Consider the following 179,008-nt stretch of genomic DNA (forward strand, 5'->3'; position numbering starts at 1 on the left):
CGGACGCGGGCGAAGTCGGTGCCCGGGAGCCCGTCGCGCTGCCGGACGAAGGCGAGGGCGTCCGCGCCCGAGACGCGCTGGGGGCCGGCCTGGAAGTTCGCGCCCGAGTTCTCGTCCTTGGTGGCCTTCTTCAGGCAGACGTCGACCCCGCCGACGGCCTTGCTGATCTCGTAGAAGCTGAGCAGGTTGACCTCGGCGAAGTGGTCGATCTTCACCCCGGTGAGGTCCTCGACCGCCTGCCGCGTCGCCCGCCGGCCCGCGGTGAGCGCACCCTGGTTGATCTTCGCCTTGTCGGTCTCGCCCGCGGTGCGCAGCCGCCGCGCTTCCGCCGCCTTCGCACGCCCGAACGCGCCGTTGATCTTGCCCTTCCCGCCCGCCATCGAGACGTAGCTGTCGCGCGGGATGGAGAACGCTTTCACCTCCTTGGTGCCGTTCGGGATCCGCAGCACGATCAGCGTGTCGGTGAGGTCGTCGCCGTTGGCGCCGGCTCGCAGCTCACGCAGCATTTCCGGCGGGAGCGGGTTGCCCTGGTTGTCGGAACGGGCGTCCCGGCCGACGAGGAGGATGTCGAGCGAGCCGTCGGCGGGCTGCTCCCCCGGCTTCGCCCCGCCGCCCTCCTCGTCGATCACGTTGTCCCGCGTCACGCCGTCGAGGGCGCGAAGGTTGACGTACCCGTACGCCGTGCCGCCGAGCACGACGAGAGCCAGCCCGGCGACGGCGATCTTCCCCAGCACATGCACGCCACCCAGGACGCCCGGACGCCGGGAACCGCTGCACGAGTGAGAGTTGGGTCACATCCGAAGGTGTGACGCCCCGTTGAGATCGAGGATCGCGCCGGACGCCCAGGCCGCTTCGGCCGAGGCCAGGTAAACGACGGCCGCGGCGACCTCCTCGGGCGTGCCCACCCGGCCGAACGGGCTCTGCGCGCGCACCGCGTCGTCGATCCGGGCGGCCACGCGCTCGGTGGCGGTGAACCCGGGCGCCACCGACGTCACGGCGATCCCGTGGGGCGCGAGGGAAACGGCCAGCGACTGGCCGAACGCGTGCAGAGCGGCTTTGCTCGCGCCGTAGGCGGGGTGGTCCGGCTCGCCCTTGAAGGCCCCGCGTGACCCGACGTTGACGATCCGGCCGGGCGCGCCGCGCCCGATGAGGTGCCGGGCGACGCAGTAGCTGAGGTTCGCGGCCCCGACGATGTTGACGTCGAGGGTGCGCCGCCAGATCCGCTGCCAGTCCGCATAGGACACTTCGGCGATCGCGTGCGCGGTCTCGGCCGACGTCGCGACGGCGGCGTTGTTGACCAGCACGTCGACCCCGCCGAGCCCGGCCTCGGCCGCGTCGGCGATGCGCCGCGCGGCTTCGGGGTCGGCGAGGTCGCCGCCGATCAGCAGGTGCCCGTCGCCGGGGAGCGCTTTCAGCGTCTCTTCGGCGTCCGCGGCGCGGTGTCCGTAGTGGACGGCCACCCGGTCACCCCGCGCCGCGAACGCGGTGGCCACCGCGCGCCCGATACCGCGGGACGCGCCGGTGACGAGCACTCCCCTGCTCATCCGAAAAGCTGGACCAGCTTCAGGAAGAGCTGGTACACCCCGTACCCGAACGGGAGCACCACCCACGCCCAGGCCAGCACGATCAGGGGTGTCCGGTGGGGTTTCGCCGTCGGTTCGGTCATCACGCCTCACTCCTCGCGGCCGCCGGGACCGGCTCGTGGAACTTCTCCTTGACCGGGCGCACCAGCTCGTTGGCCACGAAGCCGACCACGAGCAGGCCGATCATGATGTAGAACGACGTCGTGTACAGGTCCGGGCCGGACTTGCCCGCCGCCTTTTCGCCGTCGGCGATGCGGTTGACGATCAGCGGGCCGAGCACGCCGGCCACCGACCAGGCGGTGAGCAGCCGGCCGTGGATCGCGCCCACCTGGTAGGTGCCGAACAGGTCCTTCAGGTACGCCGGGACCGTCGCGAACCCGCCGCCGTAGAAGGAAAGGATCACCATCGCGCACAGGATGAACACGAGCTTCGACGAGTTCTGCGTCAGCGCGATCACCAGGTACAGCAGCGCGCCGACGCCGAGGTAGGTGCGGTAGATGTTCTTGCGGCCGACGAGGTCCGAAGTGGACGACCAGACGAACCGGCCGAGCATGTTGCACAGCGACAGCAGCGCGACGAACCCGGCCGCCGCGGCCGTGCCGACCGGGGTGGACGTGTTCTTGAAGAAGTCGACGATCATCGGGGACGCCTTCTCCAGGATCCCGATGCCCGCGGTCACGTTGAAGCACAGCACCACCCACAGGCACCAGAACTGCGGCGTCTTGATCGCGTTGGCGGCCGAGACGTTCGCCGTGCTGATCATCGCCTTGCCGTGGTCGGTCTTCGGTTCCCAGCCCGCCGGCTTCCAGTCGTCGGCCGGCACCCGCACGAGCAGCCAGCCCATCGACATGAACACCGCGTAGACGACGCCGTGGATCAGGAACGCCGTCGCGATGGTGCTCGCCGTGGGCGCGGTGCCCAGCATCGACGACGACCACGGCGAGGCGATCAGCGCGCCGCCGCCGAAGCCCATGATCGCGATGCCGGTGGCCATGCCCGGCCGGTCCGGGAACCACTTGATCAGCGTCGACACCGGCGAGATGTAGCCGATGCCGAGCCCGATGCCGCCGATCCCGCCGTAGCCGGCGACGACCAGCCAGAACTGCCCGGTCGCCACGCCGAGCGCGGAGATGAGGAACCCGCTGGCGAAGCAGCACATCGACACGAACATCGCCCAGCGCGGGCCGTTCTTTTCGACGAGGGTGCCGCCGAACGCGGCGGACAGCCCCAGCATGACGATGCCGAGCTGGAACGGCAGGGAACTCTGCGTGCCGTTGAGGTGCAGGGTCTTCTCGAGCGGGGTCTTGAAGACGCTCCACGCGTAGGCCTGCCCGATCGACAGGTGTACCGACAGGGCCGCCGGCGGCACCAGCCAGCGCGTCCAGCTCGGCGGTGCCACGATCCGGGATCGGTCCAGGAAGCCGAGAGCCATCGGTTCCCTCCGTATTCTGAGGATGATGAAGGGAATGTATTACTAAATCACCAGTGTTGCACCATACGAGTGTCGAACTTTCGGGCAGCGAAGGATGTGCTGATGGGCAGGGTGACCGTGCGCAGGCCGGTGCGGCGGATCTCCGCGACCGGGGACCGGCGCCGCCCCGACGCGCTGGCGGCCGAAGAGCCTCTGGAGCTGCGGGTCGGCGGCCGGGCGCTGGCGGTGACCATGCGCACGCCCGGGCACGACGTCGAGCTCGCCCACGGGTTCCTGCTGTCCGAGGGCGTGATCGGCGGGCGCGCGGACGTGGCGGTGGCCCGGTACTGCGACGGCGTCGACGAACAGGGTCGCAACACCTACAACGTGCTGGACATCGCGCTCGCCGACGGCGTCCCGCCGCCGGACACCGGTGTCGAGCGCAACTTCTACACGACGTCGTCGTGCGGGGTCTGCGGCAAGGCCGCGCTCGACGCGGTCAAGCTCCGCACCCGCTTCTCCCCCGCCTCGGCGGCGTTCGCGGTGAAGAGTTCGACCCTGGCGGGCCTGCCGGACGCACTGCGCGCGCGCCAGAAGGTGTTCGCCAGCACCGGCGGCCTCCACGCGGCGGCGCTGTTCACCCCGGACGGATCGCTGGACGTCGTCCGCGAAGACGTCGGCCGGCACAACGCGGTGGACAAGGTGCTGGGCTGGGCGGTCCTCGAGGGCCGGATCCCGGCGCCGGGCCACGGCCTCCTGGTGTCCGGGCGAGCGTCGTTCGAGCTGGTGCAGAAGGCCGCGATGGCGGGCATCGGGCTGCTGGCCGCGGTGTCGGCGCCGTCGTCACTGGCGGTGGAGCTGGCCGAGGAGAACGGCATGACCCTAATCGGCTTCCTGCGCGGCGACTCGATGAACCTCTACACCGGCGACCACCGCATCCTGACCTAGCCGACCGGCACCCAGTTGCCGTGGAAGCCGTGGGGCACGCGGTCCGGCAGGTGGATCGCCGCGACCGTCTCCAGCGTTTCCGCGTCCAGGATCGTCAGGTCGCTGCGCCGGGTCGCCGGGTCGAACACGAAGCCCATCAGGACGCCGTCGTCCTCGGCCGCCTCCTCGTGGCGGGGGACGAACACGAACTCGCCCGGCTGGCGGCCCGCGCCGAACGCGCGCTCGTGCCGCGCTCCCGTGTGGAAGTCGTGCTTGAACAGCGAACCGCCCGGGTCGGCGCCGCCGTCGGCCGACATCGCGTAGCCGTAGCGGTGGCGGTGGCCGACCAGGCGCTCGTCCACGCGCGGGAACTCCTGGCCGCGGTCGTCGAGGCGCTCCTCCAGGACCTTGCCCGCGGCCAGGTCGACCGTCCAGCGGTCCAGGGTGGGGCCGCCCTCGTCCGGGCCGTGCAGCTCGCGGTCGAACATCCGCGGGTGGCGGACGACGTCCAGCACGACGCTGTCGCCGTCGTCGTAGGCGTTGAGCGGGTGGAAGACGTAGCACGGCTCGACCTCGAACCACCGGACGTCCGCGTTGCCGCCTTCGCGGGGCATGATGCCGATCCGCGCCGGGTACTTCGGGTCCCAGCGGTAGGGCAGGCCGCCGTTCGCGCCGATCTTGCGGGCCATCATCGCGGTCACCGGGTCCGGGACGCGCACCTTGCCGACCATGGCCGACACCACCAGCTTCGCCGGCGTGCGCAGCGCGGCCGGCACCCCGGCGGCGACCGCCATCTCCGCGTTGAACGTCACCGGCAGGTCGTAGAACACGACGTGGTTCTCGGTCAGGGAGAAGTCGTGCATCATCGGCGACCCGGTGACCTCGACGTCGACCGTGCGGCGGGCGCGGCCGGCCGTGTCGATCACCGAGTACTGGACCTTGTTGCCCATGCCGAAGAAGTACGAGACGGCGTGCAGCTCGCCGGTGCGCGGGTCGCGCTTCGGGTGGGCGGTGTAGCCGCCGGGCAGCGTGCCGTCGAAGTCGCAGCGGCCGACGGTGTCGAGTTCGTCGGTCAGCTCGTAGATCGGCGCGCCCGCCTCGACCAGGGCGAGGGTCTTGCCCGCGTGGCCGATGACGTTGGTGTTGGCGCCGAGCGCGTCCAGCCCGCAGAACCGGCTCGCGTCCTCGCCGTCGAGCGCCGCCGCGACGGCGGGGTTGCGGACCCACCGGTTGCGGTACCACTCGGCCTTCCCGTCGCGCAGGCGCACGCCGTGGACCATGCCGTCGCCCATGAACCAGTGGTAGGCCGCCGGGTCCACCTCGGACAGCGGGTTCGGGCCGTTGCGCAGGTACCGGCCGTCGAGGAAGTCCGGGATCCGGCCGGTGACGGCGAGCTCGGTGATCGTGTGCTCCCGGCTGACCGGGGCGAAGTTTCCTTCGAGGAACTTGTTGCCCATGGGACCCCTCCATAACTTGGTTATGAAACCAGATATAACAGGGTTATGGGATACTGGCAAGCATGAGTCCCAAACCGCGCGCGACCGACGTCAAGGCCCGGCTCGTCGAGGCCGCCATCCGGCTGCTCGACGAAAACGGACCCGAAGCCCTGCAGGCCCGCAAGCTGGCGGCGGAGGTCGGCGTCTCGACGATGGCGGTCTACACGCACTTCGGCGGCATGGCCGCGCTGGTCGACGAGGTCGCGCGGGCCGGCTTCCTGCGCCTGTCGGAGTGGCTGGCCGGGGTCCCCCTGACCGACGACCCGGTGGCCGACATCTTCAGCCTGGCCCGCACCTACCGGCAGGCGGTCGCCGAGCAGCCGCAGCTGTTCGCGGTGTCCTTCGGCCAGTCCGCCCCCGGAGGCAAGCGGGCGACGCTGTCCGACCTCACCACCGCAGAAGGCCGCGAAGCCGCCCAGGAGGGACTGGAGGCGTTCGCCCACATCGTCCGGGCGACCGAGCGGGCCATCGCGGCCGGCCGGTTCCGGCCCTCCGACGAGTACCAGGCCGCCGCCCAGCTCTGGAGTGCGCTGCACGGATTCGTCACACTGGAGGCGTCGGGGCACTTCGGCCCCGGCGAACAGGGCATAGACCACATTTTGATCCCCCTCGGGATCACCATGGCGGTGGGTCTCGGGGACACTGTGGACGAAGCCGGGCGCTCGGCCGAGGCCGCGCGGGCGGCTTGGCGGACGAGGACCGGAAACGCCGGGCAGGGTGTTGACGAATAACCCGGTGAACGCCGGACGCGAGGGAACGCGGAGCGGGTGCGCGGCGTCCTTATCAGGGGGCAGGGGGATGGAGACAGGGTGAACGAGCAAAACGGGGACGCGGAGCCGGCCGGAGCGGTCGCCGGGGCGGTCCAGGGCGCCCGGCGGTGGATCGGCCGCCGGTCGGTGCTGATCGCGGGCGCGTCCGGGCTGGCCGTGACCGGGCTGGCCGTCGGCACCGCCACCGGCAAGCTGCCGTTCAGCCAGGCCCTGCAGCGCACGCTCGGCGTGACGTCGTCGAACCCGACCACCCAGCTGGGCAGCACGCGCGTCGAGCGCGTCTACTCCGCGGCGCGCGGCCGGATGGTCGACCTGGTGTTCATCCTGCCGTCGAAGACCCCGCCGAAGGGGCTGCCGATGTCGCTGATGCTGCACGGCCTGCACGGCAACGCCCGCAGCGCGGCGCCCACCGGCACGCTCAAGCAGCTCGCCAGCGACGTCGCCCGCAAGGCGGTGCCGGCGTTCGGCTTCGTGGCCGTCGACGGCGGCGACAACTACTGGCACCAGGTCCACCCGGGCGACGACCCGATGGCGATGCTGCTGGAGGAGGTCCCGCAGTGGCTGCGGGCCCGCGGCTTCGCCGGCCCGACCGGTCAGCCGTTCGCCTGCACCGGCGTGTCGATGGGCGGGTTCGGCGCGCTGGTGTACACGCGCCGCCGCGTCGAGCGGCGCCAGCCGCCGTCCGCCGTCGCGACGCTGGCGCCGGCGCTGATCACGTCCTGGCCGGAGATGGCCAAGCGGCACATCTTCACCGGCATCCAGGACTGGACGGCCCTCGACCCGCTGCGGCACATCGACGAGACCAAGGGCGTGGCCAACGGCATCTGGTGCGGCACGGAGGACCCGTTCATCACCGGTGTCCGCCGCTACATCGAGGCGGCGCACCCGGCGGTCGCGCACACCGCCCACGGCAAGCACGGCGACCCGTTCAACCGCACGGTGGTGCCCAGCCTGGTCAGCTTCCTCGGCAAGCACGTCCCCCGCGCCGACTGACCCAGCCCCTGCCCCCATGCAGTTCGGGCGGCGGGTCAGCGCGTGAAGTGGATGCGGGTGGTGGTGCGGCCCGGGACCCAGTACGTGCGGACCAGGTCGGCCACGCGGTTGACCAGCAGCAGGCCGCGGCCGCCCAGGGTGGTCGCCGACGGGGGGATGCGGCCGGCCAGCGGCTCGGCGATCGTGCCGGCGTCGCTCACCTCGCAGACCACCTGCGAGTCCTCCGCCCACAGCCGCAGGACGCCGGTGCCGCCGCCGTAGAGGACGCTGTTCGCCGTCAGCTCGGCGATCGCCAGCGCGAAGTCGTCCCGGCGGGGCCGGCGCAGGCCGTGCCGGGCGGCCCAGATCTCCGCGAAGCCGCGCAACGACGCCAGCTGTCCCAGGTCGAATTCGCGCTCGACCGCGCCCGGTGGCGCCTCGAGCGGCCGCGTGAAGTCCGCGCGCACGCCGTCCGGGTCGAACCGCGGGCTGATGAACGGCCCGGCCAGGCCCCACAGCTCGGGGTGGGTCCGCTCGGCGTCGGCCAGCACCGGCGGCGGCAGCTCCCCGACGTCGTACGGGCAGAGCACCGCCAGGTCACGACCGGCGAAGGCGTTGTTGATGAGAGCTTCGTGCACCACGCACGCCGAGTACTCCGAGTCCGTGCGGCCGGCCCAGATCGGCTCGCCCACGATGCGCACCGGGCCGGCGTGCTCGGCGGCGAAGGCGTGCAGCACCGACGGCAGGATGGCGCCGGGGTTGCGGCCCGCCCGCTGCATGTCGATCAGCCGGACTTCGCTCGCCCGGTCTTCCAGGGCCTTTTCGATCAGCAGCAGGTTGCGGCCGGGGACGGCGACGGCCGCGGGCTCACCCCGGTCGAGACCTTCGAGCAGGAACGGGACGACACCGTCCAGGTACTCGGTGTCGCCGCGATAGAAGAGTGCGGGATGCCGGAACGGTCTGAGGGCATCTACCACGAGGGGGGCTTACCCCGGCGGAGACGAGCTCAAACCCGCCGGACGCCGGAATGTCACTCCACCCAACGGCCGACGACCGCGATCAGCCAGAAGCCGACGATGGTCGCCAGTGCGAACAGGAGCACCCAGTTGAACAGCTGACGCCGCTCGGTCACGCCGCGGGCCTGCCGCAGCCCGTACGCCGCGACGACGAACAGCGGCACGGGGATCAGCGGCAACGGGGACAGCCGCGAGACGACGGCGACGACGCAGGTGCCGGTGAACACGGCCAGCATGCCCATCAGCACCCGGTTCAGCCACGGGTACCGGTCGGCGACGGACGCGATCACGCGCTCGCTCAGCTCGCGGAACCCCAGGACCGGCCCGGCCGGGGTCGTCCCGGCCGGGGTGGTCCCGGCAGGTTCCGGGGCCGGCGGGGCCGGCGCTTGCACGCCGCCGCCCGGAGCAGCCCCGGAACCCGGGAAAGAGTCAGCAGTCATTCAGCTTTCCTGTCGGGTCTCCGGGCCGGGCGGCCCGGAGACGCCCGGCGTCAGGCCGACTTCTCGCCGCGCTCGCTGCGCGCGCGCCGCGTCGGCTGCCGGGCGACGATCGTCGGGTTCACGTTCTCCCGGACGGTCTGCTCGGTGATGACGACCTTCGCCACGTCGTCGCGGCTCGGGATGTCGTACATCACCGGCTGGAGCACTTCTTCCATGATCGCACGCAGCCCGCGGGCACCGGTCCCGCGCAGGACCGCCTGGTCGGCGATGGCCTCGAGCGCGGTCTTGGTGAACTCGAGCTCGACGTTGTCCATTTCGAAGAGCTTCTTGTACTGCTTCACCAGGGCGTTGCGCGGCTGGGTGAGGATGTTGACCAGCGAGTCCTTGTCCAGGTGGTTCACCGTCGCCACGACCGGGAGGCGGCCGATGAACTCCGGGATCAGGCCGAACTTGATCAGGTCCTCGGGCATGGTGTCGGAGAAGACGTCGCTCTCCTCGATCTCGGACTTGGTGCGGATCTCCGCGCCGAAGCCGAGGCCGCGCTTGCCGACCCGCTCGTTGATGATCTTCTCCAGCCCGGCGAACGCGCCGGCCACGATGAACAGCACGTTCGTCGTGTCGATCTGGATGAACTCCTGGTGCGGGTGCTTCCGGCCGCCCTGCGGCGGCACCGAGGCGGTGGTGCCCTCGAGGATCTTCAGCAGCGCCTGCTGGACGCCCTCGCCGGAGACGTCCCGGGTGATCGACGGGTTCTCGCTCTTGCGGGCGATCTTGTCGACCTCGTCGATGTAGATGATCCCGGTCTCGGCCCGCTTGACGTCGTAGTCCGCCGCCTGGATGAGCTTGAGGAGGATGTTTTCGACGTCCTCGCCGACGTAGCCCGCTTCGGTCAGCGCCGTGGCGTCCGCGATGGCGAACGGCACGTTCAGCAGCTTCGCGAGCGTCTGCGCCAGGTAGGTTTTGCCGCACCCGGTGGGGCCGAGCATCAGGATGTTCGACTTGGCGAGCTCGACCGACTCCTCCTTGGAGTCCTTCGGCCCGGCCTTGTCGTCCGCCTGGATCCGCTTGTAGTGGTTGTAGACCGCCACTGCCAGCGTCCGCTTGGCGTCTTCCTGGCCGATGATGTACTGCTCGAGGAATTCGTGGATGTCGGCGGGCTTGGGCAGCTCGTCGAGCTTGACGTCGCCGGCTTCGGCCAGCTCCTCCTCGATGATCTCATTGCAGAGGTCGATGCACTCATCGCAGATGTAGACCCCGGGGCCGGCAATGAGCTTCTTCACCTGCTTCTGGCTCTTCCCGCAGAAAGAACACTTCAGCAGGTCTCCGCCGTCACCGATCCGTGCCATGGCCGTTGACCTCGTCCCCTCCGGCGCGGGTTCGGCGCGCCTGACGTGTGTTGCGACGGTGCGACCCCCCGGTGCGGTGACCGGGTGCGAGCCTCACGCATTGCCACTGACGGTACCCGTCCGATGCCGCGGGCGGGAACACCCACGAGCTCCGGGAGCACGTCAGAGGACGACCCTAAACCAGGATGCCGGTGTGTGTCGTCTTCTCGACACACACCGGCCTGGCGGATCTAAAGAGCCGATGCCTTACGGTACGGCAGCACCTCGTCGATGATGCCGTACGCCTTGGCCTCTTCGGCCGTGAGGATCTTGTCGCGCTCGATGTCGGTCCGGATCTGGTCCGGGTCCTTGTTCGTGTGCTTGGCCAGGATGACCTCCATCTGGCGCCGCACCCGCTGGATCTCGTTGGCCTGGATCTCCAGGTCGGAGACCTGGCCGTAGGTGCCCTCGGTGGCCGGCTGGTGGATCAGCACGCGGGAGTTCGGCAGCGCGTAGCGCTTGCCCGGCGTGCCGGCCGACAGCAGCACCGCGGCGGCCGAGGCGGCCTGGCCGAGGCAGTACGTCTGGATGTCCGGGCGGACGAACTGCATGGTGTCGTAGATCGCCATCAGCGAGGTGAACGAGCCACCCGGCGAGTTGATGTAGACCAGGATGTCGCGGTCCGGGTCCTCGTGCTCGAGGTGCAGCAGCTGGGCCATCACGTCGTTGGCCGACGCGTCGTCCACCTGCACGCCGAGGAAGATGACCCGCTCTTCGTACAGCTTGTTGTACGGGTTCGACTCCTTGACCCCGTAGCTGGTCCGCTCCACGTACGACGGCAGGATGTACCGCGACTGGGGGACGCTCGGGCCCTGGAAGTCACCCGGGAGCCTGAAGTTGCTCATCGAAAGTCTCCTTGGTGCTTCGGGCTCAGCGGGAGCCCGGACGGGCGATGTCGGCGGTGAGGACGTGGTCGACGAACCCGTAGTCCTTCGCCTCCTGCGCGGTGAACCAGCGGTCGCGGTCGCCGTCCTTGATGATCTGCTCGACCGTCTGCCCGGTCTGGTCCGCGGTGATCCGGGCCAGCTCCTGCTTCCACTTGTTGAACAGGTCCGCCTGGATCGCGATGTCCGACGCCGTGCCGCCGACACCGGCCGAGGGCTGGTGCATCAGGATGCGGGCGTGCGGGAGCGCGTAGCGCTTGCCCGGCGTGCCCGAGGAGAGCAGGAACTGCCCCATCGAAGCCGCCATGCCCATCGCGTAGGTCGCGACGTCCGGGCGGATCAGCTGCATGGTGTCGTAGATGGCGAACCCGGCGGTGACCGAGCCACCCGGCGAGTTGATGTAGAAGCGGATGTCGGACTCGGCGTCGTCCGCGTCGAGCAGCAACAGCTGCGCGGTGATCCGGTTGGCGACCTCGTCGTTGACCTCGGAACCGAGGACGACGATGCGCTCCTGGAGCAACCGCTCGAACACCGAGTCGGTGAGGTTGAGCCCTGCGGTGCCGGTCCGCGCCTCGGGCGTGTGCTGCGTCACGTCTGCCTGCCTTTTCGCGCCGGCGGCGGCCCCGTGCTGACGGCCACCGCTGTCGTTTCAGATGCTTGAGATCTTGTATCCGACCCTAACGAACTTGGGCGGTGCAGAATGCCTGACACCGCCCAAGTTCGCTCACAGCTTCACTCCGCCGGAGTCTTCGCCGTTCCGTCGGTGACCTGCGTCTCCTCGGTTGCCGGCTCGTCGCTGCCGAACAGCTCCGAGAGGTCGACCTCGGCGCCGGAACCGTCGGTGACGGTCGTCTTGCGGACCACGGAGGCGAGGGCCTTGCCGCGGCGCACGTCGGCGTAGATCGCGGTCAGCTGGCCCGACTGCTGGGCGCGCTGGACGTACTCGTCCGGGCTGATCCCGAAGCGCTGGGCCTGGTAGATGATCCGCTCGGTGAGCTCGCCGTCGTTGACCGACACCTCTTCCTTGTCGGCGATGGTGTCCAGCAGCAGCTGCGTGCGGACGGCCTTCTCCGACTCGGTGCGGGTCTCCGCGTCGAACTCTTCGAGCGTGCGGCCTTCGGCCTCGAGGGCCTTGGCGAACTGGGCCTCGTCGTGGTCGAACGGGTGGATCGCGTCGTGCTTGCGGTTCTCGATCTCGGCGTCGAGGACCTTCTCCGGGATCGGCACCTCGGTGCGCTCCAGGAGCTCGTCGAGCACCTTGTCGCGGGCCTGGACGCCCTGCTGCATCTTCTTGACGCGGCCGAGCCGCTCGCGCAGGTCGTTCTTGAGCTCGTCGATCGTGTCGAACTCGCTGGCCATCTGGGCGAACTCGTCGTCGGCCTCGGGCAGCTCGCGGGTCTTGACCGACTGGACGGTCACGGTCACTTCGGCGTCCTTGCCGGCGTGCTCACCGGCGACGAGCTGGGTGGTGAACGTCTTGGTCTCGCCGGCGGTCGCGCCGATGATCGCCTCGTCGATGCCGTCGACGAGCTGGCCGGAGCCGATCTCGTAGGACAGCCCGCTGGTGCTCGCCTCCTCGACGGTCTCGCCGTCGACGGTCGCGGACAGGTCGATCGAGACGAAGTCGCCGTTCTCGGCCGGGCGCTCGACGCCGGTCAGCGTGCCGAAGCGGGCGCGCAGCTCGTCGAGCTGCTCGTCGACCTCCGCGTCGGTCAGCTCGACGTCGTCGACGGTGATCGCGAAGCCGTCCAGGTCGGGCAGCTCGATCTCCGGGCGCACGTCGACCTCGGCGGTGAACTCGAGCACGTCGCGGTCCTCGAGCTTGGTCACGTCGAACTCGGGGTTGCCGAGCGTGCGGACCTCGTTGGCGCGGACGGCCTCGATGTACTTGGCCGGGATGGCCTCGTTGACGACCTCGTCGAGCACCGGGCCGCGCCCGATCCGGCTTTCCAGGACGCGAGCGGGCGCCTTGCCGGGCCGGAAGCCCGGGATGCGCACCTGCTGGGCGATCTTGCGGTAGGCGCGGTCGAAGTTCGGCTTGAGCTCGTCGAACGGCACCTCGACATTGATCTTGACTCGCGTCGGGCTGAGCTGCTCGACGGTGCTCTTCAAGGTCTTCTCCTCGAGCGGTAACGATTGTGGTGGACAATCCTGCGGAAATGGCCCCGGCCACGTGCAGGCCGGGACGTCCGAGTCTAGGCCAGTGGCCTCCGCCACCGGGCCGGGGGCCACCTGCGGCGTCAGGCGCCCAGCATCCGGCCGATCACCCAGCGCATCTGACCGGTCGCGTGCGCCACCGACCCGCTGGGCTGGACGAGGTGGGAGAGCAGCAGCCGGACGAACGCCTCGACCGCGACCGTCCACTCCGAGAGGGTCAGCCCGACGTCGGGGTAGCTCCGCGCGAGCAGGGCCGCCACGGAGTCGACCGAGCGCTCGAGCACGCCTTCGGGCCGGGTGGTCAGCAGCGGGAGGAAGTCGTCGCTGCCGCCCTTCGGGCACCCGAGCGCGATCAGGATCAGCGGGTTGACCCTGGCCGCTTCGAGGGTCTGGCGGAACGCGGCGGTGACGCCGTCGACGGCACGGCCCGGGTGGGCGGCGACGACCTCGGTCACCCGCTCGGCGAAGCGCCCGGTTTCGCGCAGCACCAGCGCTTCGGCCAGCTCGGCCTTGGAGCCGAGTTCGTTGTAGACGGTCTGCCTGCTGACGCCGACGTGCGCGGCCAGCTTGCCCATCGTCACCGCGGCCCAGCCGTCCGCGGCGATGAGGACGGCGGCCGCGTCGAGCAGCCGGTCCCGGGTGCGCACCGGGGCGGAACGGGTGACGGCCTTCACAAGGGCAGCTTACCGACCGCTTGCGTTCGGCAGGCCGGGACCTTTTTTCGAAGCGTGGCGCAACGTTTACAAACCCGAGCGGGTTGTCTACGGTGACTCCCGCCTCGCCAGGAGCTTCTCGACCGAGGAGACCGCTCGATGCCCGTCGTCGATACCCCGTCGCTCGGCTCCCGGACGTCCGGGAGCGTGCCGGCGGCCGGCGTGCCGGTCCCGCGCTCGGTGCCCTCGCCCCGCATCCCGTTGCCCCGCCTGTCCGTGCCGACGCTCCTGCTGTTCACCGGCGGTGCCGCGCTGTGGGCGACGGCGACCTGGCTGCTGCTGGCCGGGATCGCGCCGCCGGTGTACACGGTGCCGCTGCACGCGATCGTCACCTTCACGATGTTCACCGTGGCGCACGAATCCGTGCACCACGCCGCAGGAAAGCTGACATGGGTCAACGAGGTGCTGGGCAGGCTGGCGATGCCGTTCGTCGCGGCGTACGCGTCGTTCCCGCTGCTCCGGTTCATCCACAGTGAACACCACCGCAACACGAACGCGGACTCCCACACCGATCCCGACGCCTGGACGTCGCAGGGAGCCTGGTGGTCGCTTCCCTTCCGCTGGCTCACCATCGACTTCTGGTACGCGCGCTTCTACGGCGCCCGCGTGCGCACCCGCCCGGCGCCGGAGCGGGCCGAGACGATCGTGCTGCTGTCGCTGGCGTTCGTCGCCGCCGCGACGCTGATCGCCTGCGGCCACGGCCGGGAACTGGTGCTGGGGTACCTGCTGCCGCAGCGGATCGGGCTGGCCGTGCTGGCGTGGTGGTTCGACTGGCTGCCGCACCACGGCCTCCCCGCCGCGAAGCCGCGCGACAAGTTCGGCACCACGCGGGTGCGCGTGGGGCTGGAGTGGCTGATGACGCCGATGATGCTGTTCCAGAACTACCACCTGGTGCACCACCTCCACCCCGCCGTGCCGTTCTACCGCTACCTGCGGGCGTGGCGCGACAACCGGGACGCCTACCTCGCCCGCGACGTCCCGATCATCACGGCGTGGGGCCGCGAGCTGACGCCGGCGGAGTACCGCGCCTGGCGGCGGCTGGCCGACGACCTCGGCGACCACGAGCCCGGCCCGGAGCCGCCGCCGGGCCCGAGCCGGTTCCACCGGCTGCGGGTGCGGGAGGTCCGGCCGCTGACCGCGGACGCCGTCGCGATCACCTTCGACGTCCCGCCGCACCTGGCGCCGGAGTTCCGGTTCTCGCCCGGCCAGCACGTGGCCGTCCGCGCGGTGGTCGACGGCCAGCCGGTGCGGCGGACGTACTCGATCTGCGCGCCGGCGGACTCGGGCGAGCTGCGGATCGCGGTGAAGCGGCGGCCCGGCGGCGCGTTCTCCGGCTTCGCGACCACGACCCTGGCCGCGGGCGACTTCCTGGAGGTCCTGCCGCCCTCCGGTGCGTTCACGCTCACCCCGGACCCGTCCCGGACCGCGCACTACGTGGCGCTGGCCGCGGGCAGCGGCATCACGCCGGTGCTGTCCATCGTGGTCAGCACGCTCACCGCGGAGCCGCACAGCCGGGCGACGCTGCTGTACGTCAACACCTCGGGGACGACGACCTTGTTCGCCGCGGAGCTGAGCGCGCTCGCCGAAGGGTTCGGCGGCCGGCTGCACGTCGTCCACTACCGCACCGACGAGCGCGACCCGGACCTGCACGCGCACCGGCCGCGGCACTTCGACACGCTCGGCGAGGCCCTCGCCATTTCGCACGAGCGCTACCAGCGCGGGCGGCTCGACGGGACGCGGCTGCGCGCGCTGCTGCAGAACCGGCTGCACCCGGCGAAGGTCGACGAGTGGTTCCTGTGCGGGCCGCGCGGCCTGCTGGAGATGGCCCGCCGCACGCTGGCCGACGCGGACGTCCCGGAGGAGAACGTCCACTTCGAACTCTTCCGCGGCGCGGCGCCCCTGCGCGACCCGGCGGGCACGCCGGCGAAGGTGGCGCTGACGCTGGGCGGCACGACGACGTGCGTCACGGCCGAAGCCGGGGAAACGGTTCTGGACGCGGCGTTGCGGGCCGGGTACGAGGTGCCGTACTCGTGCACGGGCGGCGCGTGCGGCACGTGCCGGGCGACGCTGCTGCACGGGCAGGTGGACATGGACGTCCGGTACGCGCTGACCGAGGACGACGTCGCGGCGAACCGGATCCTGACCTGCCGCTCCCGCGCGACGACCCCGGAGGTCGCGGTCGACTACGACCGCCGCTGACCGGACGCAGTGAATGACTCATTCCTGGCGTCGGACGTCAGGAATGAGTCGTTCACTGCAGGGGGAAGTCCGGGTCAGCCGGTCCGGGCGGGGGCGCCCGAGGGCGGGGTTCCCTGGCCGCCGCCCGGGGCTTGCGGGCCCGCCTCGCCGTCGGTGACCGAGGTCGCCGTCGCCGTGGTGCCCGACTCGGTGGCCACCACCGTGACCGTGTCACCGGTCGCCAGGCCCGTCGCCTGGGCCGACGTGATCGTGTACGTCTTCGAGAAGCCGTCGTCGCTCTTGGCGGTCAGGGACGTCGCGCTCAGCTCCGTGACCTCGCCGGTCTGCATGATCTTCGTGACGTAGCCGCCGTTGCCGTCGGACGCCACGTACTCGCCGTGCAGCGCGCCGCCCAGGCCACCGCCCGGCATGCCGCCCGGGCCGGCCTGGGTGTCGGTGGCCGCGGACGAGGACGCGGCCCAGACCGCCGCTCCCCCGCCGGCCACGATCACCGCCGCGACGGCGCCCGCCGCGATCTTCCTGCCCGGCGACCACGCCTGCTTCGGGGCCGGTGCGGGCGTCGCGCCCCACGTCGGGTCCGGAGTGGACGGTGTGCTCATGAGTCGCTCCTCGCTGTTCGGATGAGTCCACGGTGGAGCCGCGGCCTGTGCACCGACTGTGGCCGCCCTCAGCCGTTCCTGTGACCACGAAACGGACATCGGGCAACGGGCCGGTCACCGCACAGCCGCTTCACAGGCAGCGCACAACCCGCACACACGGCGCGGACGGACGCTGTTCCCATGGCCGCGCGCACCGTCCCGTCCCGTCCCCGCCGGGGACGGCTCTCGCTGCGCGCGAAATTGACCGGCTCAGTGGTCGTGCTGCTCACCGTGGTGTGCCTGATCGTCGGTGTGGTCAGCGAGTTCGCGCTCGACGTGTTCCTCACGCGCCAGATCGACCAGCAGCTCTCGGCCGCGGCGAATCGCTCGCTGGTGTTCGCGAGCAACGCCCGGCCGCCGGACGGCGGACCGCCACCGCAGAACCAGGGCCAGCACCCGCTCGGGCAGAACGTCGGCACGGTCAGCGCCACCTTCTCGGGCCGGGACCTGGTCCGCGACGACAGCATCTCCGAACACGGCGGACGGCTGGCGCTGACCGCGGACCAGCAGGCGCTCATGCTCTCGGTGCCCACCGACGGCAAACCGCACACCCTGTCCTTCGACGACCTCGGCGAGTACCGCCTGATGGCGCTGCCGGTCGCGGGGACGTCCGACGTCGTGGTCACCGGCCTGCCGATGAAACCGGTCGACGACACGCTGCTCACCGTCGGGCTGATCCTGTTCGGCGTGGCCGCCGCGGGCGTGCTCGGCGCGGCCTTCCTCGGCGCGTTCGCGGTCCGCCGCACCCTGCGCCCGCTCGACCGCGTCGCCGCCACGGCCGGGCGCGTCACCGAGCTGCCCCTCGACCGCGGCCAGGTGGCGCTGTCCATCCGCGTCCCGGAGGGCGACACGGACCCGCGGACCGAGGTCGGCCAGGTCGGCTCGGCGCTGAACCTGATGCTCGGCCACGTCGCCCAGGCCCTGGAAGCGCGGCACGACAGCGAGATCCGCGTCCGGCAGTTCGTCGCGGACGCCAGCCACGAGCTGCGCACGCCGCTGGCCGCGATCCGCGGGTACGCCGAGCTGGCCGCCCGCGGCAGCGCACTGGTGCCGCCGGACGTCGCCCACTCGATGAACCGGATCCAGTCCGAAGCCGTCCGGATGACGGCGCTGGTCGAGGACCTGCTGCTGCTCGCCCGGCTCGACGCGGGCCGGCCCCTCGACGTGCGCGACGTCGACCTCACGCGGCTGGTCGCCGACGCCGTCGGGGACGCCCGGGTCGCCGGCCGCCGCCACCGGTGGCTGCTCGAACTGCCGACGGCCCCGGTGCTCGTGTTCGGCGACGTCCAGCGCCTGCACCAGGTGCTGGCCAACCTCCTGGCCAACGCGCGCACGCACACACCGCCGGGCACCACGGTGGTCACGGCACTGGCCCGCTCGGCTGACGGCAGCGCCGTGCTCACGGTGACCGACGACGGCCCCGGCATCGCGCCGGACCTGCTGCCGGACGTCTTCGAGCGGTTCGCCCGCGGCGACTCGTCCCGCTCCCGCCACGCCGGCAGCACCGGGCTCGGGATGGCGATCGCCTCGGCCGTCGTCGTCGCCCACCACGGCTCGATCGAGGTGCACAGCCGGCCCGGCCGGACGGAGTTCGCGGTGCGCCTGCCCGTGGCCGTGCCCGCACAGCGGGTGCACAGCATCGGCACAACCCGGCCCCAGCTGGAGACCGGAAGCTGAGTTCATGACCGTTCTCGCGGCACGCGAACCCGTCGTGACCTCTCCAGTTCCTTTCCGCCGTTCGTGGCACCGGCCGCTCCTGGCCGTCCTCCTGCTCGGCACCGCCGTGCTCTACCTGTGGGGCCTCGGGGCTTCCGGCTGGGCCAACGCGTTCTACTCGGCGGCCGCGCAGGCGGGGTCACAGAGCTGGAAGGCGCTGCTCTTCGGCTCCAGCGACGCGGCGAACGCGATCACCGTCGACAAGACCCCGGCCGCGCTGTGGGTGATGGGCCTGTCGGCGCGGCTGTTCGGCGTCAACGCGTGGAGCATCCTGGTGCCGCAGGCGCTGATGGGCGTGGGTTCGGTCTGGCTGCTGCACGCGACGGTCCGCCGCACGTCCGGCCCGGCGGCCGGGCTGGTCGCGGGCCTGGTGCTGGCCCTGACGCCCGCCGCGGCGCTGATGTTCCGCTTCAACAACCCGGACGCGCTGCTGGTGCTGCTGCTGGTGGCGGGCGCGTACTGCGTGGTGCGTGCGTGCGAGAAGGCGAGCCCGCGCTGGCTCGCGCTGGCCGGCGTCGCGGTCGGCTTCGGCTTCCTGGCGAAGATGCTGCAGGCGTTCCTGGTCCTGCCCGCGTTCGCGCTCGCATACCTGGTCGCTGCCCCTGTGCCGCTCGGCAAGCGGCTCCTGCACCTGCTCGGCGCGCTCGTCTCGATCCTCGTGGCGGCGGGCTGGTACCTGGTGGTGGTCGCGCTGTGGCCGGCGGCTTCCCGGCCGTACATCGGCGGCTCCCAGACGAACTCGCTCTGGGAGCTGGTGTTCGGCTACAACGGCTTCGGCCGCCTCACCGGCGACGAAGTGGGCAGCGTCGGCGGCGGCGCGGGCCGCGGCTGGGGTTCGACGGGCTTGACCCGGCTGTTCGGCAGCGAGATGGCGGGCGGGATCGCCTGGCTCCTGCCGGCGGCGCTGCTGGCGCTGGGAGCGGGTCTGTGGTTCACCCGCCGGGCCCCGCGCACGGACGCCTCCCGCGCGGCCCTGCTGCTGTGGGGCGGCTGGCTGCTGGTGACGGCGCTGGTGTTCAGCTACATGAGCGGGATCATCCACCCGTACTACACGGTGGCCCTGGCCCCGGCGATCGCCGCGCTGACCGGGACGGCGGCGGTCCAGCTGTGGCGCCTGCGCGCCAATCCGGTGGCCTCGGGGCTGCTCAGCGGCGGTGTCGCGGTGACGGCGCTGACGGCGTACCTGCTCCTCGACTCGTCGTGGCAGCCGTGGCTGGCGCCGACGGTCCTGGTCGGCGGCCTCCTGGCAGCGGTGGCGCTGTTCTTCGCCACGCACCTGACCCGCGGGGCAGCGGCGGCCGTGGCCACCTTTTCGCTGGTCGTGACGCTGCTGGGCACGGGAGCGTACACGCTGGCGACGGCGGCGACGCCCCACAGCGGCGCGATCCCCTCGGCCGGGCCGTCGTCCGGCTTCGGCGGCCGGGGCCCCGGCGGCTTCGGTGGGCCGGGCGGCTTCGGCGGCGGTCGCGGCGGCGGCCCGGCCGCACTCCTGACCACGACGACGCCGGGCGCCTCGCTGACAGCGTTGCTCCAGAAGGACTCAGCGAAGTACACCTGGACGGCGGCCACCGTGCTGTCGAACGCGGCGGCGGGCTACCAGCTGGCTTCAGGGGCACCGGTGATGGCCGTGGGTGGCTTCAACGGGACGGACCCGTACCCGACGCTGGCGCAGTTCCAGCAGTACGTGGCCGACGGGCGGATCCACTACTTCCTCGGCGAGGGCTTGTCGATGCCGGGCAACAGCGGCTCGGACGCGGCCCAGGAAATCGCCGAGTGGGTGGCGTCCCACTACGAGTCCTCCACTGTGGACGGCGTAACGGTGTTCGACCTGACTGCGACCGTGTGAGACACGACGAAAGCAGGGTGTGACGCCGGTCCGGGCCCGGGCAACCTGGTCAAGAACCGGCTCACTCCGGCACACTGGTGGTGCCCAGGCGAACAGGAGTTCCTGCTGATGACCGAGCCCTGCGTACGGCCGGCCGTTTCGGCAGACCTGGAATCGTTCGCCACCGCCCTCGGTGACCGCGAATTCTTCGACGACCGCTACGAACGACAGCTGAAAAAGGTCGGCGTGCTGTTTCTGGCCTGGCTGGACCTCCGGCCCGCCGGGGCCGTCTACCTGTGGCTCGAGAAAGCCGAGGAAGAGCCCATCGCCACGCACCTCCCCGAGGTCCCGCTGATCACGCACCTGGAAGTCCACCGGGACCTGCGCAGGAAGGGGGTGGGCACAGCACTGGTCGAGGCAGCCGAGCGTCGCCTCGCCGAGCTGGGTTTCGATCGGGTCGCGCTCGCGGTACGCACGGACAACGATGACGCCGCCCGCCTGTACAAGAAACTCGGTTATCGCGACTGGGGGCACGAAAAGGTCATCTGCTACGCGCAGAAGACCTTGCCCGACGGTTCGACGCTGAGCGAGCCCGAGGAGTGCTTCGTGCTGGTCAACGACCTGACGCCGGTCACACCCGCGCCGCGGGCCGCAGAGGATCCCTTCGCCGCTTCGCCCTTGTGCTGACCGGGACGTCGACCCCCGCCTGGGCTTCCAGCGGGATGCCCAGGGCCGCGACGGCGTGCGCGACACCCGAGCCGCCGTGGTGGTCGCGGCGGAGGTCGGTGATCCGCTGCCGCCAGCACACGCAGTCCTGCTGCCAGGCCCGCAGGTAACGCACGCACAGCGCCGGCGTGATCAATTCGCTCCGGCCGAGCGCCGCGCGGAGCGAATCGGCCATCCGGCCCTGCTCACCCGCCTCGATCGGTGACGCCTTGACCAGCTCGATGGTCTCCCGGATGATCCGGCGGCGGTCGGCGAGGAATCCTTCCCAGTACGGCTCGGTGGCGTGCGCCAGGCCGAGGTGGCTGTCGAACAGGCCGAACACGCCTTCGGCCAGTGTGTCGCCCAGTTCCTCGCCCCGGGCGCGGCGGGGGTCCCGGTAGGGGTCGTAGGGCTTCTGGACCGCCGTGCCGGTGATCGCGGACGGCCGCAGTTTCATGCCGTCCAGCAGGAAGAACCAGTCTTCGTTGTAGATGTTGGGGAAGAACGAGCTGAAGGCCGCTTCCCCCACCGCCAGTGCGCCGCCGCCGATGAAGGTGTCCTGCTTGCGGCCGGCGTCCCGGATCGCGTGGCACACGACGGAGTTGTCCGGCATGCCGGCGTTGGCCAGGCCGACCACCGCGTATTCGCCGAGCAGGCCGGCCGCGACGCCGAGGTCCGCGGGGTGCGGCAGTTCGATGTCGTCGTCGAGGAAGAGGATCCGCTTCCAGCCGGCGAGCACCGCGATGAGCAGCCCCAGGTTGCGCTTGAAGCTCGTGTCGGTCTGCCGCCGGAAGCGGGTGAAGCGCAGCACCTGATCGGTGGCGAACTCCGGCACCAGCCCGGGGTTCAGCAGGTCGACGTCGATGGCGAGCGCGCGGACCCCGGCGTTCTTCGCTTCCAGGATCGCGCCCGAGATCGTCGACAGCTTGCTGCACAGGAAGAGCAGGAAGGCATCGCCTTCCTTGGCCGCGGCGATGGCCTGCCGCAGGTAGGGGGCCGGGCGCGCGGTGGGCACGATGATCGCGTCCATCGCCGCGCCGGAGACGTCCTCGGTGTCGAAGTGCGCCAGGAGGTCCTGGTGCGACTCGTGCTGCCGGGGGTTCACTCGGCAGCCTCGGGCCACTCGTGCAACCGGTTCTCCTCGAGGGTCCAGTCGGGGGTCAGCCCCTGTCCCCCGACGACAGGCACGCGGCTGATGATGCTGAAGGATTCCACATCGCCGAACCGCTCGTGCACGTACGCGGTGTTACGGTCCCGGAAGCGCGCGTCCGTCAGCGCGCGGACCGCTCCGAGGGTGCCACGACCGTACATACCATTGCACACGGTCACGGTGCGCTTTCGGTTGAACGGACTTTCGTCGCGGTAGAAGTGGGCGACGTCCTCCAACAGGTGCTCCTGGCTGTCGAGCTTGGGTTCGAACAGCTTCGAATCGCCGTTTTCCTCCACCAGAAACCCGCCGTGCTCGGCGTCCGCCTTCCGGGGGACCTGCTTCACCGGAAGCTTCACCCGTTCGATGACCGTCCGGGTCACCGAGTTGAAGTCGACGCCGCCGAGCAGGACCAGGTGGCTCGTGTAGTCGTCCGCCGCCAGCTCGTCGCTCGTGCAGAACTTGACGTTGTTCTCCGGGTTGCGCGAGCGGATGTGGCCGAACAGCTCGATCAGCGCGTCCGGGTCGGCGTAGGTGTACAGCGAGACGAAGTCGGCGCTGTCGGGGTCCGCATAGGACAAGTGCGCGCGGTACTTCTCCGGCAGCCGGGCGCAGACGATGGTGATGTTCTGGTCCGCCTCGAAGGTCCAGATGTCCGCGGCCGGCCTCGGCCCGGCGGACCGGCGGCCTTCGCGTAGCTCGAGCAGCTCTTCCAGCAGCTCCTTGCGCTGGGTCCGCTCCCCGTCCGTCAGTTCGCCGACGGGGAGGATGCGCAGCGTTCCGCCGTCCAGGGACCGGCGGGTCGCGAACAGCGTCGCGTAGGCCTCGAGCCATTTGACCGGCGGCGCGACGGGCTTGTCCGGCTTTTCCCAGGAGGAGATCAGCGAGACGCTGAGGGGCTTGTTCCCGCCGAAGGCCTGGGCGAGCTGGCCCTGGGTGATGCCGGCATCGGGCCACAGCGTCTCACGCAGGGCGCGCAGGCGGCGGGCGAGCGCAGGCCGTGGCTGCTGGACTGGGGACACGACTCGGGCCGCCCTTCAGGAAATTTCAGTACTCCCGATGAGGGCGCCAATATTACTCCCCGTCACTGGAGCCTTTGTCGGCGACCCGGCGAAGCTGGGACTGAAACGTTACGCTGGGCGGAACTTCCTGGCACCGAACAGATAACACCGGTTCATCTCAGTTGATCCGGGGTAGTTCACGCCTTACAGTCTCCTTGACTGAACTTCAGTTTTCAATCTGAAGGCAGGAGCAGGCCATGAGTACCCCAGCACAACACGTCCCCCTCCACCGGGCCATGGTGGCGGTCGACATCGAAGGCTCGACGACGCGGACGAACCCGGCGAGGGCCCGGCTCCGCACCGTCCTGTTCGAGCTGCTGGACGAGGCCTTCCTGGCCGGCGGGATCACCAAGAAGTTCCGCGACGGGTTCGTCGACCGGGGCGACGGCGCGCTGTGCCTGGTCCGGCCGGTCGACCAGGCACCGAAGCCGGTGCTGCTCACCACCGTCGTCCCGACCCTCGCCGAACTGCTGGACAAGCACGCCGAGAGCCATCCCGAGCTCGCCTTCCGGCTCCGGGTCGCCGTGCACGCCGGCGAAGTGCACTACGACAGCCGGGGCCCGTACGGCGAGGACGTCGACATCGTCTGCCGCTTCGTCGACGCGCGGGAACTGCGGCGGCAGCTGAGCATCACGACCGCCCCGCTCGTGCTCGTCATCTCCCCGGCGATGCACCGCTCGGTCGTCCGGCACGGCTACCCGGGGATCGATCACACCGCGTACTCCCAGGCGGTGCCGATCAAGGTCGGCACCCAGCGGCTCCGCGGGTGGCTGTACACCCCCGAAGGCGACGGGGGCCAGGAGGGCATGACCGCGTAGCACGAAAAGAGGTGGGGACCGTGGAACCGACGGGCTTCTGGGCCGACCTGGCCCCGGCCGATCGCCGCAAGGTGGCGGAATCCGCCACGCGGCGCTCCTACCGGCGCGGGCAGACCGTGTGCCGGGAAGGCGACCTCTCCAGTGTCGTGCTGGTGCTGCTGTCCGGGCACGTGCGGATCGTCCACGCCACCCCGGACGGGCGCGAGGTCGTCGCGGGGGTCCGGGGCGCCGGTGACGTCATCGGGGAGCTCGCCGCGATCGACGACCTGCCGCGCTCGGCGACCGTCGAGGCGCTGGACGAGCTCGACGTGCTCGAGATCCCGGGCGACCGGTTCGCCGCCCTGTGCCGGACGCGGTCGCGGATCTCCTGGGCGCTGCTGCTCGTGCTTTCGGCCCGGCTGCGGTCTGTCGGCAGGCAGTGGCTGGACGTCGGCGGCGGGGCCGCGGCGCGGCGGGTGGCGGCGCAGCTCATGCAGCTGGCCGTCCAGCACGGGGTGCCGCGCGGGGACGACATCCGGATCGCCGTCCCGGCCACCCAGGCCGAACTGGCGATGACCGCGGCGATCTCGCGGGAGTCCTGGGCGCGCGCGACGCGCGACCTGCGCCGCCAAGGGGTGATCAGCACCGGCAGAAGACAGGTGACGATCCACCGCATGGCCGAACTCCGACGACTGGCGAGCTGAATCCTGCGCTGTGTGTCAGCTGACACACAGGACTCGGCGAGCCGGAGGTTTCCTGGATCCACGGCAGAGGAGGGCTTTCATGGACCCCTACACCACCGCACCGGACCGGAGCCGTTGGCGCCGGGGCGTCTACGCGGCCGGTCTCGTCATCCCCTTCACCGCGTCCCAGCTCTGGGCGCTGCTGGTGCTGTTGCGGCTCGCCCCGCTCGGCGGGCTGGTCGGGCAGGCCTTCGTGCTCGTCCTGCTGGGCTCCGCCGTCGCGATCTGGGCCGGCTGGCGCTGGACCTGGCAGCTCGGCCGCGACCGCAAACCGGAGCCCGCCCCGAAGACGCGGATCCCGACATGACGTCCGGGCCGGTCATCGTCGCCGCCCTCGTGCTGGCCGCCGGTGCCGGACGTCTCCTGCGCCACCTCGGCGGCCTCCTGCGCCGCCGTCCGACCGAAAGGAGCACGGAAATGACCAGCTCGCCCCCGACCTTCCCGTTGCGGATCTACCACTGGCGGTGGGAAATCCTGGCCGTGACGCTGCTCCCCTACGGCCTGGTGACCTTCGCACTGTGGGCGGGCCCGCTGTGGGCGTCGGCCGTCCTCGCCACCGCGCTCGGGCTGGCGGTGCTGCGACGCCGCCAGGTGCGCGCCCGGATCCACGCGATCCGCCTGCAGCACCGGCTGCGGGCGGTGTTCCCCCGGCTGCGCCTGCCCGGCGGCCGCCTCCCGGTGATCCTGTGGAGCCGCCCCCGCGGCGGCGACATCGTGGTGTCGCTGTTCGGCCGCGAGGCGTTCGAGCACCTGCACCGCAACCGCACGGTGCTGGCCGCCGCCTGCGGGGTCCCGGAGGTGTACGTCGACCGCCACCCGACGTACGCGAGCCTGGTGACGCTGACGATCAGCCCGACGGCCCCGAAGCGGGAACCGGGTCGTGGTTCCCTGCCGAGCAACGTGGTTCCGCTGCGCGCGCACAGCTGAGCACGTCCGCACAGGAACCGCACAGAGAGAACACACGATCACCAAAGCGGCGGCCGCGATCGTGGGGGCATGACAGCCACCGCCCCCGCATCGCGGCCCGGGACCGGCCCAGTCGACCTGGCCGGCCCGCAGCCCGTTCTCGACGTCGTCATCCCGGTCTACAACGAAGAGGCCGACCTCGAACCGTGCATCCGGCGGCTGCACGCGCACCTGGCCGAACACGTCTCCTACCCGTACCGGATCACCGTCGCTGACAACGCCAGCACCGACGCGACCCTGCAGGTGGCCGAAAGACTGGCCCGGGAGTTCCCCGAAGTGGCGGTCCGCCACCTCGCCGAGAAGGGCCGCGGCCGCGCGCTCAACGCCGTGTGGCAGGCCTCCGACGCCGCCGTGCTCGCCTACATGGACGTCGACCTCTCCACCGATCTCGCCGCGCTCGGGCCGCTGATCGCGCCGCTGCTGTCCGGGCACTCCGATCTCGCCATCGGCAGCAGGCTCGCCCGGGGGGCGCGAGTGGTGCGCGGCCCGAAGCGCGAGTTCATTTCCCGCTGCTACAACCTGATCCTCCGCTCGACGCTGGCCGCGAAGTTCAGCGACGCGCAGTGCGGCTTCAAGGCCATCCGCGCCGACGTCGCCCGTGAACTGCTGCCGCACGTCGTGGACACCGGGTGGTTCTTCGACACCGAGCTGCTCGTCCTGGCCCAGCGCGCCGGGCTGCGGATCCACGAGGTCCCGGTCGACTGGGTCGACGACCCCGACTCGTCGGTCCACATCGTCCGGACGGCCACCGAGGACCTCAAGGGCATCGCCCGCGTCACCAAGGCCACCTTCACCGGGGAAATCCCGATCAGCCGGCTGCGCGAACAGCTCGGCAGGCAGCCGATCGGCGTCGACGCGCCGGGCGTGCCGCCGCGGCTGGTGACGCAGCTGGTGCGGTTCGCCGCGATCGGCGTCAGCAGCACGCTCGCCTACCTCGTGCTCTTCCTGCTGCTGCGCACGGTCGTCGGCGCGCAGCCGGCGAACTTCGCCGCGCTGCTGGTGACGGCGATCGGGAACACCGCGCTGAACCGGCGGCTCACGTTCGGCATCCGCGGCCGCGCCGGCGCCGGGCGGCACCAGTTCGAAGGGCTGCTCGTGTTCGGCCTCGGGCTCGCGCTCACCAGCGGCTCGCTGGCTCTGCTCAACGGATCCACCACCCCCGGCCTCGTCCTGGAGCTCACCGTGCTGGTGCTGGCGAACCTCGCCGCCACGGTGCTCCGGTTCCTGCTCCTGCGCGGCTGGGTGTTCCACCCGCGGCGTCAGGCCATCACCCAGAAGGAGTCCTGATGACCACCGTCCTGCCCGCCCCGGTTTCCGAACCCCGGCACCGCAAGGAATCCGCCGCGCACGCGCCGCCGCGCTGGGTCCGCCCGGCCGCGTTCGGGCTGCTGGCCGCGACCGCCGTGCTGTACTTCTGGAACCTCACCGCGTCCGGCTACGGGAACTCCTTCTACGCCGCCGCCGTCCAGTCGGGGACGCAGAGCTGGAAGGCGTGGCTGTTCGGGTCGCTGGACTCGGGGAACGTGCTGACGGTCGACAAGCCGCCCGCGGCCCTGTGGGTCGGCACGGCGTTCGCCCGGATCTTCGGCTTCTCGAGTTTCACCGTGCTGGCCCCGCAGGCGCTGATGGGGGTCGCGTCCGTCGGGATCCTCTACCTGACGGTGAAGCGGGTTTCCGGTCCGGCCGCCGGGCTGCTGGCCGGGGCGGTGCTGGCGGTGACGCCGGTCGCGGCGCTGATGTTCCGCTTCAACAACCCGGACGCGCTGCTGGTGCTGCTGATGGTCGCGGGCGCCTACTTCGTCGTGCGCGCCACGGAAAAGGCGAGCCCGCGGTGGCTGGCGCTGGCCGGCGCCGCGATCGGGTTCGGCTTCCTGACGAAGATGCTGCAGGCGTTCCTGGTGCTGCCCGCGTTCGGCCTGGTGTACCTGATCGCGGCGCCGACCTCGCTGGGCAAGCGGCTGCTGCACCTCGGCGGCGCTGTGGTGGCGCTGGTCGTCTCGGCGGGCTGGTTCATCGCTCTGGTGGACCTGTGGCCGACGTCTTCGCGGCCGTACATCGGTGGGTCCGAAGGGGACAGTCTGCTCGAACTGGCGTTGGGCTACAACGGGTTGGGCCGTATCTTCGGCGGCGAGGGCAACGGCGGCGGCATGGGCGGCGGCGGCATGGGCGGCAACACCGGCTTCGGCGGGTCCACGGGCCTGTTCCGGATGTTCGGCGCCAGTTTCGGCACGGAGATCTCCTGGCTGCTCCCGGCCGCGTTGATCGGGCTGGTCGCCGGGCTGTGGTTCACCCGCCGCGCGCCGCGCACGGACAAGACGCGGGCGGCGCTGGTGCTGTGGGGCGGCTGGCTGGTCGTGACGGCGCTGGTGTTCAGCTTCATGAGCGGCACCGTGCACCCGTACTACGCGGTGGCGCTGGCCCCGGCGATCGCCGCGCTGGTCGCGATTTCGGGCCGCGCGCTGTGGCAGGGCCGGGCCCACCCGGCGCCGCGGGCCGTGCTGGCCGGGATGGTGGTGGCGACGGCGGTGTGGTCGTTCATCCTGCTGGACCGGACGCCCGAGTGGTTCCCGGCGCTGCGCTGGATCGTCGCGGTGCTCGGGGTGCTGGTGGGCACGGTGCTGGTGATGGGCGTGCCCGCCTCGCGCCGTGCGGTGGCCGTCGTGGCGACGGCGGTGGCCCTGACGATCGGCGTGTCATCCGCGGCTTACGGCGTCGAGACGGCGTCGGTGGCGCACAGCGGGTCCATCCCGACTTCCGGGCCGACGTCGAGCGCCATGGGCGGCTTCGGCGGCGGGTTCGACGAGTCGTCGAGCGCGATCGGCGCCCTGCTGGCCAAGACGACGACGAAGTGGGCGGCGGCGACCACCGGTTCGCAAAGCGCGGCTTCGCTGGAATTGGCCAGCGGCAAGGCGGTGATCGGCATCGGCGGCTGGAGCGGCTCGGACCCGGCACCGACGTTGGACGAGTTCAAGGCGTACGTGGCCGCGGGTGAAGTCAAGTACTACATCGAAGGCGGCCGGGGAGGTGGGCCGGGCGGTGGGTCGTCGGAGATCACGGAGTGGGTGACGGCGAACTTCACCGCCACCACGGTCGACGGCCAGACGGTGTACGACCTGCAGAGCTGAAGATCGCGAAGGGGCCGTGAGCGGACTCACGGCCTCTTCGCGCGCAGGTGGTGGCTGACGTCGCCGACGAGGTCGACGGTGGCTCGGCGTTCGGTGAACCGCCATCCGTGATCGGCGCGGGTGAACCTGTAGCATCCGCTCGATCTCCGCGGCAGACCACCACTGCCGACGAAGGCCCCCTTCGCGAACAACCCTCCGACGCCGGCGAAGTCCCCCGCGGCGACCAGCGACGCGTACGAAAAGACCAAGTTCTCCAACGCGCGGTAGTCGTCCACGGAAACGATCTTACAGAGAAAGTATAGAAATCTTCCGTACCTTGGCGGCGACGGCGGCAGGGGGCCGCCGACCCAGGGGGTACACCATGGATCGCCGTAGCCTGCTCAAAGCCGGGGCTGTCGCCGTGGCCGGGGTTGCGCTCACCGGAGCCGCAACGGGGACCGCCGCCGCTGCTGCCGGGTTGCCGCCCGTGCCCGGGATGCTCGGGGACCGCCGGGCCAACGAACTCTGGTACCAGCTCGACGAAATCGCGTTGTACCAGCTTTCCCCGGAAGTCAAGGCGGCCTACGACGTGTTCTGGCCCTTCATCCAGCAGAACGCTCCGGAAGGCCTGTACGCCAAGTGGCTGGAGCTGAGCGGGGAACCGGCGTATCCCGGGAACTACGCCGAGTTCGCCAAGCCCGTCGAACAGCCGCTGCGTGTCCTTTCGAAGCTGCAGCTCGACAACTTCGACCACTTCTACCGCGGTGACGAAGCCGGCCTGGTCAAGGCCTTCGCCGCGTTCGGGCAGGGCATCCTCTTCGACCCGCGGCGGGAGCCGCAGCAGTCGGAGGTGCACACCATGAACGGGAACCCGCCGAGCGGCTACCACTTCTGGCACTCCGTCCTGCGGGCGCAGATGTTCCTCGGCATCGACCGGCACCGGTGGGCGCGGCTCCACCCGATGATCGGCTTCGCCTGGGCGCTGCAGTCCATCGCGAAACCCGACCACCGCCACGTCAACCCGGGCCTGCCGCCCGAACAGGTCCGCGCGCTGGCCCGGTACTGGCTGCCGCGGTCGCCCGTCCAGCTCGACGACGACTTCCGATCGGCGCCCTACCCGGGCTGAGCGTCCAGCGCCCGCTGGTAGGCCGCCCGCAGGGCCGGACCCGGCGCGATCCCGAGCCGCTCGTCGAGGAGGCGGCGGCCGCGGTGGTACACCGCCACCGCGTCCGCCGTCCGCCCGCTCGCGCAGAGCGCGGCCATGAGCAGGGCCCGCGCGCGTTCCCGCATCGGGTGCTCGAGGACGAACGCCGTCGCGTCGGGCACCGCGCGCAGGTGTTCACCCGACGTGATTTCGGCTTCGAGCCGGCCCTCCAGCGCCGTCAACCGCAGCTCGTCGAACCGCGCCGCCTCGCCCGCGCGGAGCGGTTCGGCGACGCCGGCGAGCACCGGACCGCGCCACAGCTCCAGCGCGGCGCGGAACAGCCCCGCCGCGCGGGCCGGGCGGTCCGCGCGCAGCTCGTCGTGCCCCGAGGCGGTCAACCGCTCGAACTCCTCGGCGTCGACGGTTCCGCCCGGCGCCAGCAGGTAGCCGCCGCCGGAACGGACGAGCCGCGCCGGACACCCGAGGGCCTTGCGCAGGCGGGAAACGTACGTGCACACCTGCGCGTCGACCGTCGAGGGCCGTTCGCCGTCCCACAGCAGCGAAATCAGCCGTTCGTCCGGGACCACGCGCCCGCGGGCCAGCAGCAACGCCGCCAGCAGCGTCCTCGGCTTGCACCCGCCGAGCGCGGCCGGGCGGCCGTCGGCGCGCGACACCGCCAGCGGACCGAGAATCCGGAACTCCATCCCCACCCCCTTCCCACGGTACGCGGAAAATCTCAGCCGGGCCTCAGATTGGGCGCGGATCATGGAGGCAGAGGGGACGAGGAGGCCGCGATGATCACCACACGTCCGGGTTACCCACGCTGGCACACCGCGAGCGCGCAGGGGCCGCGCTCACTCAACGCCGACGCCGTCGGGGCGTATGCCGCCGCCGGCGGGCCCGGCATCGCGTTCGCCCTCGCCGACGGCGTCGGGGACGATCCCGCCGCCGCGCGCGCCGCCCGGATCGCCGCCGCGGCCGCCGCCCGTACGCCAGTCCACAAAGGACCGATCGAGGCGGTGCTGGCCGCGCAGCGCGCGGTGCGCGAGCAGACACTCGGGGACGCCGTGCTCGTGGTCGCCATGCCGGCCGGGCACGGCGGGTACCGCATCGCCTGGGTGGGTGACGCCCGCGCGTACTCCTGGGACGGCACCACGCTCGGCCGCCTGACCACCGACCACACGCTCGCCGAGGTCTTCCGCGCCCGCCACCAGCCGGTGACGCCGCGGATGGAGCACGTCGTGACCACCAGCGTCCGCACCGCGCAGGCGCACGAGATCGGCACGGCGGAGACGACGAGCCCGGGCCTGCTCCTGACCAGCGACGGCGTCCACAAGCCGCTGACGGGCAGCGGCATCCGCGCGGTGCTGGCGCAGCCCGGCACGGGCGCCGCCGAGCTGGTCGAAGCCGCGCTCGCCCGCGGTGGCTCGGACAACGCGACCGCCCTCTACGTCGAGCCCCTGGAGGTCGACAGCACCACGGTGCGATTTCCCGTCGCCGCGTGAACCTTGAAGGCTGTCTCGTAACCCGCCTGAGCAGCGGTATCGCCGGTAGAGTTGACCGGTGATCCGCAACCTCGAGACGTTCCAGGACGAGCTGGCCGCCAGCGGCTTTCCGCCGCTGGTCAACAAGCTGGCCGGGGCCGACTTCCGGGGCCGGATCGCCACCCGCGACCTCGGGCCGCTGCGGCTGGTCTCCCTCGACACGCCGGAGAGCGCCTGCATCCTTCGGGAGCGCGACGACTCCGACGGCGAGCACTTGGCGGTCAAGGTGATGACCCGGGGCCGGACGCGGCTCGAGCAAGGGCGGGGCGAGGCCGAACTCGGGCCGGCCGACCTGGTCCTGCTCGATCCCACGCGGACGCTCCGGTTCGAGAGCACCGCCGCGGCGCACGTCACCATCCTCATACCGCGGCGGGAGCTCCGGATCCGGCCCGCGCAGATCGACCGGCTCATCGGCGTGCGCATCGACGGCAGCCACGGCCCGGGCGCGCTCGTCTCCGTGCTGGCCCGGGAGTCGGCGCGGTCGGCGACCGGGTTCCGCGAGGCGGAGGCGCTGCGGTCGGCGGCGGCCGTCGTCGAGCTGATCGCCGTCGCGCTGGAAGCCCGGCTCGGCGATGGGCAACCGGCCCCGGACGAGCGGCTGCGGGCCCGGATCACCGGCTACATCGAGGCCCGGCTGGCCGATCCCGACCTGTCCCCGCCCGGCATCGCCGCCGCCCACCACATCTCGGTGCGCCGGCTGCACAAGCTGTTCGAGGACCAGCCGCTCACCGTCGCGGCCCTGATCCGCCGTCGCCGCCTGGAGCGCTGCCGAGCCGAGCTGACCGGAAGCGGACGTACGGTCACCGCCGTCGCCGCCCGGTGGGGCTTCTCCGATCCCACCCATTTCAGCAAGCTGTTCAAGGCGACGTACGGCTACACCGCCCGCGCGCTGGTGACCAGCAACCGTGCACCGACGACCAAGACGCGCACAGCCGGCCCGGGAAAGGATGGTGGTGACCAAGGCAGGCAACAGTGACAGGAGCAGTCATGGCGAAGGTGAACATCGTTCGCCCCGGTGAGGGCGAAATCCTCGGCAGCGGGGCACAGCAGATCCGCATCCTGGAGAACGGCGAGCACACCGAACACCGGCTGGGATTCGCCGAGGTCACCATTCCGCCGGGCACCCCGAGCCCGTTGCAGCATCGCCACGCCCAGCACGACGAGGGCTTCTACGTGCTGGCGGGCACGTTCCGGTTCACCGTCGGCGAGGACCACTACGACGCCGGGCCGGGCACCTGGGTCATCGTGCCGACCGGGGCGCCGCACACGTTCGCCAACATCGGCGACGAGAACGCGGTCATGCTGAACACCTTCACGCCGGACCTGTACGTGCAGTACTTCCGCGACTTCAAGGCCATGATCGATTCCGGGCAGCCGGTCAACGCCGAGACCATGGAACCGCTGTGGAAGAAGTACGCCACGGAGATCTCGGACGAATACGCCTCGTGAAGCGCCGTCTCAGGCCGCGCGTTTGAGCTGCCGGTACTCCCGCAGCACCAGCACGATGATCACGACGTCGAGCGCGGCGAAGAACGGCAGCGCGATCGAGTGCGTGTGCACCGCGCGGACGATCTCGTAGACGACGAACGCGGCGAGGATGACCGCCGCCACGGGGTAGGCGCGGACGATCTTGCGGGCCAGCGCCCAGACCAGCCCGAGCTTGATCAGCCCGTGGGCGAGCAGGTACGCGACGGCGAACGTCTTGGTGTCGCCGTGCAGGAAGTTCTCCGTCGCCGATTCGAGGTGGCGCGCGAGCGTGCCCGACGGGTCGCCGAGCAGGTCGCGGGTGATCACGGCGTGGGAGAACCCGCTGACCGTCGAGGCCGGGACGAACGCGAGGATCAGCGCCCCGACGACCTGCAGCGCGCCGTCGAGGCCCTTGAGCGCGATCGCGATCCGGAAGAACCGCTCGGTCGCCGTCGTTTTCTGCTCGGACATGCCTCCAGCTCAGCAGAAACGGCGGATCAGCGCACGTGGAGGCACTTTTCGCACCGTTCGTGGCGCGCTGTCCGGCCCGTCGGGTCCGTCCCGTAAAAGGGGAAACAGGCCGCGCCGCAGACGGCGAGGAAGATCGGCCCGCACCGGAGGGGGTGCGGGCCGACCTGGTGGGCGACGGCCAGCGCGCGCCGCCGTGCGCCCGCTTCGGGGAGCCAGCCGTGGTCCGGGAGGCTCGCCCGGACCTGGGCGTCCAGCTCGTCGGCGCGGCTGATCAGGTCCGCGCCGAGGTCGGCGAGCCGCTCCCCCAGATCCCGGAGGATGTCCGGCCGCGGCGGCTCCTCCCCGACGGTCCTCGCCAGCCACGCCAGATCGGGAACGAGCGAAGCGTGCAGGTCGCGGATGCGCTCCAGCAGCCGCCGGTCCTCCTCGGCATCGATCAGCACCGCGCCAGCCACGCCGACTCGCACCCGGTGCACGTCGGGTCGAACCAATTCCCCCCGAGCTGCGGAACGTCCTTCACCGCCACGGTCACTTCTTCCCCGCACAGAGCCACGAACCGTTCCTCCGGACGCGGAGGGAACGGCCCGTCGAGCGCGTGGCGCTTTCCCTCCGCCTGCTGCCACCTCAACATGATGTCCATTGAAACTGTCGCGTTCGGTTGACACCAACACACTGAGGGTGTGACGAACGAGGTTTCCTATAATCGAGCGATGAAACCGACTTCTTCGACTCCACGAGCCCGCGCATTGGCCGCAGGGCTGCGCGAGCTGCGCGAAGCACATGGAATGGGACTGCGGAAGCTGGCCCGGATACTCGGCTTCGCACCACAGGCGCTTTCACTGTGGGAGAAGGGATTGAGGCTGCCGACAGTCGCGGACGTGGCACTCATCCTGGGCTTCTTCAAGGTGAACGGGGAGAAGCAGAAGCACCTCCTCGAACTGGCGAGGACCGCTCGCGAGCGCGACTGGGTCACACCGGGCTCACCCGAGATCACCCCCGAATTGTCCGGCCTCCTCGAATGCGAGCGATCTGCCACGAAGATCACCGCATGGGCCTTCACCATCATTCCCGGAATCCTGCAGACCCCCGACTACGCGCGGGCCATTCTCAGCAATTCCGACCTGACCCCAATCCAGGCCGATACCCATCTCACCACGCGACTCGATCGCCAGCGGATCCTTTCCCGACCGGAACCGGTCCGGTACCAGGCGATCATCAACGAGCGCGCTCTCCACGAGCCGGTCGCGAGCGAGGACATCATGTCCGACCAGATGGATCACCTGCTCGAAGTGGCGAAGCGGCCCAACGTATCGCTGCGGGTCCTGACGGCCGAAGGCTCCTACCACCCCGGTATGCTCGGATCATTCTTCCTTTACGAATATGGTGACACCCCACCGATCGCCCTGCTCGAACATGCCTACTCGAGCGCCTTTCTCTACGAAGAAGACCACATCCGTGCTTACTTCGGGCTTGCTAAGGTGCTCTCCGGAAGAGCTTTGAGCGAAGATGCCTCGCGCGACCTGATCGCCGAGGCGGCAAGATAGCCGGAGGGCCACATGGAAACCACCTGGCGCAAGTCCAGCCACAGCGGCGGGAACTCCGAGTGCGTCGAGGTGGCGGTCGAGCGCACCGTGGGCGTCCGGGACAGCAAAGCACCCGCCGCCGGCCAGCTCACCGTCTCGCGGCAGGCCTGGTCAGCGGCTCTCGACCGGCTCCGCTGAGGTCTCCGTCCGCACCACGTCTTCGGCGAAAGCCACCGCCACCTTCGCGCCTTCGCCGCCGAAGATCGGGCCGTTCGTGTACAGGCCGTCGATGATGAACATGATCCGGTCCGCCAGGCGCTCCGGGTCCGCGGCCGCCGTCTCCTCCGCCAGCTCGCGCAGCTGTGCCCGGACCCGCATGAAGTGGTCCAGCGACACGCGGTGGGCCGGGTGCTCGCGGTCCGGGAACTCCGCGAACGTCGTGCGCAGCGGGCACCCCCGCGTGCCCGGCTCGTTGACCCGCGTCCCCACCTCGCGCACCAGCTCCACCAGGTGCCCCTCCGGGCTGCCCGCGGCCGCCGCGGCGGCGGCCACGATGTCGTCCCAGTCGCCACTGCAGCGCCTCAGGTACGCCACGACCAGGTCGTCCTTGCTCGGGAACTGGCTGTAGAGCAGGTTCTTGCCGCACCCGCACTCGTCGATGATCTGCTGCATCCCGACCGCGTGCACGCCGGAGGAGTTGAACAGCCGGGTGGCGGTTTCGAGGATGCGCTCACGGGCGTCCGGCGACGGTTTGCGGGGCATGGAGGAATCGTACCGGACCGAATGGTCCACATCGCGAAATCGCGGTTGACAAGGCCGGACACGCCCCAGCATGATTCGGACCGTTCGGTCCCGGACCGATCGGTCCGACTTGTCTGGGGGTTATGCATGACCGTCTCCACAGCACCAGCGGTCCACGACCGCCTCACGCCGCGGGCGCGCGGCCTGCTGCTCGTGCTCTGCGGAGCGCTGTTCCTCGACGCGCTCGACGTCTCGATGAAGGGCGTCGCGCTGCCCTCCATCGGCGCCGAGCTCGGGATGTCCACCGGCTCGCTGCAGTGGGTGGTCAGCGGCTACGTCCTCGGCTTCGGCGGCTTCCTGCTGCTCGGCGGGCGTGCCGCCGACCTGCTCGGCCGCCGCCGGATGCTGATCGCGGCGCTCGCCGTGTTCGCCGTCGCGACTGCGCTCGGCGGCTTCGCCACCAGTGGCCCGCTGCTCGTCGCCGCGCGGTTCGTCACCGGGATCAGCGCCGCGTTCAGCGCGCCCGCCGGGTTCTCGATCATCACGACCAGCTTCGCCGAGGGCCAGGTGCGCAACAAGGCGCTGTCGATCTACACCGCCACCGGTGCGACCGGCTTCTCGCTCGGGCTCGTCGCCGGCGGCCTGCTCACCGAGGTCAGCTGGCGGTGGGTGTTCCACGCGCCCGTGCTCGTCGCGCTGGCGACACTGGCCGGCGCGCTCGCCGTCGTCCCGCGCACGGCCGCCGCACCGGGCCGCGGGTTCGACGTCGCCGGTTCCGCGACCATCACCGCGGCGATGCTCCTGCTCGTGTTCACGCTGGTCGAGGCGCCGAACGCGGGCTGGGCGGCGGTGCGGACACTGGGGTCGCTGGTGGCCGTAGCGGTGCTGCTCGCGGTGTTCGCCGTGCTCGAACGCCGGGTGACGAACCCGTTGCTGCGGCTGGGGATCCTGCGGTCCGGCCCGCTCGTGCGCGCGAACGTCGCGGCGATGTCGCTGCTCGGCGGCTGGGTCGGCGCGCTGTTCATCGTCACGCTGTACCTGCAGGACGGCCGCGGCTGGTCGGCACTGGAAACCGGCCTGGCGGTGTGCCCGAGCGGCATCGTCGTGGCTCTTCTCGCGCCGCGGATCGCCGCACCCCTCGTCGGCCGGTACGGCTCGGGCCGGGTCGCGCTGGCGGGTCTCGTGGCATCGCTGGCGGCGTACGCGCTGCTCCAGTTCCTGGACGCCTCCAGCGGCTACGCGACCCTGATGCTGCCGGCGTTCCTGCTGGTGGGGGTGGCCTTCACGCTCACCTACGGGCCGCTGACGATGGCCGCGGCGGACAGCGTCCCGGCGGCCGACCAGGGCCTGGCCGGCGGGCTGGTGAACACGGCGTTCCAGGTGGGACCGGCCCTCACGCTCGGCGTGGTCTCGGCGGTGGCCGCGAGCGGCGGCCTCCGGGCCGCCCTGGTGGTTCCGCTCATCGTGGCCGCGCTGGGGGTGGCCGCGATGCTCCCGGCGCTGCGCCGCGCCTGAAAGTGTGACGGCCTCCCCGGCGCCGGGGAGGCCGTCACCGCGTCACAGGGCGGGCGGTGCCGCCTTCGTGCCCCACGCCGTGGGGGTGTCACTCAGGGAGAAGCGGATCTTGCCTGCCCGCAGCAGGTCCGCGTGGGAGATCCAGCTGCGGTCGTAGTCCCGGTGTCCGATTCGGACGTCCTTTGTGTACTGCAGCTGCGCCGCGCTCGCGCCCGGCGCCTCGATCTCGATCTTGCGGCCGCCGTCCGGGCGGATCTCGACCTTCTCGAACATCGGCGTGCTGAGCAGGTACGTCCCCGATCCCGGCTGGGCCTCGAAGACGCCGGCCATGCCGAAGACGAGCCACGACGAGATGGTGCCGAGGTCGTCGTTGCCGGGCATGCCGTACGGCGTGTCCGTGAACAGCGTCCGCGCCGCGCGCAGCACGGCCGAGGTCTTCCACGGCGCGCCCGTCCAGCTGTACATCCAGGGCGCGTGCAGGTCGGGTTCGTTGTTCGGGTTGAAGGCGAAGTTGTTGTGGTAGTCGTAGGCGCCGTGGACCCAGCTATCCTTGGCCGCCTTCGCCGGATCGGTGAGCAGCAGCGGGATGTCGAAGAAGGTGTCGAGCCGCTTCTCCGCCTGCGCCGGGCCGCCCATCAGGCCGAACAGCTTCGCGGTGTCCTGCTGGGCGAGCCACTGGTACTGCCACGGCGTGCCCTCGTGGAAGCCGGTCGACTTCGCCGGGTCGGGGTCGCCGACGCCGGTGCCGTCGGCGGCCTTCGTACGCGGGAACCCGGTGAAGCCGCGGGATTCGACGCTGCCGTCCCACAGTTTCGCGAAGTTGCCGCAGCGCGCTCGCAGGGTCGCGGCCTTGTCCCGGTAACCCAGCCCGGACGCCATTGTGGACAGTGCGCAGTCGGCGAGGGCGTATTCGAGGGTCGCCGAACCGGCCTGGCGGGTGTCGCCGTAGGTGTAGCCCGGCAGGTCCTGGTAGCCGATCCAGCCGTTCTGAACGTAGGTCGGGTTGCCGTCGCGGCCGCGGAAGATCGACTGGTCCTGCGGCACCTCGTTGGCGTTGCGCCACAACGCGTCGAACAGCTGCCGGGCGGTCCGGTCGTCGAGGATCCCGCGGCGGTAGTTGTCGACCACCCAGGGCGTGACGGGGTCGCCGCTCATCACGTTCGTCTCGCCGCCGGCGAGGGCCCAGCGCGGGACCCAGCCGCCGTCCTGGTAGATCCTGAGGACGGACTTGGTCATGTCCGCGGCCTTGTCCGGGTGCAGGAGCGCGACCAGCTGGTTCTGCGAGCGGTAGGTGTCCCACAGCGAGAACATCTGGTAGTAGGTGTCGCGGCTGCGGTGGATCCGGTCGTCGAAGCCGCGGTAGGAACCATCCACATCGGACCCGACGGACGGGTGCAGCAGCGACCGGTACAGCGCGCTGTAGTAGGTGCGCTGGTCGGCGGTCGTCCCGCCGGCGACGCGCATCCGGTTCAGCTCGTCTTCCCAGGTGTCGTGCGCGGCCTTGCGCGCCTTGTCGAACGACTTCGGCTGCTCGGCCGTGCGGTTGAGCCGGGCGCCGTCGATCGAGGTGTAGGACAGCCCGACCGAGGCGCCGACCTGCTTCTTGTCGGCGCCGAAGGTGAGCCAGGCGCCGGCGCGCCGGCTGCCGAGCTTCGCGTCACGCTGGTTCGGCGTGAGCTTGTCGTCGGTCCAGGTGCCGAAGCCGGTGAACGTGCGGTCGAACTTGGCGCTGAAGAAGACCTTGTAGCGCTCCTTCTGCGTCTCCCAGCAGAAGTTGCCGCCCTGCAGCCAGCCCTCGACGGTGTCGTCGCCGACGACGTGGACGTCCCCGGCGTAGGTGTAGCCGTTGCTCTCACCGACTTCAATGAGGACGTTTTCGCTGGTGGCGTCGCCGGGGAAGGTGTAGCGGTGCTGGCCGGTGCGCTGGGTCGCGGTCAGCTCGGCGTCGATGCCGGTGGCGAGCTTGACGCCGTAGTAGCCGGGCTGCCGGGTCTCGTCGGCGTGACTGAACTTCGCCCCGTACTTCGCGGGATCGCTCGTGGTGACGGCGCCGGTGGTGGGCATGAACCGGAAGTTGCCCATCGTCTGGCAGCCGACGCCGGAGAGGTGGGTGTGGCTGAAGCCGAGGGTGGTGTCCTGCGCGTAGTCGTAGGACGCGTACTTCTTGAGCTGGGTGTCCGGGCTGAGCTGGACCATTCCGAAGGGCGTGGTGGCGCCGGGGAACGTCGTGCCGTCGCCGTTGTTGCCGATCGAGGTGTCGACCAGCGTGGTGGGATCGCCGGCGAATCTCGGTGCTGCTTGGGCGGGGGTCGCGAGGGCCACGGTGGTGGCGCCGGCGAGCAGGGTGGCCAGGACGCGCGTCCGCGTTCTCATCCGTGTCCTCCTGACAACGTTGTCACATCCACGGTGGGATCTTTTCCGTTGTCCGGTGGACAAATCAAGCCCTGAACGACTTCGATCCGGCGTCACCCGCCGCGTTCACCGGTTGGCCGCGCCGCACCGGCAGACCGTCGGCTTGCCGCCGAGCACCGGGATCAGGGGCATGACGTCGAGGAGGCGGCCCGCCAGCCGTTCCAGCTCGTTTTCCCGCAGTCCCGGCAGGTCGCTGAAGCTCACTGCCACCTGATTCGTGATCTCGCCGCACGCTCGACAGAACCGGTCGACCCGCTCTCCCTTGTCGAGGTTGAACACCAGCTTGACGATCCGGTCGGGGATGTCGGGCAGATCGGGCAGGAGTGCCATGAAGATCACCCCGTCACTTCGCGCGGGCCGGTTTGCGCAGCAGCTCGAGGACCCGCCGTGAGTAGAAGACGAAGTAGAGCAGGATCCCGCCCAACGACCCCGCAGCGAAGAGCACCGCGAAGTTGCGCATCGGCGAGTCGAAGAAGTAGCCGAAGAGCGCGATCGAGCTGGTGGCGGTGAGGAACAACGTGATCAGGCCCTGGATACCGCCGTGCAACCGGGTTGCCTTCTGCACTCCCCACAGCACGGTGAAGCCGAGGAGCAGGCCGGCCATGATCGGCAGCCACGCGCCGTCCACGCTGGTCAAGCCCGCCTTCGTGGCCACTCCGGTGTCTTCCGACATCAGGAAGTAGATCACGAAGGCGATGATGCCGAACCCGAATCCGGCGATCGCCGAAATCCGGTGGGCCGACTCGGCTCTGACGGCGATGACGACCCCGGCGAAGAGCATCGCGGCCATGACGCCCGGGACGATGGCGTAGGTGAGGAGCCCGCGAACGAGTTCGAGCATGTCTAGTCTCCGTTCTCGATATGGGTGAAGGAAAGTCCACCGAGGATGAGGGACCCACCGCGGCGAAGACGGCCGGCGACGGGCGGTCTGAGATCGGGAGCGTTCGAGTAAGAGACCTTCAGGTCTCCGGTCCGGGCGCCCCAGACCAGCCGCCCCGGCGTGACCGTTCCCCGGCCCGGTAGTCCCTCGCCGTCGAGCACCGACCGGCTGCCGCTCAACGCGAACCTCGCCAGTTCGGCGGAATCCGTTCCGTTGACGACGAGCATGCCGGTCAGCAGGTCTTGGCGCCGTCGTAGCAGCACCACCGCCAGTCCGAGCAAGGCGAGCCCGAGGACGATCACGACCGGCAGGAACCAGGACGAGCCCACCGTGCGAGTGAGCAGAACCGGCTCCGAGCCGTTCACGAACTCGCGGTCCACGCCGAGGTCGATGTCCGGCTTCAGCGGTGTGGTCCAGCTTGACCGCACGGTCGCGTGCACCTGGAAACCGGTCCGCGCCTCGGCGGTGCGCCGGACGAAGAAGTCGTCGCCGGGCCGGAAGCTGACCGCCCCGGTGATGTCGACGGATTTGCCCGGGTCGATCCGGTACCGCTGCGACGGAACGGTGACCTGCGTCGCGTCGTCGTCGGCCTCGAGCCGGACGTTCTCGATCTCGAGCGGCACGTGTTCGGCCGTCGAAGTCAGCTTCACCGAGACCTGCGTCTGCCCGTCGCTGACCGGCCCGGTCGTCCACTTGGCCGTGAGTGACGAACCGAAGTCCCCACCCAGGAGGGAGCGTGCCTTCTCGATCTCCACTCGCTCCTTGGACCGGTTGAGGTACTCGCGGAGGTTCTGCACCTCCGCTGGTTTGAGGACCACGGTCCCGTCGAACACCGACTTGACCACGGCCGCCCCGGAGGTGCCGTCGCCGAGCGGCACCGCGTAGACGGACCGCGCCGGACCGCCCTCCTGCTTCGCCCGCTGCCGCAGCGCGGTCCACGCGGGAGAGGCCGGGTCGAGGTACGGGGAGCCGGCCGCGGGCTCGTGCGCGCCGTCGGTGACGAGCACGACGTTCGCCACCGGCGCGGCGCCGTCACGCTGCAGTTCATCCAGCACCACGGCCATCGCCCGGCCGAGGTCGGTCGAGCCGGTCGGATTCGGCGATGGCGGCAGTTTCCCGGTGAGCTCCGCGGCCGGGCGGCTCGGACCCAGGTACTGCGGGTAGACCGCGTCGTCGAACGTGTAGAGCGCGATCCGGTCGTCGGGCGAAAGCGCCTCGAACAAGCCGCCGAGAGACTGAACTGCGTCGGCGTACCGGTTTTCCGCTCTCATCGAGCCGGACGTGTCAAGCAACACCACGTAGTCGGCGGGTACCTTGTCGGCACCGAGCGCGGCGAAGATCTGCGCTCGGGTGGGCGTTTCCGGTTCCGCGGCGGCCGGGGACGGTGTCAAAGCCACCAGCAGAGCGACGGCCAGCGCAGCCGCGAAGCGCGTCACCCGGTGGACGGACATGGTCATCGGGTTTTCTCCTGCTCGGCTCGGCCTTGGAGAAGCCATTGGGAATATTCATTCAGTTGGTCGACGTGACGGGCGAAACCGCTGAGGCCTGCTTCGAAGGCGTGATCGCGCACCAGGGAAGCGGCGTATCTGCCAGTCGCACCGGAGCGATACAGACGCCGCAGGAGGGTTTCCGCATCGGCGGTCTCCACCCGGTCGGCAAAAGCGTTCAGGACCCGTGCGACTTCTTCAGCCGACGCGGGGTTGCGCAGAGCGTCAGCAGCCTTATGGAACACCGCATCCACGCCTATGTCCGCGGCAACCAACGACTCCAGCTCGCACAGCGCGCGGAACCATGCGAGTTCGGGGAACGCTTTCAATTCGTTCCGCCACGCGACGGGGAGATCCAGCTCACGCACCTCGCGAATCCGTCCTTCGGCGAGCCACGAGGCGAGTCGCGCGATGTACTGGCGCGTGACGTCGACCCCAAGTGCCTTGTCCAGCCGCTGCACTGCCTCCGGCGACACGGATCCGAAACTGCGGTGCAAGTGGCCGACCAGATTTTCGGCGACCTTCGCCCGCAAGCTCGCGTCCGTCCCGTCGAGGATCTGCCGGAAGGCGTCGAGGTAGGCGTCGGACGCCGATTCCACGAGATCCGGATACCGGGGTGTCCGGTCGGCCGTCAGGCAGAGGAAGTCGATCCTCGCCCGGTGGTCCACGGTGGGTACGCGGCGCTTCTCGAATTCGAGGTATACCAGGCTGAGCGCCAGATCGCCGATCTCGTCGCCCGCTCCGGGAAGGCTGAGCAGCCGGGCCACCGCCGGCCAGCAGAGGTCGACGGTGGCGGTCGGACCGGCCTTCGGGGCGAGCAGGTCGACGAAACAGGAGACTGCGGCCGGGCCCAGATCCGCCAGTGCTTCGAGGTCACCACATTCGAAGTGCGCCTCTTGTCCCCGTGGCGCCAGCAAGACCGGTCGGAGCCAGGCAGGCTCGCCGGCTGCGGAGAACCGCCTGAGGGCGTGGAGCGATCGGTTGATGGCGGACTTGAACCGGAAGACGAACTCCGCGGTCTTGCGCCGCAACCCGCCGCTCCCGCCCGGCAACAAGATCTCCGACAACGCCCGGAGAACGACGTGCGGCTGCGCGACCAGAACCCGGTAAGCCGCCGCATCCACGGGCTCCCGCAGGGAGAGGTAGCGGACGGTCAGGTTGACCAATCCCGCGAAGACCGGATCGTCGGCCGGGACGACGGGCGGTCGCAGGGCACTCGCCAGGTAGGCCACCGACGCTCCCTGGTGAGACACCTCCGCTTCCTGACAGACTCCGAGCCAGGTAGTTTCCGCGCCCGGCACCCGCTTCCGCGCACTCCGGGTCAGGTCGCCGAACACCGCGGGAAAGGCCGGGGACCATTCGGAGACCAGGACTTCGCCCGCTCGCTTGGCTTCCTTCCCGTCCGGGGAGCAAGCTGCTTTCGCCAGAAAGCCGGCGAAGGCACTCAGATACGGTTCGGGAAGATTCCCTTCACGGAAAGCCCGGGCGACCCGTTCGACCGACCCGGCGCCACTCGTCACCTCCTCGTGCACGACCGAAGCGAACCGGATGTCGCGGAGCACTTCGAGGGAGAACTCGTCCACCCGCTGAAGTGGTTCCGTCCGAGCCGCCAAGTGATTGACGATGGCCGGGACGGTGAAGCCCTGGTCGGTGATGGCCGCGAGTTCACGAAGGTAACTCTCCCCTCGCTGGCCGTACCGGATCGGCTCGGGGAAACCGGTCAACGACACGCCGATCTGGTCGGCCTGAACGCCGTCGGAGAAGGTCAGGGCGGCGGCCTGGCCTGCGTGGTAGCTCGCCCACGTGGCCACGGTGAGGCAGTTCCGCGCTCCGAAAGGCAGCAATGCCAGCACTGCGTCCAGCAAACACAGCCGGTCGGCTAGTGGGACGACCTCGTCCGGGCGGAGCACGATCGCGACGCGCCGGCCATCGACCAGCAGCGCGGCGATCCGGGCGACGTAGTCGAGGCTCCGCCGGCTGATCTCGCCGACGACCCGGCGAGCATCCGGTGGAGGCACGCAGACCTGTGTTTCGTGGCCGGTCGCGTTCTCCGGGCCGGCGTCCACCTTCGGCCAGCGCAGCCGATCAACTCCCTGCCGCAGCGCGAAGCAGTCCGGCCGGCTGCGTGCGACCTCCGCCCACGGCAGCCAGACCGCCCGGGCCGGAGTGATGGGCTGCCCGGTTCCATCCCGTTCGTGCGACCACGCGATCGTCGTGACGGCGAGCATCGGCGGAGCCGACGAACCACCGCCCGCGAAAGTCACCCACGGCAACTCGTCACTGCTCCCGGCCCGCAAGCCCCGTGGGGTGCCCATCTTTTCGGCCAGCACGACCAGCCGACCTGCCGTTTCGCTGTGCTCGGGTGCGCAGGCCGTTTCGTAGCCTTGCGAGTTCCCGGGCCGCTTGCTGGAGATCGCCCAGGCCGCGGTGACGAAGGGAGCCGAGTTCATGCGAGACCCGCCTGGCCCCGAACCCGGCGGTGGAGCGAGATGATCGGTTCCAACACGTTGATCGGCATCGCCGCGCCGAGGAAGTGTTGTCCGTCCGGCGCCACGTTCGAGAAGTTCCGGAGGTTGAACTTGCCGTCGCTCAGGTGGAAGCCGACCGCGGAGGTCGCGAAGTAGCTGACTCGTTCCGGCAGGAACTCCGACTCCAGCGTGTCACACACCCAGCGCGAGCCTTCGTCGCGACAGAGGCCGCGGAGGAACTCGGGAGCGATGGAGGACGGCACCACGGGCATCGCGCCTTCGTGCTCCTGGTAGATGATCCCGGCCTTCATGGCGGCGTTGAAGATCGCCGGGTGATCGAACTTCGTGACGCAGACCGACAGGAAATGTGGCAGTTTGCCACCTACGAGCAGCCCTTGCTCGCGCATTCCGGTCTTCAGCCGCTCGAGCGTTTCGAAGTAGAAGTCGAAGCTCTTGGTCGCCTTCTCCTCGTTGCCGATCGGATCGAACACGTAGACGATCCCGTCGGCATTCATGAGGTGACTCCGGACGCCGTCGTAGTGCTTGGCGGCTTCACCTTCGCCGAACGTTTCCCCCGCGGCGTCCTGCATCTGGACGATGAACTCGATGTCCACTTCCTGTGGGCTGCCGACGGACAGCTTCTTGCGCAGCTTGGCGAACCGGCCGTTTTCCGGGTGGTGTCGCGTTCCTTCGAATCGCCACGAGAGGGTGCGATAGCCTCGCGTCGGCGCGGGAAAGTCCTTGTCGCGGACGAACCGCTTGACGCTTTCGTTGAGGAAGTCCGCCGACGCGGTGTCGCACCCGGAGAGGCTCCAGCGGTAGCCCATGACCGGTTTCTGCGCGGCGATCCGCAGCGCGCTGAGGTAGGTCGTTTTGCCCGCCCGCGGTGCGCCCCAGAGCCCGATGCGCACGTCGGCTTCGCTGGCACTCGGCTGCAGCACCGGCCTCGGAGCCGTCGGACGCGACCCGGAGGCCGCCGGCCGTGGCGCGACCATTCGTGGACCTTCGCGGCCCTCCTCGACATCTCCCGATGCGGGCCAAACAATTTCCGGCGGCGGATCCGCGACCTCGAGCTTCGGGGAATTGTCGTCGTCGGAAAAGCCGACCACCGGAGTCAGGTCGGCGAGGTAGTCGAAGTCGTCGTCGGGTACGGCTGCTTCGGACATCAACTGGCCTCCATGCCTTTCGAATCGGAAATCCGCATCACTTCTCGACGTCATTCGTCCGAAGGTGCGTTCCGGAGGACCGGACACCTGATCTTCGAATGGTGCCTACGCCCCACAGAGTCGACGTCCGGCGAAGAGACGTTACGCAGCGGTGCAGGTTTGGGCCACCCGAGTGACAACTACTCCGCACTCGAATGAACCTTGCGAGGTTTCCCTGCCGAACGGCCGCGAATGGTTAATTGCGGCGAGTCAGATGTGGTGGGTTACTCGTCCACCGACGATGGTCGCCGTCACCGGGAGGGTGCGGAGGTCCGCCGGGGACAGGGTTGACGGGTCCGCCGCCGTCACCGTCAGGTCCGCGATGTCTCCCACCGCCACGCCTCGGCGGCCGCCGGAGGAGGCGGCCAGGGCGTCCGGGAGGGAGATGGCCTGCTCCGGGTGCCACGGTGGGCGGTCGTCGTCCGTGCGGGACACCGCCGAGGCTATTCCGTCCCACGGGTCCAGCGGGGCCACCGGGGCGTCCGAACCGAACTCCAGGCGGGCTCCCGACTCCAGCAGCGAGCGGTACGGGAACGCCCGCTCGGTCCGGCCGTGCCAGTGGCGGTCGGCGACGTCGCGGTCGTCCGGCTGGTGCGACGGCTGGACCGCCGCGATCACCCCGAGAGCAGCGAACCTCGGCACGTCGGCCGGGGACAGCAGCTGCGCGTGCTCGATGCGGCCCGGGCAGCCGACCTCCTCGAACGCGTCCAGCGCGATCGTGTTCGCCCGGTCGCCGATCGCGTGGACCGCCGGGATCAGCCCGTGGTCGAACGCCCGCCGCATCAACGGGACGAGCTCCTCCGGCGGCAGTTCCAGCGATCCCGGCGAATCCACGCCCGGGTACGGGTCGTGGCAGTAGGCCGTGCGCGTGTTGAGGGAGCCGTCCACGAAGAGCTTGTACGGCCCGACCGTCAGCAGCCCGCCGGAGTCCGGCAGGACGTCGCCGGTGCGGTGGCCGCGCTCGATGGTCTGGTCCAGCAGGTGCCTGGCGACGACGCACGAGATCCGGGCCGCCGGTGCGCCCCGCCGCGCCCAGTCCGCCACCGTGTCCGCGTACTCGTAGTCGACGATCTGCGTCACGCCCCGCGCGGCCGCCGCGGCCACCGCCTCCGCGACCCACCGGTCCTGGACGTCGATCGCCGCCGTCGGGAGCTGGGCCGTCGCCGTCATGCAGTCGCCCTCCAGCAGGACGCCGGTCGGGTGGTCGCGGCCGATCAGCTTCAGCGCCGCCGGGCTCAGCCACAGCGTGTGGAGGTCCGCGCTGAACAACGCGACCGCGCGCCCGGGCAGCGCCCGCTGCAGCAGGTCCTTGTGCGGCTTGTCCGGCCACAGCGCGTCGCGGAACCCGGCGCCCACGACGAGTTCCGTCTGCGGCGCCGGCGTCGCCAGCAGGTGCGCGAGCAGCAGCTCGATCGCCTCGCCCGCCGAACGGGCCGCGTCCAACGGGATGCGACGCCGGAACGTCGCCCACTGCACCACGTGGACGTGCGCGTCGACCAGCCCGGGCAGCAGCGTCCCGCCGTGCCCGTCGACCACCCGCGCGGCGAACCCCGAGGAGCCCGGTTCGGTGATCGACGTGACCCGGCCGTCGTTCACCCGGACGTCGGCGAGGTCGCCGCCGAGACCCGGCCGGACGCGGCGCAGCAGGAGATCATCCATGCGGACCACCTTGCCAGCCGGACCCATCCGGGTGAAGCCGCGCTTGGAAGTGAAATGGCGGGGGTATCAGGAGCGTTGTAAACATCGGCAGCCGTCGCCCGCCGAAGGGTCAGGGCCGGTCAGGAGCGCCGCCTTCACAAGCCGCGCAGGGTTCGACTCCCTCGGTTGCCACCGCGTCCGCCGAAGTCCGGACAAGCGGGCAGAGCTCGCGAGATCAGCATTCGGGTGAAACCGGTTCGCAGGCCACAACCTGGCCATCGAGGTGCGCGTGTTGCGCTGCGAGCCCGGAACTCCCGGGCGCCGAATCGACCACCGGGGGGACCCTCTTGTTCACCATGCTGAAGTCCACGGCGGCCGGCGTAGCCGCAGCCGGGCTCATCTTCGCCACCGCGCCCGCCGCGACGGCCGCGCAGGTGTCTGTCGTCCGGAACTTCTACGTCCCTTACGGAGCCAGCTACGCCACCGGGACCGCCACCTTCACCAACCGGTGGGTGACCCTCGATGGCACGCTGCACGCCGTCGGATGTGGCCGGGTTGTCTACGGAGACTCCTACGCGGCGGGGAAGGGTATCGACGGTGGCAGCGCGAGTTCGACTCCGCGCTGCGACGGGAACTGGCCGATCCACATCCCGGTCCCGGCCGACGTGGTGGGCGGTGCCGACAGTGTTCTGATCACCCTGGCCGCCCCGGACGGCGCCGCCGCGAGGTGGGCTTACCGGGATATCAGCCTCTCGCGGTAGCACCGCCGAACAGCGAGGCCCGTGCGTGGAAAGCGCGCACAGGCCTCGCCTCGCGGTGTCTCCTCAGACCCCTGCCGTGGTTCCGTTGCGTTGTCAACCCACCGGCATGTCCCGGCGCCGCAGCGCGAACACCCCGCTCGCGCCCGCGACCAGGGCGATCAGCACCAGCCAGAGCGCCGGTCCCGCCGAGAACGTCCCGCCCGGCAGGCGCGGCAAGTGCTGGAACGGCGAAAGGCCCAGCACAACCGCACTCCACTGCAACGCCGTCCCCACCAGGGACAGCAGCAAGAACCCCGCCAGCAGCCCCCAAGCCGCCGCCGAACACCGCGGCAGAAAGCCGATCAGCGACGCCGCCAGGCCCGTCAGGACCCACACCGCCGGCAGCTGGGCCAGTGCCGCCGGGACGAGCCCGAACCCGCTTCCGTAGGCCAGTCCGGTCGTCCAGCCCGTCACCGCCAAAACGACCGCCGGTCCGAAGAACGCGAACATCAGGTGGGCCAGCGCCCAGCCGACGCGCCCGACCGCCGTCGCCAGGACCGGTTCCGCGCGGCCCGCCGTCTCTTCCGCACGCAGCTCCAGCGTCGCCTGCACCGCGTAACCCGCCGCTGCCAGGCCGAACAACGTCATCGTCCCCGCCAGGTACGCGTCCAGCACCGCACCGCCGCCGCCCATGCGGGACACCACGTCCGCGACCGCGCGGTTGTCCCGCATCGTGTCCGCGACGTTCTGCGCGACCCCGCCCATCAGCAGCCCGACCAGCCCCAGGCACCCGGTCCAGACCAGCAGCGTCCCCCGCTGCAGCCGCCAGGCCAGCGCCAGCGGCGAGCGCAGGGACGCCTTCGCCTCGGAACGCCCGAGCCGGGCCGGCAGCACCGCCGCGCCGAGGTCCCGGCGCGCCGCCAGCGCAACGGCCACGAGCACCGAAGCACCGGTCGCGACGACGCCCAATGCGAGCACCCACCACTGCTCCCCCGCGAACGGCCGCAGCCGGTGCGCCCAGCCGATCGGCGACAGCCACGCGAGCCAGCCCGCCGCGTCACTGCTGTCGCCGGCCGACCGCAGCAGGAACGCGAACACCAGCACGCCGATCCCGATGCCCCGCGCGCCGCTCGCGCCCCACGTCAGCTGGGCCGCGACCGCGCCGACGCCGGCGAACACCCAGCCCGCCAAAGCGAATCCGGCTCCGAGCGCCAACGCACCCGCCCACGGCTCGCCCTGCGCGGCCACGCCCAGCGCGGTCACCAGGCCGAACACCAGGCACGCACCGCAGGCGGCGAGCACCGCGGCGGCCAGCCCCGCGTGCCGTCCGACGACCGTGGCGCCGGTGAGCTCGCGGCGGCCGGCTTCCTCCTCGGTCCGGGTGTGCCGGACCACGGTGAGCAGCGCGATCAGCCCCACGACGACCGGGACGAACCCGCACTGCCAGGCCAGGAGGTTGCCCGGCGAAGAGCCGTACAGCGGGCCGTTGCGCACGACGAAGGTCGCGCTCGAAGCGTTGAGGTCGAAGAAGTGCTGCCGTGCCGCGGCATCCGGGTACGCGGCCTTGATCGACGACAGGTAGCCGACCGGCGCGAGCGCGAGGCCGAGGACCCAGACCGGCAGGAGCAGGCGGTCGCGGCGCAGCGCCAGCCGCAGCAGCGCCCACGTCCCCGTCATCGGGCCGCTCCGACCGGCTCGTCGCGGCGGTAGTGGCGCAGGAACAGCTCTTCGAGCGTGGGCGGGCGGCTCACCAGGCTCCGCAGCCCGGCCCCGGCGAGGTGCCGCATCACGTCGTCGAGCGCCATCGGGTCGACGGACAGGTGGACGTGCGAGCCGTACGAGCTCACGTCGTGCACCCCGGGCAGCCCGGCCAGGTTCGCGGGCACGTGCGCGAGCGAGGCGTCGATCGTGATCCGGCCCAGGTGCCGCAGCTCGTCCAGGGTGCCGGACTCGACCGTGCGGCCGGCCCGGATGATCGTGACGCGGTCGCACAGCGCCTCGACCTCGGAGAGGATGTGCGAGGACAGGAGCACCGTCCGGTCGCCGCGTTCGCGTTCCTCGGCGACGACCTCCCGGAACACCTCTTCCATCAGCGGGTCGAGCCCGGACGTCGGCTCGTCGAGCACCAGCAGCTCCACATCGGACGCCAGCGCGGCGACGAGCGCGACCTTCTGCCGGTTGCCCTTCGAGTACGTCCGGCCCTTCTTGCGCGGGTCGAGGTCGAAGCGCTCGATCAGCTCGGCCCGGCGAGCGCGGTCGAGGCCGCCGCGCAGGCGGCCGAGCAGGTCGATGACCTCGCCGCCGCTCAGGGTGGGCCAGAGCGTGACGTCGCCGGGGACGTACGCGAGCCGCCGGTGCAGTTCGGTGGCGTCGGCCCAGGGGTCGCCGCCGAGCAGGGTGGCGCGGCCGCCGTCGGCGCGCATCAGCCCCAGCAGGACGCGGATGGTGGTGGTCTTACCGGCGCCGTTGGGCCCGAGGAAGCCGTGCACCTCGCCGGTGTGGACGGTCAGGTCGAGCCCGTCGAGGGCTTTCGTCCGGCCGAACGCCTTGGTGAGGCCGTCGGCGGTGATCGCGTCGGCCATCGTCATTCCTTCCGTTGGTACGCGGCCAGCGATTCACTGGCCTTCTTCAGGGTTTCGGGCGTGGCGAGCGGATGGGTGAACAGGAACCCGGCGGCGAGCGACATGCGCAGCATCGCTTCGTGGGTGCCGGGCTCCTCGCCGAGCGCGCGGGCGACGTGGTCCTGCAGGATCATCAGTCCGCCGGTCATGGCGGCCAGCGCGGCCGCGCAGGCCCGCGGGTCCGGCATGCCGAGGTCCTGCTCGCGGAAGTAGCGCTCGGTGCCGTCGACGATCTCGGTGAACTGCGCGGCCGCGGCCGCGGAGCCGTCGATCATCGCGCGGCCCATGTAGCGGCGGAACAGCAGCTGGCGCGTGTCGAACGTCGGAACGAACCCCGGGTCCGCCTCCCCCTTGGCGAGTGCCTCTTCCTTGAACTTCATCAGCTCGTCGAAGACGTATGTGTCGCAGGCCTCGCGCAGGCCGTCCTTGGAGCCGAAGTGGTGCCGGATCAGGCCACCGGAGACGCCGGCTTCCCTGGCGATGTCGAGGATCGACGTCTTCTCCATGCCGCGCTCGGTGAAGAGCTTGATGGCGGCGTCGCGGATCCGGGCCCGGGCGGTGAGGTCTTCGGTGTTCATCAGCGATCCTATACGTGCGTGCAGTTGACTACACGTGAATATAGCCCTCTATACGCAGGTATAGCAAGGCGGCACTTTCACGTGAAAGTGCCGCTTCCCGTCACGGACCAACCAATTAGGCCATTTGGCTCGCAACCAATTGCGGACTTTGGGCTAACTGTCTGATTGCTGCCGAAGATCTCGCCCTGTGTACTGCTCGGTACGCATTTCTCCACGAAGGGTCGTTTCAGTGACACAGCACAGATCGCGCTGGAGACGGCGGGCCGGGATCACCGTCCTCGCCACCGCACTCGGCGCCTCCGTCCTCGGGGTGGCTGTCCCGGTGGCCTCCGCCCAGCAGGCCCCGCCGACCACCGGCGCGGCCGACGGCAAGACCCTCGACGAGCACGACCGCGCGCTCGTCGCCGAAGCCGAGAAGGCCGGGAAGCCCGACGTCACGCTGCTGATCGCCGCGGAAAAGGGCCAGACCGGCACCGCCGTGAACGAGCTCAAGGCCCTCGGCGGCGTCGTGCAGTCCACCGACACGAAGCTCGACTACGTCAAGGTCAGCGTTCCGACCGACAAGGCCGAGAAGGCCGCGAAGCTCAAGTCGGTCAACGCCGTCGACGTCGACGGGCTCATCGTGCGCGACGACCCGAAGCCCGACGGCGCGATGACTCCGCTGCCCCAGCCGGCCCCGGGCAAGAACACCCCGCGCGTCAACCCGTACCTGCCGACCGGCGACACCTACGCCGCGCAGTTCGGCCAGGTCCTGCCCAACTGGGACGGCAAGGACACCACGGTCGCGGTGCTCGACTCCGGCGTCGACCTCGACTCCCCCGCGCTGGCCACCACCAGCCACGGCGAACGCAAGATCGTCGACTGGTACAACGCCAACGCCACCAACTCCGGCGACGGCACCTGGGTCAAGCAGTCGACCCAGACCTACACCGGCACCTTCACCGCGAACGGCAAGACGTGGACGGCCCCGGCGACCGGCGGCCCGTACACCTTCGGCGTGTTCGGCGAGACCGCGGGCGACCTGGGCGCCGCGGACAGCGAGACCGGCGGTGACATCAACCGCGACGGCGACCGCGCCGACTCCTGGGGCGTGCTGCTCGACCCGGCGACAAAGGAGGTCCGGGTCGACCTCAACGGCAACGGTGACTTCACCGACGAGAAGCCGATGACCGACTACAACAAGAAGTACGACGTCGGCTTCTTCGGCACCGACAACCCGGCGACCGACATCGCCGAGCGGATGGCCTTCGTGGTCCAGACCGACAAGCCGGGTTACGTCGGCATCGGCATCGCCGGTGCCGAGCACGGCTCGCACGTCGCCGGCATCGCCGCGGGCAACGACCTGTTCGGCGGCAAGATGGACGGCGCGGCCCCGGGCGCGAAGGTGCTGGCCGTCAAGGTCTGCCTCACCAGCTCCGGCTGCACCTCCTCCGGCCTCATCGACGGTGTCGTCTACGCCGCCAGCCACGGCGCCGACGTCATCAACATCTCGATCGGCGGCCTGCCGGCTCTCAACGACGGCAACAACGCCCGCGCGGAGCTCTACAACCGCACGATCGCCGAGTACAACGTCCAGATCTTCATCTCGGCCGGCAACAGCGGCGCCGGGGCGAACACCGTCGGCGACCCGTCGGTGGCCACGGACGCGATCTCGGTCGGCTCGTACATCACCAAGGAGACCTGGCTGTCGAACTACGGCTCGGTCACCAAGAACCCCGAGTCGATGCACCCGTTCTCCTCGCGCGGCCCGCGTGAGGACGGCGGCTTCAAGCCGGACATCATCGCGCCCGGCGCGGCCATCGCCACCGTCCCGCGGTGGGAGCAGCCGAGCCCGGTGGCCGGCACGTACACCCTGCCTGCCGGGTACGCGATGCTGCAGGGCACGTCGATGGCGGCGCCGCAGGCGACCGGCGCGGCGGCCCTGCTGGTGAGCGCGTACAAGGCGACCCACAACGGCCAGCGGCCGCCGGTGGCGCAGCTGCGTGCGGCGATCAAGTCGACCGCGCGGTTCGTGCCGGGCATCGGCGCGTACGCCCAGGGCGCGGGCCTGTTCAACGTCCCCGCCGCGTTCGTCGCGCTTTCGCTCAACCCGAAGCCGGACGCGGTTTCGACGTCGGTCGAGGTGCACACCGTGCAGTCGGGCCTGCTGGCCAAGCCGAACACGGGTGTGGGCATCCACGACCGCGAGGGCGTGACCACGGGCAAGGCCTACACCCGGACGTACACGATCACCCGGACCACGGGCTCGGCGCACCCGGTGCCGTACTTCGTGCGGTGGGTCGGCAACGACGGCACGTTCTCCTCCGCCGGCACGGTGGCCCTGCCGCTGAACACGCCGGTGACGTTCGACGTCAAGGTCAACCCGAAGAGCGCCGGGGTCCACTCGGCCCTGCTCTACCTGGACAACCCGCTGACCATCGGCATCGACGTGCAGACCCTGAACACGGTCTTCGCGCCGCAGGAGTTCGCCGCGGGCAAGGGTTTCCAGGTCGACAACTCGGGCAAGGCCGCCCGCAACCAGGCGACCAGCTACTTCGTGCGGGTGCCGCAGGGCGCCAGCGCGCTGAAGGTGGACCTGGACGCCGGCGGCGGCGCGCCGGGCAAGGGCCAGGTGCGGTTCCTGCGGTACGACCCGACCGGTGTCCCGGCCGAGGCCAGCACCGCGACGACCGCGTGCTACCTGCCCGACGCGGGTGCCGGCTGCGCCGGCGGCACGCCGACCAGCCGGACCATCGCCAACCCGATCCCGGGCGTGTGGGAGATCGTCGTCGAAGCGCGGCGGACGTCCGATGTGGACGAAGCGCCGTACAAGCTGTCGGCTTCGGTGCTGGGCACGGCGATCTCGCCGAACCCGGACACGATCGCCTCGGCCACGCTGAACACGCCGATCGCGCGGTCCTACACCGTGCAGAACACGCTCGGCGCGTTCACCGGCAAGCTGACCGGCGCCACGCTGGGCAGCGCGAAGACGCAGCGGCCGACGATCGCCGAAGGCACGCAGCAGCAGTACCAGATCGCGGTGACGCCGGGTTCGACGTCGCTGACGGCCACGATCGGCAACCCCGCCGTGGTGGGCACGGACCTCGACCTGGTGCTCTACAACTGCACGACCGGTTCCTGCGTGCAGGCGGGCGTCAGCGCGGACGGTGACTCCGAGGAGTCGGTGACCGTGCCCAACCCGGCCCCGGGTGTGTGGGTCGCGCTCGTCGACGGGTACGCGGTGCCGGGCGGCACCACGGCCTACGACTACCTCGACGTGTTCACCAACCCGGCGTTCGGTTCGGTCGCGGTGACCGACGCGAACGCGCTGCGGGCGTCGGGCAGCTCGTGGACCGTGCCGGCGACGGTGACGGCCACCGCGGCTCCGGCCGCGGGCCGGATCCTGCGCGGTCAGCTGACCGTGCAGACCGACACCGGCGTCACGGTCGGTTCGTCGCTAGTGCAGATCACCGCGGTGAGCTAGCAGGTCTGCCGCGGCTTGTCGTGAGTGGTAAGGCGGGTTCTAACCCGCCTTACCACTCACGACGCCCGGGTGAGGAAGGGCGCGGGATCGGCCAGGACGCGGTGGACGACCCGGCCGGCGGCGCCGAGCGTGGCCGCGTCCCCGCCGAGGCGGGAGGCGCTCAGGAACGGGGGCGTGCCGCGCAGGCCGCCCAGGCGCTTCGCCAGCACCTCCGACACCGGCCCGGACAACCACGGGTACAGCTGCGTGAACACCCCGCCCAGCACGATGCGGTCGAGGTCCAGCAGGTTCACCGCCGACGTCAGGGCGACGCCGAGAGCCCGGCCGGCCGCCACGCAGGCCGCCAGCGCCGTCTCGTCACCGCGCTCGAGAGCCGCCAGCAACGCCCGCACCGAAACGGCGTTTCCCGCCGCCAGCAGGGCTTCCTGCCCGGCGTAGGTCTCCAGGCAGCCCGTGCCACCGCAGCGGCAGGGCGCCCCTTCCGGCGCCACGACCACGTGCCCGAGCTCGCCGGCCAGGCCCGTCGCGCCCGAATACAGCACGCCGTTCACGACCAGGCCGGCGCCGATGCCGATTTCGCCGGACACGTAGAGGAAGTCACGTTCGCCGCCGCCGTACCAGAGCTCGCCGAGCGCCGCGAGGTTCGCCTCGTTGTCCAGCTCGACCGGGACCGGCAGCCGCAGCAGGTCGGCCGGGCGGACGTCCTGCCAGCCGAGGTTGGGGGCGCTGAACAGCACGCCGTCGCCGACCGGGCCGGACACCGCCAGCACCGCGCCCGCCGCCTCGAGCCCCAGCCGGTGGGCCTCGGCGAGCGCGTCGGTGGCCAGCTCCTGCAGTTCCCCGAGCACTTTCTTCGGCCGCGAGCCGCGGTTGTCGCGTTCGCGGCGGGCGGCGAAGCGGACCTCGCCGGTAAGGTCGAGCACGCGCACCGCGAGGTAGTCGACGTTGACCTCCAGGCCCAGTGACGCCACGCGGGCCCCGCTCAGCACGACCTCCACCCCCGGCCGGCCGCGTTCGCCGACCCGCGCCGGGCCGGTTTCCGCCAGCAGGCCGGCCTCCACGAGGTCGCCGACGAGCTTGCTCACGGTCGACTTCGTCAGCCCGGTGACTTCGGCCAGCGCGGCCCGGGTGAGCGGGCCGCCGCGGCTGACCGCGCCCAGCACGACCTCGAGGTTGCGGGCGCGCATCTCTTCGTGCCGCACGGCCTGCGTCATCGTGTCCCTCCTCCGAAGCACTCTAACCGGGCACTTGACGCCGGGGACCCCCGCGGCGCATATTTAGTCTACAACGTGAACTAAATGAAGGGACAGTCATGAGCGACTACGCTCCCCAGCCGGCCGACAAGTTCACCTTCGGCCTCTGGACCGTGGGCTGGCCCGCCAACGACCCGTTCGGCGTCGCCACGCGGGCGGCGCTGGACCCGGTCGAGAGCGTGCACCGGCTCGCCGAGCTGGGCGCCTACGGCGTGACCTTCCACGACGACGACCTGCTGGCCACCGAGCCGGACCGCGAAAAGGCGATCGAGCGCTTCCGCAAGGCGCTCGCCGAGACCGGCCTCAAGGTCCCGATGGCCACGACGAACCTGTTCACCCACCCGGTGTTCAAGGACGGCGGCCTGACCAGCAACGACCGTGACGTCCGCCGGTACGCCCTGCGGAAGGTACGCCGGAACATCGACCTGGCGGCCGAGCTCGGCGCGGAGACCTACGTCGTCTGGGGCGGCCGCGAAGGCGCCGAGTCCGACGCCGCGAAGGACGTCCGCGCGGCGCTGGACCGCTACAAGGAGGGCCTGGACCTGCTCGCCGACTACGTCGTCGAGAAGGGCTACAACCTGCGGTTCGCCCTGGAGCCCAAGCCGAACGAGCCGCGCGGCGACATCCTGCTGCCGACGATCGGGCACGCGCTGGGCTTCATCTCGCAGCTCGCGCGGCCGGAGCTGTTCGGGCTCAACCCGGAGGTCGGGCACGAGCAGATGGCCGGGCTCAACTTCGTGCACGGCATCTCGCAGGCGCTGTGGCAGGGCAAGCTGTTCCACATCGACCTCAACGGCCAGCACGGCCCGAAGTACGACCAGGACCTGATCTTCGGCCACGGCGACCTGAAGAGCGCGTTCTTCCTGGTCGACCTGCTGGAGAACGGCGGCTACGAGGGCCCCCGGCACTTCGACTACAAGCCGCTGCGCACCGAAGACGCTTCGGACGTATGGGTGTCCGCGGCGGCGAACATGCGGACGTACCTGATCCTCAAGGAGAAGTCGGCCGCGTTCCGGGCCGACCCGGAGGTCGTCGAGGCGCTCGCGGCGTCGCGGGTCCCGGACCTGTCGACGCCGACCCTGGCCCCGGGCGAGACGTTCGACGACGTGCTGAACGACGAGTTCGACCTCGACGCCGCGGCCGCGCGCGGGTACCACTTCACCCGGCTCAACCAGCTGGCCCTGGAGCACCTGCTCGGCGTGCGCTGACCGGCCGCTACGCCGCGGGAAGCCCTCCCGCGGCGTAGCGGATCGCGCCCAGCAGGAGCGCGCGGAACGCCGGATCGGCGTACGACTCGGCCGTGTGCCCGAGCCCGGTGTAGAACGCCCGGCCCCGGCCCTGCGGGTGGCACCACGTGATCGGGTGGTCCGCTCCCATCCGGCCACCGGTGTAGCTGGACTCGTCGAGCGTCTGCAGCACCCGCACGCGGCCACGCGGGTTGGTGCGGAAGTCGTACAGCTCGTCGGTCCGGGTCCACACCGGCGGCAGGTGGGCCGTCGCCGGGTGGGTGCCGTCCTCGGTGACGAACCGGGCCCGCTGGATCTCCGGGTGGCGGTCGAACCAGGCGCCCACCAGCTCGCCGTACCACGGCCAGCCGTACCCCGTGTCGGCCGCCGCGTGGACGCCGACGTAACCGCCCCCGTTCTCCACGTAGGACTCGAACGCCGCCCGCTGCGCCGCGTCCAGCACCTCGCCGCTGGTCGACAGGAACACGACGACGTCGTACGAGGACGCCGTGAACGCCTCCTCGGTCGCCGTGACGGCGAACCCGTGCGCCGACCCCAGTTCCCGGATCGCCTCGATCCCCGCCGGGATCGAGGCGTGCCGGTACCCGGCCGTCTTGGAGAACACCAGCACCCGCACGGGAGTTCCCTTCACTCGGTGGCCGCCAGCAGGAGGTCCTTGACCTCGGTGGCGTGGATCTTCTCGCGCGCGAACGCCGGATCCGAGCACAGCAGCACGGGTCCGTCCTCGGGCGAGTCGGGCAGGCGGCCGTGGCTGCCGCGCACCGGGGCCGGGTCGAGCGGGACGACCTGCATCGAATACCGCAGGCCGAGCTTCTTGCGGGCCAGCGCCGACGCCGCCTTGAGCTTCACCATCGGGTCGTCCGGGTCGAAGAACAGCTCGGCCGGGTCGTAGCCCGGCTTGCGGTGGATCTCCACCGTCCTCGCGAAATCCGGTGCGCGGTCGTCGCTCAGCCAGTAGTAGTAGGTGAACCAGGCGTCCGGCTCGGCGATCGCGACCAGCTCGCCCGCCCGCTCGTGATCGACGCCGAGCCCGGCCTGTCCGGCGCGGTCGAGGACCACGTCCACACCGGACAGCCCGGCCACGATGTCCCGCACCCGCGGGAGGTCCGCCGGATCGGCGACGTAGACGTGCGCGACCTGGTGGTCGGCCACCGCGAACGCCCGGGACGTCCACGGGTCCAGGTACTCCATGCCCGCCTGGACGTACACGTTCAGCAGGCCTTCGCGGCGCAGCGCCCGGTTGACGTCGACCGGCCGGCTCGCGTTCGTGATGCCGTACTCCGACAGGGCGACGACGGTGTGTCCGCCCGCGGCCGCGAAGTCCAGCAGGGGCCGCAAAGCCGTGTCGAGCTCGCGCGCGGCCTCCGCGGCCTGCGGCGCATCCGGGCCGAAGCGCTGCAGGTCGTAGTCCAGGTGCGGGAGGTAGACGAGTGTCGTGTCCGGCTTGTCCTCGGCCATGATCTTCTGCGCCGCGGCGGCGATCCACTGCGACGAGGCGATCGACGCCGTCGGGCCCCAGTAGGTGAACAGCGGGAACTCGCCGAGGGCGCCGACCAGCCGGTCGTGCAGCTGCGGTGGGTACGTGTAGCAGTCCGGGGACTTCTTGCCGTCGGCGTGGTAAATCGGGCGCGGGGTCACCGTGAGGTCGGTGTCCGCGCCCATCGCGTACCACCAGCAGACGTTGGCGACCCGGTGGCCGGGCTGCGCGCGGCGGGCCGCGTCCCAGAACTTGTCCCCCTGCACCAGCTTGTTGTGCTGGCGCCACAGGAACACCTCGCCGAGTTCGCGGAAGTACCAGCCGTTGCCGACGATCCCGTGCCCGGCGGGCTGCAGGCCGGTGAGGAACGTCGACTGCACCGGGCACGTGACCGCCGGGAACACCGTGTCGAGCTGAGCGGTGAAGCCCGGTTCGGCCATCTTGCGCAGGTTCGGCAGGTGCGGGAGGAGCCGCGGGGTGAGCCCGACGACGTCCAGGACGAGCAAACTCATGCGGACACCTCTTCCAGGCCGAGGGCGATCAGTTCCCGCCGGGTCCAGGCCAGCTCGGCCGCGATGCCCGCGACCAGCCCGGCGTCGTCGGCGGGTGCGTCCGGGAGCACCTGCCAGGTGTAGGTCTCGACTTCGACGTGGTCGGTCCGCGCGGCCGCCCCGCCGAACAGTCCGGCCAGGGTGGCGGTCAGCACCGGCCGGGTCGACGTCAGCGGCGGCGCCGGGTCGGCGTGCAACGGCACGTGGAAGTGCACCCGCCACGGTTCCCGCCCCGGGAGGCCACCGGCCAGCGCGAGGTCGAGGTCGTCGGCCCCCGGTGGACCTCCTTCGGTGCTCTGGTGCAGGAACCGTGGCTCCACGAAGGACTCCAAAGCCGCCCGCGTCACCGGGTCCGCGGGATCGGCGGCTTCCAGGGCCGCCGACGCCTGGAGCTTGACGACGGCCAGTCCGGCGGCCTCGAGCCGGTCCAGCGCGGCGGCCGGGTCTTCGAAGCCCACCGCGAGGTGGCAGGTGTCCAGGCAAATGCCCAGCCATTCGTTGTCCACTTCGGACAAGAGCGACGCGGCCTGCGCTGTCGTCTCGATGACGCAACCGGGTTCCGGCTCGAACGCCACCCGCACCGGACGGTCCTGCGCGGCCAGCCCCTCGGCGAGGACGGCCAGCTGCCCGTCGTCGCCCCGCCATTCCGTCCGCCAGCCCAGCGGCAGGGTCGAGACGCTGCCGCGCACGGCGTCGTCCGGCATCAGCTCGGCGAGCAGCCGCGCCAGGTCCAGGGTGTACCGCGTGCGCTCGGGCGCCGCCCAGTCCGGCCGGTACACCCGGTGCTTGACGACCGGGTCGTGGAACCCCTGGTACGGGAACCCGTTGAAGGTGACGACCTCCAGGCCGCGCACGGCCAGTTCGCGGCGCAGCCGGGCCACCGCCGCCGGGTCCCCGGCCAGCTCGGAGGCCACCGGCCGGGCCAGCCACAGGCCGAGCCCGAGCCGGTCCACGCCCAGGCGTTCGCGGACCGGCTCGCCGAAGCGGGCCAGCTGGGCGAGCACGCCGTCGAGGTCTTCGGCCTGGTGGACGTTGGTGCAGTAGGCGAGGTGGACGCACGTGCCGTCGCGGTGCCGGAACCTCACTTGCGCGCCCCCCGCAGGATCGAGTTGCCCGCGAACTCGGCGGCCGGCGGCTCGCCGTCCAGGGCGAGCCGGCCGCTCTGCCCGTAGAACTCGACCGGATTGCGCCACAGCACCCGGTCGACGTCGTCCTCGGTGAACCCGGCGGCCAGCATGGCGTCGCCGGTGCGCCGGGTCTTGAGCGGATCGCTCTTGCCCCAGTCGGCGGCCGAGTTCACCAGCACGCGCTCGGTGCCGTACTCGCGCAGGATCGCGACCATCCGGTCCTCGTCCATCTTCGTGTCCGGGTAGATGGAGAAGCCCAGCCAGCAGCCGGACTCCTTGGCCATCGCCACGGTCAGCTCGTTGAGATGGTCGAGCGCCACCCGGTCCGGCGCGATCCCCGACTCGCGGACGACGGCGATGCTCCGCTCGGTCCCGGCCGCCTTGTCGCGGTGCGGGGTGTGGACGAGCGCCGGCAGGTCGTGGGCGATCGCCAGCGCGAGCTGGGCGGCGAACGCCTTGTCCTCGTCGGCGGTCATCGAGTCGTAGCCGATTTCGCCGACGGCGACCACGCCGTCCTTCTCCAGGTACCGCGGCAGCAACTCGAGCACCGGGACGCAGCGCGGGTCGTTGGCCTCCTTGGGGTTGAGCGCGATCGTGCAGTGGTGGGCGATGCCGAACTGGCTCGCGCGGAACGGCTCCCAGCCGACGAGGGCGTCGAAGTAGTCGGTGAAGCTGCCGACGTTCGTGCGCGGCTGGCCCAGCCAGAACGCCGGTTCGACCAGCGCCCGGACGCCGGCCGCGTGCATGGCCGCGTAGTCGTCGGTGGTCCGGGAGCTCATGTGGATGTGGGGATCGAAGATGCGCATCAGCCGTCCTGTTCGTTCAGCAGGGTGCGGAGATCGGCGGGGACTTCGCGGCCCGCCGCGGTGCGTTCGGCGGCGAAGTCCCGCAGCATGCGGAGCAGTTCTTCGTCGGTCCGGCGGTCGAGGCCGGCCACGGCGGCCAGGGGGATGCCCATGAAGACGCACTTGAGGACGCCGTGGCGGTACGCGGGCGCGTCGAGGTGCGTGGCGGCGTACTCGCCCATCGCCGCGGCGACCAGACGGGTGTCGTTGGTGCGGAGCGCGTCCGCGACCAGCTCGACCCCGGTGTCGCCGATGTCCACAACGGACAGTGCGTGCAGGACTGCCCGCTTCTCGGCCGCGTCGCCGTAGCGGTAGAGCCCGGGCATCTCCGCCGCGGCGCCGGGGGCCGCCTTGAGCAGCTCCACGCGAGCCGTGTCGGCCACCGTACGGCCGACCCGGCGGCCGACGGCGGGGAACACCGTGCGCAGGGCCGTCGCGTCGGCGGCCACGTCGCACAGGGCCTTTTCCAGCCAGGCGTTCACGCGGCCACCGCCTTCCGCAGGAACTCCAGGGACTCGCGAGCGATGCGCGGGGCGGCGTGGCTGTCCCGCGGGAGCTCGACGGCGACCAGCCCGGGGTACGGCTCGAGTGCGGCCAGCACCGGCGGGAAGTCGATCTCGCCCTTCCCGAACTCCAGGTGTTCGTGGGTGCCGCGGCGCATGTCGTCGATCTGCACGTTCACCAGCCGCGGCAGGGCGCGGCGGACGCAGTCGGGGACGGGCTCGGACTCGTTGCAGCGGCAGTGCCCGATGTCCAGTGTGAGCCCGAACCGGGCCGGGTCGCCGAGCCTCCTCGACAATTCGAAGTACCCGTCGAGGTCCTCGACGAGCATGCCGGGCTCGGGTTCGAACCCGAGCCGGACGTCGTGCTCGTCGGCGGCTTCGAGCACCTCGGCACACCCGTCGACCAGATGCGCCCAGGCGCTCTCGGGTTCTAGGTCCGCGGGTTTGTTGCCGCTCCAGAAGGACACCGCTTCGGCGTTCAGGTCGGCGGCGATCGCCACCGCCCGCGTCAGGAACTCGACGCGGCGCGCGCGGTCCGGGTCGAGAAACGTCGGCGAGTGCTTGCGCCACGGGTCCAGCAGGAACCGGGCCCCCGTTTCGACCACGACGGCCAGGCCGAGCCGATCCAGGTCGGCGGCCAGTGCAGCAACGCGCCGGGCGAGGTCCGGCCCGAACGGGTCGAGGTGCTGGTGGTCGAGGGTGAGCGCGACGCCGTCGTACCCGAGGTCGGCGAGCACCCGCAGGGCGTCGCCGAGCCGGTGGTTGGCGAAGCCGTTGGTGCCGTACCCGAACCTCATGTCGGCGACACCTTCCGGCCCAGTGCCCGCGCGAGCGGGAACGCGGCAGCCACGGCGAGCGCCGCGCGCCATGCGCCTGCCCGGGCGATCAGCCCGGCCTGCAGCGGGATCATGCCGTGGATCCCGGCCCCGACCGCCCGCCGGATCTTCGGCGCGGCCGGGTCGCGGACGGCGTCGTACTGCGCCCCGCCGGTGGTGACGGCATACGTTCCGAGCAGCGCCGACGACAGCAGGCCACCCCGTCCGGCGAAGACCCCCACACCCGCCGTCGCGGCCAGCGTGGCCGCGGGCAGCACGGGCTTCGCACCGTCCACTTCGGACCTTGACAGCGTTGTCACCGCGTAGGTGTGCGCTCCGACGGCCAGCGCCGCGGGCAGCGCGGCTCTCCGCCCGCCCGCGCCGAGCAGGACGTCGAGGGTGCGGGCCGCGGCCATCGTGGCCGGGCCGAGCACGGTGTTCTTGAGCGCGAAGTCGTAGGCCCACACGGTCGCCGCCAGCGGCACGGCGATGCGCAGGGCCCGCCGTCCCCCGGCGGCCGCGGCGATGCCCAGCCCGCCGGCCGTCAGCCCGGTGGCGACGCCGAGCGCCGTCTCCGGCCGGACCCGGCCCGACGGGATCGGCCGTTCGGGACGTTCGACGGCGTCGAGGTCACGGTCCGCGAAGTCGTTGAGCGCCATGCCCGCCCAGTAGAGGCAGACCGAGGCGCCGGTCAGGGCGAGGGTGCGGCGGCCGAACGGCCAGCCCGCGGCGGCGGCCCCGGCGACGGCGTCCCCGGGCACGGTCAGCGCGGCGGGCGCGCGGACGAGCTCGGCCAGGGCCTTCACCGGTGCGCCCACTCGCGCAGGGCCGCGTACTGGGAGGCCAGGTCGTGCGGGCCCTCGCCGACGGGGTCCTTGAAGAAGAACCCGAACTCGGCGACCGGCCCGGTCACGCCGTCGCGGCACGCCTTGCCGGTCAGCCGGGCGAGGTCGAGCACGAGCGGTGCGGCGAGCGCGGAGTCGCAGCCCTGCCAGGTGAGCTGCAGCGTCATCCGCGTGCCGAGGAACCCTTCGAACAGCACGTGGTCCCAGGCGGTCTTCCAGTCGCCGAGCGCCGGCACGTAGTCGATGTGCACCTCGCCGTCGACCGGCCGGCCGAGGTTCCGGTCCAGCACCTGCTGCTTGGACGCGTTCTTGCTCGACGCGGCCCCGGGGTCGGCCAGCGTGGCGCCGTCACCGCCGCCGAGCAGGTTCGTGCCCGACCAGGCCAGGACGTTCAGCCCGCGCTGGGCGAACATCGGCGCGAGCACCGAGCGCAGCAACGTCTCGCCGGTCTTGCCGTCGCGGCCCGCGTACGGCTGCCCGGTGGCGCGGGCGAGTTCGTCGAGCGCGGGCAGGCGCGCGCCCGTGGACGGGGTGAAGTCGACAAAGCCACAACCCGCGCGGAAGGCAGCGTAGGCGTAGAGCGCACTCGGCGGCAGCACGTCGAGGTCGTCTTCGAGGGCGGACAGGGAAGCGTGCGCCGGGTGCGGCGGACACGGCGGTTCGGTGGAAGCGACGTTGAGGACGACGACGTGGTCCAGTCCCTGCCGGAACTCGGTCAGATCGGCGATCACCTGCTCGACCGCCGCGCGGCCGCTTCCGGTCGGCGCCGGCCGCAGCCGGGCCTCGGCGGCGTCCAGCTCGGCCGCGACCGCCTCGGGCAACGCGGGCGGCAGCACCCCGGCGGCGCTCAGCTGCTCGGCCCGCTTCACCAGCGGCGTGCCGGCGATGTCGTGGCCGCCGAAGACGAGCTCCCCCAAGCCGGGCAGCGCGGCCCCGGCGAAGTCCGGCAGGTCGGTCACGCAGCCGGTGCGCGCGGCGAGCCCCGCCCGCAAGGCGGCGGCCCCGGCGACGGCGGTGGTGGCCACCGAGCCGCGTGCCCCGATCAGCCAGACACCGATTTTCCCCATGGCTCCTCCAGTTCCCCGGTCCAGCCCGCACCGGTCCTGGCGCGGGTCCACAGCGAGATCACGCGCCGGCCATGGTTCCGGCCGGCGCGGCGGTACTGGGTTTCCTTGAGCGACAAGAACTTCACGGCCGACGCCGTCAGCCCCCATTTGCACGATACCGGGAGAAACGCCCATACCGGCCCGGCCGCGCGGACAACCTGGCGGACAGAGCGCCGCCGTCCGGGGGAATCGTCGTGCGTCGACCCCTCATCCGCGAACCACCGAACCCGGAATTGTCGGTGGTCCCCGGTAACGTGAAAACCGGGGGACCCCCAGGCCGGGGACCTCTTCGTGGCGAGCCCGGGCCCCGTCAGGCCGAGGCGGTCCCGCGGAAGCTGAGCGCACCGAGCGCCCCGACCAGCGGCGCCAGCTCCGGCCGCGTCTCGGCCTCCGTCAGCGCCTCCGCCAGCGCCGCGTCGTGCGTCGGCCGGGCCGCCGTCAGCAGCGCCTGGCCGGCCGGCGTCACCTCCGTGTAGATCCCGCGGCGGTCGTCCGCGCACAGGTACCGCGCCAGCAGCCCCCGGCCTTCCAGCCGGGCCACCAGGCGGGTCGTCGCGGACTGGCTGAGCACCACCGCGTTCGCGAGCTGGTTCATCCGCAGGTGGAAGCCGTCCTGGCGGGCCAGCACGTCCAGCACCGTGTATTCGCTCACCGACAGCTCGTGGTCGCGCTCGAGGGCGCGCTGCAGCCTGTCCTCGATCCGCGCGTGGAGGGCCGCCAGCGTGCGCCAGCCCTGTGCGCGGGCTTCGACGGCGTCGTCGTCCAGTGACACGGTTCACCCCTTCCCGGCTTGCGCACGCAGCCCGAAGAACTGCAAGCTTGTGCAATATCCCGCGTGTGCAACTATCTCGGACGCTTGTAGTTGTCCACGCACGCAGTCTACCCCGGAAGAAGGAAGTTCCATGCCCGCCGCTCTGCTCGCACTGGCGATCAGCGCTTTCGGGATCGGCACCACCGAGTTCGTGATCATGGGCCTGCTGCCCGAGGTCGCGGCCGATTTCGGTGTCTCCATCCCGTCCGCAGGCCTGCTCATCTCGGGCTACGCGCTCGGCGTCGTCGTCGGTGCTCCCCTGCTCACCGCACTGGCCTCGCGGGTGCCGCGCAAGACCGTGCTCGTCGCCCTGATGGGCCTGTTCATCGCGGGCAACGTGCTGTCGGCCCTCGCGCCGGGCTACGGTCTGCTGATGACCGGCCGGGTCGTCGCCGCCCTGGCCCACGGCGCGTTCTTCGGCGTCGGCTCGGTCGTCGCCGCGTCGCTGGTCGCCCCGGCCAAGCAGGCCGGCGCCATCGCCCTGATGTTCACCGGGCTGACCGTGGCGAACGTGCTCGGCGTGCCGGCCGGCACCGCGCTCGGCCAGGCCTTCGGCTGGCGCTCGACGTTCTGGGTGGTCAGCGCACTCGGCGTCGTGGGCGCGATCGGCATCCTCACGCTGGTGCCGCACCAGGAACCGTCGCCCGGCGCCGGCCTGCGCGGCGAGCTCGCCGTGTTCCGCCGCCCGCAGGTGTGGCTCGCGCTGGTGATGACCGCGCTCGGCTTCGCCGGGGTGTTCGCGTCGTTCACCTACATCGCGCCGATGATGACCGAGGTCGCGGGCTTCTCCAGCGGCGCCGTCACCTGGCTGCTCGTGCTCTTCGGCGCCGGCCTGTTCGCCGGGAACCTGCTCGGCGGCAAGGCGGCGGACCGCAAGCTGATGCCCAGCCTGTACGTCATCCTCGCCGCCTTGGCGCTCGTGCTGGTGGCCTTCGTGTTCACCGCGCACGCGAAGGTGCCCGCGGCGATCACGATCGCGTTGTTCGGTGCGGCCGGCTTCGCCACCGTGCCGCCGCTGCAGGCCCGCGTGCTGGCCAAGGCCGAGGGCGCCCCGGCGCTGGCGTCGGCGGCGAACATCGCCGCGTTCAACCTCGGCAACGCCGGTGGCGCGTGGCTCGGCGGCCAGGCCATCGACGCCGGCCTCGGCTACACCGCCCCCAACTGGATCGGCGCCGCGCTGGCCGCGGCCGGCCTCGCCGTGGCGCTCGTCTCCGGACTGCTCGACCGGCGTTCCGCGGCTAGTTTCTCAGCCGGGGAACGGGTACTCGTCCCATGAACCAGCCACCGAAAGGACCCCTCGTGACCAGCGTGCCCGACATCGAACTCAACAACGGCGTGCGGATGCCGCAACTCGGCTACGGCGTGTTCCAGGTCCCGGACGACGAGACCGCGACCGCCGTGAAGGCCGCCCTCGACGCGGGCTACCGCAGCATCGACACCGCCGCCGTCTACGGCAACGAAAAGGGTGTCGGCCAGGCGCTTGCCGAGTCCGGCATCGCCCGCGACGAGCTGTTCGTCACCACGAAGCTGTGGAACTCGGCCCAGGGCTACGACTCGACGCTCAAGGCGTTCGACGAGAGCATGACCAAGCTCGGCCTCGAACAGCTGGACCTCTACCTGATCCACTGGCCGACCCCGGCCCGCGACAAGTTCCTCGACACCTGGAAGGCGTTCGAGAAGCTGTACAACGACGGCCGGGTCCGCGCGATCGGCGTCTCCAACTTCCAGCCCGCGCACCTCGAGCGCCTGCTCGACGCGGCCGAGGTCGCCCCCGCGGTGAACCAGGTCGAGCTGCACCCCTACCTGCAGCAGCGCGAACTGCGCGAGTTCGACGCCAAGAACGGCATCGCGACCGAGGCGTGGAGCCCGCTCGCCAAGGGCGGCAGCCTGCTCGGCGACCCGGTGATCGCGGAACTCGCGGTGAAGCACAGCCGCACGCCCGCGCAGATCGTGCTGCGCTGGCACCTGCAGCTGGACAACGTCGTGATCCCGAAGTCGGTGACGCCGTCCCGGATCGAGGAGAACTTCGACCTGTTCGGGTTCACCCTCACGGAGGAGGAGATGGAGTCGCTGACCCCGCTGGACCGCGGCGAGCGCACCGGCCCGGACCCCGACACCTTCAACGCCGCCTGACGGCAACGGCCGTGCTGCGGCGTCATGAATGACTCATTCCTGGCCTCCAACGCCAGGAATGAGTCATTCACTGCGTTCGCAGCCGGGGCGGGGCGCCGCCTGACCCAAGCGCCTCAAGGCGGCCTTGGGTGCGCTTAGGGCTGGGTCACGGCTTGCGGGCGACCCCGCCCAGCGTCAGGAAGTTGAGCTCGCCCAGCGGGTGCAGGCGCGGGCCGTCCGGCCACCATTCGTGCAGGTAGACGAGCCCCGGGCGGAGCAGCTCGGTGCCCTCGAAGAAGCCCGCGATCTGCTCGCGGGTGCGGTAGACGCTGCCCAGGCCGGTGCCCTGGAAACTGGTCTCCAGCAGCCGCGCGAGCTCCTGGCGCGGGGAGTCCTCTTCCGGGTCGAAGTGGTGCGTGAGCAGCAGGAACGACCCGGGCGCGAGCGCGTCGACGTACGCGGAGACGATCGACTTCGCGCGGTCGTAGTCGTCGATGTGGTGCACGATCGAGGTCAGGATCAGTGCCACCGGCCGGGTGAAGTCGAGGTATTCCTTGACGACCTCGTCGGCGAGGGTTTCGGCCGGCCGCGTCAGGTCGGCGCCGGTGACGTGGGTCAGGTAGTTCTCCTCGAGCAGCGCCCGCCCGTGCACCTGCACCACCGGGTCGTTGTCGACGTACACGACCTGCGCGTCCGGGTTGTACCGCTGCGCGACCTCGTGGGTGTTTTCCGCGGTGGGCATGCCCGAGCCGAGGTCGAGGAACTGGTCGATGCCGCGTTTGCCGGCGAGGAACCGGACCGCGCGCACCAGCCAGTCGCGGTGCTCCTTGGCCATCGCGCGGGCGCCGGGCGCGATGGCCAGGAGCCGCCGCATCGCTTCACGGTCCACTTCGTAGTGGTCGTGCCCCCCGAGGAGCGCGTCGGACAACCGGGCCAGGCTCGCCTTGCTGAAATCGAGGGCGGCCGCCCCGCCCTCGGTTCCGGACCGCAGGTCGCCAGGCGTCATCGGCTGCTCTCCCACTCTGCGCGTGGTGGCGAACCCCTGCCCGGCTTCGCTCACCGTGTCCGGCGACGGACAGTGCTCAGATTACGACATGGGGTGCACCAAGTGAACCGGGCACAAGGGCCTTGCCTGCCAGCGAGAACTACCCGAAACGGAGTTCAAGCCAGGACTTTCCCCCATCCGTGGACCGATACACCGCAGACCCACCATCCGCACCCGGCTGACCGTCCACGACCACCCCCGTCCTCCGGCCCGGGAAGTCGAGATCGGTCAGCGCGAAGCCGCGCTCCGGCAGCTCGGTCGTCGTCCAGGTGTGGCCGGCGTCGGCCGTGTGGTGCAGGAAGCCGACTCCGCCGCCCACGGCCGCGACCGTCGCCGACGTCGGCGAGGCCGCCGCGAAGCCCTGGTTGATCCCGGCGAACGGTGCCGTGCCGTCCTCGCTGAACCGGGCGCCGAGCTGGGGTGCGTGCCGGAGCCGGCGCTCGGTCGAGCCCGGCTGCGGCGAGCCGGGGCTGCCGCTGCACAACGCCACGACCTGGCGTTCGCGGACCGCGGCGAGCGAGGCGACCTCCCCGTCCGGGCACGGCGGCTCGGCCGGCGTGAACCGGGCGCCGTCGCGGGAGGTCCAGTACTGCTCGGTGCCGTAGTCCGCGCCGAGCGCGACCTGCAGGCCGCCGCCGACGGCCAGGTCGCCGTAGGTGAGTCCGCCGGTGACCGCGAACCCGGGCGCGGCGGCCAGTACCGGCGAGCCGGCCGTCGCCGAGTACAGCCGGGTCGTGCCGCGGCCCTCGCCGTAGGTGGTCAGCACGGCGTAGACGCGCCCGCCGGTTTCGGCGATCTTCGACAGGTAGTACGGCTCCTGCGCCCCGGCCAGGACGATCGGCTGCCAGGTGGCACCGCCGTCGCGGGTCGTGCGCACGCGGACGCCGTCGCTGACGTAGGCGACGCGGTCGCCGAAGAACCTCAGCGCCACGTGGTTGTGGTTGTCCGGCAGCGCGACCGGCGGCGCGCCCAGCCGCCGCCAGTGCCGTCCGGCGTCGGTGGTGCCCAGCAGCGTGGGGCACCACGCTTTCGCGCACGGCGAATATCCCAGGACGTACCCGGTGTCCGGGCCGGTCCAGCTCGTCGACGCGGGCTGGAACCCCGGTGGGATCACGGGTTCCGCTGTCGCGGGTGCGGCGAACGCGGCCAGGAGGACGAGGACGGAGAACAGCAGCGCACAGCGCCGGGAGATTCTCATGATCACCTGACGCCCCGCGCGGCGCGGCGGTTGCCCACCCGCGCGCGAGTTGCGCCGCCCGGCTCAGCGCCGTGCGGCCGGCCGGGCGTCGGGCTCGGCGCGGTCGGTCGCGAACCAGACGTCCTTGCCACGGTTCGATTCCCGCACGACGTCGTGGAATGCGGTCTTCGAGAAGAAGGGCCCGATGAGCACCCCCGCCGTCGATCATGCCCGGTTTCCGGCCAGGAATTCCGCCGCCACGGCCGCCCAGCCGGGCAGGAAATGCCCGGCGTCCTCGGCCAGCCGGACGTCGGCGGCCGGCAGGGCTTCCGCCAGCTTCGCCGCCGCGTCCCGCTGGTCGAGGAGGACGTCACGGGCGCCGAACTGCGCCTGCACCGGCATCACCAGGGCACGCAGGCGCTCGACCGGGAACACCGGGATCGGCTCCAGGCGCGGCTTGAAGTGCTCGAACGTCGCGAGGGTGAACTCGCCGACCGCGCGCCGGGCGGGATCGGCGGGACTGCCCCGGGCGACCATGGCCAGCGACCGGCGCCGTCCCCAGTCGCCGAGGAAGCCGTAGACGGCGAATTTCAGCAGCGGCGCGGTCCGGCGCCGGCCGATTCCGGACGGGTTGACCAGTGCCAGCGCCGTGACCCGCTCGGGACGGCGCAGCGCGTGGTCCAGCGCCCACCAGCCACCCAGTGAGGTGCCCAGGAACGCCGCACGCGGCAGCTCGAGCCCGTCGAGGACGTCGTCGAGCCACTCGGCGTAGGCCGGCGACCCGAGCGGGGGCCGGGCCTCGACGGTGCGGCCCGGTTCGCCGGGCGCGTCCACCGCGTGCACCCGCAGCCGGCCGGCCAGGGTGGCGATGTCCGGCAGCCAGTGCGCGGCGGTACCGCCGGATCCCTGCAACGCGACCACGGGCGGCGCGTTCTCCGGGCCGGACACCACGGCGAACGTGTCCCCCAGGCGGGTGGCGAGCGTGCGGTGCCCGGACGGCACGGGCCAGCGGTCCAGCAGCGCGTCGTAGCGTTCGCGGACCGCGGCCGCCCCGGACGCCGTCCGGTAGATCGCGGTCACGTCAGGTTCTCCGCGACCGAGGCGACCCACCGCAGCAGGTCGGCCCCCGCGGCCAGGTCGCCGAGCACGATGATCTTCAGGGTGGCGCGCTCCCCGTCGTGGATGGTTTCGACGCGCAGGGGCCGCTCGCCCGCATCCCGCGGCCCGTTCACCGAGGCCATGACCATGGTCGCGATCCGGTCGGCCGCCGCCCGGTCGACCCCGGCGATCTCGACGACCCCGGACAGCTCCGCGACCGGGGCCGGGGCCCGCTCGGCCACCGGCAGCCCGGTGAAGGCCGCCAGGTCCTCGGCCGTGATCCGGTACTGCTTGCCGATCCGGACGGCTTTCAGCCGCCCGTCGCGCACGTAGTTCCGGACCGTCCGCACGTGCAGGCCGAGCTTCGCGGCGACCTGCTCGACGGAGAAGACGTCCTGCGCCATGACCCTCCTTGCGTTCCTCAAACTACCCTATCACGCCGACGATAGGGAAGTTTGCAGAACATGCGGTTCGCTCACCCGGGTGACGGGTATTCCCCGGTGTTGTTCCTGTTCGCCCAGATACGTCCACATCGGACAGTCGAAAGGACGGCGCCGACGATGCCGTATCCCCCGCCCTCGGAGCCGTACGGAACGCCGTACGAGCCCGCACCCACCGAAGAGATCGTGGAGCGCACCCACCCCCGCATCCGGGTCGTGCGCACGGTCAACGCGCTCATCCACCTCGTCTGCGCGGTGTTCGCGCTGGTCCTGGCCGTGCACATCGTGCTGGTGCTGGGCGGGGCGAACTCGGCGAACGGGTTCGCGCACCTGATCTCCGAGTGGTCGGCGGGCGTCTCGCTCGGCCTGCGGAACCTCTTCACGCCGGATTCGGAGGGGCTGCGGACGTTCCTCAACGACGGCCTCGCCGCCGTCCTCTGGCTGATCATCGGCGCCATCCTGACCGACGTCATCGCCCGGATCGGCATCCCCGGCCCGCGGCGCGTCTGGTACCGGCGCAGCTACCGCTGACCCGGACACGAAGAAGGCCTCCCCGAACCCGGGGAGGCCTTCTTCGTGGTCATCAGCGTTGCGGCTGGTCGGCCACCGGTTGAACCGGCTCCGGCTCGGGTTGCGGCAGCGCCTGGTCGGCGGGCTCGCCGCCCCGGGGTGCGGGAACGCCCTCGGCGGCGATCGCGTCGAAGTGTTCACGGCACCAGCGGCCGTAGCGCCTTGCGTGCACAGTCATCGCGTCCACCTCCTCTCCACGGGCGATCCTCGTCACACCCTCAGCGTCCTCCGCGACCGCGCCGAACGCCAACAGATTTAAGCGGGACTTAACACACACGAACGGGTGAATGTCCACAGTGGAAATCGAGTCAGGACGCGAACTCCTGCACGACCGTCCGGCAGAAGGCCGGCAGGTCGTCCGGGTTCCGGCTGGAGACCAGTCCGTTGTCCACGACAACCTCTTCGTCGACCACGGTGGCACCGGCGTTACGCAGGTCCGTCCGGATGCTCGGGTACGACGTCAGCGTGCGGCCACGCACGACATCCGCTTCGACCAGCGTCCACGGACCGTGGCAGATCACCCCGACCGGCTTGCCGGCACGCACGAAGTCGCCCACGAACTTGACCGCGGCGGGGTCCGTGCGCAGGTTGTCGGGGTTCATCGTGCCGCCGGGCAGCAGCAGGGCGTCGAAGTCGCCGATTTCGACGTCGGCGACCTTCCGATCCACCGGGAACCGGTCGCCCTTGTCGATGTCACCGTTCATCGCCTGGATTTCGCCGGTGTCCAGCGAAACCAGCTCGACCGTCGCACCCTCGTCGAGAACGGCCTGGCGCGGCTTTTCCAGCTCGACCTGTTCGACGCCGTCCGCGGCCAGGATCGCGACCCGGCGTCCTTGCAATGCGTTCGCCATGGGGCTCCTCCGTCGGAAAACTGAGTGCACCGGGGTAATTACCCCCTCGTCCAGGCGTCAAACCAAGTCCATAGTGGACAGTGAAATCAGTCCGCACATTCGATGGCGAGCACAGCGATGTCGTCGTGTGCCGAGCTGCCGAGCCAGTCTCGAACGGACTGACGCAGCCGTCGCACGACCTCCCGGGCCGGCTCGCCCGCCGCCGCGGTGAGCACGGCGCGCAACCGGTCGTCTCCGAAGAGTTCCGTCTGGTCGTGCCGGTTGCGGGCCTCGGTGATGCCGTCGGTGTACAGCAGACAGACGTCGCCGCGCTCCAGCCGCGCCTCCGCCTCGGCGAACCGGGCCTGCGGCGAAATGCCGACCAGCGTGCCCGGCACCGTGACCTCCTCGACGACGCCCGAGCGCCGGACGATGAGCGGCGCCGGGTGGCCGCCGGAGGCCAGCGTGAGGCCGACCCCGCCGTCGGACGGCCGGGCCGTGCCCAGCACGAGCGTGGCGAACCGGCTGCTGCCGCCGGCGATGAGCAGCTCGTTGAGCAGCCGCAGCAGCGTGCGGCCGTCGCGTTCGACCATGGCGAGCGCGGTCAGGGCGTGCCGGACCCGGCCGGTCAGGGCCGCGGCCTCGGGCCCCTTGCCGCAGACGTCGCCGAGCACCAGGAACGCGCTGCCGTCGTCGTGCGGCTGGACCTCGAAGAAGTCGCCGCCGACGGTGAGGACCCCGCCCGCCGGTTCGTACCAGGTCTCGAACCGGGCGCCGTCGAGCTCCGGCGGGTCGGCCGGGCGCAGCGTCGTCTCCAGGCCGCGGGTCGCCTCCTCCTGCCGGGCGTAGCGCTGGGCGTTGGCCAGTGCCGTCCCCGCCGCCACCGCGAACTCGGCCACCGCACGGGACTGCTCGGCGCCGAACCCGGCGTCGCCGCGGCGGCCCAGCAGCAGGGCCCCGGTCACGCCGGCGTTCGCGCTCGGCCCGAGCGACACGACCGAAACCTCGGCGTGCCCTTCGAACCGGTCGGCGACCACCGACGGCAGGGTGGCGACCTCGGGTGCGGGCACGGGGGCCTGCCGGGGTGGCCCGGTGGCCCCGAACGTCGCCGCCAGCACCGGCGCGACCTGGGCCGGCACCCGCCGGATCCGGCCGTGGCCCTGCGCGGCGGACCGCTCGCAGCTCCACCACTCCCACCGGCCGCGGGTGGTCGGCAGCAGCACGAAGACGGTTTCGGCCAGCGCGGACGCGGCCACCTCGGCGATCACCCGGGCGGTGCCGTGCCGCCCGCGCGCGGCGGCCAGCCGGGGGCCGGCCTCGGCCAGGAAGTCGCCCACGTGCCGCTGCGGGACGTCGGCCGCGGACACGGTCCAGGCGTGCCAGCCGCCCGGCAGCGCCCGGATGCGGGCGGGACGGCGGTGCCCGGCCACTTCGACGTGCCCGACCCCCGGTTCGGCGGGGGTCCGGGTGGCGGAGCCCCCGGCCTGGGGCGACACGGTCTCCGAGCGGGAGTGCAGCTGCGGCTCGGCGTCGCCGGCCAGCGCCCGCGCCGCCGGGTTCGCCCAGCCCACCGCACCGGCGGCGTCCTGCAGGAACACCGCGTCCCGGACGTCTTCGAGGGCCGCCCGCGTGAAGGCGTCGATGCCCGGCGGCCCGGTGTCACCGGTCACCGGCGGCGGGGCCGCCGAGGCCGGGGCCGGACGTGACACCATGCACGGACCTCCTGCCTCCGGACTGCTGTCGTGCGGCTACCGCGTGAGCGGGCGGGCTGGCTCGAAGTGTAGGGCGAAGCATGGCACGCTGGGTCGACGACCATGGCTGGCGCATGCGTGGTGGAGAGGGTCGGCACACATGACAACGGAATCCCAGAGCGAAGCGGCCGCGCTGGAGCGGGTGCTCGCGGCGGTGCGGGATCTCGGGGACGGCAACTTCCGCCGGCGGCTCGTCCCGCACGGCGACGGCATCTCGGCGCAGCTCGCCGTCGCGTTCAACGACATCGCCGAGCGCAACCAGCGGCTGGTCAGCGAGCTGTTGCGGGTCCGCGCGGCCGTCGGGCAGGAAGGCAGGCTCAGCGAGCGGCTCGAAGGCGAGGTCGGTCCCGGGGGCTGGACCACCGCCGTCGACGCCGTCAACGGCCTGGTCGAGGACCTCACCCGCCCGGCGATCGAGCTGGAACGCGTGCTCGGCGGGGTCGCCGACGGCGACCTGTCCCAGCCGATGACGCTCACCCTCGACGGGCGCCCGCTGCAGGGCGCGTACGCCACGCTCGCCAAGACGGTCAACGGCCTCATCGCGCAGCTGTCGCGCTTCGCCGCCGAAGTGACGAGGCTCTCCCGCGAGATCGCGGGTGAGGGACGTCTCGGTGGCCAGGCGGTCGTCCCGGGCGTGTCGGGCACTTGGCGCGACCTGACCGACTCGGTCAACTTCATGGCCGACAACCTCACCGAGCAGGTCCGCAACATCGCCCAGGTCACCACCGCCGTCGCGCGCGGCGACCTGACCCAGAAGATCAACGTCGACGCCCGCGGCGAGATCCTCGAGCTCAAGAACACCATCAACACGATGGTCGACCAGCTCTCGGCGTTCGCCGACGAGGTCACCCGCGTCTCCCGCGAGGTCGGCTCGGACGGCAAGCTCGGCGGCCAGGCCCAGGTGCCGGGCGTCGCCGGGACGTGGCGCGACCTCACCGACTCGGTCAACCTGATGGCCGACAACCTCACCGACCAGGTCCGCGGGATCTCGCAGGTGGCGACCGCGGTGGCCAACGGCGACCTGACGAAGAAGATCGACGTCGACGCCCGCGGCGAGATCCTGCAGCTGAAGAACACGCTGAACACGATGGTCGACCAGCTCTCGGCGTTCGCCGGCGAAGTCACCCGGGTGGCGCGCGAGGTCGGCAGCGAGGGCAAGCTCGGCGGGCAGGCCGAGGTGCCGGGCGCGGCCGGGACGTGGCGCAGCCTCACCGACTCGGTCAACCAGATGGCCGACAACCTGACCGACCAGGTCCGCAACATCTCGCACGTCACCACGGCGGTGGCGAAGGGCGACCTGACCCAGAAGATCACCGTCGACGCCCGCGGCGAGTTCTTCGAGCTCAAGACGACGATGAACACGATGGTGGACCAGCTGTCCGCCTTCGCCGACGAAGTCACCCGAGTGGCGCGCGAGGTCGGCACCGAGGGTCAGCTGGGTGGGCAGGCGCAGGTCCCCGGCGTCGCGGGCACCTGGCGCGACCTGACCGGGTCCGTGAACTTCATGGCCAACAACCTGACCACCCAGGTCCGCAACATCGCCCAGGTCGCGACGGCCGTCGCGCGCGGCGACCTGACCCAGAAGATCGCGGTCGACGCCCGCGGCGAGATCCTCGAACTCAAGACCACGCTCAACACGATGGTGGACCAGCTGTCCGCCTTCGCCGACGAAGTCACCCGCGTGGCCCGCGAAGTCGGTACCGAGGGCAAGCTCGGCGGCCAGGCCGCCGTGCCCGGCGTCGCGGGGACCTGGAAGGACCTCACCGACAACGTCAACTCGATGGCGAACAACCTGACCGACCAGGTCCGGAACATCGCCACGGTGACCGCGGCGGTGGCGAAGGGCGACCTGACGCAGAAGATCACCGTCGACGCCCGCGGCGAGATCCTCGAACTCAAGACCACGCTCAACACGATGGTGGACCAGCTGTCCGCCTTCGCCGACGAAGTCACCCGCGTGGCCCGCGAGGTCGGTACCGAAGGCATCCTCGGCGGCCAGGCGCGCGTGCGCGGCGTCGCGGGCACGTGGAAGGACCTCACCGACAACGTCAACGTCATGGCCGACAACCTGACCGACCAGGTGCGCAACATCGCCACGGTGGCGAGCGCGGTGGCCAACGGCGACCTGTCGAAGAAGATCCGGATCGAGGCCCAGGGCGAGGTCGCGGCGCTGGCCGAGACGCTGAACGGGATGGTCGAGACGCTGCGCGCGTTCGCCGATGAGGTCACCCGCGTCGCCCGCGAAGTCGGTACCGAGGGCATCCTCGGCGGTCAGGCCCGCGTCCCCGGCGTCGCCGGGACCTGGAAGGACCTGACCGAGAACGTCAACTTCATGGCGCACAACCTGACCAGCCAGGTGCGCAACATTTCGCAGGTCACCACCGCCGTCGCGAAGGGCGATCTGACCAAGAAGATCGACGTCGACGCCCGGGGCGAGATCCTCGAGCTCAAGACCACGATGAACACGATGGTCGACCAGCTCTCGGCGTTCGCCTCCGAGGTCACGCGCGTGGCGCGCGAGGTCGGCACCGAGGGCAAGCTGGGCGGCCAGGCCGAGGTCGACGGCGTGTCGGGCACCTGGCAGCGGCTCACCGAGAGCGTGAACCAGCTGGCCGGGAACCTGACCACCCAGGTGCGCGCGATCGCCCAGGTGGCGACGGCGGTGACGGCGGGCGACCTGACCCGGCACATCACGGTCGACGCGTCCGGCGAGGTCGCCGACCTCAAGGACAACATCAACCAGATGATCGCGAACCTCAAGGAGACGACGAGGACCAACCGCGAGCAGGACTGGCTGAAGACGAACCTCGCGCAGCTGTCGGGGCGGATGCAGGGCCACCGCGACCTGGCCTCGGTCGCGGCGCTCATCCTGTCCGAGCTGGCCCCGCTGGTCCGCGCCCAGCAGGGTGCGTTCTTCCTGGCCCGCGACGACGACCGCGACGGCACGGTGCTGGAGTGCATCGCCGCGTACGGGCTCGCGCAGTCCCGTGCCGGCCTGCGGTTCACGATGGGCGAGTCGCTGATCGGCCAGGCCGCCGTCGACCAGCGCACGATCCTGGTGCACAACGCGCCGCCGGAGTACGCGCAGATTTCGTCCGGGCTCGGCTCGGCCGCGCCGGTGAACCTGATCGTGCTGCCGGTGCTGTTCCAGGGCGAGGTGCTCGGGGTGCTGGAGCTGGCCTCGGTGAACGAGTTCAGCACGGTCCACCAGGACCTGCTGGAGCAGCTGCGGCACACGATCGGCGTCAACGTGAACACGATCCTGTCGAACTCGCGGACCGAGGCGCTGCTGACGGAGTCCCAGCGGCTCGCGCAGGAGCTGCGCGCGCGGTCCGAGCAGCTGCAGGCCCAGCAGGGCGAGCTGCGGCGGTCCAACACCGAGCTGGCCGAGAAGGCGGCGCTGCTGGCGCAGCAGAACCGCGACATCGAGGTCAAGAACAGCGAGATCGAGCAGGCGCGGCAGGAGCTCGAGGAACGTGCCGGGCAGCTGACGGTGGCGTCGCAGTACAAGACCGAGTTCATGGCGAACATGTCCCACGAGCTGCGCACGCCGCTGAACAGCGCGCTGATCCTGGCCAAGCTGCTGTCGGAGAACCCGGAAGGGAACCTGACGGAGAAGCAGATCCAGTTCGCGAAGACGATCTACGCGGCCGGCTCGGACCTCCAGCAGCTGATCAACGACATCCTCGACCTGGCGAAGGTCGAAGCGGGCCGGCTGGACATGCAGATGTCCGACATCACGCTCCCGGAACTGGTGGACTACGTCGAGTCGCTGTGCCGGCCGCTGACCGCGGACAAGGGCCTCGAGTTCGCCGTCCACATCGACCCGCCGGTGCCCGGCAGCGTCCACACCGACGAGCACCGCCTCCAGCAGATCCTGCGCAACCTCCTGTCGAACGCGGCCAAGTTCACCGACGAAGGCAGCGTCCGGCTCCACATCCGCGCGGCCGACCCGGCGGAGGTGGAGCAGGAGTCGCTGCGCAACGCGCCGGGAATCATCGCCTTCGCGGTCGAGGACACCGGGATCGGCATCCCGGAGGAGAAACTGGCGGTGATCTTCGAAGCGTTCCGCCAAGCGGACGGCACGACCAGCCGCAAGTACGGCGGAACGGGCCTCGGGCTCAACATCAGCCAGCAGCTCACCGAACTGCTCGGGGGCGAGCTTCGGGTGGTCAGCGAACCGGGCGTCGGCTCGACGTTCACCCTGTACCTCCCGGTGGCCGCGGCCAACCTGGTCGACCCGGCCCTGACGGCGCTGTCGTCACCCCGCCTGCCTGCCGTGCCCAGCACCGTCCTGGTGGCGGCCCCGGACGTGACCCCCAAGCGCTTCCACGGCGAAAAAGTCCTCATCGTCGACGACGACCTCCGCAACGTGTTCGCCCTGGCCGCCGTCCTGGAACAGGCCGGCCTGGAGGTGATCTACGCGGAGACGGGCGTCGACGGCATCCGCGCCCTGGAACGCAACGAGGACACCGCGCTGGTCCTGATGGACGTGATGATGCCGGAACTCGACGGCAACGCCACCATCGCGGCAATCCGAGGCGAGGCGGCCAACGCGGACCTGCCGGTGATCGCCGTCACAGCCAAGGCGACCGCCGAGGACCGCGCCCGCACCCTGGCCAGCGGCGCAGACGACTACATCACCAAACCGGTGGACACCGACAAACTGCTCGACGTGATCGCGGCCTCGCTGGAGGCGGACGCCGCCTCCACCCGCGACGCCGCCTCACCGGCCTGAACTCTCTGAGCGGGTGACGGGAATCGAACCCGCGTAGCTAGTTTGGAAGACTAGGGCTCTACCATTGAGCTACACCCGCGTGCCCCCGAGGTACCCGGGTGCGAGGCCAGCTTAGCGTGACCCGCTAGGCTGATCACACACCCCCCTGGGGGTGCACCGGGATGTGGCGCAGCTTGGTAGCGCATCCGCTTTGGGAGCGGAGGGTCGCAGGTTCAAATCCTGTCATCCCGACTGGGTGAGGTGTGTTCGCGGAACGCGCGAACCCTCGCCGGGATGTTGTTGTACCCGGGGGGCCGAGCCCCCCGGACCCCCCACGGTGCCTCATGTCACGTTGGCAGCGTGGTTGCGTGGGCGAACCTCTATCTCACGTCGGCAGTGGGGTTGCGTGAGCGAGCCGTGGTCATTGCTGCGTGGTGCCCTTGGGTGGTCCGTACTACTTCGCGGTTTTGTGTAGCAACTGGCGTCGTCCGCGCGATCAAGTGTGGACGGGCTCTGGGGTGCGCAGCCGATGGTGCTTCCGGAGGGGATGAACCGGAAGCACGGAACGGAGCGGGACATGACAGGTGTCGAAGTCGCGGTTGCGGCCCTCATCGGGTGGTTCCTCCGCAAAGCGGGCCGAGCCGTCAAGCGGGTCGACGGCATTGCCGACGACGCCGTCGACGTGACCATGGATCGCGTCCACGACGCCGTTCTGGCCAAGCTGGGAAGCGACCCGGCCGTGGCGAAAATGGCCCAGGAAGCCGAGAGCGGCGAAATCAGCTCGCGGACGCGGGACCGGGTACGCATGGCGATCGAGGAAGCCGCCGACGAGGACTCCGCCTTCGCTGCTCAGCTTGCCACCTTAACCCCGGCACCGTCGCAGGTCGGACCCGGCGGCGTGACCATCAAGGGTTCGGTGGAAGCCAAGGACCACGGTATCTCCATCGGCGGCATCACCGGCGGCACGGTCCAGTTCCCTCAGGGGCCGGCGCGGACATAGGGCACTCCGCGACCGGCACCGACCTCGCCCTCGCCACTGGCCCGATCACCGGCGGCACCGCCGTCGGCGGAGTGGGTCGCGACCTGACCGTCACCAACAACTACGCGCCGGTCGCGCCGGTGTTCGCGCAAGTGGTGTCGCCGCAGGTGGCGGGGGTCGCCGAGGTCATCGGGCGCGACCACGAACTCGCCGAACTGCGCGCGGGTTTCGCGGCTCCGCGCAAGAAGCGGGCACCCATGGTCCAGGTCATCACCGGCATGGGCGGAGTGGGGAAGACGAGTCTCGCGCGTGCCTACGCTCAGCAGCACCTCGACGACTACGGCGTCGTCTGGTGGGTCCGCGCCGAGGATTCGACGGCCGTCGACGGCGAGTACCGCGGTCTCCTCGAACTGGTTTACTCCACCGCCGAAGCCAAGCTCGTCCGCAACGCCGTGCAGATCGCCACCGCATGGCTGGCCGAGAGCCGGCAGCCGTGGCTGCTGGTCCTGGACAACGTTCCCGACTCAGCCGCCCTGCGGGGGCTCATCCCGGCTCGGGGTAACGGCCACGTCCTGGTCACCAGCCAAGCCCACCACTGGCCCAACGCCCACGCCGTCCACCACGTGACCCCGCTCGCCGCCGACGCCGCCGTCGAACTGCTCACGACGATGTCCCAGGACACCGACACCACGGCCGCGGCCGAACTCGCCGAAGAACTCGGCGGTCTTCCCCTGGCCCTTGCGCAGGCCGCCTCCTTTACCGCGGTCAACGGCATCGACCTGGCCACCTACCTGCGCTTCTATCGCGAACGCAGCGCCGATCTCCATGCCGACGGCCAGCCCGACGACTACCCTCACACCCTGGCCACGACCTGGCTGCTGGCCATCGGCAAGTTGTCCCCCACCGCCCGGCAGGTCCTCGACACCATCGCCTACTTCGCCCCGGACTCGATCCCGACCTCGGTGCTCCAGCCGCTCGCGTCCGACGAGTTCACCCTCACCAAGGCCGTCGGTGAACTCCTCTCCCACAGCCTGGTCAACCGCGGCGCAGAAGGCTCGATCACCGTCCATCGCCTCATCCAGGCCGTCACCCGGCACCGCATCGGCGACGGCTCCAAGCAAGCCGCCCGGGCTTGCGACCTGGTCAACACGGCGCTGCCGCAACGGCCACTCACCCTGCAAACCATGGAGGAGTTCAACCGCCTCAACAGCCACGCCCTCACAGTCGTCGGCCACATCCCGAAGGATCCGTCGACGTTTGATTTGAGGTACAACCTGGCCTTTCTCCACGGGGACCTGGGTAACGCACGCACGGCTGTCGCGCAGCTGGAAACCCTGGTCGACGACATCTCCCCGGCGCTCGGTATTGAGGACGAGCGTGTGCTCCGTGCACGCCACGGGGTAGCGTTCTGGGTGGAAACCTCCGACACACCGCGCGCCCAGTCACTGCTGCTGGACCTGCTCGAGGTGCAGACCAGGGTACTGGGTGCCGAGCACCCCGACACCTTGATCACGCGGCACGACCTGGCCACTGCTTATATTATCCTGGGCGAGACCGACCTGGCCCACCGGATGCTCGAGGAACTGCTGCCGGTGCGTGCCCGCGTCATCGGACCAAAGCATGTGTACACGCTAGCCACTCGCAGCCGCGTAGCCAATTGCCTGGCGCAGATCGAGCGGTTCGATGAGGCGATCACCATTTCCAAAGAACTGCTGGTCGACGCCATCGACACACTGGGCGCCCTGCACCTTGACACCATTGAGCTCCGAAAAAGTTACGCCAACGTCATCGGCGAGGCAGGCGACCCGACCACCGCCAGAGACCTCTATCTCGAGGTAGTCGATCAGTTCACCGATCAGCGAGGGCCGTATCACCGGAGCACGCTTATTGCCCAACTCGAACTGGCGATTTGGACGGCGCAGGCAGGAAACGCCCAGCGGGCCATGAGCCTTGTGCTACGACTACTCATACGTCTCAGGATCAGCCTCGGGAAAAGCAATGCGCTGGTCAAACAATTCGAGGACGCACTCAACACCATCCAGGGCGGGCCACCGCATCGAGCAGCCGGCAAGCAAGTCAACAAACGGAAGAGCTAACTTCTCCGGTCCTACGCTGGCACGCGGTGCAGCCACTCCGCCAACGTGTCCGCCAGGGCTTGGGGCTGGTCTTCTGGGGTGTGGTGGCCCGCCCTCTCCGGGCGGTGCACCACCTGCAGGGATGCGAAGTTCGCCGCCATCCAGTTCACCATTGGTGGGGTCAGCATCGTGTCGAAGGCCGGGTCGAATGTCACCAGGAGCTTGGGGACTTCCGTCGAAGACGCCAGCCAGCCGTTGAATGCCTCGATTCGGGCCACCACCTCGGGGGGCTCGCCGCCCAATGGCAACGAGCGGGCCCACTGCAGCAGCGGGCGGTGGAACGAGGTCGCGTACTCCGGCGGCAGCCCGGACAGGAAGTTGCCGATCAGGGACTCACCCACGCCCGGGGTCTTGATCGCGCGGAACACCTCCGCTCCCGCCGGTGGGAACTCCTCCCACGACATCGGCTTCAAGACCGCTTCGGTGAACGCCAAGGCCCGGACTCGCGACGGGTGGCGGGACGCCCAGTCCGCCACCAGCGCGCCACCCCAGTCGTGGCCGACCAGGACCACGTCCGTCAACGACAACGAATTGAACCACTCGTCCAGATAGCTTGCGTGCTCCTCGAACGTGTACGCGATGTCCGGCCTCGGGGACTCGCCCATGCCGATCAGGTCCGGGGCCAGGCGCCGGCCCGGCAGGGACGGCATCACGTTGCGCCACAAGTGCGACGACGTCGGATTGCCGTGCAGGAACACCACGGGCGCTCCCGACCCCGACGAACGGTAAGCCAGCTTCGTCACTTGAACGCCCCCGCGAAACGTGCCGCCCACTCCGCGAACGAGCGCGGTTGGCGGCCCAGGACGCGCGAGACGTCCGGGCTCACCAGCTGTTCCTCAGGCGTCGGCGAGCCGAGGATGTCCAGCGTCGAGTCCGCCACCTCCGGCGGCATGAACTCCAGCAACACCGCGCGCACTTCGTCCCGCGACCGCTCGACGAACCGCACCGGCTCCCCCACCGCTTCTCCCAGAGCCGCCGCCTGGTCGCGCGGGGACACCGGCGACGGACCGGTCAGGACATAGGTCCGTCCCTCGTGCGATGCGGAAAGCAGCGCCGCCGCCGCCACCGCGGCGATGTCCTCCGGGTCGATCACCGGTAGCGCCACATCCCCGAACGGCGCGGCCACCTCGCGTGCGGCCCGCACGCTTTCCGCCCACTGGAACGCGTTCGACGCGAACCCGGCCGGGCGCAGCACTGTCCACTTCAGACCCGAGGCCCGTACCGCCTCCTCGAACGCCGCCGGGTGCCGGCCCGTTCCCACCCCCTGCGAGGACAGCAGCACCACCCGTTCGACGCCGGCCTCGCGCGCTCGCTCCAGCACCGGCTCCAACGGCCCACGGAATCCCGGCGGCGCCATCAAGAACAGCGCCGACACCCCCGCGAAGTCCAGCGAGGCCAGCTCACCCTGCCGCACCACGACTCCCGCGGGTGCCTCCGTGATCCGGCGGGACACCGCCGTCACCTCTTCGCCCGCCTCGGCCAGCATCCGCACCAGCGGTGCTCCGACATTTCCCGTCGCTCCCACCACCATGATCATGGGAAGGACGCTACAACCCTCGGTATAGTAGGTACCTAGAGGAAAGTATTGGCTGGAGGCCCGCAAAGTGACCGAGACCACTCCCGAGCAGGCCTGCCCGATCGCCCCGGTGGTCGACATCGTCTTCAGCCGGTGGACCACGCCGATCCTGTGGGCGCTCCACGAGTACGGCCGGCAGCGGTTCGTCGAACTGCAGCGCCGGATCACCACGATCACCCCGAAGGTGCTCACCCAGCGGCTGCGGCAGCTGGAACGGGACGGCCTGATCACCCGGACCTACCACGCCGAGGTGCCGCCACGCGTCGAGTACGAGATCAGCGAACTCGGCCGCAGCCTCGGCCCGCTGTTCGCGTCGCTCTCCGAGTGGTCGGGCAACCTCGGCAAGGTCGAAGCGGCCCGGGAGACCTACGACGCCCGCACCTCCGGGGAGAGGTCCAGGTAGTCGAGGTTCGCCGGGCCGTCGGCCGTCGTCGCCGTCACGCGGACCGTGTGCGAGCCCGACGGCAACGCCACGGAGCGGGCCACCGTGCTCCACGTCGTCCAGGCGCCGGTCGCCGGGAACGGCACCGCGGCGGCGACCACCGTGCCGTCCACCGAGATGTCCACCGGGCGCGCCGCCGCCGTGCCGTTCGCGTAGCCGAACGTCAGCGCCGAGGCCGGTCCCGTCACCTGCCATTCGACGTAGCTGCCGACGGCGTTGGCGCCGTTCGCGAAGCCGGTTCCGGAGAAGCCCGCGTGGTTCGCGTCGATTGTGCCGCCCTCCGAGACGACCGCCGACTCGGCTTCGTAGCGCGTCGGGCCACCGGCACGGGACACGCGGTAGAGCACCGTCGCGTGCGAGGGCACCGACGCGCTGATCGTGCCGGTGGTCGTCCGGGTGGCCTTGCTCCACAGGTCCTTCAGCGTGTACGAGGACGCGCTGCCGATCCCCGTGGCGGACGCGGTCGTGCTGATCGTCGCCGTCGCGGCCGTTTCGTTGGACAGCGCCACCGCGCGGTCACCGTTCGCCAGCACCTTGCTGTAGACGACCAGCCCGCCGTCGGCGCCGAGCACGGTCGCCTGCTTGCCCAGCGGGTCCTGGTCGAGCGCGATGACGTCGGTGTTCTTGAGGATCGCGAAGTTGTCGTCGGACACCTTGCGCAGGTCGCTGCCGATCAGCAGCGGCGCCGCCATCATCGCCCACAGGCTGAAGTGCGTGCGGTACTCCGCCGCGGTCATCCCGCCGTTGCCGACCTCCAGCATGTCCGGGTCGTTCCAGTGGCCGGGACCGGCGTACTGCGCGAGACCGCGGTTGGCCTGCGCCTTGCCGATCATGCTCGACCACTTGTCGGAGATGTCACCGGTGGTGCGCCACAGGTTCCCGACCGGCGCGGCCCACGTCCACGGCTGGTTCTGGCCCCACTCGCAGATGGAGTACGCGATGGCGCGGCCGGACTTCGCGAGCGCGTCCCGCATCGCCTTGTACCGCTGCTGCGCGTCGACGCCCTGGTTGTTGCAGTTGTCGTACTTCAGGTAGTCGACACCCCAGGAGGCGAACAGGTTCGCGTCCTGCTGCTCGTGGTTCAGCGCGCCGGGGAATCCGGCCTTGTTGCAGGTCTTCGTGCCGGCGCTGGTGTAGATGCCGAACTTCAGCCCCTTGGCGTGCACGTAGTCGGCCAGTGCCTTGATGCCGCCGGGGAACCGCGCCGGGTCGGGCACCAGATCGCCCGCCGAGTTGCGGGACGGCAGGGCCCAGCAGTCGTCGATGTTGACGTAGGTGTAACCGGCGTCCTTCAGGCCCTTGCTGACGAAGATGTCCGCGATGCCCTTGATCATCGTCTCGGTGAACTCGGCGCGGCACTGCGTCGAATTCCAGTTGTTGAAGCCCATCGGTGGCGTGCGCAGCAACCCGTTTTCGAGGGCGAGCGCTTCGGGCGGGCTCACCACGAGACCGCTTGCCGCGATCGCGAACGCGGAGACCGCGGTCGCGACACGTCGGAATGAGGACATGCGTACTCCCGGAGGTGGAGACATCAGAGGTCTGCACCAGTTAGTAAAGAGTCCTGCTTATCCGGGAGTCAAGGGATCATGTATCAGATATGAAATCCGGTTTCCGCTGGCCGGGACGTCATTCGGTCACCTGCCGGGCCGTCGCCATCGCGCGCTCGGTCTCCCAGAACGCCCGCACGGACCGGATCAGGCCGTCGTCGCCGACGCGGTAGACGAACACCCCGTCGGTGTCGACGCGGTAGCCGCCCGGGAGGAACGTCGTGATCGTGCCGACGTTGGCCACTTCGTCGCCGCCCGCGTGGGAGTCGCGGATGGTGAACTCGAAGCGCTCGACGTTGGCGATCGTCTTGTCCCAGAACGCGGCGATCCCCTCGCGGCCGTGGTGGCCCTTGCCGTCGGAGTCGAAGAACGACGGGCCGACGGGGTCCTCGACCACCGCGTCCGGGGCGAACAGGGCCAGCCAGCCCTCCTTGTCGCCCGCTGTCACCGCGGTCATCGACGCGAACGCCGCGCGCCGCGCGGGTGGTTGCTCCTCGCCGGTGTCCCAGCTGACCTGCACGCCCATGGGAGTCACTCCTCGAACTTCGCGATGATCTCGGCCCCGAACTTGCGGATCGCTTCGAGCTTCGGCTCGACGGGGGCGTCGAAGCCGACACCGTCGAACACCCACGGCATGGTGATGACGTCCGTGACGCCGGCTTCGGCCTGCGCGCGGTAGCCGTCCAGGCCGAACGCGTCGATGCAGACCGCCTGGTACTCGAACGGGTCGTCCGCGCGGCTCTGCTCGGCCAGCAGCTCCTTCAGCCGGGCGATGGTGGAGCGCAGGTCCTCGAGCTTCATCATCGCCGACGACCAGCCGTCGGAGACCCGCGCGGCGCGCTTCAGCGCGACTTCGGTGTGGCCGCCGATGTAGAACGGCACCCGGCTCGGCGGCGCCGGGCTCATCTGGATCTTGTCGAAGTCGTAGAACTCGCCGTGGTACTCGACCATGCCGCCGTCGAGGATCAGCCGCAGCACGTCGATGGCTTCGTCGACGCGCTTGCCGCGCCGCTCGAACGGGACGCCGCAGTACTCGAACTCCTGCGGCAGCCAGCCGACGCCGAGCCCGAGGCCGAACCGGCCGCCGGTGAGCACCGCGGCCGAGCCGACCTGGCGGGCCAGCAGCACCGGGTTGCGCGAGCCGAGCTTGAGCACCGACGTGTAGAAGCGGATCCGGCTGGTCACCGCGCCCATCGACGCGGTGGCCACCAGCGGGTCCACCCAGGGCGTCTCCCCGGTCCAGAACCGGCTGCCGTCGGGGGTGTACGGGTAGTCCGTGTCCACCGTCTCGGCGTAGAAGAGCGAGTCGGGCAGGGCAATGGAGGCGAAGCCGGCCTCTTCGGCGGCCCGGGCGAGCTCGCCCAGCTGATCGAGGGGGTTCATCGCGATCGACAGGGTGAACTTCATGGCTGAACTATAACGTGTTCTAGTTTTTTCGGCCAGGCCTCGCGGTGGGCCGGATCACTCGGCGGGAACCCTCCGCGTAGCGTCCGCGTTGTCCGTTTCAAAGGTGACCAGCAGTCACCGAGCCCCGAACTTCTGGGAGTGGTCCATGGGCACCGCGATCTTCCTGATCGTGCTCGTCGTCGTGATCGTCGGTGGCGGCCTCTATTTCTCGCGGCAGCGCGCCGCGGCCCGGCAGCGGGAGCTGGACGACGCCAAGGCCGACGCCCGCCGCCTGGTCGAGCGGCTCGGCGGCCAGGTCCTCAACCTCAACGGCAACGACACCGCCTCCATGCAGGCGATGGCCGACGCGAGCGAGCGCTACAACGCGGCCGGCTCCCAGCTGGAGCAGGCTCGCACGATCGAGCAGGCCCGGCTGGTCAAGGACACCGCCGTCGAGGGTCTCTACTACGTCCGCGCCGCGCGCGTCGCGATGGGCATGGACCCCGGCCCGCAGCTGCCGGAGGAGGCCGAGCGCGAGCGCGCCGGAAAGGTCACCGAGCGTCGCGAGGTCGACGTCGAGGGCCAGCACTACGCCGCCTCCCCCGAGGCCGGCCAGGACACGCCGTACTACTACCCCGGCGGCCGAGTCGCGGGCCGTCCGGTGCCGCAGGGCTGGTACAGCGAGCCGTGGTGGAAGCCCGCGCTGGTCGCCGGCGCCTGGGGTCTCGGGTCGATGTTCCTGTTCAGCGCGATGTTCTCCGGCATGAGCGGCATCGCGAGCGCCTCGGCCTGGGAGTCCGGCTACGACGCGGGCCAGCAGGACGCCCTCGAGTCGGGCGACATGGGCGGAGACGGCGGCGGCGACTTCGACGGCGGGGGCGACGGCGGGGGCGATTGGGGCGGAGACGGCGGCGGCGACTGGGGCGGCGGCGGTTTCGACGGCGGCGGCTTCGATGGTGGTGGCTTCGACGGCGGCGGCTTCGACTTCTGAGGCCCGGCCTCGCTTGCAGTGAATGACTCATTCCTGGCGTCGGACGCCAGGAATGAGTCATTCACTGCGTCAGTTCTGGCAGCGGGGGCACCAGTAGAGGTTGCGGCCCACCAGCTCCGAGTTCGCCACCGGCGTGCCGCAGATCAGGCACGGCTCGCCCGCGCGGCGGTAGACGTAGACCTCGCCGCCGTGGCGATCGACCCGGGCCGCGCGGCCCATCGCCTCCGGCAGATGCTCCGGGCGGACCGTGTCGATGCGGCCGACGCGGACGCCGTCGCGCATCAAGGTCACCAGGTCGGCCCACATGGCGTCCCACAGGGCCCGATCGAGGGCACGTCCCGGTGTCAGGGGCGCGACGCCGTGGCGGAACAGCACCTCGGCGCGGTAGACGTTCCCGACCCCCGCGAGCACCGCCTGGTCCATCAGCAGGGCCGCGATCGACGTCCTGGACCGCGAGATCTTCGCCCAGGCCAGCTCCGGTTTCGCGTCCCGGCGCAGCGGGTCCGGGCCGAGCCGGGCCTTGATCGCGTCGGCCTGCTCCGGGGCCAGCAGCTCGCACTTCGTCGGCCCGCGCAGGTCCGTCCAATGTGTCCGGCCGGCCAGCCGCAGCCGGACCTGGCCGACCGGCTCGGGCGCGGGCAGCGGCGACTCGCCGAACGTGCCGTAGAGGCCCAGGTGGATGTGCACGATTCCGTGCGGGCCGTAGTCGTGGAAGAGGTGCTTGCCGTGCGCCTCGGCGCCGGCGAACACCTGACCGTCCAAACGGGACGCTTCGGCGGCGAACCGGCCCTGCGGGCTGCTCACCGCGACCGGGGCGCCGGCGAACCGGCGCTTGTGCAGCCGCGCGAGCCGGTGGAGCGTGTGCCCTTCGGGCATCAGGCCTCCGGCAACGCCGGCGGGGTCCCGGTGCGCTCGTAGTCGAGCAGCTGCTGGACGCGGCGGGCGTGCCGCTCCTCCGGCGAGACCTCCGTCGCCAGGAACGCCTCGACGATCTCGACGGCCTCCTCGGCGGTGTGCATCCGGGCGCCGACGCCGATCAGCTGGGCGTGGTTGTGCTCCCGGCACAGCTTGGCGGTCTCGACGCTCCAGGCCAGGCCGGCGCGGGCGCCGGGGACCTTGTTGGCGGCGATCTGCTCGCCGTTGCCCGAGCCGCCGACGACGATGCCGCGGCTGCCCTCGTCGGCCACCACCCGCAACGCCGTCTCGACGCAGAACGCCGGGTAGTCGTCGTCCGCGTCGTAGACGTGCGGACCGATGTCGGTGACCTCGTGGCCCTGCTTCTCCAGGTGAGCCACCAGGTGGTTCTTCAGCTCGAAACCGGCATGGTCGGATCCCAAGTAGACACGCACGCCTGCGAGTCTGCCACCAGGGCCGATCTCGGGCATGCTCCGGGGGTGGGGATCTGGGAGCAGACCGGCAGCGACGTGCGGCTCGACTGGGGCGCCGAAGGGGTCGCCGCCCTCGGCCGTGAATGCGCGGTGCTGGTGGTCGTCGACGTGCTCTCCTTCAGCACCACCACGGATCTCGTGGTCGCCCGCGGCGGCCGGGTGCTGCCGGTCCGGTGGCGCGACGAGCGCGGCGTGGCCCAGGCTCGCGCGGCCGGGGCGGTCATCGCCGGCGAGGGCCGCTTCACCCTGCGGCCGTCGTCTGTGACGGACATCCCTCCGGGGACCCTGCTCGCGCTCCCCTCACCCAACGGCGCGACGCTGTGCGACGCGGCCGCGGCGACCGGCGCGCACGTGCTGGCGGGCTGCCTGCGCAACGCCTCCGCCGTCGCCGCGAAGGCCGTCTCGCTGGGTGGCCCGGTCGGGCTGATCGCGGCCGGGGAACGCTGGGGGGTGAACATTTTCGGCCACGGCGAAACGTTCGGACCGCTGCGGCCCTGCGTGGAGGACCAGGTGGGGGCCGGAGCGATCGCGGCCGCACTGGCCGGGCACGGGCTCTCGCTGTCCGCCGAAGCCGCGCTCGCCGCGCGGTCCGCCGACGTCACGGCCCTGGCAAGCTGCGTGTCGGGGCGCGAGCTGAGCGAAGCCGGTCACGGCGGCGACGTCGCGCTGGCCGCCCGACTCGACGTGAGCGACACCGCTCCCGTCCTGACCGAAGGAGTACTGGCATGACCGGCCGCTGGATCGAGGTCGCCGAGGGCGTCCACGCCCGCCGCTACGAGGAGCTGGACCTGACCGTCGGGCTGGTGGTGGGCGCCGAGCGCTGCCTGGTCGTCGACACCCGCGGCGACGTCGAGCAGGGCGCCGAGCTGGCCGCCGCGGTCCGCGAGATCACGCCGCTGCCGTGGACCGTCGTCTACACGCACGCGCACTTCGACCACGCCTGGGGCACCGAGGCGTTCCTGCCCTGCGAGGTCTGGGCGCACGAGCGCTGCGCGGCCGAGCTCACCGCGGACCCCGGCGCCCGCCGCGCCACCTGGGAGGCCTACTACCGCAAAGAGGGCAAGCCGGACATCGCGGACGCGATCTCCCGCACGACCATTATCGCTCCGGACCACACCTTCACCGGCCGCGTCGAGCTGGACCTGGGCGGCCGGACCGCGGCCCTGCTGCACCCCGGCCCGGCGCACACGGACCACGACGTGGTGGTGCACGTCCCGGACGCGGCGGTCGTCTTCGCCGGGGACGTGGTCGAGAACGCCGAGGCCGGGTTCAGCGCGTTCTCGTTCAGCTCCGAAACCGACCTGACCGCCTGGCCGGACGCGTTCGACGCGATCCTCGCGCTGGAGCCGCGCGCCGTCGTGCCCGGCCACGGCGACCCGGTGGACGCGGGCTTCCTGCGCTACCACCGGGACGGCCTGCACGAGCTGATCTCGCTCAAGGCGGGCGTGGGCCGCGGCGAAACGACCGAGGTCGCCGCCGTCGCCGCGTCCCGCTACCCCAGCGACGTCACCCTGGCCGCCCTGGAAACGCCCTAGTCGAAGTTCAGGTCGCCGGTCCGGGTGCGCTTGAGCTCGAAGAAGTCCGGGTAGCTCGCCAGCGCCACCGCGCCGTCGAACACCTTCAGGGCGTCTTCGCCACGCGGGATCGAGGTCAGGACCGGCCCGAAGAACGCCACGCCGTCGATGTGGATCGTCGGGGTGCCGACGTCCTGGCCGACCGGGTCCATGCCCTCGTGGTGGCTCTTCTTCAGCGCCTCGTCGTACTCGGTCGAGTGGGCGGCGTCGGCCAGCTCGGCCGGCGCGCCGATCGCGGCCAGTGCCTCCTTGATGACCGTGTCGTAGTCCTTGTTGCCCTGGTTGTGGAAGCGGGTGCCGAACTCGGTGTAGTACTCGCGCAGCATTTCCTCGCCCTTGGCCTGCGACAGCGCCACCGCCACGCGCACCGGGCCCCAGCCCTTCGCCAAGAGCTCCTTGTACTGCTCGGGCAGCTCGTCCCGGCCCTCGTTCAGCACCGACAGGCTCATGATCCGGAAGCGCAGGTCCAGGGTGCGGTGCTTCTCCACCTCGAGGATCCAGCGGGAGGTGATCCACGCGAACGGGCAGATCGGGTCGAAGTAGAAATCGACCTTCGTGGGCTGCTCGGCAGCGGTCATGCGGGCACTCCTGAGTCATGTCTCGATGTGGGCGGACCCCCACACGAGGAGGCCAACACCGGGAAACGCGGGGTTGTTCCCTTATCGCCCGCCACCCCGTCCCCATGATTGGATGCGGGGAGTTGAAAACCGATACCAACGACCAGAGGTGCCTGTGCCCGCCCCCAACCTGACCCGCGACCAAGCCAAGCTGCGCGCGGATCTGCTCGACGTCACCGGTTACGACATCGAGCTCGATCTGACCGACGGCCACGGCGGACCCGGGGAGAAGACCTTCGCGTCGACGACGACCGTCCGGTTCTCCAGCGCCCGGGCCGGCGAATCGACGTGGGTCGACATCGTCGCCGACCGCGTGCACTCGGCCACCCTGAACGGCGCGGACGTCGACGTCAGCGCGTACGTCGAAGACAAGGGCATCACCCTGACCGGGCTGGCCGAGGCCAACGAGCTCACGGTGTCCGCCGACTGCCGGTACATGAACACCGGCGAGGGCCTGCACCGGTTCGTCGACCCGGTCGACGACAGCGTCTACCTGTACACGCAGTTCGAGACGGCGGACGCCAAGCGCATGTTCGCCTGCTTCGACCAGCCTGACCTGAAGTCGGTCTACCGGCTCACGGTGGTCGCGCCGAAGGACTGGAAGGTCGTCTCCAACGCGATCGTGGAGTCCGCCGAGGAGACGCCGGAAGGCGCCGTCCGGACGGTGTTCAAGGAGTCCGAGCGGATCTCGACGTACCTGGTCGCGCTGGTCGCCGGCCCGTACGCCGAATGGCGTGACGAGTACACCGACGACCACAAGACCATCCCGCTCGGCATCTACTGCCGCGCGTCGCTGGCCGAGCACATGGACGCCGATCGCCTCTTCACCGAGACGAAGCAGGGCTTCGGCTTCTACCACGAGAAGTTCGGCACGCCGTACCCGTTCTCCAAGTACGACCAGCTGTTCGTGCCGGAGTTCAACGCGGGCGCGATGGAGAACGCCGGCGCGGTGACGTTCCTGGAGGACTACGTCTTCCGCAGCCGCGTCACCCGCTACGCCTACGAGCGGCGCGCCGAGACGCTGCTGCACGAGATGGCGCACATGTGGTTCGGCGACCTGGTCACCATGCGCTGGTGGGACGACCTGTGGCTGAACGAGTCGTTCGCGACCTTCGCGAGCGTCCTGGCCCAGGCCGAGGCGACCGAGTACAAGAACGCGTGGACCAGCTTCGCGAACATCGAGAAGTCGTGGGCCTACCGCCAGGACCAGCTGCCTTCGACGCACCCGATCGCGGCCGACATCGTCGACCTGCACGCGGTCGAGGTCAACTTCGACGGCATCACCTACGCCAAGGGCGCGAGCGTTCTCAAGCAGCTCGTCGCCTACGTCGGGCTCGACCACTTCCTCGACGGCCTGAAGGTGTACTTCGGCAAGCACGCCTGGGGCAACGCCACGCTGGCGGACCTGCTGGGCGCGCTGGAGGAGGCGTCCGGCCGCGACCTGTCGTGGTGGAGCGCGCAGTGGCTGGAGACCACCGGCCTGAACTCGCTCAGCCCGCGCTACGAGGTCGGCGCGGACGGCAAGTTCACGTCGTTCGCCGTCGTCCAGTCCGGCGCGAAGCCGGGCGCCGGTGAGCTGCGCACGCACCGCGTCGCCGTCGGGGTCTACGACGAGGACGGCTCGGGCAAGATCGTCCGGACCCAGCGCGTCGAGCTGGACGTCGACGGCGAGCGCACCGAGGTGCCGGACCTGGTCGGCCTGCCCGCGGGCAAGCTCGTGCTGGTCAACGACGACGACCTGACGTACTGCACGATGCGCCTCGACCCGGCGTCGCTGACGACGTTGATCGACCGCATCGCCGACATCACCGAGCCGCTCCCGCGCACGCTCTGCTGGTCGGCGGCGTGGGAGATGACCCGCGAAGCCGAACTGAAGGCGCGAGACTTCGTCACGCTGGTGCAGCGCGGCATCCACACGGAGACCGAGGTCGGCGTGGTCCAGCGCCTGCTGCTGCAGGCCCAGACGGCGCTGAACTCGTACGCGGAGCAGGAGTGGGCGGCCTCGACGGGCTGGCCGGCGTTCACCGCGCGGCTGCTGGAGCTGGTCCGGGAGGCGGAGCCGGGTTCGGACCACCAGCTGGCGTTCGTGAACTCCCTGGCGGGCTCGGTGCTCGACGACGCCACCTTGTCGGTGCTGTCCGGCTGGCTGGACGAGTCGGCGCCGCTTCCGGGGCTCACGGTCGACACGGACCTCCGCTGGCGCCTGTTGCACGCGCTGGTGGCCCACGGCAAGGCGGCCGCGACGGAGATCGACGCCGAGCTGGCCCGCGACAACACGGCAACGGGCCGCCGCCAGGCAGAGCGCGCGCGAGCGTTGCGCCCGACGGCGGAGGCCAAGGCCGACGCGTGGCAGCGGGCGGTGTACGACGACGAGCTGCCGAACGCGGTCAGCGACTCGCTGATCTCGGGCTTCTCGCACCCGGGCCAGAAGGCCCTGCTGGGGTCGTACGTGGCTCGCTACTTCGAGGTGATCGACGAGGTCTGGCAGCGCCGCTCGAGCGAGCGGGCCCAGCCGATCGCCATCGGCCTGTACCCGTCCTGGGCGGTGGACCCCGAGACGGTGACGGCCTCGGACGAGTGGCTGAAGGGCGACCACCCGCAGGCGCTCCGCCGGCTGGTTTCGGAGGGCCGGGCAGGAATCGTGCGAGCGCTGGCGGCGCGGGACTTCGACGCGCAGGCTTGATTTCGCGTGGCGGGCCGTGCGAAAGCACGGCCCGCCACCAGCACCGCCCAACCGGGCACGGCACGGCACGGAACCGCCCGGCAGGGCAGAATCCGGCAGCGCAAATCCGGCAGGGCAGCCCGAACCCCTTGTTAAGCTGACCGAGCGGGTGCAGCGTCGGAACGCCCGCCGGCTGACTGTCCTTGGCGCACTCTACGAGCAGAGAGAGCCGCCGTGATCACGTTCGCCGGAATGAGCCTCCCGGTCACCAGTCTCGACCGATCCATCCCCTTCTACACCGCACTCGGCTTCACCCTCGAGGTCCACACAGACCGGTTCGCACTCCTGCGCCTGGACCGGGGCACCCTCGGACTGCTGGAACTGGGAACAGTCGTCGAGCAGGAGGACGAGCGAGTCCAGCGGTTGCGGAAGTTCGTCCAGGTCGAGCTGCTGGCCGACGACCTCGACGAGCTCTACGCAGATCTCGTCGCGCGAGGTGTCCGGGTGCCGGGCCCGCCGCGCGATCGCGGTTTCGAGCGGCAGCTGCAGCTGCGGGATCCGGACGGGTTCACCGTCGAGTTCGCCGACCAAAGCCCGCGCTGACACCGAACGCGAAACGGCCCCGCACCCAACAGGTGCGGGGCCGCAATGCCAAAAGCGTCAGCGAGGCGCCGGACCAGCCTGGTCCGACAGCATCCGCAGGGCGTTCACCAAACCGTTGACCAGCCCGCGAACCAGGTCGCCCTCCTTGAAGGACGCCACCATGCTCGCCACCGCCAGCTTCGCGCCCCGGTCCGGCAGGCGCAGGTGCGCCACCTTGCCCGTGACGATCTCGATCTTCCGCTCGCCCGGCGAGACCGCGATCAGCACCGAGTTCGCCGGGTCCGCCGTCGTCGCGTGCAGGTTCTCCGCCGTCTCCCGGCTCTCCGCCCCGAGCTCGCCGAGGTACAGGCTGAAGTCCAAGCCGGTCTCCCGCGAAGCGAACGTCAGCGCTTCGTCGAGGCGGGCCAGTTGGCGGGTGTTGAACGGCCCGGCGGGCGCCGCCGGCTCGTACATCTTGGCCGCGGACACGCGTCCGGTCGCCGTCAGCGCCTCGCCGTAGCCCAGCTCGGACTCGTCGACGCGCTTGGTCAGCTCACCAGTTGCCACGAGCGCCTCCCGCCGCGGTCGGGGCGCCCTCGGGCGCCGCATTCTCAGTGCCGGCGTGCCGGTGTCCCGCGCCCTCGGGGTTGGCGCTCCACCACATGGCCGGGTACTCCCAGGCCTGGCCGGACCGGTGCCGCGGGGCACCGCCGGACCTGCGTCGGAGCGTCAGCAGCCCGGCGAGGCCGTAGATGGCCAGCGGGATCACGGCGAAGACCACGATCGTCTCGACAACGTTCACGGCGCTGAGCGTATCGGATGACCTCCGCACCCACCGCGCGCGGCGCACTCGACCGTTCGTCGTAAGCCGACTGCCGTCCGCCGCTTGGCTCGCGGCGACTGGAACGTTGGGGCGAAGCCCGTCGGGCCGAAAGGTTGCAACTCAACGTACAGGCGGCCGCACCCGCCGCTGTCGTCTTGTCGGGACCTTGAAATCCTCGTAGCTTTTTCACCTGTACGGGCCTTGCGCCCCGCTCTTCAGCCCCAGCAGGTAACGCACCGGTCCCAGGAGGCCTTGCCATGAACAGCGTCCAGACGTCCGCACAGGCGATCACCGAGACCTCTTCGTCACTGAGCGAGATCGAATCCGTGCCCGGAACGCGTGTGACGGCGGGCACAAGGGTTACCCGGGGTACACGCGTCACTCGCGGTACACGAGTCACCGCGCAAACGCCCGGCACCCGGGTGACGGCGGGCACGCGAGTCACCCGAGGGACCCGGGTCACGCGTGGCACTCGCGTCACGATGGGCACGCGTGTGACGGCCGGCACACGAGTCACCTGCGGCACCCGCGTCACGCGAGGCACCCGGGTCACCCGCGGCACGCGCGTCACCATGGGCACCCGCGTCACCTGCCAGAGCGACTTCGCGCTCGCTGCCTGACCCGTACTCCAGGGCCGCGCGTACTACCTGAGCACATCGCGCAAGCACCCGGCTCGCCCCGGCCGCCGCACAGGCAGCCGGGGCGCCGGCTTGTCAGGGGGCTCCGCCCCCGGTGGAACCTAGGCGGCGGAGCCGAGATACGGCCGCCAGAGCGGATCGGCCTCCTTGGAGTGCGCGAGCAGCCGCCAGTGCGGGCCGTGGGGCGCCCGCGGGACGATCCGCAGCCGCCAGCCGATCTCCGAGAGCAGCCGGTCCGCCTTGCGGTGGTTGCACTTGGCGCAGCAGGCGACGCAGTTGGTCCAGCTGTGGGGGCCGCCCCGGCTGCGCGGGACGACGTGGTCGATCGTCTCGGCCCGCCCTCCGCAGTAGGCGCAGCGGTACCGGTCGCGGTGCATGAGGCCCGCACGGGTCAGCGGTACCTGCGCGCGATACGGTACGCGCACGTACGTGCTGAGGCGGATCACCGAGGGCACCGGCAGCGAAACCTTCGCCGAATGCAGCTCGGTCCCGCCGGGGTCACCGTGGACCACTTCGGCCTTGCCGCACATCACGAGCACGACAGCGCGCCGCAGCGGCAACGCGGTCAGCGGCTCGAACGTGGCGTTGAGCAGGAGCACCCGGCGCCGGCCCCAGGCCGGGGCGGCCGGATCCCGGCCTCTACTACGCTGTCCGGGCGGGCGGGTCACTCCCCCTGGGCGGGTCCCCGGCCCGGCCGGGACGGCTCCGCCGGATGCGGAACCCCCCGGATAGGCACGCAGAACCACCTCTGGCGCCTCGTCGGCCGTGGCTTGGCCGGAGACGCCGCGGGGGCTGGGTTGTCGGTCTGGCACTCGACCACCTCCAGGGGCGTAGGCATAGTCGACCACAGAACAGGCCCCCAGCGCACGTGTGTTACAAGACGTGTCACATCCGCGCGACCCAACATCCACTTGCCGTTGGGGCGGCCGACCCGATCGGAAGGATGAACGAACCGCCGTGCTCTCCCTGCTCCCCTCCGCCGATCCGCCGTGCGTGAAGGACCCCAGCACGTTCTGCTACACGGTGTACGACGTCACGCACAACCTGTGGCTGGCGGGTTCGGCGAACTGGCTGATCACCAAGCCGGTCAAGATCCTGATGATCATCGTGATCGCGTTCCTGGTCCGCATGCTGGTGAGACGGCTGATCAACCGCATCACCACGCTGCCGAAGACCGGCGGCAAGCTCCCGTCGCTGCTGCGCCCGCTGCGCGAGCGCGCGCCGGAGGTGCTCGGCTCCGCCGTCATCGAACGCCGCCGCCAGCGCGCGATGACCATCGGCTCGGTGCTGAAGTCGCTGGCGACGTTCCTGATCTACGGCCTGGCGTTCATCCTCGTGCTGGGTGAACTCGGCATCAACCTCGGCCCGATCATCGCGTCGGCCGGCATCATCGGGGTCGCGATCGGGTTCGGTGCGCAGAACCTGGTCAAGGACTTCCTGTCCGGGATCTTCATGATGGTCGAGGACCAGTACGGCGTCGGTGACGTCGTGGACGTCGGCGAAGCGTCCGGCACGGTCGAGTCCGTGGGCTTGCGGATCACCACCCTGCGTGACGTCAAGGGCACGGTCTGGTACGTCCGCAACGGCGAGGTGCTGCGCGTCGGCAACTCCAGTCAGGGCTTCGCGGTGGCCGTCGTCGACGTGCCCCTCGGCTACACCGCCGACGTCGAACGCGCGACGACGGTGCTCGCGGCCGCGGCGTCCGCGGCCACCGAAGGTGACGCGCTGAAGGACAACGTCCTCGAGCCGCCGGAGATGCTGGGTGTGGAAGCCGTCACACCGGAGGGGCTCTCGCTGCGCCTGACGGTCAAGGTGCGGCCGGGCAAGCAGTGGGCGGTGCAGCGGGCGCTGCGGGCCCAGCTGCTGGCGGCCCTGGAGGAAGCCGGCTTCGAGCCGCCGCTCGGCCGGCTGTTCCCGCCCGCGGCTCCGGCGGCCGGGAAGTAGCGGACGCGGACGCCATTACGCTGGGGAGCGGGTTCACGACGAACCGGTACCGAGCGGACCGGGCGTCGGGAACCCGCACCCCAAGGGCAAAATGGAAGGCGTGTCTGCAGTGAGCGAACCGGCGAACCTCTACGAAGCGATCGGCGGCGAACCGACGTTCCGCCGGATCGTCGGGCGGTTCTACGAGGAGGTCGCGCGCGACGAGATCCTCCGCCCCCTGTACCCCGAAGAGGACCTCGGGCCCGCCGAAGAGCGGTTCCGGCTGTTCCTCATCCAGTACTGGGGCGGCCCGCACACCTACTCCGACCAGCGCGGGCACCCGCGGCTGCGGATGCGGCACGCGCCGTTCAAGATCGGGCCGCTCGAGCGGGACGCGTGGCTGCGGTGCATCCGGATCGCCGTCGACGAAGAGAACCTGGAAGAGCCGTACCGCGGGCAGCTCTGGGCCTACCTGGAGATGGCTGCGCACAGCATGATGAACAGCTTCGTATGAGAGAGCCAGCCTGGTGGCGCGATGCCGTCTTCTACCAGGTCTACGTACGCTCGTTCGCCGATTCGGACGGTGACGGCGTCGGAGACCTGGAAGGCATCCACTCCCGGCTCGGTTACCTGGAGCTGCTGGGCGTCGACGCGCTGTGGCTGACGCCGTTCTACCGCTCCCCCATGGCCGACCACGGCTACGACATCGCCGACCCGCGCGACGTCGACCCGATGTTCGGCACCCTCGGCGACTTCGACGTGCTGCTCACCGAGGCGCACAAGCGGAACATCAAGGTCACCGTCGACGTGGTCCCCAACCACACCAGCAACCAGCACGCCTGGTTCAAGTCGGCGATGGCGGCGGCCCCGGGCAGCCCGGAACGCGACCGCTACATCTTCCGGGACGGCGTCGGGCCCAAGGGCGAAGACCCGCCGAACAACTGGATCAGCGCCTTCGGCGGCCCGGCGTGGACGCGGGTGCCGGACGGGCAGTGGTACCTGCACCTGTTCGCGCCGCAGCAGCCGGACCTCAACTGGGCCAACCCGGAGGTCGCCGCCGACCTCGAACGCACCTTGCGGTTCTGGCTCGAACGCGGTGTCGACGGCTTCCGCATCGACGTCGCGCACGGCATGGCCAAGCCGCCGGGCCTGCCGGACATGGACCCCCGCGCGGACCCGCTGGGGCCGAGCCACTACTACGACCCGCGGTGGGACCACGACAGCGTCCACGAGATCCACCAGATGATCCGCAAGGTGCTCGACGAGTTCCCGGACGCGATGGCGGTCGGCGAGGTCTGGGTGACCGACGAGGAGCGCCTGTCCCGCTACCTGCGGCCCGACGAGCTCCACCTGGCGTTCAACTTCCGCCTGGTGCTGACCCACTTCGACGCCGACGCCATGCGCACGGCCATCGAGCGTTCCCTGGCCGTCCCGGCCCGCACGGGCGCGCCGGCGACCTGGACGCTCGGCAACCACGACGTCTGGCGGCAGGTCAGCCGCTACGGGGGCGGCGCTTCGGGGGTACGCCGGGCGCGGGCGATGGCCTTGGTCGAGCTGGCGCTGCCGGGCGCGGTGTACCTGTACAACGGCGAAGAGCTGGGGCTGGCGAACGTTTCGCTGTCGCCCTCGGACATGGCCGATCCGCGGGCCAAGACCAGCGGGGCGGAGTTCGGGCGGGACGTCTCGCGGGTACCGCTGCCGTGGGAGGGCGGCCTGCCGCCGTTCGGGTTTTCGCGGAACCCGCGCACGTGGCTGCCGATGCCGGCTTCGTGGGCCGGGTTGACGGTGGAGAAGCAGATCGAGGACGCGGACTCGACGCTGTCGCTGTACCGCGCCGCGATCGAGCTCCGGAAGACGCATCCGGCGTTCAGCGGCGACGAGCTGGAGTGGTACGGGGCTCCGGCCGGGTGTTTCGCGTTCCGGCGGCGTGGGGGCGGGCTGGTGTGTGCGTTGAACACGTCGGCGTCGCCGATTGCGCTGCCGCCGGGTGAGGTGCTGTTGTCGAGCAGTCCGCTGGTGGAGGGGAAGCTGCCCGCGGACTCGGCCGCCTGGCTGGTCTGAGGCTTTCCAAGCGCAAGCACCCCAAGGCGGCCTTGGGTGTGTCTGACGCACCCAATGTGGCCTTCGGTGCGTCTGACGCACCGAAGGCCACATTGGGGCGCTTTCAGTCGGACTGGAGGTAGGGCGCCCCCTCGGGACCGCCGGCGCTCAGGTTGTGCACAAGCCTGCGGCGATGTGGACAAGCCGACCGCTGGTGTAGCTGAATGGCGGGTTTCGGTCGTACCCCGCCGATACGCTGGAAGCGGGGGCAGCCCCCAGGGAGGGCGGGCCGTGCGCCGGCGTGGGTCTCAGCCCGGCTGGTCCCCCGAACCCGAGCCGTCGTCGAAGGCGCCGCTCGCCAGCCAAGCCACCAGCGCCGCGGCCTGGAGGTAGGGCGCCGCCTGGGCGGCCGCCCGGCCCGCCGCACGCGTGCGGCCCCACCTCTCAGGTCTTTCCGCGGGCGCCGGCGCCCGCGAGCCCTCCGGGCGGTCGCGCCGCCACTCCGCCTCCGGAACGCGGACCTCGGCGAGGAAGTCCGCGGTCGGGTCTTCGTCCCGGGTCATGCCTCCAGCGTGCCACCGCCCGGCGAGGGACGGTGGCCGCCGTAAGGACTTCGTCAGAACAGCAGCGGCAACAACGCGTGGCGGCGCCGCACGATCGCGCCGTAGCGCGCGTCCAGGCGCAGCCACGAGTCCGTGGCCGTCACGCGGACGACGTCACCTTCCACGTCCGAGTCCACGAACCCCATGCCGGACATCGCGAACAGGCAGCGCATCTGCACCTTGACCTCGACGGACTCCCCCGTCACCGTCAGCACCGCCTGGTCCATCAGGGACGCCGGCGGCGTGCCGTGCGGGCCCACGTTGTCCCTGGCCAGGGTCACGCCGCGGTCGGCCAGCTCCGACACCACCCGCGCCGGGAGCTCGTCGACCAGCGGCCAGCGCCCCGATGGCGGCAGCTCGCCGTGCCACAGCAGGTCGCGAGCCGGGCCCGGGTCCATCCGGGGCCCGCCCGCCACGGTCAGCGCCGCCAGCAGCTCGTTGCCGGACACCGTGACGTCGCCGGGTGTCACGTCTCCGGCCACCGCGCGGGTGGCCAGGCACTCGAACGGCGTCGCCGTCCAGGCCTCGACCACGCCGTCGCCGCGCTGCCGCAGCCGGACGGCCGTCTGGCCGTCCAGCCGGACCGCGCGGGCGACGAACGCGCCGAGGGTCTCCCGGTCGGCCGCGTCCGGCACGAACAACTCAGGCATCCGCGAACCCCTGCTTCAGAAACTCCGACTCGGCCGGGGTGAGCCTACGCGGCCGCAGCGCGACCGTGTCGTACGGCGCCAGCACCGTCTCCGCGGTCACCGCCACCGGGTCCTCCGCGGAGGGTCCGCCGCGGACGCGGTAGGCCAGCGTGAAGCTCGCCGCGCGCAGCTCGGTCAGGTCGATGTCGACGCGCAGCTGCTGCCCGGACACCACGATCGGTGCCTTGTAGGCCACTTCGAGGCGCACCACGACGATGCCCTTCGGCAGCTGGTCCAGCCCGGCCTCGACGGCCCCCTCGAACAGCAGCGGGATGCGGGCCTCTTCGAGCAGCGTCACCATTTTCGCGTGGTTGATGTGGCCGTAGACGTCCATGTCCGTCCAACGCGGACGAACGTACGATACGTAGGTCACCGAACCGTGCTCCGAATCTGGCGGGCCGCCACCGACAGCGTCGCCAGGTCGAGCCGGCCGGACTTGGTGATCTCGTCGAGCGCGACGCGCGCCCGCTGCAGCCGGGACGCGTTCGTCTTCTCCCACTGCGCGATCTTGGCGTCGCCGGACGAGCCGGGATCGCTGTGCCGCAACGCGTCCAGCGTGATCGCCCGCAGCGAGCCGTAGACGTCGTCGCGCAGCGACAGCCGGGCGAGGGCGTGCCAGCGGTTGCCGCGTTCGAGCTTGCTGATCTCGGTGAGCATCGAGTCGATGTCCAGGTGCGCCGACAGCGCGTAGTACAGCTCCGCCGTCTCGGCCGGGCTGTGCACGGCGTCCACGCCGATCTGCTGCTCAGCGAGCTCGGCCACCTCGGTGACGTCGAGCAGGCCGTAGGTGTGCAGCAGCAGCGACACCCGGCGGGCCAGCTCCTCGGGCACGTTCGCGGCCATCAGCTCGTCGATGTGCTTTTGCACCGACTCCGCTTCGCGGCCGCGCAGTAGGTCGCCGATCTTCGGGACGAGCTTGCCCAGCACCCGGCCGAAGCGCTTGATCTCCGACAGCGGGGCCAGCGGCTGCGGCCGGTTGGTGAGGAACCAGCGCGCCGCCCGGTCGAGCAGCCGCCGCGTCTCCAGCACCATCGCGTCGGCGACGTCGGTGTGCACGACGTTGTCGAGCGCGTCGATTTCCTGCCACAGCGCGGGGAGGTCGAACACCTGCGTCACCACGGCGTACGCGCGCACGGCGTCCGTGGCCGTGGCGTTCATCTCCTCCATCAGCCGGTAGACGAACGAGATGCCGCCGCCGTCGACCACTTCGTTGGCGATCAGCGTGGTGATGATCTGCCGGCGCAGCGGGTGTTCGCCGATCGCGGGGCCGAACCGCTCGCGCAACGGCTTCGGGAAGTACTCGGGCAGCCGCGCGGCGAACACCTTCGAGTCGGGCAGGTCGCTGGCCAGCAGCTGGTCCTTCAGCTCCAGCTTGACGTGCGCGAGCAGCGTCGCCAGCTCCGGCGAGGTGAGGCCCTTGCCCGCCTTCTCCAGCTCCCGGAACTCCGAGTTGCTCGGCAGCGCCTCGAGCTTGCGGTCGAACGCACCCGCGGAGACCAGCGCCTGCACCTGGCGCGCGTGCACCGACAGCATCGGCGCGGCGTGCGCGCGGCTGACGCCGAGCACGGCGTTCTGCCGGTAGTTGTCCTTGAGGACCAGCGCGCCGACCTCGTCGGTCATCTCTTCCAGCAGCTCGTTGCGCTGCTCGCGCTCCAGCTTGCCGGTCTGCACGAGGTGGTCGAGCAGGATCTTGATGTTGACCTCGTGGTCGGAGCAGTCGACGCCGGCCGAGTTGTCGAGCGCGTCGGTGTTGATCTTTCCGCCGCCCCGCGCGAACTCGATCCGGCCCAGCTGGGTGAGGCCCAGGTTGCCGCCTTCGCCGAACACCTTGACCCGCAGCTGCTTGCCGTCGACGCGGATGGCGTCGTTGGCCTTGTCGCCCGCGGCCGCGTGGCTTTCGGTCTCCGCCTTGACGTAGGTGCCGATGCCGCCGTTCCACAGCAGCTCGACCGGCGCCAGCAGGATCGCCTGGATCAGGTCCATCGGCGCCAGCGCGGTGACGCCCTCTTCGAGCCCGAGTGCCACGCGGACCTGCGGGCTGATCGGGATCGACTTCGCGGTGCGCGGGTAGATCCCGCCGCCTTCGCTGATCAGCGAACGGTCGTAGTCGTCCCAGGAGCTGCGCGGCAGGTCGAACAGGCGGCGGCGCTCGGCGTACGACGTCGCCGCGTCGGGGTTCGGGTCGAGGAAGACGTGCATGTGGTTGAACGCCGCGACCAGCCGGATGTGCTCGGACAGCAGCATGCCGTTGCCGAAGACGTCACCCATCATGTCGCCGATGCCGACCACGGTGAAGTCCTCGGTCTGGGTGTCCTTGCCCAGCTCGCGGAAGTGCCGCTTGACGCTCTCCCAGGCCCCCTTCGCCGTGATGCCCATGGCCTTGTGGTCGTAGCCGACCGAACCACCGGAGGCGAAGGCGTCACCCAGCCAGAAGCCGTACTGCGCCGAGACTTCGTTCGCGATGTCGGAGAACTTCGCGGTGCCCTTGTCGGCCGCGACGACCAGGTACGAATCGTCGGCGTCGTGCCGGACCACGCCCGGCGCGGGCACGGTCTTGCCCTCGATGCGGTTGTCGGTCAGGTCGAGCAGGCCGGAGATGAACATGCGGTAGCAGGCGATGCCCTCGGTGAGCTGGGCGTCGCGGTCGATGCTCGCGTCGCCGCTCGGAGCGGGCGGCCGCTTGACGACGAAGCCGCCCTTCGCGCCGACCGGCACGATCACCGCGTTCTTCACCGCCTGCGCCTTGACCAGGCCGAGGATCTCGGTGCGGAAGTCCTCGCGCCGGTCCGACCAGCGCAGGCCACCGCGCGCGACCTCGCCGAAGCGCAGGTGCACGCCCTCGACGCGCGGCGAGTACACGAAGATCTCGAACTTCGGCCGCGGCTCGGGCAGGTCGGGCACGCCCGCCGGGTCGAGCTTGATCGACAGGTATTCGCGGGGCGTCCCGTCGGGCGCGGTGACGTGGTAGTTCGTCCGCAGGGTGGCCCGGATGACGGCCATCAGGCGCCGCAGGATCCGGTCCTCGTCGAGGCTGGTGACCTCGTCGATCATCGCGTTCAGCTCGCCGGAGAGGGCGTCGGTGGCGGCCTCGCGGTCGGCGTCGGACAGCTCGGGCGCGAACCGGGCCTCGAACAGCCGCAGCAGCTTGGTCGCGACCGGGGTGTGGTTCAGCAGCGTGTTCTGGATGTAGTCCTGGGAGAAGGCGCTGCCGGCCTGGCGCAGGTACCGCGAGTACGCGCGCAGCACGGCGGCCTGGCGCCAGGTGAGCCCGGCGCGCAGGACGAGCCCGTTGAGACCGTCGACCTCGGCGTCCCCGCGCCAGGCGGCCTCGAAGGCGTCCTGGAAGCGGCCGCGCAGCTCCTCGACGGCGTCCTGGTCGGACTCGTCGAGCATCTTCTGGTCGACGCGCAGGCCGAAGTCGTAGATCCAGCACGCGCCGCCGTCTTCGCGGTGCAGCTCGTACGGCCGCTCGTCGACCACCTCGACGCCCATGGCCTGCAGCACCGGGAGCACCTTCGAGAGCGTGACGCCCTCGCCGCGCAGGTAGAGCTTGAAGCGCCGCTCGCCCGGCCCGGCTTCGGCGGGCTGGTAGAACGACAGCGCGAGATCGCCTTCATCGGTGAGCGAGTCCAGCGCGCGGAGGTCGGCCAGCGCCTCTTCGGCGGTGAAGTCCTCCTTGTAGCCCTCGGGGAAGGTGCTCGCGAAGCGCTGGCCCTGCTCGGTGGCCGATTCCTCGCCGACGATCCCGACCGCGACACCGCCGTCGGCGCGCTCACGGCGTTCGTCGAGAACCGCCTCGACCATCCGGTCGTCCCAGGTGCGGACGGCGTCGTTCAGCCGGTCCTGGATCTTGAGGGTGTCCGGCTCGAGGCGGCGCGCCGGGTCGGTGTGCACGACGAAGTGCACCTGCGCCAGGACGGTTTCGCCGATCCGCGCGCTGTATTCGAGCTGGGTGCCTTCGAGCTCTTCGAGCAGGACTTCCTGCATCGCCAGCCGGGAGCGCGTCGTGTAGCGGTCGCGCGGGAGGTAGACGAGGCAGGAGTAGAAGCGGCCGTACGGGTCGCGGCGCAGGAACAGCCGCAGCCGGCGGCGGTCGGAGAGGGTGATCGCACCGGTCGTCGTCGAGTACAGCGAGTCGGTGTCGGCGGAGAACAGGTCGGCACGCGGCCAGTTCTGCAGGATCTCGAGCATCCGCTGGCCGGAGAACGACTCGATCGGGAAGCCGGCGCGGTGGATGACCTCGCGGACCCGCTTGCAGACGACCGGGATGTCGAGGACGTTCTCGTGCAGCGCGGTGGTGGTGAACATGCCGAGGAAGCGGTGCTCGCCGGTGACCTTGCCCTCGGCGTCGAAGGTCTTCACGCCGACGTAGTACGGGTAGACCGGGCGGTGCACGGTCGAGGGGGCGCTCGCCTGGGTCAGCACCAGCAGCGTCGGCGCGAGGGCGGTGGCGGCGGTGTCCGGGCCGGCGGTGAGGCCGCGGGCGGCGAGGCTGTCCTGGCGCAGCACGCCGAGGCCGGAGGCGAGGACCGCGCGCAGGGCCGGCTCGTCGGTGCCCGGGTGCGGGTTGTCGATGAGTTCGTAGCGGCGGTAGCCGAGGAAGGTGAAGTGGCCGTCGGCCAGCCAGCGGAGCAGGCGGGCGCCCTCGGCGACCTCGTCCTGGGGCAGCTGCGGCGGGGCCGTCTCGAGTTCGCTCGCCAGCTGGCAGGCCGTCTGGGCCATCTTGTCGGCGTCCTCGACGACCTCGCGGACGTCGCCCAGCACGCTGGAGAGCCGGTTGTCGAGCTCGCGGGCCCGGTTGCGGTCGGTGACGAAGTCGATCTCGATGTACATCCACGACTCGGCGGCCGAGTTCGCGGGCGGCTCGGCCGGGTCGGCTTCGGGGTGGACCTCGAGGAGCTCGCCGGTGAGGTCGCGGCTGACCACCACGATCGGGTGAACGATCCGCTGCACCTGGACACCGTCGCGCGCGAACTCCGCGGCGATCGAGTCGACCAGGTACGGCATGTCGTCGGTGACGACCTGCACGACGGTGGCTTCGCGGGCCCAGCCGTCCTCGGCGACGGTCGGGTTCAGCAGCCGCACTGCGGGGCGGCCGGGCATCCGGTGCTTGGCCAGCTGCAGGTGCGAGCGGACGGCGCCGACCAGGTTGACGGGCTCGTCGCCGACGATCTCTTCGGGCGGGATGTGCCGGTAGTAGAGCCGGATGAGCTCACCGATCTCCGGCGCCAGCCCGGCGGCGGAGTCGATCAGGTCGTCCCTGATCTGCTCCGGGCTGGCCGGGGAGCGCCGGCCGAATTCGGGTTCGGCTTCGGCTCCTGTTCCGGTTCCGGGTAGGGACGAGACTCCGGTCGAGCTCATTTGAGGCAACTCTCCAGTTTGCGTGAGGTGGCACCGTGCCGGTTCGGCGTTGAGCCGGCCACCCCACACTAATGCGCCGCGATCGCGGATCACACGAAGACCCGAAGGTTCCCGGAGGCCCGAAAACCCTTCCGGGGCACGGGATTCGCGTGATCGGTAAAGCTACTGACGGGTTGTCTTCGGCCCTCCTGCGCCGCGCTGACCAGCCGTGCTCCGGGGCCGTTACCCGGCGCGGAGCCAACGTGATCGGTTCAGTTGATCGGGCCCGCAGCCGCTCGGCGAACGCTGTCGGCCAGTCGGCGACGGCGGGGTGCGACGGATCCCACTGGGTTCGGGGCGGGGCAGGTCGGCGACGATTCGGGACGTCTCAGCGACTGGGCGGCGGTGGGGGTGAACTCTCTGTTGTGGTTCGGGGGACGCTTCCGGGCCTTCGGGAGGACGGCGAAACTGTCGGTGGTCTCCGGTAGTGTGGAAAACGGGGGGCGCCCCCGCGGGTCGAGGGTTCGCAGGTCAGGGCTTCGCGGCCTCGGGCTTCACGGCCTCGGAGTTTGCGGCCCAGGACTCCGTGGGCCGAAAGCGACCCGAGCCTCGCCACCCGGAACCCGCAGACCCGAAAGCTCCGCGACCCGAGACTTCACGGCTCGGAGCTTCGCGGCCCGAGTTCGGCGGCTCAGTCGCGGGAGCCGTGGCCGCGGGAGTCCGGTACTTCGGCGCCGTGGCCGTTGCGGCCGTGGCCGTTGCGGCGGCCCGTGTTCTGGGAGTCGAGCTGCTTGACCAGGGCTGCCGCGCTGGCCGTGCCCGCCTGGTGCTCGGCCAGCGCGCGGGCGAGCAGGTCGGCGAGGCCTGCGTCCGGCGGCGGCTCGTCCTCCGCGATCGCGCGGGCATAGCTCTCGGGGAATGGAGCCGTCGCCGGCGTCCAGTGGCCGAAATCCTCCATCGGCTCGAGCGACGGAGGCATCCGCAGCCGCGGCAGCCACGGCTCCGCTTCGTCGCGGTAGTCCGGCACCGACGGCGGTTCGTCCTCCGGCCGCGGCGGCGGTGCGAGCTCCGGCCGCGCCGGTTCCTCCGCGCGGGGGCTGTCGGCGTCTTCCGCCCGGCGGCGGCCGCCCGCACCTCCGGACGCGGAGATGCCCAGCCGGTCCAGCACGGAACGTGCGGCGACCGAGCCGTGCTCGGCATCGTGGCGGGTCGACGGCTGCGGCTCCGGACGCGCCTCTTCCGACGCCCACGGCTCGCGCTCGGCGGCGGGCTCGGGCGCGAGCGGCAGCGTCGGCGTGACCCGGGTGGGCGCCGATTCCCGTTCGGCCGCGGTCTCCCGCAGCCGCGCTTCGGCCAGCGCGGCCCAGGAGAACTTGGTCTTGCCCGGTTCGGCGGCCTCCGGCGCGGTGCGCACCTCGCCCGGCTCACGCCCACGCTCGGACGCCTCCGACCGGATCTCGGGCTGAGGGTCCGGCGGCGGTTTCTCGCCCGTGCGCGGCTCGGCGGAATCGGGCCGGTGGTCCGCGCCGCGCGCCGATCGCCCGTCGCCGGGCTCCAGCCGGAAGTCCGGCTCCCGACCACGCTCAGCCGACCGCGACAAGCCGAACTCGGCTCCCCGCGCCGACCGCACCTCGGGCTCTCGACCACGCTCAGTCGACCGCGGCTCGGCAAACTCCGAGCCCCGCCCCGACCGCACCTCAGGCGACTCAGACCGGAACTCCGGCTCCCGACCACGCTCAGCCAGCCGCGGCTCGCTGAACTCGGAGCCCCGCCCCGACCGCACCTCGGCCGACTCAGACCGCACCTCGGGCTCTCGACCACGCTCGGTCGCCAGCGGCTCGGCAAACTCTGAGCCCCGCCGCGACCGCATCTCAGCCGATTCCGAGCGGAACTCCTGCTCCGCTCCCCGACCCGACCGAGACTCCGGCCCCCGCCCCGACCGCACCTCGACCGACTCCGACCGGAAGTCCGGCTCCCGCCCACGCTCGGCCAGCCGCGACTCACCGAACTCGGGCCCCCGCACCTTGGCCGACTCCGACCGGAACTCAGGCTCCCGCCCACGCTCAGCCAACCGCGGCTCGGCAAACTCGGAACCCCGCACCCGGTCCGACTCCGACCGGAAACCAGACTCCCGCCCACGCTCGGCCAGCCGCGACTCACCGAACTCGGGCCCCCGCACCCCGGCCGACTCCGACCGCGGCTCGACCGGCTCCGGCCGCACCGGCTGGGGCTCGTCCCGCACCGCGGGCATCAACATCGTCTCAGCGGCATCCGCAGTCACCCGCGGCCGCTCGAACGACCAGACCGGCTGCCGCGGTTCAGGCCGCGACGGTGTCTCTTCCCGGCCGAACGACCAAGCCGGGGTCCGTGGCTCCGGGTCCGGGACCGGGGCCGGCTCGGGGCCGATGGTCGGGACCGGCCGGGACGGCACCGCCTTCAGCACCTCGTCCAAGTCGATCGAAGCCGGCTCGCCCGTTCCGAACTCTCCGGCCAGTACGCTGCACGCCTGCCGCCGGGCCCTCGCGTGCAGCTGCTCCGCCGCCCGCGAGCGGTACAGGCACGCGATGGCCTCCTCCGCCTGCCCGAACCGCTCCTCCAGCTGCGCCAGCTCCAGCCACAACCGGGCGGTGATCGCGGACAGCCCGTGCCGGTCCGTGCTCGCCACGGCTTCGCGGACCAGCTCGATCGCCGCCTCGCCCGAACCCGCGGGCAGGTGGACGCGCGTCGCGACGGCCAGTCGCAGCCAGCCCATCGGCGCGACGCCCGCGGCCCGCACCGGCTCGGCCAGCATCGGCTCCGCGATTTCGTACGCCATTTCGGTGTCACCGCGGTCGAGGAGCGTGCTGACCAGCAGGAGCACCAGGCGGATGCGGACGAGGCCGCCGTCGTCGGCCGGGTTGTCGAGCTTCTCCAGGAAGCCGAGCCCCGTCCGGGCGGCGTCGGCCGCCGCCGTCAGGTCGCCGTGGCGGCGCCGGTGGGCAGCCGTGCCGACGCGCAGCAGGGCCCGCACCAGCAGCTGGGTGTCCGCGCCCAGCGAGTCGTCGCCGACGACGAGCTTGTCCGCTTCCACCAGTACGCGGTCCAGCTCCGACTTGCGGCCGAGCTGGCCCAGGCAGCCCACGAGGTGGCACAACGCCGCCGCGCGGTGGACCGGCGAGACCACCGGGTCCGTCAGCACCGGCCGCAATGCGGCGAGGCCGGTCAGCGGCACGCCCAGGCTGCGGGCGCAGACGGCGAGGTCGATGCGCAGCCGCGCGGCGATGTCGCCGTAGCCCGCGTGCTCGGCCGCGCGCAACGCCGCGACCGCACGCCCGGCCGTGCCTGGCCGCATCCCGAGCCGGACGCGTGCGGACACGACCAGGCTTTCGGCCCGGATCCACTGCTCGTCGGCACTCGCGGCCTCGGCCAGCGCGGCCGCGCGCTCGCCGAGGACCAGCGCGAGTTCGGGCGCGCGCAGGTGCAGCGCGTCCGCGCGTTCGATCAGCCTGCCGACTGCGGAGAGGGTTCCCCCGGCATTGGCGGAGCGCCCGCTCTCCGAGTGCGAGAGCGGGGCCGTCCGGTGCTGTTTGCTGGCTTCCACGGGGAAACCCGCCCCCTCAGTCGCGGGTCAGCTTGCGATGGGTGACACGGTGCGGGCGGGCAGCCTCGGCGCCCATCCGCTCCACCTTGTTCTTCTCGTACCCTTCGAAGTTGCCCTCGAACCAGAACCACTTGGCCGGGTCTTCGTCCGTGCCTTCCCAGGCCAGGATGTGCGTCGCGACCCGGTCCAGGAACCACCGGTCGTGCGAAATCACCACGGCGCAGCCGGGGAACTGCTCCAGCGCGTTCTCCAGCGAGCCCAGCGTCTCGACGTCCAGGTCGTTCGTCGGCTCGTCGAGCAGGATCAGGTTCCCGCCCTGCTTGAGCGTCAGCGCCAGGTTGAGCCGGTTGCGCTCACCACCGGAGAGCACGCCCGCCGGCTTCTGCTGGTCCGGGCCCTTGAAGCCGAACGCGCTGACGTACGCCCGCGACGGCATTTCGGTCTGCCCGACGTGGATGTAGTCCAGCTCGTCGGAGACGACCTGCCACACGGTCTTCTTCGGGTCGATCCCGCCGCGGTTCTGGTCCACATAGGACAGCTTGACCGTCTCGCCGATCTTGACCTCGCCGGCGTCCGGCTCCTCGAGCCCGACGATGGTCTTGAACAGCGTGGTCTTGCCCACACCGTTCGGACCGATCACGCCCACGATGCCGTTGCGCGGCAGGTTGAACGACAGCCCGTCGATGAGCACGCGGCCGTCGAAGCCCTTCTGCAGCTTCTCGACCTCGACGACGACGTTGCCCAGCCGCGGACCCGGCGGGATCTGGATCTCTTCGAAGTCGAGCTTGCGGTGCTTGTCCGCCTCCGCCGCCATCTCCTCGTAGCGGTCGAGCCGCGAGCGCGACTTCGTCTGGCGCGCCTTGGCGTTGGACCGGACCCACTCGAGCTCGGTCTTCAGCCGCTTGGCGAGCTTCGCGTCCTTCTTGCCCTGGACCTCGAGGCGCTCGCGCTTCTTCTCCAGGTACGTCGAGTAGTTGCCCTCGTAGCCGACGACGCGGCCGCGGTCCAGCTCCATGATCCACTGGGCCACGTTGTCGAGGAAGTACCGGTCGTGGGTGACGGCGAGGACAGCGCCGGCGTAGCGGGCCAGGAACTGCTCCAGCCACAGGACACTTTCGGCGTCCAGGTGGTTGGTGGGCTCGTCGAGCAGCAGCAGGTCGGGCGCGGACAGCAGCAGCTTGCACAGCGCGACCCGGCGGCGCTCACCACCGGAGAGGTGGGTGACGCCTTCGTCCGGCGGCGGGCAGCGCAGCGCGTCCATGGCCTGCTCGACGGTCGAGTCGAGCTCCCAGGCGTCGGCGTGGTCCAGGTCCTCCTGGAGCTTGCCCATCTCCTCCATCAGCTCGTCGCTGTAGTCGGTCGCCATCAGCTCGGCGATCTCGTTGTAGCGGTCGAGCTTGGTCTTGATGTCGCCGAGGCCCTCCTCGACGTTCTGCCGGACCGTCTTCTCCTCGTTGAGCTCCGGCTCCTGCATGAGGATGCCCACGCTGGCACCCGGCTGGAGGAACGCCTCGCCGTTGCTGGCCTGCTCGATCCCCGCCATGATCTTGAGAACGGTGGACTTACCGGCACCGTTCGGCCCGACCACGCCGATCTTGGCGCCGGGGTAGAACGCGGTGCTGACGTCGTCGAGGATGACCTTGTCCCCGACGGTCTTGCGCACCTTCTTCATGGTGTAGATGAACTCGGCCATACCCACGATCGTAGAGCGCGCTTGATCGCGCCTCGACGCCGGTCACCGTCGGACTACCGAAAGTCAGCCCGAGATCACGCCGAGAGTAGCAAAACGGCCGTTTTCCCGGCATCCGGACGGCGGCTCAACCTCAACTGGAACCCGAGGGTCGCTTGCCCTCGGCGAGGTTCTTCAACATCGCGTTGTAGGCGTTCAGCTCTTCGTCGCCCGTCGCCGCTTCGCGCCGGTCACGCCGCTTCGCCTCGCGCTCGTCCTGACGCGACCACTGCACCAGCAGCGCGATCAGCACCAGCAGGACCGGGACCTCGCCGGCCGCCCAGGCGATGCCGCCGCCGAGCCGCTGGTCGGCGAGCAGGTCGGTGACCCACGGCAGGTGCAGCTGGCTGTAGAAGACCTGCCCGATGACCGTCTGCTTGCTCATCAGGATCACGCCGAAGAACGCGTGGAACGGCATCGCGGCGAACATCATGCCGAGCCGGCCGAGGTACGGGATCCGCCGCGGCGACGGGTCGACGCCGATCACCGGCCAGTAGAAGACGTACCCGGCGAGCAGGAAGTGCCCGTTCATCAGCAGGTGCGCCCAGTGGTACTGCAGCGCGTTGTCGAACAGGCCGGAGAAGTACAGCGCGTAGAACGAGCCGACGAACAGCAGCAGCGCGACCACCGGGTGGGTCAGGAACCGCGACACCGGGGAGTGCACGAAGGCGACGAGCCACTCGCGCGGCCCGGGCGGTGCGTCCTTGCCCGAGGCCGGCAGCGCGCGCAGCGCGAGCGTCACCGGCCCGCCGAGCACGAACAGCACCGGTGCCACCATCGACAGCAGCATGTGGTTGCCCATGTGGACGCTGAACATCGCGGGCGCGTACCGGCCGATGCCCGACGACGTCGCGATCAGCAGCACCACGCAGCCGGCGATCCAGGCGACGGTGCGGCCGACCGGCCAGGTGTCGCCCCGGCGCAGCAGACGGCGGACGCCGGCGAGGTAGAGGCCGCCGAGCACCAGCGCCAACGTGCCGTAGACCAGGTCGAAGCGGGTGTCGAAGAGCAGCCGCCAGACCGTCGGCGCGCCGTCGAGGTCGTAGCCGATCAGCAGCTCGGTGGTCGACGGCTGGGTGATCGCGTCCGCCGGTGGCGGCGTCCTGGCCAGGCCGGACGCGATGCCGATGGTGACGAACATGATCAGGATCTCGACCGAGGCCAGGCGCAGCAGCTGGGCGCCGCCCTTGCCGTCCACCAGGTTCGCGACGCCCTTTTCGCGCTGCTGGTGGCCGAACACCCCGAGCAGCAGCAGCGCGACCGTCTTGGCCACGACGAGCAGGCCGTAGTCGGTGGTGAACAGGTCGTTCAGGCCGATCCGGACGAGCGCGTTGACCGCGCCGGAGAGCGCCATCACGATCCAGCAGACCAGGGCCAGTTTGGAGAACCGCTGCGCGGCCAGGCTCAGGTGTGCCCCGCGCCGGTACCCCAGCGCCAGCAGGGCGACCAGGCCGCCGACCCACAGCGCCGCGGCGACCAGGTGGAACAGCAGGCTGTTGGTGGCGACGTCGTGCGAGCCGCCGCTGGCGGAGTGCCCGGTGACGGCGACCGGGACCAGCCCGCCGACGGCGAGGAAGAAGAGCACCGCCGTCCAGCCCCAGGACAGCGCGAGCCGGCAGCCGAGCGCGATGAGGACGGCGATCAGCGCCGTCCACAGCCACGCCTTGGGCTGTTCGATGGCGCCGACGAGGTCGAGCAGCGTCTGCGGGTCCAGGACGTCGCCGAACGGCTTGCCGGCGGTGTCGGCGGCGGTGAAGGCGACCGAGAGCAGGGCCGCGGCGAACCACACCCAGGCGGCGATCCCGGCCGCGCGCAGGGCGCCGTAGCCCTCGGGCCCGAGCGTCCCGGACTTCTGCGGCGGCACCAGGAAGGCGGCCAGCAGCAGCGACCCGACGCAGATCACCGACGCGCACTCGGACAGCACGCGCATGACGGTGATGCCGTACTTGGTGACCAGGCCGGGGTCGGGCAGGCCGGCGATGACGTAGCCGGCCCCGCCGGTGAGCGCGATCAGGCCGATCGCGACCACGGCGGCCAGCAGGAAGCCGACCACGAGCAGGGGCAGCACACTGGCCCGGCGCTGGGTGGGGACGTCGGATTTCGTCGCGGACACGCCACTGAGGGTATGCCCCGCCCCGGTCAGGCCCGTGTGACGGGCAGGATGGGAGCCGTGAAGATGATCCTGCTGCGGCACGCCGAGTCGCTCGGCAACGTCGACGAGCTCGCCTACACGCGGATCCCCGACCACGCCCTGCCGCTGACCGCCAAGGGCGAGCAGCAGGCCCGCGCGGCCGCGCCGGAGATCGCGCGGCTGCTCGACGGGTCGCGGCCCGCGGTGTACGTGAGCCCGTACCTGCGCACCCGGGAGACGTTGCGGCTGCTGGACATCCGGACCTCGTGCGAGCGGTTGGTGCCGGAGCCGCGGCTGCGCGAACAGGACTGGGGCAACCTGCAGGACCCGGCCGACCAGGAGGTCCAGAAAGCGCGGCGGCACGAGTTCGGGCACTTCTTCTACCGGCTGCCATACGGGGAGTCGGGCGCGGACGTCGACGACCGCGTCGCGGCGTTCCTCTCGGACCTGCGGATGCGCGAGGAAGGTCACCCCGAGACGGTGCTGATCGTCTCCCACGGGCTCACGCTGCGGCTGCTGTGCCGGCGCCTCTTCGGCTGGAGCATCGAGCTGTTCGAGTCCCTCTCCAACCCGGCGACCTGCGAATACCGCGTCCTCGAGGAACAGGACGGCAAGTGGGCGCTGGACCGCCCGTTCGCCCAGTGGCGGGACTCACCCGACGGGGAAACCCAGCTTTAGCGGCGCGGTCAGCACGACGCGGGTGCCGTGGCCGGGTGCCGAGTCGATGCGCGCGGCACCGTCGATTTCGGCCATCCGCGCGTGGATCGAGTTCTCGATGCCGAACCCGGCGCGGTGCGCGCCGAGGTCGAAGCCGGCGCCGTGGTCGCGGACGGACACCGTGACAACGCCTTCGCGTTCTTCCAGGCACACCACGGCCTTCGCCGTCTTCGCGTGCTTCAAGGTGTTTCGCAGTGCTTCGCGGGTTGCGTCGTGAAGGGCGTTGACCACGGCTTCGGGGACGTCGGTGGGTTTCGCGAGCACGACGAGATCGACGCGGAGCCCGTCCGCCGTCATCTCGACCGCCAGGGCGCCGAGGCGGTGTTCGAGCCCGCCCGGCTCGGCGGGCGCGTCGCCGTCGAGGCTCAGCCGCAGGCGCAGGGCGTGCGCGCGGGCGGTGCGGCGGACCTCGTCGAGGCTGCCTCGCGGGTCGAGCGCGTCCCCGGGTGCGGGCAGCGCGAGGGACTCCATGACCTGCAGGACGGTGTCGTGGACGTGGCGGCGGTGCCGTTCCCGCTCGGCGGCCCGGCCGCGCTGCTCGCCCAGCCCGAGCGCGAACCGCACGGACCCGGCCACGAGCAGCACGATGGCCAGCGCCGTCACCACGGCCGCAACCAGGGCCAGCAGGATCCACGTCGCGGGCGCCGACGTGCCCGACACCGCGGCCATGCCGTACCGCAGGAGCAGCGCGCCGGCGATCGCGACGGTCCCGGCGGGCGCGCCGCGCAGCAGGGTCCAGACCATGACCGTGCCCATGATGTTCGGCCAGGCCAAGGTGAGCAGCTCAGGTGAATGCGTCGCGAAGACAGCCGCGGCGAAGCTCGTCACGAGCGTGTACGCGGTATCGGCGGTGAGAACCGGCCGGATTCCCGTGGCGCGGCGGAAAACCCAGGCCACCTCCAGGAGGTTCGGCACCAGGTAGAGGGCGATCGCGATCCAGAGCACCGGCGCGTCGAACGGACCGCCGGACCAGACGACCTGCAGGAACAGCGCCAGCCGGAACGCGACCGGCACCAGCACCAGCCGCGGCACGGCATCCCGCACGAGCGTCAGCCCCATCCCGCCGAACCGCCCGCTCCGGCCGGCGAGCGCCCCCGCGCCGCCGAGCAGCACAACCCTCACGACGTCCTCCCCGGATCAAGGCCCCTACCTTGATCAGCCGACCTGAAATGACAGCGTCAGCTCATTCATTTCAGTTTACGACGCACTCAGCTTGCCCGCTGCGCTTCGGCACTGTCAACGGCTTCGGCCGTGCGCGGCGCAATCGAGAAGGCGTGCCCGGCTCCCGGGCGCCGCCATGCTTTTTGCACGGGCCGGGGATGAACAACCGCAGGGTGGGGGAAGGGGGCCGCGGGTGACGATCACGACGGAACCGCGTCGAAGTCCTCGTGACCTTCCGCCGGTGTTCTGGTGGATCTGGGTCAGCATCCTGGTCAACTGGGCCGGGGCCTTCACCCGGCCGGTGCTCGCCCTGTCGCTCACCGCGGGGCACGGCTACCCGGTGTCCTACGCCGGGTTCGTCATCGCGCTGATCGGGCTCGGCGGCCTGCTCGGCACGGTCGCCGGCGGAGTGCTCGCCGACCGGCTCGGCCGGCGGCCGACCCTCGTGCTGGCGCACCTGATCACGGCCGTCGCCATGGTGGCGCTGGGCACCGCCGGCGGGCACTGGCAGATCGAGGTGGCCGCCTTCGCGGTCGGGGCCGGCTCGACCGCCGCCCGGCCGGCGATGAACGCCGCGCTGGCCGACGTCGTGCCGCAGGCCCACCGGCAGCGGGCGTTCTCCTTGAACTACTGGGCGGTCAACGTCGGCGTCGCGGCCTCCTCGGCCCTCGCCGGGGTGATGGTGACCTACGGCTACACGCTGGTGTTCGTCGCCGACGCGGCGGCCACCGCGCTGTGCGCGCTGATCGTGCTGCTGAAGGTGCCGGAAACCCGGCCCGCCGCCGCACCGCGGGCGCATCGCGAAGCCCGGACACGGCTGCGGCTCGACCGCCGTTTCGTGGTCTTCCTGCTCGCCACCCTCGCGATCGCGTCGGTGTACGAGCAGAGTGCGACGACCCTGCCGATCGTCATGGTCGGCGCCGGCCTCGGCGCCTGGACGTTCGGACTCGTGCAGTCCTTGAACGGGCTGCTCATCGCGCTCCTGCAGATCCCGCTGACGCGGTGGGGACGGCGGCACTCGCGCCGGGCGATCCTCGTGGGCAGCGCGTTGCTCATCGGGTGGGGGTTCGGGCTCAACGCGTTCGCCGGTGGCTTGCCCGGCTACGCGGTCGTCGCCCTCGTGTGGACCGTCGGCGAAATCCTGCAGATGCCGACCGGCAGCGCCGTCGCCGCCGACCGGGCACCCGGCAGCCTGCGGGGCCGGTACGCGGCGCTCTACACGGGAGCGTGGGCGGCCGCGGCCCTGCTCGGCCCGCTCGGAGGCGGGTGGCTGCTCGACAGCGGTGGTCCGGCGTCCGTCTGGCTCGCCTGCGCCGTGCTCGGCGCGCTGGCCGCCGCCGGTTTCGCGTTCGCGACCGGCACCAAGACTCCCGCGCGAGGTTGGCGCCTCTCGCGCGCGGAACCGGGGGACACCCCGCAACCCGCCACCAAGACCGGTGGCGGGACCGCATTGGAAAGGACAGCACCATGAAGCAGGAGCAGTTCATCGTCAAGACCGGCCGCACCGCCGCGCCGGCCAGCCTCCGGGTGAACACCTGTGTCGCAGCCAGCCTCACGGTGAACACGTGTGTCGCCGCCCGCCTCGCGGTGAACACCTGTGTCGCTGCCCGCCTCACGGTGAACACCTGCGTCGCCGCCAGCCTGGTGGACAAGACCGGCCGGTCGGCGTCGATCGCCTGATGACCGCCGTTCACGAAGGGCTGCCCGGCCGGAGTGGCGTACGCCGCTCCGCGCCGGGCCCCGGCCCGATCGTCACGCAGCTGCAGTCCTTCGCCGGCCTGCCCGGCACTCCGGAGGCGCTGCACCTGGCCGTGGCCGACATCCGGGACGTCCGCGCGGAAGTCCCGTGGCAGGGCGACCTGCAGGGCTTCGGCACCTCCTGGGACGACCCCGGCCACGCCCGCCTGGCGGCGTGGGGCGAGGCGATCGAGCGCTACTGCGGGATCTGGCCACCCCAGGACCTGGTCCACGGCACCCACGCCGACCTGGTCTCCCGCGGCCTGACCGCGCTTTCCCCCGACCGGCTCGTCGGCTACTCGCCGCGCCAGTACGCCACGCCGGGCTTCCCCTTCACGCCGTTCACCGACGCCTCCCCGGTGCACTGGATCCGCGCGACGTCCCTCGGCGACGGCAGCGAGATCCTCGTTCCCGCCTTCGCGGTCCACACGGGCTGGCCGCACACGGCGAAACCGGCCGAAGAGCCGCTGCACGCGTTCCCGGTGATCGGCGGCACGGCCGCCGGCGAAACCCTCGAAGACGCGATCCGGTCCGGGCTGCAGGAAATCGTCGAACACGACGCCACGGCGGTCTGGTGGCTCAACGGAGCGCCCCAGCCCACCCTGGCTCCTCCCCCGCGCCTGGCCGAGCTCTCCGCCGGCCACGGCGAGGTTCACCTCTGGTCGATCGGCAACGAGTTCGGCGTCCCGGTGCTGGCCGCGGCCGTCCGGTCGCCCGAAGGCTGGCTGACGGTGGGCACGGCGATGCGGGCCGATCCCGAGCAGGCCGCGCTGAAGGCGCTGGCCGAGGCCTACATGCTCCAGATCACGTGCCGGACCTTGGACAACCGCGAGGCCGTCTCGGCGATGATCGAAGGCTACGGCGACCACAGTCCGCTGCAGTCGTGGCGGGCTGGACGTGACTACGCCGACCGGTACCGCCAAGATTCCGCCGACATGGTCGAACTGCTCTGCCACCAGCAGCTGCACCTCGATCCGCGGGTGGGCGACGCCGCGCTGGCGTGGGCCGCACCGGGTCCGGCCGGTGACTGGGCGGCGATCCCGCGTCCGGCCGACGACTCCCTCGACGCACTGCACGCGTGCGTCGCGGCGGCCGGGCACGAAGTCCTCTACGTCGACCTGACCACGCCGGAGGCAGCCGAGGACGGCGTCACCGTCGTCCAGGTCCTCGTGCCCGGGACAGTGGGTACCGCGCCGGCCGCGTACCCGCCGCTCGGAGCGCGGCGGGTCCAGGACCTCGGGGCCCGGCTCGGCTGGTACCCGGAACCGCTCGGCGAGGAGGAACTGAACCGCCGTCCGCTGCCGCACGGCTGATGTTCAGCGGCTGGCCAGCGCTTCCGCCTCCTCCCGCCGCCGCGACCGCCGGGCGGCGACGGCGGCGGGCAGGATCAACGCCGCGACGAGCGCGACGAAGACGAACGCCACGTCGTAATCCGTCGCCTGCGCGATTCCGCCGACGATCGGCGGGCCGCCCAGGAAGCCGGTGTACGCGACGGCGGTGACGAAGCCGATCTCGCGTTCACCGCCGGTGCCGTCCCCGCGTTTGCCGGCGTCCCCGGCGAGGCTGAGGGCCATCGGGAAGGACGCGGCGAGACCCGCGCCGGCCAGCGCGAACCCGGCGTAACCCACGGCGGCGACCGGGATCGCGGCCGCGGCGACCAGCCCGGCGGCGGCGAGGGTGGCGCCCGCGGCGAGGCAGCGCGTCGGGCCGAACCGGCGTTGCGCCCACGGGCCCGCCAGCCGGGTCAGCGCCATGACCAGCTGGAACCCGGCGAAGGCGAGAGCGGCGGCGCCCTGGCCGACGCCGCGCTCGACCGTCATCAGCAGCGCCGACCAGTCCGACGACGCCCCTTCGGCGATGGCCGAGCACAGCGCGACCGCGGCGAGCAGCCACAGCACCGGCCGCCGGATCGGCGCGCGGGCCGGCGTGACCACGGGTTCTTCGGCGTGCTGCGGGCGGATGCCCGGAACGTCGCGGATCACGAGGGCCAGCACCAGGACCGCGACGACGGCGGCGACGGTGAGGTGGCGCGCCGGGGACCAGCCGTGGCCGGCGGCGAGGCCCGCGGCCAGCGAACCGGCGAGCGCGCCGAAGCTGAACCCCGCGTGGAAGACGGACATCACGGGCTTGCCCAGGCGACGTTCGACCGCGACACCGGCGACGTTCATCGCGACGTCGAGCATCCCGACGCTCGCGCCGATCACCAGCAGCGCCCCGGCCAGCAGCGGAACGGTGGGCGCGAAACCGATCAGCACCAGCGAACCGGCGGCCATCGCGGTGCTCCCGGCGACGACCGCCCTGGCACCGGACCGTTCGATCAGCCGTCCGGACACCGAGGCGGCGGCGAGCATGCCGACGCTGGCCCCGAGCAGCGCCAGGCCGAAGACGCCGGGTGAGGCGTGCACCTGCGCGGTCAGTGCGGGCGTGCGTGACGCCCATGACCCCAGCGCGAGCCCGTTGAGGGCGAAGACGGTGAACACCGCGATCCGGTCTCGCATGCCCTCAGCGTGACTTAAGCGCTTCAGAAAGTCCACCGCGTGGTGACTAGACTGCGCGGATGACCCGGCGGCGCCGTCCCACGCTCGACGACGTCGCCGACGCCGTCGGCGTCTCGCGCGCGACGGTCTCGAACGCCTACAACCGGCCCGACCAGCTGTCCGCCCGGCTGCGGGACGAGGTGCTGCGGGTGGCGGCCGAGCTGGGCTACCCCGGTCCGGACCCGACCGCGCGGAGCCTCGCGACCAGTCGCACGGGCGCGATCGCGGTCCTGCTGGACACGTCGCTGTCGATGGCGTTTTCGGACCCGGCGTTGTACCTGACGCTGGACGCGCTGGCGCGCGTGATCGACCCGGGCGGCCACGCGTTGCTGCTCCTGCCCGGCGGCGCTTTCGGCGGGCCGCCCGCCGAACGCGTGCTCGCGGCGCAGGCCGACATCGCGATCGTGTATTCGCTGCCCGACGGCGCTCCTTCGCTGGAGGCGGTACGCACGCGCGGGTTGCCGCTCGTGGTAATCGACCAGCCACGGCTGCCCGGCACGGCTCGAGTCGGCTGTGCGGACCGGGCCGGGGCGGCTTCGGCCGCGCGGCACCTGCTAGGCCTGGGGCACCGGCGGTTCGGGATCTTCGCCGCGTACAGCCATATTCGGTCCGGCGGGGGTGCGCTGACCGTGGCGGAGGCGGCGGCCGCGCCGTTCCACGACGTGCGTGAGCGGCTGGGCGGCTACCTGGACGAGCTGGGATCGTGCTCGGTCGTGGTGGAGGAGGCGGCCGGGCTCAGCGCGGAGAGTGCGATGGCCGGGGCGTTCGCGCTGCTCGGGGCGTCGCCGCGGCCGACGGCGGTGCTGTGCATGTCCGACCAGCTGGCGCTGGCGGTGCTCGCCGCGGCCCGTGAGCTGGGGATCAGCGTGCCGGGTGAGCTGTCGGTGGCCGGTTTCGACGACAGTCCGCCGGCGTCGTGGTCGTCGCCGCCGCTGACCACGGTCCGGCAGGACCTCGCGGCCAAGGGGCGGATCGCCGGGGAATTGGCGCTGGGGCTGCTGGACGACGGGTCGGTGCCGGCGCCGGTCGAGGTGCCGGTTTCGCTGGTGGTGCGCGGGAGCACGGGCCCCGCGTAGCACCGCCGCTGTTTTTACGCAAGACCTTCCTCGGCGGCTGTGGACAACCTTTTCATTGCCGGACACTTGTCCACAGATTCGAAATCGCGGGCTGACAAATCCCCCACCGCCCGCCAATCTGGAATCACACGTTCACCGCGGCCCCGCAAGAGCCGCGATTCCGGAGGGGAAATCCACCATGTCTTCACGTCGTCTTCGTTCCCGCCTGCCGCACATCGTGGTCCTGGCCATGGTCGGCCTGCTGACCAGCGTCGGAGCCGCACACGCGGGCACGGATCCGGGCTGCCGCAAGGGCGAGTTCTGCCTGTGGCCGTCCGACGGTTACGCCGGCGAAATCCAGCGTTTCGACCTGCGCTCGGCCAATACCGAGGAATGCCTGCCACTACCGGAAGGATTCGACGGATCGTCGTTCGCGAATTTGATGACCCGCGACGTCACGGTGTACCAGGACGCGGAATGCTCGACGGAAGGAGATTTCGTCACCTATCCGGGTGGCGGCACGTACGTCCCGAACGCGCCATTCCTGGTCCGGGGCATCCAGATCTGGGAGTGACCCCCTGACCCGGGCCCCGCAAAGCCGCCCGCTCCGTGGCAGGAGCCGGCTCGCGGCGGCGGCCGGGCCCGACCGGGGCCGCTCCCCCGAAGCGGCCCCACCCGTGGGCGCGCCCCCTGCGGCAGGGCGCGCCCACGGGCTCCCCGCAACCTGTCCCGGGGCCCCTGGCCCCTCAGGAGCCCTCCGAGGCCTACGGGAGCACTTCCGGGGCTTCACGCAGCGATCTGGGGCGCAACGAGCCCATCCGGGGCGCGCCGAGCCCCATCCGGGCTTCACGCGGCCTGATCCGAAACCTCACGCTCCCCATCCGAGGCCCCAGGCAGCCCTTCCAGGGGGCTCACGCACCCCATCCGGGCCTCACGCGGCCCGTCCGGGGCTCACACGGGGCCCATCCGGGGCTCATACGGCCCGTCCCGGGCTCACACGGGCCCATCCGGGGCGCACGGAGCCTGGTTCCGGGCGGGCGGGAGGTCTTCTGGAGTTCTCGGGTGGCGCTTTCAGCCGACCGGGGGGCGAACTCCAGCAGGCCGCCCGCCGGGGACCGGGCAGCCGCCCGGCGCCCGCACCGTGGCACCACTCACCGTCCGCACCCAGCGACCCGACGAGCCACCGCTCACCACAGCCCCAACAGCCGGACCCGCGGCAGCCACAAAACCGACCACCCCAGCGGCCGGGCACCCATCCGGCACGCACCCGCCAACGACGCCCGAGACCGAACCACCATTCGCCAAGACCCCGACGGCCCCCAACCGCTCGGCAACCCCCAGGTCGACCGCACCCAGCGGCCGAACGCCAGGCGGCCGAGGTGGTCGCCCCCGACGTTCCTGCAGGCAGGAGCCTCCTGCACACGATTTCCCAGCAGAAAGGGGGCCGGCAACCGGGCTCGCCGCCCGCTGCGCCGGGCAAGCAGCGGTGCGCAGAAGCCCACGGCGCTGCCTGCCCGGCCGCGGGTCGAGCGGGCGAGCAGGGTTCTGGCTGGACACAGCAAGAGCCTTCTGATGGCCAGATTACAGGTTCCGGCCGCGCGGAAAAGCCCGCTCGGTCACGCTCAGCACTTCCCCGGACACAGAAGGAGGGGTCACATCGCTTCAAGCAGGGGACCAGGCGTCCGGTCACGGCTGTGCGCGCAGAAACTCCCGAATTACGTCGAACGAGACCTGAAACGATTCGCCGGTGTCGAACGATCGACTGGGTGGCGACGACTAAGCTGCCAGTGCCGGGTCACCGGTAGCGGCCGTCGGCGCGGGCCCTCGTAGCTCAGCTGGATAGAGCAAGAGCCTTCTAATCTCTAGGTCGCAGGTTCGAGTCCTGCCGGGGGCGCCACCAGGGAAGACGCCGTGCGCAGCAGCGCACGGCGTGCCCCGGGCCAGTGATCGGGCCCACACTCGTCGCCTCGGCCGTACTCCCACTGTGGACGGTCCCGCGTCTCGTCCCCTCTCGCGTGCAGGACTCCGGAAGGCGCACCGTGTAAGCGCCCAGGTAGCCCAGTGGGTCCCGAATGAGTTCTTCCCGAAACAACCTTGTTACCTGACCGATCGACCGCGGCCTCGGTGCGCGCACGCACCCCACGATCGAGTGAGGCGCCGAACGGAAAGGAGACCCGTAGTGCACCAGGAAGCACCCGGCGGGCGTCACCGCCGACGACGGCAGAACACCATCACCCGGACAGCGCTCGACGAAGCCCGCCGCGCCGGGCTGGTCCAACGCCACTTGACCAAACTCAGCCACCTCGCCGACCGTGCCCGCCCCACTCCGGAACCACCGCCCCGAACGCCCGAAGAGCCAACGGAGCACCCGCCCTCCACATCGGACGCGGCTTGACGCCGGCGAGCGGGCAGGGCGGGCAGAGGACCGGACCACCGGAGCCCGGCGGTCTTGTCTCCACAAGGACAGCGGTCCGGTGACACCGCGCGCGAAGCGCCACCCGCCATCGCCCGGCGGCGAACAGCATGGCTGAAGACGTCGGCCCGGTTGTGCCGGTGCCACGCTTGCTGCGGTGAATCCAGGCGCAATCCGAACATCGTGGGAGTCACTCTTGAGCGGGGACAGCGATGCAGATACGTGAGCTTTCCGTCGAAGGTGCCCTGGAAATCACGCCGAACCCGACTTCAGACGATCGCGGCCTCTTCGTCTCGCCGTTCCAGGAGACGCCGTTCCGGCTGGCCACCGGTCGGCGGCTCTTCAGCGTGGCCGAGACCAGTCACAGCCGGTCGCGCCGGGGCGTGGTCCGGGTGTGCACTTCACGGCGACGCCCGGCTGTGCCAAATACGTCTACTGCCCCCGGGGATCGGCGATCGATGTCGTCGTGGACATCCGCGTCGATTCACCGACCTTCGGCAACTGGGACGCCGTGGTGGTCGATCAGGAGCACTTCCGTGCGGTCTACTTCCCGGTCGGCGTCGGCCACGCGTTCATCGCGTTGCAGGACGACACCGTGATGGCCTACCTGTTTTCCGGGGAGTACGTGCCGGAGAACGAGCTCGCGCTCTCGGTGACGGACCCCGAGCTCGGACTTCCGCTGCCGCAGGACCTCACACCGATCCTGTCCGCGCGCGACCGAGTCGCGCCGACGCTCGCCGAAGCCCGGGAACGCGGGTTGCTTCCGCCATACGACAAGTGCAAAGCCGCCGAAGTGGCCTTGGGGCACTGACCGGGCCTGCCGGTTACCGAGATCGGAGCCAATCATTCGGATCCTGTTCACCACCGAGCCGCTGCTCGGGCACTTCTTCCCGCTGGTGCCACTCGCCTGGGCCTGCCGGGCGGCGGGGCACGAGGTGCTGGTCGCCGTCCCGGAAAACCTCGTCGACACGGTTCTGCGGTCCGGGCTGCCCGCGGTGTCGAGCGGGCCGCCGATGGACTTCGTCGAGCTGGGCCCGGAACTGTCCACGCACCCGATCGAACAGCGGCGGCACGTGCACGGCCGGGTGTTCGGGCGGATCGCTGCCGCCACGCTGCCGCGGATGATGTCCATTGTGGACGCTTGGCGGCCCGATGTCGTGCTGAGCGAGCGCGCCGAGTTCGCCGGCCCGCTCGCCGCGGCCGCGCACGGAACACCGTTGGCCGACGTGCGGTGGGGCGTGGCCGAACTGCCGGAGTACCGTGCGGGCGCGGTCGAGGTGCTCGCCGGCTCGCCGGTCGCGGCGGGACTCACCCTTCCGCAGCCCGCTCTGTCGCTGAGCCCGTGGCCCCCCAGCCTGCGCCTGCCGCACGCGACGGGCCACCTGAGCTTCCGGCACGTGTCCTACAACGGCACCGCGGACGTTCCCGACTGGGTGCTGGCGCCGCGCACGAAACCCAGGATCTGCCTGACGCTCGGCACACTGGTTCCGCGTTTCGGAATTCCCGACCTGCACGGGAAAATGCTGGCCGCCGTGCGGGAGCTCGGGCGGCTGGACGTCGACGTGGTGATCGCGGTCGACGAGCGGGCCATAGCCTCCTGGGGTCCCTTGCCGGAGAACGTCAGCCAGGCCGGCCGGATGCCGCTGCACCAGGTGCTCGGCGCCTGCGATGTGCTGATCCAGCACGGCGGCCAGGGCACCACGCTGACCGCCTTCTCCGCCGGTGTGCCACAACTGGCGCTGCCGCAGTTCGACGACCAGTTCGAGAACGCGGACGCGGTCGCCAAGGCCGGGGCGGGGATCAGGATGCTGCCCGACGAAGTCACCCCGAGAGCCGTGGCCGCGCATTGCGAAGAACTGCTCGGCACGCCCGCGTTCGCCACGGCTGCCGCGGCCGTCGCCTGCGAGATGGCGGCACAGCTCTCACCTCTCGATGTCGTCGCCGATCTCGAGGCGCTGGGCGGATGAATACCCGCCGGAACAGAGCACGGCGAAGGTGCCTTCCGGAGGGGGACGGTGTCAAGGTCGGCTGAGAGGCACCACGAGCGCACGGGGAGGACTTTCATGAGCGAGGCCACGGTGGGTCCGGCGGCGGTTCCGGAGTGGATCGCCGGCACGTGGACCGTCGACCACTTCCACTCTGCGGTGGGGTTCTCCGTCCGGCACCTGATGAGCAAGGTGCGCGGCAGTTTCACCGAATTCACCGCGCAGATCGTGACCGCCGACGACCCGGCCCGGTCGACCGTCACCGCCGACATCGACCTGGCTTCGGTCGACACCGGCCTCAAGATGCGTGACGACCACCTGCGCTCGGCCGACTGGTTCCGGACCGACCAGAACACGAAGATGCGGTTCGTCAGCACCGGACTGCGTCCGGACGGGGAGCACTGGGTGCTCACCGGCGACCTCACGATCGTGGACACCACCCGGCCGGTCGACATCCGGCTCGAGCTGCTCGGCATCGACCCGACCGGTCTCGAGGGCGAAACCCGCATCGGCTTCGAAGGGCGGGCCACGATCAAGCGCTCCGACTTCGGGCTCACCTTCGGCCTCGCGGTCGACGGCAGCAAGGTCGTCATCGGCGACAAGGTCGACATCACGCTGGACATCGAAGCCGTTCTCAACACCTGACGAGCGGGCGGGCCGGGCTCGTGAGCCCGGCCCGCGCCCGGTCAGGCCGGTGCGTCGAGCAACTCCGCCAGACCCGCGTAGCCCGCGTTCTTCAGCCTCTCGCCCGAGGTCGTCGTGTAGCCCTCGGCGGCGCGGATGCCGAGTCCCTCGACCATCCGGTTCATGAAGTTGAACAGGGCGCAGACCAGGACGGCGTCGTGGAGCGCGCGCTCGTCCCAGCCGGCCGCGAAGACGGCTTCGGCGTCCGCGTCGGTCATTTTCGCCGGCGTCCGCGTCAGCTTGCCGACGTAGGCGAGCACCGGCTTGAGCCGGGCGTCCACGTTCGCGGACTCGAGGTCGGCCAGCGCCGCCGCCAGCGTGCCCTCCGGGATGCCGAACGCCTCGGCGGTGACGGTGTGGATCCCGTGGCAGTAGTCGCAGCTGTTCAGGCCGGACACGTAGGCCGCGATCAGCTCACGCTCGCCCGGCGTGAACGGCGACTCGCCGCGCAGCACCAGCTCGTGGAAGGCCAGCAGGTGCCGCGCCGGGCCCGGGTAGGCCTGGAACACCTGGAGGAGCGTCGTCTCGGACGGCAGGGATTTCAGGTAGGACATCGGAGGCCCTCTCCGTTCGGTGGTGCGTCGGCGCAGGCATCGACGTCCGCTCGGCGCAGCACGCACGCGGTCAGGTAGGCGATCGAGGCGTGGCCCGCACCGGGCGCGGCCGCGGCGACGCGCGCGGCGGTCTTGACCCACTCCTGGCGGAGCGAGCCCGGGGTGTCCGCCGCCGGCTCGTCGAGGGCGGAGCGCACCGAACGCCAATGAGCCCGGCCGAGGGCGACCAGGCCCGGCAGGTCGAAACTGCTGCCCCCGTGGCGCACCTGGTCGACCAGCTGGGTGACCAGCGCCGGATCGTCGGCGATCCGCGCCAGGCCCAGCCCGCCGAGCAGGCGGTCGGGGTCGAGGCCGAGCAGGATGATGCCGACCTCGACGTCGGCGGGCGCGTCGACGTCGGGCAGGGCGAACCGGCTGTCGGCGGGCTCAGACACCGACGGCCTCCCGGAGCGTCCGGACGGGGCTTTCCTCGCGGACGGCGGCCGCGATGGCCGCGGCCGCCCGGGTCGTCGCCACGCGGTGCCCGTCGATGTTCCGGGCCGCCGGGCCGAGGACCATCGCCGTGGCGGCGCCGACCGCCGAAACGCGGGGGGCGCGCTCGAAGACCAGGGTGCGCTCGTCCAGGGCCGGCCATCCGTCGCGCTCGCCGACCAGTTCGGCGGGCAGCAGGCCGTCGCCGATCGACGGTGCCGTGCCCAGCGCCAGGACGGCGTGGTCGGCGGCGATCCGGCGGCCGCTCGCGAGGCGCACCGTCACCGTCCCGCCGACGCCGGTCGCGATCCGGGCCACGGTTTCGCCGCGGTAGACGACCAGCCGGCCGTCCGCTTCGGCTTGCCGGAGCAACGGCTGGAACTCGAACATGATCGACGCCCGGCGGAACTGGTTCATCAGGGCGAGCCGGTCGGCCCAGCCGACGCTGTCGAACCGCTTGCGGCCCTCCGGGCGGAAGAACGTCGAGTTGACGTCGGCGCACTGGTACCGCTCGCCGGGGTCGCGCAGCACCCAGTGCACCTCCCGCCCGGCCGAAAGCGCGTTGGTGATCAGGTGCGCGGCCGTCAGCCCGGCCCCGACGACGATCTGCCGCCCGCCGTCCGGCGCGGGCTCGTCCCAGTACGAGGTCCCGGGGGGTGTCGGGCCGCCGCCCCACCACGAATCCGGCGCCGGGCGCCGTTCCTCGCCGAGGCAGAGCACGACGTGGCGGGCGGTGACGGTGAAGGCGCCGGCGTGCACCGTGACCGCGTCGGCGGCGGGCAGCACCTCGCGGACCTCGCCCCGCCACGTCTTCTCGCCGACGTGGTGGCTCGCCGCCAGATGCGCGCAGTAGGCCTCGAAGACGTCCACCGGCACGACGGACCGGTGGCCGGCCTGCGACATCCGGATCTCCCGGCGCTCGACCGGGGTCAGCCGCGCCCAGTGCAGCCGGGCGAAGTCGACCAGCTCGCAGTCGCGGTAGCCCTCGACACCGGGGTGGTGCTCGTAGGGTGAACGGAGAACGCGCTGGCCGAGCCGGTCGATCCGGTCGAAGAACCGCCCGCACGGCCGGCCGTCGCGGTCGATCACCACGACGTCGCGGACGCCGTGGTGCCACAGCGCCGACGTCACGGCGAGCCCGGCCGGCCCCGCGCCGACGACGACCACCTCCGCGGTCGCGGGCGGCCGAGTCTCGCGGCCCGCAACCGGCGGGGCGGGCAGCCGCGGCCAGTCACGGCCACGGGGTGAGTCCAGCAGGTGCGGTTCCGGGACGAACTTGATCACGAATTCCCCTCACGCCCGAGACCGGGACCGGGCGCCGGTTCAGCCGATCACCGTGATGGGCACGATCAGCTCGACCACCGGCCGCTGCCGCATCCCGTTGGTGACCAGCTCCTCGAGCGTCTGCTGGGACTGCTCGGCGCTGTCGGTGGCGAGCGGGCTGTACCGGGAGGAGAAGTACGTCGGCTTGCTGCCGCCGGTTTCCATCGAGTACGTCTTGAGCACGGCCTCGCCCGGCCGGACCTCACCGTCGTAGAAGGTCAGCCGCCGCTGGTCGGGCGTCATGAAGCTCTTCGCGAACTGGGGCGACATCAGTGCGGCGTCGTCGATGAACACCGAGTCCTCGTCCAGCACCGCCTGCATGGCGACCCACGTCCGGTCGGTCAGGTTGGTCTCGGCCTTGATGACCTGCCAGCGCCCCGGCTCCGGAAGGCTGACACTCACCGAAACGTCGTGATCGGCGGTGTCGATCGCGCCGGTGATCATGAGTACCCGGCGGCCGACATCGGCCACGCCGGTCAGCTGGATGTCCCGGGCGCGGACCCGGCTGGAAACATCGAGTCCTGGCAATTCGGGCGACGACATGACGAAGCCTCCTCGTTATTCACCCCAGAAAATAACGGCCGCAACGGCGAACACGACGAGGTTTTCATACCACAAGAGACATTGTCAAGATGAGGAATACCCCGTTCCGCGGCATGCATTGCGCCCACCGGGAACATACGCCATCCGGGCGACGTCTTACCCCGTTCGGCGCAGTACCGCTCATTCAGCCGTCGGCCGTCGCCCGACCATCCCGGTCACAAACCGTCACGGGGCCGAGCCGCGGCAGCCTGGCCGGAGTAAGCCTCAGCGTCATCTCGCGGCCAGTGCTCACTGCCCCGGCGAGCCCGGGCGGGCCGGAGCGTCGACACCGTCCTGCAGACGGCCGACATAACGGATCTCGAATGCGGATTCCGCCCGCTGCACCATTATTATCAGCACCAGACCCGGTTTCACCATAATCATGAAATTACCGGGATCGTGCGGGTCGCCGAAAATGTCGTAGACCAGGAAAGCCGACCCGTCGCCCACAGCGAACAATGCCTCGTAGACGACATTCCGTTCGGCCTGTGTCGCCGACTCGGCCCAGTCCTCGAGCACCTGCACTCCCGCGGTGAGCTGGAGGCGCATCGCCATCCACCGGCCTCCCAACCGAACTTCGGCCGGGCGCCGGGCGCGCACGGCGAGTCCCGCCCCGCACTCCGGCCCCGGTGAGGTTCCAGTGTCCCGCCCTCGCGGTGACCGCGTCATCTCTGTGCGTGCGCCGGACCGGCAGGCGCGCGCCCGTGACGCGGCACCCACCCGGCCGCCGGACGTTCAGTTGTAACCGAGAACGATGTGCTCACGCAGGTACTCCCGCTCGGCCGGCGCGGCCGCTTCCCGCGGCGAGTCCGCGCGCGGGCGGCCGCTCGGTTCGGCCGGCTTTCCGTCGGCCCGGCCCTTCCCGGCCGGCAACGCTGGAGCTGTCATGGCGTTTCCTCCGTTCTCCCTCCCCGGCCCGGAAAGCTCACGCATCGGACGAATCTCGCCGCATTCCGGGATACCGGCCGTCGAGTGGCCGAGGCGGTTCGACGGCAGCGGTTCAGCGCGAGGGCGAGTGCCTCACCGCGGCGTCCGCGCGGTGACTTCCGCTCACGCGGCATCCCGCAACCGGACCTCGTAGTCGTCCTCGATCTCGGCGACGATGTCGGACCAGACGATGCCCCGCCCCAACCGGGGCATCGGCCGGGCCTGCCGGCCGTCCGGCACGTCCGTCAAGGCCGTCGGGGCCGTGTCGGAGCCGGGCCGGATGGGCTCGATGGCGTCGCTGGCGGTCATGGCAGGACCCTCCTCGGTCGGGACGGTCCCGGCTCGGCCGGGACCGCTGTCGTCGTCATGGGCACAGTGGGCAGGGCGGCCGCGCCGGCCTGCCGGTCGGTGAGGCGTCCGGTCGCGTGCAACCAGGCGACCGTGTCGCGCACGGTGCGGGCCACCGGCCGCGCCGGGACGCCGGCCCCGGGTGCGTCCGCGGCGACGGGCAGGGCGGAGGCGCAGACGTAGAGCGCGCCGTACTCGGCCGGGATGTGCCACGGCCAGCCGCGCTGCAGCAGGTCGGCACCCCGGCCGACCGGGAACATCGCCCGCGCCGGGAGGAACGCCGCCGGCAGGCGCCGCCCGGTCGCGGCCCGGACCACGGCGAGGTACTCGCGGGTGGTCAGGAAGTGGCCCGGCCCGAAGTACCCGTCGCCGGGCACGCCGTCGAACAGCCGCGCGTGCAGTTCCGCCGAGTCGCGGACGTCGCCGATCGGCAGCCCCCCCGACGGCCAGATCGGCATCAGCCCGCGCAGCAGGTCCCGCAGCCGCGCGTTCTGGTCGCCCAGGTGCGGGTCGTGCGGTCCGAGCAGCGCCGGCGGGTGGGTGACGGTGACCGGGACGCCGTCGGCGCGGTGCGCGCGGGCGATCCGCTCGGCCTCGGCCTTCGAGGCGAGGTAGGCCTCCCGCGGGGTGCCGACCGGGCTCGCCGCCCCGATCGTCGGCCCGGCCGCCGGGTACAGCGCCCCGACGGTGGAGACGTGCACGATCCGCCCGGTGCCCGCCCGGCGTGCGGCGGCGAGCACGACTTCGGTGCCGCCCGCGTTCACCCGCCACAGCTCGGCCCGGCGCCTGCTGTCGAAGGTGTAGACGCCCGCCGCGTGCAGCAGCGCGTCCGCACCGTCGACCAGCCGGGCGACGGAAGCGGGGTCCGTGACGTCGCCGGTCACGACGTCCACAGTGGACGGCACGGTCCGGCCGGGGTCGCGGGCGAGCAGCCGCACCCGGTGCCCGCGCCGCAGCAGGGCCGCGACCGTGTGGGTCCCGAGGAAGCCGGTGCCGCCGGTGACCGCGATCAGCATGACGTTCGCCTCCCTCAGGCCGCGCGGGCCCGCCCGTCGATCCGGTGGTAGCCGCCGCCGTAGAAGACGAGCGCGTGTTCGCCTTCGCCGCGGCTGGTGGCGACCACCCGGCCGAGGAAGATCGAGTGGTCACCACCCGACACCACCTGGGCGAGCTCGCATTCCAGCCACGCCAGCGCGCCGGTGAGCAGCGGTGCGCCGGTCAGGTCGCCCGCCGTGTAGCCGACCGCGTCGAACTGGGCGATCCCGTCGGGACGGCGCCAATCGGCGAAGTACTTCGACAGCTCCTGCTGCTCGGCCGCGAGGATGTTGACCCCGAACGAGCCCGCGGTGACGATCGCGGTGTGCATCCGGGCCGCCTTGGACACGCAGCACAGCACCATCGGCGGTTCCAGCGACACCGACGAGAACGCGTTGGCGGTCATGCCGTGCGCGGCCTCCCCGCCCGCCGTCAGCACCGTCACCCCGGTCGCGAACTGGGCCATCACCTGCCGCAGGCCCGGCTGGACGGAGAGGCCACTGCGGGCGCGTGACGTCCGCAGCCGTTTGAGCACGGGAGCCCCCTCGGAAGGCTCTGCGTCGTAGCCCACGTCAGACTCCCTTGCCGTTGACCGCGGCCGTCGCGTAGGGCGCCAGCGCTTCGCGCAGCTGCTCGGGGACCCGTGACGGCACGGTGGCCGTGTTCGGCCCGCGCATGCAGGCGATCCGCTGCCGACCCCGCGCCACGAGCCGCTCCTTGCCGTCGGTGGTGAGGTGGACGTAGTCGAAGGCGAACTGCACCTGCGTCGAGGTGAGTTCCTCCAGCCGCATCCGGATGGACAGCTCGTCGAACGCGGTGATCTCGGCGAAGAACTCGCACTCCACCTTGAGGGTGAACAGCTTGAGGTCGTGGCGGACCTCTTCGAGCACCGCCGGCGCCTTTTCCTTCAGGAACATCTCGCGGCACCGGCCCTGCCAGCGCACGTAGTTCACGTAGTAGACGTTGCCCACCAGGTTGGTCTCTTCGAAGCCGACCGTGTGGCGGATCTCGTAGTAGTCGGACATCTCAGTTCCCCTCTGCCTGGAGCACGGCGAAGACGATCGGGGCGGTCCGGTCGTTGACGGTGGTCGACCAGGTGGCGATCCGGGCGTTGCCGGAGGCCAGCAGCGCCCACCCGTCGGCGTCGACCTGGCGCACGGTCAGCGCCTGGGTCATCGACCCGGTCTTGCGCACGCACTCCAGCGCGCTCCACACCCGGGTGTTGGCCACGCTGACCGGCTCGCCGGTGTCCGCGGCCAGCAGGCGGCCGAGGGCGAGGAGCTCTTCGCCGAGCAGGCCGGTCCAGTCCTCCTCGCTGCGTTCGATCGCCGTCTCGATGTCGCACGCCACCGGGCTGGTGCCGGCGACCGCGAGGGTCAGCTGTGCGGTGTGCGACGCGGTGATGTGGACCCCGCCGTCGCACTCCGGCTTGCCGTCGGGGCGGTACCGGATCTCGACCGGCCGGTCGAGCGCCCGGCCCGCGGCGAGCGCCGTCTGCGCCCTCCGCTCGGCGGTGCCCTCGGCCGGGCGCCCGGCCGGGTCCGGCTCGAGCACCACCGACCGCGTCCCGCCGAGCAGCCGCTCACAGGAGCGCTCCAGATAGGACCCCAGCATCGAGGGGACCCACGGCCCGGCACCGTCGCGCTTGCGGACCGCGCGCAGCTTCAGGCCTTCCCAGCGCTCGACCAGCGTCCCGTCGGGGTTGCGCACGTCGAGGTCGTAGACGTAGCTGTCGCCGTCCTGGGAACGTTCCTTCGCGTCCAGCAGGACGTACTCGTCGTGCTGACGCCCCGGCTCGGCCAGGTACAGCTTCTCGATGCCCTGCGGCAGCAGCGTCGCGTCGGGGACGCAGCACTGGATCGCGTGCATCATCGCGTCCCGCGTGCCGGGATCGGCCAGCAGCCGCTCCTGGGGCAGGAAGGGCGCGAACCACGAGAAGTCCGCGCTGGTCGCGATCTCGGCGACCGCGTGCCGGGCGCTCGCCCGCCGGTAGCCGAGCACGCGCTGGAACCGCTTGCCCTGGAACAGGACCGAGCCGTACAGCTCGCTGATCGGCTCCACCGGGACCGGCGGCAGCGCGACGTCGCGGGCGGCCTTCTCCCCCAGCTCGGCCGGCCGGGCGAAGCTCAGCCGGGCCCGGAAGTGGTCGGCGCTGAACCCGGTCTCGTCACTGCGGATGACGACGTCCACGGTGTCGGCGTCACGCGCCAGCGTGGCCAGCCGGATCGTGGTCGACCCGCCGGGCGAGACGATGATCGGCCGGAGGAACTCGACGTCGGAGAGCACCGGGGTGCCGGTGCGGTCCAGCGTCGCCGCCGCGGCCTGCGTCATCGCCTCCATGCCGAGCACCGCCGGGAACAGCAGCTGCCCGTCGAGCAGGTGGTCGGTCAGGTACGGGTCGGCCCCGTCGGACAGGTCCGCCTCGGTGATCAGCTCGACGCCCGGGTAGTGCACGATCGCGCGGTCGACGAACCGGGTCAGCGGCAGCTCCCGCTTCCGGATCGGCAGCGTGGGCAGGCCCGACGTGCGGCCGCAGACCACCAGCACCGGCGGCGCGGCCGGGTCGGCCAGCACCCGGCGGAGGATGGTGATGCCCTCCTCGGTCGGGATCGGCGTGATGCCGTCGCGCATCAGGGCGCTGACCACGCCGAGCTTCTCGCCCATGCCGGTGCCCGACCAGACCGACCACTCCAGCGCGATCGCCCGTGCCTTCGGGTGGTCCTGGCCGAAGCGCAGGGTCAGCTCGGTCATCCAGTCGTTCGCCGTGGCGTAGTGCGCTTCACCGCGCAGGCCGGCCCGGCCGATGATGCTGCCGAAGGTGACCAGGAGCTTGATCCGGTCCTGGTCGACCGCGGCGAGCACCGCGTTGAGGCCGCCGATCTTCGGGGCGAGGGTCTTGCGGAAGCTGTCCTCGGTCAGGCTGAAGAGGGCAGCCGGCTCGTTGCGGCCCGCGCCGTGCAGGATCGCGGTGACCGGGCCGAGTTCGGCCTCCACCCGGGCGATCGCCTCGGCGACCTGCGGGGCGCTGGTGACGTCGGCCCGCTCGTAGCGGTAGCGGATGCCCACCGCCTCCATGCGGTCGAGGTTCTCCGCCAGCTCGCTGTCGGACTCCGGGTCGCTGCGGCCGAGCAGGGCCAGCCGCGCCCCGGAATCCTTGGCGAGCGCCAGCGCGCTCTCCGCCGTGATGCCCTTGCCGCCGCCGGTGACGAGCAGGACGTCGGTCGCGTCCAGCGAGTGGCGCAGCGGGCCGGGCTTCGGGGCGGGCAGCGCGGACAGCCGCGGCACCGTGCGCCCGCCGTCGGCGCCGTAGCGCGCTTCGGTGAAGTCCGTGGTCGCGGCCACCTCGGCCACCACCGTGGTCACGGCCCATGCGATCGCGTCCACATCGGACGGTGCCGGGTCGGCGAGGTCGACGATCGTCGTCTTCGCCGACGGGTCCTCCAGGCGCAGGGTCCTGGCCAGGCCGGCGGCCCCGTAGCCGTGGTGGACGACCACGAACCGCGTGCCGTTGGGGGCGGCCATGACCGCACGGCCGGCTTCGAGGAACAGGCCGACGTGGCTGGCGTCGCAGTCCGCCGGCAGGCAGAGCAGCACGCCGTCCCCGGCGCCGGACCGCGCGAGCGCGGCCTTCAGCGGTTCGGCCAGCGGGTGCCGCGGCGTCGCGAAGACCTGCCAGTCGGCGTTCCCCGCCCCCGCGGTGAGGTCCGCGGCGGGCCGCGGCGCGGGCACGTACTCGACCGCGAACGGCCGGACCCACGGACCCACGCCGGGGGCCTCACCGGCGGCGGTGTCGGCCGGCTTGGCCGTCTGCGCGAGCTCGTCGATCATCTCGGCGAGGTCGCCGAGGCACACCGTCGCGAAGTTCGGCATGCCCTCCAGCGCGGGGCGGCCCAGCGCCCGGGTGACGTCGTTGACCAGCTGCCCGACCGTGATCGACGACAGGTGCAGGTCGTCGAGCGGGTGCGTGTCCGCGGTGACCGCCTCCAGGGGCAGCTCGACGCGCTCGGCGGCGAACCGGCACAGCAGGTCCAGCGTCGAACCGGCGTCCCCGCCGGACTCCTCGGCCTCGGCCGCGGCGGCCTCCGCCTTCTCCGCGGCCAGCTCGGCGGCCAGCTCGCTGTCGATCGACGCCCCCGCCTCGCACGGGCTGGCCAGGAAGGTGAACTGGCCGTCGGCGGGCAGGGCGCGGACGATCCGGCCTTCGAACAGCGCGTCCACCGAGATCTGCGCGCCGAGCGCGAACGCCGCGCCCACGACCCGCAGCAGGCCCTGCAGCGACGCGTTGTCCGTGTCGATCGCGAGCACCGGGGTCTCCGGCGCGATCTCTTCGAACAGCCCGGTCAGCACCCGGCCGGGCCCGACCTCGACCACCAGGTCGCTGCGCTCGGCCACCTTGGCGGCGGCCTCGCGGAAGCGGACCGGCAGCACGATCTGGTCGCGCAGCAGCCCGGGCAGGTCCTCCGCGGCGTGCAGCATGTCCCCGCTGACCGTCGAGACGACCGGCCGCTCCAGCCGCGCGAAGCCGAACTCGGCGAGCCGCTCGGTCATGGCGTTCGCGGCCGGCTCGACGGCGGGCGAGTGGAAGGCGTGCGAGACCTTGACGCGGGTCGCGGTGACCCCCTGGGCCTTCGTCCGGGCGACGATCCGGTCGATCGCCCCGGCCGGCCCGGAGATCACCGTCTGCTCGGGCGCGTTGTACCCGGCGATGACGACGTCGTCGCCCAGGCCCAGCTCCTCGACCCGGCCGGGCGAAGCGGCGATGCTCGCCATCGCGCCGGTGCCGTCGCCCACGGTCGTGGCCATCACCTTGCCGCGGATCGTGGCGAGCTTCAGCAGCGCCCGCTCGTCGAGCGCGCCGCCCCAGTGCAGTGCGGTCAGCTCGCCGAGGCTGTGGCCGGTGGCCGTCGACGCCTCGATGCCGAACGAGCGCAGCACCCGCAGCGCGGCCAGCGAACCGGTGACGATCCGGGGCTGCGCCACCTCGGTGGCGACCTGGTCACCGGTGGTGGGCAGCGCGGCGGCCCGGTGGATCTCGTCCGCCACGGCGAACCGGCGGCGCAGCGCCCCGTCGCCACCGCGGCCGGAACCCTGGCCGGGGAACAGGTAGCCGATCTTCGGCGCGGAGCCGCGGCTGCTCGCGAAGATGCCGTCGGCGCTGTCGAAGACCGAGTCACCGGAGTCGAGCTGCTCGAGGAGCTTGGTCAGCTTCCGCTCGGCGTGCTCGGGGTTGGCCGCGACGACCGCGGCGCGCACCGGCTTGCCCGACAGGTCCTTCGCCAGCGTGCCGGCGAGGTCGGTCAGCTCCGCGAACGACAGCTTCGGCACGGTTTCCAGCACCGCGGCGATGTTCCCGCGCAGGGTGGCGAGGTCGTCGGCGTCGAACAGCAGCAGCTCGGCGTCCTGGCGGCCGGCGACCAGCGAGCGGGCCCGCTCGTCGAGCTCCCGGCGCCGGGGTGCGGTCGGCGCCTCGGTGACCGTGACGTGGGAGTTGATGCCGCCGAAGCCCATCGCGGAGACACCGGCGCGGACCGGCTGGTCCTCCGGCCACAGCGTCGCCTCGCGCGGGACGTACATCCGCGCCGAGGAGCCGGTGAGCGACTCGTGCGGGTTGTGGTGGCCGGTCGCGGGCGGGATGACCTGGTGGTACACCGCCAGCGTCGCCTTGATCAGGCCGGCGACCCCGGCCGCCGCCTTGGTGTGGCCGATGTTGCCCTTGATCGTCGACAGCGCGGCCTGCTTGGCCAGCGGGTCGGCGTCGCGGCGGGCCGTGGACAGCGCCTCGATCTCGGTTTCGTCGCCCAGCGCGGTGCCGGTGCCGTGGCCCTCGAAGTAGGAGACGGTCTCGACGCCGTAGCCGGCGCGGTCGTAGGCGCGCTTGAGGGCCAGCCGGTGCCCGGACGCCTTGGGCCGGGTGATGCCGCCCTTGCCGTCGGACGACACGCCCCAGCCGCCGATCGACGCGTAGATCCGCTTGCCCTGCTCCAGCGCGTCGCTCTCGCGCATCAGGACCAGCATGCCCGAGCCCTCGCCGGGCCAGAAGCCGTTCGAATCGGCGTCGTAGACCTTCATCTCGCGCTTGGCCAGCGCGCCGGTCTTCGCGAAGCCGATCACCTCGAACGGGTCGATCGACAGGTCGACCCCACCGGCGATGGCGAGGTCGAGGTCGCCCTGGACGAGCGCGTTGGCCGCGGTCACCACCGACAGCAGCGAGGACGAGCAGGCGCCGTCGACGGTGTAGCCGCCGCCGGCGAAGTCGAAGTGGTTGCAGACGCGCCCGGCGATCGTGTTGGCCAGGCCGCCGGCGAGCGTGTCCTCGTTGATCTCGGGGAACGGCTCCTTGTACTGGACTTCGAGCTCCCGCAGGAAGTTCGCGGTCTCCTCGTCCTCCCAGCCGCGGGCGGTCAGCGCCGCCGCGACCGTGCGGCGCACGTACGGCCAGCGCAGCCGCATGATGTTGGCGCGGGAGAACTCACCGGTGAGGCTGTTGCCGATGACGACGCCGGTGCTCTGCTTCGGGGCGCCTTCGCCGTCACCGAACCCGGCGTCCGCGAGGGCCTCCGCGGCGACCTCGAGGGCGAGCCAGTGCGTCGTGTCGGTCGCCCGGAAGGTGCTGCCGGCGACCTTGTGCGCCACCCGGTCGAACTCGTAACCCCGCAGCACGGCCGCCTTCTGCGAGTAGAAGCGGTCCGGTGCCTTCGGGTCGGGCGAGTAGTAGTCCGCCCGGTTCATCCGCTCGTCCGGCAGCCTGCGGAACGCCCGCCGCCCGGCCAGCACGTTTTCCCAGAGCTCCTCCGGAGAACTCGCGTCGGGGTACCGGAGACCGATACCGACGATCGAAATCCGCTCTACGCTCATGCCACCGCACTCCCACTGGCTCTCGAGCCCCATACCATCGGAACCGTCCGGTCCCGGCTGTCCACCGGTGCGGGACCCGGGGTCCAGCCGCTGGCCTGTCTCCGTCTGGCGGCGCCGCCGCTGCCCGGTGCTCCGGGTCGCCGGGCCATCCGGTCCAGCATCTCCGGGCGATGCGGACCGGCTTCTCCTCTTGCTGCCCGTGCCCGGGTCGTCAGCACGACCGGACAACGACCCGTACTGTCCACAAAGGATTCAAGCGTCGAACTGGCCGGGGCGGCGCCCCGCCCCGGCCGGCCCGCGATAGGCCTGGGCGATGTCGAGCCACTGGTCGGCCAGCGTGCCCGTCGCCCGCACGTCGAGGTCGAAGCGGTGCCGCCGCCGGGTGACGAGCAGGCAGAAGTCCTCGGCACTGCCGGTGACCCGCTGGGCCGCGTCCTCGGGCCCGAACGCCCAGAGCCCCCCGGAGGGCGCGGTGAGCTCGAACCGGAACTCTTCCGCGGGCGGCGTCAGGTTCCGCGCCTCGTAGCCGAAGTCCCGGACCCGAACGGAAAACCCGGCGATGTGCCGGATCCGGTCGGTGCGCTCGCGGCGCACGCCGAGCGCGTCGGCGACGTCCTGGCCGTGGGCGAACACCTCCATCATCCCCGCGCACGCCAGCACGTACGGCGGCAGCGGGTTCACCAGCCACGGCACCAGCTGGTTCCCGGGCACGGCCGCGAGGGCCTTGAGCCCCGCGTCCCGCTCGGCCCGCCAGCGCGTCAGGAGCACCTCGGCCGGGTCGTGGACGTAGTCCTCCAGCGCGGCGTTGACCGCGGCCTCGAACCCACCGGACAGCGACTTCGTCATGGCGACGAACGCCTCCGGCTGCGCCGCCGACAGCCCTGCGATGCGGAAGATGAACGCGAGGTGCGCGATCTGGTGGCGGACGGTCCAACCCGGCGCGGGCGTGGGGGTGTCCCACTCCGCCTCGGTGAGCCCCGCGACGAGCGCGTCCACCTCGGCGGCCTCGGCGGTCAGGTCGGCGATCACGCCCGTGGTGTCAGTCACCTGTCAGTCCTTTCCCCGATGCGACGTCTTCTCCTGATCGATCATCACCGTTGCGACCTGGGAAGTCTTCTCTTCGCGGGCGGAGCCGGTCACCCGCCGCCACGGCCGCGGTGAGCGCCGCCCACGACACCAGCTCGACCACCCCGCGGTCGTCCGTCCTCTCCGGGCTCAACGCGGCGATGTCGGCGGCCGTCACCTGATAGGCGGACTTGGCCGTCAGCAAGGCGATCCGCCCCGGTGCGCGCTCCTCCGCGGGGAGTTCGGCGAGGACCGGCTCCACCCACGCGCGGCTCAGCCCGGGCGGTTTCCCGTCCCACGCCTTGAGTTCCCGGCGGACGAGCTCCCGCACGCGGGAGGGCACCGAGCGTTCCCCGGCGGCCTCGATCGCCGCCGCAGCCCGCGAGAAAGCGTCGGACAGCGTGTCGCCCGGCTTCGGCCCCGGCGCGGCGGGCAGCAGGTCCAGCGCCTGCCCGGCCGGCGGCGCGGCACCCGGCTTGAGCAGGAAGCCCAGGACAGCCTTGGCCTTCGCCCGCGCCGTCGGCGGAACGGCCTCGGGCAGCGGCGACGGCCCGAGGAACACGCTCACCACCCGGTTGAGGTAGTGGAACGCGACGGCCACCGCCGTGAACTCCGCCGCGGCGTCCTCGGGCACGTCCGCGGGCAGCCTGCCTGCACCGCCCGCCCACGCCGTCAGCGCGCGCAGGCCGCGGTCCGGGATGGCCGCGGTGTCCCCGGCCTCGATGGCCGCGGCGGCGGCCGGCTCCCCCAGCGTCCCGAGCGCCATCGCGTGCACTTCGACGCAGTACGGGCACGAGTTCGCCGCGGACACGGCGGCCGCGACGGCCTCCTTGCCGGCCCGGCTCGCCGCCCCGCCCGCGACCAGCGACTCCCGCAGCATCAGCCACGCCGCGGCCAGCACCTCCGGCGACGCCGAGTGCAGCGCGATCGGCGGGGCGAGCATCCCGAAGTCCCGCTCGACCTGCCGGTAGACCTCCCGCACCAGCCCGCGCGCCCGCCGCGGCCGCACGGCCTCGACGTGCTTGACGTCCCGCACCGTCCGCCGCAGCGCCAGCCGCACCAGTCCCGGGGTCATGGTTCTCCCTTCCACGGAGAACTCGCGCTCCCACATCCCGAGGAGCGCGAGTTCGAAGTACCCGTGCATCAGCTGCCGGCGACCAGATCGAGCTTGGAGACCGCGCGGCGGCCGGTGATCGAGCCGTCGGGGGCCGGGGCGCCGTACTTGACGTCGACGCCGCGGGCCTGCAGCTCCCGGACGATGCCCGGGACCGAGCGCTCGGCGAGCGCGGCGATGGTCATCGCCGGGTTGACCGTCAGCGCGCCCGGCACCGACGCGCTGTCGGTGACGAAGATGCCCGGGTGGTTGCGCAGCTCGTGGTTCGGGTGCAGCGCGGACGTCGCCGGGTCGTCCCCGATCCGGCAGGACGCCAGCGGGTGCACCGTGTACGCCCCGACGACGTCGTTGGTCCACGGCGCCACCTTCGCCAGGCCGTCCTTCTCGATGATGGCCTTGCAGTCGGCGTCCGCGAGCGCCCAGCCGCGCCGCGTGTTCTCCGTCGGGTCGTAGCGCAGCGAACCGCGGCCGAGCATCTGCTGCGAGATCCGGTAGGCGTTCCCGGTCGGCGGCGGCGTGCCGAAGACGCCTTCGTTGTCGTCCTCGGTCATCAGGAAGATCGTGAGCCAGTTGGCCCACTGCTTGAGCATCTCCTTCTTCTCCGCCCCGAACCAGCGCGGCTCCGCCCCGCCGGGCACCTGGGCGAGGATGGTGCCCAGGCCCGGCGGGAAGTACAGCTGCTCCAGCGAGTACCGCTCGTACTCCGGCAGCGAGCCGTCGAGCTTGTCCCAGTTCGCCACGGTCGGGCCCTTGCCGATGTGGTTGGCCGAGTACACCGGACCGTCCTCACGGGACAGCCCGAGCACCTCGCGGACGCGGTCCTCGTCGATGATCGCGGTGTTGAGCCGCTCGCCGTTGCCGGAGAAGTACCGGCCGACGCCGTGCGGCATCTCGCCGAGCGCCGCCTCCGAGCGCTGCAGGATGACAGGGGTCGCGCCGGCGCCGGCGGCGATGATGACGACCTTCGCCTCGATCACGCCGCTGCCGGTGTGGATCCGGTAGTCCTCTTCGTCGATCAGGTCGAAGTGGACGCGGTAGCCGCCGTCCTCGGTCCGCTCGAGCCGCTGGACCTCGTGCAGCGGCCGGATCTGCGCGCCGTGGGCCAGCGCGGCGGGCAGGTAGTTCGTCAGCATCGACCGCTTGGCGTCGAACTTGCAGCCCGCCATCATGAAGTTGCAGTTGACGCAGGTGGCGTTGTCGACGGCGACCGGTGCCGGGTTGGCCGTCCGCCCGGAGTGGTTGCAGGCCGCAGCCCACAGGCCACCGGCGTAGGAGACGTCACTCCAGTCCTGTTTGGACACCGGGATCGACTCGTCGACGCGGTCGTACCACGGCTCCAGCGTGTCCCGCGAAATGACCGAAGGCCACATCCGGCGCCCGATGCTGCCGTGACGCTCGAACACGAACCGCGGCGCGCGCGGCATCGCGGCGAAGTACACCACGCTGCCGCCGCCGACGCAGTTGCCGCCGAGCACGCTCATCCCGTCGCCGACGACGAAGTCGAACGCCCGCGTGTAGGACGAGCCGAGCAGGTAGTCGTGCTCGAAGTCGGCCGCGGCCAGCCACGGCCCGCGCTCCAGCACGGTGACCTTGGCCCCGCCGGCGGCGAGGTGGTAGGCGGGGATGGACCCGCCGAAGCCGCTGCCGACGATGACGACGTCGGTCTTGTCGATGGCGTTCATGCGGGGCTCCCCGATGGGGTCGTGTCCGGGTGGAGTTCGGCCAGCTTGCGGCCGTAGCCGTACTTCGGGAACCGCCAGAACCCGTCGGCGTCGGGGGCCTGGTAGCCCAGCGCCAGCAGTCCGGGGTGCCCTTCGCGGATGGCGTCGGCGGTGTGCATGTGCGCGGCGCTGTCGAAGGCCATGTTGCAGAACAGCGCGAGGCTGACCCAGCCGTCCTTCTCCGGGTGGCCGGGTGCGGTCAGCCGCCGCACCAGCTCGCGGCGGTGCTCGTAGGGCAGCGCGACGAACGGCGGGACGTCGTGGTCGAGCGCGAGTTCCACTTCGCCCGCGTAGGTCTTCGCGTGATCGTTGAGCGATTGCGCGAGGTAGGGCAGGCCGACGGTGACGCCGGTCGCGTCGAAGTTCAGCAGCTCGAGCGCGCCCGCCGCCACCGCACCGGGGCCGGGCGCGGCCCCGGCGATCGCCCGGTCGTCCTCGTTCCGCTTCTCCCCCGGCACGATCGTGTCCGCGTAGGCCTCGAGGGTCAGGTTCTTGACGCGTTCTTCTTCGGTGGCTTCGGGTTGCACCGGCCTACCTCCTCATCGAATGTCCACAGTGAACTCAGGCGGCCTCGGCCCGGCGCACCCGTTCCCGGCGGTGCACGGTCATCGGCAGCCCGCCGCGCACCCGCAGCGAGAGCATCGCTTCGGGGTCGACGACCTTGCCCGGCACCTTCCGCAGCACCAGGTCCCGCGCCGCCATGGCGAGCACGAACACCGCCTCCATCACGCCGAGGCTGTTGCCGATGCAGAACCTCGGCCCGGCGCCGAACGGGATATAGGCGTAGCGCGGCGGCCGTCCGGCCGGGTTCGCCGGGTCGAACCGGCCGGGGTCGAACCGCTCCGGGTCGGTCCAGAACCCCGGGTGCCGGTGCAGCGTGTAGGGCACCACGACGACGTCGGAGCCGGCCGGCACGTGGTACCCGCCGATCTCGTCGTCGGCCTGGGCGACCCGCGGCAGCAGCCACACCGGCGGGTACAGCCGCATGACTTCCTCGACCACGGCCGCGGTGTAGGTGAGCCGGCGCAGGTCCTCGTGCTCGGGCAGGCGGTCACCCAGCACCTCGACGGCTTCGGCGTGCAGCCGCTCGCCGACGTCGGGGTGCTCGTCGATCAGGTGGAAGGCCCAGCCGAGCGTGCTCGCCGTCGTCTCGTGCCCGGCCAGCAGCAGGGTGATCAGCTCGTCCCGCATGCGTTCGCGCGACGCACCTTGCCCGGACCCGGACGCGATCAGCCGCGACAGCACGTCTTCGCCGTTCTCGACCGGGTTCGCCAGCCGCTGCTCGACGAGCTCGTCGGCGATCCGGCGCAGGTCGTCGCGCGCGGTGCGGAACTCCAGCTGCTTCTTCAAGGGCACCCACTGCGGGACCGCGCTCAGCGTGACCGCCTCGAACATGGCCTGGTCCTGCACGGCCTCGAACGAGTGGCCGAGCGTTTCGTACCCGCCGAGCTCGGCGTCGAGCAGCGTCTTGCCGAGCACGCCGAGGGTCAGCCCGGTCATCTCGTGCAGGATCTCGACCGGCCCGTCGTGCGCGCCGAGCCGCTTGATCAGCGCGTCCACTTCGGCCGCGACGACGGCGGCCTGCCGCGCGATCCGCTTGGGCTGGAACACCGGCTGGATGGTCCGCCGCTGCTCGCGCCACGTCTCGCCGTCGCTGGTGAGCAGGCCGTCGCCGAGGGCCCGGCGCGCCTCCTGCAGGCCGATGCCCTTGTGGTAGTTCGCGGCGTTGTCCGCGAGGACGTGCTTCGCGAGGTCCGGGTGGTTCACCAGGTACATCGCCTTCGGGCCGATGGCGATGCGGACGACGTCACCGTAGACCTCGGCGTTGTCGCCCATGAGCGCGAGCCGGTCGGTGAAGAGCTGCTTCAGCAACCGGAGGGTCGCCCGGCGCGGCGGCCCGGGCGGCGCGGGGTGCGCCGCCCGGGCTCGGTGCTGGCGGCCGGTCATGCCGCGACGGCTCCCGGCTTCTCGCCGCCCGCTTCCGCCGGCGCGGGCGCGAGCTCCAGGTTCGCCTTCTGCTCGGCCTGCTCGGCCTCGAACTTGATCCGCGCCTTGTTCGAGAAGTGCAGCGCCCACAGGAACATGCCGCGGATCAGGCAGACGGTCGCGGTGGCCAGGAAGAGCCCGTAGGCCACGTGCACGGCGGTGAAGAAGCCGTACGCGAGCGCCACCCCGGCCCCGAAGGCGAACTGCGAACCCGGCTTCGACGGCGACGTGCCCGGGTCGGTCACCATGTAGTTGGTGTAGAGCACGAACGCGACACCGGTGGCCATCGCCAGCGCGCCGGGGATCGACGTGCCGAAGAGCCAGCCGCGGACGACGGCCTGGATGACGAAGAAGCTCAGCCAGCCCGCGATGAGGAACATCCGGCCGGTCAGCAGCGCGTTGAGCACCGTGCCCGACACGAGGATGATGCCGACGATCAGCCAGCCACCCCAGGTGGGGATCTGCTCCGTGAAGTGGTACGGCGGGGCGATGCTCGCCCACGGGAACACGAGCAGGATGATCGTGATGCCGAAGTTCGACGGGTTCATGTAGTGCCGCATCCGGCCGTACACCGGCGCCTGCAGGATCCACTTCGCGCCGACCGCGACGACCACACCGAAGATCATCACGAGGATCCGGTCGTTGACGTAGGTCAGCATGTTCAGCGCGAGCCCGGTGATGTGCGCCGGGAGCAGGAACTCCATGAGCCCCTTGAACCCGTTGCCCTTGAAGCGGACCGCGCGCGAGGTGACGCGGGCGTTGATGATTTCGAGCAGGATCTCCGTGGTGTACGCGGTCGCCAGCGCGACGAACGGGTACAGCCACGGCTGCTCGAAGCCGAGCACGGTGTAGCCGACGATGTTGAAGATCGTGATCGAGATCGCGAAGCGGCGCAAGGCGGTGACGACCTTGTCGGTGCGCTTCGGTGGCGCGGTGTCCACTTTGGTCAGAGTCGGGGTCGCCATCACGTCACATCGCTTCCTTCGCCGTGGTGCCGAGCTGGTACATGTGGCAACCGGGTTTGAGCTTCAGGTTCTGGGTCCGCAGCTGCCCGGTCCGGTCCCGCCACTGCAGGTGCACGTCGAGCGGGCCGCTGACGTCGTGCCCGAGGCCGATCTGGACGTCGAAACTGCGCCGGCCGGCCTCACCGCTGCTGCCGTCGACCCGGCCGAGGTACTTCTTGCCGTCCGCCGTCGTTACGGTGGCCTGGGCGCCGATCGCGGGCGGGCCGGCCGCGGGCAGCGGGCCGGGCGCCACCGGGGCGTCGGTGGTCAGCTTCAACTGCAGGTACTTGCCGGGGTTCGGGCTGTCGTTGTGGTAGAAGATCGGCGCCTCCCACTGCCGCGCCACCGCGAACTCGGGTAGGCCGTCGCCGTCGGTGTCGCCGACGGCGATACCGCGGGTGGGCACCGGGACCGCCAGGCCCAGCTGCGGCGCGAGGTCGGTGTACCGGCCGTCCGCGCTCTTCACGAAGAAGTGCAGGGTGTGGTCGCCGCCGATGTCGTCACCGGCACGGGCGTTCGGCCACCAGAGCGGGTTGGACAGCATGCCGTCGTGCGCCGTGGCCAGCTCCTGCAGGTTCGGCCAGCGGTTGACCTGCCCCTTGACGAACCCGGTCGCCTGCGCGATCTGGTTCTCGCCGCCGTTGTTGAAGTCCTGGATCTTGACGTCCCAGCCCCAGCCGGACCAGGCGGTCCCTTGGCTGCCGCTCACGTCGTCGAACGGCGCGACCCCGTCCTGCAGCTGCTTGCGCAGGTCCATGGTGTTCTTCGCGGTGTTCATGAACTGGAAGTTCGACTCTTCGATGCCCCACGACGTGGTGATGTTGCTGACGAACAGGTCGTAGAGCCCGTCGTGGTTCAGGTCGCCGAAGTCGACGCCCATGCCCTTGAAGGAGTCGTTGCCCAGCACCTTCGACTTCGGGTCGGTGATCCCGCGGACGCCGGTGACCTCGGCGAGCTCGATGTGGCCCGGCGTGGACTTGTTGTAGAGCAGCCGGTCGTGCCCGAAGTCGTTGGCGATGTAGAGCTCCGGCAGGCTGTCGCCGTCGATGTCGGTCGCGCTGGAGGCCAGCGTCCAGCCGTAGCGGGCGACTTCCGGGATGCCCTGCGAAGCGTCGACGTACTGCGCGCTCGGGTTTGCGCCGGACGCGGCGCTGGTCCAGCGGTAGATGTACTTCGCGCCCGAGTTCAGCGCGTGCGACATCGACTGGTTCATCGTGATGCCGCCGTCGGCGTTCGGGTCGAGGACCCGGCTGTCCGGGAAGTAGTTCCCGATGAAGATGTCGACGTGCCCGTCACCGTCGAAGTCGCCGATGGTGACGGAGTCGGTGTTCCACATCGGGCCGTTGTACTTCCCGTCCGGGCCGCGGTGGTTGCCCGCCACGAGCTCGACCGGCTGGAACGCGGCCGCGTCGAACTTCGCCGCGGTGGCCTTCTGCAGGAACAGCACCGGCGTGCGGCCCCAGTAGTAGGCCAGCACGTCGGTCCGGCCGTCTTCGTTGTAGTCACCGGGAACGCAGCCCATCGGCGCCATGTAGTCCCACGTCGGCAGGGCCGGCGCGGGGTCGAGCGCGAAGGGCGCGTAGCGCGGGCCCGAGTCCGGCGACGGCGTGATGACGACCTGGTCGCTGCGGGTGTCGACCAGGCAAAGGTCGTTCGCCTTGCCGCTGCCGCTGATGTCGTTGAGCGCGATCGCGGCGCCGACCGAGGAGATCCACGCGGCGATGTCCTTGTACTGCTTGTTCACCGTCCGGATCGACTGCGACTTCTTGGCCGCGGGCAAGGCGATCGTCATCGGGGTGAAGTGGAACTTGCTCGCCATCGAGTCTTGCTCGGCGGCGGAGACGCTGGGCAGGCGCGCGACCAGGAACAGGGTGAAGATCAGCGCCAGCGCCACGATGCCCGCCAGCTGCTTGCGCAGCCGGCCCAAGGTCGCGGTCATTCGTGCACACCTCCGTGCGTCAGGACTTCGTCGGCGATCCGCCGCCGCCAGGTTTCGAACGCCGGGACGTCGTCGCCGTCGACGACCACCTCCGGCCGGACCTCTTGGGTGATGGCCGCCGCGCGCTCGGCCGGGAGCCCGCAGATCGCCCGGGCCGCCATCTCGGTCTCCGGGATCATCAGGCCCGAGCGCACCCGGCACTCGGCCGCGAACGCGCTTCCCTGCGCCAGCGGCCCGTGGTGGATGCCGGCCCGGTCGACCAGTTCCCGCAGCTCGTCGGCCGTAACGCCGCACGCGTAGGTCGAGGCCAGCCCGACCCCGGCGTACAGGTCGCCGTGGCGCGACTCGGGGAACTCCTCGATCGTCTTCGTCACCAGCTCGACGTCGGTACCGCAGATGAACCACAGCGCCCGGCCGATGCCCTGGTCGATGGCGCGCAACGCGTACCCGTCGTAGCGCTTGTCCGGCCACGAGAAACCCGGCTCCTGGTACTGCTGCCGGATGTACTGGTCGGTCTTGAAGTACGCCTGGTGGAAGCCGTAGCCGTCGAGCACGAGCCAGCGCAGCAGCGGGTCGAACGCCGAGGCCTTCGGCCACGCGAACCGCGGAAGCCGGCACATGGCCCAGCCGACCCCGACGTAGATGATGTAGTCGTGCTTCTCACCGGGGCCGGCCAGGAATTCGGCGATGTTCGTGCTCTTGCCGAACGGCAGCCCGTCGAGGACGCCGTACCCCATTCCCGCGCCTTCGTAGGCGAAGCCGCGGAACTGCGGCGGAATGCGCTCGAGCCATTCTTCGGCTTGCTCGACCGAACGCGCCTCGACCGCGTGTGCGTACCCGAGGAGGAATTTCTCCCCGATCGTCTCGAGCCGTTCTTGAGCGGCTGGGCTCTTGCGGTGGAAGCCACGCTTTTCCAGCGAGGTCTCCGAAACGTTCGGTGTCAGGATGCGGCGTCTGAGCGCACGCCAGCCATTGCCCAACGCACTCTCCCCCTCACGGGTCGAATGAGACTTGGTTCTGCTCGTCGATTCCACGGTCACAGATCCGCTGGTCGGCGGTCTACTCCACGGTTGCGTGGGATCACCGCTCAGCTCGCCCGGCGCGCGGCGGCCGGGCGGAGCTCCTGCCGGATCCGCTCCCGCCACAGCTCGTAGGGCGGTTCCGGCCCGTCGTCGCCGTCGGCGCGCTCGGTGCGGTCGGCCAGGTTCTGCGCCTCCTGCACGGTCAGGTCGACCAGGGCACCGCACGCGAGGGAGGTGTGCGCCGGCACGTACCCGGAGTAGGTCCGCGCCTTCACCGCGAACACGACGCCCAGGCCGAGCTCGTCGTGGTACCCGCCGGCCGCCCGGCGCAGCCGCGCCAGCCCGAGCTGGTCACTGCCGCCCGCGAACGTCGCGGCGAGCCCGATCCCGCTCCACAGGTCGGCCCGCCGGTGCTCGGCGAACCGGCCGGCCGCGGCGGCCACCGCGTCCGGGTTCCCGCCGTGGATGAACCACAGCGCGCGGCCGACCCCCTGGTCGAACGCGCGGGGGAAGTACTCCGGGCGGCCGGCCCACGGGTAGGGCTCCGGGGCGGCCTGCCGCTCCACCCACTTCCCGGTGTCGAAGTAGGCGCGGTCGAAGCCGTAGCCGTCGACGGCGAGCCAGCTCATCACCGGGTGGTAGGCCACCCCGGTCAGCTCGGGCAGCATCTTCTTCCACAGTGGACGCGGCAGCCGCGCCATCGCGAACCCGATCCCGATGTAGGCCAGGAAGATGTGCGGGCGGCCCGGTCCTTCGAGCAGCTCGCGGGTCCGGTCCGAGCCGCCGCCGGGCATGGCGTCGAGGACGGAGTAGCCCATCGTCGCGCCCTCGTAGGCGAACCCGCGCTGTTCGGGCTCGATCAGCGCGAGGCGCCGCTCGATCTCCCACAGCGACGCGCCTTCGATGGCCCATTCGAACCCGCACACGACCGCCTGGGGCACCGCTTCCAGGCGGGCCGTGGCGTCGGTGTGCACCACCGGGAACCCGCGCTCGGCGAAGCCGACGGACGCGAGGGAGGGAGCGAGCACGCGCTTGCGCAGCACGCCGAGCAGAGTCGACATCCGGATCTTCCTGTCGGTCGGGGGAACGGGGCTCAGGCGACGGCGCGCAGGTGCGGCCGTTGCGTGGCGAACTGCTGCCGGCTCGACGGCGTCGGCCGGGACGCCAGGGTGATCGCGATCGGCGGGTCGGTCAGCGCGGGCCGCCGCAGCCGGACGGTGACGCCCGGCGAGTCGAACGGCGACACGGCGGCCGAGGCGGTCCCGACCGTGAAAGCGGGGCCGCTCTTGGCGTGCACGCTGTGGTCGGCGATCGCAATCACGGTCCAGTTGCCCTCCGGCACGCCGTGCACGGTCAACCGCCCGGACCGGGTGTTGGCCGAGCCGCCGAAGGCGACCGGGCCGCGCTGCGGCACGTTGTCGGCGAACACGCCGACGAGAACGGTGGCCGGGGCCGCGTCGTCCGGCAGCACCAGGTCGACGTCCAGGTGGCCGGTGCCCATCGGCTGCGAAGCGCAGCCGGCTTCGCGCAGCGACTGCTGCGACGGCAGCCGCTGGAAGTACGCCGAGTGCGCGACGAGCAGCTCGCCGACGTCCGGTTCGCGGTACTCGGTCGGCGTCATGCCGACGGCCCGGACGAACCGGCTGGTGAAGGTGCCGACGCTGCTGTAGCCGACGCTGCAGACGATGTCCGACACGGTCAGGGAAGTGGTCAGCAGCAGCCGTTTCGCCTCGAACAGGCGCACGGCCGTCAGGAACCGGCCCGGGGTGACCCCGGTCGCCTTCGCGAAGATGCGCGAGAAGTGGAAGGGGCTCACGTACACCTCGGCGGCCAGCGCCGACAGGGTGATGGGCTCGAAGTAGCGTTCGAGCAGCAGCTCGATCGCCCGCAGGATCGCCGGCTGGACGGCTTGTTCGCGTCTGAGCCGGTCCGCGTCCTCCGGTGGCTCGCCGGCCTCCCGCTGCGCTCCCGTGGACGCAACCGATCGCAAGATCATCAGTCCAACCTCGAATTCCTCCGCTTGGATTTCCCTCGCCGCCAGGTAAGACGCCGGATGTCGCGGGTCGGTGGACGACCGATCGAGCCTCGACGGAGACCGGAGAAGGCGCTGTCGGCGGGGAACGCCGAACCCGTGCGAAGGGCACGGCTCCCCTCGTGCACTTCGCACGGATCCGTTGTGAAAGCTGCCCCGACACGGCGAGTGAGCACCGGCTTCCGCCGTTCGCCCGGCCGGACGGCATGATCCGGACGGCCAATCCGGCCGGGTCGGGAGTCCGCGGCACGCGGCCGCGAAAAGTGCGGAACGCACGGGTCCGGGCGGAGAAACACAGTTCGACTCTGGTGGGCGGCTCACTGGCCGCACCCCGGCCGCTCTGTCACATTCGAGTGTGGACAGCCGGGGGATCGACGGTACATCGGGAGTACATCGGTCCTGACGCGGCACTACTGGGGAGCCGGCACACGGCTGCACACTGGAGGCGTTCGGCAATGTACTCCGAAACTAGGCTAGCGGCCGGGGCAACCCCGCGGCCACGGGAACCATCCGAAAGTGTCGTCCGCTTCACGGTCCTCGGCCCGCTCGGCCTCCTGCGTGACGGCGTCGACTACGCGCCGACGACACCGAAGGTCCTGCAGCTGCTGGCCTTGCTGGTGGTCCGGCCGGGCCGGCTGGTCCACGCCGACTCGATCATGCAGGAGCTGTGGGCCAGCGACCCGATCCGCACGGTGCGGACCACCCTGCACACCTACGTCTACCATCTGCGGCGGTGCATCCAGCAGAACGGGCTCGCGGAGAACGCCGACGACCTGCTCGTCACCAAGAACCCGGGCTACGTCTTCCGCATCGACCCCGCGCAGGTGGACGTCTTCCGCTTCGACCGGCTGCAGCACGAAGGACAGGTCCTGCAACGGAACGGGCGGCACGACGACGCGGCGGGCCGGTTCCGCGAGGCGCTGGACCTGTGGTCGGGGCCGCCGCTGGCGAACGTCTCTTGTGGACCGGTGCTGCAGTCGTACGTGACCCAGCTGGCCGAGCAGCACCGCACCACGCTGCACCTGCTGGTCGAGGCGGAGATCGCCAGCGGACGGCACCGCGAGCTGATCGGCGAGCTGCGGTCGCTGACCGGGGGCAACCCGCTGGACGAAGCACTGCACGGGCAGCTGATGCGGGTGCTGGGCCGCAGTGGCCGCCGGTCCGACGCGATGGCCGTGTACCGCGACCTGCGCCGCCGGCTCGCCGAGGAGCTGGGCGTCGAGCCGTGCGACGACCTGCAGCTGCTGCACCGCGAGCTCATCTCCGAGGGCGACCACAACCAGTTCCACCCCACCGCACGAAGTGAGGACCGATGACCGCACAAACCCGTACCTATGGCCAGTTCTGCGGAGTGGCCCGCGATGGAGCTCGTCGGTGAGCGGTGGGCACTGCTCACCGTGCGGGACCTCGTGCTCGGCTCGAAGCGGTACACGGAGCTGCAGGCCGGGCTCCCGAAGATCCCGCCGAGCATCCTGCCGGCCCGGCTCAACGAGCTGGAGAAGTCCGGGGTCGTCCGCCGGCGCGTGCGACCCGACCTGGACGCGAGCGTGGTGTACGAGCTCACCGAGTACGGCAGCGAGCTGGACCACGTCCTGCGACGCCGCCGACGGCGTGCAAGCGACGTTCGAGATCCGTTACCACGACACGATGACGTTGCACGCGATGGTCGACGACGGCGCGCTGAAGGTGACGGAGGGCCGCCTCCCGGACGCGGACCTGGTCATCCACGCCGACCGCGGCCGGGTCCTCCTCGACGTGATCGGCGGCCAGACGAGCGCCGCGGAGGCGGTCCGCACGGGCCGCATCGCGATCGACGGCAGGCTGGCCGACCTGGAGCTGTTCGCCCGGCTCTTCCGCATCACCGCGGCACCTTCGCCGCAGGAGGGCATCGTCGTCCACTGAGGACAGTGCCGTGGGCGGCCACCCCCGCGGTGGCCACCCATTAGCCCGTGCCGGGCCGCGGCAACCGCTCGGCCCGGCCACGCGCGCGAGTCACCCCAGCCGATCAGCCCGCCCCAGCAGATAACGCTGCTCGGGCCGGCTCGCGGTCGCCTCCGCCGCGCGGCGGTAGTGGGTTCGGGCGGCTTCGTGGTCGCCGGCCAGTTCCAGCAGGTGGGCCCGGGTCGCGTCGAGGCGGTGGCTCTGCTTCATCCGGCTGTCGTCCGCCAGGGTGGCCAGCAGCTCCAACCCCCGTTCCGGCCCCTCCGCCATCGCGATCGCGATCGCCTGGTTCAGCGTGACCACCGGGCTCGGCGCGAGCTCCTGGAGCACCGCGTAGAGCTGGACGATCTGCGGCCAGTCCGTGGTCTCCGCGCTGGGCGCTTCGTCGTGCAGCGCGGCGATGGCCGCCTGCACCTGGTACGGGCCGACCGGGTGGCGGCCCAGCGTACGGCGGACCAGGCCGGCGCCCTCGGCGATCATCGCCCGATCCCACCGCCCGCGGTCCTGCTCGGCGAGCGGGACCAATTCGCCTTCGGGACCGACCCGCGCAGGCCGGCGTGCGTCCGTCAGGAGCATCAGTGCGAGCAGGCCCGCCACCTCGCCGTCGTCCGGCAGCAGCGCGTGCACCCCGCGGGTCAGGCGGATCGCTTCGCGCGCCAGCTCGGGTGCCTGGAGGTCCGTCCCGGACGTGGCCGCGTAGCCCTCGTTGAAGATCAGGTACAGCACCTGCAGCACGACCCGGAGCCGCTCCGCGCGGTCGGCCGGGTCCGGTTCGCCGAACGTCGAGCCTGCCGCCGCGATGCTCTCCTTCGCCCGCGTGATGCGCCGGGTCATGGTGGCTTCGGGCACGAGGAAGGCCTTGGCGATCTGCGCCGTGGTCAGCCCGCCGACCGCGCGCAGCGTCAGCGCGACCTGCGAGGGCGGGGAGACCGCCGGGTGGCAGCAGAGGAAGAGCAGGGTGAGCGAGTCGTCCTCGTCGGACGGCCGGTCGTCGTCCGGCCCGGGCGCCACCACCGGCTCGCGGACTGCGACGGACTCCTCCCGCCGCCGCCGCGCGCTTTCGCTGCGCCAGTGGTCGGTGAGCCGCCGGGTCGCGACGGCGACGAGCCAGCCATACGGGTTGTCCGGCACGCCGTCGGCGGGCCACTGCTGCGACGCGGCGAGCAGTGCCTCCTGGACGGCGTCTTCGCACGCGTCGAACTGGCCGTACCGACGCACGAGCGCACCGAGCACCTGGGGCACCAGCGGCCGCAGGCGCTCCCCGACGGACGCGCTCACCCGCCGGTGAACCCGGATTCGGTTTCGGCGTCGGCGAAGAACACCACCGGCCGGACCTCGATGCCGAGCCCCTTGATCCCGGCGTCCGGGATCATCGCGGCCACCTCGTAGGCGCGCTCGGGCGAGGCGCACTCGACCAGGTAGAACCCGGCCAGGAACTCCTTCGACTCGATGAACGGCCCGTCGGTCACCGCCGGGACCCCGTCGGTCACCCGGACGACGGCGCTGCGGGCCGGGGCGTCGAGGGCCTGAGTGCTGATCATCTCCCCTGACTCCCGGATCCGGCGGATGAACTCGCCGTGGCCGCTCATCACCTCGTCCCTGTCCTGCTCGGACAGCGCCTCCCAGACGTCGGGGTTCATGTACATCGCCAGCAGGTACTTCACGTGCCCTCCCCGGATCCGGCCTTGCCGGTCCCGAACATAGCCGATCCGGGACCGCAACCCACGAGTCGCCCGCGGCGGCGGCCCGGGAGCAGCATCGACACCTCAGCGCCGATCAGCCACGGAGGCCGCAACCATGTCCGACGTGTACGCCGATCTGGAGGCCGGGGCGGACGCCCTCGCGGACCTGGTGCACGCCCACGCGGGAGCCTTGCCGCTGCCGTCCGCCCGCGCGGTCGCCGCCCACCTCGCCGAACTCACGGTCGTCGCGCGGCGGGTCGTCCTGGCCGTGGAGGGCACCGGGACCGGGACCGCTCCCCGGATCACCGACGCCGGCCTGCTCGGCGACGCCGTGCTCGCCTGGCGTTCGGAACACCGCAAGGCCGTCGAGCTGCTGGCCACCGTGGCCGGGGACGTTCCGTGGCCCGGTGGCCCGCTGCGGCCGTCCCTGCTGGCGGCGGCGCTGCTGACGGTCCTGTTCGCCCGCGGCCAGGACATCGCCGACGTCCTCGGCGCCCGGCTCCCGCGCGACGACGCCATCGGCCACGTCGCCTACTACGGCGTCCGCACCAGCGGCGACGTCTACGCCGGGCACGGCGGGCCGCCCGCCGGGCTGCTCCGGTTCGAGCTGACCGCGCCGTCGGGGACGCTCTGGGAATTCGGCCCCGCCGACGCGGCGGACCGGATCTCCGGCCGTGCCGAAGACTTCTGCCTGCTGTTCACCGGCCGTCGCCCGGCCGCCGGGCTGGCCGTCGAAGCCACCGGGCCGCGCGCCCGCCGATGGCTGGAACTGGTGCAGCAGCACAGAAATCCACTGTGGACGTCCGAATCGGACTGATCAGGCGAAGCGGTCCGGGTCGCCCGCGCCGCGGCGGACGATCTCCGCCTCCCCCGAGGAGAAGTCGACCACCGTGGTCGGCTCGACCCCGCAGTCACCGGAGTCCACGACCGCGTCGAGCACGTGGTCGAGCTCGTCCTTGATCTCCCAGCCCTGCGTCAGCGGTTCCGGCACGTCCGGCAGGAGCAGCGTGCTGGACACCAGCGGTTCGCCCAGTTCGGCCAGCAGCGCCTGGGTGACCACGTGTGCCGGGATGCGGACGCCGACGGTCTTCTTCTTGTCGTGCATCAGCCGCCGCGGCACTTCTTTGGTGGCCGGCAGGATGAACGTGTAGCTGCCCGGCGTCGCCGCCTTGATCGCCCGGAAGACCGCGTTGTCCACGTGCACGAACTGGCCCAGCTGCCCGAAGTCCTGGCAGACCAGCGTGAAGTGGTGCCGCCGGTCGAGCTTGCGGATCGCCCGGATGCGGTCGAGGCCCTCGGGGTTGTCGAGCCGGCACCCGAGCGCGTAACACGAGTCGGTCGGGTAGGCGATCAGCCCGTCGCGCCGCACCAGGTCCGCGATCTGGCCGATGGCGCGCCGCTGGGGGTTGTCCGGGTGCACGTCGAAGTACTTGGCCATGGCCGCGAGCCTAGGGCCCGGCCCGCGGCCGCGCCCGGCGGCCCGCGTCTCCCACCTTGCTCTGCCCGCTCGCGAACCGGTGACCTGGCCGGCGTCCGGGCGCACAATGCGCGGTGGGCACCGGCACACCGTACCCAGGAGGCGATCATGACCGAACTGGCGCTGCCCGGCCTGACCCGGCAGGCCCCACCCCGGGCCACGCCCCGTGCCGGCCGGGGCGTACCGGTTCGCCGGGCCCGCAGGCACGGTCACCCTGGCCGAGTTGTTCGACGGGCATCGACGGCTCGTGGTGCACCACACCGTCCCCGATCGCAGCCGGCCCGCCGCCGTCGCCTCCGCCGAAGAGCTTTCGGCCGCGCTGCAGACCCGGGACACCCGCCTGGTAATCGTTTCCCACGCCCCCTACACGAAGATCGAGCAGTACCGCAGGCACTTCGGGTGGGACCTGCCGGTGTATTAGGCGCTGGACACCGGGTTCGCCGCGGACTTCCCGGCGACGCGCCGCCTCGAGGGCGCCGGCCCCGGCGAGCACGACGACGACGGTCCCGGCCTGAGCTTCTTCCGCCAGGACGGGCGATCCGTGCTGCACACCGGCTCGATCGCGGTGCCGTACCTGGATTTCCTCGCGCTGGCCGGTGTCGCGCGGGGCCGGGGCCGCGGCTGACGAAGTGGACCGGACGTTCGGCCGGAGCCGGACGCACGGCGGCACGGCCACCCTTCGCCGACTGTGCCGATCGTCGCCGATCCGGCCACAGTCACGGCCGAATGGCTTGGTAACAACGGTTACGTGCAGTACAGGGGCGGCCTACTTCGGGCCGGATTGGTAATACGAGCCGACGGGATGAGATAGGATTGGCCGGAAGCATGCAGACCGAGCTCAGCCCGGGTCACCGAACCCACTCCGTGCGACGCCACGACACCGGAGGATCGTTGCGCATGTCTCCGGTCGTCGACTCGAACCGCTCGGGCGCCCTTTCCGTGCCCTGGGGCACGAGCGCGGTCGACCGGCGGCCCAAGCTGGCGACCTACCTCGCCGGCTCGATCATCACCGTGGTCGTCGCCGGCTTCGGGGCCGTGCTGCTCGCCGGCCTCATCCCCCAGTCGGTGAGCCCGGTCGCGGCCGGTTACGCCATCCTCGCGGTCGCGCTGCTCCTCGCCATCCAGCTGCTCCACTTCAGCAGGCCGTCGGTCCGCCTCGACACGAGGACCAGCCGGGTCCTGCTGGTCGTGCTGGCCCTGCTGGGCTACGTGCCGGTCCTCACCTTCGACGCCATGTGGGCGGCGATGCCGGTCTTCTTCGGCGGCGCGGTGGTGCTGGTGCTGCCCGCCCGGTTCGCGTGGCCCCTCTTCGGCCTCAATCTCGCCGCGGTGCTGTGGATCGAGCTGCGCTACGACACTCCGCTGGAGTCGGTTTACACCGTCCTCGGCGTCGCCGTCTACAGCCTGGTCTTCGCCCAGCTTCCTCTGATCGCCCGGATGATCCGCGAGCTGAACCTCGCCCGGACCGAGCTCGCCCGCCGCGCGGTCGCCGAGCAGCGCCTGGCCTTCGCCAGGGACCTGCACGACCTGCTCGGCATAAGCCTCTCGGCCATCGCCCTCAAGGGTGAGCTGGTGCACCGCCTGATGCGCAAGTCGAGCGAGCAGGCGCAGGCCGAGCTGGCCGAGATCACCGCCATCGCGCAGCGCACGCTCTCCGACGTCCGCGCGATGTCCCACGGCTACCGCGTGTCGCTCGAGAAGGAGTTCCGCACCGCCCAGTCGCTGCTGACCGCCTCCGACATCGCCGTGCGGATCCACCTGGACCAGGGCGACCTGCCGGTCCAGGCGCGCACCCTGCTCGCCAAGGTGCTGCAGGAGGGCGTCACCGACGTCCTGCGCCACAGCGACGTCGAACACTGCGAAATCGCAGTCCAGCAGCGGCACGGCCGGGTGTCGCTGGAGATCGTCAACGACGGCGTGGGCCCCGACGACCTGCCCGCGGAGTCCGAGCTGCTCGCCCGGCTGCCGGACGAGGTGGCCGCGCTGGGCGGCACCGTGCGCAGCGGTATCGGCGAGGACGGCCGGTTCCGGCTGCTCGTCGAGCTGCCGCTGCCGGACCGGATCGAGCCGCCGTCCACCGACGACGGCACCCAGCCGGCCGACGCGGAGTCGAGGCGGGTCCGGGTGCTCCTGCCGGTCATCTTCACCCTGTTCGGCCTCATGGCCGTCGTGCACGCGCTCCTGCTGACCACGAACGGCTGGCACATCGCGCTCGTCGCCGGGTCGCTGGCGGCGCTGCTGACCCTGCAGTTCGCCTACTTCAACCGCCCCTCCACCCGGCTGCGCTCGGGCCAGAGCATCGCGATGCTCTTCGTCCAGGCCTGCCTGATCTACCTCCCGATGCTGCCGCTGCAAGGGGACTGGGTGAGCTGGCCGTCGCTGCTCATGGGCTGCGCGCTGCTGGTCCTGCCCCCGGTCGCCGGCTGGCTGGTCTTCGCCGCGAACGCCGGCTTCTACCTCTGGCTCCAGTACGTCGCAGGGCAGGCCGGCGATGACGCCCTCTACGCGGTGGCGTTCTCCGCCGGCACGGTGATGGTCGGGCTCATCGTGTTCGGCATGCTGTGGCTGGTCCGGCTGGTCGCCGAGCTCAACCACAGCCGGCGGCGGCTGGCCGAGACCGCGGTCGCCGAGGAGCGCCTGCGCTTCGGCCGCGACCTGCACGACCTGCTCGGCATGAGCCTCTCGGCGATCGCGCTCAAGAGCGAGCTGACGGCCAGGGTGCTGCCACTGGACCGCGACCGGGCGGCCGAGGAGCTGGTCGAGATCCTGGGCCTGACCAGGCAGGCTCTCTCCGACGTGCGCTCGGTGGCCAGCGGCTACCGAGAGCTGTCCCTGGACAGCGAGTCCCGCTCGGCCCGCTCCGTGCTCGCCGCCGCCGACGTCCGGGTCCGGATGGAGATGCTCCAGGACGAGCTGCCCGCGCCGGTCCGCACGGTACTGGCGGTGGTGCTGCGGGAGGGCATCACGAACGTGCTCCGGCACAGCCGGGTGGAGACCTGCGAGATCGCCCTGCACCGGGTCGACGGCGGAGTCAGCCTCGAGATCGTCAACGACGGCGTCGAGCGGTCCGGCCCGCGCCCGGTCACCCCGGCCGATGCGGCGGAAGACGGAGCCGCGCGGCCCGGCACCGCGTCGGGCAGCGGCATCGGCAACCTGTCCCACCGGGTGGCCGACCTCGGCGGCGAGCTCACCGCCGGTGTGGTGGACGACGGCCGGTTCCGGTTGCGCGCCGTGGTACCCGTCTGAGAGCCGGTTTCCCGGGCGACCGGCGCTTCAGATCCAGCCGGACTCCTGGGCCAGCCGGATCGCGTCCACCCGGTTGCGGGCCCCCAGCTTCGACACCACCGTCGTCAGGTAGTTCCGCACCGTGCCCGCCGACAGGTACAGCCGGGCCGCCACCTCGACCGTCCCGTACCCCTGCGAGGTCAGCCGCAGCACGTCGAGCTCGCGGCCGGTCAGCGGGCAGTCGTCGCTGTCCCAGGCCGCCAGGGCCAGGTCGCCGTCCACCATCCGCCGTCCGGCCGCGACGCCGCGGACCGCGTGGGCCAGCTCGCCCGGCGGCGCGTCCTTCAGCAGGAACCCGCTCACCCGCGCGTCCAGCGCGCGCCTGAGCGTGCCCGGACGGCCCAGGCCGGTGAGGATGAGGGTGCGGCAGCACGGCAGCTGCTCGCGCAGCTCACCGGCCGCGGTGAGGCCGTCCTTGCCCGGCAGGTCGATGTCGATGATGGCGACGTGCGCTTCGCTGGCCCGGGCCGCGGCAAGGATCTCGGTCCCGGAAGCGACTTCGGCCACCACCTCGATGTCGGGCTCCAGCCGCAGCAGCGCCACGAGCGCGCTCCGGACTATGTGCATGTCTTCAGCCACGAGCACTTTGATCACGAGGCGCCTCCGCCTTCACAACTCCCCAGGGCCTCAGTTAAACATTTCCGCGGGACTCCCGGTTGGGCCAAGAGGGTTCACCTCGGAAAATGCACGTAAACCTCGAAGCAATTCGATCCGACCACAACAGGACGCGCTCGGACGACTACCGAAGGTAGAAAAGCCATAGCAAGACGCGCTCGGACGACTACCGAAGGTAGAAAAGCAATAGGTGCATGGTGGGAAATTTTCCCATCGACTGTCGCCAGTGGATGTCAGGCGCACGCCGAGGGAGCCGGCCTCCGGGGCGAATGCACCCGGGAGACCGGCTCCCTCAGGCCCGGACCAGTGCGGACGGCAGCCGGAACGGGCTCACGCGGCGAGTTCCACCTCGCGCAGCGCTTCGATGTTCGTCCCGCAAGTGGAGAAGCACACCCTCGAGTCGACGCGGCTCCCCCATTGTTCGAAACAGTCGATCACGAGACCGGTCTCGATCGAATCGGCGTTTTCGACCTCGACCCCCAGATCGACGAAAAGCGCGCGGACGTCAGCGGAAATACGTGCGGACATTGAGGTCTCCCAGTGGCGAAGTAGAAAGCTTCACGTGCCATAAATAGTCCGCTCGCGTACCGCCGGGAACCAGTGCCCACATCACCGGGCATATGTGTTTTATGCCTGCTCCGTGCAGTGCGGCGACTGCCCCGAATGGAGTATCAGAGGGCAGCAAACGATTGGATAACGCCGTTTCGCTCACTTTTCGCGTTCGCGCCGCCGCGATACGCGACGGGAATGCACGGCCATCCATCGGAGGACATACCCGGCCGGGGCCGCCGGAAACCGCGGTAGGCGGGCCATATGCAAAACGCATGTCCGGCCCGTGCGAAACCCATCCGGAATGGTGCACTGAGCACTTAAGAAGTAGACAGCGTCCGACCTAGAGTTCCTGTCGACAAGCATTCCGCCAGCGGCCACGCGTTTCACAGGGGAACGCGGCCACCGACGCCAGGCGAGGGGAGGAGGGCCACCATGGACGAGGTCGTACGACAGGCCATGGCGCGCGCCATCACGACCATGCGGGACCACCTGGGCGACCGGCTCACCGTCGACGACCTCGCCCGGGCCGCCCTGTTCAGCAAGTTCCACTTCACCCGTGTGTTCCTGCGGGCGACCGGGCTTTCCCCCGGCCGGTTCCTGTCGGCGCTGCGGCTGGCCGAGGCCAAACGGCTGCTCGCGACGACGAGCATCTCCGTGGCCGACATCAGCCACCAGGTCGGCTACAGCAGCGTCGGCACCTTCAGCGCCCGCTTCAGCGGCAGCGTGGGGCTGTCGCCGAGCGGCTACCGGCAGACCAGGGGCCTGCCGCCGCGGATCCCCGAACGCGCTGACCAGGCCCCCTCGGGCAGCACGCTGCGCGGGAACGTCCGCTGCCCGTACGGGACCGCCGGCACCGTATTCGTCGGCTTGTTCCCGGCGAAGATCACCGAAGGCCGTCCCGCGCGGTACGCGATCCTGTCCGGGCCGGGACCGTACGCGCTGGCCGACGTGCCGCCCGGCGCCTGGTACGTCATCGCCCACACCTTCGCCGCCGGCTACGACGACGACCGCGGGCCACGGCCCTACACCGGGCTCGCCGGCCCGGTGCCGGTGCACCGCGGGGTCACCGCCGTGCTGGCCGACGTACGGCTGCGGCCGCGCCACAGCTTCGACCCGCCGGTGCTGCTGGCGCTGCCGGACCTGCGGCCGTCGGCCGTCCGGCGGCCCGTGGCGGTCTGACCGCGTCCGCCGAACCGGGAAGGCGGTCACGCCGGGCTTCCGGCCGGCGATCGCGCGTCGTGGGGACGGCGCCGATCGCCGGCATTCCGGGCGGCGGAAATTGCCTTCCGGCGGGATCCGGTGGCGTACCATTCTCACGGGGAGACGTCCCGCTGGGGGAAGTGAGGTCACACCGTGATCAGAGTTTTGCTGGCCGAGGACATGGATATGGTCCGCGGCGCGCTTGTCGCCTTGCTCAACCTCGAATCCGACATCGAAGTGGTCGCGGAAGTCGATTCCGGCGACGAGATCCTCCCCGCGGCGAAGGCGGCCCATCCGGACGTCGCCGTCATCGACATCGATCTGCCGGGGAAGGACGGTCTGACGGCGGCCACCGAGATCCACGAAAGCCTGCCGGAATGCCACACCCTGATCCTCACCAGCCTCGGCCGGCCGGGCACCGTCCGCCGCGCCCTGGACGCCAAGGTGAACGGCTTCCTGCTGAAGGACGCGCCTTCGGACAAGCTGGCGAACGCGGTCCGCTCGGTGGCCGTCGGCCGCCGCGTCATCGACAGCGAGCTCGCCCTGTCCGCCTGGGAAGCCGACGACTGCCCGCTCACCCCCCGTGAGCTGGAGATCCTTTCGCTGGCCGCCCGCGGCCGCAACGTGGCCGACATCGCCGCGGACCTGTTCCTGTCGCCCGGAACGGTCCGCAACTACCTGGCCGCGTCCGTGACGAAGCTGAACGCGCGCAACCGGGTCCACGCGATCCGGATCGCCACCGAAGCCGAATGGCTGTAACGGCTCCGGACGCCGTTCACCAGGCCGGTGCCCGCAGCGGGACGACCGCGCACAGCCGGTGCGTCCCGTCCGGCCGCACCCCCACCGACAGCTCGCCGCCGAGGGCTTCCACGCGGTAGGCGAGGTTCCGCAGCCCGGAGCCGCGGCTCTCGCCCGCGGGCGGGTCTTCGCCGGCGGGCGGGACCCCGTCGTTGGCCACCTGCAGCCGCACCGCGCCCGCCACCGCCACGACCGAGAAGTCGCACCAGGCGGCCTTGCTGTGCCGGATGACGTTCGTGACGCTCTCGCGCAGGACCGCCGCCAAGGTCGTCGCCACCGGCGACGGCAGGTCGGCGGGCAGCTGCCCGTCGAAGCCGACCGTGATGCCCGCCGCCCGCAGCACCGAGGCGGCGGACCGGCACTCCTCCGCCAGCGACATCTCCCGGGACCCCGCCGCGATCGCCCGGACGTCCGCCAGCGCCTTGCGGGAGATCGTGAGCAGTTCGGCCAGCTCGGCCTGCGCGGCCTGCGGGCGGTCGTCGACCAGGCGCCGGATCAGCTCCGCCCTGAGCGTGATCGCCGAGAGGCTCAGGCCGAGCAGGTCGTGGGTGTCCCGGGAGAACCGGCGGCGTTCCTCGGCGACCACCTGGGCGGCCACCTGGGCGGCGAACTCCCGCCTGCCGTCCTCGTCCGGGGCGGCCGCCCCGGCGAGCCACGCCAGCCCGAAAACCGCGAAGGCCGTCACCGCGGTGAGCAACGCGGCTCGCAGGCCGTCCGCGACGGCCGCCGGCCCGGCGGCCCGCACGGCCAGTGCCCCGGCCCCGGCCGTCACGAGCACCAGCACCGGGACGGCGACGCGCGGCCGGGCCACCAGCGGCAGGCTGCCCAGGAAGAAACAGCTGAACACGGCCCATGCCGCGCCGAACTCCAGCACCGGGGCCAGGCCCAGCAAGGCCTGCAGCGCCAGCGCGGTGCCACGGAACTGGGTCCGCCCGCGCCCGAACGCGGCCAGGTGGACCAGGACCAGCGTCCCGCCGCACCCGCAGGCGGCCAGGACCACCGCCTCCTGCAGCGCGGTGAGGAGACAGAGCAGCCCGATGGCGACGCAGCCGCCGGCGTGCGCGAACCGGCCCGGCCGCGGCGGGAACGGGCGGCCCGCCGGACCGTCCACGGCCCCGGGCCGCGCGGGTCCCGCCCGCGGGACGAAGCCACGACGGACCCGGCGCTTTCCGGGCCCGGCCGGACCGGCCGGTTTCGCTGCCGAAACCACCGCTGCGCCTCCCCAGTACCCCAGTTGCCCCCTCGCGGAATCTCCCCAGACGTCCGCCCGGCAAATCTAACAGCCGGAACCGCGATCCGGGCGTTCCCGCCGCAGGCTCACCCGGGCAAGTTCAGGACACATTCGCCGACGCTGACCTCGGCGGGCCACCTCAGCTTCAGCGCCCGGTCGACGCGGTCGCCGGCGTCCACGGGCACGGCGTGCGCGGTCAGCCCCATGGCCTTCGCGGCGAGGGAGAACACCTGCTGCAGCGCCCCGACGTGGAGCAGGGTCGTGGCGTACGCCGCCCCGCCGAGGACCCAGGCGATCCGCGACATGCGGGCCGTCATCGTCAGCAGGACCGACGGCCGGGCGTGGCCGCCCGCGGCGACCATCGCCATGTCCAGCAGGCTGTCCAGGACCGGGAGGTCGTCGTTGATCAGGGTGAGCGTGTGCCACAGCGGGTCGTAGTGGTAGATCCCGCGGGTCAGGTCGTCGCAGCGGTTGATGCCGACGTAGATCTCGAGCTCGTACAGGCAGGCGACGCTGAAGTACGGCCGTTGCGACGCCTCGTGCGCCGGGCCGCCGGGCAGGTGCGCCGGGCCGACCGAGCGGACCCGGGCCGCCCGGAACAGGAACTCGCCGATCTGCCGCGCCGGCAGGGCGCGCTCGCTGAGCTCCGGGCCGATGTGGTCGCGCTCAAGCAGGCTGGTCAGCGTCGGGTCCCTGGCCGCCAGCACGGCCGGGTCCGGCCGGTACAGCGGGAACGTCGGCCCCGCGGTGACCTGCTTGACCACGGGCGGCTCGCGCATCTCGCGAGCCGCGTCCGGATCCGGCGCCGCCCCCTTCTGCCAGGTTCGGCTGCGGGTGTGGAACAGCAGGTCGCCCGGCGACCAGACACTGAGGTCGGGCCCGCCGGACTCGGCGAACCCGCCGTCGGGCCGGGCGAGCAGTACCACCCCGGCGGCGACCAGGAAGGACAGGACGTCGGCCACGACGGCCGAGGGCACCCCGGCCGTCCCGGCCAGCTCGTCGACCGTTCTCGGCGCGGCCAGCGACGACGCGATCACCACGGCGGGCGAGCTGGACAAGGCGACCTTGTACCGCGCTCCCGCCGACTCGGCGAGCAGCGTGCCACCGTCGGCGCGCAGCGAGGTGAACCGCGAGAGCCGGACGCGCCGCGCCGCCGGCAGCGGGCCGACCGGGAACGCGGGGTTCTGCGTCACCGGGATCGCCGACAGCAGCGGCCCCTGGCCGTCGTTGAGCGCGAGGGAGTGCACCACCGAACCGGAGAGCCGGGTGAGCACCTTCCGCAGCGACACCCGCGACTCGTCCTGGCCGTCCACGGCCAGGTTGGCCATGGTCACCGGGCCGAGCGCCATCCGGTCGAGCGACGCGCGGACTTCCTCGGGCGTGCCGGGGAACTCGTACTCCCCCCACCACGTGACGGCGACGAGCGTCCCGTCGTCCGCGGCTTCGAGCAGGGTGTCCTCGGTCAGGGACAGCAACCGGATCGTTTCGGCGCGTCCCTCCGGGCTGTCGGGGGTCAACGGGTGCTCCTACGCGAGGGGTGAAGTGCTCTTCCGGGACACTCCAGGGTGCTAGAGGAAGATGGGGAACGGATTGAGCCGCTCGTACGGCGTCGGCTCGGCGAGCCTGCCCAGCCGCACCGGAACATCGAACAGTCGTCCGGGCGCGTAGCGGGCCCAGAACGGCCGCAGCTCCGGCGCGAGCACCTTGACCACCGGGATCCCCACGTCGGGCCGGGTCTGGTCGAGCACGAGCAGTTCCGTGCCGGCCGCCGCCAGCGTCCGGCCCAGCGCCACCACGTCGTCGCGCACGTCCGGGCGGTGGACGAACCGGAAGTCCGCCGGGACGCGCATCCGCACACCCGCGGCGGGCCGGAGGTACGGCTGGTTGGCGACCGTCGCGTACCGGAGCCAGCGGGCCGCGTCCGGGTCGTCGAGCTCGTGTCCGAAGTGGAGCACGTCGGGGATCATCTGGTTCAGCTCGGTGACCGCGCGGCGGAGGGCGATCCGCGGGTCGAGGTGGGCCCCGAAGCCGAAGATGACGTGCTCGTGCGGCCCGTCGGTGCGCCGCGAGAGCGCCACGACCACCGGGACGCCGAGGTCCGACGTCACGTCGAGCGCCCACAGCTCGCGGCCGATGCCCGCGTAGCCGCCGATCATCTCCTCCAGCCACGGGTCGCCGAAGGACGCGAGATCCACCCCCGGCACCGGCGTCCGGTTGTACCACCACAACGCGACGGCGTCCCGTTCGACGAGCTCCAGGGTGCCTTGCAGGATGGCGTCCTCGAGGCTGCTGCCGGCCGCCGCGCCGTTGGAGTCCGGGCGCAGGCCGCGGATCCCGCAGCCGATGGGCGCGCCGTAGTACAGGAACCCGGTCGGCAGGAGGCGGCGCCGGCCCGCCAGCGTCCACACCGGGGTCCAGTCGATCACGGCCGAGGTGTCGAAGGGCGCGCCGACGTGCTGGAACAGTCCGTGCGCCGCGTTCCAGGCCGCGCGCTCCCGGTACTGCCGCTCGGCGAACAGCATGCAGTCGTTGGGGTGGACCGCCTCCGCGCCGAGGTCGTCGAACGAGGCCCGGATCCGCAGTTCGTCACCCTGGAAGTTGCCGGAGAAGCGCTCCGCCGCTTCGCAGAGCGCGCCGACCTCGGCGTCGAGGGGACTGACGCCCTTGCCGCCGTTCTCCCCGCGCAGCCCGGCCTGCAGCCCGACGACGCCGGTGAGGGCGCGGGCGACGTTCGTCCCCGACCGGTAGGCGTTGACGAACGGCGGCGCCGCCGGGTCGGGCCGGATCGCCTTCACGATCCCGGTGACCGGGCTGACGAGGTGCCGGTACCGCTCGAGCATCTGGGCCGGCGTCGCGGTGCGGTGCCCCCCGCCGGCCGAGGTGGCCTTCCGGGCCTCCCGCAGCTCGATCGGCCGGGCGGACCGCTGGGTCACGAGCGTGGCGTCCCCGCAGCCGGGGCACTGCGGGCGGCGGCGCAGCTCGTGCAGCTCGCCCTGCAGGCTGAGGGTGTCGAGCACCCAGACGCTCTCCTGGCCGCGGTGGCGGTAGCCGGCCAGCCACTTGCTGGCCTCCAGCGCCACCAGGTGGGCCGCCGCCGCGGTGAGCGGCGGCAGCGCGGCGGCGGGGTGGCGCGCGGGGCCGACGTGACCGAGGACCTCCTGGGCGCACGCTTCGGCGTGCCGGTGGGCCCACAGCCGGTTGGTCAGGCACAGCCAGCACGCCGACTCGTGCGGCCGCAGCACCGGCCCGATCCAGACCTGGGCGCCGAACGGGCGCGCCAGCAGCCACGGCCGTCCGGTGCGGCGGTGCTCGGCGTCGACCTCGCCCAGCCGCGGGTCGAGGTAGTCGGTGCACAGCACCACGCTCAGGTCGGGCTCGCCGGTCCCGCCGACGACGTCGAGGGCCGCGCCCGCCAGCGCCTGCTCGACGGGCCGCGTGTCGACGTCCTCGCCGACCGCGATCAGCCGGACGCTACCGCGGGTGTCGCCGGCCGCGACCTCGCCGGCGTCGATGCCGCACGCGTCCCAGTAGGCGAGCTCCCGTTCGTCGGCCCCGGGCCCGGCCGCCTCGCGCACGGCCACCAGGCCCGCCTCGACGAGCTGGGCAACCAGCGCCGCGACCTCCTCGGGCGCCATCCCGTCCGGCCGCGCACCGAGCACGTCGGCCAGTTCCCACGTCCCGTCCAGCAGCGGCGCGAGCGATTCGATGCGGGCGCCCCGCATCGCGATGACCCCGCGTTCGGAGAACAGGTAGGCGCCGTTGCCGTTGCTGACCTCGGCGCGCAGGTGCCGTTTGAAGCCGAGCACGCGGCCGCGCGCGTGCGACGTCGACGGGTGGAAGGCGGGCTGCACGGCCGATCCGCTCATTTCAACTCCCTGCCGCCGGTGCGCACAATCCGAGAAACCGGATTCTTCTCCGGCGGCGGACCTGCGGCCAGTGCGCGGCACACCTGCCCGGGATGCGAAACACACGGCACTTCCCGTGGAATCCACAGCGAAGGCATGCACACCGCACTGGCCCGGCGGCCGAGCGGGTCGTCAACCTGGATCCCGAGCGTCCGATGCGACCCACAGTGAGGACCGAGTATGACGACCACACGCACCTACGGACAGTTCTGCGGCCTGGCGCGTGCTCTCGAAATCATCGGCGAGCGGTGGTCCATGCTCGTCATCCGCGACCTGATCCTCGGCCCGAAGCGCTTCACGGACCTGCAGCGAGGCCTGCCCCGCATCCCGGCGAGCATCCTGTCGTCCCGGCTCAACGAGCTGGAGCAGGGCGGCGTCGTCCGCCGCCGCGTCCTGCCGCAGCTCGACGCCGGCCTGGTCTACGAGCTCACCGAGTACGGCAGCGAACTGGACCACATCCTGCTGGACCTCGGGCTGTGGGGCGCGCGCTCGCTCGGCTACCCGAAGGGCGACGACGTCTTCACCACCGACGCCGCCATCCTCTCGCTCTACACGACGTTCCAGGAGGAAGCCGCGCGCGGCGTGCACGTGGCGTACGTGCTGCGCCACAGCGACTCGCTGATCATCCACGCCATGATCGACGACGGAACGCTGAAGGTGAGCAGCGGCGACCACCCCTCGGCGGACATCGTCATCGAGCCGCAGGGGCCGGTGCTGATCGACCTGGTCAACGGCAACCTGACCGCGGCCGAGGCGATGGCGTCCGGCCGGGTGAAGATCGAAGGCGCGTTCGCGCACCTGGAGCTGTTCACCAAGCTGTTCCGGATCCCCCCGAAGCCGGAACTCTCCGACGGCCTCACCCTGCACTGAGCCGCCCCGGGGTGCGGCCGGCCGACCCGGCGAAATGGGCAATCCGGAGTAACGGAGCGGGCCGCCGGGAGGTTTATCGTCGGAAAGCCGAGATTCGGTCCTTCGAGAAGGGGCACTTGCATGTCGACCTCCGAGTTCGTTCGGCCGGCCGGCTTCCTGGGGACGCTCAACGGGAAGTACCACAACCGCGCCCTCGCCGTGTTCATGGTGATCGTGGTGGCCCACTGGGCCGAGCACATCGTCCAAGCCGTGCAGATCTACGGGCTCGGGTGGCCCACCTCGCGGGCGCGGGGAGTGCTCGGGATGCCGTTCCCGTGGCTCATTTCGCAGGAGTGGCTGCACTACGGCTACGCGCTCGTGATGCTGGTGTTCCTGTGGATCCTGCGGTACGGCTTCGCCGGCCGGTCGCGGCAGTGGTGGAACCTCGCGCTCGCCATCCAGTTCTGGCACCACATCGAGCACCTGCTGCTGTTCATCCAGGCGCAGTCGGGCTGGCGGCTGGCCGGGCAGAAGGTGCCCACGAGCATCATCCAGCTGCTCGTGCCGCGGGTGGAGCTGCACCTGTTCTACAACACGATCGTCACCATCCCGATGATCGTCGCGGTCGTCCTGCACCGGCGTGCCTCGGTCGCCGAGCACGAGCTGAGCGGCTGTGTATGCGGGCTGCCGAAGGCCGCCCTCGCCGCGTCGTGAAGCGAGCGCTGGCCCTGCTGGCCTTCCTCACCGGCTGGCTGGTGCTCGGCGCCGTTCCGGCTTCGGCCCACGTCGAGATCGTCTCGTCGGCCCCGGGGGACGGCGCCCGCCTGAGCGCGGCGCCGCCCCTGGTGTCGGTCACCCTTTCGGAGAACCTCGGGATCCAGCCCGGGTCGATCAAGGTCGTCGACCTCGCGGGCACGCGGGCCGACACCGGGCCGGTGTTCCAGCCCGGCGACGTCGCCGAGCAGCTCGCGGTGCGGCTGAAGCCGGGCCTGCCGGACGGCAGCTACCTGGTCGAATACGCCTTCGTCTCGGCCGACTCCCACCCGGTGCGCGGCACCTTCGCGTTCGTGGTGGGCACCGGGCCGCTGGTGACGTCGGCCGGCGCGGTGTCGGCGGCGACCGGCACCGACGCGGCCGTCGACGCCGTGTCGACGGGCGCGCGCTGGCTGGCCTACCTCGGAGTCGTGCTGCTCGGCGGGCTGGCGTTCGTGGTGCTGTGCCGTCCGGCGGCCCGCGCCGACCCCCGTGCCCGGCGGCTGCTGCGCTGGGGCGCCGGCCTCGTCGCGGCGACGACCGTCGCGGCGTTCGTGCTGCAGGGCCCGTACGCGGCCGGGCGGAACCTCGAAGCGGTGTTCGACACCCGGCTGCTGGCGGACACCCTGCGCGTCGCCTACGGGAAGCTGCTGCTGCTCCGGCTGGCCGCGGTGGCCGTGCTGGCGCTCCTGCTGCCCCGGCTGCTGCGGCCGGACCTGCCGGAGCGGCTGCGCTCCCGCTACGAGAACCTGGCCGTGGTGACCGGCTTCCTCGTGCTGCTGACGTTCTCGGCCACCGGCCACCCGGTCACCGACCCGATCATGTTCGTCTCGGTCTCGGCGGACCTGGTGCACTTCGGCGCGATCGCCGTCTGGGCGGGCGGCCTGACCCAGCTGGCCCTGTGCCTCCACCGCCCGGCAGCCGACGAGGACCTGGTTCCCGTGGCGACGCGCTTTTCCCGCATCGCGAGCGGAGCGGTGACGGCCATCGCGCTCAGCGGCGCCGTGCTGGCGCTGCGCATCATGCCGTCGCTGCCGTCCCTCTGGACGACCCGGTTCGGCCTGCTGGTCCTGCTGAAGATCGCGGGCTTCGCGGTGCTGCTGGCGGTGGCGAGCCGCTCCCGCCGGGCGGTGCGCCGGAGCCTGACCCCGGCGGCACCGTCGGAAGGCGCGACGAAGACGGTGACGGCGGACCTGCGCCGCCTGCGCCAGGCAGTGGTGGTGGAGGTGCTGCTCAGCATCGTGGTGCTGGCCCTGGCCGCCCTCCTGACGGTCACCCCGCCGTCCGGCTGAGCCCCCGCCGCCCGTCAGACACCCGGCTGGGCGGGCGGCGCGAACGGCCCCCAGCCGAACGCGGGCAGCCACGGCTCGGGCGCCGTGCTCCAGGCCAGGGCCGCGAGCTGGGCAAGGGACCGTCGTCCGGCCAGGGAGCGGTAGAGGTCGTGGGTGGGCGCGGTCACCGTCGCCGCCGGACGGCCATCACCTGCCGTCCACTCCGCACCCGACGTCGTGCACAGCCGCAGCGACGGCAACCGGCGTGCCGTGATCGAGCCGGACAGTCCGCTGACCAGCACTTCGAAGCTCGGCGCCTCGGCCGCGTGGTCCTCCGGCGGCGCGACGCCGAGGGCCGCGCACAGGTCCAGCTCGTGGGTGTAGGCGTCCATCACCATCACCGCGCCACTGCGCCCGCCCGCGTCCTCGAGCCGCCGGTCGAGCTCCTCGCCGACGTCGTCCCAGTGGTCGAGCAGCTCCGGCACCGCCACGGCCCCGGCCGGCGACACCGGGCCGCCGCCGTGGCGCGCCAGGACCCGCCCGGCGATCGCCGTGAGGTGGCCGAGCAGGTCCGTGACAGTCCACTCCGGACACGCCGGGACCCGGTGGAACCACGCGCCGGGCCGTCCCCTGAGCAGGTCGCGGACGCCGCGGCGCACGGCGCGGTAGGCCACGAAGTCCGGAACCGGCAGGCTCGCTGTCACGAGTCCTCCTCGCCTGGCACGATCGGGGGCGTCCGGCCCAGTATGCCCAGGTGACGGCGCCGCGGTTCTCCCCGCTTGCCGGCCACCGGAAACCCTGGAGGTCACGAACTTGCCCACCCTGTGGTCCACGCCGGCGCAGTGGAGCCTGCTGCCGCCGGTCCTGCTCGCACTCGTGCTGAGCGTCGCCATCGGGCTCGAACGCGAGGCCGGCATGAAGGCCGCCGGGCTGCGGACGCACAGCCTGGTCGGCGTCGGCTCGGCCGTGTTCATGCTGGTGTCGAAGTACGGCTTCGCCGATCTGCTCGGCTTCGAGCACGTCTCGCTCGACCCGTCGCGGATCGCCGCCCAGATCGTTTCCGGCATCGGCTTCATCGGCGGCGGGCTGATCTTCGTCCGCCGGGACGCGGTGCGCGGGCTGACCACGGCGGCGACGATCTGGCTGACCGCCGCGGTCGGCACGGCGTGCGGGGCCGGGCTGCCGGTGCTCGCGGCCGGCACGACGATCGGGCATTTCGTGGTGACCCGGGGCTTCCCGCCGCTGCAGCGGTTCGTGGCCCGGCACCGCCGGGAACCACCGGTGGTCCGGCTGAGCTACCTCGACGGCCACGGCGTGCTGCGCGCGGCGCTGGCCGTGTGCACCGGGCGCGGGTGGGTGGTGCACCACGTCGAGGTCGACCACGAATCCGTTTCCGAAGAGGGGCAACGGATCGCGGTCGTGACGCTGCGCCTGGACGGCCGCGGTGATCTCTACGACCTGGCCGCCGAACTGGCCGAGCTGCCCGCCGTCCGGAGCACGTCCACCGGTCTCGGAGAACCGCTCGACGAATGATCGGCCGCCCGGGCAGCGCGCGGAGGCGGGTTTGCGGCACACTGGGGTGCACACGGAAATCCCCGGTGCCGCAAGGAAAACGTGCGGCCCAGGAGAAACCATCCAATTCGGAGGTGAGGCATGGCCCCCGGCGGCGGCGAGGACGTGGCCAACACGCAGCCCGGATTCGACCTGGCGTGGCGCGGTTTTCACCGCGCCCAGGTCGCGGAGTACGTCGCGTGGGCCGAGGCCGAGATCCGCAGACTCACCGCGGAGCGGGACTCCGCGCGGCGCCGCGGGACCGCGCTCGCCGAGGAGAACCACGAGCTGCGTGTCAAGATCGACCGGATCAGCATGACCCCGATCCCCGCGGACGCCCTGCAGGAGCGCTCCCGCCGGATGATCGAGCTGACCCGCGAGGAAGCGGCCGAAATCACCGCGGCGGCAACGGAAACCGCGGAGCGGATCCGCCGGGAGGCCGAGGCGGAGGCCGTCCGGCTCACGGAGAAGGAACGCCGGCTGGTCGCCGAGGCGGAGGCCGAACGCGAGCGGCAGCGCGCCGAGCACGAGGAACTCCTGCGCGCGGCCGAGCAGCGTCGCAAGGAACTCGACGAGGCCGCGGCACACCGCCGTGCCCAGCTGGAAGAGGACCACACCCGCGCGATGACGGTGCGCCGCGCCGACGCGATGCGCGAGCTGGCCGAGCAGTCTGCGGCCGCCCGAGCGAAGGCCGACCAGCTGGTCGCCGAAGCGCGGCAACACGGCGAAACCCTGGTCACGACCGCGGAAACCGAGCTGGCCGCGGCCCGGGAGAAGGCCGAGAAGCTGGTCACCGACGCGACCAAGCACGGCGAATCCCTGGTCGAGGCGGCGCAACGCGAGGTCACGGCCCTCGCGGAGGTCCGCGACAAGCTCAAGGCGAGCCTGACGGGCTGCCGGGCGTTGCTGGCCGACGCGGCCGTCGCCCTCGACGACCGTCCCGCGTCGTTCGACCCGGAAGCCACCCTGCCGATGTCGAAAAGAGTGCCGATCCAGCGCCGGTCACCGGCGGACGACCTCACTGACGCGGTAGGTTGACCTGCGCCGCGGCATCGGCGCAGGTCAGGACGTCGTGACGGTCGGCAGTCCCCACGGTGGCTTCACCGGGACCGCGGGAGCCGGTCCTTGACCGAAGCCGCGCCGTTCCCCCCGCGGCGGGTGTTCGCGCTGGTCGCCGCGGTCATGACGCTCGCCGCGTCGACCACGCTGGCCAACCGCGTGCTGCCCGGCTGGGCGTACCCGGTGTGCGGGCTGGTGGCGGCGCTCGTGCTGGTCGCGCTGGGCCGGGCAGCCGGCTGCTCGTGGACGGACCTGGGGCTGAGCCGGCTCCGGCGTCCCGCGCTCGCCGGCCTGGCCGGCGCGGCTTCGGTGGCGGTCGTCTTCGGGATCGCGCTGGCCGTGCCGTCGCTGCGCACGGTCTACCAGGACGGCCGCGTCGGCGACCCCGATTTCGCGCAGCTGCTGTGGCTGACCTGCGGCCGGATCCTGTTCGGCACGGTACTGATCGAGGAGGTCGCGTTCCGCGGTGTGCTGCCCGGTCTGTTCGGCGCGGACGACGACCGGTGGCGCTGGCCGCCGATCCTGTGCTCGGCCGCGCTGTTCGGGCTCTGGCACGCGCTGCCGGCCCTCGCCATCGGCCGCAACGCCGCCGTGCACGCCGTGTTCGGCTCGACGCCGGTGGTGGTGCTGCAGGTGCTGGCGATGGCCGCGGCGGGCGTCGCCGGGATCTTCCTGCACTGGTGGCGCCACCTCGGCCGGGGCGTGCTCGCGTCGGTGATCGTGCACTTCACGACGAACGCGGGCGGCCTCACCCTGGCCGTGCTGGTCCGCTAGGACCGCACCAGCCGCGCGATGGCGTCCGAAGCTTCCCGGACCTTCAGATCGGCTTCCTCGCCGCCCGCCGCGGCCGCCTGGACGACGCAGGTGGCCAGGTGCTCGTCGAGCAGTTCGAGCGAGAACGACTGCAGCGCCTTCGTCGCCGCGGAGACCTGGGTCAGGATGTCGATGCAGTACTTGTCCTGCTCGACCATGCGCTGCAGCCCGCGGATCTGACCCTCGATCCGGCGCAGGCGCTTCAGATAGGCTTCCCGCTCGGTGCCGTAACCCGTCATCGCCCACCTGTCCCCGTCGTCGGCATTCCTCACCCCGACTATACCCTCCCGGGGTGTCAGCGGAACCGGCGCAACCGCAGGCTGTTGCTCACCACGAAGGCCGACGAGCAGGCCATCGCCGCCCCCGCGATCATCGGGTCGAGCAGGCCGAGCGCCGCGAGCGGCAGCGCCGCCACGTTGTAGGCGAACGCCCAGAACAGGTTCCCCTTGATCGTGGCGAGGGTGCGGCGGGCCAGCCGGATCGCGTCGGCCGCGGCCCGCAGGTCTCCTCGCACCAGCGTCAGGTCGCCGGCTTCGATGGCCGCGTCGGCGCCCGTGCCCATCGCCAGGCCCAGGTCGGCCTGCGCGAGCGCGGCCGCGTCGTTGACGCCGTCACCGACCATCGCCACCACGCGGCCCTCCGCCTGCAGCCGCTTGACGACGTCGACCTTGCCCTCGGGCAGCACCTCGGCGACGATCTCGCCGATCCCGGCTTCGGCGGCGATCGCCCGCGCCACGCCCGCGTTGTCACCGGTCAGCAGGATCGGCTCCAGGCCGAGTTGCCGCAATTCGGCGACGGCCTGCGCGGACGTCGGCTTGATCGTGTCGGCGACGGCCAGCGTCCCGTGCAGCTCGCCGTCCCAGGTCACCCCGACCGTGGTCACGTCGCCACCCGGCGCCCGCCCGACGCTGACGACGCGTCCTTCGACCACCCCTGCCACGCCGACACCCGGCGTGCTGCGGAATTCGGTGACGGCGGGCAATGCGCCGAAGCGCTCGCGGGCGGCGTCGGCGATGGCGCGGCCGATCGGGTGTTCGGAAGCGGCCTCGACGGCGCCCGCGAGCCGGAGCACCTCGCCGTCGCCCTCGACGAGCGTCATCCGGCCGGTGGTGACGGTGCCGGTCTTGTCGAGCACGACGGTGTCGACGCGCCGGGTCGACTCGAGCACCTCGGGCCCCTTGATCAGGATGCCCAGCTGCGCACCGCGGCCGGTGCCGACGAGCAGTGCCGTCGGCGTCGCGAGGCCGAGCGCGCACGGGCAGGCGATGATCAGCACGGCCACGGCCGCGGTGAACGCCGCGTCCGCCGAGCCGCCGGTCGCCAGCCAGCCGACGAGGGTCGCCAGCGCGGCGAAGACGACCGCCGGGACGAACACCGCCGAGACCCGATCGGCCAGGCGCTGGACCTCGGCCTTGCCGTTTTGCGCCGACTCGACGAGCCGCGCCATCTGCGCCAGCCGGGTGTCCGCGCCGATGCGCGTGGCGCGCACGAGCACCCGCCCGCCGACGTTGACGGTGGCACCGGTGACCGCGTCGCCCGGACCGACCTCGACCGGGACCGACTCGCCGGTCAGCATGCTGGTGTCGACCGCCGACCCGCCTTCGGTGACCACGCCGTCGGTGGCGATCTTCTCGCCGGGCCGGGCCACGAAGACGTCACCGACCTGCAAGTCCTTGATCGGGACGAGGTGCTCTTCGCCGTCGAGGAGCACGGTGACGTCCTTCGCCCCGAGGTCCATGAGGGCGCGGAGGGCGGCGCCGGCCCGGCGCTTCGACCGCGTCTCGAAGTGGCGGCCGGCCAGGATGAACGTGGTGACCGCGGCGGCCACCTCGAAGTACAGGTGGTGGTGGCCGTCGCCGAAAACGAGCGCGTACAGCGACCAGGCCACGGAAGCGACGACGCCGAGTGAGATCAGCGTGTCCATCGTGGCCGTGGCGTGCCGCAGGTTGACCGCGGCGGCGCGATGGAACGGCCACGCGCCCCAGGTCACGACCGGGGCGGCGAGGACGAGCGACACCCACGGCCAGGCCGCGGACTGCCAGGCGGGGACCATCGCGACGACGACCAGCGGGACAGTGAGCGAGGCAGACACCAGCAAACGTTTGCGCAGCTCGCGTGTGTCATCCGGCGCCTCGGGCTCGGGCAGCCGTGCCGAGTAGCCGGCGGCTTCGACGACGGCCTTGAGGTCGTCGACTGACAGCCCGCTCGGGTAGCTGACCTGGGCTTTCTCGGTGGCGTAGTTGACCGTCGCCGTCACGCCGTCGACCTTGTTGAGCTTCCGCTCGACGCGAGCCGCGCAGGACGCGCACGTCATCCCGCCGATGGCGAGCTCGACGCGGGCCGCGGCCGACACCTCGGTGGAGTTCACGCGACCAGGCGGTAGCCGGCCTCGGTGACGGCGGCGGCGACCGCGTCAGTGGTCAGCGGCGCGTCGCTGGTCACGGTCACGCGGCCGCTCTCGACGTCCACGTCCACGCTTTGGACGCCGTCGATCTCGGAGACCTCCTCGCGGACCGAGGTGGCGCAGTGCCCGCAGGTCATGCCCTCGACGGTGTAGGTCGCTTCGGCCATCTCCCGCTCCTTTCGCTCTTCTTCCTTTATACCCATCGGGGGTAGGGGTTCACCGATCGCCCCCGGCACACTCCCGGCATGCGGAAGATTTACGCGATCGGGATCGGCGCCGGCGACCCGGAGCACCTGACGGTGCAGGCCATCGACCGGCTCAACCGCGTCGACGTGTTCTTCGTGCTCGACAAGGGGGCGGAGAAGAGCGACCTGGTCCGGTTGCGGCAGGAGATCCTCGACCGGTTCGTGACGCGCCCGGGCTACCGCGTGGTGCTGGCGGAGGACGCGCCCCGCGACCGGACCGCGGCGGACTACCGGGCCGCGGTCGCCGACTGGCACGCAGCCCGCGTGGCCGTGTACGAGGACCTGATCCGCTCGGAACTGGGACCCGCCGAATCCGGCGCCTTCCTGGTGTGGGGCGACCCGTCGCTGTACGACAGCACGATCGCGCTGATCGAGGCGGTGCTGGCCCGGGGGAACGTGGAGTTCGAGTACGAGGTCGTCCCGGGCATCAGCAGCATCTCGGCGCTGGTGGCCCGGCACCGGACGACGATGAACCAGATCGGCCGCGCGGTCCAGCTGACGACTGGCCGCCGATTGGCGACGGGCTGGCCGGAGGGCGTCGACGACGTGTTCGTGCTGCTGGACGCCCACACGACGTTCGACCGCTTCACGTCGGAGGGCCTGCACATCTTCTGGGGCGCTTACATCGGCACGCCGGACGAGATCCTGCTGTCCGGTCCGCTCACCCCGGCGCTGGCGGCGCACATCCGTGAGGTGCGGGCGGAGGCGCGGGAGCGGCGCGGCTGGATCATGGACACGTACCTGCTCCGGCGGCCGGCCCGGGAATAGCGGAAGGCCCCGGGAGAACCGTGGGTTCTCGACCGGGGCCTTTCCTTGGTTAAGTTCGGCGGTGTCCTACTCTCCCACAACCCTTCGGTTGCAGTACCATCGGCGCTGTCAGGCTTAGCTTCCGGGTTCGGAATGGGACCGGGCGTTTCCCTGACGCTATAACCACCGAAACATCTCTGAAACAACACACCTGAGGTGGTGTTTCAGAACCGTAGAGTGGATGCGTAACATCTTCGTAGGCAAGTCCTCGGCCTATTAGTACCAGTCAACTCGACAACACATTACTGTGCTTCCATTTCTGGCCTATCAACCCAATGGTCTGTTGGGGGCCTTAACCCACAAGGGGTGGGATACCTCATCTTGGAACAGGCTTCCCGCTTAGATGCCTTCAGCGGTTATCCCTTCCGAACGTGGCCAACCAGCCATGCCCTTGGCAGAACAACTGGCACACCAGAGGTTCGTCCGTCCCGGTCCTCTCGTACTAGGGACAGCCTTCCTCAAGTATCCTACGCGCGCGGCGGATAGGGACCGAACTGTCTCACGACGTTCTAAACCCAGCTCGCGTGCCGCTTTAATGGGCGAACAGCCCAACCCTTGGGACCTACTCCGGCCCCAGGATGCGACGAGCCGACATCGAGGTGCCAAACCATGCCGTCGATATGGACTCTTGGGCAAGATCAGCCTGTTATCCCCGGGGTACCTTTTATCCGTTGAGCGACACCCCTTCCACCAGGAGGTGCCGGATCACTAGTCCCGACTTTCGTCCCTGCTCGACATGTCTGTCTCACAGTCAAGCTCCCTTGTGCACTTGCACTCAACACCTGATTGCCAACCAGGCTGAGGGAACCTTTGGGCGCCTCCGTTACTCTTTAGGAGGCAACCGCCCCAGTTAAACTACCCATCAGGCACTGTCCCTGAACCAGATCATGGCCCGAGGTTCAGATTCCCAATTCGACCAGAGTGGTATTTCAACAACGACTCCACCACAACTAGCGTTGCAGCTTCACAGTCTCCCACCTATCCTACACAAGCCGAACCGAAAACCAATACCAAACTATAGTAAAGGTCCCGGGGTCTTTCCGTCCTGCCGCGCGTAACGAGCATCTTTACTCGTAGTGCAATTTCGCCGGGCCTGTGGTTGAGACAGCCGGAAAGTCGTTACGCCATTCGTGCAGGTCGGAACTTACCCGACAAGGAATTTCGCTACCTTAGGATGGTTATAGTTACCACCGCCGTTTACTGGCGCTTAAATTCTCAGCTTCGCCATTGCTGGCTAACCGGTCCTCTTAACGTTCCAGCACCGGGCAGGCGTCAGTCCATATACATCGTCTTGCGACTTCGCATGGACCTGTGTTTTTAGTAAACAGTCGCTTTCCGCTGGTCTCTGCGGCCACCCACCCCTAGCCTGTAAAAAGCTTCAGGATGTTTGGCCCCCCTTCTCCCGAAGTTACGGGGGCATTTTGCCGAGTTCCTTAACCACAGTTCACCCGATCGCCTTGGTATTCTCTACCTGACCACCTGTGTTGGTTTGGGGTACGGGCCGTGCATGCACTCACTAGAGGCTTTTCTCGGCAGCATAGGATCACTCTACTTCGCCTCAAACGGCTACACATCACGTCTCAGCCTACGTGAGTGGCGGATTTGCCTACCACTCGGCCTACACGCTTATACCAGGACAACCATCGCCTGGCGGAGCTACCTTCCTGCGTCACCCCATCGCTTGACTACTACGAAATCAGGTCCCACGCTCCACACACAGTCATTCACCCGAAGGCTTCAAACCGTGGCTTTGGGTGGTTAGTATCAAACGCCTCGTCATGGGCGCACATGCTCGGGTACGGGAATATCAACCCGTTGTCCATCGACTACGCCTGTCGGCCTCGCCTTAGGTCCCGACTTACCCTGGGCGGATTAGCCTGGCCCAGGAACCCTTGGTCATCCGGCGGCAGAGTTTCTCACTCTGCATTCGCTACTCATGCCTGCATTCTCACTCCCACACCCTCCACGACTGGCTTCCGCCGCCGCTTCCCTGGATGCAGGACGCTCCCCTACCCATCCACACCACTAGACAAGAGCCACGAAGACTCAAGCCGATG

At 71.2% G+C, this 179,008-nt stretch carries 161 protein-coding genes, 3 tRNA genes, 2 rRNA genes and 2 pseudogenes (1 of these 168 cut by a window edge); 64 read left to right on the forward strand and 104 right to left on the reverse strand.

What is annotated here, in order from left to right:
• The 4 genes in view from IE317_RS07505 to IE317_RS07515 are tightly spaced (at most 51 nt apart) and all read right to left on the reverse strand, a layout consistent with a single transcriptional unit that may run on beyond the window.
• Positions 1 to 740: the 5' portion of an LCP family protein gene (locus IE317_RS07505; RefSeq protein ID WP_191307624.1), read on the reverse strand. The gene continues 700 nt to the left of window position 1, outside the view; 740 of the gene's 1,440 nt are visible here — the first part of the coding sequence; the start codon lies at positions 738 to 740; the stop codon falls past the left edge of the window.
• 51 nt (positions 741 to 791) lie between these two features.
• Positions 792 to 1,544 carry an SDR family NAD(P)-dependent oxidoreductase gene (locus tag IE317_RS07510; protein ID WP_191307625.1) on the reverse strand — a complete coding sequence of 251 codons (753 nt, stop codon included), beginning with the start codon at positions 1,542 to 1,544 and terminating at the stop codon, positions 792 to 794.
• On the reverse strand, positions 1,541 to 1,666 hold the full coding sequence (locus IE317_RS45075; protein WP_268246858.1) for an MFS transporter small subunit: 126 nt from the start codon (positions 1,664 to 1,666) through the stop codon (positions 1,541 to 1,543). Before IE317_RS45075 ends, IE317_RS07510 begins: the two co-directional genes overlap by 4 nt.
• The gene (locus IE317_RS07515) at positions 1,666 to 3,015 is read right to left on the reverse strand and encodes an L-lactate MFS transporter (RefSeq protein ID WP_191307626.1); all 1,350 of its coding nucleotides are present in this window, start codon (positions 3,013 to 3,015) and stop codon (positions 1,666 to 1,668) included. Before IE317_RS07515 ends, IE317_RS45075 begins: the two co-directional genes overlap by 1 nt.
• 102 nt (positions 3,016 to 3,117) lie before the next feature.
• On the opposite strand from IE317_RS07515, the gene fdhD reads away from it, so the two are divergent.
• Positions 3,118 to 3,942, forward strand: a complete 825-nt coding sequence (fdhD, locus tag IE317_RS07520) for a formate dehydrogenase accessory sulfurtransferase FdhD (protein WP_191307627.1) — start codon at positions 3,118 to 3,120, stop codon at positions 3,940 to 3,942.
• Here fdhD and IE317_RS07525 read toward each other — a convergent pair.
• On the reverse strand, positions 3,939 to 5,378 hold the full coding sequence (locus IE317_RS07525; RefSeq protein WP_191307628.1) for a carotenoid oxygenase family protein: 1,440 nt from the start codon (positions 5,376 to 5,378) through the stop codon (positions 3,939 to 3,941). The two genes, fdhD and IE317_RS07525, sit on opposite strands and share 4 nt — an antisense overlap.
• 62 nt (positions 5,379 to 5,440) lie before the next feature.
• On the opposite strand from IE317_RS07525, the gene IE317_RS07530 reads away from it, so the two are divergent.
• Complete coding sequence (locus IE317_RS07530; RefSeq protein ID WP_191307629.1) at positions 5,441 to 6,148, forward strand: TetR/AcrR family transcriptional regulator; 708 nt, start codon at positions 5,441 to 5,443, stop codon at positions 6,146 to 6,148.
• Positions 6,149 to 6,226: 78 nt separating this feature from the next.
• The gene (locus tag IE317_RS07535) at positions 6,227 to 7,180 is read left to right on the forward strand and encodes an alpha/beta hydrolase (RefSeq protein WP_191307630.1); all 954 of its coding nucleotides are present in this window, start codon (positions 6,227 to 6,229) and stop codon (positions 7,178 to 7,180) included.
• A 35-nt stretch (positions 7,181 to 7,215) separates the two neighbouring features.
• Here IE317_RS07535 and IE317_RS07540 read toward each other — a convergent pair whose 3' ends face one another.
• The 7 genes from IE317_RS07540 to IE317_RS07570 all read right to left on the reverse strand — a co-directional run bounded on the left by IE317_RS07540 (position 7,216) and on the right by IE317_RS07570 (position 13,715).
• Complete coding sequence (locus IE317_RS07540) at positions 7,216 to 8,136, reverse strand: anti-sigma factor RsbA family regulatory protein (RefSeq protein WP_191307631.1); 921 nt, start codon at positions 8,134 to 8,136, stop codon at positions 7,216 to 7,218.
• Positions 8,137 to 8,189: 53 nt separating this feature from the next.
• The gene (locus tag IE317_RS07545; protein WP_191307632.1) at positions 8,190 to 8,615 is read right to left on the reverse strand and encodes a hypothetical protein; all 426 of its coding nucleotides are present in this window, start codon (positions 8,613 to 8,615) and stop codon (positions 8,190 to 8,192) included.
• Positions 8,616 to 8,665: 50 nt separating this feature from the next.
• Positions 8,666 to 9,961 (reverse strand): ATP-dependent Clp protease ATP-binding subunit ClpX, encoded by a 1,296-nt coding sequence (clpX, locus tag IE317_RS07550; protein ID WP_004562779.1) that lies wholly within the window; start codon positions 9,959 to 9,961, stop codon positions 8,666 to 8,668.
• A gap of 230 nt (positions 9,962 to 10,191) precedes the next feature.
• On the reverse strand, positions 10,192 to 10,845 hold the full coding sequence (locus IE317_RS07555) for an ATP-dependent Clp protease proteolytic subunit (protein WP_191307633.1): 654 nt from the start codon (positions 10,843 to 10,845) through the stop codon (positions 10,192 to 10,194).
• A 25-nt stretch (positions 10,846 to 10,870) separates the two neighbouring features.
• Entirely contained in the window at positions 10,871 to 11,476 is a 606-nt protein-coding gene (locus tag IE317_RS07560) for a ClpP family protease (RefSeq protein ID WP_091320319.1), read from the reverse strand.
• Positions 11,477 to 11,616: 140 nt separating this feature from the next.
• Positions 11,617 to 12,996, reverse strand: a complete 1,380-nt coding sequence (gene tig, locus IE317_RS07565; RefSeq protein WP_191307634.1) for a trigger factor — start codon at positions 12,994 to 12,996, stop codon at positions 11,617 to 11,619.
• 128 nt (positions 12,997 to 13,124) lie between these two features.
• A complete protein-coding gene (locus IE317_RS07570; RefSeq protein ID WP_191307635.1) occupies positions 13,125 to 13,715 on the reverse strand; it encodes a TetR family transcriptional regulator in 591 nt (196 codons plus the stop codon).
• Between the two features lie 138 nt (positions 13,716 to 13,853).
• Between IE317_RS07570 and IE317_RS07575 the strand changes: the two genes are divergently transcribed.
• Complete coding sequence (locus tag IE317_RS07575) at positions 13,854 to 15,953, forward strand: fatty acid desaturase (protein ID WP_191307637.1); 2,100 nt, start codon at positions 13,854 to 13,856, stop codon at positions 15,951 to 15,953.
• Positions 15,954 to 16,027: 74 nt separating this feature from the next.
• Here IE317_RS07575 and IE317_RS07580 read toward each other — a convergent pair whose 3' ends face one another.
• Positions 16,028 to 16,552 (reverse strand): hypothetical protein, encoded by a 525-nt coding sequence (locus tag IE317_RS07580; protein WP_191307639.1) that lies wholly within the window; start codon positions 16,550 to 16,552, stop codon positions 16,028 to 16,030.
• A gap of 180 nt (positions 16,553 to 16,732) precedes the next feature.
• Between IE317_RS07580 and IE317_RS07585 the strand changes: the two genes are divergently transcribed.
• The 3 genes from IE317_RS07585 (at position 16,733) to IE317_RS07595 (ending at position 20,819) form a co-directional block, all read left to right on the forward strand.
• Entirely contained in the window at positions 16,733 to 18,268 is a 1,536-nt protein-coding gene (locus tag IE317_RS07585; protein ID WP_191307640.1) for a sensor histidine kinase, read from the forward strand.
• A 4-nt stretch (positions 18,269 to 18,272) separates the two neighbouring features.
• Complete coding sequence (locus tag IE317_RS07590; RefSeq protein WP_191307642.1) at positions 18,273 to 20,153, forward strand: ArnT family glycosyltransferase; 1,881 nt, start codon at positions 18,273 to 18,275, stop codon at positions 20,151 to 20,153.
• A 108-nt stretch (positions 20,154 to 20,261) separates the two neighbouring features.
• Positions 20,262 to 20,819 (forward strand): GNAT family N-acetyltransferase, encoded by a 558-nt coding sequence (locus tag IE317_RS07595; RefSeq protein ID WP_191307644.1) that lies wholly within the window; start codon positions 20,262 to 20,264, stop codon positions 20,817 to 20,819.
• Here the strand turns inward: IE317_RS07595 and IE317_RS07600 are convergent.
• Positions 20,764 to 21,942, reverse strand: coding sequence for a hypothetical protein (locus IE317_RS07600; protein ID WP_191307645.1), 1,179 nt, complete (start codon positions 21,940 to 21,942; stop codon positions 20,764 to 20,766). The genes IE317_RS07595 and IE317_RS07600 overlap by 56 nt on opposite strands.
• Positions 21,939 to 23,006 carry a helix-turn-helix domain-containing protein gene (locus IE317_RS07605; protein ID WP_191307647.1) on the reverse strand — a complete coding sequence of 356 codons (1,068 nt, stop codon included), beginning with the start codon at positions 23,004 to 23,006 and terminating at the stop codon, positions 21,939 to 21,941. Before IE317_RS07605 ends, IE317_RS07600 begins: the two co-directional genes overlap by 4 nt.
• 236 nt (positions 23,007 to 23,242) lie before the next feature.
• Between IE317_RS07605 and IE317_RS07610 the strand changes: the two genes are divergently transcribed.
• The 6 genes from IE317_RS07610 to IE317_RS07635 all read left to right on the forward strand — a co-directional run bounded on the left by IE317_RS07610 (position 23,243) and on the right by IE317_RS07635 (position 28,676).
• Positions 23,243 to 23,863, forward strand: coding sequence for a hypothetical protein (locus tag IE317_RS07610; RefSeq protein ID WP_191307648.1), 621 nt, complete (start codon positions 23,243 to 23,245; stop codon positions 23,861 to 23,863).
• A gap of 20 nt (positions 23,864 to 23,883) precedes the next feature.
• Positions 23,884 to 24,546, forward strand: coding sequence for a Crp/Fnr family transcriptional regulator (locus IE317_RS07615; protein ID WP_229902530.1), 663 nt, complete (start codon positions 23,884 to 23,886; stop codon positions 24,544 to 24,546).
• A gap of 79 nt (positions 24,547 to 24,625) precedes the next feature.
• Complete coding sequence (locus IE317_RS07620; protein WP_191307651.1) at positions 24,626 to 24,892, forward strand: hypothetical protein; 267 nt, start codon at positions 24,626 to 24,628, stop codon at positions 24,890 to 24,892.
• Positions 24,889 to 25,512 carry a hypothetical protein gene (locus IE317_RS07625; RefSeq protein WP_191307653.1) on the forward strand — a complete coding sequence of 208 codons (624 nt, stop codon included), beginning with the start codon at positions 24,889 to 24,891 and terminating at the stop codon, positions 25,510 to 25,512. The genes IE317_RS07620 and IE317_RS07625 overlap by 4 nt, the downstream gene beginning before the upstream one ends.
• A 69-nt stretch (positions 25,513 to 25,581) precedes the next feature.
• The gene (locus IE317_RS07630; RefSeq protein WP_191307655.1) at positions 25,582 to 26,838 is read left to right on the forward strand and encodes a bifunctional glycosyltransferase family 2/GtrA family protein; all 1,257 of its coding nucleotides are present in this window, start codon (positions 25,582 to 25,584) and stop codon (positions 26,836 to 26,838) included.
• A complete protein-coding gene (locus tag IE317_RS07635) occupies positions 26,838 to 28,676 on the forward strand; it encodes an ArnT family glycosyltransferase (protein ID WP_191307656.1) in 1,839 nt (612 codons plus the stop codon). Before IE317_RS07630 ends, IE317_RS07635 begins: the two co-directional genes overlap by 1 nt.
• A 26-nt stretch (positions 28,677 to 28,702) precedes the next feature.
• Here the strand turns inward: IE317_RS07635 and IE317_RS07640 are convergent, their stop codons facing one another.
• Positions 28,703 to 28,951: a hypothetical protein gene (locus tag IE317_RS07640; protein WP_229902531.1), complete on the reverse strand. Its 249-nt coding sequence runs from the start codon at positions 28,949 to 28,951 to the stop codon at positions 28,703 to 28,705.
• Positions 28,952 to 29,037: 86 nt separating this feature from the next.
• Here IE317_RS07640 and IE317_RS07645 point away from each other — a divergent pair, with 86 nt between their 5' ends.
• The gene (locus IE317_RS07645) at positions 29,038 to 29,781 is read left to right on the forward strand and encodes a hypothetical protein (protein WP_229902532.1); all 744 of its coding nucleotides are present in this window, start codon (positions 29,038 to 29,040) and stop codon (positions 29,779 to 29,781) included.
• On the opposite strand, the gene IE317_RS07650 is transcribed toward IE317_RS07645, so the two are convergent.
• On the reverse strand, positions 29,769 to 30,503 hold the full coding sequence (locus IE317_RS07650; RefSeq protein WP_229902533.1) for an AfsR/SARP family transcriptional regulator: 735 nt from the start codon (positions 30,501 to 30,503) through the stop codon (positions 29,769 to 29,771). The genes IE317_RS07645 and IE317_RS07650 overlap by 13 nt on opposite strands.
• 90 nt (positions 30,504 to 30,593) lie before the next feature.
• Between IE317_RS07650 and IE317_RS07655 the strand changes: the two genes are divergently transcribed.
• From IE317_RS07655 to IE317_RS07665, 3 genes are read left to right on the forward strand one after another with little or no spacing between them, the layout of a single operon-like run.
• Positions 30,594 to 31,304, forward strand: a complete 711-nt coding sequence (locus IE317_RS07655) for a PP2C family protein-serine/threonine phosphatase (protein WP_191307658.1) — start codon at positions 30,594 to 30,596, stop codon at positions 31,302 to 31,304.
• Positions 31,305 to 31,362: 58 nt separating this feature from the next.
• Positions 31,363 to 32,319 (forward strand): helix-turn-helix domain-containing protein, encoded by a 957-nt coding sequence (locus tag IE317_RS07660; RefSeq protein ID WP_191307660.1) that lies wholly within the window; start codon positions 31,363 to 31,365, stop codon positions 32,317 to 32,319.
• Between the two features lie 11 nt (positions 32,320 to 32,330).
• A complete protein-coding gene (locus IE317_RS07665) occupies positions 32,331 to 32,792 on the forward strand; it encodes a cupin domain-containing protein (protein WP_191307661.1) in 462 nt (153 codons plus the stop codon).
• A gap of 9 nt (positions 32,793 to 32,801) precedes the next feature.
• Here the strand turns inward: IE317_RS07665 and IE317_RS07670 are convergent, their stop codons facing one another.
• From IE317_RS07670 to IE317_RS07680, 3 genes are read right to left on the reverse strand one after another with little or no spacing between them, the layout of a single operon-like run.
• Positions 32,802 to 33,281 (reverse strand): DUF2127 domain-containing protein, encoded by a 480-nt coding sequence (locus IE317_RS07670; protein WP_191307663.1) that lies wholly within the window; start codon positions 33,279 to 33,281, stop codon positions 32,802 to 32,804.
• Positions 33,282 to 33,307: 26 nt separating this feature from the next.
• Positions 33,308 to 33,736, reverse strand: coding sequence for a hypothetical protein (locus IE317_RS07675; protein ID WP_229902534.1), 429 nt, complete (start codon positions 33,734 to 33,736; stop codon positions 33,308 to 33,310).
• The gene (locus IE317_RS07680) at positions 33,718 to 33,921 is read right to left on the reverse strand and encodes a zinc finger protein (RefSeq protein ID WP_308443388.1); all 204 of its coding nucleotides are present in this window, start codon (positions 33,919 to 33,921) and stop codon (positions 33,718 to 33,720) included. The genes IE317_RS07675 and IE317_RS07680 overlap by 19 nt, the downstream gene beginning before the upstream one ends.
• Positions 33,922 to 33,961: 40 nt before the next feature.
• Between IE317_RS07680 and IE317_RS07685 the strand changes: the two genes are divergently transcribed.
• Together IE317_RS07685 and IE317_RS07690 are read left to right on the forward strand one after the other, a co-directional pair.
• Positions 33,962 to 34,825 (forward strand): helix-turn-helix domain-containing protein, encoded by an 864-nt coding sequence (locus tag IE317_RS07685; protein ID WP_229902535.1) that lies wholly within the window; start codon positions 33,962 to 33,964, stop codon positions 34,823 to 34,825.
• Between the two features lie 12 nt (positions 34,826 to 34,837).
• Positions 34,838 to 35,002, forward strand: a complete 165-nt coding sequence (locus tag IE317_RS07690; protein WP_191307667.1) for a DUF397 domain-containing protein — start codon at positions 34,838 to 34,840, stop codon at positions 35,000 to 35,002.
• Here the strand turns inward: IE317_RS07690 and IE317_RS07695 are convergent.
• Positions 34,976 to 35,566 carry a TetR/AcrR family transcriptional regulator gene (locus IE317_RS07695; protein ID WP_191307669.1) on the reverse strand — a complete coding sequence of 197 codons (591 nt, stop codon included), beginning with the start codon at positions 35,564 to 35,566 and terminating at the stop codon, positions 34,976 to 34,978. The genes IE317_RS07690 and IE317_RS07695 overlap by 27 nt on opposite strands.
• Positions 35,567 to 35,692: 126 nt before the next feature.
• On the opposite strand from IE317_RS07695, the gene IE317_RS07700 reads away from it, so the two are divergent.
• Entirely contained in the window at positions 35,693 to 37,060 is a 1,368-nt protein-coding gene (locus tag IE317_RS07700; RefSeq protein WP_191307671.1) for an MFS transporter, read from the forward strand.
• A 42-nt stretch (positions 37,061 to 37,102) separates the two neighbouring features.
• Here IE317_RS07700 and IE317_RS07705 read toward each other — a convergent pair whose 3' ends face one another.
• The 7 genes from IE317_RS07705 to IE317_RS07735 all read right to left on the reverse strand — a co-directional run bounded on the left by IE317_RS07705 (position 37,103) and on the right by IE317_RS07735 (position 47,171).
• Positions 37,103 to 39,433 (reverse strand): GH92 family glycosyl hydrolase, encoded by a 2,331-nt coding sequence (locus IE317_RS07705; RefSeq protein ID WP_191307672.1) that lies wholly within the window; start codon positions 39,431 to 39,433, stop codon positions 37,103 to 37,105.
• A gap of 105 nt (positions 39,434 to 39,538) precedes the next feature.
• The gene (locus IE317_RS07710; RefSeq protein WP_191307674.1) at positions 39,539 to 39,802 is read right to left on the reverse strand and encodes a hypothetical protein; all 264 of its coding nucleotides are present in this window, start codon (positions 39,800 to 39,802) and stop codon (positions 39,539 to 39,541) included.
• A 13-nt stretch (positions 39,803 to 39,815) separates the two neighbouring features.
• Positions 39,816 to 40,313 carry a hypothetical protein gene (locus IE317_RS07715; protein ID WP_191307676.1) on the reverse strand — a complete coding sequence of 166 codons (498 nt, stop codon included), beginning with the start codon at positions 40,311 to 40,313 and terminating at the stop codon, positions 39,816 to 39,818.
• Between the two features lie 2 nt (positions 40,314 to 40,315).
• Positions 40,316 to 41,809 carry a vWA domain-containing protein gene (locus IE317_RS07720; RefSeq protein WP_191307678.1) on the reverse strand — a complete coding sequence of 498 codons (1,494 nt, stop codon included), beginning with the start codon at positions 41,807 to 41,809 and terminating at the stop codon, positions 40,316 to 40,318.
• Positions 41,806 to 44,289, reverse strand: coding sequence for a hypothetical protein (locus tag IE317_RS07725; protein WP_191307680.1), 2,484 nt, complete (start codon positions 44,287 to 44,289; stop codon positions 41,806 to 41,808). Before IE317_RS07725 ends, IE317_RS07720 begins: the two co-directional genes overlap by 4 nt.
• Positions 44,286 to 45,527: a hypothetical protein gene (locus IE317_RS07730; protein ID WP_191307682.1), complete on the reverse strand. Its 1,242-nt coding sequence runs from the start codon at positions 45,525 to 45,527 to the stop codon at positions 44,286 to 44,288. The genes IE317_RS07725 and IE317_RS07730 overlap by 4 nt, the downstream gene beginning before the upstream one ends.
• Positions 45,528 to 45,722: 195 nt before the next feature.
• On the reverse strand, positions 45,723 to 47,171 hold the full coding sequence (locus tag IE317_RS07735; protein WP_191307683.1) for an amidohydrolase: 1,449 nt from the start codon (positions 47,169 to 47,171) through the stop codon (positions 45,723 to 45,725).
• A 335-nt stretch (positions 47,172 to 47,506) separates the two neighbouring features.
• Here IE317_RS07735 and IE317_RS07740 point away from each other — a divergent pair, with 335 nt between their 5' ends.
• A complete protein-coding gene (locus IE317_RS07740) occupies positions 47,507 to 47,911 on the forward strand; it encodes a hypothetical protein (RefSeq protein ID WP_191307685.1) in 405 nt (134 codons plus the stop codon).
• A 93-nt stretch (positions 47,912 to 48,004) separates the two neighbouring features.
• On the opposite strand, the gene IE317_RS07745 is transcribed toward IE317_RS07740, so the two are convergent.
• The 3 genes from IE317_RS07745 to IE317_RS07755 are packed head-to-tail and all read right to left on the reverse strand — an operon-like array spanning position 48,005 to position 51,089.
• Complete coding sequence (locus IE317_RS07745; RefSeq protein WP_191307687.1) at positions 48,005 to 49,567, reverse strand: ABC transporter permease; 1,563 nt, start codon at positions 49,565 to 49,567, stop codon at positions 48,005 to 48,007.
• Positions 49,564 to 50,472, reverse strand: a complete 909-nt coding sequence (locus IE317_RS07750) for an ABC transporter ATP-binding protein (RefSeq protein ID WP_191307688.1) — start codon at positions 50,470 to 50,472, stop codon at positions 49,564 to 49,566. The genes IE317_RS07745 and IE317_RS07750 overlap by 4 nt, the downstream gene beginning before the upstream one ends.
• A 2-nt stretch (positions 50,473 to 50,474) precedes the next feature.
• The gene (locus IE317_RS07755) at positions 50,475 to 51,089 is read right to left on the reverse strand and encodes a TetR family transcriptional regulator (RefSeq protein ID WP_191307690.1); all 615 of its coding nucleotides are present in this window, start codon (positions 51,087 to 51,089) and stop codon (positions 50,475 to 50,477) included.
• A 229-nt stretch (positions 51,090 to 51,318) separates the two neighbouring features.
• Between IE317_RS07755 and IE317_RS07760 the strand changes: the two genes are divergently transcribed.
• Entirely contained in the window at positions 51,319 to 54,552 is a 3,234-nt protein-coding gene (locus IE317_RS07760; RefSeq protein WP_191307691.1) for a S8 family serine peptidase, read from the forward strand.
• Positions 54,553 to 54,608: 56 nt separating this feature from the next.
• Here the strand turns inward: IE317_RS07760 and IE317_RS07765 are convergent, their stop codons facing one another.
• The gene (locus tag IE317_RS07765; protein ID WP_191307693.1) at positions 54,609 to 55,766 is read right to left on the reverse strand and encodes an ROK family transcriptional regulator; all 1,158 of its coding nucleotides are present in this window, start codon (positions 55,764 to 55,766) and stop codon (positions 54,609 to 54,611) included.
• A 98-nt stretch (positions 55,767 to 55,864) separates the two neighbouring features.
• On the opposite strand from IE317_RS07765, the gene xylA reads away from it, so the two are divergent.
• A complete protein-coding gene (gene xylA, locus IE317_RS07770) occupies positions 55,865 to 57,013 on the forward strand; it encodes a xylose isomerase (protein ID WP_191307695.1) in 1,149 nt (382 codons plus the stop codon).
• 7 nt (positions 57,014 to 57,020) lie between these two features.
• Here xylA and IE317_RS07775 read toward each other — a convergent pair whose 3' ends face one another.
• The 9 genes from IE317_RS07775 to IE317_RS07815 form a co-directional block, all read right to left on the reverse strand.
• A complete protein-coding gene (locus tag IE317_RS07775) occupies positions 57,021 to 57,668 on the reverse strand; it encodes a ThuA domain-containing protein (protein WP_191307696.1) in 648 nt (215 codons plus the stop codon).
• A gap of 11 nt (positions 57,669 to 57,679) precedes the next feature.
• Positions 57,680 to 59,041: an alkaline phosphatase family protein gene (locus tag IE317_RS07780; protein ID WP_191307698.1), complete on the reverse strand. Its 1,362-nt coding sequence runs from the start codon at positions 59,039 to 59,041 to the stop codon at positions 57,680 to 57,682.
• A complete protein-coding gene (gene eboE / locus IE317_RS07785; protein ID WP_191307699.1) occupies positions 59,038 to 60,165 on the reverse strand; it encodes a metabolite traffic protein EboE in 1,128 nt (375 codons plus the stop codon). Before eboE ends, IE317_RS07780 begins: the two co-directional genes overlap by 4 nt.
• On the reverse strand, positions 60,162 to 61,013 hold the full coding sequence (locus IE317_RS07790) for a TatD family hydrolase (protein WP_191307701.1): 852 nt from the start codon (positions 61,011 to 61,013) through the stop codon (positions 60,162 to 60,164). Before IE317_RS07790 ends, eboE begins: the two co-directional genes overlap by 4 nt.
• Positions 61,013 to 61,534, reverse strand: a complete 522-nt coding sequence (locus IE317_RS45280) for an EboA domain-containing protein (protein ID WP_191307702.1) — start codon at positions 61,532 to 61,534, stop codon at positions 61,013 to 61,015. Before IE317_RS45280 ends, IE317_RS07790 begins: the two co-directional genes overlap by 1 nt.
• On the reverse strand, positions 61,531 to 62,352 hold the full coding sequence (locus tag IE317_RS45285; protein ID WP_191307704.1) for a sugar phosphate isomerase/epimerase family protein: 822 nt from the start codon (positions 62,350 to 62,352) through the stop codon (positions 61,531 to 61,533). Before IE317_RS45285 ends, IE317_RS45280 begins: the two co-directional genes overlap by 4 nt.
• Positions 62,349 to 63,176, reverse strand: coding sequence for an SCO3242 family prenyltransferase (locus tag IE317_RS07805; protein ID WP_373308995.1), 828 nt, complete (start codon positions 63,174 to 63,176; stop codon positions 62,349 to 62,351). The genes IE317_RS45285 and IE317_RS07805 overlap by 4 nt, the downstream gene beginning before the upstream one ends.
• A complete protein-coding gene (locus IE317_RS07810) occupies positions 63,173 to 64,282 on the reverse strand; it encodes an inositol-3-phosphate synthase (protein WP_191307707.1) in 1,110 nt (369 codons plus the stop codon). Before IE317_RS07810 ends, IE317_RS07805 begins: the two co-directional genes overlap by 4 nt.
• Positions 64,283 to 64,631: 349 nt before the next feature.
• The gene (locus IE317_RS07815; RefSeq protein ID WP_191307709.1) at positions 64,632 to 65,093 is read right to left on the reverse strand and encodes a MarR family winged helix-turn-helix transcriptional regulator; all 462 of its coding nucleotides are present in this window, start codon (positions 65,091 to 65,093) and stop codon (positions 64,632 to 64,634) included.
• Between the two features lie 130 nt (positions 65,094 to 65,223).
• On the opposite strand from IE317_RS07815, the gene IE317_RS07820 reads away from it, so the two are divergent.
• Together IE317_RS07820 and IE317_RS07825 are read left to right on the forward strand one after the other, a co-directional pair.
• Positions 65,224 to 66,408 (forward strand): MFS transporter, encoded by a 1,185-nt coding sequence (locus IE317_RS07820; protein ID WP_191307711.1) that lies wholly within the window; start codon positions 65,224 to 65,226, stop codon positions 66,406 to 66,408.
• Positions 66,409 to 66,431: 23 nt separating this feature from the next.
• Positions 66,432 to 67,265, forward strand: coding sequence for an aldo/keto reductase (locus tag IE317_RS07825; RefSeq protein WP_308443389.1), 834 nt, complete (start codon positions 66,432 to 66,434; stop codon positions 67,263 to 67,265).
• A gap of 145 nt (positions 67,266 to 67,410) precedes the next feature.
• Here the strand turns inward: IE317_RS07825 and IE317_RS07830 are convergent, their stop codons facing one another.
• The 4 genes from IE317_RS07830 to IE317_RS07845 form a co-directional block, all read right to left on the reverse strand.
• The gene (locus IE317_RS07830) at positions 67,411 to 68,250 is read right to left on the reverse strand and encodes an SAM-dependent methyltransferase (protein ID WP_191307715.1); all 840 of its coding nucleotides are present in this window, start codon (positions 68,248 to 68,250) and stop codon (positions 67,411 to 67,413) included.
• A gap of 139 nt (positions 68,251 to 68,389) precedes the next feature.
• Positions 68,390 to 69,487, reverse strand: coding sequence for a WD40/YVTN/BNR-like repeat-containing protein (locus IE317_RS07835; protein WP_191307716.1), 1,098 nt, complete (start codon positions 69,485 to 69,487; stop codon positions 68,390 to 68,392).
• Positions 69,488 to 69,691: 204 nt separating this feature from the next.
• Positions 69,692 to 70,546, reverse strand: coding sequence for an alpha/beta fold hydrolase (locus IE317_RS07840; RefSeq protein ID WP_191307718.1), 855 nt, complete (start codon positions 70,544 to 70,546; stop codon positions 69,692 to 69,694).
• Positions 70,543 to 70,968 (reverse strand): helix-turn-helix domain-containing protein, encoded by a 426-nt coding sequence (locus IE317_RS07845; RefSeq protein WP_191307720.1) that lies wholly within the window; start codon positions 70,966 to 70,968, stop codon positions 70,543 to 70,545. Before IE317_RS07845 ends, IE317_RS07840 begins: the two co-directional genes overlap by 4 nt.
• A 156-nt stretch (positions 70,969 to 71,124) precedes the next feature.
• Here IE317_RS07845 and IE317_RS07850 point away from each other — a divergent pair, with 156 nt between their 5' ends.
• Positions 71,125 to 71,535: a hypothetical protein gene (locus IE317_RS07850; RefSeq protein ID WP_191307721.1), complete on the forward strand. Its 411-nt coding sequence runs from the start codon at positions 71,125 to 71,127 to the stop codon at positions 71,533 to 71,535.
• A 52-nt stretch (positions 71,536 to 71,587) separates the two neighbouring features.
• On the opposite strand, the gene IE317_RS07855 is transcribed toward IE317_RS07850, so the two are convergent.
• The 3 genes from IE317_RS07855 to IE317_RS07865 form a co-directional block, all read right to left on the reverse strand.
• The gene (locus IE317_RS07855) at positions 71,588 to 71,752 is read right to left on the reverse strand and encodes a hypothetical protein (protein ID WP_191307723.1); all 165 of its coding nucleotides are present in this window, start codon (positions 71,750 to 71,752) and stop codon (positions 71,588 to 71,590) included.
• Between the two features lie 130 nt (positions 71,753 to 71,882).
• On the reverse strand, positions 71,883 to 72,425 hold the full coding sequence (locus tag IE317_RS07860; protein WP_191307725.1) for a type 1 glutamine amidotransferase domain-containing protein: 543 nt from the start codon (positions 72,423 to 72,425) through the stop codon (positions 71,883 to 71,885).
• Positions 72,426 to 72,511: 86 nt separating this feature from the next.
• Positions 72,512 to 74,116: a PP2C family protein-serine/threonine phosphatase gene (locus tag IE317_RS07865; protein ID WP_191307727.1), complete on the reverse strand. Its 1,605-nt coding sequence runs from the start codon at positions 74,114 to 74,116 to the stop codon at positions 72,512 to 72,514.
• A gap of 139 nt (positions 74,117 to 74,255) precedes the next feature.
• Here IE317_RS07865 and IE317_RS07870 point away from each other — a divergent pair, with 139 nt between their 5' ends.
• Positions 74,256 to 78,893 carry a HAMP domain-containing protein gene (locus tag IE317_RS07870; protein WP_191307729.1) on the forward strand — a complete coding sequence of 1,546 codons (4,638 nt, stop codon included), beginning with the start codon at positions 74,256 to 74,258 and terminating at the stop codon, positions 78,891 to 78,893.
• An 8-nt stretch (positions 78,894 to 78,901) separates the two neighbouring features.
• Here IE317_RS07870 and IE317_RS07875 read toward each other — a convergent pair.
• Positions 78,902 to 78,972 (reverse strand) — tRNA-Gly (locus IE317_RS07875).
• Positions 78,973 to 79,050: 78 nt separating this feature from the next.
• On the opposite strand from IE317_RS07875, the gene IE317_RS07880 reads away from it, so the two are divergent.
• The 3 genes from IE317_RS07880 to IE317_RS07890 all read left to right on the forward strand — a co-directional run bounded on the left by IE317_RS07880 (position 79,051) and on the right by IE317_RS07890 (position 81,947).
• Positions 79,051 to 79,124, forward strand: a tRNA-Pro gene (locus tag IE317_RS07880).
• Between the two features lie 325 nt (positions 79,125 to 79,449).
• Positions 79,450 to 79,872 carry a chromosome partitioning protein gene (locus IE317_RS07885; protein ID WP_191307731.1) on the forward strand — a complete coding sequence of 141 codons (423 nt, stop codon included), beginning with the start codon at positions 79,450 to 79,452 and terminating at the stop codon, positions 79,870 to 79,872.
• Between the two features lie 71 nt (positions 79,873 to 79,943).
• A complete protein-coding gene (locus IE317_RS07890) occupies positions 79,944 to 81,947 on the forward strand; it encodes a tetratricopeptide repeat protein (protein WP_191307733.1) in 2,004 nt (667 codons plus the stop codon).
• Between the two features lie 11 nt (positions 81,948 to 81,958).
• On the opposite strand, the gene IE317_RS07895 is transcribed toward IE317_RS07890, so the two are convergent.
• Positions 81,959 to 82,687: an alpha/beta fold hydrolase gene (locus IE317_RS07895; RefSeq protein WP_229902536.1), complete on the reverse strand. Its 729-nt coding sequence runs from the start codon at positions 82,685 to 82,687 to the stop codon at positions 81,959 to 81,961.
• A gap of 38 nt (positions 82,688 to 82,725) precedes the next feature.
• Complete coding sequence (locus IE317_RS07900) at positions 82,726 to 83,523, reverse strand: NAD(P)H-binding protein (protein WP_191307736.1); 798 nt, start codon at positions 83,521 to 83,523, stop codon at positions 82,726 to 82,728.
• A 67-nt stretch (positions 83,524 to 83,590) separates the two neighbouring features.
• Here IE317_RS07900 and IE317_RS07905 point away from each other — a divergent pair, with 67 nt between their 5' ends.
• Positions 83,591 to 83,965 carry a winged helix-turn-helix transcriptional regulator gene (locus IE317_RS07905; protein ID WP_191307738.1) on the forward strand — a complete coding sequence of 125 codons (375 nt, stop codon included), beginning with the start codon at positions 83,591 to 83,593 and terminating at the stop codon, positions 83,963 to 83,965.
• On the opposite strand, the gene IE317_RS07910 is transcribed toward IE317_RS07905, so the two are convergent.
• The 3 genes from IE317_RS07910 to IE317_RS07920 form a co-directional block, all read right to left on the reverse strand.
• Positions 83,929 to 85,512 carry a carbohydrate-binding protein gene (locus IE317_RS07910; protein ID WP_191307740.1) on the reverse strand — a complete coding sequence of 528 codons (1,584 nt, stop codon included), beginning with the start codon at positions 85,510 to 85,512 and terminating at the stop codon, positions 83,929 to 83,931. The two genes, IE317_RS07905 and IE317_RS07910, sit on opposite strands and share 37 nt — an antisense overlap.
• Before the next feature lie 118 nt (positions 85,513 to 85,630).
• A complete protein-coding gene (locus IE317_RS07915; protein WP_191307742.1) occupies positions 85,631 to 86,077 on the reverse strand; it encodes a nuclear transport factor 2 family protein in 447 nt (148 codons plus the stop codon).
• 5 nt (positions 86,078 to 86,082) lie between these two features.
• Entirely contained in the window at positions 86,083 to 86,958 is an 876-nt protein-coding gene (locus tag IE317_RS07920; RefSeq protein WP_191307743.1) for a TIGR03619 family F420-dependent LLM class oxidoreductase, read from the reverse strand.
• Positions 86,959 to 87,103: 145 nt separating this feature from the next.
• On the opposite strand from IE317_RS07920, the gene IE317_RS07925 reads away from it, so the two are divergent.
• A complete protein-coding gene (locus IE317_RS07925; RefSeq protein WP_191307745.1) occupies positions 87,104 to 87,928 on the forward strand; it encodes a hypothetical protein in 825 nt (274 codons plus the stop codon).
• A gap of 69 nt (positions 87,929 to 87,997) precedes the next feature.
• On the opposite strand, the gene IE317_RS07930 is transcribed toward IE317_RS07925, so the two are convergent.
• Complete coding sequence (locus IE317_RS07930) at positions 87,998 to 88,804, reverse strand: Fpg/Nei family DNA glycosylase (RefSeq protein WP_191307747.1); 807 nt, start codon at positions 88,802 to 88,804, stop codon at positions 87,998 to 88,000.
• Positions 88,804 to 89,277, reverse strand: coding sequence for a ribose-5-phosphate isomerase (locus tag IE317_RS07935; RefSeq protein ID WP_191307748.1), 474 nt, complete (start codon positions 89,275 to 89,277; stop codon positions 88,804 to 88,806). Before IE317_RS07935 ends, IE317_RS07930 begins: the two co-directional genes overlap by 1 nt.
• Positions 89,278 to 89,322: 45 nt before the next feature.
• On the opposite strand from IE317_RS07935, the gene IE317_RS07940 reads away from it, so the two are divergent.
• Positions 89,323 to 90,045: a 2-phosphosulfolactate phosphatase gene (locus tag IE317_RS07940; RefSeq protein WP_229902537.1), complete on the forward strand. Its 723-nt coding sequence runs from the start codon at positions 89,323 to 89,325 to the stop codon at positions 90,043 to 90,045.
• Positions 90,042 to 90,851 carry an MBL fold metallo-hydrolase gene (locus IE317_RS07945; protein ID WP_191307752.1) on the forward strand — a complete coding sequence of 270 codons (810 nt, stop codon included), beginning with the start codon at positions 90,042 to 90,044 and terminating at the stop codon, positions 90,849 to 90,851. Before IE317_RS07940 ends, IE317_RS07945 begins: the two co-directional genes overlap by 4 nt.
• Here the strand turns inward: IE317_RS07945 and IE317_RS07950 are convergent.
• The gene (locus IE317_RS07950) at positions 90,848 to 91,468 is read right to left on the reverse strand and encodes a mycothiol-dependent nitroreductase Rv2466c family protein (RefSeq protein WP_191307754.1); all 621 of its coding nucleotides are present in this window, start codon (positions 91,466 to 91,468) and stop codon (positions 90,848 to 90,850) included. The genes IE317_RS07945 and IE317_RS07950 overlap by 4 nt on opposite strands.
• 154 nt (positions 91,469 to 91,622) lie before the next feature.
• Here IE317_RS07950 and pepN point away from each other — a divergent pair, with 154 nt between their 5' ends.
• Positions 91,623 to 94,190, forward strand: coding sequence for an aminopeptidase N (gene pepN, locus IE317_RS07955; protein WP_191307909.1), 2,568 nt, complete (start codon positions 91,623 to 91,625; stop codon positions 94,188 to 94,190).
• A gap of 213 nt (positions 94,191 to 94,403) precedes the next feature.
• The gene (locus IE317_RS07960; protein ID WP_229902538.1) at positions 94,404 to 94,772 is read left to right on the forward strand and encodes a VOC family protein; all 369 of its coding nucleotides are present in this window, start codon (positions 94,404 to 94,406) and stop codon (positions 94,770 to 94,772) included.
• Positions 94,773 to 94,829: 57 nt separating this feature from the next.
• Here the strand turns inward: IE317_RS07960 and IE317_RS07965 are convergent, their stop codons facing one another.
• Both IE317_RS07965 and ctaJ read right to left on the reverse strand, forming a co-directional pair.
• Positions 94,830 to 95,318, reverse strand: coding sequence for a DUF5130 family protein (locus tag IE317_RS07965; RefSeq protein WP_191307757.1), 489 nt, complete (start codon positions 95,316 to 95,318; stop codon positions 94,830 to 94,832).
• Entirely contained in the window at positions 95,305 to 95,553 is a 249-nt protein-coding gene (gene ctaJ / locus IE317_RS07970; protein WP_191307758.1) for an aa3-type cytochrome oxidase subunit CtaJ, read from the reverse strand. The genes IE317_RS07965 and ctaJ overlap by 14 nt, the downstream gene beginning before the upstream one ends.
• 278 nt (positions 95,554 to 95,831) lie before the next feature.
• On the opposite strand from ctaJ, the gene IE317_RS07975 reads away from it, so the two are divergent.
• Positions 95,832 to 96,194: a hypothetical protein gene (locus IE317_RS07975; RefSeq protein ID WP_191307760.1), complete on the forward strand. Its 363-nt coding sequence runs from the start codon at positions 95,832 to 95,834 to the stop codon at positions 96,192 to 96,194.
• A 119-nt stretch (positions 96,195 to 96,313) separates the two neighbouring features.
• On the opposite strand, the gene IE317_RS07980 is transcribed toward IE317_RS07975, so the two are convergent.
• A complete protein-coding gene (locus IE317_RS07980) occupies positions 96,314 to 96,811 on the reverse strand; it encodes an HNH endonuclease (protein ID WP_191307762.1) in 498 nt (165 codons plus the stop codon).
• Between the two features lie 367 nt (positions 96,812 to 97,178).
• Between IE317_RS07980 and IE317_RS07985 the strand changes: the two genes are divergently transcribed.
• The 3 genes from IE317_RS07985 to IE317_RS07995 all read left to right on the forward strand — a co-directional run bounded on the left by IE317_RS07985 (position 97,179) and on the right by IE317_RS07995 (position 100,196).
• On the forward strand, positions 97,179 to 98,156 hold the full coding sequence (locus tag IE317_RS07985) for a mechanosensitive ion channel family protein (protein WP_373308996.1): 978 nt from the start codon (positions 97,179 to 97,181) through the stop codon (positions 98,154 to 98,156).
• Positions 98,157 to 98,265: 109 nt separating this feature from the next.
• Positions 98,266 to 98,649 carry a globin gene (locus tag IE317_RS07990; RefSeq protein ID WP_378198340.1) on the forward strand — a complete coding sequence of 128 codons (384 nt, stop codon included), beginning with the start codon at positions 98,266 to 98,268 and terminating at the stop codon, positions 98,647 to 98,649.
• On the forward strand, positions 98,646 to 100,196 hold the full coding sequence (locus tag IE317_RS07995) for a glycoside hydrolase family 13 protein (protein ID WP_191307765.1): 1,551 nt from the start codon (positions 98,646 to 98,648) through the stop codon (positions 100,194 to 100,196). Before IE317_RS07990 ends, IE317_RS07995 begins: the two co-directional genes overlap by 4 nt.
• Positions 100,197 to 100,483: 287 nt before the next feature.
• Here the strand turns inward: IE317_RS07995 and IE317_RS08000 are convergent, their stop codons facing one another.
• The 7 genes from IE317_RS08000 to IE317_RS08030 form a co-directional block, all read right to left on the reverse strand.
• Positions 100,484 to 100,738 carry a hypothetical protein gene (locus IE317_RS08000; RefSeq protein WP_191307767.1) on the reverse strand — a complete coding sequence of 85 codons (255 nt, stop codon included), beginning with the start codon at positions 100,736 to 100,738 and terminating at the stop codon, positions 100,484 to 100,486.
• Between the two features lie 53 nt (positions 100,739 to 100,791).
• The gene (locus IE317_RS08005; protein WP_191307769.1) at positions 100,792 to 101,427 is read right to left on the reverse strand and encodes a hypothetical protein; all 636 of its coding nucleotides are present in this window, start codon (positions 101,425 to 101,427) and stop codon (positions 100,792 to 100,794) included.
• The gene (locus IE317_RS08010) at positions 101,420 to 101,839 is read right to left on the reverse strand and encodes an acyl-CoA thioesterase (protein ID WP_191307771.1); all 420 of its coding nucleotides are present in this window, start codon (positions 101,837 to 101,839) and stop codon (positions 101,420 to 101,422) included. Before IE317_RS08010 ends, IE317_RS08005 begins: the two co-directional genes overlap by 8 nt.
• On the reverse strand, positions 101,836 to 106,827 hold the full coding sequence (locus IE317_RS08015) for an NAD-glutamate dehydrogenase (RefSeq protein ID WP_191307772.1): 4,992 nt from the start codon (positions 106,825 to 106,827) through the stop codon (positions 101,836 to 101,838). The genes IE317_RS08010 and IE317_RS08015 overlap by 4 nt, the downstream gene beginning before the upstream one ends.
• Before the next feature lie 670 nt (positions 106,828 to 107,497).
• The gene (locus IE317_RS08020) at positions 107,498 to 110,386 is read right to left on the reverse strand and encodes a hypothetical protein (RefSeq protein ID WP_191307774.1); all 2,889 of its coding nucleotides are present in this window, start codon (positions 110,384 to 110,386) and stop codon (positions 107,498 to 107,500) included.
• Positions 110,387 to 110,402: 16 nt separating this feature from the next.
• Entirely contained in the window at positions 110,403 to 112,079 is a 1,677-nt protein-coding gene (gene ettA, locus IE317_RS08025; protein ID WP_191307775.1) for an energy-dependent translational throttle protein EttA, read from the reverse strand.
• A 130-nt stretch (positions 112,080 to 112,209) separates the two neighbouring features.
• Positions 112,210 to 114,228: a cytochrome c oxidase assembly protein gene (locus IE317_RS08030; RefSeq protein ID WP_191307777.1), complete on the reverse strand. Its 2,019-nt coding sequence runs from the start codon at positions 114,226 to 114,228 to the stop codon at positions 112,210 to 112,212.
• A 57-nt stretch (positions 114,229 to 114,285) separates the two neighbouring features.
• Between IE317_RS08030 and IE317_RS08035 the strand changes: the two genes are divergently transcribed.
• Positions 114,286 to 114,924 (forward strand): histidine phosphatase family protein, encoded by a 639-nt coding sequence (locus IE317_RS08035; RefSeq protein ID WP_191307779.1) that lies wholly within the window; start codon positions 114,286 to 114,288, stop codon positions 114,922 to 114,924.
• Here IE317_RS08035 and IE317_RS08040 read toward each other — a convergent pair.
• Positions 114,898 to 116,076 (reverse strand): sensor histidine kinase, encoded by a 1,179-nt coding sequence (locus tag IE317_RS08040; protein ID WP_229902550.1) that lies wholly within the window; start codon positions 116,074 to 116,076, stop codon positions 114,898 to 114,900. The two genes, IE317_RS08035 and IE317_RS08040, sit on opposite strands and share 27 nt — an antisense overlap.
• 289 nt (positions 116,077 to 116,365) lie before the next feature.
• On the opposite strand from IE317_RS08040, the gene IE317_RS08045 reads away from it, so the two are divergent.
• From IE317_RS08045 to IE317_RS08055, 3 genes are read left to right on the forward strand one after another with little or no spacing between them, the layout of a single operon-like run.
• Positions 116,366 to 117,595 (forward strand): MFS transporter, encoded by a 1,230-nt coding sequence (locus IE317_RS08045; protein WP_191307781.1) that lies wholly within the window; start codon positions 116,366 to 116,368, stop codon positions 117,593 to 117,595.
• A complete protein-coding gene (locus IE317_RS08050) occupies positions 117,592 to 117,804 on the forward strand; it encodes a hypothetical protein (RefSeq protein ID WP_191307782.1) in 213 nt (70 codons plus the stop codon). Before IE317_RS08045 ends, IE317_RS08050 begins: the two co-directional genes overlap by 4 nt.
• Entirely contained in the window at positions 117,804 to 119,174 is a 1,371-nt protein-coding gene (locus tag IE317_RS08055; protein ID WP_191307784.1) for a YcaO-like family protein, read from the forward strand. The genes IE317_RS08050 and IE317_RS08055 overlap by 1 nt, the downstream gene beginning before the upstream one ends.
• Positions 119,175 to 119,177: 3 nt before the next feature.
• On the opposite strand, the gene IE317_RS08060 is transcribed toward IE317_RS08055, so the two are convergent.
• Entirely contained in the window at positions 119,178 to 120,359 is a 1,182-nt protein-coding gene (locus IE317_RS08060; protein ID WP_191307785.1) for an MFS transporter, read from the reverse strand.
• Between the two features lie 59 nt (positions 120,360 to 120,418).
• On the opposite strand from IE317_RS08060, the gene IE317_RS08065 reads away from it, so the two are divergent.
• From IE317_RS08065 to IE317_RS08090, 6 genes and pseudogenes are all read left to right on the forward strand, one after another.
• The gene (locus IE317_RS08065) at positions 120,419 to 121,474 is read left to right on the forward strand and encodes a LacI family DNA-binding transcriptional regulator (protein WP_191307787.1); all 1,056 of its coding nucleotides are present in this window, start codon (positions 120,419 to 120,421) and stop codon (positions 121,472 to 121,474) included.
• 178 nt (positions 121,475 to 121,652) lie between these two features.
• Positions 121,653 to 122,027: a peptidase inhibitor family I36 protein gene (locus tag IE317_RS08070; RefSeq protein ID WP_191307788.1), complete on the forward strand. Its 375-nt coding sequence runs from the start codon at positions 121,653 to 121,655 to the stop codon at positions 122,025 to 122,027.
• A gap of 1,246 nt (positions 122,028 to 123,273) precedes the next feature.
• Positions 123,274 to 123,350: transfer RNA gene (locus IE317_RS08075), tRNA-Arg, on the forward strand.
• Between the two features lie 728 nt (positions 123,351 to 124,078).
• Positions 124,079 to 124,677, forward strand: a pseudogene (locus tag IE317_RS08080) (dTDP-4-dehydrorhamnose 3,5-epimerase family protein).
• 85 nt (positions 124,678 to 124,762) lie between these two features.
• Positions 124,763 to 125,833 (forward strand): nucleotide disphospho-sugar-binding domain-containing protein, encoded by a 1,071-nt coding sequence (locus IE317_RS08085; protein WP_191307790.1) that lies wholly within the window; start codon positions 124,763 to 124,765, stop codon positions 125,831 to 125,833.
• Between the two features lie 96 nt (positions 125,834 to 125,929).
• Complete coding sequence (locus tag IE317_RS08090) at positions 125,930 to 126,496, forward strand: YceI family protein (protein WP_191307792.1); 567 nt, start codon at positions 125,930 to 125,932, stop codon at positions 126,494 to 126,496.
• Between the two features lie 41 nt (positions 126,497 to 126,537).
• Here IE317_RS08090 and IE317_RS08095 read toward each other — a convergent pair whose 3' ends face one another.
• The 21 genes from IE317_RS08095 to IE317_RS08195 form a co-directional block, all read right to left on the reverse strand.
• The gene (locus IE317_RS08095) at positions 126,538 to 127,089 is read right to left on the reverse strand and encodes a carboxymuconolactone decarboxylase family protein (protein ID WP_191307793.1); all 552 of its coding nucleotides are present in this window, start codon (positions 127,087 to 127,089) and stop codon (positions 126,538 to 126,540) included.
• Positions 127,077 to 127,523 (reverse strand): DUF6187 family protein, encoded by a 447-nt coding sequence (locus IE317_RS08100; protein ID WP_191307795.1) that lies wholly within the window; start codon positions 127,521 to 127,523, stop codon positions 127,077 to 127,079. Before IE317_RS08100 ends, IE317_RS08095 begins: the two co-directional genes overlap by 13 nt.
• The gene (locus IE317_RS08105) at positions 127,516 to 128,844 is read right to left on the reverse strand and encodes an FAD/NAD(P)-binding protein (RefSeq protein ID WP_191307797.1); all 1,329 of its coding nucleotides are present in this window, start codon (positions 128,842 to 128,844) and stop codon (positions 127,516 to 127,518) included. The genes IE317_RS08100 and IE317_RS08105 overlap by 8 nt, the downstream gene beginning before the upstream one ends.
• Positions 128,845 to 128,883: 39 nt before the next feature.
• The gene (locus IE317_RS08110; protein WP_191307914.1) at positions 128,884 to 129,363 is read right to left on the reverse strand and encodes a DUF6423 family protein; all 480 of its coding nucleotides are present in this window, start codon (positions 129,361 to 129,363) and stop codon (positions 128,884 to 128,886) included.
• Between the two features lie 351 nt (positions 129,364 to 129,714).
• Positions 129,715 to 130,020, reverse strand: coding sequence for a DUF6235 family protein (locus IE317_RS08115; protein ID WP_191307799.1), 306 nt, complete (start codon positions 130,018 to 130,020; stop codon positions 129,715 to 129,717).
• 180 nt (positions 130,021 to 130,200) lie between these two features.
• Complete coding sequence (locus tag IE317_RS08120; RefSeq protein ID WP_191307801.1) at positions 130,201 to 130,353, reverse strand: hypothetical protein; 153 nt, start codon at positions 130,351 to 130,353, stop codon at positions 130,201 to 130,203.
• A gap of 162 nt (positions 130,354 to 130,515) precedes the next feature.
• Positions 130,516 to 130,701: a DUF6222 family protein gene (locus IE317_RS08125; protein WP_191307803.1), complete on the reverse strand. Its 186-nt coding sequence runs from the start codon at positions 130,699 to 130,701 to the stop codon at positions 130,516 to 130,518.
• Complete coding sequence (locus IE317_RS08130; protein WP_191307804.1) at positions 130,698 to 131,756, reverse strand: NAD-dependent epimerase/dehydratase family protein; 1,059 nt, start codon at positions 131,754 to 131,756, stop codon at positions 130,698 to 130,700. Before IE317_RS08130 ends, IE317_RS08125 begins: the two co-directional genes overlap by 4 nt.
• 14 nt (positions 131,757 to 131,770) lie before the next feature.
• Positions 131,771 to 132,346, reverse strand: coding sequence for a flavin reductase family protein (locus IE317_RS08135; RefSeq protein ID WP_191307806.1), 576 nt, complete (start codon positions 132,344 to 132,346; stop codon positions 131,771 to 131,773).
• 1 nt (position 132,347) lies between these two features.
• Entirely contained in the window at positions 132,348 to 132,800 is a 453-nt protein-coding gene (locus IE317_RS08140; protein WP_191307808.1) for an acyl-CoA thioesterase, read from the reverse strand.
• 1 nt (position 132,801) lies between these two features.
• Positions 132,802 to 138,630, reverse strand: a complete 5,829-nt coding sequence (locus IE317_RS08145) for a type I polyketide synthase (protein WP_191307810.1) — start codon at positions 138,628 to 138,630, stop codon at positions 132,802 to 132,804.
• A 252-nt stretch (positions 138,631 to 138,882) separates the two neighbouring features.
• Positions 138,883 to 139,677: a TIGR03084 family metal-binding protein gene (locus IE317_RS08150; RefSeq protein ID WP_191307812.1), complete on the reverse strand. Its 795-nt coding sequence runs from the start codon at positions 139,675 to 139,677 to the stop codon at positions 138,883 to 138,885.
• Positions 139,670 to 140,770 carry a carboxymuconolactone decarboxylase family protein gene (locus tag IE317_RS08155; protein ID WP_191307813.1) on the reverse strand — a complete coding sequence of 367 codons (1,101 nt, stop codon included), beginning with the start codon at positions 140,768 to 140,770 and terminating at the stop codon, positions 139,670 to 139,672. Before IE317_RS08155 ends, IE317_RS08150 begins: the two co-directional genes overlap by 8 nt.
• Before the next feature lie 68 nt (positions 140,771 to 140,838).
• On the reverse strand, positions 140,839 to 142,491 hold the full coding sequence (locus IE317_RS08160) for a GMC family oxidoreductase N-terminal domain-containing protein (RefSeq protein WP_191307815.1): 1,653 nt from the start codon (positions 142,489 to 142,491) through the stop codon (positions 140,839 to 140,841).
• The gene (locus IE317_RS08165) at positions 142,488 to 143,057 is read right to left on the reverse strand and encodes a DUF5987 family protein (RefSeq protein ID WP_191307817.1); all 570 of its coding nucleotides are present in this window, start codon (positions 143,055 to 143,057) and stop codon (positions 142,488 to 142,490) included. The genes IE317_RS08160 and IE317_RS08165 overlap by 4 nt, the downstream gene beginning before the upstream one ends.
• A gap of 34 nt (positions 143,058 to 143,091) precedes the next feature.
• A complete protein-coding gene (locus IE317_RS08170; protein WP_191307818.1) occupies positions 143,092 to 144,477 on the reverse strand; it encodes a cytochrome P450 in 1,386 nt (461 codons plus the stop codon).
• The gene (locus IE317_RS08175; protein ID WP_191307820.1) at positions 144,474 to 145,481 is read right to left on the reverse strand and encodes an enediyne biosynthesis protein; all 1,008 of its coding nucleotides are present in this window, start codon (positions 145,479 to 145,481) and stop codon (positions 144,474 to 144,476) included. Before IE317_RS08175 ends, IE317_RS08170 begins: the two co-directional genes overlap by 4 nt.
• Before the next feature lie 4 nt (positions 145,482 to 145,485).
• The gene (locus IE317_RS08180) at positions 145,486 to 147,459 is read right to left on the reverse strand and encodes an FG-GAP repeat domain-containing protein (protein WP_191307822.1); all 1,974 of its coding nucleotides are present in this window, start codon (positions 147,457 to 147,459) and stop codon (positions 145,486 to 145,488) included.
• Positions 147,456 to 148,439, reverse strand: coding sequence for a DUF1702 family protein (locus IE317_RS08185; protein WP_191307823.1), 984 nt, complete (start codon positions 148,437 to 148,439; stop codon positions 147,456 to 147,458). The genes IE317_RS08180 and IE317_RS08185 overlap by 4 nt, the downstream gene beginning before the upstream one ends.
• Positions 148,440 to 148,546: 107 nt before the next feature.
• Positions 148,547 to 149,542, reverse strand: coding sequence for a DUF1702 family protein (locus IE317_RS08190; RefSeq protein ID WP_191307825.1), 996 nt, complete (start codon positions 149,540 to 149,542; stop codon positions 148,547 to 148,549).
• A gap of 32 nt (positions 149,543 to 149,574) precedes the next feature.
• Positions 149,575 to 150,477, reverse strand: coding sequence for a helix-turn-helix domain-containing protein (locus IE317_RS08195; RefSeq protein ID WP_191307827.1), 903 nt, complete (start codon positions 150,475 to 150,477; stop codon positions 149,575 to 149,577).
• A gap of 491 nt (positions 150,478 to 150,968) precedes the next feature.
• Between IE317_RS08195 and IE317_RS08200 the strand changes: the two genes are divergently transcribed.
• Together IE317_RS08200 and IE317_RS08205 are read left to right on the forward strand one after the other, a co-directional pair.
• Positions 150,969 to 151,829, forward strand: a complete 861-nt coding sequence (locus IE317_RS08200; protein ID WP_191307828.1) for an AfsR/SARP family transcriptional regulator — start codon at positions 150,969 to 150,971, stop codon at positions 151,827 to 151,829.
• A pseudogene (locus IE317_RS08205) lies at positions 151,826 to 152,415 on the forward strand (winged helix-turn-helix transcriptional regulator). Before IE317_RS08200 ends, IE317_RS08205 begins: the two are co-directional and overlap by 4 nt.
• A 90-nt stretch (positions 152,416 to 152,505) precedes the next feature.
• Here IE317_RS08205 and IE317_RS08210 read toward each other — a convergent pair.
• Positions 152,506 to 153,732: an RNA polymerase sigma factor gene (locus IE317_RS08210; protein ID WP_191307830.1), complete on the reverse strand. Its 1,227-nt coding sequence runs from the start codon at positions 153,730 to 153,732 to the stop codon at positions 152,506 to 152,508.
• Entirely contained in the window at positions 153,729 to 154,118 is a 390-nt protein-coding gene (locus IE317_RS08215) for a YciI family protein (protein WP_191307832.1), read from the reverse strand. The genes IE317_RS08210 and IE317_RS08215 overlap by 4 nt, the downstream gene beginning before the upstream one ends.
• 133 nt (positions 154,119 to 154,251) lie before the next feature.
• On the opposite strand from IE317_RS08215, the gene IE317_RS08220 reads away from it, so the two are divergent.
• Entirely contained in the window at positions 154,252 to 154,953 is a 702-nt protein-coding gene (locus IE317_RS08220; protein ID WP_191307833.1) for a maleylpyruvate isomerase family mycothiol-dependent enzyme, read from the forward strand.
• Here IE317_RS08220 and IE317_RS08225 read toward each other — a convergent pair whose 3' ends face one another.
• Positions 154,954 to 155,574 carry an L-threonylcarbamoyladenylate synthase gene (locus tag IE317_RS08225; RefSeq protein ID WP_191307835.1) on the reverse strand — a complete coding sequence of 207 codons (621 nt, stop codon included), beginning with the start codon at positions 155,572 to 155,574 and terminating at the stop codon, positions 154,954 to 154,956.
• 205 nt (positions 155,575 to 155,779) lie between these two features.
• Here IE317_RS08225 and IE317_RS44390 point away from each other — a divergent pair, with 205 nt between their 5' ends.
• Positions 155,780 to 156,034 (forward strand): DUF899 family protein, encoded by a 255-nt coding sequence (locus tag IE317_RS44390; protein ID WP_229902542.1) that lies wholly within the window; start codon positions 155,780 to 155,782, stop codon positions 156,032 to 156,034.
• Between the two features lie 476 nt (positions 156,035 to 156,510).
• Entirely contained in the window at positions 156,511 to 158,859 is a 2,349-nt protein-coding gene (locus IE317_RS08235; RefSeq protein WP_191307836.1) for a sensor histidine kinase, read from the forward strand.
• 27 nt (positions 158,860 to 158,886) lie between these two features.
• Here IE317_RS08235 and IE317_RS08240 read toward each other — a convergent pair whose 3' ends face one another.
• Positions 158,887 to 159,492, reverse strand: coding sequence for a response regulator transcription factor (locus tag IE317_RS08240; protein WP_191307838.1), 606 nt, complete (start codon positions 159,490 to 159,492; stop codon positions 158,887 to 158,889).
• A gap of 351 nt (positions 159,493 to 159,843) precedes the next feature.
• Positions 159,844 to 160,041: a hypothetical protein gene (locus IE317_RS08245; protein ID WP_191307840.1), complete on the reverse strand. Its 198-nt coding sequence runs from the start codon at positions 160,039 to 160,041 to the stop codon at positions 159,844 to 159,846.
• Between the two features lie 456 nt (positions 160,042 to 160,497).
• Here IE317_RS08245 and IE317_RS08250 point away from each other — a divergent pair, with 456 nt between their 5' ends.
• Positions 160,498 to 161,244, forward strand: coding sequence for a helix-turn-helix domain-containing protein (locus IE317_RS08250; RefSeq protein ID WP_191307841.1), 747 nt, complete (start codon positions 160,498 to 160,500; stop codon positions 161,242 to 161,244).
• A gap of 174 nt (positions 161,245 to 161,418) precedes the next feature.
• Positions 161,419 to 162,024 (forward strand): response regulator transcription factor, encoded by a 606-nt coding sequence (locus IE317_RS08255; RefSeq protein ID WP_191307843.1) that lies wholly within the window; start codon positions 161,419 to 161,421, stop codon positions 162,022 to 162,024.
• Between the two features lie 16 nt (positions 162,025 to 162,040).
• Here IE317_RS08255 and IE317_RS08260 read toward each other — a convergent pair whose 3' ends face one another.
• The 3 genes from IE317_RS08260 to IE317_RS08270 all read right to left on the reverse strand — a co-directional run bounded on the left by IE317_RS08260 (position 162,041) and on the right by IE317_RS08270 (position 167,160).
• Positions 162,041 to 163,273: a sensor histidine kinase gene (locus IE317_RS08260; protein ID WP_191307844.1), complete on the reverse strand. Its 1,233-nt coding sequence runs from the start codon at positions 163,271 to 163,273 to the stop codon at positions 162,041 to 162,043.
• 107 nt (positions 163,274 to 163,380) lie between these two features.
• Positions 163,381 to 164,811, reverse strand: a complete 1,431-nt coding sequence (locus tag IE317_RS08265; RefSeq protein ID WP_191307846.1) for a SagB/ThcOx family dehydrogenase — start codon at positions 164,809 to 164,811, stop codon at positions 163,381 to 163,383.
• 51 nt (positions 164,812 to 164,862) lie between these two features.
• Positions 164,863 to 167,160 (reverse strand): TOMM precursor leader peptide-binding protein, encoded by a 2,298-nt coding sequence (locus IE317_RS08270; protein WP_191307847.1) that lies wholly within the window; start codon positions 167,158 to 167,160, stop codon positions 164,863 to 164,865.
• Between the two features lie 219 nt (positions 167,161 to 167,379).
• Between IE317_RS08270 and IE317_RS08275 the strand changes: the two genes are divergently transcribed.
• The 3 genes from IE317_RS08275 to IE317_RS08285 all read left to right on the forward strand — a co-directional run bounded on the left by IE317_RS08275 (position 167,380) and on the right by IE317_RS08285 (position 170,093).
• Complete coding sequence (locus IE317_RS08275; RefSeq protein ID WP_191307849.1) at positions 167,380 to 168,069, forward strand: winged helix-turn-helix transcriptional regulator; 690 nt, start codon at positions 167,380 to 167,382, stop codon at positions 168,067 to 168,069.
• 120 nt (positions 168,070 to 168,189) lie between these two features.
• Positions 168,190 to 168,762 (forward strand): hypothetical protein, encoded by a 573-nt coding sequence (locus IE317_RS08280; protein WP_191307850.1) that lies wholly within the window; start codon positions 168,190 to 168,192, stop codon positions 168,760 to 168,762.
• On the forward strand, positions 168,726 to 170,093 hold the full coding sequence (locus IE317_RS08285) for a copper resistance CopC/CopD family protein (RefSeq protein WP_229902544.1): 1,368 nt from the start codon (positions 168,726 to 168,728) through the stop codon (positions 170,091 to 170,093). The genes IE317_RS08280 and IE317_RS08285 overlap by 37 nt, the downstream gene beginning before the upstream one ends.
• A gap of 14 nt (positions 170,094 to 170,107) precedes the next feature.
• Here the strand turns inward: IE317_RS08285 and IE317_RS08290 are convergent, their stop codons facing one another.
• Positions 170,108 to 170,776: a maleylpyruvate isomerase family mycothiol-dependent enzyme gene (locus IE317_RS08290; protein WP_191307854.1), complete on the reverse strand. Its 669-nt coding sequence runs from the start codon at positions 170,774 to 170,776 to the stop codon at positions 170,108 to 170,110.
• A 109-nt stretch (positions 170,777 to 170,885) separates the two neighbouring features.
• Here IE317_RS08290 and IE317_RS08295 point away from each other — a divergent pair, with 109 nt between their 5' ends.
• From IE317_RS08295 to IE317_RS08305, 3 genes are all read left to right on the forward strand, one after another.
• The gene (locus IE317_RS08295; RefSeq protein ID WP_191307855.1) at positions 170,886 to 171,605 is read left to right on the forward strand and encodes an MgtC/SapB family protein; all 720 of its coding nucleotides are present in this window, start codon (positions 170,886 to 170,888) and stop codon (positions 171,603 to 171,605) included.
• Between the two features lie 120 nt (positions 171,606 to 171,725).
• Positions 171,726 to 172,661, forward strand: a complete 936-nt coding sequence (locus IE317_RS08300) for a M protein (protein WP_191307857.1) — start codon at positions 171,726 to 171,728, stop codon at positions 172,659 to 172,661.
• A 144-nt stretch (positions 172,662 to 172,805) separates the two neighbouring features.
• Positions 172,806 to 173,456 carry a CPBP family intramembrane glutamic endopeptidase gene (locus IE317_RS08305; RefSeq protein WP_229902553.1) on the forward strand — a complete coding sequence of 217 codons (651 nt, stop codon included), beginning with the start codon at positions 172,806 to 172,808 and terminating at the stop codon, positions 173,454 to 173,456.
• Here the strand turns inward: IE317_RS08305 and IE317_RS08310 are convergent.
• Genes IE317_RS08310 through IE317_RS08320 form a run of 3 tightly spaced genes read right to left on the reverse strand, consistent with a single transcriptional unit; the run spans position 173,453 to position 176,066 of the window.
• Complete coding sequence (locus IE317_RS08310; protein WP_086678475.1) at positions 173,453 to 173,734, reverse strand: metal-sensitive transcriptional regulator; 282 nt, start codon at positions 173,732 to 173,734, stop codon at positions 173,453 to 173,455. The genes IE317_RS08305 and IE317_RS08310 overlap by 4 nt on opposite strands.
• A gap of 56 nt (positions 173,735 to 173,790) precedes the next feature.
• Entirely contained in the window at positions 173,791 to 175,863 is a 2,073-nt protein-coding gene (locus IE317_RS08315; RefSeq protein WP_191307860.1) for a heavy metal translocating P-type ATPase, read from the reverse strand.
• On the reverse strand, positions 175,860 to 176,066 hold the full coding sequence (locus IE317_RS08320; protein WP_191307862.1) for a heavy-metal-associated domain-containing protein: 207 nt from the start codon (positions 176,064 to 176,066) through the stop codon (positions 175,860 to 175,862). Before IE317_RS08320 ends, IE317_RS08315 begins: the two co-directional genes overlap by 4 nt.
• Positions 176,067 to 176,144: 78 nt before the next feature.
• Here IE317_RS08320 and cobF point away from each other — a divergent pair, with 78 nt between their 5' ends.
• Entirely contained in the window at positions 176,145 to 176,912 is a 768-nt protein-coding gene (gene cobF / locus IE317_RS08325) for a precorrin-6A synthase (deacetylating) (RefSeq protein ID WP_191307864.1), read from the forward strand.
• Positions 176,913 to 176,965: 53 nt separating this feature from the next.
• Here cobF and rrf read toward each other — a convergent pair.
• Both rrf and IE317_RS08335 read right to left on the reverse strand, forming a co-directional pair.
• Positions 176,966 to 177,082: ribosomal RNA gene (rrf, locus tag IE317_RS08330) — 5S ribosomal RNA — on the reverse strand.
• A 65-nt stretch (positions 177,083 to 177,147) separates the two neighbouring features.
• A 23S ribosomal RNA gene (locus tag IE317_RS08335) occupies positions 177,148 to 179,008 on the reverse strand; the annotation flags it as partial.

The organism is Amycolatopsis bullii, from assembly GCF_014654205.1.
Classification (GTDB): Bacteria; Actinomycetota; Actinomycetes; order Mycobacteriales; family Pseudonocardiaceae; genus Amycolatopsis; species Amycolatopsis plumensis.

Excerpts from the sequence above, each read along its gene's own strand:
- IE317_RS08120 (WP_191307801.1), bottom strand. The coding sequence starts at position 130,353 with ATGACAGCTCCAGCGTTGCCGGCCGGGAAGGGCCGGGCCGACGGAAAG.
- IE317_RS08190 (WP_191307825.1), bottom strand. The coding sequence starts at position 149,542 with ATGTCGACTCTGCTCGGCGTGCTGCGCAAGCGCGTGCTCGCTCCCTCC.
- IE317_RS07585 (WP_191307640.1), top strand. The coding sequence starts at position 16,733 with ATGGCCGCGCGCACCGTCCCGTCCCGTCCCCGCCGGGGACGGCTCTCG.
- IE317_RS07830 (WP_191307715.1), bottom strand. The coding sequence starts at position 68,250 with ATGACGCCTGGCGACCTGCGGTCCGGAACCGAGGGCGGGGCGGCCGCC.
- IE317_RS07850 (WP_191307721.1), top strand. The coding sequence starts at position 71,125 with ATGCCGTATCCCCCGCCCTCGGAGCCGTACGGAACGCCGTACGAGCCC.
- IE317_RS07975 (WP_191307760.1), top strand. The coding sequence starts at position 95,832 with ATGAACAGCGTCCAGACGTCCGCACAGGCGATCACCGAGACCTCTTCG.
- IE317_RS07820 (WP_191307711.1), top strand. The coding sequence starts at position 65,224 with ATGCCCGCCGCTCTGCTCGCACTGGCGATCAGCGCTTTCGGGATCGGC.
- IE317_RS07650 (WP_229902533.1), bottom strand. The coding sequence starts at position 30,503 with ATGGAGTTCCGGATTCTCGGTCCGCTGGCGGTGTCGCGCGCCGACGGC.
- IE317_RS08095 (WP_191307793.1), bottom strand. The coding sequence starts at position 127,089 with ATGTCCTACCTGAAATCCCTGCCGTCCGAGACGACGCTCCTCCAGGTG.
- IE317_RS07710 (WP_191307674.1), bottom strand. The coding sequence starts at position 39,802 with ATGGCACTCCTGCCCGATCTGCCCGACATCCCCGACCGGATCGTCAAG.
- IE317_RS07705 (WP_191307672.1), bottom strand. The coding sequence starts at position 39,433 with ATGAGAACGCGGACGCGCGTCCTGGCCACCCTGCTCGCCGGCGCCACC.
- IE317_RS07925 (WP_191307745.1), top strand. The coding sequence starts at position 87,104 with ATGGGCACCGCGATCTTCCTGATCGTGCTCGTCGTCGTGATCGTCGGT.
- IE317_RS07910 (WP_191307740.1), bottom strand. The coding sequence starts at position 85,512 with ATGTCCTCATTCCGACGTGTCGCGACCGCGGTCTCCGCGTTCGCGATC.
- IE317_RS07745 (WP_191307687.1), bottom strand. The coding sequence starts at position 49,567 with ATGACGGGGACGTGGGCGCTGCTGCGGCTGGCGCTGCGCCGCGACCGC.
- fdhD (WP_191307627.1), top strand. The coding sequence starts at position 3,118 with ATGGGCAGGGTGACCGTGCGCAGGCCGGTGCGGCGGATCTCCGCGACC.
- IE317_RS08275 (WP_191307849.1), top strand. The coding sequence starts at position 167,380 with ATGACGACCACACGCACCTACGGACAGTTCTGCGGCCTGGCGCGTGCT.
- IE317_RS08050 (WP_191307782.1), top strand. The coding sequence starts at position 117,592 with ATGAAGCAGGAGCAGTTCATCGTCAAGACCGGCCGCACCGCCGCGCCG.
- IE317_RS07645 (WP_229902532.1), top strand. The coding sequence starts at position 29,038 with ATGGATCGCCGTAGCCTGCTCAAAGCCGGGGCTGTCGCCGTGGCCGGG.
- IE317_RS07900 (WP_191307736.1), bottom strand. The coding sequence starts at position 83,523 with ATGATCATGGTGGTGGGAGCGACGGGAAATGTCGGAGCACCGCTGGTG.
- IE317_RS07695 (WP_191307669.1), bottom strand. The coding sequence starts at position 35,566 with ATGCCCCGCAAACCGTCGCCGGACGCCCGTGAGCGCATCCTCGAAACC.
- IE317_RS07700 (WP_191307671.1), top strand. The coding sequence starts at position 35,693 with ATGACCGTCTCCACAGCACCAGCGGTCCACGACCGCCTCACGCCGCGG.
- IE317_RS08145 (WP_191307810.1), bottom strand. The coding sequence starts at position 138,630 with ATGAGCGTAGAGCGGATTTCGATCGTCGGTATCGGTCTCCGGTACCCC.
- IE317_RS08285 (WP_229902544.1), top strand. The coding sequence starts at position 168,726 with ATGCGGGCTGCCGAAGGCCGCCCTCGCCGCGTCGTGAAGCGAGCGCTG.
- IE317_RS07865 (WP_191307727.1), bottom strand. The coding sequence starts at position 74,116 with ATGGTGTCACGTCCGGCCCCGGCCTCGGCGGCCCCGCCGCCGGTGACC.
- IE317_RS08130 (WP_191307804.1), bottom strand. The coding sequence starts at position 131,756 with ATGCTGATCGCGGTCACCGGCGGCACCGGCTTCCTCGGGACCCACACG.
- IE317_RS08220 (WP_191307833.1), top strand. The coding sequence starts at position 154,252 with ATGTCCGACGTGTACGCCGATCTGGAGGCCGGGGCGGACGCCCTCGCG.
- IE317_RS07750 (WP_191307688.1), bottom strand. The coding sequence starts at position 50,472 with ATGGCCGACGCGATCACCGCCGACGGCCTCACCAAGGCGTTCGGCCGG.
- IE317_RS45075 (WP_268246858.1), bottom strand. The coding sequence starts at position 1,666 with ATGACCGAACCGACGGCGAAACCCCACCGGACACCCCTGATCGTGCTG.
- IE317_RS07590 (WP_191307642.1), top strand. The coding sequence starts at position 18,273 with ATGACCGTTCTCGCGGCACGCGAACCCGTCGTGACCTCTCCAGTTCCT.
- IE317_RS07655 (WP_191307658.1), top strand. The coding sequence starts at position 30,594 with ATGATCACCACACGTCCGGGTTACCCACGCTGGCACACCGCGAGCGCG.
- IE317_RS07945 (WP_191307752.1), top strand. The coding sequence starts at position 90,042 with ATGACCGGCCGCTGGATCGAGGTCGCCGAGGGCGTCCACGCCCGCCGC.
- IE317_RS08225 (WP_191307835.1), bottom strand. The coding sequence starts at position 155,574 with ATGGCCAAGTACTTCGACGTGCACCCGGACAACCCCCAGCGGCGCGCC.
- IE317_RS07625 (WP_191307653.1), top strand. The coding sequence starts at position 24,889 with ATGACGTCCGGGCCGGTCATCGTCGCCGCCCTCGTGCTGGCCGCCGGT.
- IE317_RS07735 (WP_191307683.1), bottom strand. The coding sequence starts at position 47,171 with ATGGATGATCTCCTGCTGCGCCGCGTCCGGCCGGGTCTCGGCGGCGAC.
- IE317_RS07510 (WP_191307625.1), bottom strand. The coding sequence starts at position 1,544 with ATGAGCAGGGGAGTGCTCGTCACCGGCGCGTCCCGCGGTATCGGGCGC.
- IE317_RS08090 (WP_191307792.1), top strand. The coding sequence starts at position 125,930 with ATGAGCGAGGCCACGGTGGGTCCGGCGGCGGTTCCGGAGTGGATCGCC.
- IE317_RS07730 (WP_191307682.1), bottom strand. The coding sequence starts at position 45,527 with ATGACGTCGAGAAGTGATGCGGATTTCCGATTCGAAAGGCATGGAGGC.
- IE317_RS08180 (WP_191307822.1), bottom strand. The coding sequence starts at position 147,459 with ATGACCGCGACCTTGGGCCGGCTGCGCAAGCAGCTGGCGGGCATCGTG.
- IE317_RS08155 (WP_191307813.1), bottom strand. The coding sequence starts at position 140,770 with ATGACCCCGGGACTGGTGCGGCTGGCGCTGCGGCGGACGGTGCGGGAC.
- IE317_RS08005 (WP_191307769.1), bottom strand. The coding sequence starts at position 101,427 with ATGCCTGAGTTGTTCGTGCCGGACGCGGCCGACCGGGAGACCCTCGGC.
- IE317_RS07670 (WP_191307663.1), bottom strand. The coding sequence starts at position 33,281 with ATGTCCGAGCAGAAAACGACGGCGACCGAGCGGTTCTTCCGGATCGCG.
- IE317_RS08195 (WP_191307827.1), bottom strand. The coding sequence starts at position 150,477 with ATGATCTTGCGATCGGTTGCGTCCACGGGAGCGCAGCGGGAGGCCGGC.
- IE317_RS07595 (WP_191307644.1), top strand. The coding sequence starts at position 20,262 with ATGACCGAGCCCTGCGTACGGCCGGCCGTTTCGGCAGACCTGGAATCG.
- IE317_RS07725 (WP_191307680.1), bottom strand. The coding sequence starts at position 44,289 with ATGAACTCGGCTCCCTTCGTCACCGCGGCCTGGGCGATCTCCAGCAAG.
- IE317_RS07555 (WP_191307633.1), bottom strand. The coding sequence starts at position 10,845 with ATGAGCAACTTCAGGCTCCCGGGTGACTTCCAGGGCCCGAGCGTCCCC.
- IE317_RS07765 (WP_191307693.1), bottom strand. The coding sequence starts at position 55,766 with ATGACGCAGGCCGTGCGGCACGAAGAGATGCGCGCCCGCAACCTCGAG.
- IE317_RS07720 (WP_191307678.1), bottom strand. The coding sequence starts at position 41,809 with ATGACCATGTCCGTCCACCGGGTGACGCGCTTCGCGGCTGCGCTGGCC.
- IE317_RS07845 (WP_191307720.1), bottom strand. The coding sequence starts at position 70,968 with ATGGCGCAGGACGTCTTCTCCGTCGAGCAGGTCGCCGCGAAGCTCGGC.
- IE317_RS07810 (WP_191307707.1), bottom strand. The coding sequence starts at position 64,282 with ATGGGGAAAATCGGTGTCTGGCTGATCGGGGCACGCGGCTCGGTGGCC.
- IE317_RS07755 (WP_191307690.1), bottom strand. The coding sequence starts at position 51,089 with ATGAACACCGAAGACCTCACCGCCCGGGCCCGGATCCGCGACGCCGCC.
- IE317_RS07610 (WP_191307648.1), top strand. The coding sequence starts at position 23,243 with ATGAGTACCCCAGCACAACACGTCCCCCTCCACCGGGCCATGGTGGCG.
- IE317_RS07790 (WP_191307701.1), bottom strand. The coding sequence starts at position 61,013 with ATGCGCATCTTCGATCCCCACATCCACATGAGCTCCCGGACCACCGAC.
- IE317_RS07515 (WP_191307626.1), bottom strand. The coding sequence starts at position 3,015 with ATGGCTCTCGGCTTCCTGGACCGATCCCGGATCGTGGCACCGCCGAGC.
- cobF (WP_191307864.1), top strand. The coding sequence starts at position 176,145 with ATGCGGAAGATTTACGCGATCGGGATCGGCGCCGGCGACCCGGAGCAC.
- IE317_RS07690 (WP_191307667.1), top strand. The coding sequence starts at position 34,838 with ATGGAAACCACCTGGCGCAAGTCCAGCCACAGCGGCGGGAACTCCGAG.
- IE317_RS08170 (WP_191307818.1), bottom strand. The coding sequence starts at position 144,477 with ATGACCGGCCGCCAGCACCGAGCCCGGGCGGCGCACCCCGCGCCGCCC.
- IE317_RS08115 (WP_191307799.1), bottom strand. The coding sequence starts at position 130,020 with ATGGCGATGCGCCTCCAGCTCACCGCGGGAGTGCAGGTGCTCGAGGAC.
- IE317_RS07530 (WP_191307629.1), top strand. The coding sequence starts at position 5,441 with ATGAGTCCCAAACCGCGCGCGACCGACGTCAAGGCCCGGCTCGTCGAG.
- IE317_RS07545 (WP_191307632.1), bottom strand. The coding sequence starts at position 8,615 with ATGACTGCTGACTCTTTCCCGGGTTCCGGGGCTGCTCCGGGCGGCGGC.
- IE317_RS08125 (WP_191307803.1), bottom strand. The coding sequence starts at position 130,701 with ATGACCGCCAGCGACGCCATCGAGCCCATCCGGCCCGGCTCCGACACG.
- IE317_RS07995 (WP_191307765.1), top strand. The coding sequence starts at position 98,646 with ATGAGAGAGCCAGCCTGGTGGCGCGATGCCGTCTTCTACCAGGTCTAC.
- IE317_RS08310 (WP_086678475.1), bottom strand. The coding sequence starts at position 173,734 with ATGACGGGTTACGGCACCGAGCGGGAAGCCTATCTGAAGCGCCTGCGC.
- IE317_RS08245 (WP_191307840.1), bottom strand. The coding sequence starts at position 160,041 with ATGTCCGCACGTATTTCCGCTGACGTCCGCGCGCTTTTCGTCGATCTG.
- IE317_RS07525 (WP_191307628.1), bottom strand. The coding sequence starts at position 5,378 with ATGGGCAACAAGTTCCTCGAAGGAAACTTCGCCCCGGTCAGCCGGGAG.
- IE317_RS07780 (WP_191307698.1), bottom strand. The coding sequence starts at position 59,041 with ATGAGTTTGCTCGTCCTGGACGTCGTCGGGCTCACCCCGCGGCTCCTC.
- IE317_RS08270 (WP_191307847.1), bottom strand. The coding sequence starts at position 167,160 with ATGAGCGGATCGGCCGTGCAGCCCGCCTTCCACCCGTCGACGTCGCAC.
- IE317_RS07630 (WP_191307655.1), top strand. The coding sequence starts at position 25,582 with ATGACAGCCACCGCCCCCGCATCGCGGCCCGGGACCGGCCCAGTCGAC.
- IE317_RS45285 (WP_191307704.1), bottom strand. The coding sequence starts at position 62,352 with ATGAGGTTCGGGTACGGCACCAACGGCTTCGCCAACCACCGGCTCGGC.
- IE317_RS07575 (WP_191307637.1), top strand. The coding sequence starts at position 13,854 with ATGCCCGTCGTCGATACCCCGTCGCTCGGCTCCCGGACGTCCGGGAGC.
- IE317_RS08000 (WP_191307767.1), bottom strand. The coding sequence starts at position 100,738 with ATGACCCGGGACGAAGACCCGACCGCGGACTTCCTCGCCGAGGTCCGC.
- IE317_RS08250 (WP_191307841.1), top strand. The coding sequence starts at position 160,498 with ATGGACGAGGTCGTACGACAGGCCATGGCGCGCGCCATCACGACCATG.
- IE317_RS07635 (WP_191307656.1), top strand. The coding sequence starts at position 26,838 with ATGACCACCGTCCTGCCCGCCCCGGTTTCCGAACCCCGGCACCGCAAG.
- IE317_RS08065 (WP_191307787.1), top strand. The coding sequence starts at position 120,419 with ATGACCCGGCGGCGCCGTCCCACGCTCGACGACGTCGCCGACGCCGTC.
- IE317_RS07860 (WP_191307725.1), bottom strand. The coding sequence starts at position 72,425 with ATGGCGAACGCATTGCAAGGACGCCGGGTCGCGATCCTGGCCGCGGAC.
- IE317_RS08070 (WP_191307788.1), top strand. The coding sequence starts at position 121,653 with ATGTCTTCACGTCGTCTTCGTTCCCGCCTGCCGCACATCGTGGTCCTG.
- IE317_RS07580 (WP_191307639.1), bottom strand. The coding sequence starts at position 16,552 with ATGAGCACACCGTCCACTCCGGACCCGACGTGGGGCGCGACGCCCGCA.
- IE317_RS08160 (WP_191307815.1), bottom strand. The coding sequence starts at position 142,491 with ATGAACGCCATCGACAAGACCGACGTCGTCATCGTCGGCAGCGGCTTC.
- IE317_RS07680 (WP_308443388.1), bottom strand. The coding sequence starts at position 33,921 with ATGGACATCATGTTGAGGTGGCAGCAGGCGGAGGGAAAGCGCCACGCG.
- IE317_RS07620 (WP_191307651.1), top strand. The coding sequence starts at position 24,626 with ATGGACCCCTACACCACCGCACCGGACCGGAGCCGTTGGCGCCGGGGC.
- IE317_RS07915 (WP_191307742.1), bottom strand. The coding sequence starts at position 86,077 with ATGGGCGTGCAGGTCAGCTGGGACACCGGCGAGGAGCAACCACCCGCG.
- IE317_RS08175 (WP_191307820.1), bottom strand. The coding sequence starts at position 145,481 with ATGGCGACCCCGACTCTGACCAAAGTGGACACCGCGCCACCGAAGCGC.
- ettA (WP_191307775.1), bottom strand. The coding sequence starts at position 112,079 with ATGGCCGAGTTCATCTACACCATGAAGAAGGTGCGCAAGACCGTCGGG.
- IE317_RS07870 (WP_191307729.1), top strand. The coding sequence starts at position 74,256 with ATGACAACGGAATCCCAGAGCGAAGCGGCCGCGCTGGAGCGGGTGCTC.
- IE317_RS08055 (WP_191307784.1), top strand. The coding sequence starts at position 117,804 with ATGACCGCCGTTCACGAAGGGCTGCCCGGCCGGAGTGGCGTACGCCGC.
- IE317_RS07885 (WP_191307731.1), top strand. The coding sequence starts at position 79,450 with ATGACAGGTGTCGAAGTCGCGGTTGCGGCCCTCATCGGGTGGTTCCTC.
- IE317_RS08200 (WP_191307828.1), top strand. The coding sequence starts at position 150,969 with ATGTACTCCGAAACTAGGCTAGCGGCCGGGGCAACCCCGCGGCCACGG.
- IE317_RS08140 (WP_191307808.1), bottom strand. The coding sequence starts at position 132,800 with ATGTCCGACTACTACGAGATCCGCCACACGGTCGGCTTCGAAGAGACC.
- IE317_RS07930 (WP_191307747.1), bottom strand. The coding sequence starts at position 88,804 with ATGCCCGAAGGGCACACGCTCCACCGGCTCGCGCGGCTGCACAAGCGC.
- IE317_RS08300 (WP_191307857.1), top strand. The coding sequence starts at position 171,726 with ATGGCCCCCGGCGGCGGCGAGGACGTGGCCAACACGCAGCCCGGATTC.
- IE317_RS07950 (WP_191307754.1), bottom strand. The coding sequence starts at position 91,468 with ATGACCGCTGCCGAGCAGCCCACGAAGGTCGATTTCTACTTCGACCCG.
- IE317_RS08305 (WP_229902553.1), top strand. The coding sequence starts at position 172,806 with ATGACGCTCGCCGCGTCGACCACGCTGGCCAACCGCGTGCTGCCCGGC.
- IE317_RS07835 (WP_191307716.1), bottom strand. The coding sequence starts at position 69,487 with ATGAGAATCTCCCGGCGCTGTGCGCTGCTGTTCTCCGTCCTCGTCCTC.
- IE317_RS08280 (WP_191307850.1), top strand. The coding sequence starts at position 168,190 with ATGTCGACCTCCGAGTTCGTTCGGCCGGCCGGCTTCCTGGGGACGCTC.
- IE317_RS08015 (WP_191307772.1), bottom strand. The coding sequence starts at position 106,827 with ATGAGCTCGACCGGAGTCTCGTCCCTACCCGGAACCGGAACAGGAGCC.
- IE317_RS08235 (WP_191307836.1), top strand. The coding sequence starts at position 156,511 with ATGTCTCCGGTCGTCGACTCGAACCGCTCGGGCGCCCTTTCCGTGCCC.
- IE317_RS07920 (WP_191307743.1), bottom strand. The coding sequence starts at position 86,958 with ATGAAGTTCACCCTGTCGATCGCGATGAACCCCCTCGATCAGCTGGGC.
- IE317_RS07665 (WP_191307661.1), top strand. The coding sequence starts at position 32,331 with ATGGCGAAGGTGAACATCGTTCGCCCCGGTGAGGGCGAAATCCTCGGC.
- IE317_RS07715 (WP_191307676.1), bottom strand. The coding sequence starts at position 40,313 with ATGCTCGAACTCGTTCGCGGGCTCCTCACCTACGCCATCGTCCCGGGC.
- xylA (WP_191307695.1), top strand. The coding sequence starts at position 55,865 with ATGAGCGACTACGCTCCCCAGCCGGCCGACAAGTTCACCTTCGGCCTC.
- clpX (WP_004562779.1), bottom strand. The coding sequence starts at position 9,961 with ATGGCACGGATCGGTGACGGCGGAGACCTGCTGAAGTGTTCTTTCTGC.
- IE317_RS07740 (WP_191307685.1), top strand. The coding sequence starts at position 47,507 with ATGCTGAAGTCCACGGCGGCCGGCGTAGCCGCAGCCGGGCTCATCTTC.
- IE317_RS08320 (WP_191307862.1), bottom strand. The coding sequence starts at position 176,066 with ATGGCCGAAGCGACCTACACCGTCGAGGGCATGACCTGCGGGCACTGC.
- IE317_RS08060 (WP_191307785.1), bottom strand. The coding sequence starts at position 120,359 with ATGCGAGACCGGATCGCGGTGTTCACCGTCTTCGCCCTCAACGGGCTC.
- IE317_RS07855 (WP_191307723.1), bottom strand. The coding sequence starts at position 71,752 with ATGACTGTGCACGCAAGGCGCTACGGCCGCTGGTGCCGTGAACACTTC.